Annotated in this window: 223 protein-coding genes and 1 tRNA gene (2 of these 224 running past the window's edge); 117 read left to right on the forward strand and 107 right to left on the reverse strand. The window is 69.1% G+C overall.

What is annotated here, in order from left to right; all coding sequences use genetic code 11:
* Together flhA and ACODSY_RS09985 are read left to right on the forward strand one after the other, a co-directional pair.
* A protein-coding gene (gene flhA, locus ACODSY_RS09980; RefSeq protein WP_488951573.1) for a flagellar biosynthesis protein FlhA crosses the window boundary here: on the forward strand, positions 1-1,249 show its 3' portion. The gene continues 845 nt to the left of window position 1, outside the view; only the last 1,249 of its 2,094 coding nucleotides appear in the window; its start codon lies off the left edge, out of view; its stop codon occupies positions 1,247-1,249.
* Positions 1,250-1,355: 106 nt separating this feature from the next.
* Positions 1,356-1,715, forward strand: a complete 360-nt coding sequence (locus tag ACODSY_RS09985; RefSeq protein ID WP_488951574.1) for a DUF4282 domain-containing protein — start codon at positions 1,356-1,358, stop codon at positions 1,713-1,715.
* Between the two features lie 3 nt (positions 1,716-1,718).
* On the opposite strand, the gene ACODSY_RS09990 is transcribed toward ACODSY_RS09985, so the two are convergent.
* Positions 1,719-2,648: an MBL fold metallo-hydrolase gene (locus ACODSY_RS09990; protein ID WP_488951575.1), complete on the reverse strand. Its 930-nt coding sequence runs from the start codon at positions 2,646-2,648 to the stop codon at positions 1,719-1,721.
* A 91-nt stretch (positions 2,649-2,739) separates the two neighbouring features.
* On the opposite strand from ACODSY_RS09990, the gene ACODSY_RS09995 reads away from it, so the two are divergent.
* Positions 2,740-3,561: a LysR family transcriptional regulator gene (locus ACODSY_RS09995; protein ID WP_488951576.1), complete on the forward strand. Its 822-nt coding sequence runs from the start codon at positions 2,740-2,742 to the stop codon at positions 3,559-3,561.
* On the opposite strand, the gene ACODSY_RS10000 is transcribed toward ACODSY_RS09995, so the two are convergent.
* The 3 genes from ACODSY_RS10000 to ACODSY_RS10010 all read right to left on the reverse strand — a co-directional run bounded on the left by ACODSY_RS10000 (position 3,558) and on the right by ACODSY_RS10010 (position 5,721).
* A complete protein-coding gene (locus ACODSY_RS10000) occupies positions 3,558-3,965 on the reverse strand; it encodes a flagellar export protein FliJ (protein ID WP_488951577.1) in 408 nt (135 codons plus the stop codon). The genes ACODSY_RS09995 and ACODSY_RS10000 overlap by 4 nt on opposite strands.
* Positions 3,962-5,299: a flagellar protein export ATPase FliI gene (gene fliI, locus ACODSY_RS10005; protein WP_488951578.1), complete on the reverse strand. Its 1,338-nt coding sequence runs from the start codon at positions 5,297-5,299 to the stop codon at positions 3,962-3,964. Before fliI ends, ACODSY_RS10000 begins: the two co-directional genes overlap by 4 nt.
* A gap of 65 nt (positions 5,300-5,364) precedes the next feature.
* Positions 5,365-5,721, reverse strand: coding sequence for a hypothetical protein (locus ACODSY_RS10010; protein ID WP_488951579.1), 357 nt, complete (start codon positions 5,719-5,721; stop codon positions 5,365-5,367).
* 284 nt (positions 5,722-6,005) lie between these two features.
* Here ACODSY_RS10010 and ctrA point away from each other — a divergent pair, with 284 nt between their 5' ends.
* From ctrA to ACODSY_RS10035, 5 genes are all read left to right on the forward strand, one after another.
* On the forward strand, positions 6,006-6,707 hold the full coding sequence (gene ctrA / locus ACODSY_RS10015) for a response regulator transcription factor CtrA (RefSeq protein WP_488951580.1): 702 nt from the start codon (positions 6,006-6,008) through the stop codon (positions 6,705-6,707).
* 107 nt (positions 6,708-6,814) lie between these two features.
* Complete coding sequence (locus ACODSY_RS10020) at positions 6,815-9,199, forward strand: M20/M25/M40 family metallo-hydrolase (protein WP_488951581.1); 2,385 nt, start codon at positions 6,815-6,817, stop codon at positions 9,197-9,199.
* A gap of 28 nt (positions 9,200-9,227) precedes the next feature.
* On the forward strand, positions 9,228-9,578 hold the full coding sequence (arsC, locus tag ACODSY_RS10025; RefSeq protein ID WP_488951582.1) for an arsenate reductase (glutaredoxin): 351 nt from the start codon (positions 9,228-9,230) through the stop codon (positions 9,576-9,578).
* Between the two features lie 127 nt (positions 9,579-9,705).
* Positions 9,706-11,034, forward strand: coding sequence for a peptidoglycan DD-metalloendopeptidase family protein (locus ACODSY_RS10030; protein ID WP_488951583.1), 1,329 nt, complete (start codon positions 9,706-9,708; stop codon positions 11,032-11,034).
* Positions 11,035-11,074: 40 nt separating this feature from the next.
* Positions 11,075-11,893 (forward strand): class I SAM-dependent methyltransferase, encoded by an 819-nt coding sequence (locus ACODSY_RS10035; protein WP_488951584.1) that lies wholly within the window; start codon positions 11,075-11,077, stop codon positions 11,891-11,893.
* Positions 11,894-11,914: 21 nt separating this feature from the next.
* Here ACODSY_RS10035 and ACODSY_RS10040 read toward each other — a convergent pair whose 3' ends face one another.
* Positions 11,915-12,997, reverse strand: a complete 1,083-nt coding sequence (locus tag ACODSY_RS10040) for a Zn-dependent alcohol dehydrogenase (RefSeq protein ID WP_488951585.1) — start codon at positions 12,995-12,997, stop codon at positions 11,915-11,917.
* Between the two features lie 237 nt (positions 12,998-13,234).
* Here ACODSY_RS10040 and chrA point away from each other — a divergent pair, with 237 nt between their 5' ends.
* Complete coding sequence (gene chrA / locus ACODSY_RS10045) at positions 13,235-14,440, forward strand: chromate efflux transporter (protein ID WP_488951586.1); 1,206 nt, start codon at positions 13,235-13,237, stop codon at positions 14,438-14,440.
* A 110-nt stretch (positions 14,441-14,550) separates the two neighbouring features.
* On the opposite strand, the gene ACODSY_RS10050 is transcribed toward chrA, so the two are convergent.
* The 5 genes from ACODSY_RS10050 to ubiG all read right to left on the reverse strand — a co-directional run bounded on the left by ACODSY_RS10050 (position 14,551) and on the right by ubiG (position 19,653).
* The gene (locus tag ACODSY_RS10050) at positions 14,551-15,480 is read right to left on the reverse strand and encodes an alpha/beta fold hydrolase (protein WP_488951587.1); all 930 of its coding nucleotides are present in this window, start codon (positions 15,478-15,480) and stop codon (positions 14,551-14,553) included.
* Between the two features lie 78 nt (positions 15,481-15,558).
* On the reverse strand, positions 15,559-17,181 hold the full coding sequence (locus tag ACODSY_RS10055; protein WP_488951588.1) for a long-chain fatty acid--CoA ligase: 1,623 nt from the start codon (positions 17,179-17,181) through the stop codon (positions 15,559-15,561).
* Between the two features lie 247 nt (positions 17,182-17,428).
* A complete protein-coding gene (locus tag ACODSY_RS10060; protein ID WP_488951589.1) occupies positions 17,429-17,989 on the reverse strand; it encodes a hypothetical protein in 561 nt (186 codons plus the stop codon).
* A 72-nt stretch (positions 17,990-18,061) separates the two neighbouring features.
* Positions 18,062-18,865, reverse strand: coding sequence for an FkbM family methyltransferase (locus tag ACODSY_RS10065; protein ID WP_488951590.1), 804 nt, complete (start codon positions 18,863-18,865; stop codon positions 18,062-18,064).
* 41 nt (positions 18,866-18,906) lie between these two features.
* A complete protein-coding gene (gene ubiG, locus ACODSY_RS10070; protein WP_488951591.1) occupies positions 18,907-19,653 on the reverse strand; it encodes a bifunctional 2-polyprenyl-6-hydroxyphenol methylase/3-demethylubiquinol 3-O-methyltransferase UbiG in 747 nt (248 codons plus the stop codon).
* 247 nt (positions 19,654-19,900) lie between these two features.
* Here ubiG and ACODSY_RS10075 point away from each other — a divergent pair, with 247 nt between their 5' ends.
* Positions 19,901-21,148: an aspartate kinase gene (locus ACODSY_RS10075; protein ID WP_488951592.1), complete on the forward strand. Its 1,248-nt coding sequence runs from the start codon at positions 19,901-19,903 to the stop codon at positions 21,146-21,148.
* Here ACODSY_RS10075 and ACODSY_RS10080 read toward each other — a convergent pair.
* A complete protein-coding gene (locus ACODSY_RS10080; RefSeq protein ID WP_488951593.1) occupies positions 21,145-22,044 on the reverse strand; it encodes a winged helix-turn-helix domain-containing protein in 900 nt (299 codons plus the stop codon). The genes ACODSY_RS10075 and ACODSY_RS10080 overlap by 4 nt on opposite strands.
* A 58-nt stretch (positions 22,045-22,102) precedes the next feature.
* Entirely contained in the window at positions 22,103-23,521 is a 1,419-nt protein-coding gene (locus ACODSY_RS10085; RefSeq protein WP_488951594.1) for an MFS transporter, read from the reverse strand.
* A gap of 53 nt (positions 23,522-23,574) precedes the next feature.
* Here ACODSY_RS10085 and ACODSY_RS10090 point away from each other — a divergent pair, with 53 nt between their 5' ends.
* Complete coding sequence (locus ACODSY_RS10090; protein ID WP_488951595.1) at positions 23,575-24,234, forward strand: helix-turn-helix transcriptional regulator; 660 nt, start codon at positions 23,575-23,577, stop codon at positions 24,232-24,234.
* On the opposite strand, the gene ACODSY_RS10095 is transcribed toward ACODSY_RS10090, so the two are convergent.
* Positions 24,231-26,021: an alpha/beta hydrolase gene (locus tag ACODSY_RS10095; protein WP_488951596.1), complete on the reverse strand. Its 1,791-nt coding sequence runs from the start codon at positions 26,019-26,021 to the stop codon at positions 24,231-24,233. The two genes, ACODSY_RS10090 and ACODSY_RS10095, sit on opposite strands and share 4 nt — an antisense overlap.
* A gap of 121 nt (positions 26,022-26,142) precedes the next feature.
* On the opposite strand from ACODSY_RS10095, the gene ACODSY_RS10100 reads away from it, so the two are divergent.
* Entirely contained in the window at positions 26,143-26,841 is a 699-nt protein-coding gene (locus tag ACODSY_RS10100) for a M24 family metallopeptidase (protein WP_488951597.1), read from the forward strand.
* A 45-nt stretch (positions 26,842-26,886) separates the two neighbouring features.
* Here ACODSY_RS10100 and ACODSY_RS10105 read toward each other — a convergent pair whose 3' ends face one another.
* The gene (locus ACODSY_RS10105; RefSeq protein WP_488951598.1) at positions 26,887-27,219 is read right to left on the reverse strand and encodes a gamma-glutamylcyclotransferase family protein; all 333 of its coding nucleotides are present in this window, start codon (positions 27,217-27,219) and stop codon (positions 26,887-26,889) included.
* Positions 27,219-27,509, reverse strand: coding sequence for a c-type cytochrome (locus tag ACODSY_RS10110; protein ID WP_488951599.1), 291 nt, complete (start codon positions 27,507-27,509; stop codon positions 27,219-27,221). Before ACODSY_RS10110 ends, ACODSY_RS10105 begins: the two co-directional genes overlap by 1 nt.
* Before the next feature lie 97 nt (positions 27,510-27,606).
* Here ACODSY_RS10110 and ACODSY_RS10115 point away from each other — a divergent pair, with 97 nt between their 5' ends.
* From ACODSY_RS10115 to ACODSY_RS10135, 5 genes are all read left to right on the forward strand, one after another.
* Positions 27,607-28,848, forward strand: a complete 1,242-nt coding sequence (locus tag ACODSY_RS10115) for a PQQ-dependent sugar dehydrogenase (protein WP_488951600.1) — start codon at positions 27,607-27,609, stop codon at positions 28,846-28,848.
* A 220-nt stretch (positions 28,849-29,068) separates the two neighbouring features.
* Positions 29,069-31,330, forward strand: coding sequence for a phosphoenolpyruvate--protein phosphotransferase (ptsP, locus tag ACODSY_RS10120; protein ID WP_488951601.1), 2,262 nt, complete (start codon positions 29,069-29,071; stop codon positions 31,328-31,330).
* Between the two features lie 53 nt (positions 31,331-31,383).
* A complete protein-coding gene (locus tag ACODSY_RS10125; RefSeq protein WP_488951602.1) occupies positions 31,384-32,532 on the forward strand; it encodes a helix-turn-helix domain-containing protein in 1,149 nt (382 codons plus the stop codon).
* Positions 32,533-32,577: 45 nt separating this feature from the next.
* A complete protein-coding gene (ispG, locus tag ACODSY_RS10130; protein WP_488951603.1) occupies positions 32,578-33,720 on the forward strand; it encodes a flavodoxin-dependent (E)-4-hydroxy-3-methylbut-2-enyl-diphosphate synthase in 1,143 nt (380 codons plus the stop codon).
* A 117-nt stretch (positions 33,721-33,837) separates the two neighbouring features.
* A complete protein-coding gene (locus tag ACODSY_RS10135; RefSeq protein ID WP_488951604.1) occupies positions 33,838-34,131 on the forward strand; it encodes a hypothetical protein in 294 nt (97 codons plus the stop codon).
* A 63-nt stretch (positions 34,132-34,194) separates the two neighbouring features.
* On the opposite strand, the gene ACODSY_RS10140 is transcribed toward ACODSY_RS10135, so the two are convergent.
* Both ACODSY_RS10140 and ACODSY_RS10145 read right to left on the reverse strand, forming a co-directional pair.
* The gene (locus ACODSY_RS10140) at positions 34,195-34,509 is read right to left on the reverse strand and encodes a hypothetical protein (RefSeq protein WP_488951605.1); all 315 of its coding nucleotides are present in this window, start codon (positions 34,507-34,509) and stop codon (positions 34,195-34,197) included.
* Positions 34,510-34,568: 59 nt separating this feature from the next.
* Positions 34,569-35,147, reverse strand: a complete 579-nt coding sequence (locus ACODSY_RS10145) for a pyridoxamine 5'-phosphate oxidase family protein (RefSeq protein ID WP_488951606.1) — start codon at positions 35,145-35,147, stop codon at positions 34,569-34,571.
* Positions 35,148-35,233: 86 nt separating this feature from the next.
* On the opposite strand from ACODSY_RS10145, the gene prfA reads away from it, so the two are divergent.
* Positions 35,234-36,310: a peptide chain release factor 1 gene (prfA, locus tag ACODSY_RS10150; RefSeq protein ID WP_488951607.1), complete on the forward strand. Its 1,077-nt coding sequence runs from the start codon at positions 35,234-35,236 to the stop codon at positions 36,308-36,310.
* 136 nt (positions 36,311-36,446) lie between these two features.
* Here the strand turns inward: prfA and ACODSY_RS10155 are convergent, their stop codons facing one another.
* Positions 36,447-37,418 (reverse strand): GlxA family transcriptional regulator, encoded by a 972-nt coding sequence (locus ACODSY_RS10155; RefSeq protein ID WP_488951608.1) that lies wholly within the window; start codon positions 37,416-37,418, stop codon positions 36,447-36,449.
* 83 nt (positions 37,419-37,501) lie between these two features.
* Here ACODSY_RS10155 and ACODSY_RS10160 point away from each other — a divergent pair, with 83 nt between their 5' ends.
* Positions 37,502-38,170 carry a DJ-1/PfpI family protein gene (locus ACODSY_RS10160; protein ID WP_488951609.1) on the forward strand — a complete coding sequence of 223 codons (669 nt, stop codon included), beginning with the start codon at positions 37,502-37,504 and terminating at the stop codon, positions 38,168-38,170.
* Here the strand turns inward: ACODSY_RS10160 and ACODSY_RS10165 are convergent.
* The gene (locus tag ACODSY_RS10165) at positions 38,167-39,444 is read right to left on the reverse strand and encodes a YihY/virulence factor BrkB family protein (protein ID WP_488951610.1); all 1,278 of its coding nucleotides are present in this window, start codon (positions 39,442-39,444) and stop codon (positions 38,167-38,169) included. The genes ACODSY_RS10160 and ACODSY_RS10165 overlap by 4 nt on opposite strands.
* Positions 39,445-39,553: 109 nt before the next feature.
* Between ACODSY_RS10165 and ACODSY_RS10170 the strand changes: the two genes are divergently transcribed.
* From ACODSY_RS10170 to ACODSY_RS10180, 3 genes are all read left to right on the forward strand, one after another.
* Positions 39,554-40,321, forward strand: a complete 768-nt coding sequence (locus tag ACODSY_RS10170; RefSeq protein WP_488951611.1) for an MOSC domain-containing protein — start codon at positions 39,554-39,556, stop codon at positions 40,319-40,321.
* Entirely contained in the window at positions 40,318-41,187 is an 870-nt protein-coding gene (gene prmC, locus ACODSY_RS10175; protein WP_488951612.1) for a peptide chain release factor N(5)-glutamine methyltransferase, read from the forward strand. The genes ACODSY_RS10170 and prmC overlap by 4 nt, the downstream gene beginning before the upstream one ends.
* Before the next feature lie 247 nt (positions 41,188-41,434).
* Entirely contained in the window at positions 41,435-42,457 is a 1,023-nt protein-coding gene (locus ACODSY_RS10180; RefSeq protein WP_488951613.1) for a DUF4167 domain-containing protein, read from the forward strand.
* A 168-nt stretch (positions 42,458-42,625) separates the two neighbouring features.
* Here ACODSY_RS10180 and ACODSY_RS10185 read toward each other — a convergent pair whose 3' ends face one another.
* Both ACODSY_RS10185 and ACODSY_RS10190 read right to left on the reverse strand, forming a co-directional pair.
* Positions 42,626-43,702, reverse strand: coding sequence for an alpha/beta fold hydrolase (locus ACODSY_RS10185; RefSeq protein ID WP_488951614.1), 1,077 nt, complete (start codon positions 43,700-43,702; stop codon positions 42,626-42,628).
* Positions 43,703-43,745: 43 nt separating this feature from the next.
* Positions 43,746-45,740, reverse strand: a complete 1,995-nt coding sequence (locus tag ACODSY_RS10190) for a TonB-dependent receptor (RefSeq protein ID WP_488951615.1) — start codon at positions 45,738-45,740, stop codon at positions 43,746-43,748.
* Between the two features lie 114 nt (positions 45,741-45,854).
* Here ACODSY_RS10190 and ACODSY_RS10195 point away from each other — a divergent pair, with 114 nt between their 5' ends.
* Positions 45,855-46,337 (forward strand): Fur family transcriptional regulator, encoded by a 483-nt coding sequence (locus ACODSY_RS10195; protein WP_488951616.1) that lies wholly within the window; start codon positions 45,855-45,857, stop codon positions 46,335-46,337.
* Positions 46,338-46,362: 25 nt separating this feature from the next.
* Here ACODSY_RS10195 and ACODSY_RS10200 read toward each other — a convergent pair whose 3' ends face one another.
* The gene (locus ACODSY_RS10200; protein WP_488951617.1) at positions 46,363-47,148 is read right to left on the reverse strand and encodes an RcnB family protein; all 786 of its coding nucleotides are present in this window, start codon (positions 47,146-47,148) and stop codon (positions 46,363-46,365) included.
* Positions 47,149-47,281: 133 nt separating this feature from the next.
* Between ACODSY_RS10200 and ACODSY_RS10205 the strand changes: the two genes are divergently transcribed.
* Complete coding sequence (locus ACODSY_RS10205; protein WP_488951618.1) at positions 47,282-47,824, forward strand: DUF924 family protein; 543 nt, start codon at positions 47,282-47,284, stop codon at positions 47,822-47,824.
* Positions 47,825-47,829: 5 nt separating this feature from the next.
* Here ACODSY_RS10205 and ACODSY_RS10210 read toward each other — a convergent pair whose 3' ends face one another.
* Positions 47,830-48,069 (reverse strand): hypothetical protein, encoded by a 240-nt coding sequence (locus ACODSY_RS10210; RefSeq protein WP_488951619.1) that lies wholly within the window; start codon positions 48,067-48,069, stop codon positions 47,830-47,832.
* A gap of 177 nt (positions 48,070-48,246) precedes the next feature.
* On the opposite strand from ACODSY_RS10210, the gene ACODSY_RS10215 reads away from it, so the two are divergent.
* The 3 genes from ACODSY_RS10215 to ACODSY_RS10225 are packed head-to-tail and all read left to right on the forward strand — an operon-like array spanning position 48,247 to position 50,544.
* Complete coding sequence (locus tag ACODSY_RS10215) at positions 48,247-49,107, forward strand: thymidylate synthase (protein WP_488951620.1); 861 nt, start codon at positions 48,247-48,249, stop codon at positions 49,105-49,107.
* Positions 49,108-49,111: 4 nt separating this feature from the next.
* A complete protein-coding gene (locus ACODSY_RS10220) occupies positions 49,112-49,423 on the forward strand; it encodes a pyrophosphohydrolase domain-containing protein (protein ID WP_488951621.1) in 312 nt (103 codons plus the stop codon).
* Between the two features lie 35 nt (positions 49,424-49,458).
* On the forward strand, positions 49,459-50,544 hold the full coding sequence (locus ACODSY_RS10225; protein WP_488951622.1) for a dihydrofolate reductase: 1,086 nt from the start codon (positions 49,459-49,461) through the stop codon (positions 50,542-50,544).
* Between the two features lie 6 nt (positions 50,545-50,550).
* Here the strand turns inward: ACODSY_RS10225 and ACODSY_RS10230 are convergent, their stop codons facing one another.
* Positions 50,551-50,928, reverse strand: a complete 378-nt coding sequence (locus tag ACODSY_RS10230) for a VOC family protein (RefSeq protein ID WP_488951623.1) — start codon at positions 50,926-50,928, stop codon at positions 50,551-50,553.
* A gap of 174 nt (positions 50,929-51,102) precedes the next feature.
* Positions 51,103-52,074: a cation diffusion facilitator family transporter gene (locus ACODSY_RS10235; protein WP_488951624.1), complete on the reverse strand. Its 972-nt coding sequence runs from the start codon at positions 52,072-52,074 to the stop codon at positions 51,103-51,105.
* A 61-nt stretch (positions 52,075-52,135) separates the two neighbouring features.
* Here ACODSY_RS10235 and ACODSY_RS10240 point away from each other — a divergent pair, with 61 nt between their 5' ends.
* Complete coding sequence (locus ACODSY_RS10240; RefSeq protein ID WP_488951625.1) at positions 52,136-52,654, forward strand: dihydrofolate reductase; 519 nt, start codon at positions 52,136-52,138, stop codon at positions 52,652-52,654.
* 55 nt (positions 52,655-52,709) lie between these two features.
* On the opposite strand, the gene ACODSY_RS10245 is transcribed toward ACODSY_RS10240, so the two are convergent.
* Complete coding sequence (locus ACODSY_RS10245) at positions 52,710-55,145, reverse strand: TonB-dependent receptor (protein ID WP_488951626.1); 2,436 nt, start codon at positions 55,143-55,145, stop codon at positions 52,710-52,712.
* 343 nt (positions 55,146-55,488) lie between these two features.
* Between ACODSY_RS10245 and ACODSY_RS10250 the strand changes: the two genes are divergently transcribed.
* A complete protein-coding gene (locus ACODSY_RS10250) occupies positions 55,489-56,400 on the forward strand; it encodes an SMP-30/gluconolactonase/LRE family protein (protein WP_488951627.1) in 912 nt (303 codons plus the stop codon).
* A 168-nt stretch (positions 56,401-56,568) separates the two neighbouring features.
* Here the strand turns inward: ACODSY_RS10250 and ACODSY_RS10255 are convergent, their stop codons facing one another.
* Together ACODSY_RS10255 and ACODSY_RS10260 are read right to left on the reverse strand one after the other, a co-directional pair.
* Positions 56,569-57,669 carry an NADH:flavin oxidoreductase gene (locus ACODSY_RS10255; protein WP_488951628.1) on the reverse strand — a complete coding sequence of 367 codons (1,101 nt, stop codon included), beginning with the start codon at positions 57,667-57,669 and terminating at the stop codon, positions 56,569-56,571.
* Positions 57,670-57,741: 72 nt separating this feature from the next.
* Positions 57,742-58,215: a GFA family protein gene (locus tag ACODSY_RS10260; RefSeq protein WP_488951629.1), complete on the reverse strand. Its 474-nt coding sequence runs from the start codon at positions 58,213-58,215 to the stop codon at positions 57,742-57,744.
* A 140-nt stretch (positions 58,216-58,355) separates the two neighbouring features.
* On the opposite strand from ACODSY_RS10260, the gene ACODSY_RS10265 reads away from it, so the two are divergent.
* Together ACODSY_RS10265 and ACODSY_RS10270 are read left to right on the forward strand one after the other, a co-directional pair.
* A complete protein-coding gene (locus ACODSY_RS10265) occupies positions 58,356-59,639 on the forward strand; it encodes a cytochrome P450 (RefSeq protein ID WP_488951630.1) in 1,284 nt (427 codons plus the stop codon).
* A 92-nt stretch (positions 59,640-59,731) separates the two neighbouring features.
* On the forward strand, positions 59,732-60,145 hold the full coding sequence (locus ACODSY_RS10270; RefSeq protein WP_488951631.1) for a CHRD domain-containing protein: 414 nt from the start codon (positions 59,732-59,734) through the stop codon (positions 60,143-60,145).
* Between the two features lie 51 nt (positions 60,146-60,196).
* On the opposite strand, the gene ACODSY_RS10275 is transcribed toward ACODSY_RS10270, so the two are convergent.
* Together ACODSY_RS10275 and ACODSY_RS10280 are read right to left on the reverse strand one after the other, a co-directional pair.
* On the reverse strand, positions 60,197-60,370 hold the full coding sequence (locus tag ACODSY_RS10275) for a hypothetical protein (RefSeq protein ID WP_488951632.1): 174 nt from the start codon (positions 60,368-60,370) through the stop codon (positions 60,197-60,199).
* A gap of 13 nt (positions 60,371-60,383) precedes the next feature.
* Positions 60,384-61,880: a CoA-acylating methylmalonate-semialdehyde dehydrogenase gene (locus tag ACODSY_RS10280; protein WP_488951633.1), complete on the reverse strand. Its 1,497-nt coding sequence runs from the start codon at positions 61,878-61,880 to the stop codon at positions 60,384-60,386.
* Between the two features lie 85 nt (positions 61,881-61,965).
* On the opposite strand from ACODSY_RS10280, the gene ACODSY_RS10285 reads away from it, so the two are divergent.
* Entirely contained in the window at positions 61,966-62,859 is an 894-nt protein-coding gene (locus tag ACODSY_RS10285) for a LysR family transcriptional regulator (protein ID WP_488951634.1), read from the forward strand.
* Between the two features lie 388 nt (positions 62,860-63,247).
* On the opposite strand, the gene ACODSY_RS10290 is transcribed toward ACODSY_RS10285, so the two are convergent.
* Positions 63,248-64,630, reverse strand: coding sequence for a recombinase family protein (locus tag ACODSY_RS10290; RefSeq protein ID WP_488951635.1), 1,383 nt, complete (start codon positions 64,628-64,630; stop codon positions 63,248-63,250).
* Between the two features lie 296 nt (positions 64,631-64,926).
* Between ACODSY_RS10290 and ACODSY_RS10295 the strand changes: the two genes are divergently transcribed.
* The 4 genes from ACODSY_RS10295 (at position 64,927) to ACODSY_RS10310 (ending at position 67,178) form a co-directional block, all read left to right on the forward strand.
* Positions 64,927-65,181 carry a DUF6894 family protein gene (locus ACODSY_RS10295; protein ID WP_488951636.1) on the forward strand — a complete coding sequence of 85 codons (255 nt, stop codon included), beginning with the start codon at positions 64,927-64,929 and terminating at the stop codon, positions 65,179-65,181.
* Positions 65,178-65,897 (forward strand): Crp/Fnr family transcriptional regulator, encoded by a 720-nt coding sequence (locus tag ACODSY_RS10300; protein ID WP_488951637.1) that lies wholly within the window; start codon positions 65,178-65,180, stop codon positions 65,895-65,897. Before ACODSY_RS10295 ends, ACODSY_RS10300 begins: the two co-directional genes overlap by 4 nt.
* Positions 65,894-66,862 carry a methyltransferase gene (locus ACODSY_RS10305; protein WP_488951638.1) on the forward strand — a complete coding sequence of 323 codons (969 nt, stop codon included), beginning with the start codon at positions 65,894-65,896 and terminating at the stop codon, positions 66,860-66,862. The genes ACODSY_RS10300 and ACODSY_RS10305 overlap by 4 nt, the downstream gene beginning before the upstream one ends.
* 82 nt (positions 66,863-66,944) lie before the next feature.
* Positions 66,945-67,178, forward strand: a complete 234-nt coding sequence (locus tag ACODSY_RS10310) for a hypothetical protein (protein ID WP_488951639.1) — start codon at positions 66,945-66,947, stop codon at positions 67,176-67,178.
* Positions 67,179-67,777: 599 nt separating this feature from the next.
* Here the strand turns inward: ACODSY_RS10310 and ACODSY_RS10315 are convergent.
* Positions 67,778-68,218 carry a GFA family protein gene (locus ACODSY_RS10315; RefSeq protein WP_488951640.1) on the reverse strand — a complete coding sequence of 147 codons (441 nt, stop codon included), beginning with the start codon at positions 68,216-68,218 and terminating at the stop codon, positions 67,778-67,780.
* Positions 68,219-68,602: 384 nt separating this feature from the next.
* Here ACODSY_RS10315 and ACODSY_RS10320 point away from each other — a divergent pair, with 384 nt between their 5' ends.
* From ACODSY_RS10320 to ACODSY_RS10340, 5 genes are all read left to right on the forward strand, one after another.
* A complete protein-coding gene (locus ACODSY_RS10320; RefSeq protein ID WP_488951641.1) occupies positions 68,603-69,274 on the forward strand; it encodes a Crp/Fnr family transcriptional regulator in 672 nt (223 codons plus the stop codon).
* A gap of 211 nt (positions 69,275-69,485) precedes the next feature.
* Entirely contained in the window at positions 69,486-72,311 is a 2,826-nt protein-coding gene (cphA, locus tag ACODSY_RS10325) for a cyanophycin synthetase (protein WP_488951642.1), read from the forward strand.
* Positions 72,304-73,149 carry an isoaspartyl peptidase/L-asparaginase gene (locus tag ACODSY_RS10330; protein WP_488951643.1) on the forward strand — a complete coding sequence of 282 codons (846 nt, stop codon included), beginning with the start codon at positions 72,304-72,306 and terminating at the stop codon, positions 73,147-73,149. Before cphA ends, ACODSY_RS10330 begins: the two co-directional genes overlap by 8 nt.
* A gap of 4 nt (positions 73,150-73,153) precedes the next feature.
* Positions 73,154-73,963: a cyanophycinase gene (locus tag ACODSY_RS10335; protein WP_488951645.1), complete on the forward strand. Its 810-nt coding sequence runs from the start codon at positions 73,154-73,156 to the stop codon at positions 73,961-73,963.
* A 59-nt stretch (positions 73,964-74,022) separates the two neighbouring features.
* Positions 74,023-74,295: a hypothetical protein gene (locus ACODSY_RS10340; RefSeq protein WP_488951646.1), complete on the forward strand. Its 273-nt coding sequence runs from the start codon at positions 74,023-74,025 to the stop codon at positions 74,293-74,295.
* A 74-nt stretch (positions 74,296-74,369) separates the two neighbouring features.
* Here the strand turns inward: ACODSY_RS10340 and ACODSY_RS10345 are convergent, their stop codons facing one another.
* The 4 genes from ACODSY_RS10345 to ACODSY_RS10360 form a co-directional block, all read right to left on the reverse strand.
* Complete coding sequence (locus tag ACODSY_RS10345) at positions 74,370-75,266, reverse strand: NAD(P)H-hydrate dehydratase (RefSeq protein WP_488951647.1); 897 nt, start codon at positions 75,264-75,266, stop codon at positions 74,370-74,372.
* Positions 75,263-76,027 carry a histidine phosphatase family protein gene (locus tag ACODSY_RS10350; protein ID WP_488951648.1) on the reverse strand — a complete coding sequence of 255 codons (765 nt, stop codon included), beginning with the start codon at positions 76,025-76,027 and terminating at the stop codon, positions 75,263-75,265. Before ACODSY_RS10350 ends, ACODSY_RS10345 begins: the two co-directional genes overlap by 4 nt.
* A 420-nt stretch (positions 76,028-76,447) precedes the next feature.
* Positions 76,448-77,623 carry a zinc-dependent alcohol dehydrogenase gene (locus ACODSY_RS10355; protein WP_488951649.1) on the reverse strand — a complete coding sequence of 392 codons (1,176 nt, stop codon included), beginning with the start codon at positions 77,621-77,623 and terminating at the stop codon, positions 76,448-76,450.
* 11 nt (positions 77,624-77,634) lie between these two features.
* Positions 77,635-78,186, reverse strand: coding sequence for a hypothetical protein (locus tag ACODSY_RS10360; RefSeq protein ID WP_488951650.1), 552 nt, complete (start codon positions 78,184-78,186; stop codon positions 77,635-77,637).
* Between the two features lie 911 nt (positions 78,187-79,097).
* On the opposite strand from ACODSY_RS10360, the gene ACODSY_RS10365 reads away from it, so the two are divergent.
* A complete protein-coding gene (locus ACODSY_RS10365; protein ID WP_488951651.1) occupies positions 79,098-82,241 on the forward strand; it encodes a DEAD/DEAH box helicase in 3,144 nt (1,047 codons plus the stop codon).
* A 47-nt stretch (positions 82,242-82,288) separates the two neighbouring features.
* Here the strand turns inward: ACODSY_RS10365 and ACODSY_RS10370 are convergent, their stop codons facing one another.
* A complete protein-coding gene (locus ACODSY_RS10370; RefSeq protein ID WP_488951652.1) occupies positions 82,289-82,696 on the reverse strand; it encodes a hypothetical protein in 408 nt (135 codons plus the stop codon).
* A gap of 883 nt (positions 82,697-83,579) precedes the next feature.
* Between ACODSY_RS10370 and ACODSY_RS10375 the strand changes: the two genes are divergently transcribed.
* Complete coding sequence (locus ACODSY_RS10375) at positions 83,580-83,918, forward strand: DUF488 domain-containing protein (protein WP_488951851.1); 339 nt, start codon at positions 83,580-83,582, stop codon at positions 83,916-83,918.
* 131 nt (positions 83,919-84,049) lie between these two features.
* A complete protein-coding gene (locus ACODSY_RS10380; protein WP_488951653.1) occupies positions 84,050-84,310 on the forward strand; it encodes a hypothetical protein in 261 nt (86 codons plus the stop codon).
* 150 nt (positions 84,311-84,460) lie between these two features.
* Here the strand turns inward: ACODSY_RS10380 and ACODSY_RS10385 are convergent, their stop codons facing one another.
* Positions 84,461-84,919 (reverse strand): hypothetical protein, encoded by a 459-nt coding sequence (locus ACODSY_RS10385; protein ID WP_488951654.1) that lies wholly within the window; start codon positions 84,917-84,919, stop codon positions 84,461-84,463.
* Positions 84,920-84,974: 55 nt separating this feature from the next.
* On the opposite strand from ACODSY_RS10385, the gene ACODSY_RS10390 reads away from it, so the two are divergent.
* Complete coding sequence (locus ACODSY_RS10390) at positions 84,975-85,223, forward strand: DUF6582 domain-containing protein (protein ID WP_488951656.1); 249 nt, start codon at positions 84,975-84,977, stop codon at positions 85,221-85,223.
* Between the two features lie 268 nt (positions 85,224-85,491).
* Here ACODSY_RS10390 and ACODSY_RS10395 read toward each other — a convergent pair whose 3' ends face one another.
* On the reverse strand, positions 85,492-86,487 hold the full coding sequence (locus ACODSY_RS10395) for a helix-turn-helix transcriptional regulator (protein WP_488951658.1): 996 nt from the start codon (positions 86,485-86,487) through the stop codon (positions 85,492-85,494).
* A gap of 137 nt (positions 86,488-86,624) precedes the next feature.
* Between ACODSY_RS10395 and ACODSY_RS10400 the strand changes: the two genes are divergently transcribed.
* From ACODSY_RS10400 to ACODSY_RS10410, 3 genes are all read left to right on the forward strand, one after another.
* Positions 86,625-87,563: a PEPxxWA-CTERM sorting domain-containing protein gene (locus ACODSY_RS10400; RefSeq protein ID WP_488951659.1), complete on the forward strand. Its 939-nt coding sequence runs from the start codon at positions 86,625-86,627 to the stop codon at positions 87,561-87,563.
* A gap of 416 nt (positions 87,564-87,979) precedes the next feature.
* Entirely contained in the window at positions 87,980-90,061 is a 2,082-nt protein-coding gene (locus ACODSY_RS10405) for a glycoside hydrolase family 65 protein (RefSeq protein WP_488951660.1), read from the forward strand.
* Positions 90,062-90,178: 117 nt separating this feature from the next.
* Entirely contained in the window at positions 90,179-90,430 is a 252-nt protein-coding gene (locus tag ACODSY_RS10410) for a hypothetical protein (RefSeq protein WP_488951661.1), read from the forward strand.
* A gap of 212 nt (positions 90,431-90,642) precedes the next feature.
* Here the strand turns inward: ACODSY_RS10410 and ACODSY_RS10415 are convergent, their stop codons facing one another.
* A complete protein-coding gene (locus tag ACODSY_RS10415; RefSeq protein WP_488951662.1) occupies positions 90,643-90,864 on the reverse strand; it encodes a hypothetical protein in 222 nt (73 codons plus the stop codon).
* Between the two features lie 435 nt (positions 90,865-91,299).
* Between ACODSY_RS10415 and ACODSY_RS10420 the strand changes: the two genes are divergently transcribed.
* Entirely contained in the window at positions 91,300-92,307 is a 1,008-nt protein-coding gene (locus tag ACODSY_RS10420) for an ATP-binding response regulator (RefSeq protein WP_488951663.1), read from the forward strand.
* Between the two features lie 447 nt (positions 92,308-92,754).
* Positions 92,755-93,474: a hypothetical protein gene (locus tag ACODSY_RS10425; RefSeq protein ID WP_488951665.1), complete on the forward strand. Its 720-nt coding sequence runs from the start codon at positions 92,755-92,757 to the stop codon at positions 93,472-93,474.
* A 236-nt stretch (positions 93,475-93,710) separates the two neighbouring features.
* Here the strand turns inward: ACODSY_RS10425 and ACODSY_RS10430 are convergent, their stop codons facing one another.
* From ACODSY_RS10430 to alr, 4 genes are all read right to left on the reverse strand, one after another.
* Positions 93,711-95,378: a sensor histidine kinase gene (locus ACODSY_RS10430; protein ID WP_488951666.1), complete on the reverse strand. Its 1,668-nt coding sequence runs from the start codon at positions 95,376-95,378 to the stop codon at positions 93,711-93,713.
* A gap of 734 nt (positions 95,379-96,112) precedes the next feature.
* A complete protein-coding gene (locus ACODSY_RS10435; protein WP_488951667.1) occupies positions 96,113-96,463 on the reverse strand; it encodes a RidA family protein in 351 nt (116 codons plus the stop codon).
* A gap of 18 nt (positions 96,464-96,481) precedes the next feature.
* Positions 96,482-97,738 carry a D-amino acid dehydrogenase gene (locus ACODSY_RS10440; RefSeq protein ID WP_488951668.1) on the reverse strand — a complete coding sequence of 419 codons (1,257 nt, stop codon included), beginning with the start codon at positions 97,736-97,738 and terminating at the stop codon, positions 96,482-96,484.
* Positions 97,735-98,811 carry an alanine racemase gene (gene alr / locus ACODSY_RS10445; protein ID WP_488951669.1) on the reverse strand — a complete coding sequence of 359 codons (1,077 nt, stop codon included), beginning with the start codon at positions 98,809-98,811 and terminating at the stop codon, positions 97,735-97,737. The genes ACODSY_RS10440 and alr overlap by 4 nt, the downstream gene beginning before the upstream one ends.
* Before the next feature lie 153 nt (positions 98,812-98,964).
* Here alr and ACODSY_RS10450 point away from each other — a divergent pair, with 153 nt between their 5' ends.
* Positions 98,965-99,432: an Lrp/AsnC family transcriptional regulator gene (locus ACODSY_RS10450; protein WP_488951670.1), complete on the forward strand. Its 468-nt coding sequence runs from the start codon at positions 98,965-98,967 to the stop codon at positions 99,430-99,432.
* Positions 99,433-99,639: 207 nt separating this feature from the next.
* Here ACODSY_RS10450 and ACODSY_RS10455 read toward each other — a convergent pair whose 3' ends face one another.
* A complete protein-coding gene (locus ACODSY_RS10455; protein ID WP_488951671.1) occupies positions 99,640-100,206 on the reverse strand; it encodes a hypothetical protein in 567 nt (188 codons plus the stop codon).
* A 294-nt stretch (positions 100,207-100,500) separates the two neighbouring features.
* Here ACODSY_RS10455 and ACODSY_RS10460 point away from each other — a divergent pair, with 294 nt between their 5' ends.
* Positions 100,501-100,797, forward strand: coding sequence for a TehB family protein (locus tag ACODSY_RS10460; protein WP_488951672.1), 297 nt, complete (start codon positions 100,501-100,503; stop codon positions 100,795-100,797).
* 128 nt (positions 100,798-100,925) lie between these two features.
* Here ACODSY_RS10460 and ACODSY_RS10465 read toward each other — a convergent pair whose 3' ends face one another.
* A complete protein-coding gene (locus ACODSY_RS10465) occupies positions 100,926-101,786 on the reverse strand; it encodes a LysR family transcriptional regulator (RefSeq protein ID WP_488951673.1) in 861 nt (286 codons plus the stop codon).
* A gap of 101 nt (positions 101,787-101,887) precedes the next feature.
* On the opposite strand from ACODSY_RS10465, the gene ACODSY_RS10470 reads away from it, so the two are divergent.
* The 4 genes from ACODSY_RS10470 (at position 101,888) to ACODSY_RS10485 (ending at position 106,557) form a co-directional block, all read left to right on the forward strand.
* Positions 101,888-103,450: a proton-conducting transporter transmembrane domain-containing protein gene (locus ACODSY_RS10470; protein ID WP_488951674.1), complete on the forward strand. Its 1,563-nt coding sequence runs from the start codon at positions 101,888-101,890 to the stop codon at positions 103,448-103,450.
* The gene (locus tag ACODSY_RS10475; protein ID WP_488951675.1) at positions 103,447-105,873 is read left to right on the forward strand and encodes a YbcC family protein; all 2,427 of its coding nucleotides are present in this window, start codon (positions 103,447-103,449) and stop codon (positions 105,871-105,873) included. The genes ACODSY_RS10470 and ACODSY_RS10475 overlap by 4 nt, the downstream gene beginning before the upstream one ends.
* A 56-nt stretch (positions 105,874-105,929) precedes the next feature.
* A complete protein-coding gene (locus ACODSY_RS10480) occupies positions 105,930-106,079 on the forward strand; it encodes a hypothetical protein (protein WP_488951677.1) in 150 nt (49 codons plus the stop codon).
* A 124-nt stretch (positions 106,080-106,203) separates the two neighbouring features.
* The gene (locus tag ACODSY_RS10485; RefSeq protein WP_488951678.1) at positions 106,204-106,557 is read left to right on the forward strand and encodes a hypothetical protein; all 354 of its coding nucleotides are present in this window, start codon (positions 106,204-106,206) and stop codon (positions 106,555-106,557) included.
* A gap of 404 nt (positions 106,558-106,961) precedes the next feature.
* On the opposite strand, the gene ACODSY_RS10490 is transcribed toward ACODSY_RS10485, so the two are convergent.
* The 4 genes from ACODSY_RS10490 to ACODSY_RS10505 form a co-directional block, all read right to left on the reverse strand.
* Complete coding sequence (locus ACODSY_RS10490) at positions 106,962-107,330, reverse strand: c-type cytochrome (protein WP_488951679.1); 369 nt, start codon at positions 107,328-107,330, stop codon at positions 106,962-106,964.
* A 643-nt stretch (positions 107,331-107,973) separates the two neighbouring features.
* The gene (locus ACODSY_RS10495) at positions 107,974-108,651 is read right to left on the reverse strand and encodes a PEPxxWA-CTERM sorting domain-containing protein (RefSeq protein WP_488951680.1); all 678 of its coding nucleotides are present in this window, start codon (positions 108,649-108,651) and stop codon (positions 107,974-107,976) included.
* An 11-nt stretch (positions 108,652-108,662) separates the two neighbouring features.
* Positions 108,663-109,781 carry a S41 family peptidase gene (locus ACODSY_RS10500; RefSeq protein ID WP_488951681.1) on the reverse strand — a complete coding sequence of 373 codons (1,119 nt, stop codon included), beginning with the start codon at positions 109,779-109,781 and terminating at the stop codon, positions 108,663-108,665.
* Between the two features lie 14 nt (positions 109,782-109,795).
* Positions 109,796-110,233 carry a hypothetical protein gene (locus tag ACODSY_RS10505; protein WP_488951683.1) on the reverse strand — a complete coding sequence of 146 codons (438 nt, stop codon included), beginning with the start codon at positions 110,231-110,233 and terminating at the stop codon, positions 109,796-109,798.
* Here ACODSY_RS10505 and ACODSY_RS10510 point away from each other — a divergent pair.
* From ACODSY_RS10510 to ACODSY_RS10525, 4 genes are all read left to right on the forward strand, one after another.
* A complete protein-coding gene (locus ACODSY_RS10510; RefSeq protein WP_488951684.1) occupies positions 110,232-111,545 on the forward strand; it encodes a sensor histidine kinase in 1,314 nt (437 codons plus the stop codon). The two genes, ACODSY_RS10505 and ACODSY_RS10510, sit on opposite strands and share 2 nt — an antisense overlap.
* Entirely contained in the window at positions 111,542-112,285 is a 744-nt protein-coding gene (locus tag ACODSY_RS10515) for a LytR/AlgR family response regulator transcription factor (RefSeq protein ID WP_488951685.1), read from the forward strand. The genes ACODSY_RS10510 and ACODSY_RS10515 overlap by 4 nt, the downstream gene beginning before the upstream one ends.
* A 318-nt stretch (positions 112,286-112,603) precedes the next feature.
* Positions 112,604-112,885, forward strand: coding sequence for a hypothetical protein (locus ACODSY_RS10520; RefSeq protein ID WP_488951686.1), 282 nt, complete (start codon positions 112,604-112,606; stop codon positions 112,883-112,885).
* 292 nt (positions 112,886-113,177) lie between these two features.
* Positions 113,178-113,504 carry a YMGG-like glycine zipper-containing protein gene (locus ACODSY_RS10525; protein ID WP_488951687.1) on the forward strand — a complete coding sequence of 109 codons (327 nt, stop codon included), beginning with the start codon at positions 113,178-113,180 and terminating at the stop codon, positions 113,502-113,504.
* 362 nt (positions 113,505-113,866) lie between these two features.
* Here ACODSY_RS10525 and ACODSY_RS10530 read toward each other — a convergent pair whose 3' ends face one another.
* Positions 113,867-114,280, reverse strand: coding sequence for a MarR family winged helix-turn-helix transcriptional regulator (locus tag ACODSY_RS10530; protein ID WP_488951688.1), 414 nt, complete (start codon positions 114,278-114,280; stop codon positions 113,867-113,869).
* 160 nt (positions 114,281-114,440) lie between these two features.
* On the opposite strand from ACODSY_RS10530, the gene ACODSY_RS10535 reads away from it, so the two are divergent.
* The 14 genes from ACODSY_RS10535 (at position 114,441) to ACODSY_RS10600 (ending at position 127,912) form a co-directional block, all read left to right on the forward strand.
* Entirely contained in the window at positions 114,441-115,262 is an 822-nt protein-coding gene (locus ACODSY_RS10535; RefSeq protein ID WP_488951689.1) for a cytochrome c oxidase assembly protein, read from the forward strand.
* 10 nt (positions 115,263-115,272) lie between these two features.
* Positions 115,273-117,156: a PQQ-dependent dehydrogenase, methanol/ethanol family gene (locus ACODSY_RS10540; protein WP_488951690.1), complete on the forward strand. Its 1,884-nt coding sequence runs from the start codon at positions 115,273-115,275 to the stop codon at positions 117,154-117,156.
* An 8-nt stretch (positions 117,157-117,164) separates the two neighbouring features.
* Positions 117,165-117,734 carry a c-type cytochrome gene (locus ACODSY_RS10545; protein ID WP_488951691.1) on the forward strand — a complete coding sequence of 190 codons (570 nt, stop codon included), beginning with the start codon at positions 117,165-117,167 and terminating at the stop codon, positions 117,732-117,734.
* Positions 117,731-118,687, forward strand: coding sequence for a cytochrome c oxidase subunit II (gene coxB / locus ACODSY_RS10550; protein ID WP_488951692.1), 957 nt, complete (start codon positions 117,731-117,733; stop codon positions 118,685-118,687). Before ACODSY_RS10545 ends, coxB begins: the two co-directional genes overlap by 4 nt.
* Positions 118,688-118,697: 10 nt before the next feature.
* Positions 118,698-120,626 carry a cytochrome c oxidase subunit I gene (gene ctaD / locus ACODSY_RS10555; protein WP_488951694.1) on the forward strand — a complete coding sequence of 643 codons (1,929 nt, stop codon included), beginning with the start codon at positions 118,698-118,700 and terminating at the stop codon, positions 120,624-120,626.
* Positions 120,619-121,224: a cytochrome c oxidase subunit 3 gene (locus ACODSY_RS10560; protein ID WP_488951695.1), complete on the forward strand. Its 606-nt coding sequence runs from the start codon at positions 120,619-120,621 to the stop codon at positions 121,222-121,224. Before ctaD ends, ACODSY_RS10560 begins: the two co-directional genes overlap by 8 nt.
* Positions 121,224-121,655 (forward strand): hypothetical protein, encoded by a 432-nt coding sequence (locus ACODSY_RS10565; protein ID WP_488951696.1) that lies wholly within the window; start codon positions 121,224-121,226, stop codon positions 121,653-121,655. The genes ACODSY_RS10560 and ACODSY_RS10565 overlap by 1 nt, the downstream gene beginning before the upstream one ends.
* A gap of 554 nt (positions 121,656-122,209) precedes the next feature.
* The gene (locus tag ACODSY_RS10570) at positions 122,210-122,893 is read left to right on the forward strand and encodes a helix-turn-helix domain-containing protein (RefSeq protein ID WP_488951697.1); all 684 of its coding nucleotides are present in this window, start codon (positions 122,210-122,212) and stop codon (positions 122,891-122,893) included.
* Between the two features lie 9 nt (positions 122,894-122,902).
* Entirely contained in the window at positions 122,903-123,955 is a 1,053-nt protein-coding gene (locus tag ACODSY_RS10575; RefSeq protein WP_488951699.1) for an alpha/beta fold hydrolase, read from the forward strand.
* A 343-nt stretch (positions 123,956-124,298) separates the two neighbouring features.
* Positions 124,299-124,745 (forward strand): carboxymuconolactone decarboxylase family protein, encoded by a 447-nt coding sequence (locus ACODSY_RS10580; protein WP_488951701.1) that lies wholly within the window; start codon positions 124,299-124,301, stop codon positions 124,743-124,745.
* A gap of 449 nt (positions 124,746-125,194) precedes the next feature.
* Complete coding sequence (locus tag ACODSY_RS10585; RefSeq protein WP_488951702.1) at positions 125,195-126,217, forward strand: sensor histidine kinase; 1,023 nt, start codon at positions 125,195-125,197, stop codon at positions 126,215-126,217.
* Positions 126,218-126,362: 145 nt separating this feature from the next.
* Entirely contained in the window at positions 126,363-126,623 is a 261-nt protein-coding gene (locus tag ACODSY_RS10590; RefSeq protein WP_488951703.1) for a hypothetical protein, read from the forward strand.
* A 19-nt stretch (positions 126,624-126,642) separates the two neighbouring features.
* Entirely contained in the window at positions 126,643-127,044 is a 402-nt protein-coding gene (locus tag ACODSY_RS10595) for a response regulator (protein WP_488951704.1), read from the forward strand.
* A gap of 667 nt (positions 127,045-127,711) precedes the next feature.
* Positions 127,712-127,912, forward strand: a complete 201-nt coding sequence (locus ACODSY_RS10600; protein WP_488951705.1) for a hypothetical protein — start codon at positions 127,712-127,714, stop codon at positions 127,910-127,912.
* Between the two features lie 473 nt (positions 127,913-128,385).
* Here ACODSY_RS10600 and ACODSY_RS10605 read toward each other — a convergent pair whose 3' ends face one another.
* Positions 128,386-128,559, reverse strand: coding sequence for a hypothetical protein (locus ACODSY_RS10605; protein WP_488951706.1), 174 nt, complete (start codon positions 128,557-128,559; stop codon positions 128,386-128,388).
* Between the two features lie 661 nt (positions 128,560-129,220).
* On the opposite strand from ACODSY_RS10605, the gene ACODSY_RS10610 reads away from it, so the two are divergent.
* A complete protein-coding gene (locus ACODSY_RS10610) occupies positions 129,221-129,673 on the forward strand; it encodes a hypothetical protein (RefSeq protein WP_488951707.1) in 453 nt (150 codons plus the stop codon).
* A gap of 677 nt (positions 129,674-130,350) precedes the next feature.
* The gene (locus ACODSY_RS10615) at positions 130,351-130,932 is read left to right on the forward strand and encodes a DUF305 domain-containing protein (protein ID WP_488951708.1); all 582 of its coding nucleotides are present in this window, start codon (positions 130,351-130,353) and stop codon (positions 130,930-130,932) included.
* Positions 130,933-131,030: 98 nt separating this feature from the next.
* On the opposite strand, the gene ACODSY_RS10620 is transcribed toward ACODSY_RS10615, so the two are convergent.
* The 4 genes from ACODSY_RS10620 to ACODSY_RS10635 all read right to left on the reverse strand — a co-directional run bounded on the left by ACODSY_RS10620 (position 131,031) and on the right by ACODSY_RS10635 (position 136,598).
* Entirely contained in the window at positions 131,031-132,287 is a 1,257-nt protein-coding gene (locus ACODSY_RS10620; RefSeq protein ID WP_488951709.1) for a cation:proton antiporter, read from the reverse strand.
* A 333-nt stretch (positions 132,288-132,620) separates the two neighbouring features.
* A complete protein-coding gene (locus ACODSY_RS10625) occupies positions 132,621-133,598 on the reverse strand; it encodes a mechanosensitive ion channel family protein (protein WP_488951710.1) in 978 nt (325 codons plus the stop codon).
* A gap of 247 nt (positions 133,599-133,845) precedes the next feature.
* Entirely contained in the window at positions 133,846-134,526 is a 681-nt protein-coding gene (locus ACODSY_RS10630; protein ID WP_488951711.1) for a PEPxxWA-CTERM sorting domain-containing protein, read from the reverse strand.
* 239 nt (positions 134,527-134,765) lie between these two features.
* Positions 134,766-136,598, reverse strand: a complete 1,833-nt coding sequence (locus ACODSY_RS10635) for a PAS domain-containing protein (RefSeq protein WP_488951712.1) — start codon at positions 136,596-136,598, stop codon at positions 134,766-134,768.
* Between the two features lie 1,000 nt (positions 136,599-137,598).
* On the opposite strand from ACODSY_RS10635, the gene ACODSY_RS10640 reads away from it, so the two are divergent.
* Positions 137,599-137,877 carry a hypothetical protein gene (locus tag ACODSY_RS10640; RefSeq protein WP_488951713.1) on the forward strand — a complete coding sequence of 93 codons (279 nt, stop codon included), beginning with the start codon at positions 137,599-137,601 and terminating at the stop codon, positions 137,875-137,877.
* Positions 137,878-138,324: 447 nt separating this feature from the next.
* Here ACODSY_RS10640 and ACODSY_RS10645 read toward each other — a convergent pair whose 3' ends face one another.
* Positions 138,325-138,843 (reverse strand): nuclear transport factor 2 family protein, encoded by a 519-nt coding sequence (locus tag ACODSY_RS10645; RefSeq protein ID WP_488951714.1) that lies wholly within the window; start codon positions 138,841-138,843, stop codon positions 138,325-138,327.
* A gap of 289 nt (positions 138,844-139,132) precedes the next feature.
* Here ACODSY_RS10645 and ACODSY_RS10650 point away from each other — a divergent pair, with 289 nt between their 5' ends.
* Positions 139,133-139,942, forward strand: coding sequence for a TetR/AcrR family transcriptional regulator (locus tag ACODSY_RS10650; protein WP_488951715.1), 810 nt, complete (start codon positions 139,133-139,135; stop codon positions 139,940-139,942).
* On the opposite strand, the gene ACODSY_RS10655 is transcribed toward ACODSY_RS10650, so the two are convergent.
* The gene (locus ACODSY_RS10655) at positions 139,915-140,529 is read right to left on the reverse strand and encodes a TetR/AcrR family transcriptional regulator (protein WP_488951716.1); all 615 of its coding nucleotides are present in this window, start codon (positions 140,527-140,529) and stop codon (positions 139,915-139,917) included. The two genes, ACODSY_RS10650 and ACODSY_RS10655, sit on opposite strands and share 28 nt — an antisense overlap.
* 120 nt (positions 140,530-140,649) lie before the next feature.
* Here ACODSY_RS10655 and ACODSY_RS10660 point away from each other — a divergent pair, with 120 nt between their 5' ends.
* A complete protein-coding gene (locus ACODSY_RS10660; protein ID WP_488951717.1) occupies positions 140,650-141,792 on the forward strand; it encodes an amidohydrolase family protein in 1,143 nt (380 codons plus the stop codon).
* Positions 141,793-141,956: 164 nt separating this feature from the next.
* Positions 141,957-142,325 carry an alpha/beta hydrolase family protein gene (locus ACODSY_RS10665; protein ID WP_488951718.1) on the forward strand — a complete coding sequence of 123 codons (369 nt, stop codon included), beginning with the start codon at positions 141,957-141,959 and terminating at the stop codon, positions 142,323-142,325.
* Between the two features lie 292 nt (positions 142,326-142,617).
* Here ACODSY_RS10665 and ACODSY_RS10670 read toward each other — a convergent pair whose 3' ends face one another.
* Positions 142,618-143,088 carry an MgtC/SapB family protein gene (locus ACODSY_RS10670; protein ID WP_488951719.1) on the reverse strand — a complete coding sequence of 157 codons (471 nt, stop codon included), beginning with the start codon at positions 143,086-143,088 and terminating at the stop codon, positions 142,618-142,620.
* 348 nt (positions 143,089-143,436) lie between these two features.
* On the opposite strand from ACODSY_RS10670, the gene ACODSY_RS10675 reads away from it, so the two are divergent.
* Positions 143,437-143,766, forward strand: coding sequence for a hypothetical protein (locus ACODSY_RS10675; RefSeq protein WP_488951720.1), 330 nt, complete (start codon positions 143,437-143,439; stop codon positions 143,764-143,766).
* A gap of 394 nt (positions 143,767-144,160) precedes the next feature.
* Here ACODSY_RS10675 and ACODSY_RS10680 read toward each other — a convergent pair whose 3' ends face one another.
* Entirely contained in the window at positions 144,161-144,781 is a 621-nt protein-coding gene (locus tag ACODSY_RS10680) for a hypothetical protein (protein ID WP_488951721.1), read from the reverse strand.
* Positions 144,782-144,921: 140 nt separating this feature from the next.
* Between ACODSY_RS10680 and ACODSY_RS10685 the strand changes: the two genes are divergently transcribed.
* A complete protein-coding gene (locus ACODSY_RS10685; RefSeq protein ID WP_488951722.1) occupies positions 144,922-145,215 on the forward strand; it encodes a response regulator in 294 nt (97 codons plus the stop codon).
* A 251-nt stretch (positions 145,216-145,466) separates the two neighbouring features.
* On the opposite strand, the gene ACODSY_RS10690 is transcribed toward ACODSY_RS10685, so the two are convergent.
* The 3 genes from ACODSY_RS10690 to ACODSY_RS10700 all read right to left on the reverse strand — a co-directional run bounded on the left by ACODSY_RS10690 (position 145,467) and on the right by ACODSY_RS10700 (position 149,050).
* A complete protein-coding gene (locus tag ACODSY_RS10690) occupies positions 145,467-146,708 on the reverse strand; it encodes a cation:proton antiporter (RefSeq protein ID WP_488951723.1) in 1,242 nt (413 codons plus the stop codon).
* 201 nt (positions 146,709-146,909) lie between these two features.
* Positions 146,910-148,193 carry a sensor histidine kinase gene (locus tag ACODSY_RS10695; RefSeq protein ID WP_488951724.1) on the reverse strand — a complete coding sequence of 428 codons (1,284 nt, stop codon included), beginning with the start codon at positions 148,191-148,193 and terminating at the stop codon, positions 146,910-146,912.
* Between the two features lie 161 nt (positions 148,194-148,354).
* Positions 148,355-149,050, reverse strand: coding sequence for a response regulator transcription factor (locus ACODSY_RS10700; protein ID WP_488951725.1), 696 nt, complete (start codon positions 149,048-149,050; stop codon positions 148,355-148,357).
* A gap of 299 nt (positions 149,051-149,349) precedes the next feature.
* Between ACODSY_RS10700 and ACODSY_RS10705 the strand changes: the two genes are divergently transcribed.
* Together ACODSY_RS10705 and ACODSY_RS10710 are read left to right on the forward strand one after the other, a co-directional pair.
* Positions 149,350-149,895, forward strand: coding sequence for a PEP-CTERM sorting domain-containing protein (locus ACODSY_RS10705; RefSeq protein ID WP_488951726.1), 546 nt, complete (start codon positions 149,350-149,352; stop codon positions 149,893-149,895).
* Between the two features lie 183 nt (positions 149,896-150,078).
* The gene (locus tag ACODSY_RS10710) at positions 150,079-150,522 is read left to right on the forward strand and encodes a L,D-transpeptidase family protein (protein ID WP_488951727.1); all 444 of its coding nucleotides are present in this window, start codon (positions 150,079-150,081) and stop codon (positions 150,520-150,522) included.
* A gap of 716 nt (positions 150,523-151,238) precedes the next feature.
* On the opposite strand, the gene ACODSY_RS10715 is transcribed toward ACODSY_RS10710, so the two are convergent.
* Positions 151,239-151,826 (reverse strand): hemerythrin domain-containing protein, encoded by a 588-nt coding sequence (locus ACODSY_RS10715; protein WP_488951728.1) that lies wholly within the window; start codon positions 151,824-151,826, stop codon positions 151,239-151,241.
* 182 nt (positions 151,827-152,008) lie between these two features.
* Positions 152,009-152,365: a hypothetical protein gene (locus ACODSY_RS10720; protein ID WP_488951729.1), complete on the reverse strand. Its 357-nt coding sequence runs from the start codon at positions 152,363-152,365 to the stop codon at positions 152,009-152,011.
* Positions 152,366-152,677: 312 nt separating this feature from the next.
* Here ACODSY_RS10720 and ACODSY_RS10725 point away from each other — a divergent pair, with 312 nt between their 5' ends.
* Entirely contained in the window at positions 152,678-154,417 is a 1,740-nt protein-coding gene (locus tag ACODSY_RS10725) for an ATP-binding protein (RefSeq protein ID WP_488951730.1), read from the forward strand.
* A gap of 370 nt (positions 154,418-154,787) precedes the next feature.
* Positions 154,788-155,738 (forward strand): exonuclease domain-containing protein, encoded by a 951-nt coding sequence (locus ACODSY_RS10730; RefSeq protein WP_488951731.1) that lies wholly within the window; start codon positions 154,788-154,790, stop codon positions 155,736-155,738.
* A gap of 46 nt (positions 155,739-155,784) precedes the next feature.
* Here ACODSY_RS10730 and ACODSY_RS10735 read toward each other — a convergent pair whose 3' ends face one another.
* Positions 155,785-156,591, reverse strand: a complete 807-nt coding sequence (locus ACODSY_RS10735) for an FkbM family methyltransferase (protein ID WP_488951732.1) — start codon at positions 156,589-156,591, stop codon at positions 155,785-155,787.
* Between the two features lie 263 nt (positions 156,592-156,854).
* Between ACODSY_RS10735 and ACODSY_RS10740 the strand changes: the two genes are divergently transcribed.
* The 5 genes from ACODSY_RS10740 to ACODSY_RS10760 are packed head-to-tail and all read left to right on the forward strand — an operon-like array spanning position 156,855 to position 158,224.
* Complete coding sequence (locus ACODSY_RS10740) at positions 156,855-157,010, forward strand: hypothetical protein (RefSeq protein WP_488951733.1); 156 nt, start codon at positions 156,855-156,857, stop codon at positions 157,008-157,010.
* A gap of 48 nt (positions 157,011-157,058) precedes the next feature.
* A complete protein-coding gene (locus tag ACODSY_RS10745; RefSeq protein WP_488951734.1) occupies positions 157,059-157,364 on the forward strand; it encodes a hypothetical protein in 306 nt (101 codons plus the stop codon).
* On the forward strand, positions 157,361-157,684 hold the full coding sequence (locus ACODSY_RS10750; protein ID WP_488951735.1) for a hypothetical protein: 324 nt from the start codon (positions 157,361-157,363) through the stop codon (positions 157,682-157,684). The genes ACODSY_RS10745 and ACODSY_RS10750 overlap by 4 nt, the downstream gene beginning before the upstream one ends.
* A 5-nt stretch (positions 157,685-157,689) precedes the next feature.
* Positions 157,690-157,893, forward strand: coding sequence for a hypothetical protein (locus ACODSY_RS10755; RefSeq protein WP_488951736.1), 204 nt, complete (start codon positions 157,690-157,692; stop codon positions 157,891-157,893).
* Between the two features lie 4 nt (positions 157,894-157,897).
* Positions 157,898-158,224 (forward strand): hypothetical protein, encoded by a 327-nt coding sequence (locus tag ACODSY_RS10760; protein WP_488951737.1) that lies wholly within the window; start codon positions 157,898-157,900, stop codon positions 158,222-158,224.
* Positions 158,225-158,270: 46 nt separating this feature from the next.
* Here ACODSY_RS10760 and ACODSY_RS10765 read toward each other — a convergent pair whose 3' ends face one another.
* From ACODSY_RS10765 to ACODSY_RS10780, 4 genes are all read right to left on the reverse strand, one after another.
* Positions 158,271-158,729, reverse strand: coding sequence for an SOS response-associated peptidase family protein (locus tag ACODSY_RS10765; RefSeq protein ID WP_488951852.1), 459 nt, complete (start codon positions 158,727-158,729; stop codon positions 158,271-158,273).
* A gap of 2 nt (positions 158,730-158,731) precedes the next feature.
* A complete protein-coding gene (locus tag ACODSY_RS10770) occupies positions 158,732-159,004 on the reverse strand; it encodes a hypothetical protein (RefSeq protein ID WP_488951738.1) in 273 nt (90 codons plus the stop codon).
* 188 nt (positions 159,005-159,192) lie between these two features.
* Complete coding sequence (locus tag ACODSY_RS10775; RefSeq protein ID WP_488951739.1) at positions 159,193-160,545, reverse strand: tyrosine-type recombinase/integrase; 1,353 nt, start codon at positions 160,543-160,545, stop codon at positions 159,193-159,195.
* Between the two features lie 183 nt (positions 160,546-160,728).
* A tRNA-Ile gene (locus tag ACODSY_RS10780) sits at positions 160,729-160,804 on the reverse strand.
* Positions 160,805-160,918: 114 nt separating this feature from the next.
* Between ACODSY_RS10780 and ACODSY_RS10785 the strand changes: the two genes are divergently transcribed.
* Positions 160,919-161,665, forward strand: a complete 747-nt coding sequence (locus ACODSY_RS10785) for an SIMPL domain-containing protein (RefSeq protein ID WP_488951740.1) — start codon at positions 160,919-160,921, stop codon at positions 161,663-161,665.
* Here ACODSY_RS10785 and ACODSY_RS10790 read toward each other — a convergent pair.
* The 4 genes from ACODSY_RS10790 to ACODSY_RS10805 all read right to left on the reverse strand — a co-directional run bounded on the left by ACODSY_RS10790 (position 161,662) and on the right by ACODSY_RS10805 (position 164,552).
* Positions 161,662-162,648, reverse strand: coding sequence for an NAD-dependent epimerase/dehydratase family protein (locus ACODSY_RS10790; RefSeq protein ID WP_488951741.1), 987 nt, complete (start codon positions 162,646-162,648; stop codon positions 161,662-161,664). The genes ACODSY_RS10785 and ACODSY_RS10790 overlap by 4 nt on opposite strands.
* 7 nt (positions 162,649-162,655) lie before the next feature.
* Positions 162,656-163,042, reverse strand: coding sequence for a hypothetical protein (locus ACODSY_RS10795; RefSeq protein WP_488951742.1), 387 nt, complete (start codon positions 163,040-163,042; stop codon positions 162,656-162,658).
* A gap of 76 nt (positions 163,043-163,118) precedes the next feature.
* Positions 163,119-163,475, reverse strand: coding sequence for an aspartate 1-decarboxylase (panD, locus tag ACODSY_RS10800; protein WP_068874269.1), 357 nt, complete (start codon positions 163,473-163,475; stop codon positions 163,119-163,121).
* A gap of 195 nt (positions 163,476-163,670) precedes the next feature.
* Complete coding sequence (locus tag ACODSY_RS10805) at positions 163,671-164,552, reverse strand: alpha/beta hydrolase (protein WP_488951743.1); 882 nt, start codon at positions 164,550-164,552, stop codon at positions 163,671-163,673.
* 200 nt (positions 164,553-164,752) lie between these two features.
* On the opposite strand from ACODSY_RS10805, the gene ACODSY_RS10810 reads away from it, so the two are divergent.
* The gene (locus ACODSY_RS10810) at positions 164,753-165,994 is read left to right on the forward strand and encodes a serine hydrolase domain-containing protein (RefSeq protein WP_488951744.1); all 1,242 of its coding nucleotides are present in this window, start codon (positions 164,753-164,755) and stop codon (positions 165,992-165,994) included.
* Between the two features lie 7 nt (positions 165,995-166,001).
* Here the strand turns inward: ACODSY_RS10810 and ACODSY_RS10815 are convergent, their stop codons facing one another.
* On the reverse strand, positions 166,002-166,358 hold the full coding sequence (locus ACODSY_RS10815; RefSeq protein WP_488951745.1) for a hypothetical protein: 357 nt from the start codon (positions 166,356-166,358) through the stop codon (positions 166,002-166,004).
* A 122-nt stretch (positions 166,359-166,480) separates the two neighbouring features.
* Here ACODSY_RS10815 and ACODSY_RS10820 point away from each other — a divergent pair, with 122 nt between their 5' ends.
* The gene (locus ACODSY_RS10820) at positions 166,481-166,708 is read left to right on the forward strand and encodes a flagellar basal body rod C-terminal domain-containing protein (protein ID WP_488951746.1); all 228 of its coding nucleotides are present in this window, start codon (positions 166,481-166,483) and stop codon (positions 166,706-166,708) included.
* A 72-nt stretch (positions 166,709-166,780) separates the two neighbouring features.
* Here the strand turns inward: ACODSY_RS10820 and ACODSY_RS10825 are convergent, their stop codons facing one another.
* A complete protein-coding gene (locus ACODSY_RS10825) occupies positions 166,781-167,233 on the reverse strand; it encodes a DUF6152 family protein (protein WP_488951747.1) in 453 nt (150 codons plus the stop codon).
* Between the two features lie 63 nt (positions 167,234-167,296).
* Entirely contained in the window at positions 167,297-168,160 is an 864-nt protein-coding gene (locus tag ACODSY_RS10830; protein ID WP_488951748.1) for a hypothetical protein, read from the reverse strand.
* Positions 168,161-168,296: 136 nt separating this feature from the next.
* On the opposite strand from ACODSY_RS10830, the gene ACODSY_RS10835 reads away from it, so the two are divergent.
* Both ACODSY_RS10835 and ACODSY_RS10840 read left to right on the forward strand, forming a co-directional pair.
* The gene (locus ACODSY_RS10835) at positions 168,297-168,917 is read left to right on the forward strand and encodes a TIGR02466 family protein (protein WP_488951749.1); all 621 of its coding nucleotides are present in this window, start codon (positions 168,297-168,299) and stop codon (positions 168,915-168,917) included.
* A 28-nt stretch (positions 168,918-168,945) separates the two neighbouring features.
* Positions 168,946-169,755, forward strand: a complete 810-nt coding sequence (locus ACODSY_RS10840; protein WP_488951750.1) for an RMD1 family protein — start codon at positions 168,946-168,948, stop codon at positions 169,753-169,755.
* Between the two features lie 3 nt (positions 169,756-169,758).
* Here the strand turns inward: ACODSY_RS10840 and ACODSY_RS10845 are convergent, their stop codons facing one another.
* Positions 169,759-171,399, reverse strand: coding sequence for a M20/M25/M40 family metallo-hydrolase (locus ACODSY_RS10845; protein WP_488951751.1), 1,641 nt, complete (start codon positions 171,397-171,399; stop codon positions 169,759-169,761).
* 296 nt (positions 171,400-171,695) lie between these two features.
* Between ACODSY_RS10845 and ACODSY_RS10850 the strand changes: the two genes are divergently transcribed.
* On the forward strand, positions 171,696-172,790 hold the full coding sequence (locus ACODSY_RS10850) for an NF038122 family metalloprotease (RefSeq protein WP_488951752.1): 1,095 nt from the start codon (positions 171,696-171,698) through the stop codon (positions 172,788-172,790).
* Positions 172,791-172,854: 64 nt separating this feature from the next.
* On the opposite strand, the gene rpoD is transcribed toward ACODSY_RS10850, so the two are convergent.
* From rpoD to ACODSY_RS10880, 6 genes are all read right to left on the reverse strand, one after another.
* On the reverse strand, positions 172,855-174,789 hold the full coding sequence (gene rpoD, locus ACODSY_RS10855) for an RNA polymerase sigma factor RpoD (RefSeq protein WP_488951753.1): 1,935 nt from the start codon (positions 174,787-174,789) through the stop codon (positions 172,855-172,857).
* Between the two features lie 446 nt (positions 174,790-175,235).
* The gene (gene dnaG, locus ACODSY_RS10860) at positions 175,236-177,155 is read right to left on the reverse strand and encodes a DNA primase (protein ID WP_488951754.1); all 1,920 of its coding nucleotides are present in this window, start codon (positions 177,153-177,155) and stop codon (positions 175,236-175,238) included.
* 255 nt (positions 177,156-177,410) lie between these two features.
* On the reverse strand, positions 177,411-178,271 hold the full coding sequence (sigJ, locus tag ACODSY_RS10865) for an RNA polymerase sigma factor SigJ (RefSeq protein WP_488951755.1): 861 nt from the start codon (positions 178,269-178,271) through the stop codon (positions 177,411-177,413).
* 10 nt (positions 178,272-178,281) lie between these two features.
* Entirely contained in the window at positions 178,282-178,827 is a 546-nt protein-coding gene (locus ACODSY_RS10870) for a hypothetical protein (protein ID WP_488951756.1), read from the reverse strand.
* Positions 178,828-178,830: 3 nt separating this feature from the next.
* Positions 178,831-179,190, reverse strand: coding sequence for a hypothetical protein (locus ACODSY_RS10875; protein ID WP_488951757.1), 360 nt, complete (start codon positions 179,188-179,190; stop codon positions 178,831-178,833).
* A 109-nt stretch (positions 179,191-179,299) separates the two neighbouring features.
* A complete protein-coding gene (locus tag ACODSY_RS10880) occupies positions 179,300-179,998 on the reverse strand; it encodes an HAD family hydrolase (RefSeq protein WP_488951758.1) in 699 nt (232 codons plus the stop codon).
* A 161-nt stretch (positions 179,999-180,159) separates the two neighbouring features.
* On the opposite strand from ACODSY_RS10880, the gene ACODSY_RS10885 reads away from it, so the two are divergent.
* On the forward strand, positions 180,160-181,284 hold the full coding sequence (locus tag ACODSY_RS10885; protein ID WP_488951759.1) for a response regulator: 1,125 nt from the start codon (positions 180,160-180,162) through the stop codon (positions 181,282-181,284).
* Here the strand turns inward: ACODSY_RS10885 and ACODSY_RS10890 are convergent.
* Both ACODSY_RS10890 and ACODSY_RS10895 read right to left on the reverse strand, forming a co-directional pair.
* Positions 181,263-181,511 (reverse strand): DUF1272 domain-containing protein, encoded by a 249-nt coding sequence (locus ACODSY_RS10890; RefSeq protein WP_488951760.1) that lies wholly within the window; start codon positions 181,509-181,511, stop codon positions 181,263-181,265. The genes ACODSY_RS10885 and ACODSY_RS10890 overlap by 22 nt on opposite strands.
* A 63-nt stretch (positions 181,512-181,574) precedes the next feature.
* Positions 181,575-182,009: a DUF1330 domain-containing protein gene (locus tag ACODSY_RS10895; RefSeq protein ID WP_488951761.1), complete on the reverse strand. Its 435-nt coding sequence runs from the start codon at positions 182,007-182,009 to the stop codon at positions 181,575-181,577.
* Positions 182,010-182,086: 77 nt separating this feature from the next.
* On the opposite strand from ACODSY_RS10895, the gene carA reads away from it, so the two are divergent.
* On the forward strand, positions 182,087-183,253 hold the full coding sequence (gene carA, locus ACODSY_RS10900) for a glutamine-hydrolyzing carbamoyl-phosphate synthase small subunit (RefSeq protein ID WP_488951763.1): 1,167 nt from the start codon (positions 182,087-182,089) through the stop codon (positions 183,251-183,253).
* Between the two features lie 9 nt (positions 183,254-183,262).
* Here carA and ACODSY_RS10905 read toward each other — a convergent pair whose 3' ends face one another.
* From ACODSY_RS10905 to ACODSY_RS10930, 6 genes are all read right to left on the reverse strand, one after another.
* The gene (locus ACODSY_RS10905; protein WP_488951765.1) at positions 183,263-183,730 is read right to left on the reverse strand and encodes a YbjN domain-containing protein; all 468 of its coding nucleotides are present in this window, start codon (positions 183,728-183,730) and stop codon (positions 183,263-183,265) included.
* Positions 183,731-183,825: 95 nt separating this feature from the next.
* Positions 183,826-184,590 carry an anti-sigma factor gene (locus tag ACODSY_RS10910; RefSeq protein ID WP_488951767.1) on the reverse strand — a complete coding sequence of 255 codons (765 nt, stop codon included), beginning with the start codon at positions 184,588-184,590 and terminating at the stop codon, positions 183,826-183,828.
* Complete coding sequence (locus ACODSY_RS10915; protein ID WP_488951768.1) at positions 184,587-185,102, reverse strand: sigma-70 family RNA polymerase sigma factor; 516 nt, start codon at positions 185,100-185,102, stop codon at positions 184,587-184,589. Before ACODSY_RS10915 ends, ACODSY_RS10910 begins: the two co-directional genes overlap by 4 nt.
* Positions 185,103-185,232: 130 nt before the next feature.
* Positions 185,233-185,649, reverse strand: coding sequence for a cupin domain-containing protein (locus tag ACODSY_RS10920; protein ID WP_488951770.1), 417 nt, complete (start codon positions 185,647-185,649; stop codon positions 185,233-185,235).
* Positions 185,650-185,694: 45 nt separating this feature from the next.
* Complete coding sequence (locus ACODSY_RS10925) at positions 185,695-188,640, reverse strand: TonB-dependent receptor domain-containing protein (protein WP_488951772.1); 2,946 nt, start codon at positions 188,638-188,640, stop codon at positions 185,695-185,697.
* Positions 188,641-188,856: 216 nt separating this feature from the next.
* Positions 188,857-189,087 carry a hypothetical protein gene (locus ACODSY_RS10930; RefSeq protein WP_488951774.1) on the reverse strand — a complete coding sequence of 77 codons (231 nt, stop codon included), beginning with the start codon at positions 189,085-189,087 and terminating at the stop codon, positions 188,857-188,859.
* Between the two features lie 248 nt (positions 189,088-189,335).
* On the opposite strand from ACODSY_RS10930, the gene carB reads away from it, so the two are divergent.
* Entirely contained in the window at positions 189,336-192,626 is a 3,291-nt protein-coding gene (gene carB / locus ACODSY_RS10935) for a carbamoyl-phosphate synthase large subunit (RefSeq protein ID WP_488951775.1), read from the forward strand.
* A 145-nt stretch (positions 192,627-192,771) separates the two neighbouring features.
* On the opposite strand, the gene ACODSY_RS10940 is transcribed toward carB, so the two are convergent.
* The gene (locus ACODSY_RS10940) at positions 192,772-193,047 is read right to left on the reverse strand and encodes a hypothetical protein (protein WP_488951776.1); all 276 of its coding nucleotides are present in this window, start codon (positions 193,045-193,047) and stop codon (positions 192,772-192,774) included.
* Between the two features lie 142 nt (positions 193,048-193,189).
* Between ACODSY_RS10940 and ACODSY_RS10945 the strand changes: the two genes are divergently transcribed.
* Entirely contained in the window at positions 193,190-194,524 is a 1,335-nt protein-coding gene (locus ACODSY_RS10945; protein ID WP_488951777.1) for a PEPxxWA-CTERM sorting domain-containing protein, read from the forward strand.
* A 189-nt stretch (positions 194,525-194,713) separates the two neighbouring features.
* Entirely contained in the window at positions 194,714-194,887 is a 174-nt protein-coding gene (locus ACODSY_RS10950; protein ID WP_488951778.1) for a hypothetical protein, read from the forward strand.
* A 4-nt stretch (positions 194,888-194,891) separates the two neighbouring features.
* Here ACODSY_RS10950 and ACODSY_RS10955 read toward each other — a convergent pair whose 3' ends face one another.
* A complete protein-coding gene (locus ACODSY_RS10955; protein ID WP_488951779.1) occupies positions 194,892-195,413 on the reverse strand; it encodes a GNAT family N-acetyltransferase in 522 nt (173 codons plus the stop codon).
* A 123-nt stretch (positions 195,414-195,536) separates the two neighbouring features.
* Between ACODSY_RS10955 and ACODSY_RS10960 the strand changes: the two genes are divergently transcribed.
* Positions 195,537-196,325, forward strand: coding sequence for an SDR family NAD(P)-dependent oxidoreductase (locus ACODSY_RS10960; RefSeq protein WP_488951780.1), 789 nt, complete (start codon positions 195,537-195,539; stop codon positions 196,323-196,325).
* Here ACODSY_RS10960 and ACODSY_RS10965 read toward each other — a convergent pair.
* From ACODSY_RS10965 to ACODSY_RS10975, 3 genes are all read right to left on the reverse strand, one after another.
* Positions 196,312-196,923, reverse strand: a complete 612-nt coding sequence (locus tag ACODSY_RS10965) for a glutathione S-transferase family protein (protein WP_488951781.1) — start codon at positions 196,921-196,923, stop codon at positions 196,312-196,314. The two genes, ACODSY_RS10960 and ACODSY_RS10965, sit on opposite strands and share 14 nt — an antisense overlap.
* Positions 196,924-197,011: 88 nt before the next feature.
* Positions 197,012-197,533: an SRPBCC family protein gene (locus ACODSY_RS10970; protein WP_488951782.1), complete on the reverse strand. Its 522-nt coding sequence runs from the start codon at positions 197,531-197,533 to the stop codon at positions 197,012-197,014.
* 3 nt (positions 197,534-197,536) lie between these two features.
* The gene (locus tag ACODSY_RS10975) at positions 197,537-197,884 is read right to left on the reverse strand and encodes an ArsR/SmtB family transcription factor (protein WP_488951783.1); all 348 of its coding nucleotides are present in this window, start codon (positions 197,882-197,884) and stop codon (positions 197,537-197,539) included.
* 73 nt (positions 197,885-197,957) lie between these two features.
* On the opposite strand from ACODSY_RS10975, the gene ACODSY_RS10980 reads away from it, so the two are divergent.
* On the forward strand, positions 197,958-198,458 hold the full coding sequence (locus ACODSY_RS10980) for a P-loop nucleotide/nucleoside kinase family protein (protein ID WP_488951784.1): 501 nt from the start codon (positions 197,958-197,960) through the stop codon (positions 198,456-198,458).
* Between the two features lie 6 nt (positions 198,459-198,464).
* Here ACODSY_RS10980 and ACODSY_RS10985 read toward each other — a convergent pair whose 3' ends face one another.
* Complete coding sequence (locus ACODSY_RS10985; RefSeq protein WP_488951785.1) at positions 198,465-199,100, reverse strand: glutathione S-transferase family protein; 636 nt, start codon at positions 199,098-199,100, stop codon at positions 198,465-198,467.
* Between the two features lie 90 nt (positions 199,101-199,190).
* Here ACODSY_RS10985 and ACODSY_RS10990 point away from each other — a divergent pair, with 90 nt between their 5' ends.
* From ACODSY_RS10990 to ACODSY_RS11030, 9 genes are all read left to right on the forward strand, one after another.
* Positions 199,191-199,445, forward strand: a complete 255-nt coding sequence (locus ACODSY_RS10990; protein WP_488951786.1) for a hypothetical protein — start codon at positions 199,191-199,193, stop codon at positions 199,443-199,445.
* 174 nt (positions 199,446-199,619) lie between these two features.
* Entirely contained in the window at positions 199,620-200,303 is a 684-nt protein-coding gene (locus tag ACODSY_RS10995; protein ID WP_488951787.1) for a response regulator transcription factor, read from the forward strand.
* A gap of 3 nt (positions 200,304-200,306) precedes the next feature.
* On the forward strand, positions 200,307-201,659 hold the full coding sequence (locus ACODSY_RS11000) for a sensor histidine kinase (protein WP_488951788.1): 1,353 nt from the start codon (positions 200,307-200,309) through the stop codon (positions 201,657-201,659).
* A 91-nt stretch (positions 201,660-201,750) separates the two neighbouring features.
* Positions 201,751-202,224, forward strand: a complete 474-nt coding sequence (gene greA, locus ACODSY_RS11005) for a transcription elongation factor GreA (protein ID WP_488951853.1) — start codon at positions 201,751-201,753, stop codon at positions 202,222-202,224.
* 10 nt (positions 202,225-202,234) lie between these two features.
* On the forward strand, positions 202,235-203,206 hold the full coding sequence (locus ACODSY_RS11010) for a mitochondrial fission ELM1 family protein (RefSeq protein ID WP_488951789.1): 972 nt from the start codon (positions 202,235-202,237) through the stop codon (positions 203,204-203,206).
* A gap of 130 nt (positions 203,207-203,336) precedes the next feature.
* The gene (locus tag ACODSY_RS11015; protein ID WP_488951790.1) at positions 203,337-205,646 is read left to right on the forward strand and encodes a beta strand repeat-containing protein; all 2,310 of its coding nucleotides are present in this window, start codon (positions 203,337-203,339) and stop codon (positions 205,644-205,646) included.
* 145 nt (positions 205,647-205,791) lie between these two features.
* A complete protein-coding gene (gene pseG / locus ACODSY_RS11020) occupies positions 205,792-206,811 on the forward strand; it encodes a UDP-2,4-diacetamido-2,4,6-trideoxy-beta-L-altropyranose hydrolase (protein WP_488951791.1) in 1,020 nt (339 codons plus the stop codon).
* A gap of 70 nt (positions 206,812-206,881) precedes the next feature.
* Entirely contained in the window at positions 206,882-208,024 is a 1,143-nt protein-coding gene (locus ACODSY_RS11025) for a DegT/DnrJ/EryC1/StrS family aminotransferase (protein WP_488951792.1), read from the forward strand.
* Positions 208,021-208,899 carry a GNAT family N-acetyltransferase gene (locus ACODSY_RS11030; protein WP_488951793.1) on the forward strand — a complete coding sequence of 293 codons (879 nt, stop codon included), beginning with the start codon at positions 208,021-208,023 and terminating at the stop codon, positions 208,897-208,899. Before ACODSY_RS11025 ends, ACODSY_RS11030 begins: the two co-directional genes overlap by 4 nt.
* 4 nt (positions 208,900-208,903) lie before the next feature.
* Here the strand turns inward: ACODSY_RS11030 and ACODSY_RS11035 are convergent, their stop codons facing one another.
* The 8 genes from ACODSY_RS11035 to pseI all read right to left on the reverse strand — a co-directional run bounded on the left by ACODSY_RS11035 (position 208,904) and on the right by pseI (position 216,615).
* On the reverse strand, positions 208,904-210,568 hold the full coding sequence (locus ACODSY_RS11035) for an O-linked N-acetylglucosamine transferase, SPINDLY family protein (protein ID WP_488951794.1): 1,665 nt from the start codon (positions 210,566-210,568) through the stop codon (positions 208,904-208,906).
* Positions 210,569-210,655: 87 nt separating this feature from the next.
* Entirely contained in the window at positions 210,656-211,261 is a 606-nt protein-coding gene (locus tag ACODSY_RS11040) for a GNAT family N-acetyltransferase (protein WP_488951795.1), read from the reverse strand.
* Complete coding sequence (locus ACODSY_RS11045; protein ID WP_488951796.1) at positions 211,258-211,998, reverse strand: class I SAM-dependent methyltransferase; 741 nt, start codon at positions 211,996-211,998, stop codon at positions 211,258-211,260. The genes ACODSY_RS11040 and ACODSY_RS11045 overlap by 4 nt, the downstream gene beginning before the upstream one ends.
* A complete protein-coding gene (locus ACODSY_RS11050) occupies positions 211,995-212,792 on the reverse strand; it encodes a phytanoyl-CoA dioxygenase family protein (RefSeq protein WP_488951797.1) in 798 nt (265 codons plus the stop codon). The genes ACODSY_RS11045 and ACODSY_RS11050 overlap by 4 nt, the downstream gene beginning before the upstream one ends.
* Entirely contained in the window at positions 212,785-213,834 is a 1,050-nt protein-coding gene (locus ACODSY_RS11055; RefSeq protein WP_488951798.1) for a class I SAM-dependent methyltransferase, read from the reverse strand. Before ACODSY_RS11055 ends, ACODSY_RS11050 begins: the two co-directional genes overlap by 8 nt.
* Positions 213,835-213,895: 61 nt before the next feature.
* Positions 213,896-214,837, reverse strand: a complete 942-nt coding sequence (locus tag ACODSY_RS11060; RefSeq protein WP_488951799.1) for a phytanoyl-CoA dioxygenase family protein — start codon at positions 214,835-214,837, stop codon at positions 213,896-213,898.
* 49 nt (positions 214,838-214,886) lie between these two features.
* Positions 214,887-215,555: a DNA alkylation repair protein gene (locus ACODSY_RS11065; RefSeq protein ID WP_488951800.1), complete on the reverse strand. Its 669-nt coding sequence runs from the start codon at positions 215,553-215,555 to the stop codon at positions 214,887-214,889.
* Between the two features lie 4 nt (positions 215,556-215,559).
* On the reverse strand, positions 215,560-216,615 hold the full coding sequence (gene pseI, locus ACODSY_RS11070; RefSeq protein WP_488951801.1) for a pseudaminic acid synthase: 1,056 nt from the start codon (positions 216,613-216,615) through the stop codon (positions 215,560-215,562).
* Positions 216,616-216,707: 92 nt separating this feature from the next.
* Here pseI and trxB point away from each other — a divergent pair, with 92 nt between their 5' ends.
* The 4 genes from trxB (at position 216,708) to ACODSY_RS11090 (ending at position 218,921) form a co-directional block, all read left to right on the forward strand.
* Positions 216,708-217,709, forward strand: a complete 1,002-nt coding sequence (gene trxB, locus ACODSY_RS11075) for a thioredoxin-disulfide reductase (RefSeq protein WP_488951802.1) — start codon at positions 216,708-216,710, stop codon at positions 217,707-217,709.
* Between the two features lie 64 nt (positions 217,710-217,773).
* Positions 217,774-217,989, forward strand: coding sequence for a hypothetical protein (locus ACODSY_RS11080; RefSeq protein ID WP_488951803.1), 216 nt, complete (start codon positions 217,774-217,776; stop codon positions 217,987-217,989).
* A 31-nt stretch (positions 217,990-218,020) separates the two neighbouring features.
* On the forward strand, positions 218,021-218,506 hold the full coding sequence (locus ACODSY_RS11085) for a GNAT family N-acetyltransferase (protein ID WP_488951804.1): 486 nt from the start codon (positions 218,021-218,023) through the stop codon (positions 218,504-218,506).
* 55 nt (positions 218,507-218,561) lie between these two features.
* Positions 218,562-218,921 (forward strand): hypothetical protein, encoded by a 360-nt coding sequence (locus ACODSY_RS11090; protein WP_488951805.1) that lies wholly within the window; start codon positions 218,562-218,564, stop codon positions 218,919-218,921.
* Here ACODSY_RS11090 and ACODSY_RS11095 read toward each other — a convergent pair.
* Positions 218,914-219,933 carry the 3' portion of a cell wall hydrolase gene (locus tag ACODSY_RS11095; RefSeq protein WP_488951806.1) on the reverse strand. It continues 99 nt past the right edge of the window, so 1,020 of the gene's 1,119 nt are visible here — the last part of the coding sequence; its start codon lies beyond the right edge, outside the window — the gene reads right to left on this strand; it ends in the stop codon at positions 218,914-218,916. The two genes, ACODSY_RS11090 and ACODSY_RS11095, sit on opposite strands and share 8 nt — an antisense overlap.

A 219,933-nucleotide genomic window follows, 5' to 3' on the forward strand; every position in this document is an offset into this window, starting at 1 on the left:
GGCCGACAAGGCCCTGGTCACCCAGCTGGCCACCAATCCGCTCAGCCTGGGCATGGTGTCGGCCGCCGCCGGCGCCCTGGCCATCATCCCCGGCATGCCGATCATCCCCTTCGCGCTGCTGTCCGTCGGCTCGGGCGTCCTGGCCTGGCGTCGCTCAAAAGCGAAGGACGAGCCCGAGGTCGTCGATATCGCACCGGCCCCGGCGGCGGCCGAGGAAGAGCCGATCAGCCAGACACTGGCCATCGACGAGATCAAGATCGAGCTGGGCTACGGCCTGCTGCCGCTGATCAACGACCTGGAAGGCCGCCGGCTGACCGACCAGATCAAGGCGCTGCGCCGCACCCTGGCCGCCGACTTCGGCTTCGTCATGCCCAGCGTTCGCATCCTCGACAACATGCGCCTCCCTTCGCAGGGCTACTGCCTGCGCATCAAGGAGATGGACGCGGGCTCGGGCGAGGTCCGCATCGGCCAGCTGATGGCCATGGACCCGCGCGGCGCCCAGGTGGAGCTGCCGGGCGAGCACATGAAGGAGCCGGCGTTCGGCCTGCCGGCCACTTGGATCGACGACGGCCTGCGCGAGGAAGCTACGTTCCGCGGCTACACGATCGTCGACCCGGCGACCGTTCTCACCACGCACCTCACCGAGGTGCTTAAGGAGAACATGCCCGACCTGCTGACCTATGCCGAGGTCCAGAAGCTGATCAAGGAACTGCCCGCCGAGCAGAAGAAGCTCGCCGAAGACCTCATTCCCAGCGTGGTCACCGCCACCACCGTCCAGCGCGTGCTCCAGGCCCTGCTGCGCGAACGGATCTCGATCCGCGACCTGGGGGCCATCCTCGAAGGCATCGGCGAGGCCGCGCCCCATACAAGCTCGATCACCCTGCTCGTCGAACAGGTCCGCGGCCGCCTGGCGCGCCAGCTCTGCTACGCCTATCGCGGCGACGACGGCGCCCTGCCGATCATCACCCTGTCGGCCGAGTGGGAGAACGCCTTCGCCGACGCCCTGGTCGGCGCGGGCGAGGAGAAGCAACTGGCCCTGGCCCCGTCGCGCCTGCAGGATTTCATCCGCGGCGTTCGCGAGAGCTTCGAACGCGCCGCGCTGGCCGGCGACAGCCCCGTGCTGCTCACCAGCCCGACCATCCGGCCCTATGTCCGCTCGATCATCGAGCGATTCCGCGGACAGACCCCGGTGATGAGCCAGAACGAGATCCATCCCCGCGCCCGCCTCAAGACCGTGGGCGCGATCTGATCGACCCGCCGCGCGACAGCGACGAACGTTGCAGGCCGCCCCGTCGGCTGATAGCGGTTCGGGCCTTGGCGGGCGTCTGCCCGGTCTTCTGAGTCTCGGATTGCGGATGCGGCGACCCTTACAGCGACCCCAGGGCCTCAGCGGCCAGTTCCTCTGGGATCTGCTGACCTTCGAGCGGCTGATCACCGGGACGGTCGTCCACCTGGTCTACTGGGCCGGCCTGGCCATCATCGGCATCATGGCGTTCGGCGTGCTGGGCGCCAGCGTCGGCGTGGCGATCCGCGAGGGCGGATGGGGCATCCTGCTCGCCGTCGGCGTCCTGGGCGTTGGCATGCTGGGCGTGTTCGTCGCCGTGCTGCTCTGGCGCGCCTTCTGCGAGTTCTACGTCACCATCTTCAAGATCAGCGAGGACCTCCACGTCCTGCGCCAGGACGTGGAAGCCGAACGCGCCCGCCAGGGCAAATAGCCCCTACTTCACCGCCGTCAGGGTCGGCAGCGTCGCCCACACCCGGGCGTCGTGCGCCGGTACGATCACCAGGTCCGGCTGCGCCGCCTTGAGGGCGTGCAGTTTCTCCAGCAACGCCCTGGTCGCCGCGGCGTCGTGGTCGGCGAACCGCGTGAGCAGAGGCTTCTGCGCCGGCAGGGCCACGCCCTCCGCCTGCCACGCGGTATCGCCGATGAGCGCATAGCGCCGCCCGTCGGGCGTGTTCACGAACGCGACGATAGATCCCGGCGTGTGCCCGGGCGCTGGGACCAGCACCACGCTGCCATCGCCGAACACGTCCCAGCTCCGGTCAAACCCCTGGTACGGCCCCTCCTTGAAGTCGTAGGCGCGATAGTCCCTGAGCCCGATCTGCCGCGCCAGCATCCCGGCATCGTCGCCGCTCTCCACGAACGCCATCTCCGCGCGGCTCACCCACACCGGCACCCCGGGAAGATCGGCGACGCCGCTGACGTGATCCCAGTGGGCGTGCGTGAGGACGATGGCCTTCAGGCTGGAAGGCGCGACGCCGGCGGCGGCGAGCTGGGCAGCGACCGGCTCGGTCAACACCGGCTTCACCGACATCTGCATGATCTTCGGGGCGGTCTTGAAATGCTGCGCGAGATCGCGGCCGTAGCCGGCGTCGAAGAGCAGCCGGCCCTTTGGGTGATCCACCAGGATCGCGCCCGCGACGAAGGTGCGCTTGTCGTCCCCGCGTCCGCCTTCATAGGCCATGGCCGCGGTCGACTGGGTCGAGCCCGAGGATATGACCGCGATCCTCATGGCCGCCGGCGGGTGGGCGGCCGGCGGCGCGGCGGGCGTGGCCAGCTCGGCGGCGGCTGGCGGCGCCTGGCAGGCGGCGATGGAGGTTCCGGCCACGAGGGCCGTAAGGGACAGGGCGAGGTTGCGACGGGGCATTGGCGTTCTCCAGGACGCCTCACCCTTGCGCACGAGCTGATATACGTAAAATATGGACTTCTGAATGTTGCCATAGGCCATGACTATGGAATTGCGTGAACTCCGATACTTCCTCGCCGTCTACGAGACCGGCAGCGTCACCGCCGCCGCGCGACGGTGTTTCATCTCCCAGCCTTCGATCTCGGCGGCGCTTGCCGCCCTGGAGCGCGAGTTGGAAACGGCGCTGTTCGTCCGGCACCGTAAGGGCGTGGCCGCGACCGCTGCGGCCGATGCGCTCTACGCCCGCGCCCGTCGGCTCGTGGACGACGCGCTGTCGCTGAAGGCGATGTTCGCTCCCACCGCCGCCACCGGGGTGGCGCTGGGGCTGATGCCCAGCCTGGACATCCCGCGCACGATGTCCCTGCTGAAACCGCTCTCCGAGGATCCGGCGATCCGCGTCTCGCTCGTCGGCGCGCACCAGCCCTGCGACGCGCGGATCGTCGCCCGCAACATGACCGGCGACACCGAGGCGTTCGTGCCGTTGTGGTCCGAGGCCTATGTCGTCGCCCTGCCCCCGCGCCACGACCTGCGACTGAAGCCGGCGCTGACCATCGGTGACCTGGCGGACGTCCCCTTGGTCGCCCGCTGCAACTGCGAGAACGCGGAGGCGACGGCCGACCTGGGCTTCAAGCCCGATGTCGCGGCGGTCGCCACGACCGAGGAATGGGCCATAGCCCTGGTGGAGGCCGGCATCGGCGCGACGGTGCTGCCCGAAGGCGTCATTCCAGCGTCGACCACCGCCGCCATCCGACCGCTGAGCGACCTGGGGCTTCGGCGTGAGGTGGGGTTGGCCTATCGCCGCGCGGATGCGGGGTCGCCGGCGGTGACGCGGATTCTGGCGGCGGTGGCCGGCCGCGAGGCCCGAGCCGCCTAGCTCACCTTCTTGCGCAGGCCCAGCTCGTCGAGTTGGGCCGCTTCAACGCGACCCTGGACCTTGCGGGCCTCGACCTTCAGGCCCTCGGCGATGTGCTCGTATTTCTTTTGGGCCTCGAAGGCTTCGGCCAGGGCCTCGCGGGCGCCCTGTTCCTCGATCAGGATCATGTCGATCTCGGCCTGGATCTTGGCCTTGCGGATCTTCAGCCCCTCGAAGAAGCCGGCGCGGTAGATACCGGCCGCGGCTTCCTGCGCCGAGAAGACGGCCTCCGCCTCGCCTTCGGCCTCCAGCATCGCGAGCCGCATCTCGACGGCGACGCGGCGGTCCACGATCTCGGCGAGCCGTTTCTGAAGGACCTCCGCCTCATAGGTGGAGAGCTTGATCAGCGACTCTGCCCAACTCACGCGGCGGCTCCGTTCAGGATATCAGCGAGGCCCGCGAAGGAGTCTTCGAGGCCGGTGGCGTCGTTGGGGTCCTGCGAGAGGAACCCTTCGACCGCCGGATTGAGCGCGATGGCCCGGTCGATGAGCGGATCCGCCCCGGCGCGGTAGGCGCCGATACGGATCAGTTCTTCCATGTTCGAATACGCCGAGAGCGCCTCGCGGGCCTGGCGCACCACGATGCGTTCCTCCGGCGACTGGCAGCCTGGCATCGTCCGGCTGATCGACTTCAGGACGTTGATCGCCGGGAAGCGGCCGCGTTCGGCGATGGCGCGCTCCATGACGATGTGACCGTCGAGGATACCGCGCACGGCGTCGGCGATCGGTTCGTTGTGGTCGTCGCCGTCCACCAACACGGTGAAGAGACCGGTGATCGGGCCAGCCTGGGTGCCGTCGGGGCGGATCGGCCCCGGGCCGGCGCGTTCCAGCAGCTTGGGCAGCTCGGTGAACACGGTTGGCGTGTAGCCCTTGGTGGTCGGCGGCTCGCCCGCCGCCAGGCCGATCTCGCGCTGGGCCATGGCGAAGCGGGTGACCGAGTCCATCAGGCAGAGGACTTCCATGTCCTGGTCGCGCAGGAACTCGGCGATGGCCATGGTCATGTAGGCGGCCTGGCGGCGCTTCAGGGCCGGCTCGTCCGAGGTGGCGACCACCACGATGGCGCGGCGCAGGCCTTCCTCGCCAAGGGTCTCTTCAATGAACTCGCGGACCTCCCGGCCCCGCTCGCCGATCAGGCCGACCACCACCGCGTCGCAGTCGGCGTTCTTGGCCAGCATCGAAAGCAGCACGGACTTGCCGACACCCGAACCGGCGAAGACGCCGAGGCGCTGGCCGCGACAGCAGGTGGTGAAGACGTTCATTGCCCGCACGCCCAGGTCCAGGCGTTCGCCCACCCGGCCGCGGGCGTGGGCCGAGGGCGGCGAGGCGCGCAGCGGATAGGCGGCGACGCCCTGCGGCAGCGGTCCCTTGCCGTCGATGGGTTCGCCGAACGCGTCGACGATACGGCCCAGCCAAGACTTGGTCGGGCGTACAGCCGAGCCCAGCGGCTGGATGCGGATTTCGGCGCCTGGCGCCACGCCTTCGACCGGGCCGAAGGGCATCAGCAGCGCGCGGTTCTCGCGGAAGCCCACCACCTCGGCGGCGACCGGCTTTTCAGCGAAGCGGTCGATCTCGGCGCGCGCGCCGACGGCCAGGCGGCTGAGGCCGCCGCGCGCCTCGATGAGGAGGCCGTTCACGGCGGCCACGCGGCCCGAAACCGTCAAAGGATCAAGCCGCTCCACAGCGGCCACCAGACTCTTCACTCAGACCCCTCAGCTACGCTGGGGACATTGGCCCAACGCGCTTAAGGGGATGTGAAGAACTGGCTTCAGTGTAGCTCGGGAACCGTCGTCTTCGGTGCGGCGCGACGACGCGTCTTGGCCACCACCGCTTCGCCGGTGGTCTTGGCCTGCTCGATGAGTTCCTCGCCCTTGGTCTTCGCCTCGTCGATCAGCGCCTGACCCTTGGTCTTGGCGTCGTCGATCATCGGGGCCGTCCGGGCCGCGATCTTTTCGCGGTTGCGCCAGGCCAGCACGCCGGCGACGCCCACCGCGGCCGCTCCGATCAGGAACAGCGGGTTTTTCGGAACATACCTAAGCATCGGGGTTAGCGCTCCCAGCTGCTTCATCTGGTCGCGGCGCCACGGCATCCGGTACGGCGCGAGGGTCTCGGGATGGTCGGTCATGGGTTTCTCCGGCCTGTTTCGTCAGGTCAGAACCCGCTTTTCCGCAAGGCGTTCCCACCCCCGCTTCGCGCACGGGGTCCAATCACAAAAGATTCAACAGGGCTGCGACCCGATGGCCGGGCGGCTCAGCTTGAGTCGGATTCCGAAATCAGATTAACGATTCGGACCGTGGGACCAGCGACCATTAACCTGTCTTAAAGGACGGTAGGGCAGGTTAACGGCGAGGCATAACGCGGATTCACCAGAATTCGTGGGGGAATGCGGGGACGCGGCAGGAGAGGCCAATGCGCGTATTGTTGATCGAAGACGACAGCGCCACCGCGCAGAGCATCGAATTGATGCTCAAGTCGGAAGGTTTCAACGTCTATACCACCGACCTGGGGGAAGAAGGCGTCGATCTGGGCAAGATCTATGACTACGATCTGATCCTTCTCGACCTGAATCTGCCCGACATGAGCGGCATGGACGTCCTGCGGACGCTGCGAGTCGGAAAGATCAATACCCCGATCATGATCCTGTCCGGCACGGCCGAGATCGAGACGAAGGTGAAGACCTTCTCCGGTGGCGCCGACGACTACATGACCAAGCCGTTCCACAAGGACGAGCTGGTCGCGCGCATCCACGCGGTGGTCCGTCGCTCGAAGGGCCACGCCCAGTCGGTCATCAAGACCGGCGACATCGTGGTGAACCTCGACGCCAAGACCGTGGAAGTGAACGGCATCCGCGTTCACCTGACGGGCAAGGAATACCAGATGCTCGAGTTGCTCTCCCTCCGGAAGGGCACGACGCTCACGAAGGAAATGTTCCTGAACCACCTTTATGGCGGCATGGACGAGCCCGAGCTGAAGATCATCGACGTCTTCATCTGCAAGCTGCGCAAGAAGCTGGCCGCGGCCGCCGAAGGCAAGCACCACATCGAGACTGTCTGGGGCCGCGGCTATGTGCTGCGCGATCCGCAGGAAGCCGGCGTCACCATCGCCGCCTGATCCGGCTCTACTTCCAAGTTCGGAACGCCCGGCCTCACCGCCGGGCGTTTTCGTTTTCGGGCGACACGTTCTAGCTTCCTCTCAAAGAGACTCGGGGGAGCACGCGTATGGGCCGGTACCTGGCGCTTCTGATCGCGCTCATGCTCGGGTCCTGGATCGCCTTCAACGACCAGCTGCTACCCGAGTCCCAACCGGTCGGAGCGCCGGCCACGGAGTTTTCGGCCGAGCGGGCCTTCACCGACGTCAGCCTCATGGCCGCCAGGCCTCACCCGCTGGGCTCACCGGAGAACGCCCGGGTCCGTGACGCCCTCGTGGCCCGCATGGCCGAGCTCGGCCTGTCGCCGCAGGTCCGCCCCGGCGTCGGGGTGCAGACGCCGAAGTGGGCAAAGGACCGCGTCATCGCCGGGCCGGTCGACAACATCGTCGGCGTCTTGCCCGGCCGCGACCGCGCCGCGCCGACTGTCGCCCTCATGGCGCACTACGACAGCGTGCCAGCCTCCCCCGGCGCGGCCGACGACGCCATCGGCGTGGCGACGGCGCTCGAGGCCGTCCGGGCCATCAAGGCCCGGGGCACGCCCGCCCGCGACGTGATCCTGGTCATAACCGACGGAGAAGAGGCGGGCCTGCTGGGCGCCAACCACTTCTTCCGCCGGGACCCCCTGGCCAAGCGGATCGGGCTGGTGATCAACGCCGAGGCGCGCGGCTCGACCGGCCGGGTCAACATGTTCCAGACCAGCCCGCGGAACGGCGAACTGATCAAGCTGTTCGCGGCCACGGCCCAGAACCCGTCCTCGTCGTCGCTCTCGGTGCTGATCTATGAGAAAATGCCGAACGACACCGACCTGACCGAGACGCTTCGGGCGGGCATCGCCGGGCTGAACTACGCCATCATCGGTCGGCAGTTCGACTACCACAGCCCGACGTCCACACCGGCCAACCTCGAGCGCGGCTCGCTGCAGGACATGGGGACGCAGGTCCTGGCGGCGGCGTCCGAGGCCGCCTTCGCCGCCCAGCTGCCTGGCCGTTCGCCGACGGTCGTCTATTCGAACCTCTTCGGGGACACGGTCGTCGCCTATCCGGCCTGGTTCGGCTGGGTGATCATCCTGGCGGTCGTCGTGCTCCTGGCGTTCGCCGTGCGCTGGGCGCGGCATTCGGGCGAGTTCCCGGCCACCGACATCCTGCGGGGCATGGGCGCGCTGGCCTTCGCCGGCATCGGCGCCGTCGCCGTGCTGGAGTTCGCCCGGCGGCTCACGGGCGCCGGCTTCGGCTTCATCGAGCAGCGCTTCCTGCTCGCCCAGTCCGCGCCCTGGGAATGGGCCATCATGATGCTCTCCCTGGGCTTCCTGATGCTCTCGGCCGGCGACATGGCGCGCGGTCGGCGCTGGATGGCCGCCGTGCCGCTCGTCCTGGGCCTGGCCGCCTCGGCATTCGGCGAGATCGACTGGATCGGGATCGTCGCCGGCCTGCTGGCCGGGGCCCTGGGCTTCTTCGTCTACAACCGCCCGGCCACCCGCAAGGGCGCCTGGGCGGGCGCCATCGTGCTGGGGCTGCTGCTGACCATCGCACTCCAGATCGCGGCGCCCGGCGCGGCCTATGTCATCGCCTGGCCGCTGCTCGTGGCGGCGGTCGGCGCGGCGGCGACGGCCCTCAGCGCCCGGCGCGGCGTCCTGCCGTTCGTTCTCCTCGTCCTGCTGGCCGCCGCCGCGCTGGGCTGGCAAGGCGGCATCTCGCACTTCGCCTACGAGGGCATGGATCTGATGCCGCTGTTCGGGGTGCAGATGATCACCGCCGGCCTCGTCCTCTGGCCGCTGGCCCAGCCCGACACGGGCGCCCAGAAGGGACTGGTCATCGGCGGCGTGCTGCTGGCCTGCGGCCTGGCGCTCACCCTGATCATCCGCGCCGAGGACCCGTGGACGCCGCGATACCCGCAGGTCAGCTACGTGGGCTATCACGTGGACCAGGACACCGGCCGCGCCTGGCGCTACAGCCCGACCGCGTTCAGCGGCGCCTGGACGGACAAGGTGCTTCGCGCCGAAGGGGGGCCGGTGGAGCGGCTCTCGCACTGGGCCTGGCGGCAGCCGATGCTGGCGGCCTCCGCGCCGCCCGTCGCCGAGGCCGCACCCGTCATCGTGCTCGACCGGACGCCGGACGGCGCGATGCGGCTGTCGGCGACGCCGCCGGCCGGCGCCCGAACCCTGGAACTGCGGCTGCGCGCCGCCGGGGGCGGCCAGGTCACGGGGATCGGGGGCGTCCCCGCCTCGCTCACCCTGGCCAAGGGTGAATGGACACGCATCTTCTGGACATCGCCCGGGACACCGCTGGATATCGGCCTGCGGCCCGGAGGCCCGGGACGGCTCGACGTGCGATACGTGGCGGGCTTCGACCGCTGGCCCTCGGGGGTCGCGCCCCTGCCCGCGCGGCCCGCCGACCTCATGCCGTGGGACACCTCGGACTCGACCTTCATCTCGGGAACCCGCGCCTTCGCTTGGTGAGTTCGCCGGGAAGGTTTATCGGGGCGGCATGAGCGACGTCACCATCTACCACAACCCCAACTGCGGCACCTCTCGCAACACGCTGGCCCTGCTGCGGGAGAAGGGCATCGAGCCGACTGTGGTCGAATATCTGAAGGCCGGTTGGACGCGGGACCAGCTCCAGGACATCCTGAAGCGGATGGACGCTGGCGCGCACGACATCCTGCGCGTCAACGGCACCAAGGCCGACGAACTGGGCCTGAGCGACCCGGGCGCATCCGACGAAGCGTTGATCGCCGCCATGATCATCGACCCGATCCTGGTGAATCGCCCTATCGTGGTGACCTCCAAGGGCGCAGCGCTCTGCCGGCCGGCGGAACTCGTGCTGGGCCTCCTCTGAGGCAAATCGACCGGGTGCGGCGATCGCCACGTTCCGGTCATCTTGAACCTCGACTGCTGGGGCGCCGGGGGGCGCTTTCCCGGTCCTGCGCGTCCAGGGCCGCGCATCGGATGTATCCGGGGGTGCGATGCAGATCTTCAAGTCGGGAAGGTTTCCCATCCGTCTCGCGCCGGCCCTGATCGGGACGGCCGTCGTCGCTTGCGCCGTCGTGGGCGGTTGGCAACTGGCCGCACGGTTGGACCGGCCCGAGACGGTCGCGCTTGGTCCGGAGGCCGCGGCCGCGCTTCAGCACGCCGCCTTCACGCAGGCCGAGGCGCAGCCCGGTTTCGCGCGGCCGCGCAACGTCGCCGTCGAGGTGCGGCCAGGCGAGACGTTGCAGGGGGCGGTGGAACGCGCCGGCGTCACCGCAGCCGAGGCGCAGCAAGCGGTCGACGCCCTGGGCCGCGCCATGGACACCATCCACATCAAGGCCGGCATGGACTTCGACGCGGCCATCGCCCAGCCGTACGGCGGCGACCGGCCGGCGCGCTTGATCGGCCTGTCGCTGCGGACCGGGCCGGCGACCGCCGTCACGCTCTCCCGCACCTTCGACGGCGCCCTGCGGCTGCGCGCGCTGGAGGAGAAGGTCACCGACGAGACCACCGTGGCCGACGGCGAGATCCACGGCTCGCTCTACGAGAGCGCCCAGCGGCTCGGCGCGACGCCGGCCATCACCGCCCAGGTGGCCAAGCTGTTCGCCCACAAGCTGGACTTCCAGCGCGATATCCAGCCGGGCGACGACTTTCGCCTGGTCTTCGACCGGAAGGTGACCGAGAGCGGCCGGACGATCGAGACCGGCGATCTGGAGTACGCCGAACTGCACGGCGTGAAGTTCTTCCGCTTCGAGCGCGACGACGGCGAGGCGGAGTATTTCGATGAAGCCGGCAAGAACATCCGAGGCTTCCTGCTGCGAACGCCGGTGGACGGCGCGCGCCTGACCTCGGGCTTCGGCAAGCGCCGGCATCCGATCCTGGGCTACGCGCGGGCGCACCAGGGTGTGGACTTCGGCGCGGGCTCGGGCACGCCGGTGCTGGCGGCCGGCGACGGGGTGGTGGTGCGCGCAGGGCGCTGGGGCGGCTACGGCAACTGGCTGCAGATCCGCCATTCGGGCGGCTGGGACACCGGCTATGCACACCTGTCGCGCTACGCCAAGGGCCTGCGTCCAGGCATGAAGGTTCGCCAGGGCCAGGTGGTGGCCTATGTCGGCTCGACCGGCATGTCGACGGGCCCGCATCTGCACTATGAGGTCTGGCAGCGCGGGCGGCGGGTGAACCCCGTCGGCGCCAAGGTTCCTCAGGGCACGGTGCTGGCGGGCGCCGAGCTGGCGCGCTTCAAGGCTCAGAAGGGCCGGCTGCAACGGCTGCTCGCCGAAGGTCCCGCGCGCAACGTCGCCCTCGCCTCCGCCGGCGATCGATAAACGGCTTGTCGGGAGGCCCGACCTCCTTAAAGGAGGCGCCATGAGCACGCCGCCGCCCTCCATCACCGCCACGGCCATCGCGACGCTGAAAGCGGCGGTCGCCACCATGGACGAGCGGGCCGACGGCGGGGATCTGGAAAACGTCCTGCGCTACCTCGCCAAATGGCGGTCGCAGCTGCTGGCGAACACCTATGTGGCCCACCAGGGCGTAGAGGTCATGCAAGGACCGTTCGCCGGCATGCAGTACCTCGCAAGGACCGGCGACGGCGCCCTGATCGCGCGCCTGCTGGGCTGCTACGAGGCGGAGTTGCACCCGCATATCGACGCGATCGTCGATGAGGGCCTCGACTGCCTGATCGATGTGGGCTGCGCGGAGGGCTACTACGCGGTCGGCCTGGCGCGTCGCCACCCAGGGCTTGAAGTCCACGCCCGCGACATCTCGGAGTTCGCCCGCGAGGCCTGCACCGAACTCGCCCGTCGAAACGGAGTCAGCGACCAGGTGATCGTGGGCGGCGAATTCGGCCCGACCGACTTCGAGGCCTTCGCCGATCGCCGGGTTCTGGTGCTGGTGGACTGCGAGGGCGCGGAGGTCGACGTACTGCGGCCCGACCTGAGCCCGGCCCTGGCCCGGATGAAGCTGGTCGTCGAGACGCACGACGTGTTCCGGACCGGGGCGCTGGCGACGATGATCGAACGGTTCAGTCCGACCCACGACATAGTCCGGGTCGATGCGGCCCCGAAGTCGTACGAGATGCCGCCGTGGCTCACCCAGCTGTCGCACCTGGATCAGGTGCTGGCGCAGTGGGAGTGGCGTGCGAAGCCGACGCCCTGGCTGGTGATGCGGCCGAAGGCGGGCTGAGCCCGCCTCCGACATTCTGCATCAGGCGTCGAACACGATGACCGAGCGGGCGACCGCGCCGGTCTTCATTTCCTCGAACGCCTCGTTGACCTGCTCCAGCTTGATCCGGCGGCTGATCATGTCGTCCAGGTGCAGCTTGCCGGCCATGTAGGCGTCGACCAGGCGCGGCATGTCGACCGGGAAGCGGTTGGAACCCATCAGCGAGCCCTGGATGCGCTTCTCGCCCAGGAAGGCGGCGCCCATCAGGCTGATGGTCTGGCCCACCGGGATCATGCCGATGACGTTGGCGGTGCCGCCGCGCGCCAGCATGTTGAACGCCTGCTCGGCAGTGGCCGCGAGACCGATGGCCTCGAAGCTGTGCTGCACGCCGCCGCGGGTCATCTCGAGGACCGTCTTCACCGCGTCGGGGCCGCCGAGCACGAAGTCGGTGGCGCCCATCGACTTGGCCAGGTTTTCCTTACCGGGCGCCATGTCGATGGCGATGATCCGGCCCGCGCCGGCCATGGCCGCGCCGTTCACCGCCGCCAGGCCCACGCCGCCGCAGCCGATGACGGCCACGGTGTCGCCGGGACGCACGTTCGAGGTGTGGAACACGGCGCCGACGCCGGTCATCACGCCGCAGCCGATCAGGGCCGCGCGGTCCAGCGGCATGTCCTTGCGGATCGCCACGCAGGCGTTCTCGTGGATCAGCATCTTCTCGGCGAAGGAGGAGAGGTTCAGATACTGCAGCATCGGACCGTTCGGGGCGCTGAGGCGCGGCTCTTCCTCCTCGCGCCGCTTGGTCTCGGGCGAGACGCAGCGGGCCATGTGGCCGGTGACGCAGTGATCGCAGTGGCCGCAGAAGGCCGAGAGGCAGGTGATGACGTGGTCGCCCGGCTTCACGCTGCGCACTTCCGAGCCCACGGCCTCGACGACGCCGGCGCTCTCGTGGCCCAGCACGGCGGGCATCGGGTGAGGATACTTGCCTTCGATGAAATGGAGGTCGGAGTGGCAGACGCCGGCGGCGGCGGTGCGGATCAGCACCTCGCGCGGACCCGGCTTGGAGATGTTCACGTCCTCGATCTGAAGCGGCTTGCCCACTTCGCGCAGCACGGCGGCCTTCATGACGTCATTCCCCTTCCTCAAACAATCGTTGGAGGAAGCCTTATCGCCGTTCAGATGACAGTGGAAAGTCCTTATTGGCGAAACCGGTCGACATGGCGAACGTACCCGACCATCCGCAGGCCTTCCCGCTCCAGATGGGCCGCCGCGAGCGGATAAGAAGGCCTCCAGATCGAAAGGATCGAGCCCGTTGATCCAGTCGGCTTGACTCAAGCCGACTGGGACGGGCTCTAGGGCTCCATGGATGCCGCCCCGCCTGCGAAGGCCGTCTCCGCGTTCGAGGTGTTCCTCGCGTTCCTGCAGCAGGGACTGACCGCGTTCGGCGGGCCGGTCGCCCACCTGGGCTACTTCCGCAAGGCGTTCGTGGAGAAGCGCGGCTGGATCTCCGAGGCGGCGTACGCGGATCTGGTGGCGCTGTGCCACTTCCTGCCCGGACCGTCGTCTAGCCAGGTGGGCATGGCGATCGGACTGCGCCAGGCCGGCTTGATGGGCGCCCTGGCGGCGTTCGCCGGCTTCACCGCGCCGGCCGCCATCGCCATGATCGCCTTCGCCGCCTACGCGCCCAAGCTGTCGATGTACTCCGGCGGCGGCTGGATCCACGGGCTGAAGATCGCCGCCGCCGCCGTGATCCTGCAGGCCGTCGTGCAGATGTCGCGCACGCTGGCGGCGGGGCCGGTTCGCGCCGGCATGGCGATCGGGGCGGCCGTGGGCCTGGTCATCGCACAGAGCCCGATGGCCCAGATCGGCGCCCTGGTGGCGGGCGGCCTGTTCGGCCTGGCGATGCTGCGCGACCTGCCGGCGGAGCTCGCGCCCGACGACGCCGCGCAGACCGTTGACCGCCAGAGCGCGATCATGGCGCTGGGCCTGTTCGTCGTGCTGCTGGTCGGCTTGCCGATCCTGGCGGCCGTCTTGCAGAACCCGGGCCTGGGGATGTCGAGCGTCTTCTACCGGATCGGCTCGCTGGTGTTCGGCGGCGGTCACGTGGTCCTGCCCCTCATGCAGCGCGAGATCGTCGACCGCCGCTGGCTGGATCCCGACGCCTTCCTGATGGGGTACGGCGTGATGCAGGCGCTGCCGGGCCCGCTGTTCAGTTTCGCCGGCTTCGTGGGCGCGGCGCAGAAGTACGGGCCGGGCGGTATCGCCGGCGGGCTGATCGCGCTGTTCTCCATCTTCCTGCCCAGCCTGCTGCTGGTCACCGGCGTGCTGCCGTTCTGGGACCAACTGAAGCGCCAGGGTTGGGCGCGCGGGGTGCTGGCGGGCGTCGGCGCGACGGTGGTGGGCGTGCTGGCCGCCGCGCTCTGGGATCCGGTGCTGATGGAGACCGTGCGCCGCCCCGCCGACTGGGCCCTGGTGGGCGCGGCCTTCATCTTCCTGCAGGTGGCCAAGCTGCCGCCGTGGCTGGTGGTGATCGGCTTCGCCACCGCCACGGGCCTGCTGCTGGGCTAGAGCCTGTCGGGTTCAGATGAAATCATCTGAACCCGATAAGCAGGCTCGATCTCTTTGTTTTAGAGCCCGTTTGGGGGGCGAAACCGGCCTCCACTTTCGCCCAACGCGCTCTAGCCCGCCTGAAGCGGGGCGGCCTTGCCCAGCTTCACCGGCCAGAGCTGCGGCATCTTGGGCCAGCGGAACGTCCAGCCCGAACCCCGCTGCGGGATGCAGGCCTCCAGCGCCGCGATGAGGGTCTCGGCGGGACCGTCGTTCAGGAAGTGGTTGGCGCCTTCGGTGCGGACGACCCGGATCGGCCGGCGGGTCAGCGTCTCCTCGGCCAGCTTCTCAGCCACCTCGACCGGGGCGAAGTCGTCCTGGTCGCCGTGGATGATGTGGATCGGGATGTTGACCTTGGCCAGCGCGCGCTTGGCGTGGCGCAGCTGGGGCTTCTGGCCCGTCACCTCGACCACGGCGTGGCGCAGGTCCTTGGGGATCATCTTCAGCGCCTTGCCACCCAGGTCCAGGAGCCAGCGGGCCGTGGGCCCGGCCTCTCCGAAGAAGCCGGACAATAGCACCAGGCCGGCGACCTTGCCGGGGTTCTGCTCGGCCATGATCGAGGCGATGGCGGCGCCGTAGCTCTGGCCCACCAGCAGGATCTTCTGGCCCGGCGCGGCGCGCAGCATAGGCGCCAGGGCCTCGGCCTGGACGCGGATGTCGGTGACCGGACGGTCCACCGGCTCGGAGGCCGCGTAGCCGGGCCGGTCGACCACGATCATCTCGCGATCCTTCGGCAGTTCGGCCAGGGTCTCGGCCCAGTATTCGGCCCAGGAGGGCGCGCCGGTGATGACGACGATCTTCCAGGGCGCGGGAATTGCGCGCGGGGTTTCCAGCGCTGAGATGCGCCAGCCGTGGCCGCCGCCGGCGGTGAAGCTGGTCCGGCGGACCACATCCTCGGGATAGTCGGCGGATGTCGGGGCGTGCTCCGTACGCCCCTTGGCGGCGGCCTCGATCGCCGCCCACCCCATCGCGATCACGCCTTTGGGACGCTTCCTTGCCACGCCCGACCTCCGACTTCAGTACAGTGTCACCTGGGAAGCCTAACGCGCGGTGCAAGACGGAGTTCTGTTACCTCTTTGTCAGATGGGCGACGAAGCGGCCGGCTGTGTCGCCAGCGCATCACGCAGCTCGCGTTTCAGCACCTTGCCGGTCGGGCCGATGGGCAGGGCCTCGACGATCCGCACCTCGTCGGGGGTCCACCACTTGGCCACCCGCGCCGCCACATGGGCCTTCAGCGCCTCCGGGTTGGCCGTCTGGCCGGGCCGCAAGGTGACGAGCAGCAGCGGGCGCTCGTCCCACTTGGGGTGCGGCACGCCCACCGCGGCGGCCATGGCCACCGCCGGGTGGGAGCAGACGGCGTCCTCCAGGTCGAGGGTGGAGATCCACTCGCCACCCGACTTGATCACGTCCTTGGCGCGGTCGGTCAGGCGCAGGTAGCCCTCTGGGTCGATGGTGGCGATGTCGCCGGTGTCGAACCAGCCGTCGTCCGTGAAGGCGGCCGCGCCGTCCTGCTTGAAATAGGCCGAGCTTACCCAGGGCCCGCGCACCTGCAGCGCGCCCGGGCTCTTGCCGTCGCGGGGCCGTTCCTTGCCGTCCTCGCCCATGATCCGCAGCTCCACGCCCCAGAGCCCGCGGCCCTGCTTGAGCTTGCGTTGCAGCGTGGCCTCGGGCGTCTCGCCGGCATGGGTTGGGAGCGGCGTGTTGATGACCCCCAGGGGTGAGGTCTCGGTCATGCCCCAGATCTGGCGGACCTTGCCGCCCAGCCGGTCCTCGATACGGCTGATGAGCGCCGCGGTGGGCGCGGAGCCGCCGATGGCGATGGTGCGCACCGAGGTCAGCTGGCCGCCGGTTTGGTCAAGGTGGTCGGCCACGCCCACCCAGATCGTCGGCACGCCCAGGACGAAGCTGACGCCCTCGTCGGCGATTAGTTCGGCCACGCTGGGCCCATCCAGCAAGCGGCCGGGCAGCACCAGCTTGGCGCCGACCAGGGGGGCGGCGTAGGGCGTGCACCAGGCGTTGGCGTGATACATCTGGGCGCAGGGCATCACGACATCGCGGGCCGAGAGGTCGAAGGCGTCGGGCAGCGACAGCGCCAGGGCATGCAGCACGGTCGAGCGGTGGCCGTAGAGCACGCCCTTGGGATTGCCGGTGGTGCCGGAGGTGTAGCAGAGGCCGGAAGCCTGTCGCTCGTCCACGTCCGGCCACTGGAAGTCGTCGTCCTGGGCCGCCAGCAGGTCTTCGTACACCAGGACGCCGGACGGAGCGTTGGCGGCGTCGGTCATGGCCACGAAGGTCTGCACGGTGGCCATCCTCGGCCCGATCTCGGCGACCAGATCCGAGAAGGTGATGTCGAACAGCAGGACGCTGTCCTCGGCATGGTCAGCGACCCAGACAACCTGGTCGGGATGCAGGCGCGGATTGATGGTGTGCAGCACCGCCCCGATGCCGGTGACGGCGAAATAGAGTTCGAAGTGGCGGTGCGTGCTCCAGGCCAAGGTCGCGACCCGGTCGCCGGGCTTCACGCCCAGCGCCAGGAGCGCCTTGGCCATCTTCTTCGCCCGGCCGAGCGCCTCGCGGTAGCCATAGCGGTGGATCGGCCCCTCGACCGTGCGCGTCACCACCTCCCGATCGCCATGGTAGAGCGCCGCGTGCTCCAGGATCGAAGGCAGCGTCAGCGGGCGATCCATCATCAGCGCGAGCATGGGCGGCCGGTCCTCCGGGTTTCTTCGTTGGCCGGACGGTAGCGCATCGGGCGCCGGCTGCTTAGCCGAACTGTGGACGGGTGTCCGATAGCGAGCACAGCTGCGCGCCGTCGTTGTTGAACCCCGAAAGCCCCGAACGGCACGAAAAGGCAGGCGAAGGCGGCGCGGTCCGGGATGGGCGGCGCGCTTTCGTGTCTTTCGTGTCTTTGGGGGTTGGAGAGAACGGCGCTTCGCGCGGGCGCGGCGGTCAGGCGGAGTCGTCGACGGCGGGCTTGGCGGGGACGGCGCCGTCGGACGGGGTCCAGAGCTGCGCAAACGCGTCCGAGCGGCCGCGCATCTCCTCGAGGACGCGCTGGACCAGGACGTTCATGGGCGCGTCGAGGAAATCGTCGCAGGCCTCGGCGAAATAGATCAGCACGTCGTAGAGCTCGGTCTCGTCGAACTCGTCCCAGTCGGGGCGTTCGCGCTCCACACAGGGTCGGGCCGCGACGACCGCCTGCTCGACGCGGGCGCGCGTCTTCGGCGAGAGCAACAGGATGCGGTCGTCGTGCGGGTGATGCCGGGGTTCGCGCGTTCGCGCCTCCGCCGGGCCGGCCTCGCGTTCGCGGGTGAGCTTGGCCTTCAGCGCCACCGTCTGGCGCAGCGACCGGCTGACCCGCTGCCAGGTGCGGCCCAGGCCGTTGATCTCGTCGGCGTCCTCGGCGGCCAGCAGCTTGGCCTGGACATGCTTCGCCACCGCCAGCTCGAGCTCCATGGCCACGGCCAGCACCTCCTCCTCGCGGGAGATCGGGGCAATGTCATCCGACATGAGCCGGAGGGAAACATGGCCGTGCGTCAGAAGCGGTCGTTCATGGCCGGCGAGACTCGGCTGGGTCTGCCGCTAAGCCGCCATCCGGGCCTTGAAGACGCCGTCGGGGAGGCGGGCGGCGCGGTTGGGGTGGATGAAGAAGTAGTCCTTCCAGGGGAGGCCCTCGACGAGGGTGGTGCGCTCTTCCAGCCGGTCGCCGTTGAGGGCGAACATGCGGTAGCCACGGTCGCGGAAGAGGTCGAGGACGGCCTCGCCCGAGGCGCCGAAGCGGGCCTGGAGCATGTCGGGGTGGATCTCGAGCAGGACGTGCGGCAGGTCGCGGTCGAGGATGGCCAGGGCGCCCTGCAGCGCCCGGAGCTCGGCGCCCTCGATGTCCATGCGGATGAAGTCGACGCGGTCGATGCCGTGCTCGGCGCAATAGCCGTCGAGGGTGACGACGGGGGTCGGCTGAACGTCCATGCCGGTGTCTTCCAGGTCGGGGCGCGCCGGGCCGTTCGGCCGGGTCTCGGCGACGTAGGCGTAGGCGCGGCCCATGCGCCCCGAGGTCTTCTTGGGCGTGACCAGCAGGAGCTCGCCCGGCCTGTCCGCCACGGCCGCGTGGATGGCGGTCACCTGCTTGCCCATGCGGTGCCAGGCGATGGCGACCTTCAGGACCTCGAAGGCGAAGGCCGACGGCTCGAAGGCGTAGATCCGAGCCTTGGGCGCCACCTGCGTCATCACGTAGGAATGGCGCCCGTCGCTGGCGCCCACGTGCAGGCACACCGGCGCGCCGGACAACAGGTCGGCGAGATACGGGGTCTCGGGCTCATGCTTGGCCCACGTCTTGTTCCGGCGCCAGGCGCGGAAGGCGTGTCCCAGCACGCGAAGCGAAGGCATCGATACTCCTTAGTCCCCCAGACCGCGGACGACGCGCCCCGTCACGCCGCGTCGCGGACCACCGTCATCATGTAGTTCACGTCCGTATCGGCCGATTCCGTCCATCGGCCGGTGAGCGGGTTGAATACGACGCCGAACGGCCCGTCCACAACGACCGGCTGCGTGGACAGGAAGTCGCGGATTTCGCTGGGTTTCAGGAACTTGGACCAGTCGTGCGCGCCGACCGGGAGCCAGCGCAGGACGTATTCGGCGCCCACCTTGGCGAGGGCGAAGGCCTTCAGGGTGCGGTTCAGGGTGGCCACGATCATCAGGCCGCCGGGCTTCAGCAGGCGCGCACAGTCCTGGAGATAGGCGGCCGGATCGGCGACGTGCTCGATAACCTCCATGTTGAGGATCACGTCGAACGGCGGCTCGCCCGCCGCCAACAGCGCCTCGGCGGTCGACGCGCGGTAGTCGATCTCAAGCCCCTGCTCCGCGGCGTGGGCGGAGGCGGTGGCGATATTGCGCTCGGAGGCGTCGACGCCGGTCACCCGGAAGCCCAGCCGGGTCATCGGCTCGGAGAGCAGGCCGCCGCCGCAGCCGATGTCGAGCAGGCGCAGGCCCTCGAAGGGGCGGCGCGCCTGGGCGTCGCGCTTGAAGCGGTAGAGGGCCTGGTCGCGGATGAAGGCCAGGCGGACCGGGTTAAACTTGTGCAGGGGCGCGAACTTGCCGCGCGGATTCCACCACTCGGCAGCGATCCGCGAGAAGGTCTCGACCTCGGCGGGGTTGATGGAGGATCGAGCGTTCATTCCCCGCTCTTTACGCGTCATCCCGCCCGAAGCGAAGCGCAGAGCGGGGAGCGAGGCGCCCTGCCCTCACGCCTGGTCCCGGATCGTCCTCTGGCCGCGCGGGATGATCGGTTGAGGGCAGGCTTTGCCTCCGGCGCGGCCGGATGACGCGTCTGATTGGAAGAATCTGGGCGTTGCGACGCCGCACCTTGGCCGCTATGACGCACCGCCTTTCGCGGCGCAGCAACGGGTTCCGATCGCAAAGTCCATGTCTCGCCTGGTTATGAAGTTCGGCGGCACGTCGGTGGCCGACCTGGAGCGCATCCGGCGCGTGGCGCGGCTGGTGAACGCCGAGGTGCAGGCGGGCCGCCAGGTGGCGGTGGTGGTCTCGGCCATGTCGGGCAAGACCAACGAGCTGGTGGCCTGGACCGACGGCGCGGGCGCCGCGGCGCGGGGGCTGACCCCGTCGGACGACGAATACGACGTGGTGGTGGCCTCAGGCGAGCAAGTGACCGCCGGCTTGCTGGCCATGACCCTGCGCAACATGGGCGTGCGCGCCCGTTCCTGGATGGGCTGGCAGATCCCGATCATCGCCGACGACGCCCACGGCAAGGCCCGCATCGACGACATTCCCCCCGAGAAACTGGCGGCCGCGATGGACGCCGGCGAGGTGGCGGTGATCGCGGGCTTCCAGGGCGTGACCCGCGACGGGCGCATCGCGACCCTCGGACGGGGCGGCTCGGACACCAGCGCGGTGGCCATCGCCGCGGCGGTCGGGGCGGCCTGCGACATCTACACCGACGTGGACGGCGTCTACACGACCGACCCGCGGATCGAATCCAAGGCGAAGAAGCTGGCCAAGATCTCCTACGAGGAGATGCTGGAGATGGCTTCGCTGGGCGCCAAGGTGCTGCAGACCCGATCGGTCGAGCTGGCCATGGCCTACAACGTGCCCGTCCGGGTGCTGTCGAGTTTTGTCGAGCCCGGCGAAGCGCCCGGCCAGGGCACCATCGTGTGCGACGAGGAGGAGATCGTGGAGAAGCGGATCGTGAGCGGCGTGGCCTACAGCCGCGACGAGGCGAAGATCAGCCTCTTCGGCCTGCCCGACCATCCGGGCGTGTCGTCCGCGATCTTCGGCGCGCTGGCCGATGCGAACGTCAACGTGGACATGATCGTCCAGAGCCACGCGCGCACCGCCGAGACCGCCAACATGGAGTTCACCGTCGGCAAGCGCGACGCGCAGCGGGCGGTGGACATCATCCGCGCCGCCCAGCCGCAGATCGGCTTCGAGGACGTGCGCGTGAACGAGGACGTGGCCAAGGTCTCGGTGATCGGCGTCGGCATGCGCAGCCACACCGGCGTGGCGAAGACCATGTTCGAGGCGCTGGCGGCCAAGGGCGTCAACATCCAGGTGATCTCGACGTCCGAAATCAAGATCAGCGTGCTGATCGACGCGGCCTATACCGAGCTGGCGGTGCGCGCCCTGCACGCCGCCTACGGGCTGGACCAGCTCTAGCCGGCGGCCGCTTCCCAGGCGCGGATCACGCCGCGCTCGGAGAGGCCTGCCAGCAGGCGCTGGACGGCGGCGGCGTTCTCCGCGAGCAGAAGGCGCAACCCGGGCCGGTCGAGGATTTCCTCCGACAGCAGAACCCCCGCGGCGGTGCGCACGCACAGCCCATCCTCGCACAGCTCGCCCACGTGGCGGCGCGCGGTCTCAGCCGAGAGTTTCAGCCGGCTGGCGATGGCGCGGACCGAGAGCGCCCGGGCCGGACCGCGGCCCTCGTCGGACAGGGCGGCGGCCAGCAGCGCCACCAGGATCAGCACCGAGACGACGTTGCCGGCCTCCCGCGAGAGCCCCTCGGAGGCCCGAAGGACGTAGTCGGCCAGCAGGCGCGCGGCGGCGCGGATCGGCACGCTGTCGGTCTCGTAGGCAGGCGGCGGCAGCGCTTCCACCAGGTCGGCCGCCTTGAGCTCGAGATAGAAGCCGCGCAGCCGCTCGTGCCCCAGCATCACCGAGCGGAGGTATCCGGGCGAGGCCAGGTAGCTGGCGGGCACCACCACCCCATCCGCGGACAGGTGGCAGACCTGGGCGGCGGCCAGGCGGCGGATGCGGCGGCGCGCGGTCTCGAACGGCAGGCCCAGGGAGGCGCCCACCGCGTTGATGCTGACCGGACGACGCGCGTCGTCGGGCGCCGGAGCTTCGAGGGCGCCGTAGCGGGCCCGGGCGGCGGGGTCGCGGGTGAGCGGGGCGATGTTGGCCTGGTTGATCGCCAGGACCAGCAGGGCGTCGAGTGGATCGAGACCCACGATCCCGCCGGCCATCTCGTCGAGCAGGAAGGCGAAGGACAGGCCGGCCAGCCGCCGGTCGCGGCGGGTCAGGGGATCCGCGGGGGGCTGGGTCGTGAGACTCACGCGGCGGATGAAAGCGGCCCCGCCTATCATTTGCAATCCTTGCGGGACCGCTAAACGCCTAGTTGGTCGCGGGCTTGGCGGAGCCGGTCATGCGGAAGGCGGCCCAGGTCCCGACCAGGGCCAGCGGGACCACGGCGGCGAACACCCAGAAGCCCGCGCCGCGGGCGCTGGCGTCGGTGAGGCCGCCCGAGAAGCCGACGAGATTGGCGGCCACGCCCGAGATCGCCGCGCCCACCGCCCCGCCGGTCTGGCGCACGGCCATGATCGCCGACGAGCCGATGGCGCGATCCTCATCGCTCAGCGCCCCCAGCAGGCGGCGGCTCATGAAGGCCCAGGAGAAGCCGAACGCCGCGCCCATCAGCGAGCCGCCCAGCAGCACCCAGGCGATGTGGCCGTCGGCCATCGTCAGGGCGAGGATCACCAGGCTGGCCAGCAGCAGCAGCACGCCGAAGCGGGTCCAGCGGGTGTCCCAGACCCCGGTGGCGCCGGCGACGGCCATGGCGGACACGGTCCAGGCCATGGACTCCGCCCCGATGGCGTAGCCGGCCACCAGGGGCGAGTAGCCCCGCAAGTGCTGCAGGATGGGCGGACCGTAGATGGCGAAGCCCATGGAGGCGGCGGTGAGCGCGAACATGGCGAGGTAGCCCGATCCGCACACCGTCGTCAGGTCGCCCGCGCGGTGGGGCAGCAGGCGCACGCGCGCCCGGGCGTCGAGCCGGACCAGCCAGACCAGGATCGCCAGGCCCAGGACCACGAGGCCGATCGACCCGGCGGCCGAGCCGGCCAGGTCGGCGACAGCGATCGCGGCCACGGCCGCGCCCAGCACGGCCAGCTGCAGCCAGGGGATGCCGGGGCCGCCGGGCGCCTTCGACGAACCGGCCAGCAGCCAGACGGACGCCACGCTGAAGACCCCGGCCTGGGCGGCGAACAGCCAGAAGACGTCGCGCCAGTGGCCGGCCTCGACCACCATCCCGCCGAACAGCGGACCGAGCACGGTGGCGATGCCCCAGATGAAGGTCACCGAGGCGAAGACGCGGGCCAGATGGCGCTCCGGGAACAGCATGGCGATGGCCACCATGGCGAATCCGGAGATCCAGCCGCTGCCCAGGCCCTGGACCAGACGGCCGGCCAGGAAGGTGAAGACGTCGGGCGCCGCGGCGCTCATCACGCAGCCCACGACCATGACCACGCCCGCCAAGGCGGTGGCCGAGCGCAGGCCGAAGATCTCAGACAGGCGGCCCGAGCTGGCGCCGGCCAGGATCGCGCCCACGAAGAAGCCGGCCGTGGCCCACGAGAAATAAGCGTAGCCGCCCAGGTCGGCGCCCACGCTGGGCAGGATGGTGGCGGTGACCAGGCTGTCGGCGGCGTTCAGCCAGACGCCCAGGCAGATGAGCGCGAACCGCGGCAGCCGGCCTTCGGCCAGCAGATCGCCCCAGGTGTTGGCGCGGGCGTCGTCGGATTTCGCAAGCTCGCTCATGTCAAATTCAGCTAGACGGCCCGGCGCTATTTTGCAATGGATTGATTGTCAAAATGCACACGCCCGCCGACCGTATCCTTCTCCAGCTCAAGACCCGGGGTCCCGCGGAGACGCTGGCGCTCGCGGGCGCGCTGAATATCAGCCGGCAGGGCGTCTTGCAGCACCTGGAACGGCTGGTGGCCGAAGGTCTGGTGGCGCATGCGGATGAGCGCCGGGGCGTGGGCCGGCCGCGCCGGATCTGGTCGCTGACGCCCGCCGCCCAGACGCGGTTCCCCGACACCCACGCCCAGCTCACGCTGGAGATGCTGGACGCCGTGCGCGCCGAGTTCGGCGAGGCGGGGGTCGAGCGCATGATCGCCCGGCGCGAGGCGGCGACGGCGAAGGGCTATGCCCAGGCGATGGCCGGCGCGCGGAGCCTGCAGGCCCGCGTCGCGCGCCTGGCGGAAATTCGGACGGCGGAAGGCTACATGGCCGACTGGTCGCCCGACCCTGGCGGCGGCTTCCTTCTCGTGGAGAACCACTGCCCGATCTGCGCGGCGGCGGCCGCCTGCCAGGGATTCTGCCGCGCCGAACTGATGGTGTTCCGCCAGGTGCTGGGCGACGAGGTGGAGATCGAGCGCACCGACCATATCCTGGCCGGCGCCCGCCGCTGCGCCTATCGGATCACTTCTTCGCCCCAAGTGCAGCCGACGGCTGCACTTGGTTCTGTTTAGTTGATGCGCCGTCCGGGCGGCGAACCGGTTCCCACTTTGCCTGACGGCGCAGCCGCAGCTCCAGGAAGCTGCGGGCTGAAGCCAGGCTGCCAGTGGTTGGCGGTGCCGGAGGTGACGTACCAGCTGATCAGGATCGCGCAGATCAGCGCGCCGGGGACGTAGGAGTTGGTCCGGCGATAGGTCCAGGCCGCGATAATGCCGATCACGCCCAGCAGCGGCACGAACTGGATGGCGACGATGACGTTCAGCGGCTCGGTCGGCGTGGCCAGCAGGCCGGTCGCGAAGAGGGTGGCGTACTCCCAGATCACCAGCACGCCGAAGCCGAGCGCCATGGCGACCTTGCCCCAGGCTACGACGGCGAAGGCCCCCTCCCCCCTAACCGGGATGCTGGCGCAGAAGCTGCGGAGGGCGACCAGGAAGAAGACGCTCCACAGGATCAGGTACCCGGGAAGCTGCATGGCGCGCACGCCGTCCAGCGGCTTCAGGCCCAGGACCCAGAAGCGGTAGTCGGTCTTGAACCAGCCATCGACGAGGACGAGCGAGCCGTAGGCCACCGCCATGGTGACCACGGCGACGGCGATGGAGAGACCCCACCGGTTGGTGAAGGCCGCCTTGCGCCGGACCACCACGCCGACCAGCAGCGTCAGGACCGCCGTGCCGAGCGCCCAGACCAGGAGCTGGTTCTGGATCCACTGGGGGAAGACCGGCATGGGAAAGAACACCTGCCCGGCCTTCATCAGCGGGAAGTAGGTGATCGCCGGCAACGCCGCGGTGAGCGCCAGCGAGCGCCACCAGCGGCCGTCGCGCCGTTCGGCGGCCGGCTCCGCGGGCTGGGCCAGACGGGCGAACGCCGGAACGCCCAGCAGCAGGTCGAACGTGGCCAGGATCAGGCCGACCATGCCCATGAAGGCGATGAGCGTGCCCACCTCCTTCCAGAGCCAGACCTGGTCCGTGACCCGCGGCGGACTGCCGATCCGCAGGGTCTTGTCGAACCAGTCGACCGCCGCGCCGACGCCCGCGCTGGAAAAGTGCTCCCAAGGATGGGTGACGGGCGGATTGAAGAGGATGCGGGCCGTGCCGTCGGCGATCGAGCCGTAGAGGCGCCCCTCCTGCACGGGGCCGGTGGCGCCGAAAATTCCCTGCAGTTTCTTGGAGTTTGCGATCTCGGAGCCCTTCGGCACGCCCCACATCAAGCCTGCGAACTCGTCGTACTGGCCGAACACGACGGCGAGGTTCCTCGGGTCGGCCGGCGCCTTGGCTCCGAGGAGACCGGGGGTGGATCCCTCAAGTACGATTGACCGATAGCCGTCGGGGTCCTCGGCAGCTGCGGCCAGGATGGGTCCGCCGCCCATCGAGTGACCCTCTAGCCCAATCTGGCTGTCGTCCACGAAGGGCAGGCTCTTGAGGTAGCGCAGCGCGGCGGGTCCGCCGAAGTCGGCCGTGCCGACGATGCCGCCGGAATAGCCGTGGCCCGTCATGTCCATGGCCAGGACGACGAAGCCGCGGCGACTCAGCTCGATGGCGAACGGGCTCTGCATCTCGCGGGTGTTGATGTAGCCGTGACTGGCGAGGACGGCCGGCGCGGGCGTCGTCGCCGTGGCGGTCGCGGGCACGTACAGCAGGCCCGAGACAGTGACACCCTGCCCGGCGGGGATGCGCACCTCGGTCACCTTGACCGGACTGGCCCAGGTTCGCCCGGGCCCTTGGGAGGTCTGCACCCGGTGTGCGAGGAAGGAGCCGCCCAGGATCAAGGCCCAGGCAAGCGCGAACGCCAGCCACTTCCGCATCACGTCTCCCCCGTCCTCTTCTCGTTGGCCGGACGATGGAGCGAGACCGTGGAAACGACAAGCTGGCGCGGTGGCGCCAAATCATATAAGGATATCTTTATATCATCTATCGGAGCGTCCCATGTCCGCTGAGCAGCATCACCGTCGCGAGGCCGTGGGCGAGCGCTTCTCCCTTCCCGCGATGGTGCGGGCGCGCGACCTGACGTTCGAGGCGGTCCGGCGCATCGCCGCCGAGATCAAGCCCGGCGTCACCGAGGGCCGCGGCGACGAGATCGCCCACGAGGTGCTGAAGGCCATGGGCATGGAGCGCCTCTGGCACCGGAACGTCATCCGCTTCGGCCCCGACACCCTGAAGACCTTCTTCGGCGACTTCGCCCCCGACTACGTGCTGCAGCCGAACGACATCTTCTACGTCGACCTGGGCGCGGTCTGGGACGGCCACGAGGGAGACGCCGGCGACACCTTCGTGGTGGGCGACGACGCCGAGATGCACGCCTGCGCCCAGGCCGCGCGGGACATCTGGGCCGAGACGGCGGCGCAGTGGCGCGACCACGGCGTGACGGGCGAGGCGCTCTACCGCTTCGCCAAGCAGGTCACCGAGGCCAAGGGCTGGCGGCTGAACTGGTCGGTGAAGGGCCACCGAGTCTCGGACTTCCCGCACGCGATCCACAAGGGCGGCAAGCTGGGCGAGTTCGACGGCGTGCCGGTGTCGGGCCTGTGGATACTTGAGATCCAGATCGCGCATCCGACGCGAGCCATCGGCGCCTTTTACGAGGACCTGCTGATCGAAGCGGCGGACGAGAAGGCGTCGGCGGCGTAGCAAATCCCCCCTCCTCCTCCGCGGGGGGAGGAGGGCCAACATCCTTCACGCCTTCACATAGACCCAGGCGCCGACGCCTGAGGCGAGCCGGACCCCGATGCGCTTGTAGTCGGAGACCTCGTAGGCGTCGGCGGCTTCCACCTCGGCTTCGGTGACCTCGAAGACCGTGCCGTGCACCTCGTGCGAGGGGTCACCGGTCTCGACGACGATGGGATGGTGGTCGGCGCCGCTCGACGCGATCACGGCCGGGTCGGTGATCCGCAGCATCTCGCGCCGGAAGCCCGGGAGGATGTCGGGCTGCCCCTCGAGCCGGCGGCCGAAGGTCTCGAACTGGACGGTCTCCTGCTGGAGCGTGCCGTAGGAGAAGAGCTTGGGCATCAGTGCGCGGTGAGGAAGGCGGCCACGGCCTGCTTGTCGTCCGGCGTCAGGCCCTCGGCCATCGGGACCATGGGTCCGGTCGTGAGGGCCGCGACGATCTCGGCGGCCGGCTTGGCGGCCAGGGCCGCGCGCTGGGGCGCCCGCTCGTCGCCGGATTCGTGGCACTCCTTGCAGCGCTCGGCATAGATCGCCTCGCCACGGGCAGGCGGCTCCGGAGCCTGGCCCAGGGCGGGCGAGGCCAGGGCCGCGAAGGCGAGGGCGGCGGCGAGGCCGATGGATCTCAGGCGCATCTCTCTTCCCCGTCGGAGCGTGAGGCTCTAGGCAGGCGGTCTACATAACGACCGGAACGGCGGCGCCAATGGGGCGCGTCGCCCACAGGAGATGCCGATGACCGTCCGCCTTCGCTGGGCCGCCACCGCCGCGCTCGCAACCTTCGCCACCAGCGCGTGCGCCCAGCCCGCCGCGCCCGTCGAGACCCGCCCGCCCGTCACCGCCTACAAGCCGGCGTTCGCGGGCCAGACCCGCGCGCCGCAGGAGAAGCTGGGGGTGGCTTTCGAGACCACGACGGTGACGCCCGGCCTGCAATACCCCTGGTCGCTGGCCTTCCTGCCGGACGGGCGGATGCTGGTGACCGAGCGCCGGGCGGGCAAGCTGCGCCTGGTTGGCAAGGACGGCGCGCTGGCCGAGGCGCCGGTCGACGGCGTGCCGGCGGTGATGTCGGCGGGCCAGGGCGGCCTGCTGGACGTGGCCCTGGACCCGGCGTTCAAGACCAACCGGCTGGTCTACCTCAGCTACGCCGAGCCGCAGGCGGACGGCGCCAACAACACGGCGGTGGCGCGCGGCAGGCTGGTCGACGGCCCGACGCCGAAGCTGGAAGGCCTGACGGTGATCTACCGGCAGAAGCCCTCGCTGGCGTCGCCGCTCCACTTCGGCTCGCGCCTGGTGTTCGCCCGCGACGGCAAGCTGTTCGTGACCCAGGGCGAGCGATCCATCCCGGCCGGCCAGAAGCAGGCGCAGGACCTGGCCAGCGGCCTGGGCAAGATCGTGCGGATCAATCCCGACGGCTCGGTCCCGAAAGACAACCCCTTCGTCGGCAAGGCGGGCGCCCAGCCGGAGATCTGGAGCTACGGCAACCGGAACGTCCAGGCGGCCGCCTTGCATCCCACCACGGGCGAACTGTGGGAGGTGGAGTTCGGGCCGCAGGGCGGCGACGAGGTCAACGTCATCCGCAAGGGCAAGGACTACGGCTGGCCGACCATCAGCTACGGCGTGAACTATGGGCCGGCCAAGACCCCGATCACCGGCGGTGAGACGCAGAGGCCGAGCATGGAGCAGCCGCTCTACTACTGGGATCCCGTGATCGCGCCCTCGGGCATGATCTTCTACACCGGCAAGCTGTTCCCGAAGTGGCAAGGCAGCATGCTGATCGCGGGCAAGCAGCCACAGGGCCTGCCGGGCGGCTTCATCACCCGCCTGACCTGGAAGGGCGAGAAGGTGGTGGGCGAGGAGCGGATCGAACTGCCCGGCCCGCTGAACCTTCGGGACATCCGCCAGGGGCCGGACGGGGCGGTCTACGTCCTGAAGGACGGGCCCTCGGGCGCGATCCTGAAGCTGACGCCGAAGGGGTAGTTCCCGCATTCGGGCCGGCCGCCGCCCCCGCGGGGGCGGGACGTTGGGAAGTTCGTCGCGCGGCGCCTATGTAGTGGGTCGGCCGGACGGCGGGCCGGCCTGCATGCCGCGGGCGCAAACACCGCTTTTGGGCGGAATGCGGGGGCTTTTGGGCCTCGGTTCCGCAAGATAAAGCTGTTAGGGACCCGGCAAAGGGCGAGGGAGGAGAATTTACCCCAGGATGGCGCCGCAAGTGGCCATACGCGGACAGCGGAGCCTGCTGCGGCAGATCCGCGAGGCGCTCGCCGGGGGCGGTCCGGCGCAGCAGCGCCTGGACATGGTGGTGCGCATCATCGCCCTCTCTATGGTGGCGGAGGTCTGCTCGATCTACCTACGCCGCGCCAGCGGCGAGATGGAGCTGTTCGCCACCGAAGGCCTGGACGCCAACGCGGTCCACGTGACGCGGATGAAGCCCGGCGAGGGCCTGGTGGGCGAGATCATGCGCCTGGGTCGGCCGCTGAACCTGGCCGACGCGCCCGAGCATCCGGCCTTCTCGTACCGGCCGGAAACCGGCGAAGACCCCTATCACGCCTTCCTGGGCGTGCCCTTGCTGCGCGGCGGGCGGGTCATCGGCGTGCTCGTGGTCCAGAACCGCACCGAGCGGGTCTATTCCGAGGACGAGGTCGAGGACATCCAGATCGTCGCCATGGTCGTGGCCGAGATGGTCGCCTCGGGCGAACTGATCAGCATCGGCGAGCTGGAGGGCGTGGAACTGGCGCCCCGCCGCCCCGAGCGACTGAAGGGCTCGAAGTTCGCCGACGGCCTGGCTTATGGCGTGGCGGTCCTGCACGAGCCGCCGGTCGCCTCGTCGCAGCTGCTGTCGGACGACGTGGTGGCCGAGGAGGCGCGCCTGGCGGCGGCGCTGGAGGGCCTCAAGAACCAGATCGACCAGATGCTGGAGGGCCAGCACGGCCTGGTCGACGCCTCGTACGAGGTGCTCGAGACCTACCGCATGTTCGCCCATGACCGCGGCTGGAACCGCAGCCTGGAGGACGCGGTGAAGAACGGCCTGACGGCCGAGGCGGCGGTTGAGCGGGTGCGCTCCGAGCACCGCGCCCGACTGGGCCAGGCCCGCGACCCCTATCTGCGCGAGCGGCTGCACGACCTGGAAGACCTGAACGACCGGCTGCTGCGGCACTTGTCGGGCGACGGCAGCGTGGCGCGCGACCTGCCCGACAACGCCATCCTGATCGCGCGCAACCTCGGACCAGCCGACCTCCTGGAATACGACCGCACGCGGCTGCGCGGGCTCTTGCTGGAGGAGGGGTCGCAGACCAGCCACGCGGCGATCGTGGCCCGCGCTCTGGACATCCCCTGCGTCGGCCGCCTGAACGGCTTGCGTGACAAGGTCTCGGAGGGCGACCCGGTCATCGTCGACGCCGAGACGGGCGAGGCGTTCCTGCGTCCGCGCACCGACGTGGCCAACGCGATCAAGGCGCGCATGGACGTGCGCCGGCAGCGTCAGGCCGAGTTCGCCAAGCTGAAGGACACGCCGGCCTTCACCCGCGACGGGGTGAAGATCACGCTGCTGATGAACGCGGGCCTGGACGTGGACCTGGAGAGCCTGGCCGAGACGGGCGCCGAGGGCATCGGCCTGTTCCGCACCGAGTTCCAGTTCATGGTCTCGGAGGCGATCCCGCGCTTCGACGCCCAGACGTCTCTGTATTCACGGGTGATGGACGCGGCGGGCGACCTGCCGGTAACCTTCCGCACCCTGGATCTCGGCGGCGACAAGGTGGTGCCGTACATGGAGGCCGAGCGCGAGGAGAACCCCGCGCTGGGTTGGCGGGCGATCCGCATGGGCCTGGACCGGCCGGCGCTGCTGCGCCTGCAGCTTCGGGCGCTGATCGCGGCGTCCCGCGGGCGGCCGCTGCGCATCATGTTCCCCCTGGTCGCCAGCGTGGACGAGTTCCGCGCCGGCCGCGCGCTGGTGGAGACGGAGATCGCCTGGGCCCAGCGGCGGGGCCGCCCGGCCCCCTCGCGGCTGGACGTCGGCGCGATGATCGAGGCGCCGTCGGTGATCTGGCACCTGGACGCCCTGCTGCCGATGACGGACTTCGTCAGCGTCGGCACCAACGACCTGATGCAGTACCTGTTCGCCGCCGACCGGGGGAACCCGCGGGTGGCCGACCGCTACGACATCCTCTCGCCGCCCGCCCTGCGCGCGCTGGAGGCGATCCAGCGAGCCTGCGCCGAGACCGGCACGCCGGTCAGCGTCTGCGGCGAACTGGCGAGCCGGCCGCTGGAGGCCTTCACCCTGGTGGCCCTGGGCTTCGAGCGGCTGTCGATGTCGCCGGCCGGCATCGGGCCGGTGAAGCAGATGGTGCTGAGCTGCGACCGCGAGGCGGCGCGGCGTGGAGTTTCCGCCCTGCTCAAGTCCTCGGCCGGATCGGTTCGGAACGAGATTGAAACCCTCGCACGCAAACTCTACCTCGCCGTCTGATCCTCGCCCGAATCCGGCGACACTGTCCGGCGGCTGAGGAGCCCAGGTCCCGCGTGTTACGGAAACGCACATCGAAGAAGGCCGACACCGCCCGCGGACGTATGCGCGCGGCGCTGAATCTCGGCGCTTCGGAGGACGCCTCGGCCGAGACGACGGCCCCCGAGGCGGGCCCGCCACCGCCGGTGGATCCTCTGTTCGCGCACGAGACCCTCGGCGAGGCGCTGAAGGCGATCCGCCAAGAGAAGGGGTTGACCCTGCCCGAGCTGGCCGAGCGCACGCGGGTGCGCCGCGCCTACCTCGAGGCGATCGAGGAGATGAGGCTGGACGCCCTGCCGTCGCGGCCGTTCACCATCGGCTACATCCGCGCCTACGCCACCGCGCTTGGCCTGGACCCGGACCTCGCCACCGAGCGGTTCAAGAGCGACGAGCCGGTGCTGGAGGAAGCGCTGCGCGCGCCGGTCGGCATGATCGACGAGAAGGATCCGCGCGTGGCGGCCTTCCTGATCGGCGCGCTGGTCATCATCGTGGCCATCGTGCTGTGGAACGTGGCCCAGCGGGCGATGATGGCCGCCGCGCCGCCGCCGCCGCTGGCCCCGGCCGCACAGACCGCCAAGGCGCTGAGCCAGGTAAAGCCGAGCACGGTCGAGCTGGGCTATCCCCTGCCCGCGCCGGTGGAGTCCACCACGCCCCCGCCCTACGAGACCCCCGGCCTGGCCGCGGCCACGGGCATCACCGATCCCAACGCCCCGCCGACCCCGGCCCCGTCGCCGACCCGGGTGGGCGAACCGCCGCCGGTGGACCTGGCCTCGCTGCCGACGGTGTTCACGCCGAAGGGCAGGATCTACGACTCCGGTAATCCAAAGCTGACCTCGGTGGTGACGGTGCAGGCGATCAAGGCCGGCGCCCTGATCGTGCGCGGCCAGGACGGCTCGGTCTATTTCGCGCGCCAGCTCGCCAAGGGCGAGGCCTACCGGGTCCCGCAGCTTCCCGGCCTGACGCTGGACGTCTCCGCGCCGCACGACTTCCAGGTGTTCGTAGCCGGCCAGTCGAAGGGCGTGCTGCCAGCGCAGCAGGTGCTGGCGTCCAAGCTGGCGACGCCGGCCTCGCCGCCACCCGCCGCGACGCCGCGGCCGGCGGCCCCGGTCATCCAGCTGCCGCCCGCGACGCCCGCGACCAGGCCCGCCCAGCCCCCGCGACCGTAAGCTCCGGTTGGGTTTCCTCCTCGGACAGACTATTTTCGCCACCGCATGACGACCGAAGCCCACACCGCCGTACGCCCCTGGCGCGCCATCGACCGCCGGAAGAGCCGCAAAATCCGCGTGGGGAACGTCGAGGTCGGCGGCGACGCGCCGATTACGGTCCAGTCGATGACCAACACGGTCACCGGTGACGCCAAGGCCACGATCGAGCAGATCCGCCAGCTCGAGGAGGCTGGCGCCGACATCGTGCGGGTGTCGTGTCCCGACGAGGACGCCACGGCGGCGTTCAAGGAGATCGCCCGGGCGGCCAAGGTCCCGCTGGTGGCCGACATCCACTTCCACTACCGGCGCGGCATCGAGGCGGCCCAGGCGGGCGCGGCCTGCCTGCGGATCAATCCTGGCAACATCGGCAACGCCGCGCGGGTGAAGGAGGTCATCCAGGCCGCCCGCGACCACGGCTGTTCCATGCGCATCGGCGTCAACGCCGGCTCGCTGGAGCGCGACCTGCTGGAGAAGTACGGCGAGCCCTGCCCCGACGCCATGGTCGAGAGCGCGCTGAACCACGCTCGCATCCTGCAGGACCACGACTTCCACGAGTTCAAGATCAGCGTGAAGGCGTCCGACCCGTTCATGACGGTGGCCGCCTACCAGCAGCTGGCCGAGGCCATCGACTGTCCGCTGCACCTGGGCGTGACCGAGGCGGGCGCCACGCGGACCGGCACGGTGAAGAGCTCGATCGGCATCGGCTCGCTGCTCTGGGCCGGGATCGGCGACACCATCCGCGTCAGCCTGGCGGCCGACCCGGTGGAAGAGGTGAAGGTCGGCTTCGACATCTTGAAGAGCCTGGGCCTGCGCCACCGGGGCGTGAACATCATCGCCTGCCCATCGTGCGCGCGGCAGGGCTTCAATGTGATCCAGACGGTGGAGACCCTGGAGCAGCGGCTGGCCCACATCGCCACGCCCATGAGCCTGTCGATCATCGGCTGTGTGGTGAACGGCCCGGGCGAGGCGTTGATGACCGACCTGGGCTTCACCGGCGGCGGCAAGGGCGCGGGCATGGTCTATGTGGCCGGGAAGCCCGACCACAAGCAGGACAACGAAGGCATGGTCGACCACATCGTGGCGCTGGTGGAAGCCCGCGCGCGCGAGATCGAGGCTGCGAAGGCCGAGGCGCTGCAAGCGGCGGAGTAGCCCGCCCGAACCCGGCGGCGCGATAAACGGCTCGGACACAAAAATGACGCCCGCGTCACTCTTGCATGCGACCGCATGACGCGCTTAGGTGCGCGTCCAATTCTTGGGAGGGACGACATGTCCGCGGACGGCAACTGGAAAGTCACGATCAACACGCCGATGGGCGCGCGCACCATGGCGGTGAACATCGCCACCAGCGGCGACACCTTCACCGGCAAGGTCGACTCGGAAATGGGCGCGCAGGAAGTCACCGGTAAGATCGACGGCGACACCCTGACCTGGAGCACCGACATCACCAACCCGATGCCGATGAAGCTCGAGTTCACGGCCAAGGTCGAGGGCGACAAGATGACCGGCAACTGCAAGCTGGGCATGTTCGGCAACGCCGCCCTGACCGGCGAACGCGCCTAGCCATTCACGCCGCGAGGCGTACGGAAAGGCCCCTTCCGGCGACGGAGGGGGCCTTTCTCGCGTCTAGTTGCTGGGCGTCACCGCGTCGGCGGCGCGGTTGGCGGCGGAGCTGACACCCTCGGCCGCGTTGCCGGCGCTGTCGGCCACGCTGGACGCGGCGCTGGTCACCGCGTCGGTGCGGATCGCGTCGTTGCGGTTCGACTGCAGCAGGAAGAACGCGATGATCGCCACCATCGCGAGGACCGCGAGGCCGATGATCACGCCGCCGAGGCCGGAACCCCGGCCCGTATCGACATAGGTCGTGCCGCCTGCGTCGCGCTCGACCACGCGCTCGCGGGTCAGGCCGTCGCTGCGTTCAGTCACGCGTTCGATCGCCATTTCACTCTTCTCCGTATGTCACCGGGGCTCAAAACCCCCAGCGGCGCGGAGCGTTCCGCCTATCGCCTGCGCGGAGGGACCACGTCGGCGAAGTCCGGGAAGGCCTTCCACTTCGGTTCGAGCGGCGGCGCACCGAGCGCCGGCGAATAGGGAGACGGCTCCTCGATGGCCATCTTCGGGATGTAGCGCGGGCAGTTCGGGAAGATGTCCACCGGCGTCACCTTGACCAGGAGCTGAGCGCCGGGAACGCCGGCCATCATCGGGTCGTCGGCCACGACCTCGGCGCGCCCGTTGACCCGCAGGCGTCCGGCGCGCTCGCCCATGGCGATGAACAGCAGGCCCACGTGCGGGTTGGCGGCGATGTTGCCCAGGCTCTTGAACATGCCGTTGCCGTCGTAATCGGGGAACACGAGCAGGTCGGGGGCGACCACCTGGACGAACCCCGGCGGGCCGCCCTTGAACGAACAGTCGGGACGGCCCTCGCCATCCGCCGTGGCCAGGAAGAAGAACGGCTGTGCGGCGATGAAGCCCGCGTCGGCCTCGGTGAAGCGGTCGTGCCGCAGCTTCTCCTCCAGCCGGTCGGCCAGGGCCCGGCTGTCGAAGGCGTCCTGCAGCGCCCGATTGCCCTCGTGGTACATGGCGATCCTCCCGCGCGGACCATAGCGCGGATTTGGCGCCGCGCGCGGCCTCGGCTACAGACAGCGCCCTTCGAAGGACCGAACACGTGCGACTTCCCCAGGCCAGGCTCGACCAGGTGCTCGACCGCTTCCGCGAGATCGAGGCGCGCATGGGCGCGGCCACCGACGGCGCCGAGATCGTGCGCCTCTCGAAGGAGCATGCCGAGCTGAAGCCGGTGGCCGACGCGGTCACCGCGCTGGAGAAGGCCAAGGCCGAGGGGCCGGAGCTGGAGGAGATGCTGGCCTCGGGCGACGCGGACATGGCCGAGATGGCCCGCGACGAACTGGAGGCGCTGAAGGAACGCCTGCCGGCGCTGGAGCACGACGTTGCCCTGCTGCTGGCGCCCAAGGACAAGGACGAGAACGCCTCGGCCATCCTCGAGGTGCGCGCCGGCACCGGCGGCGACGAGGCGGCGCTGTTCGCCGGCGACCTGTTCCGGATGTACCAGCGCTACGCCCAGTCGAAGGGCTGGCGGGTCGAGATCGACTCGCTCACCGAGGGCGAGATGGGCGGCTACAAGGAAATCGTGGCCGCGATCACCGGCGACGGGGTGTTCGGGCGGCTGAAGTTCGAAAGCGGCGTGCACCGGGTGCAGCGGGTGCCGGCCACCGAGGCCCAGGGCCGCATCCACACCTCCGCGGCCACGGTGGCGATCCTGCCCGAGCCGGAGGACGTGGAGATCGAGATCCGCGACCAGGACCTGCGCATCGACACCTACCGCTCGTCGGGCGCGGGCGGCCAGCACGTGAACAAGACCGACTCAGCCGTGCGCATCACCCACCTGCCCACCGGCATCGTGGTGACCAGTTCGGAGAAGTCGCAGCACCAGAACCGCGCGCGGGCCATGAAGGCGCTGAAGGTGAAGCTGTACGACCAGCAGCGCGAGGCCCTGGACACCGCCCGCTCAGACGCTCGCAAGAGCCAGGTGGGCTCGGGCGACCGGTCCGAGCGCATCCGCACCTACAACTTCCCGCAGGGCCGGGTGACCGACCACCGCATCAACCTGACGCTCTACAACCTGCCCAAGGTCATGGAGGGCGAGGCGCTGGACGACGTGATCAATCCGCTGATCGCCGAGGACCAGGCCGCCCGGCTGGCGGCGCTGGAAGACGAGTTCGGCTGACCGCGCGAATCGCGCTTTGAACCACGAAAGACACGAAAAACACGAAAGCCCACGGCGCCGCTCGAGCCTTTGCGGACGCCGCTTCGCGGCAATCAGACACCCTCTCCTTTCGTGTTTTTCGTGTCTTTCGTGGTTCCTATCCGAACCTCTCGCGATACGCCCCGGGGGCCACGCCGACATGCTTGCGGAAGGCGCGGCGGAGGTTCTGTTCGTCGGCGAAGCCGCAGGTGCGGGCGACATCCTTGAGGCTGTGCGAGCCAGCTTCGAGGCGCCGCCGCGCTTCCTCCAGGCGCACGCGGGCGACGTAGGCGGCGGGGGTGACGCCCACCTCATCCTTGAAGCGGCGGGAGAAATGCCGCGGGCTCATGCCGGCCGCGGCGGCCAGGCGGCCCAGCGGCAGGTCTTCGTCCAGGTGGTCCAGGATCCAGAGCTGGAGCTCTCCCAGGCGATCCTCGCGCCGTTCCGCCTCGAGGAAACGGCTGAACTGGGCCTGCCCGCCAGGGCGCTTCCGGTAGATCACCAGTTCCTGGGCGACGGCCACGGCGGTGGCCTTGCCGTGGTCCTGCTCGACCATCTCCAGGGCCATGTCCATGCCGGTGGTGACGCCGGCCGAGGTGAACAGCCGGCCATCCTGGACGTAGATGGCGTCTGGCTCGATGCGGCAATCGGGGGCCAGGGCCGCCAGCCGCTCGCAATAGGCCCAGTGGGTCGTGGCGCGCCGCCCGTCCAGCAGGCCCGCGGCTGCGAGAACGAGGGCGCCGGTGCAGATCGAGCCGAGACGCAGGGTGCGCGGCGCCATCGCCCGCAGCCAGGCCAGGACGGCCGGATCGCACGCCGCCTCCCAGCCGATGCCGCCGGCCACCAGCAGGGTGTCGCAACTGTCTACATCGCGGAAGGATCGCGCGGCGGTGAGCTCCAGGCCGCCCGAGGTGCGGAACGGGCCGGGCTCCAGTCCCACCAGCTCCGTCCGGTATGCGCCGGCCGTCTTCCAGGTATCGCGCAGCCAGCGCTCGGTGCGGGCGAAGACCTCCAGCGGCCCCACGATGTCGAGCGCCTGGGCGTCGGGAAAGGCCAGCAGGCAGACGTGGTGCGGCAGGCGCGGAGTCATGGCTGGATTTGACCGGAGGGCGTCCTTCTCGCCAAGCCCCCCTCACGCTCTAGGCTTACGGGCAGCATCGGAGGATCCGGCCCATGGACCGTCGCCAGCTCATCACCGCCAGCCTCGCCGTCGCTGCGGCCCCCACCCTCGCGGCCGCGGCGCCCCTGCCCCGCCGCAGGATGATCCTGGTCGCCTTCATGCTGGGCGACGGCGCGAACGTGATCGACACCGCCGGGCCGTGGGAGGCCTTTCAGGACGCGATGCCGACGATCGACGGGGAAATGGCGCACCCGTTCCGGCTGTTCACGGTCGCCCCGACGCTGGAGCCGGTGCGGATGACCGGCGGGCTGATGGTGAAGCCGCACTACAGCATCGAGACGGTCCCGCAGCCGCACGTGATCGTCGTGCCAGCCCAGAAGTCGACCGAGGGCTCGCGCGCGTGGTTGAAGGCGGCCTCCGAGAAGACCGACATGACCATGAGCGTCTGCACCGGGGCGTTCCAGCTGGCGCGGGTGGGGCTGCTGGACGGCCTGCGGGCGACGACGCACCATGAGTTCTACGACAGCTTCGCCAAGGAGTTCCCAAAGGTGAAGCTGGAGCGGACACCTCGGTTCGTGGACGAGGGACGGGTCGCCTCGGCCGGCGGCCTGACCTCGGGCATCGACCTCGCCTTGCACGTGATCGGCCGCTACTTCGGGCCGGAGACGGCGGAGGCGACCGCTCACTACATGGAACACAGCCAGACGGCGCGGCCGGTTTAGCGAGCCCTCTCGTCCGGCTCGGTGACGTTCGCGAGGGGCGGCGTCTCGGGAGCGGGCTTGCTGCGGAGGTTGCGCCACTGGCGTCGGGCGATCTCCAGGAGCTGGCTCGTTCCCTGGCGGACGCCGATGAAGCGCAGGCCCACGGTGTCGGCCATGGCGGCGCCGCGCTCGCCCATCGGCTTGGGCGCGCCGGTGGTGGAGTCCATGGCGGTCTGGTGCTCGATCTCGGCGTTCAGCTCGGCGCCCATCAGGACCACCATCACCGAGAACCAGATCCACAGCATGAAGCCGATGACCGCCCCGAGCGAACCATAGGTGGCGTCCAGGCGGGCGACGTTGTTGAGGTACCAGGAGAAGCCGGCCGAGCCCGCCATCCAGAAGAAGGCCGCCGCCGCGCCGCCGGGGATGAGCCAGCGCCAGCGCGCGAGCCGGCGGCTGGGGCCGTAGCGGTAGGCGATCGTGAAGGCCCCGGCCGCCACGAGGTAGACCAGCGGCCAGCGCGCCGCGATCATCCAGCCTTCGCGCAGGCGCAGCACCTCCAGGACAATGGGCGCGGCGACGAGGATGCCGCTGACCACCGCCAGAAACACCAGCAGCGCCAGGGTGAAGCCGTAGGTCATGGCCGTGCGCAGCAGGTAGTTGCGTTTCTCGGTCTCGTCGTAGGCGATGTTGAGTCCGTCGAAGAGCGACCTTATGCCGGCGCTGGCGCTCCAGATCGAGAACAGCAGGCTGATCACGAACGCCGCCGAGAGCCCGGCCGCCTTGCCGTTGGCCAGGCGGAGCATCTGTTCGCCCAGCAGGCGGACGGCTTCAGGCGGGAAGATCGCCGAGAGCTGGATCAACTGCTCTTCCACCAGCCGGACGTCGGCGATCAGGCCGTAAAGCGAGACGAAGACGCCCAGGGCCGGGAAGATGGCCAACAGGGTGTAGTAGGTGACACTGCCGGCCACGACGGTCAGCCGATCCTGGCTGATCTCGCGCCAGGTGCGCCACACGATGTCCTTCCAGCCTCGCCAGGGGATGTGCCCGGGACGCTCGGCGACGCGGCCGCGGCCCGGCTCCTGGGCTTCGAAGTGGGCGGGCTCGGCAATGGTGTGGCGGCTGAGGCCCGGCTGCGGCTTGGGCTCGACGCGCAAGGGCTGTGGGACCGGCCGCGTGCGGGTCGCGTTCCACCAGGCAGCCGCCAGCGCCGCCGTCAACGCCCAGGGCGCGAGGCTGGCGACGGACGGGGGAACCCGCCGGCGCGATTGTCTGTTGGCGTGGACAGCCGTCACTCTTGCGCTCCCCTGGCGACGCTTCGGCTAACCCCTCGGCGCGGCAGTGCGTTCCCGCGGACGGGTACGGAGCTTGAGCCGCGGCCCGCTTTCCGCCAGAAGCGCCGCCATGAGCGGCCACGTCGCGGGAATCTTCCGCCACCCGGTGAAGGGCTTCACGCCCGAGCGCCTGACCCACGTGGACCTCCGCCCCGGCGAGGGGTTTCCGCACGACCGCATCTGGGCAGTGGAGAACGGCCCGTCGGGGTACGATCCCGAGGCGCCGGCCTTCACCCCCAAGCAGAAGTTCACCGTGCTGGCGGCGATCCCGAAGGTGGCGGCGGCGCGGACCCGTTATGACGAGGAAAGCGGCGTGCTGAGCGCAGAGGCGCCGGGCGCCGGCGCGTGGTCGGGCCGTCTGGCCGAGCCCGCGGACCGGCAAGGCTTTGCCGCGTGGCTGGGCGGGCTGCTGCCGGCCGACGACCTCCGCGGGCCGCTCAAGGTGGTGGACGCGCGCGGTGCCTTCCGTTTCACCGACCACCCGCTGGGGCAAGTCTCAGTGATCAACCTGGCCAGCGTGCGGGACCTGTCGGAGAAGATGGGAGTCGAACTGGACCCGCTGCGCTTTCGGGGCAACCTCTATGTCGACGGTTGGCCAGCGTGGGCGGAGAACGAATGGGCCGGCCGCGAGTTGATGGTCGGCTGGGCGCGGGCCAAGGTGTTCAAGCCCATCGTGCGCTGCGCGGCGACCGAGGTGGATCCGACCACGGCGACGCGCGACCTCGAGGTGGTGAAGGCGCTGTTCGACAACTACGGCCACATGTTCTGCGGGATCTACATCCAGATGACCTCCTCCGGCCGCGTCGGCCTGGGCGATGCGGCGACGGCGCCGCAATGACCCTCAATCTTGTCCAGGCCTGGAAGGGCGCGAAGGCGCGCCTGGAGGCCGCGGGGATCTCCGGCCCGGTGATCGACGCCCGGCTGCTGGTCGAGGCCGCGGCCGACGCCACGCGGGTGGATATCGTCACCGATCCGCACCGCTCGCTGACGCCCGAGCAGGAGGCGCGGCTGGAGGACTACCTGGGCCGCCGCGAGCGCCGGGAGCCGGTGAGCCACATCCTGGGCCGCAAGGGCTTCTGGAAGATCATGCTGGGCGTCACCAAGGACGTGCTGACGCCGCGGCCCGACACCGAGACCGTGGTGGAGTATTCGCTGCGCGAGTTCCCCGAGACGGCGCCGTGGCGGATCCTGGACCTGGGCGTGGGATCGGGCGCGATCCTGCTGGCGCTGCTGGCCGAGCGGCCGGCAGCCAAGGGGCTGGGCGTCGACGTCTCCGAAGAAGCGTTGGCGGTGGCGCGCGACAACGCCGCCTCGCTGGCGCTAGCGAACCGCGTGGCGCTGCTGCGCGGCGACTGGACGACGGGGCTGGACGGCGATGAATTCGACCTGGTGGTGTCGAACCCACCCTATATCGCCAGCCACGTGATCGAGACGCTGGAGCCCGAGGTGCGCGACCACGAGCCCCGGCTGGCGCTCGAGGGCGGCGCCGACGGCCTGGACCACTACCGCATCCTGGCGCCCGAGATCCTGCGCGTGCTGAAGCCCGGCGGACGGTTCGCCGTGGAGATCGGCTACGACCAGAAGGACGCCGTCGAGGCGCTGTTCAAGGCGGCGGGCGCCGTGTTCGTCACCACGATCAAGGACCTCGCCGATCGCGACCGGGTGGTCGCAGGCGAGAAAAAGCCCTTGGAAACGGCGAACTGACTCGCTACATCAGTTGCTGTCTCCACCCAATTCGTCGGTGCTGCAGGTAGATGCGTCCCTAAGAAGGACGCCCGCCGAACCCGACAGGCGCGACGCTTTCTTCATCAGGGGCCTCTCGCTGACGAGCTTCCGGGCGGAAGACGGGGAAAACACACGTCTTCAACATGATAGCCCGGGCCAGGCCCGACCAAGCTGAAGGCCAAGTCGCCGAACAGGCGCTAAGGAAGAACCGAACGGTTTCTTAAAAATGAGAGATTTCAAGGGTATGAAGCGCCAGCGCGGGCGCAATCGGGGTGGTGGCGGCGGCGGCGGCGGAAAGCCTCAGCAGCACAACGCCAACCGGGCTTTCGATTCGAACGGCCCCGACGGCGTCAAGGTGCGCGGCAACGCCCAGCACGTCTTCGAGAAGTACCAGCAGCTCGCCCGCGACGCGACGTCGTCCGGCGACCGGGTGCTCGCCGAGAACTATCTGCAGCACGCAGAGCACTATTTCCGCCTGATCCGGGCGACCCAGCCGAACCGTCCCGCCAGCGAAATCATCGGCCGGGACCAGTTCGCCTCGGGCTACGACATCGACTTCGAGGACGAGAGCGGCCTGCAGCAAGCGATGGCCGCCGACGAGGCCGCCGCCGAGACTAGCGAAGCGCGGGAGGATGGCGAAGCCCGCGACCAGAACCAGAACCGGGATCGCGACCAGAACCGCAACCGTGACCGCGATCGCGACCGGGGCGAGTGGCAGGGCCGAGACCGTGACGATCGGCCCCGCGATCGGGACCGGGATCGCGGCGACGGCAACCGCTGGCGCGACCGCGACGACCGGCCCCGCGATGATCGCCCGCGCGACCGGGACGACCGTCCTCGGGATCGAGACCGCGATCGCAATCGCAACCGCGACGACCGGCCGCGCGCCGAGGGCGAAGACCGTCCGCGTGACGACCGCCCGCCCCGCGAAGATCGCGGCCCGCGTGAGGACCGTCCCCGCTTCGAACGCAACCGCGACCGCGACGACCGCCCCGAGCGTGACCCGCTGGCCGTGGTGCAGCCGCAGGGCGATGCTCCGCAACCCGAGGCCCCTGCCCCGGTCCCGTCGCTGCGCGACGACGCCGGCGAACACAGCAACGTCCCGGCGTTCCTGCGCCCCACCCGCCCCGTGAAGGTGGTCGAAGCCGCCACGACCGAGGAAGAGAAGCCCAAGCCCCGCCGCCGCCGCGCCCCGCGCAGCTTCGAAGGCGGCGAAGGCGCCCCGGCTCCGGCGGAGTCGGAGGAGTAGTTTCCTTCTCCCCTTGCGGGAGAAGGTGTCGCCCGCAGGGTGACGGATGAGGGGTCGCCCGGCATGTCCGGCGGCCCCTTCTTCGTTTGGGTGGAGCGGTCGGCGCGACCCCTCATCCGTCAGGCTTCGCCTGCCACCTTCTCCCGCAAGGGGAGAAGGGCTCCGGACTTAGTCCGACCGCTTCAGCAGCGCCGCGAGTTCGTCCTGCCAGAGCGCGGCCGCCGTGTGGGTGCCATGGCCGCGGGTCTTCTCGCTGGCCGGGATCAGCACGAACCTGCCCGTCTTCAGCCGCTTGGCCTCGCGCTCGGCAATGCCGAGCTCCGGCGGGTTGATGAAGTCGTCGGCCGAGTTGATCCAGGTCATCGGCGCCGTGATCTTTTCCAGGTCCTTCGACGGGTCGTAAGTGCGCGAGGCGTCGAGCTGGTAGATGAGGTCGTTGGCGTCGATCGGCGCCATGCGCCGCGCCAACTCGGGCCCGATCCAGTCGTCGACCGCCTGGCGCGTCGGCAGTTGGTTCTGCATCGGCAGCGGCGAGGCGCCCACCAGGATGAGCAGGTCCTGGGCGGTGCGCAGCCCCTGTTGCGGCTGGGCCGCGTAGTCGCCGCCGTTCCAGGCCGGATCGGCCTTCACCGCCTCGATCGCCATCTTGCGCCACAGCCGGTTGCGGCCGGCGATCTCGACCGGCAGGCAGGCCAGCGGCATGAAGGCCTTCGACGACTGCGGCCAGGCCTCGGCCCACATGAAACCGTGCATGCAGCCCATGGACGTACCCATCAGGAGTCGCAGCTTGTCGACCTTGAGCCCGTCGCTCACCAGGGCGTGGTGGGCCGCGATCATGTCGGCGTAGTCGTACTTCGGGAACTTCATCCGAAGGCCGTTCGAGGGCTTCGACGATCCGCCGTGACCGATCCCGTCGGGCAGGATGATGAAGTACTTCGCGGGGTCCAGCAGGCCGCCCGGCGTGAACAGCACGTCGGCGAATTGGGGCGCCAGGAACTGCCGGCCCGTGCCGCCGGTGCCGTGCAGGACCAGGACGGCGTTGGTCACCTTGCCGGCCGCGTCGGTCCTGGGCGTGCCCAGGGTGTAGTAGTGCAGCTTCAGCTCCGGCAGGGTCTCGCCGCTGCCGAACTTGAAGTCCTTGATGACGTAGTCGTGCGCCGCCGGTTCGGGCGCGGCCAGGGCGCCTCCGAGCGAGACCAGCGCCGCCACGGCGCCCACGAGCGCCCTGCCCCAACCCTTACGCATGCGAACTCCCCAGACTGCGCGACCGCAGTCTAGGGAGCCGGGATCAGAACCGATACCCCACGCCCATCCGGAAGCTGCGACCCGGCAGGGGGGCGACGTCCTTGAGGAACGAGGCATGCTCGCGGGCCTCGATGTTGGTGAGGTTGTGGGCGTCGACGAAGACCTTGAAGTCGGGCTTGTCGGCGACCGGCCGCAGCACGAGCGAGGCGTTCAGCATGGTGTAGCCGTCGGTCGGCAGCTCGAAGTCGGCCACGCGGTCCTGCTGGCCGACGGTGTGCACCTCGACGGTACCGGTCCACCAGCCGCCCTCGTAGACGCCGCGGCCGGTCAGCGACCAGGGCGGGATGCGCGCGGCGGGGCCGAAGTCGGTCTGGCCGTGGACGTAGTCGCCGGCGGCCTCCAGGCGGAAGCTCTTTTCGCCCGAGCGCCAGGGGGTGAAGTCGACCTCGGCCTCGGTCCCGTAGAACTTGGCCCCGCCCTGCACGAAGTTAAAGATCGGGAAGCCAGAGTCCGGGTCGGTGACGCCGGTCGGGACCAGGTCGATGAAGTTGTCGTAGTCGGCGTAGAAGCCGTGCAGGTCGAGGGTCCAGGCGGCGTTGCTGTAGTGGATCGTGGTGTCGAGCGAGTACGAGACTTCCTTGTCGAGGCTGGGGTCGCCGACCTCGAAGGCGCCGGTGGCCGGGTGGGCGCCGAAGGACGACAGCTCCTCCTCGGTCAGGCCGCGGCTGGTGCGCGACAGCGAGGCGCCCAGGAACCAGCCTTCGGCCGGCCGGGCGAAGACGCCGACGGACCCCGAGAGGTTGGTGAAGTCGCGGTCCGCGCGGATGTTCTTGATCGAACGGGTGTCGACACGGACGCCGCCTTCGATCCCCCAGCTGTCCTTGTCGAGGCGCTGCAGGGTGAAGACGCCCAGTTCGTCGATCTTGGTGGCCGGGATCAGCGCCTCGTCGCCGATGGCGTCGAAGGTGCGGTGCAGGCCCTGGAAGCCGACGGCGCCCTGCCAGCCGCCGCGATCCGGCTGCACCAGTTCGACGCGGCCTTCGTAGCCCTTGGAGAGGAAGGTCGTCCCCGGCTCCTCGCCCTCGAACTCGGTGTGCTTGTAGTCTGAATAGCCGCCCGCGAACTTGATGCTGTCGAACGGGCCGAAGCCGAAGTTCAGGCCGCCGCGCGCGTCGATGCGCGTCTGCTTCAGGCCGATGTGGACGTCTTCCTCCGCGGCGCTGCCGTAGCTGCTGTCCGTGTGCTTGATGGCCACGCCGCCCCAGCCTTGCTCGCCGGCGTAGGAAAGGCCGGCGCCATAGGCGTCGAGGTCGACGAAGGTGTTGGGCACCTTGGTGTTCGAGCGCGACGGCGTCGGCAGGCCCAGTTCGGCGGCCAGTTCCTTCGACATCGGGTCGACGGGGATTTCATAGTCCTCGCTGCGCCGGTGCGTCCCGTCCAGGGTGACGCTGAAACCATTGCCGACGCCCGCCGACAGGGCCCCGGACACGGCCTTGCCCTCGTCGCCGGTGCTATACGATCCCAGCAGGCGGCCGTGGACGCCCTCGACGTACTTCGACGGGATCCGGCTATCGATGATGTTGACGATGCCGCCGATCGCCGAGCCGCCGTAGGCCAGGGCGGAGGGTCCGCGCAGCACCTCGATCCGCTCGGCTTCCTGCGGGTCGCTGGCCACCTGGTGGTCGGGCGACAGGCCCGAGGCGTCGATCATGCCCACGCCGTTGGTCAGCACCTGGACGCGAGGACCGGACAGGCCACGGATCACCGGGCGGCTGGCGCCCGGGCCGAAGAACGACGAGCGCACGCCCGGCAGGTTGGCCAGCACATCGCCCAGGCCGGCGGACGGCGCCAGGTCCAGCGCTTCGCGCTTCACGACGTTGACGCTGGTGGTGGTCGAGTCGAGCGACACCACATAGGGCGCGGCGGTGACGACCACCTCTTCCAGGTCCTTGCCACCGCCGGCGTCGTCGGCCGCATAGGCGGGGGGAGCGAGCAGCGCGAGAACGCCGGCGGCGGCAAAGAAGGAGACGCGGGACATGAGGACGCCTTTTTAGGGAGGCTACGCTTGAACGACGGCGGTACTGTTATGAAATAACATAACCGTTCGTCAAGCGCGTTGCCGCCTGGCGCTGAACCGGGTTAGCTGAGGGCCATGGCCGACGCCTGTCATCATCACGGGGAGCACGACCACCACGGGCTGCACGGCGCCGCGCTGGGCCGCGCCTTGGCGGACGCCGAGCTACGCTGCGCCGAAACGCAGGAGCGGCTGACCGCCCCACGCCGCCGGGTGCTGGAGTTGCTGCTGGCGGCCGACGCGCCGCTGAAGGCCTACGACCTGATCGCGGCCTATGGCGAGGCGGGCGAACCCGCGAAGCCGCCGACCGTCTATCGCGCGCTCGAGTTTCTGGAGCGCCTGGGCTTCGCGCACCGGATCGAAAGCCTGAACGCCTATGTGCCCTGCCGCATCGAGGGCGGGCACATGGCCGCCTTCCTGATCTGCGACTGCTGCGGCGAGGCGGCCGAGTTCGAACCCGACTTCGGCGCGACGCTGACGGCCTCACGCGAGGCGGGCTACGAGGTGCGGCAGGTCACGCTGGAAGCCCGCGGCCTTTGCGCGGGCTGCCGGCAGCACTGAAGACAGCGCCGCCGGCTTCCGCGTCCTAGTACCAGAACACGTCGCGGACGACCTGGACGATGCGGCCGCTGAACTCGTCGATCAGCAGGGCGTCAGGGCCCGAGCGCACCCATTCGTAACCAGGGGGCGGCAGGGGCAGGTCGTACTGCCACGGGTCGACGATGTAGTAGCCCGGGCCGTACCAGCTGCGGGGGAAGAACTCCCCGAAGCTCCAGGTGCGCAGGTAGAAGCCGGTGGGCGCACGCCAGGCGTAGCGATAGCGGTGCGAGCTGAAGTAGGACGACGGGTAGCGGCCCCGCTCCCAGCGGCGATGGTCGTCCCGGCGGCCCCAGTCGCGGCGGTCGTTGTCGCCACGCCGATCCCAGTCGCGCCGGTCATGATCGTTCCGGCCGTTCCAGTCGCGCCGGTCGTTGTCCCGGCGGCCATCGTTGCGCCCCCAGTCCCGGCGATCGCCGTCACCGCGGCCGTTCCAGTCGCGGCGGCCATCCCCGTCGCGCCGCCCGTCGCGGACGCCGTCGCCCCGCGGGCCGTCGCCGCGGAAGCGCGGACGCTCGGCCTGGGGCGCGGGCTGGGCGCGGGGCGCGTCCGGCGCACGCACTGCTTCAGGCGCAGCGACGCCGCGACCGCGCCATTCCTGTTGCGGCCGGCCGCCGGCCGAGCGGTCACCCTGCGCCTGGTCGCGCCTTTCGAGGCGCTCCTGACGCATAGCGCCGCGATCGCCGCGATCCCCGCGTTCGCCCCGCTCCTGCGCCATCGCGGGCGCCGCCTGAGCCACAAGCACGGCGGCCAGAGCCGCCATCGCCATCTTCATCTGGTTCATCCAATGCTGGGCCGCAGAGAGCGACCCGATAGTCCCTTGAACATAAGCATCGGACGGCGCGGCTGAACCGGGGTTGAACGGAGATGGTCCCTGCGCCAAGTCAAGGCGCTTGAAGGAGAGGCCCGTGGTCGCGACCCCCAACGACATCCTGGGATTCTGGAAGAACGCCGGGCCCGCGCAGTGGTACGCGGCGAAGCCCGCCTTCGACGAGGCGATCCGGCTGAAGTTCGAGCCGGTCCACCATGCGGCGGCGCGGGGCGAATACGACAAGTGGGCCGAGACGCCGGAGGGCGCGCTGGCGCTGCTGATCCTGCTCGACCAGTTCCCGCGCAACCTCTACCGCAAGTCGGGGCACGCCTTCGCCACCGACCCGAAGGCCCGCGCCATCGCGCGCGCCGCCACCGAAAAGGGCTGGCACCTTCAGCTCGAACCCGAGCTGCGCCAATTCATGGTGCTGCCGTTCGAGCACTCGGAGGACATCGCCGACCAGGACCTGAGCATCGCCCTGGCCGAGGAACTCGACGACGCGGAGATGCTGAAGTGGGCGGTGATCCACCGCGACATCATCGTCCGGTTCGGACGCTTCCCGCACCGCAACCCGGCGCTGGGGCGCACGACCACCGCCGAGGAACAGACGTTCCTCGACGACGGCGGCTTCGCGGGCTGAGAACCCTAGTCTGGCTTGGAGGACTCGACCTTGGCGTCGTCCTTGCTGCGCTCGACGGCCTTGGTCACGCAGACCTTGCGCGGCATGCGCGAGCCACTGGGCGTGGTGGTGTAGCAGGTCTTCGCCGGCCCCTCGTCCTCGGCCTTGGCCGACTTGGCGGGCTTTTCGGCAGCGGCAGGCTCACCGGCCTGCGTCGTCTCGGGCGCGGCGAACAGGGCCAGCGCCGCGATGGCGGAAATCAGCATACGGATCTCATCCTACATAAAAACTGTAGGCGGGGTTCTTAATGGCCGTTAACGGACCGGCCAAGCCGCGAATCGACGAACGGTCACACCGTGACCGGAAGGCGCCTGTGGATGAGGCGGGCTTTCACGTGATCGTCGATTTCCGAATCACTCTCGCCGGGTGACCTTCGACGCCGAATGAACGCCCACGTCGCCATCGCCGCCCCCTATGCCGCCGACCCGGACCACCCCGAGCGGCAATATCTCGCGCTGCTGGAAGACATCCTGGCGAACGGGGTCGAGCGCGGCGACCGCACCGGCACCGGCACGCTGGGCGTGTTCGGCCGCCAGATGCGGTTCGACCTCGCCAAGGGCTTCCCGCTCCTCACCACCAAGAAGCTGCACCGCAAGTCGATCATCGTGGAGCTGCTGTGGTTCCTGCGCGGCGAGACCAATGTCCGCTGGCTGCAGGAGCGCGGCGTCAGCATCTGGGACGAATGGGCCGACGCCGAGGGCGAGCTCGGCCCGGTCTACGGCAAGCAGTGGCGCTCCTGGACCGCGCCCGACGGGCGGGTGGTCGACCAGATCGTGAACCTGGTCGAAAGCCTGAAAACGAACCCGAACAGCCGCCGCCACATCGTCTCGGCCTGGAACCCGGCCGAGGTCGAGGACATGGCGCTGCCGCCCTGCCACTGCCTGTTCCAGTTCTTCGTGGCGCCAGATGGAAACGGGGGCGGAAAGCTGAGCTGCCAGCTCTACCAGCGCTCGGCCGATGTCTTCCTGGGCGTACCGTTCAACATCGCCAGCTACGCCCTGCTGACGATGATGGTGGCCAAGGTGTGCGGGCTGCAGCCCGGCGAATTCGTGCATACCCTGGGCGACGCGCACCTCTACCTGAACCACCGGGACCAGGCGCGCATACAACTGTCACGTGACCCGCGTCCCCTGCCGGTCATGCATATCGCCGACAAGAGCGACCTGTTCGCGTTCGAGTTCGAGGATTTCAGGCTCGAGGGCTACAGCGCGCACCCCTCCATCCCAGCCCCGATCGCGGTCTAGCGCCATGAAGCCTGCCCTGACCCTCAGAGAGGTTTCGGAATCGGCGGCTGAGATCTCGGACATCTATGCCGGCAAGTTCGGTATCGCCCGGGACGACGACTGGTACCTGCTGAAGCTCCAGGAGGAGCTGGGCGAACTCGCTCAGGCCCACCTGCGACTATCGAGTCGCGGCCGGGGCGACGCCAACGAACACGACCGCGCCGACGAGGCGGCCGATTTGCTGTGCCAGGTGCTGCTCTACTGCCGCCGGTTCGGCATCGACCCTGACGCGGCCGTGCGCCGCAAATGGCTCCAGTGGCTGGAGTCGGCGGCCTGAGTACGGCGAGAACGGAGCGTCGCGCGACCTCCGCAATGGCCCGCTGGCTTGCCGGACGGCGTCGCGGGCTCAACATCTTCGCGCTCGGCACCTTGATATTCGTCCTGTCGAACTTCGGCTTACGAGCGGTCGAGCAGAGCGACTCTCCACTTGTGCTGCCGCTGCTCATTTGTTTTGCCCTGGGGGCCTTCGTCGCGGTGGTGGGCCTTCTGGTCGCGCTCTTAGGCTGGGTATTCTCAAACGGTCCAGCAACGTGGTTCCGGCGCTGGTCGATGCACCGCCGGATACGCCGCCTATCCTACGATACGCGGCTGACCTTGCTGATTGCTGCGACCAGCCGCGGCGGCCGCATCCCCCTTCCCTCCGGATCGGCGGAAGCAGCGCGACTGGTGAACGCAGGATATCTAGAGATCGCATTCGAGCGTCCGCACGCGACGATCTTCCGCGTGCCCCCAGAGTTGATGGCCGACCTTCGCCCGGAAGAATTTTTGGGCCTGCGCCGCAGAGACCACGAAAAGCGAAACAAGCGCATCGAGGCGCTCATAGAACAGGGGACCACGCAACTCGCCGACAACCTGCCGACTGCACGCATTTGCGCGGGTCCTGCGGCAGCGACCAAGGCGGCCGATGCTTGGCGGGTGGCGCGGCTGCCCTGGACGCTCGAGCCCTCCTACGAGATCGTCGAACGAGAAACCCGCGGTCGACCGGTCATCATGGATCGGCGCACCTGGGACAGCTTGCCCGAGAGGCCGCTACCGGATCGACTGAACGTGGTCGTGACGCGGAGCGAGCGCGACTTCGACTGGGTCATGATGGAGGAGGGCGAGGCGGCGGAGACGCTAAGCGACGCACTCCTCCTCGCGCGAGAGCACATTGCTGGGACCGAGATCGACACAGTCCATGTCATAGGCGGCCCAGTCCTCCTCCGATCCGCGCTGAAAGACTGCGAGCTTATCCATCTCACCCAGGCTGAGGGGCGAGAGGCAGCGCTTACGCCCCCATTCGCTCCTCCGAGGTGGCACGAAATATCGTGCGAGGTCGCGCCAGCAGTGGGCGGCCAGCCTGCGATCGTTCACCGCGTCCTGTCGCGCTTGCACGAGCAGGCGTCCGGCGAGGTCTAGGACGCCCTACTTTCTGACGAACGCGCACAGCTTCGCCCCGTCCGGGTCGCGGACGTAGGCGGCATAGAACACTGGGTCCATGCCCTCGCGCACGCCGGGAGGGCCTTCGCAGGTTCCGCCATTGGCCAGGGCCGCGGCATGGAAGGCGTCCACGGCGGCGCGGTCGCGGGTGCGGAAGGCCAGCATGGTCCCGTTGCCCCCCGTGGCCACGCCCCGGTCGAACGGTCGGGTGAGGAAGAACGGCGCGGGGTCCCCCTCGCGCGCGTATCCGGTCCAGGTGGGGCTTGTGGTGGTGCGCTGGGCGCCGAGCGGCGCGAAGACCGCGTCATAGAAGCAGACCGCGCGATCCATGTCGTTCACCCCGACCGCCGTGTAGGCGATCATTCCGGCGTCCTCCCCTTTTGCCGGCATCCAAAGCGGGACGCGATGTCGGCGCAAGTTCTACCTCCTCACCCGTAGGGGGAGGGGGCCATGCGCAGCATGGTGGAGGGGGCCTCACCGGAAGCGCCGAGCTTGTGGCGTTCCCCCTCCACCGTCCTTCGGCCGGTCCCCCTCCCCCTACGGGTGAGGAGAGTTGGCCGTCGCTCGCATAGCCATCGGCGCCACCTTCGGGCGTCCCTCCCCCGCCTTTTCGCCGGGGCGCAGGAACAGCCGGGTGATGGAGGGCTGGGCCTCCTGGATCCGTGCGCTGAGCTCGCTGGCCGCGTCCTCGACGCCGCCGCCGGGCAGGTCGTCGTCGAAGTCGATGGTGACGCCGACCAGGATCTCCTCCGGCCCCAGGTGGAGGCTAAGCACCTCGATCACCTGCACCACGCGCGGATCGGCCTCCAGGATGGCGCGCACGTCACCGACGATCTCAGGCGAGGCGGCCTCGCCGGTGAGCAGGCTGCGGGTCTCGTTGGCCATGAAGATCGCGATCAGGGTCAGAAGCATCCCGATGCCGATGGACGCGACGCCGTCGGCCCAATGGAGGCCCAGCAGCGCCGAGGCGGCCACGCCGGCCAGGGCCATCAACAGGCCGATCAGGGCGCCCGCGTCCTCGAGCAGGACGGCGAAGAGGCTGGGGTCCTTGCTGGACTTGATGGAGCTCAGGAACCGCCCTCGCCCGCCATGCCGGCGACGGTGTTCGCGGAAAGCCACCAGGAAGGATCCGCCCTCGAACCCGATGGCGAGGCCCAGGACCAGGAAGTTGATCCACGCACTTTCCAGGGGTTCGGGCTGGGCCACCCGCAGGAACCCCTCATAGATGGAGAAGGCGCCGCCCAGGGCGAAGATCAGCAGGGCCACCACGAAGGACCAGAAGTAGAGCTCCATGCCGTGGCCGAACGGATGGCCCTCGTCCGGTGGGCGGCTTGCGCGCTTGAGGCCCAGCAGCAGCAGGCCTTGGTTGCCGGTGTCGGCCAGCGAGTGCACCGCCTCGGTCAGCATGGCCGAGCTGCCGGTGAAGGTGAACGCCACGAACTTGCTGACCGCGATGGCCATGTTGCCGCCGGCCGCGGCATAGATCGCCAGCTTGGAGTCTCCCGCCATGAGGCCACAACGACCAAGGCGGCGTTTGGTGACAGGCGCCGGCGCAAGCTAAGAACCAGTCATGCCTCAGATCGTGCTCGCCGCCGGACCCATCGCCCGCGCCAGGAACGGCGTGATCGGCCGCGGCGGGACCCTGCCATGGCGGCTGAAGTCGGATCTGGCGATCTTCCGCGCCGTGACCATGGGCAAGCCGGTGATCATGGGCCGCAAGACCTGGGAGAGCCTGCCCAAGAAGCCGTTGGTGGGACGCACCAACATCGTGCTGAGCAAGGACGGCTCGTTCGAGCCGACGGGCGCCGTGGTCTGCGAGGACTTCTCGGAAGCGGTGTCCATCGCCCGCGAGCAGGCCGAGGAGGACGGCGCCAGCGAAGTCTGCGTGATCGGCGGCGCCTCGCTGTTCGAACTGGCGCTGCAGAAGGCCCGGCGGATCTACCTCAGCGAGGTGGACGCCGAGGTGGAGGGCGACGTGGTGCTGTCGCCCATCGACGAGAGCAAGTGGACCGAGGTGCGGTCCGAGCGGCACGAGGCCTCGGACGTGGACGAGTATCCCTTCACCGTGCGGGTGCTGGAGCGGCGCTAGACGAAAAGCGGCCCGGGACGGCGCGCGCCCCGGGCCAGGAGGACCACCTTCGCGCTCAGAAGGCGAAGGTCAGGGAAGCGCCGTAGGTGCGGGGTTGGCCGGGGAAGCGGACGACGACGTTCGCGTTCGAGCTCACCGCGCTCCAGTAGTAGGTGTTGGTCAGGTTGCGGACCCAGAGCTGGGCGCGCCAGCGATCGTCCAGCGCGTGGACGCCGACGCTGGCGTTGACCAGGCCGTAGTCCTTGATCGTGAACTTCGGATCGCCTTCCAGATCGGCGTGGCTGTCGTCCTGCCACCGGGCGTTCAGCGCCACTTGCAGACCGAGGTCGGACGTGAGCTCGCGGTTGTAGAGCGCGGTGACGGCCCCCGAACGCTTGGGGCTGTAGAGGAACGGCGCGCCGTCGAAGTTCTGCGGCTGCCCGGCCGCGTTGATGCCCACATAGCCCTGGACCTCGGTGTGTAGCAGGGTTGCCGAAGCGATCAGCGTGAACTCGGGCGTGAGGCGCCAGGTCACCTCGCCATCGACGCCATAGGCTTCGCTGTCCGGCACGTTCTGCAGGCGCGAGAGCGCGGTGTAGATCGGGTCGGCGAAATAGACGCTGAGCTGCTTGTCCTTGTAGTCGTAGTAGAAGCCGCTGACGTTCACCTGCATCCGGCGGTTCAGCAGGCCGGCCTTGAGACCCAGTTCGTAGGCGGTCAGCAGTTCCTGCTTCGCCGGCGCGTTCTGGGTGGAGATGTTGGCCGCGTTGATCGGCGTGGCGCCGGCCTTGGCGCCCCGCGAGATCGAGCCGAACAGCAGCACGTTCTCCATCGGGGTCCAGTCCAGGGCCACCCGCCAGGCGACGTTGTTCTCGTTCAGGTCGGACGCTACCGGCCCGAACGTCTTCGTGGCCGGGTCGAAGGTGACGCAGCCGCCCTGGCTGATCGGGGCCACCAGCGCGCCGTAGGTCTGGAAGAACAGCGCCCGGTTCACGACGTTGACGTTCGGCAGCATGCTGCCCTGGAAATCGCGCGAGCAGCCGACGTAGTCCTGGCGGTCCTCAGTGTAGCGGATGCCGCCGGTGACCTTCAGCGTCTCCGTGATCCGGTAATCAGCGTTGGCGAACAGGCTCCAGGTCTTGGTCTCGATGTCGCCGCGGTCGACGTAGGTTCGGAAGGCTTGGGACATCTGGGCGGCGGTGAAGCCGCCGGTGTTGAACGGGGTGGCCAGAAGGCCGGCTCCGGCGAAACGGATCAGCCCGACGTTCGAGTTCTGGCCCAGCAGCGTGCGGTTGGAATCGACGATCTCGTCGCGGGCGACGTATCCGCCGACGAGCCAGTTGGTCTTCTCGGTCGAGCCCTCGATCCGCAGCTCCTCCGAGATCGACTCGATGTCGCCGCGCCCCTGTTGGTGCAGGATCTCATAGGGCGCGCCGCTCCAGTCGAAGAGCGCGCGACGCTTCAGGTCCTGGTAGCCGGTCAGCGAGACGATCCGCATGTCGTCGTTGAGGTCGTAGGCGACGCGCAGCTTCAGCCCGACAAACTCGTTGTTCTCGCGCAGCGGGCCGGCGAGGCCCGCGCCGATGCCGATATCGGCGCTGCGGGCGGCCCGCGGCGCCCAGTCCGCCTGGCTGGCCTTCGTCGGCGGGTTGGCGGCGATGTAATCCTTCAGGCCGGGGGCCAGGAAGGGGCTGTTGGCCGTGGCGGGGGTGAAGCCGATACCCTGGGCAGCCACGGTGTCGGACTGGTTCTTCCAATAGCTGACCGAGGCGTCGACGGTCAGCCGATCGCTGGGCTCAAACCGCAGCGCGCCGCGCACGCCCCAGCGGTCGACCTCGCCCAGGCGCTCACCACGGCTGTTGGAGACCTGCCAGCCCTTGTCGCTGTTCTCGGAGCGGAAGGCGAAGCGGCCGGTGAGGCCCGGCGCGATCTGGCCGTTGATGAAGCCGTCGAGGTTGTAGGTCTTGTAGTTGCCGGCCTCGGCGGTGATCTGGGCCTTGAACTCGTCGGTGGGCTTGTTGGTGACGAAGTCGATCAGGCCCGCGGTCGTGTTGCGGCCGTAGAGGGTACCCTGCGGTCCCTTCAGCACCTCAACCCGCTCCAGGTCGAAGATCGGGCCGGTGTTCATGAACGGATAGGCGTAGGCGACCTCGTCCGTGTAGGTGCCGACGGTCGAGGTTGCCGACAGGTTGATCGTGTTGAAGCCGATGCCGCGCAACGTGTAAGTCGGCACGCCCTGATAGCTCTGCGAGACCGTGAACGAGGGCGCAAAGGCCGAGAGGTCCTTGGCGTCGGTCACGTGGAGCTGTTCCAGCACCTCGCCGCGCACGGCCTGGATGCCCATGGCGACGGCGTTGGCGCTCTCCTCGCGCCGCTGCGCCGTAACGACGATAGCGTCGACCATGGCCGGTTCGGCCGGGGCCGTCTGGGCCAGGGCCGGCGCGCCGGTCAGCACGGCGGCGGCCGAGACACTGGCCGCGAGAAGGCAGCGCCGAGCATGGGCGTGAAGCATCGATATCCCTCCGTGGGCCGCCGCCTGCAATGGACGTGCGGCCTCGCGCCCGCGGGTGAAGATCCCGCAGGCTGTTGTTCTGCCTTCGCGCAAACAGCGCCTGGGCTGAGGGGCGATAACTGTGCAGTTCGCCTGCCGACGACAAGCTAGCGGAACTGATAGGGCAAGTATCGGCGGGGCCTGTCCGTGGCCGAAACCACACGAACTCTTACCTCGGGGAAGCAGGGACGTTCAGGGTCAGGTCAATATTTGCGAGGCGGCGTCGAACGCGATTCCCCCTTCACCTTCCCCGGCGGCGGCCCCCTATAGTCGGCCAAAATCACAGGCCGGGAGAGATGACGCCATGGAGATCGAGGAAGTCTGCGACGGGCTGGAGTTTCCGGAAGGGCCGATCGCCATGGCCGACGGCTCGGTGATCCTCACCGAGATCAAGGGCCAGCGGCTGACGCGCGTGAAGCCCGACGGAAGCAAGGAGACGGTGGTTGACACCGGCGGCGGCCCGAACGGCGCGGCCATCGGCCCGGACGGCGCGATCTGGATCACCAACAACGGCGGCAGCTTCGAATGGCTAGACCAGGGCGGGCTGACCATCCCCGGCCCGACGCCGCCCAGCCACACTGGCGGCTACATCCAGCGCTTCGACCTGAGGAGTGGCAAGCTGGAGACGGTCTACGACAGCTGCGACGGCAAGCGGCTGGTGGGTCCGAACGACATCGTGTTCGACAAGTCCGGCGGCTTCTGGTTCTCGGACCACGGCTGCTCCACGCCCGACGGCCGCAAGAACGGCGCGCTGCACTACGCCAAGACGGACGGCAGCCACATCAGCCAACAGCGCGGCCACCTGATCTCGCCGAACGGCGTGGGCCTGTCGCCCGACGAGAAGACGGTCTACCTGGCCGACACCATGCTGGGCCGCCTCTGGGCCTTCCCGGTGGCCGAGACCGGCGTGCTGGCCCCACCGAACGGCTTCGCGCCCGGGAACATCGTCTGCAACCTGCCGGGCTACCAGTTGCTGGACAGCCTGGCGGTGGAAGCCGACGGCAAGGTCTGCGTGGCGACCATCATCAACGGAGGCATCACGGCCTTCAGCCCGAACGGGACCACCGAGCACTATCCGTTCCCGGACCTGGTCGTGACCAACATCTGCTTCGGCGGGCCGGACATGAAGACCGCCTGGGTGACCGCCTCGGCGACCGGCAAGCTCTACAAGGCCAAGTGGCCGCGGGCAGGGTTGAAGCTGAACTTCAACGCTTAGCTGTCGCTCCTCCCCCGTCGCGCAGACGGCGGGGGAGGTGGATCGGCGCGGAACGCGGCGAGACGGAGGGTGCGCAAGGCCCCAGGCTCCGGGACGGAGGCCTTGCGCCCCCTCCGCCACTTCGTTGTCCCCCTCCCCCGTCCTCTTCGGGACGGGGAGGAGCGATGCCTAGTACAGCTTCGCCATGGCGCTGCGGTCGAAGGCCGTGAGCTCGCCGTGGCGGCCTTCGCGGATCTTCACGACCCACTCGGGGTCCTGCAGCAGGGCGCGGCCGACGGCGACCATGTCGAAGTCGCCCCGGTCGAGCATGCGCTCCAGCTTCTCGATCGAGGCCGGCTGCGACCCCTCGCCGGCGAACGCGGCGATGAATTCGCCGGACAGGCCCACCGAGCCCACGGTGATGGTCGGCACGCCGGTGACCTTCTTGGCCCAGCCGGCGAAGTTGAGGTCGCTGCCCTCGAACTCCGGTTCCCAGAAGCGGCGCTGCGAGCAGTGGATGACGTCGGCGCCGGCTTCGACGAGGGCTCCCAGCCAGGCTTCGAGCGCCTTGGGGTCCTTGGCCAGCTTCACCTCGTAGTCTTGTTGCTTCCACTGGCTGACGCGGATGATCACCGGATAGTCCGGGCCGACCGCCTTGCGGACAGCGCGCAGGATGTCGGCGGCGAAGCGGGCTCGGCCCGGCAGATCCTTGGAGCCATACGCGTCCTCGCGGACGTTGGTCCCCTCCCAGAAGAACTGGTCGATCAGATAGCCATGTGCGCCGTGCAGCTCGATGGCGTCGAAGCCCAGGCGCTTGGCCTCGGCGGCGGCCTCGGCGAAGGCGCGGATGGCGTCGGCGACCTCGGCGTCGGTCATGGGCTCGCCGAACTTCTTCTCGGGCCGCGAGAGGCCCGAGGGGCTATCGTAGGGTCCGGGCGGGCTCCAGTCCTCGCTGCGGGTCTTCACCGCCCCGACGTGCCAGAGTTGGGGCGCGATCAGGCCCCGGGCCGCGTGGACCTCGGAGACCACCTTGCCCCAGGCGGCCAGTTCCTTGTCGCCGTGGAAGCGCGGGATGTTGGGGTCGTTGAGCGAAGCCGGCCGGTCGACGCCGGTGCCCTCGGTGACGATCAGGCCCACCTGGTTCTCGGCGCGCCGGCGGTAGTAGGCCGCCACCTCGTCGGTCGCCACGCCGCCCGGCGAGAACGAGCGCGTCATCGGCGCCATGACGACGCGGTTGGGCAGCGTCAGCCCCTTGAACGTGAAGGGCGTGAAGAGAACATCAGAGGCCATCGGGTTTCCTGTGGCGGCAAATTCAAACGAATGTTTAGCCCAACGCCGTCGTCGCGCCATGCAGAAAAGCTGCTAGCGCCCCGGCCCCAGCAGCGCCTCTCGCCGGGCCAGGCTCTCGGCCGGCCACTCCTTGGCCATGTCGTAGTAGATGTCGAACACGCGCGCCCCTTCGGGGAAGCGCACCCAGGGCAGCTTCGAGCGGGTGAAGATGTGCACGTCGGGCGGAAGCGCCGCCCGGTCGTCCAGCGTGGTGGCGCGCAGGAAGCTGAGCACCTTGCGGTCGCCGTAGTCCGACTTGATCGTCGTGCCGCATGCCGGGCAACGGTAGACGATGTGCGGGCGGCCGCTGTCCGTGGGCATAGCGGTCGGGACCAGTTCGCCCGACAGCAGCTCGACCCGGTCGGTCTCGATCAGGGCGTTGACGACGAAGGCGCTGCCGACTTGCCGCTGGCAGTCGCTGCAGTGGCAGCAATGCACGAACATCGGCCCGGAGGTCAGCCGGTACCGCACCGGGCCGCACGCGCATCCCCCTTGCAACTCGCTCATGCTCCCTCCCGTCTGGCCTCACGCATTTTTCAGCTTTGAAAAGTTGACGCCAGCGTCACCTTTCTTGACTCCGCCTTTCCCGAGGGTCATCGTCCGCGTGACCGAATGCGGGCTGCAGACCCGCCGCCAGGAGGTAACCCATGGACGACGCCTCGATCGACGTGAAGCGAGCGGCCCGAGACGCCGCCTATGCCATGCCGCTGGAGCTGATCAATCCGGCCGACCCGGAGCTCTTCCGCACCGACACCATGTGGCCCTACTTCGAGCGCCTGCGGAAGGAAGACCCCGTCCACTACACAGCCGACTCGGGCTTCGAGGACGTGGGCGGTTACTGGTCGGTGACCAAGTACAACGACATCATGGCGGTGGACACGAACCATCAGGTGTTTTCGTCCGAACCCACCATCGTGCTGCCCGACCCGGCCGAAGACTTCACGCTGCCCATGTTCATCGCCATGGACCAGCCGAAGCACGACGTTCAACGCAAGACCGTCAGCCCCATCGTCGCCGGCCCCAACCTGGCCAAGATGGAGCCGGTGATCCGCGAGCGCGCGGCGGCGATCCTGGACAGCCTGCCGATCGGCGAGGAGTTCGACTGGGTGGACAAGGTGTCCATCGAGCTGACCACCATGACGCTGGCGACGCTGTTCGACTTCCCCTGGGAAGACCGCCGTAAACTGACCCGCTGGTCCGACGTGGCCACGGCGTCGCCCGACAGCGGCCTGTTCAGCTCCACCGATCCCGAGATCGCCGAGCAGGAGCGCCGCCAGGAGCTGTTCGAGTGCGTGGACTACTTCATGCGGCTCTGGAACGAGCGCGTGAACGCCCCGCCGAAGCCGGACCTGATCTCGATGCTGGCCCACGGCGAGTCCACGCGGAACATGGACCGCATGGAATACCTCGGGAACCTGATCCTGCTGATCGTGGGCGGCAACGACACCACGCGGAACACGATCACCGGGTCGATCCTGGCGCTCAGCCAGAACCCCGACCAGGAACGGATCCTGCGCGCCGATCCGGCCACGATGATCCCGAACATGGTCTCCGAGACCATCCGCTGGCAGACGCCGCTGGCCTACATGCGCCGCACGGCCCTGCAGGACTTCGACCTGGGCGGCAAGACCATCAAGAAGGGCGACAAGGTCGCCATGTGGTACGTCTCGGGCAATCGCGACGAAGAGGTCATCGAGCGACCCAACGACTACTGGATCGAGCGGCCGCGGGTGCGCCAGCACCTGTCGTTCGGCTTCGGCATCCACCGCTGCGTGGGCAACCGCCTGGCCGAGCTCCAGCTCAAGATCATCTGGGAAGAAATCCTCGCCCGCTTCCCGCGGATCGAGGTGGTGGGTCCGCCGAAGCGGGTCTTCTCGTCCTTCGTGAAGGGTTACGAACACCTGCCGGTGATCATCCCGACCCGGAACTGAGCCTCGGGCGGAGCGTGACCGGTTGACGGACACGCTCCGCAGGCGTTCCTCTTCGCCTCCTGAAAGCCGGGGGGCTTGGGAGGAATACGCCAATGAACAAGTCCGCCTTCATCGCCGCGCTCGCCGTGGCCGGCCTCGCCGCCACGCCGGTGCTCGCCGCCGAGACCCTGTCGGCCCATCTGGGCGGCGCGGGGTCGCCCGACACCGACGGCGCGGGACACGCCACCTTCAAGATCGACACGGCCAAGAACGAGGTCTGCTACGACGTCATGGTCGAGAAGATCGGCGCGGCCACGGCGGCCCATGTGCACAAGGGGGCCGCGGGCGCCTCGGGCCCGCCCGTGGTTCCGATGACCAAGCCGGACGCGGCCGGCAAGAGCTCGGGCTGCGCGACGGTCGGCGCGGACGTCGTGAAGGACATCCTGGCCAATCCGGCCGGCTACTACGTCAACGTCCACAACGCCGAGTTCCCGGGCGGGGCGATCCGCGGACAGCTCTCCAAGTAGGACGCGAGGCCGCGGAGGTTTCGCGAATGCGGAGCCTCCGCCGCAGGCCGCTCAGCGGACCCGGGTGACGAGCAGGCCGCCCTCGCGGGACTCGACGGCCAGCTCCAGATCCGGCGCGTGCTTGCGCAGGGTCTTGAGGCACAGCCGGCGCAGGCTGACGAAGCAGGACGCACCGGGCCGCAACTTCAGCAGGCGTTCGGTGACCGGGCCATAGCTCTTCGACACCTGCGCCTCCGGCTCACTTCATCGTCGGGATGACGAAGGCCGAGTCCTCGACGGCGCCTTCCGGCCAGCGGGCGGTGATGGTCTTGGTCTTGGTGTAGAACCGGACCCCTTCCATGCCGTGCTGATTGATGTCGCCGAACGCGCTGCGCTTCCAGCCGCCGAAGGTGTGGTAGGCCACCGGGACCGGGATCGGCACGTTGATGCCGACCATGCCGACGTTGACCCGCTGGGCGAACTCGCGCGCGGCGCGGCCGTTGCGGGTGAAGATGGCGACGCCGTTGCCGTACTGGTGCGAGCTGGGCAGATCGAGCGCTTCCTCGAACGTCTCGGCGCGGACGATCTGCAGCACGGGGCCGAAGATCTCCTCGTTGTAAGTCGTCATGCCCTTCTTCACGCCGTCGAACAGCGAGGGGCCGATGAAGAAGCCCTTCTCGTAGCCCTGGAGCTGGAAGCCGCGGCCGTCGACCACCAGCTCGGCGCCTTCGTCGACGCCCGTCTGGATGTAGCCTGCGATCTTGTCCTTGTGGGCCTGGCTGACGACCGGGCCGTATTGCGCGCCCGCGTCGGTGGAGATCCCGACCTTCAGCGTCTCCAGTTCCGCCAGCACCCGTTCGCGGACCTCGTCGGCGGTCTTCTTGCCCACCGGAACGACCACGGGCAACGCCATGCAGCGCTCGCCGGCCGAGCCGTAGGCGGCGCCGATGATGTCCTTGGTGGCCTGTTCCAGATCGGCGTCAGGCAGGATCAGCCCGTGGTTCTTGGCGCCGCCCATGGCCTGGACGCGCTTACCGGCGGCGGTGCCGCGGCTGTAGACGTAGTGGGCGATGTCGGAGCTGCCGACGAAGCTCACGGCCTTGATGTCGGGATGGTCGAGGATGGCGTCGACGGCGGTCTTGTCGCCGTGGATCACGTTCAGCACGCCGGAGGGCGCGCCAGCCTCCATCATCAGTTCGGCCAGACGGAGGGGGACGGTCGGGTCCTTTTCCGACGGCTTCAGGATGAAGGTGTTGCCCACCGCGATGGCGACACCGAACATCCACATCGGGATCATGCCCGGGAAGTTGAACGGGGTGATGCCGGCGGCCACGCCCAGCGGCTGGCGCATGGAATAGACGTCGATGCCCGGGCCGGCGCCTTCGGTGTACTCGCCCTTCAGGGCGTGCGGGATGCCGCAGGCGAACTCGATGACCTCCAGGCCGCGCTGGATGTCGCCCTTGCTGTCGGCGATGACCTTGCCGTGCTCGGACGACAGGATCTCGGCCAGTTCGTCCATGCGCGCTTCCACCAGGCGCTTGAACTCGAACATCACCCGCGCCCGCCGCTGCGGGTTCACCAGGGCCCAGGCCTGCTGTGCGCGGACCGCGGACTGGACGGCGCGATCCACTTCCGCCTCGGTGGCGAACTGGACGCGGGCCTGAACCTCGCCGGTGTTGGGGTTGAAGACGTCGCCGAAACGGCCGGAGGCGCCGGTGAAGGCCGCGCCGTCGATGAAGTGGGTGATGTCACGCATGGCGCGGACACTACGCCCGCGCCGCCTCGGCTCGGAATGCAAAATTGTAGGTTTGAGAGTTGCAAAAAAGCCGTACTGAAGCGGCATGCTGGATTGGGACGATCTGCGGGTGTTCCTCACCTGCGCGCGCACCGGCTCGTTCAAGGAGGGGGCCGCGCGGCTGCGGATCGACCCCACCACCGTGGCGCGGCGGGTGCAGCGCCTGGAGGACGAGCTGCGCACCACGCTTTTCGTGCGCTCCCCGCGCGGACTGCAGCTCACCGCCGCCGGCGCCGAACTGCTGGAAGCCAGTCAGGGCGTCGAGACCGCGGTCGACCGGCTGGGCGCCTCCGACGCCTTTGCCGCGGCCACCGGCGTGGTGCGGCTGAGCGCGTCCGAAGGCTTCGGCGCCCATGTGCTCGCGCCGGCGGTTCCAGCGTTGCTGGACAGCCGGCCGGGCCTGCGGCTGGAGTTGGTGGCGACGGCGGGCTTCCTATCCGCGTCCAGTCGCGAAGCGGACATCGCCGTGACCCTGGCGCCGCCGACCTCGACGCGCCTGGCGGTGCAGCGGCTCACCGACTACGGCCTCGGCCTCTACGGCGCGCCGTCCTACCTCGACGCGAGGGGACGGCCGGCAACGCCCGCGGACCTCAAGGACCACCACCTGGTCGGCTATATCGACGACCTGCTCTATGCGGCCGAGCTGCGCTACCTCAGCGAGGTGCACCCCGAGCTCAAGGTGCGGGCGACCAGTTCGTCGGTGCAGGCGCAGCTGCAGCTGGCCGTGGCGGGCGCCGGCCTATGCGTCCTGCCCCACTTCATGGCGGCGGCCGGCGCGGCGCTGGAGCCCGTCCTGCCGCGCGCGGTCCAGCTCACCCGCACCTTCTGGATCTCGATCCACCGCGACCTGCAGGAGACCCGCCGCATCCGCGTGGTCCGCGACTGGCTGACCGAGACCGTGGCGGCCCAGAAGGACCGCCTGCTGCCGGCGGCTGGCTAGGCGCGGCGTTCCACGGCGGCGTCCGCGCTACAAGCCCAGAACCATCTTCGCCATGATGTTGTGCCCCCGCTCGAATCTCAACATCCTATTGTCTTAAAATATCTTTTTCTCCCAACGCTAACGACCTTGACCATTGCGGGGTCACACATGGGTCGCAAAATCGGTGGATTGGATACGAGGCGCTGCATCACAGTTCACCGTGTTCCAGGGTGCAACAGGCACTCAGTAGGTGGTCGCGACACGTGCGGCGATCGCTCGGGCGAAAAGCCAGGTTGGGTCAAAATCTGACCGCGGTGGGCATGGCGGGCGGGATGGCCATGGCTGGCCGCAGACCACGACACGTGGCTGACCGTCGAATGTTCGGGCCAACCGCGTCCTGTACCGTCCGTCACGCTTTGCGCGCCAGGCTGCAGCGCTCGAGTTGATGCTTGGAGGCTCGGTATCCCACGAGTTCATAGGCGCGGGCTAAACTCCCGAAGTAGGCCCGGAATGTGCCCGAGTGGGGCATGCCGGGCGTCGCATCGACGATCGCCGAGGTGAGGCGGCCGCGCTCGGCCAGAAGCCCACCAAGCTTACCGAGCAGGTACTCCGGTGTGTAGGCCTGCCGGTAAGTTCGGCGAAGATGGGGTTGGTCCCGCCGCAGCTTCTCCAGCATGCGCTGTTGCGCCGGCGATCGCTGATATCCGATGCGCTCGAAGGCTCTCGTCAGACTGCCGAAGCGCCGTTCATACGCGCGGCCGGAGCGGGCCTGTGGGTCCTGTTGGAGAATGTTTTCGCTGAGGCGTCCGTGACGTCGCCAAGCGGCCCGCAGTTCGTCCAGCAGCTGCTCATCCGAGGCGGCTTCCTTGTGGCGGCGCAGGTTGGCTTGCGCAGCCTCAAAGACGCCTTGGCTTATGAGTTGAGGACAGGCTCCGGACACCCGCACCCACTTGTCGCGGGGTTGGACCATCTGGCGCTTCAGGAAGCAGCTGTAGCGACCTATCACCAACTTTCCCGAATAGACCTCGTCGCCGAGGATCTTCCGGACGCGCGTCGGCGACCATGGCCGGCCATATCCGGTAGGCGTCCCCTCCGCGTTGAGATGATCGGCGATTGCCAGATAGCGGAGGCCGTGGGTCACGAAGAGGCTGAAGATGCGGCGAACCGTAGCCGTTTCCGCTTCCGGGCCCTCCACCAGAACAACCCTGTGTCCTTGCAGGGCCTTGCGTTCCCCTCGCTCCATTATTCTCACCGGCGATCCATCTTGAGCGATGATACATCTCCGGTACCCATAGGGCGCGACCCCGCCCATCCAGTAACCCCTCTCCCCCAGCCCGCGCTTGGCGGTTCGCACCTTGAGCGACAGCTCGCGCACGTACTCAGCGGCCATCGCCCGTTTCACTGTCTTGACGATCACGGAAGCCAATGACCCATCGTTCATGAAGGCTTCGGCGCTGTATTCCACGCGTACGCCTGCCTCGCGGCAGATGAACTCGTAGTGCGCGCTCTCGTCCGGATCTTGGAACCGGCCCCAGCGGCTCACATCGTAGACGACCACCACCTGGAAGTCGGCGACCCCGGCCAAGACGTCGGCAAGGAGACGCTGCAGCCCTGGACGCCGTTCTAGGCGCAGCCCGCTGACGCCGGGGTCTTCGTAGCTGCGTACGATCGCATAGCCGCACCGCGCCGCGTACTGGGCATTGGTCTTTGCCTGATAAGTGATGGAGTAGCGCTGGTGGTCCGTCGACATGCGCACGTACTGCGCCGCGCGGACACGCTCTGTAGGGACCATGCGAACCTCGCCACGTCGAAGCTACCGCATCGCGCGCTGCGGCCAGATCACGTTTCGGCTACGGCCGAGGCGCGTATGGATTCTAGGCATGGCGGTTCGCGGGCTGCTCATGCGATTTGATGCCGGCTTGGTCCACCAAAGCGCCACGCTGATGCTGATCGCCGACGCTTCGCGCACGCACTCGCCCCCCCCCGACGCCGCCATGAGGGGCTCCGCAGTCTGGGAGGGGAAGCGCTGGTTTCCATCCTGCGTTAGGGCGCGGAGCCCAGCGCAAAGGCCGGCGTTTGCGAACGGTCATGCCTCGCTATCATCTCAATATCCTCAACGGTTCCGGCGCGATCCCAGATGAGCCAGGTCAGGAATTGGACGACCTGGCCTCTGCCCAACAGCAGGCGATCCTGGGCATCCGGTCGATCCTGAGCTCCGAGATTCGGGAAGGTTTCCTAGATCTGCGTGGGCGGATCGAAATCACGGACCCTTCCGGGCAGCTCCTCGCGACGGTTGCCTATGGCGACGCCATCGAGCTTCGCCTGCCGGCAGGCGCAGCATGATCGAGCGTCACCTCATGCGCCTGCGCGCGCGCCATGACATCAGCGCACTGGAGGAAGCCGCCATCCGGGCGATGGTCGCCGAGATGCGGCCGGTGGCGGCAGGCGAGGTTCTGGTCAAGGCCGGTCAGGAGCTCGATGTCAGCATCCTGTTGCTGGGCGGGATCGTCGCCCGTCAGAAGGACTTGGCCGACGGCCGCCGCCAGATCACGGAGCTGCACGTCGCCGGCGACTTCACCGATCTTCATGGCTTCAGCCTGAAGCGGCTGGACCACGACGTCGTCGCCCTCACCCCCTGCTCCATCGCCATCGTTCCGCATGATCGCATCTTGCGGGTAACCGAGCAGTACCCCCATCTCGCGCGGGTCTATTGGTTCACGACCAACCTGGACGCCGCCATCCACCGGGAATGGGAGGTCTCCCTTGGACGTCGCTCGGCGTTGGAGCGGATCGCGCACCTGTTCTGCGAGCTTCACTCGCGCCTCCGGCTGGTCGGCCTGGCGGATGAGCAGGGCTACCCCCTGGCCCTGACCCAACAGACGCTCGCCGAATGCCTTGGGCTCACGACCGTCCACGTGAACCGCACCCTAAAGGAACTGCGGGACGATCGCCTTGTCGAGCTCAGTCGGGGCCGCGCAACCATCTTCGACGGCCCACGGCTGCGACGGGCGTCAGGCTTCGATCCGACATACCTCTATCTGGAGAAACGCAGCCGATGACGCGGGAGGTCTCGGCGAACAGCGAGCCCGGTGATGTGGAAGACAACGCGGCAGATACCGCGTTGGTGGCCCTGCTGGCCGAGCTCGAACGGCGGGGCTACGACTTCGTCACCCCGCTCAACCCAACGATCCGCACGGTTCGTGCCCGGCGCGAGGCCGCTCGGGCTGGAAATTTGCGGGACGTCTTCGGCTGGAGCCTGCCTTTCGATCCCGGCAGGCTGGATAGCGAGCTCGAAGGCCTTTTAGCCGAGGCCGGCGCGCTCGTAGACGCCGAGGGCCGCCGGCGATCGACGGTGCGGATATCTCGAGTCGAGGAACGCCTTTTCCTGCATTCCGCCTATCCGGCGCGTAACGAGGACGCCGTCTTCCTCGGCCCCGACAGCTATCGCTTCGCACGCTTCATCCGCGCTGAACTCCTGGCGGACCCGATCTTGGCGCGAGCCTGCGACATCGGAGCTGGGGCGGGCGTCGGTGGCATCGTCGCCGCGGCCTGCGCTCACATCGGCGAGGTGCTCTTCACCGACCTGAATCCTGCGGCCCTCCGCCTCGCGCGCCTCAATGCGGCCCATGCCGGCGTCACCGCGAGCACACGCGAGATGGCGGGCCTCGGCCAGGGCCTGGGCGACTTCGATCTGATCCTGGCGAACCCGCCCTTCATCGCGGACTCGGGACGTCTCCACAGCGATGGCGGCGATAACCTTGGGACGCACATGGCCCTCGCGTGGTCCGTCGAGGCGATGCAGCAATTGGCGCCTGGCGGCCGCCTGCTTCTCTACACGGGCGCGCCGATCATCGAGGGCGGCGATGGCCTTCGCGACGCCCTGCAGACCGCCGCCGACGCCCACGGGTGCGACCTACGATACGACGAGATCGATCCCGACATCTTCGGCGGCGAACTACGGCGCCCCGCCTATGGCGCTGTCGAGCGTATCGCCGCAATCGGAGCCGTTGCGAGAAGGCGCTAACAGCCTCTGGACACCATCTACGGCGAGGCTCCAACCGGAACGGCGGCAGGCCGTTTGGCTAGGGTCACCTCAGGAGAAGCCAATGTCAGATCAGGACCCGACGCGCCGCCCGGAACAGCAGGCCGACAACCCCCAGCAACGGCAGCCGGAGCCGCAGTCGCATCAGAAGCATCACGATCCCCAGGGGAGCGGCGGCGCAAATCTTGCGAGCCAGTCCCCCACAGGTGGAACGAGCCAGGACAGCTTCGGCCAGTCGGGCAAGCAGGGCACCCCGGACCAAACCGAACACAACGCCAGGCCGGGCGAAGACGCCTGACCCGGCGCCCCGGTTCCAACCGCAGGCCGGCGCTTTCGCAACCGGCCTGCGCCCCGCATGCCTTGTGAATCCGCCAACCGCGAGCCCGCAGGACGTTGGATCGTGTCGACGGGCGCGCTTGAAGATGTCCTTGGGCGACCGGAAGCAAGGTCGGTATAGCCGCGGCCTGCGGCGCTTTTGCGAGACCATGGCGCCGTCGGGGACGGCGAGGCTTGAGGGACGTTGGGCCATGGCCCGCGAGCTCGCCCTTGCTGCCGGCGAGCGGGGGGCCTGGGCGCCTCCGGGTTTGCCGCTGTAAGGCGGTCGAGGCGTCGCGACCCTGGGCGGCATCCTCGCACATCGTTGACCTCGCCGCGCGCTTTCCGCTGCACTCCCAGGGGCGGCCACGCCCCGAACCCGGCGGTTCGAGGACGGATGACACGCGGGCATCCTTAGGCGATCGGGTTGAGCGTCCGCCGAGCGCAGCTCCAGCGGCGAGAGCCGAGCGCAGGCTGGTCCATGGCTTTGTTGGCCCGCGCGGTTACGTCCCCAGCGTCTCTCCCGGTGCGATGGAAAATCGAGGACCTTCGGCCCGCCAAGCAGCGGCGCTCCTGGTCCGACTATGAGGCTTCCGCGTCGACGGTCCCTGCCGTGCCCGCGCGGTTGGCGGCGTATCGGGGCTTCTCATCGGCGATCTCGAACCAGGGGATCCGGCTGCGGGTCCAGATGTGGAACCGCGGCGTAACGGCCGACGGGTCGTCGAGAGAGGCCAGCGTGAAGTCGATAATCTCGGGCTGGGCGTCGACCTGCATGGTGAGCTGCGTGCCGCAGGCCTGGCAGAAGCCGCGCTGGCCGAATGACGATGACCGCCAGATTCTCAACTGCCCCCGAGTTATGCTGAAGGCGGAAGCGGGCACGCTGGCATAGGCCAGCACTGGGGCGCCCGACGCACGCCGGCAGGTTTCGCAGTGGCAGTAGCCCGGGTCGATGGGTATCGCCCGAGCTTCGTACCGGATCGCGCCACAGCCACAACCGCCGGCGAGCTGAACGGAGGCCGTCATCCTGAGCGAAGCCCATATCGAGCTCGGTGGCCCCACGCCGCAAGGCGATTTCCCGTGCCCCGTTGAGAACCACTACTTTTGATAGCGACGCCCGCCACGCTCATGGCTTGCCCCACGCACCGGCCTTCAAGCCGGAGGCAAGGGACCAAGGCCGAGGACGCCAGGCCTCCCGATGCATCTCGGAGCCTCCCCAATCATCTAGATGGGCCCTGCGGCCGCAACCAAGGAACTGCGCTCACGACCCCACGTTGCGCAGCCACACAGATGTTAGTCGACCCAGCACACGCGGTCAGGCCCGCTGCAAAGCGGGCGCGGAGTTGATCTAGTTGATGAACGCGCCGGCGCCGTCGCGCGCAAAGTCACCTCCAGCGCGAGGGACACGGAATGCTGCACAATCAACAGTCGCACGCCCGGGGCGCAGCCCGGCGTGGTGATGGCGAGAGGCCTTCGGGCGTCGGGACGACCTACCCGGCAGGCTTCCATGCGGTGGAGATGGGAGCGGCCACTCGGCCGGCGATCGTCCGCGCCGGATGGGGCGCGGAGGAATACGCCTTTCCGGACGGCCGTGTGCAGATCGTGCGGTTCTTGCTGCCCGGCGACATCACCGGCATCCCAGGGCTGGATGGTCGGGCGACCACGGGCGTCCGCGCCGTTACGAGGCTGCGGATGACGGAGGTGGTGGCAGACGGTACTGCCGCCACCGATGCCCGCGAGGCCGCGCAATTGGAGATTCGCGTCGCCCTCGACGCGCGGAACCGGCAGATGCTGGACCAGATCATTGGGCTGGGTCGCATGAACGCCAGGGAGCGAACCGCCGAGTTCCTCCTCGGCCTCTTCGAGCGCCTGAGGGCGGCCGGGATGACGAGCGGCCGGAAAATGCCCCTGCCCGTGACCCAGCAAGAGATCTCCGATCATCTCGGCATAAGCGTCGTTCACGTCAACCGCACATTGCAGCAATTGCGCCGCGACGGTTTGGCCGAGCTTAGGCACGGATGGGCCGTCCTTCCCGACCTGCCGGCACTCCGCGTGGCTGCAGGTTCCCGACGCTTCGACTGAAGCGGCATCTCCGACCTAAAGAAGAGCCGCGCGCCGGTACCGCCGACGATCCGCCAGTTCGCGGCGAAGGATGAGCCGATCGTCACCTCGTTGAGGCGCGCTCGATGCTTCGACGAAACACGAATGAATTCAGATATTTCTCATTTGATACGGCGAGGAACGCCGCACGGGGTCCGCCATTCCGGGTGAGCCAGAGTGTCGGAGGTCACGTGTGTCTATCGCATCAAATGCTTCGGAGCCGACCGGCCCGGTCCAAGTCTTGGAGCGTGCAGTCTACAGAGGGCCGCATATCTATGGCCCTGTTCCGATGGTGCGCATCCGGATCGACCTCGGCGCGCTCGAGGCATGGCCTTCCAACACCCTCGAAGGATTCAATACGGCGCTGCTCGAGGCCCTGCCCGGCCTCGACGGTCATGCCTGCAGCTTGAAGCGCGCCGGCGGCTTCGTCGAACGACTGCGACAGGGGACCTGGTTTGGCCACGTGGTCGAACATGTCGCCATCGAGTTCCAGGCACAGGCCGGACTCAGTGTCAGCATGGGCAAGACCCGCTCGGTGAAGGGCCGACCCGGGCGGTACGACATCCTCTTCGAATATGCCGAGGAAGAGGTCGGGCTGCTGGCGGGCCGCTTTGCGCTGCAATTGGCGCACGGCTTGCTGCCGCCGGAACGCCAGGGACTGGTCGGGCTCGATCTCCTGTCCCGCGAGGCGCCGGTGCAGCCTTTCGACGTCGCGACGGCGGTCGAAAGACTGCGTCGCCTGGAGCGCAGGCTAGGCCTTGGGCCGACCACGGGCTCCATCGTCGCCGAAGCCCGGCGGCGGGGAATCCCCGTGATGCGCCTGGATGATCGCAGCCTGGTTCAGTTGGGCTGGGGACGGCGCAGGCAGCGCATCCGCGCCAGCATCACGGGCCGCACATCCTTTGTGGCCGTCGACACCGCGTCAAACAAGGACCTCACCAAGACCCTGCTCGCTCAGGCCGGCGTTCCAGTGCCCCGCGGCGCGGTGGTGCGGACCGCTGACGAAGCCCTTCAGGAAGCCGGCCGGCTGGCCGGACCTGTCGTCGTAAAGCCGCTGGACGGCAACCACGGTCGCGGCGTGACGACCGATCTCACTGAGCCGGACTCCATCCGCGCCGCCTTCAAGTTGGCGGCTTCCGTCAGCCCCCGCGTGGTGGTCGAGCAGCACCTCAAGGGCAACGATCACCGGATTCTCGTCGTAAACGGGGAGGTCGTGGCCGTGGCCGAGCGGATTCCGGCCCACGTCGTCGGAGACGGCCGCCGATCGATCGCGGCCCTGATCGACGAGGTGAACCGCGACCCTCGGCGCGGCGAAGGCCACGAGAAGATGCTCACGCGCATAAGGGTGGACGCTGCTGTCGAAGCCTTCCTGGCTGCGAGAGGCCTCAACCTCCGCGACGTTCCGCAGCCGGGCGAACGCATGATGCTGCGCACGACGGCCAACCTCTCCACGGGTGGCACGGCGGTCGATCGCACGGACGACATCCACCCCGACAACGTCTGCATCGCCGTGCGGGCCGCTATGACGCTCGACCTCGACATCGCCGGCATCGATTTTGTCTGCCCGGACATCTCGAAGTCCTGCCGCGAGTTCGGCGGAGGTATCGTCGAGGTCAATGCCGCGCCCGGCTTCCGCATGCACCTCGAACCCAGCGAGGGGCGATCGAGGCCCGTCGCGCCCGCCGTCGTCCGGATGCTGTTCCCGCATGGCGACGTCGGCCGCATCCCGATCTATGCGGTGACGGGCACCAATGGGAAATCGACCACCGCCCGCATGCTCGCCCACATCCTGCGCCAGGAAGGCCGCACGGTCGGCCTGACCACGACGTCCGGGGTCTACGTCAACTCCGATCTCGTCATGAAGGCCGACGCCTCGGGACCGCGCAGCGCCCGGATGGTCCTGCGCGATCCCATGGTCGAGGCGGCCGTGTTCGAGGTGGCGCGCGGCGGCCTACTGCGCGAGGGGCTCGCCTTCGACCGCTGCGACGTGGGCGCGGTGACGAATATCGCGCCCGACCATCTCGGCGTGAAGGGGGTCGAGACGGTGCAGGATCTGGCCTGGGTCAAGTCCGTCGTGGTGGAGAATGTCGCACCTTCAGGGGCCAGTGTGCTCAACGCCGATGATGTGCTGGTCGCGCGGATGCGCCGCCGCGCGGGTGGGCGGCCGGCGTTCTTCTCCCTGAGAGGTGGAACGGCGATGCCGCCCTTCCTGCGGGAGCATGTCGAGCGGGGCGGCCTCGCGGTCGTGCGGGAGGCGGATGGCGCAGGCGGGGAGATCGTGGTCCACCATGACGGGCGCCGCCGGCTCCTGATGCGCGCCGGCGAAATCCCCGCCACTCTGGGCGGCCTGGCGGAGTTCAATGTGCAGAATGCGCTGGCCGCGGCCGCCATGGCGATCGGCGGCGGCGCGTCGCTGCCGACGGTGCGCCTGGCGCTCGCCACCTTCGGCACCTCCTACGAGCAGAACCCCGGCCGCTTGAACATCTTCGACGGACACGGCTTCCGGGTCATCATGGACTACGCCCACAACCCCGCCGGCCTGATGGCGCTGCGCGATCTGCTAGTGAAGCTGCGCCACACCTATCGCCGCCAGATCGGCATGGTCTGCGTGCCGGGCGACCGCCGCGACGAGGATCTCCGGGCTATGGGCGAGATCGCCGCCCATACCTTCGACGAGATCGTCCTGCGGGAGGATCCCGGCCGCCGCGGCCGTGCGGAGGGCGAGATCATCGCCCTGATGGCGGATGGCGCACAACGCGCCGGCGCTCAGCCGCACCGCATTCATCGGGTGCCCGACGAATTGGCCGCCGCCGATGCCTGCATGAGCATGGCGCGGCCCGGCGATCTCGTCGTCCTCACTCCCACAGAGGTTGAGGAGATGTGGCGTCATGTCCTGCGGTTCACCGCGACCAAGAGACCCGAAGAGACACCGCCGCCGGAGATGCTGCGGCGGGCTGCACCCGCGCAGGAACCTCCAGCGATGCTGGCGCAGACAGCGTCCTGGGTGCGGCATGCTTGAGCGGAGCGATTGGTCCGTCATCCTGCATGGCGGCTGCAAACCGATCCGCCGTGACCAGCTCGAGCCGAACCGCGCGGGGCTTAGTGCAGCGCTGAGCGCGGCGGTCGGCTGGCTGGAGTCAGGCGGCTCCGCATTGGATGCCGTCGAAGCCGCCGTGATGCGGATGGAGGACGATCCCACCTTCAACGCCGGGCGTGGCTCGGTCCGACGCGCGGACGGCTCGATCGAGATGGACGCCGCGATCATGGATGGGATGGACCTGTCCATCGGCGGCGTCTGCGTTGCACGCTATGTCGACAATCCCATCCGCACCGCCCGCGGCCTGCTGGACGCGCGCGAGACGCTCATTGCGGGGGACAGAAGGGCCCGGCGCGCGCGCGCGCCAGCGCTCGAGCCGTCCGCATCTGTTGGTGGCGATACCGTCGGCTGCGTCGCGCGCGACACGGCGGGGCGTATCGCCGTGGCCGTGTCGACGGGTGGCCTGACCGACGCCCCACCAGGTCGGGTCGGCGACACGCCCCTGCCTGGCTGCGGGTTCTACGCCGACAGCGTCGTCGGCGGGGTCGCGGCAACGGGCGTTGGCGAGAGCATCAGCCGCACCCTACTGGCGGCGCGCACCATCATGGCGTTGGAGGCCAGTCAGTCGCCTCAGGCCGCGGTGGAAGCCGCACTGCGCCACCTCGCCCGCGTCGGCGGCGACGCGGGACTGATCGCCATGGACAGGACGGGCCGGATCGGATGGAGCCATACGGGCGATCAGTTCGCGATCGGATGGGCCCGAGGCCCGTCGCCGATCCTGCATGTGGAGATCGCAGGAATGGAGACTGCGCGTGGCTGAGGGTGTGCTGATCGCCATCGGTGGCCACGAGGACAAGGAGGGCAAGCGCACGATCTTGAAGGAGGTCGTCCGACAGATGCGCGGCGAGGTCATGGTCCTGGCCACCGTCGCGAGCCATGAGCCAGAGGGCTATTTCGAATCCTATCAGCGCGCCTTAGCCGAACTCGGTATCAAGGAGCTGCGCGAGCTCTATGTCCGGGAACGCCCCGAAGCGGCGGACGCCGAGAAGCTCAAGGTGTTCGAAGGGGCATCCGGCGTCTTCTTCACCGGCGGCGATCAACTGCGGATCTCGAGCCAGATCGGCGATACGCCGGTCGAGGCAGCGGTCCGCAAGCTCCTGTCTGACGGCGGCGTGGTCGCGGGCACCTCGGCCGGCGCGTCCATGATGAGCGAAACCATGCTCGTCCGCGGCGCGAACCAGGAATCCTACCGCATCGGAGACCTGCACATGGCTCCGGGGCTGGGCTTGGTCCGCAACATGATCATCGACCAGCACTTCGCCGAGCGTGGGCGGATCGGTCGCCTGCTGGGGGCGGTGGCCCACAATCCGCGTGTGCTTGGCGTCGGCATCGACGAGGACACCGCGGTGGTCATCGATGGCGCGCGAATGCGGGTGATCGGAGCCGGCGCGGTCTATTGCGTCGACGGCGCATCGCTCACCCATTCCAATATCGCCGAGGGCGAGACGGAGCAGGCCTTGTCGATGCACGACGTCGTGCTGCACGTGCTCAGCGCCGGCGACGAGCTCTGCTTGCTTACCCGCCGGCCCCAGGCCGGGCCGTCCGGACCTCACAGGCGGGGTTCCCATTTGTAGCGGGCCGAAACAGCGCAGACAGCCCCATGCTCGACCCGGCCTTGAAAGGTGTGGCGCCCATGACGCGTGCCCGCTGCGCCTCTAACGGCTTCGCCAGCTTCCCCGAGGGAGACACTTCGGCGTGGGAGGCCCACTCGCTACGTTTCCTGTCGGACACCATTCGGATCATCCGCCGGTACGACTTCCAGGCGATCCACGATCGGGAGGCGTCGGGGGCGGCGAGCAGCGCGATCGGGTCGCCGAGGGGTGAACTGCGGACCGGCAATCGGACCGCGAAGGTCTGGAACCCCAGGCGGACCGAAGATCGGATGGACGCCGGCGACCCGCCCTGAGCCCGGCCGGGCCGGGCGCTTCGCGCCCTCGATGCCCGCGTCTCGAACGGGCAGCCATGCGCGCGCACTGGCCCTCAGCCGGCGCCGCCCGCCGCCATGAGCAGCGCCGGGACCTCGGTCGGCAGTTCCCGGGCGAGGAATCCCAGCGGGCCGACGCGCGCACAAAGCCGCGCGCCCGCGGCGCCGTGGAGGCAGACGCCCCACAGGGTCGCTGTGAGCGGCGAGGCGCCGCGCGCCAGCAGCCCGCCGATCAAGCCAGCCAGGACATCGCCCGAGCCCGAGGTCGCGAGCCCCACCACACCGCCCTGATGCAGCCACGCACGACCATCGGGCGTCACGATGTAACTGTCGCCGCCCTTCATCACCACGACGGCGCCGGCGTCCCCCGCAAGCCTCCGGGCGCAGGAGAGCGGATCAGCTTCGACGTCGCCGCGATCCTGGCCGACCAACTTCGCCATTTCTCCCGCGTGCGGGGTCAGCACGAGCCGCCCGGCGGTCGACCGAACCGAAGCGGCCGCGATATCGAGGCCGGTCATTGCCGCAGCATCCACGACGCAGCCGGCGCGAACCGGCAAATGCTCCAGCAGGTCAACCGCGAGACGGCCCGCACGGTCGGGGCGCGAGAGGCCCGGGCCGATCACGAGCGCATCGGCCTCCGCGACCCTGTCCGCGAGCACCGCGGCAGCCTTGGACTTGAAATCTCCTTCGCGCGTGCAGGGCGCGCACAGCACGGCGGCCTCCGGCGCTGCGAAGGCGAGCGCGGGCGCGTTTCGCCGGGCGCAGGCGATCTGCAACTTGCCCGCGCCGACGCGCAACGCGGCCATCCCGGTGAGGAGAACCGCTCCAGGCGCCAGACTGCCGCCGCCCACGACCAGGAGCCGCCCGCGCCGCTCCTTGTCCGTCGATGCGCCGAGGGCGGGCAAGGGAAACGACGACAGCCCCTCGAGCGTTATGGGCGCCGGCGCGCTCATCGGGCGGCCACCGGGGCATCGGGCGCGGACGTCACGGGCGCACCTTCAGCCTGCAGGGGCGCCGCGAAGTTATAGCGCACCAACCGGAGGCCGCCATCGGCGCCGCAGGCGGAATCGAAGACATATTCGGTGACGCCGCAGTTCACCACGTCACCTTCGGCGTCGATCCTCATCAGCTCCTGCTCGGTCAACTCCTCGAGGAGATACCGGAGGCAAAGCACGACCACCTGGTGGCCGACCACCAACACCCGCTTGCCGGCGTGGTGAAGGCTCATGCTGTCCAGCGCGCTGCGCAGCCGCAGAATGACATCGCACCAGCTCTCGCCGCCCGGCGGCCGATGATAGAACTTGCCGATAGCCTGGCGCAGCGCGGCCTGTTCCGGATGCAGGGTCTGGATGCCCTGACGCGTCAGTCGATCCAGGACGCCGAACTCCCGTTCCCGCAGCCGCTCGTCCGCCAGCGCCAGTTCCCCGCCGTGCGCGAGGCCGCCGACCTCGCACACGGCGGCGGCCGTCTCGACCGCGCGCCGGTAGGGTGAGGTCAGGATACGCTCCGGCCGCTCGCCGGCCGGAAGCGCTGCGAACCAGCGGCCGAGGGCCTCCGCCTGCCGGTGACCCAGTTCGCTGAGCGCTATGTCCACGTCGCGGGCGCCGATATCGATCCGGTCGAGCCCGGCCGCGTGCGCCGCATCTCGGGCGACGTTCCCGGCGCTCTGGCCGTGACGGACGATCCATAGGCGCTGCGGCCATCTTGAACTCATGCTGCGCCAACGCCCGTTCCGGCCGAACGGTTCTCGGCGGCCCCAAACCCGATCGGCGGAAAGGTCAGTCGACGGGACGGGACCATCGCCGGCGGTGCGTCGCGAGGCGCCGAGAGACCGGGCTTCGTGCCCGAGAGCCGCGACGTCCAGTCCGGAACACCCACCGTGGAAAACCAGTCGCGAGACTCCGCAGGAGACCGAACCGGCGGGAGGCGCGCGCTTCCAGGCCGATCCCGGGCAGATCGTGAAGTCGCCCCGGATATTTGGTCAGCGACATGGCCAAGACCTCCCCTCGCGCGGACCACCTTGCGCCAGCGTCGCCGCCGAAGGAGCATCTTCGACAATACGGCCCCGGCCGGCGGTCGCGACGAGGGCCATGAGCTTGCCCTGTCCTTTCCGGACTTGAGGAGGTCGCTCGGCTTACGGCTTGAGGACAACCTTCACGCACCCGTCCTGCTTATCCCGGAAGGTCTTGTACATCTCGGGCCCGCGGCTCAGCGGCACGGTGTGCGTGATCAGGAAGGTCGGGTCGATCTCACCGTCGTCGATCCGGCGGAGAAGGTCGTCGCTCCAACGTTTCACATGGGTCTGGCCGGTCCGCACCGTCAGCCCCTTGTTCATCAGCGCGCCCATCGGGATCATATTGGACAGCCCGCCATAGACGCCCGGGATCGAGACCGTTCCCGCTGCTTTGCAGGCCATGATGGCCTCGCGAAGCGCAATCGGGCGTTCGGTCTCCAGCTTCAGCGCGGTCTGCACCCGATCGATCAATTCGAGAACGGCTGTGGGCCCGTGCGCCTCTATGCCCACCGCGTCGATGCATTTCTCGGGACCGTGACCGTCGGTCATGGCCTTCAGCGAGGGGAGAACCTTGTATTCGCTGCGATCGAGCACCTCGGCCCCAAGACCGCGCGCCAGTTCCAGTCGCTCGGGCACATCATCGATCGCGATCACGCGCTGCGCCCCCTGCACGATCGCCGACTGGATCGTGAACAGGCCGACCGGACCGCATCCCCAGACCGCCACGGTGTCGGTCGGTTGGATGTCGGCGTAGGTCGCAGCCTGCCAGCCGGTGGGAAGGATGTCGCTCAGGAACAGATATTTCTCGTCCTCGCCGACGTCCGGCACCTTGATCAGTGTCGTCGCTGCGAACGGGACCCGCAGGTATTCCGCTTGTCCGCCGGCGTAGCCGCCGGTGATGTGGGAATAGCCGAACAGGCCGGCGGTCGTGTCGCCGAAGAAGGCCTTGGCCAGATCGGCGTTCCGATTGGTGACTTGGCAGACCGAGTAGTTGCCGGCCCGGCATTGCTCGCATTCGCCGCAGATCATCTGAAACGGGACGACAACCCTGTCGCCCACCTTCAGGCCGCGCGCCCGAGCCTCGGCGCCGACCTCCACTACCTCGCCCATCGGTTCGTGCCCCATCACATCTCCGGCGCACATCGTCGGCACGAAGCCGTTCATCAGATGCAGGTCCGAGCCGCAGATGCAGGTGGAGGTGACGCGAACGATCGCGTCCTTGGGATCTTCGATGATCGGGTCGGGGACCTCCTCGCAGCGGAGGTCCTTCTTGCCTTGCCAGCAGATTGCTTTCATTCCGCCTCTCCTCAACCGGACCGCTTGACGTTGGACATTCGTAGGGCCGCGAACACGTCCAGAGCCGTGACCGCCAGCACCACGCCCAGCGCCAGCCGCGCATTCTTGTGCTTAGGGTTGGCGCGCCCCGTGAGCCGGCTCAGCAGGGCGATGTCGAAGGCGTCTCCCGCGACGCGCGCCCAGAGAGCGCTGGCCCGGGTCGGGTCCGAGAACAGGGCCATTCCCGTCGCGAGCTCGCGAGCGCCGAATAAGGCCTGGGTCGCCTGAGGGCTGTTGGTGAGGCCGAGGAAGCTGTTGACCCCCTTGGGCGCGAACAGACCCCAGAGGCCTAGCCCCAGCGCATTCTGGCCGAGCGCGAACGAGATCTGAGGCGAGATTGCCGGCGTGGCGCGCACCCGATCGGTCGACAGGGTCATGGTCTTGCCGCCTGGCAAGGTGAAGACCCGAGTGGGCGCGGTCGCCGGCGCGGCCGTCGCGCTCGGCGCAGCCTCGTGGAAGCCGGCCGGCCTATCCGCCCCCGACTTGCGCCGGCGCGCCTTCGGCTTTGAGGTCTCGAGGCTCATGTCGCTCTCCTGTCCAGTGACCGTCAGTCGCTCACGCGCCGCTTTGTTCCCGGGTTTCGGAATTGATGGTCGGATCGTTCGAGTGCGTATCGAACCCAAGCAAGGCGTGCGGCGGGAGCGGACGACCATCCAGCGCCTGGCGAGGGCCAACCGCGTCAGGCGCTGGAGTGGTGGGCTGCGGCTTGCGGAGCGGTCGCGTAGCCAGCCGGCGCCCGTGGCGTTGACGCGGCCTCGTCCGCGCGCTGGAGGCGCCGCCGTCTCCGGACCCAGCATTGCAGCTTGCCAAGCCGACCGCGGCCCAGGCGAGCACGAGTGCAAGCCCCGGCAGCGCCCTCGGCGCCCCCAGCACCGGCGCGGCGAGATACGCGATCGTTGGAGCTTCACGTTGGGTCTGCTTGCCGCACGGCGCAGCGGCGTCCGGGGCTCACATCGCGCTGCCGGCGTCGGGCGCCCCCGTTTCCGGGCACGCCGCGGAGGGCCCCTGAGTCCCTGACGGGCTCAGGGACCTGGGACGCCGTCGTGGCGACGTGTGGAGAGTGCGCGACTCGGGCTTGGCGAACGGCGGGCGTCGCAGTTCCGTGATCCCAATGGACGCGTGGCCTGCCGTTTGCGCCCAACTGCCGCGTGCGCTGCCTCCATTCGGAACAGAGCGGGTCGGAGCGGGTTCAGGGCCCCGCGGAGGGCGAGCCATGGATCGGACGGCGGGGACGGAAGAACGGTTCACGGGAGCCCATGCGGACGCCCCGCTCGCACCAGGGCCCGCCGCCACACCGGATTCTGGCGCGCGGTCCACGCAGCCGCCGGCGGCGTGGTGCGCGCAGGCCCTGATTGACGCCGGCCGCGCGGCGGAGCGCGATGGACTTGTCTACGTCGCCTCAAGTGATCGTCGCGCGGACGAGATCGCGCGCGCCTTGCGTCAGTTCGCGCCTGACATCGAAGTTCTGGTCCTGCCGGCCTGGGACTGTCTGCCCTACGACCGGGCTTCGCCTTCCCGCGAGGTGATGGGCCGCCGTATGGCGGTGCTGGCGACCCTCGGCGAACCCGCTGCAGGACCCCGCATCCTGGTGGCCAGCGTGGAAGCGCTCCTCCAGCGCGTCGCCCCGGCGCAGATGCTGCCGTCCGCCTTTCTGCATCTGCGGAAAGGGGATGTGATCGACCGCGACGGTCTCGAAGCCTTCGCCAGGCGGACCGGCTATGTCCGCGACGATCGGATCGACGAGCCGGGTGAGATCGCGATCCTGGGCACGGTCGTGGACATTTTCCCTGCCGCTGCGGACGCCCCGCTCCGCATAAGCCTGGATGGCGAGGACAGGATTGTAGAGATCAAGCGATACGACCCGCTGAGCCAACGCTCCGAGGATCCGGTCGAGGCAGCGTCGATCGGCCCAGCTTCCGAATTGGTCCTGTCCGATGCTTCGGAGCCGCGCGTGCCGGGCGCCGAACATCGCGCGCCGGACGTGTATGGGAAGATGTCGACCGTCCTGCACGCCTTGCCGCGGGCCCGTGTCGCGTTCGATCCGAAGGCGTTCGACCGCGCCGTGAACTTTCTTGAACAGGTCGCCGAGGCCCATGAGGCGCGTTCATCTCTGGCGGAGCCAGACGAGCAACTGCTCGCGCCCGGCAAGCTGTACCTCACCCTCAAGGCCCTTCGCGCCGCCCTGGCCCGGCGAACGACGGTGGAGCTCAAGGCCGCCAAGGTGGAGGCCGTCCCCAGGTTCGCGCAGTCCCGCAATCCCGGCCGGGCGTTCTCGGACCATGTCGCAGGGGCTCTAGGGCTGGGGCGGCGCGTGTTGCTGACCGGCTTGGCGCACGAATTGCGCCCCCTCCTCCGCGCCGCCAAGCGCGGCTTGGACAACACTCCCGCGCCGGTCGCCGACTGGGCGGCAGCGCTCGCGGCGCCGCGTGGCGCCCTGCTGGCGCTGCAGGCCGACATCGACACAGGCTTCACGGACCCCACCCTTGACCTGACGGTCATCGCCGCCGCCGACGTTCTGGGCGGGCGCGCAGCACGTCGTGAGAGCACCTCGGCCTCCATGAGCTTGGCGGCGGACCCGGACCTGCGGGTGGGAGACGTGGTGATCCATGAGGACCATGGTCTCGGCGTCTTCACGGCGCTCGAGCGCGTCGACGTCGAGGGCGAGGTCCGGGATGCGCTACGGGTGGAATACCACGGCGGCGCGAGCCTGCTGGTCCCGGTGGAGGAGTTCGCGAGGATTTGGCGCTACGGCGCCGAACGCCAGGCCGTAAGCCTCGACCGGCTGCATACCGAGGCCTGGGCGAAGCGTCGCGCCGAACTCAGCGCGGACATCGATCGCACGGCCGAGCACCTCGTGGCCCTGGCCCAGGCCCGCCAGCAGACGCGCGGTCCGATCATCCAACCGCCGAAGATGGCCTATGCGCGGTTGGCCGCGCGCTTCCCCTATCCGGAGACTCCGGATCAATCGGCCGCCATCGAGGACGTGCTCGCCGACATGGCCTCGGGGCGCATCATGAGTCGCCTCGTCTGTGGCGACGTCGGCTTCGGGAAGACCGAGGTCGCCTTGCGCGCCGCCGCGGCGGCGGCGCTCTGCGGGCTACAGGTGGCGCTGATCGCTCCCACCACCGTCCTCGCTCGGCAGCACTTCGAAAGCGTCCGCCGCCGCTTTTCCGGGACGGAGGTCCAGGTGGCCCGGCTGTCGCGCCTGGTTTCCACCGACGAAGCCGCCGCGACCAAGCAGGGCCTCGCGGATGGCGCGATCGGTGTCGTCGTGGGCACGCACGCCCTCGCGGCGGCAGACGTGCGCTTCGCCAAGCTCGGCCTCGTCATCATCGACGAGGAACATCGGTTCGGAGCGCAATTGAAAGCGAAGCTTCGCGAGCTCGCGCCGCAGGCGCACCTGCTAACGATGACCGCGACGCCCATCCCCCGGACCCTACAGCTCGCCATGGTCGGGATCGAGGACGTCAGCATACTCGCCACGCCCCCCGCTCGGCGGCGTCCCATCCGAACCTTCCTCGCGCCGTACGATCCGGCCACCGTGCGCACGGCGCTGATGCGGGAACGGCGCCGGGGCGGCCAAAGCTTTGTGGTGGCGCCCCGGATCGAGGACATCGCGGCTCTCACCGAGGAACTACGGCGGATTGCTCCGGAACTCATCACATATGTCGCGCATGGGGGCCTTGCGCCCGAAGACGTGGACGAGGTCATGGTCCGCTTCGCATCCGGCGATGGCGATGTCCTGCTGGCCACGAACATCATCGAAAGCGGCCTCGATGTTCCCCGCGCCAATACCATGCTGGTCACTCGCGCCGACTTGTTCGGCCTCGCTCAGCTCCATCAGCTACGGGGCCGTGTCGGGCGCGGGAGATCCCAGGGGGTCGCCTACCTCTTCCACGAAGCTGACTCGGATCTGCCGGAGGCGACCCGCGCCAGGCTCTCCATCCTGGAGGCGTTCGATCGGCTTGGTTCGGGTCTCGCGATCAGCGCTCGCGACCTGGAGCTCAGGGGCGCGGGCGACCTCGTCGGGGATGACCAGGCTGGACATGTGAAGCTGATCGGCACCGCGCTCTACCAGCGCCTGCTCTCGCGGGCCGTCCGCGTGGCGAAGGGCGAGTTGAGCGGCCCGGAGTGGACGCCACAGCTGAGCGTGGGACTCTCCGGCTCGATCCCGGAAAGCTACGTCCCCGACGCCACCATCCGCGTGAACCTCTATGCGCGCCTCACGCGGCTTACGGCGGAGGAGGATGTGGATGCGTTCGCGGAAGAGGTGGAGGACCGGTTCGGTCCGCCCCCTCCGGAAACCGAGATGCTCCTGGTCATCGCGCGGATCAGGGTACGCGCCTTGGCGGCGAACGTGCTGAGGGTGGACGCCGGCCCGAAGGCGATCGCCCTCACGCCCAAACCTGGCGCGAAGCATCCCGCCCCCGCAGGGGCCGGCCTGGAGGTGTCCGGCGACCGCCTGATCTGGCGCGGCGACGTCCCGGAAGGGGTCGCGCGGGCCGACCAGGTCCTGGGATTGCTGGCGTACCTCGCGCGCGGGCCAATACGCTCAGGTGCCTCTGCCCTTCCGGTTTGAGGGGGACGCTTGCGACCAACTGCGATCCGGCAATGGCATCGCGAAGGCTAGGCGCGACTGCGCGCCTTCTTCCGGGCCTTCTGCGCGCCGTTAAGCAAGGTGACGGTCGCGACCGCGCCGATCGCTCCGGCAACGGTGCTGAGTAGGATGCCTCCGCCCGCGGCCCGCCGCACGCGGACCGCGAAGCGATGGACTCGCACGCCATCGGAGCCCCACCAGGCCCCCGACCGCTTGTGAAATCCATGCTGGGCGAAGGCTTCGGCGGCATCGCGCGCGAGGTCGGCGGCTTCCAGGGCCGTGCGGCGGCTGGCCAGGAGGTCCGTCCGCGGCGAGACCTGCTGTGGGTCCTCGCTAAGAAGCCAGCTCTCGCACACGACGCTGAATATGCGGCCCAGGGAAGGACCCGCCCCAAGGAGGGGGGCGCGCGCCAGCAGGCGATCAACGTCATTCGGCATCGATGGGACAAATACATTTGCCGCGTGCGGGATCCATCGAGCGCTTCGAAGGCCAACCCATTCCCCGCCCGTATTGCTCGGGCGGGCCTCAGCCCGTCCACTCAGGCGCCTGGGCTGAGTGCATGTGACCGACATGACTAAGGTTCCCGACGAGCAACGTCGGCTTCGTGGGACGAAATCCGACACAAGACGTCGTGGTTCGGAACTTCGGCAGTGCGGACCATTCCCGCATTTTCACGCGGTTCATGCGTTCCGCGAGGTCGCGAGGATCCGCTCGTAGGCGCTGGCGACCAGTGTCCGCTGTGCGGCCCTGGTCTTCCGACCGAAACCAACGCTTAGCGGACCTTCAACTCCGAGCTGAGAACCTGGGCCAATGGATCTCAGAGCGGTACTTTCGAAAACAGCCATGACCTTGGCGTTCGTGGCCTTGGGAGCCTGCACCGCCCCAAGCCCCGAGACAGCTCCAGAAGCTGTGCCGCCATGGGTTTCGGAGAGGGTTCAACAGCTATCGCAACTCGGCCTCGATCCGGTCGCCAACCTAGAGACCAAAGCAAACTACCATTGGCGATGGCGGGCGCCGCGGCCATTTGATGTGAGCGGCTATCACTGCCCAGCGGAAACTGCTGTGGACATTTCCCGGAACATCCTCGCCGTCGTCCCACCGCAAGCCGCGCCTTGCACTTCTTCGGGGCGCGTGGCAGCGGCGATGCTCAGACTGAACCCCGACGGCTCGGTCGAACCTTTCTCCGACCAACAGTAGGCCGAAGGTCCCCTTTCCACCCCTCTCGGTCCTTCGGTAGGTCCGCTTCGCGGCCGGACGCCGGCCTGGCCCTGACTGGGCGAGGTCGGTGGTGACTGACGGTCGATTGGGTGGCCGCCTGCACTGGACCAACGCAGCTTCCGCAACTACGCGGACTACGCGCTCACGACGCCCTTCCAGGATGGGCTCAGCCGTCTGCTGGATGAAGGGGAGCGACGGACCGCGGCGCTCATGTGCGCGGAGGCCGCCTGGTGGCGATGCCACCGGAGGATCATCGCCGACTATCTCTTGGCGCGGGGCACGACGGTACGGCACATCATAGGCGAAGGACGGCTGGAGCCGGCGCAGCTGACACCGGGCGCTATGGTCCAGCCCGACAGGTCCATCCTCTACCCGCCCTCTTCGCGCGGAGAGACATCAGCGTGCGGGGAGGCCGCCGGTTCCGAGCCCACTCGTCTCTGAAACTTGGCCGTGGAAAAGGTCTGACGTCGGCTCCTCGCACAGGGCGTCACTGGGGTCGGCCTGGACACTCAACGGGCAGGCGCGCGAAGCTCGGGCTCGCCATCGCGTGCAGCTCCTGGTTTGATGGCCGCATGAGCGCCGACCACAGGACTCGGGCACCCACGGACGAGGAACTGCTGGCGGAATTGCGCCGGCTCTTCGCCGCGCGGGGCAAGCTCAGCTCAAGCCTCATTGAAGCCTCCAAGATGACGCGGTCGCCCAACACCTACATCCGTCGCTTCGGCAGCTTAATCTCCGCGTACGTACGGATTGGATACGACGTGAGCGAACGGCAACGAGCGATGTCGGAGAGATTTCGCGCCCACGGTGGGCGCGGAGTTTCCAGCAAGTGAGGGACCGGCGGTCCGACGACGACGACGCCTGGGCGCAGGGAGCTGGTGTTAAGATCACGCCGACAAACGGTCATTCCTCCGACTTGGGTCGGCCTCTCGATCAATCGCCGCGCGGCGTCGCGACCGCTTTGGGAACGCGCGGCGAGGTGATCACCAGACGCCGACGGCCAGTTCGGCCCACACGAGCAGGAAGATCGCGAGGATCGAGAGCGCGCCGGCGACCCGGTAGGCGCGTCGCTGTGGAATTCGCAGCAGCAGTTCGAACGCGCAGCAAGCCGCTGCGAGCATGCCGGCAAAGACGAGGAAATCACCCGGTCCCCATCTCACATCCGATGTGATCTGCATTGCGATCGCCGGCGCCAGAAGCAGCGCCGCCGCGATCGACCACGTCGCCAGACGCCAGCGTCCCACCCGCCTCGGAACCGTAGTCTCCCGCATGTTCAGCTCCATCGCTTCAACAGCCGCGAGCTTGCACCGCCCGATCGAAAACTTCGACCAGGCAGCGTGTTCATTCCGTGCAGGCGGGAAATTGTCGGCCGTGTCGTCCCACGAGGGACCCCGCCATGCGGCGGGGCATGGGCAGCCGTCCGCAGCGTCGGGAGCGGCCATCGGAGCCCGCGCCCGTCTCGGGCGTTGGGCCGTCGGAGCGTACAGAGGATCCGCCATGAGCAAGCTTGACCAGTCCGACCGCGACCATCTGGGCTCGCGTCAGTATGCCTTTCCGAAACAGAGGAAGGAGCCGCTGGAGGACGCCAGCCACGTTCGCAATGCCGTGGCCAGGTTCGACCAGGTGAAGGACGTCACCGACGCGGAGCGCGACAAGGCGTGGAAGCGCATCACTGCTGCCGCGAAGAAGTTCGACGTGGAGCTCGACGAGCGGAGCTGGCGCGAACTCGGCAAGCCGAAGGCTTGAGCTGACCGCGCGGCGATTGCGACAGGAACCGGCACTGGGACCAGGCCCGCAGGCGGACGGTGGCAAGCCGCAGCGTCGTCGCGCCCTGCCGGCCAGTCGGGAGGCTCGCTCCAACACTGTTGAGACTCTCGGTGCGCTGCGTAGACCGCCGCAATGTTGGGCGACGCACCGATTCAGGGTCGCTCCTGCGCCAATGGAAGGTATTGGAGTCTGGCCGGCAAACAGACGCCCCCCCTTCCCCACGCAATGCCCGCCTTCGCTGCCGGACCTATGCCTCTCGATTCAACGCCCGCAGCAGCTCCAGCTTCGAATGCACGTCCAGCTTCTGGTAGACCGACGCCAGCTGGTTGCGGACGGTGGCTGGGCTGACGCCCTGGCGCAGCGAGATGTCGCGCTGCGAAAGGCCCTCGGCATAGAGCCGGGCCACACGCGTCTCCGCGGGCGTCAATCCGAAGGCGCCGACCCGTCTGGAGACAGCGAACAGTCGTCTTTCGTTCGCGCGTCGGACCGCGAATTCGTAGTCGCCGATGACGACCGCGCTGCGGCTCCCGCCGATGAGATCCTGCAAGATCGGAGGAAAGCGCGGGCCCTGCCACCCTGGCGAGACGTCTCTCAGCGCCAAGCAGAAGTCCTCTCCCGCGGCATGTACCAAGCCCTGCGCATCCGTGACGGCATAACTCTCATGGCCCGAAAGGCCGAGCCCCGCACCCGCCACGGCGGCGCGGTAATGGTGGGCGAGCTGCGACTGGCGCCAGGCCGCCACCATGTGCGGGGCCAAGTGCTCAAGCACCGCCTTGTCGTCGTGACGGAACGGATCGCTGGCGTCCGCCCGAAAGAGACAGATGATTTCCGCAAGGTCCGTGACCGGGTTGTGCTCGACGATCATCATGGCGTGCTCCACCCCGCCGGGGCTGGAAAACTCGCGATGGATGGCGGTTTGCCGGAAGTCGGCTGGCGGCCGCATGACGTCTTCGTTCCGGAAGGCGACCCCCGGCCGAGTCACCGCAGCGCCGCGAAGGAAGTCCTCCGCTTGCCAGCGTGCGGCATAGGTCAGCAGCCAGTCGATCGGCCGATCGATGGCGCTCAAGCTCAGCATCTCGTTGCTGGAGTGGACGCCCGATCCCCAGACCGCCGAGGAGAACCGGACGAGCGCACCGATCCTGCCTAAGGTCGTCTCTTTGAACGCTTCGATAGGATCGCGCAGGACGCCCCGATAGATCTCGGCGACGGCGTCCTGAACACGCTTTGGCACCCTGATGTTCACGGCTGGAAGGCAACGGGACGCGCCGTACGCCGTCAAGCCGCCGCGCCATAGAATGTTCGTACTATTGATCCTCCGTCCCCCGGAGCGCTCATTTCAGCAAGGGGCGGGTGCGTCCTCGGTCCGTACAGGGGTGCACGATGACACGCTTTCCATTCGGCGCAGCGGCGCCGGTCCTGGCGCTGGCCCTCGGAGCCTTTTCGTCCACCCAGGCTGCGGCCGCCTTGTTCATTGTCAGCACGACGGCGGATTCGGGGACGATCCAGACACCCGGACCCGGCGATCCCAAGAACATCCGCGCCGATGCGCCCGCCCAGACCTCATCGTTCAGCGCGACCGACCGGGCCGCCGATCAATCGGCGCGGGCCTCCAGTTTCGCCGACGCGAAGGCTCAGGTCGGCGCGGTCCACGCCTACACCACGGCCAAGGCCGAAGCTTTTGCCGTCGGCTGCTGCACCTCGGCGCTCGGCACGTCGAGCGCCTATGCCGAGTACAACGACAACTTCCTGCTCCGGTCCGACGCCTTCGCCGATGGGACCGTCGCGACCATCACGGCCGACATCTTCGTCTCCGGCTCGGCCGGGGGCGTCTACAGCGGCGACTTCTGGAACGGCTCGGTTTTCTGGCGCGCCACCACGGCCCTGAATGGCCAATCCTATGTCGACGCCTACTCCAGCCAAGGCAATGCGACGAACGGCTTCATCACATCGGGCGCCAATTTCGGCCTGCGCACCGTCACCTTCGACGTCGTCTTTGGCCAGACCGCTAACGTAATCCTGCGCGTCGAGACGATCGCGTCCGCCGGCGCCGGCGGGTTTGGCTACAATGACGCCGTCTTCACCAGCGATCTCGGACACACCGTGAGTTGGCAAGGGATCAGCAAGCTCATGGTGGGCGGACAAGATGTCACGGACTACACGGCCCTCAGCCCCGACACCGGCTTCGACTTCGTCCGAGGCTTCCAAACCTCAGCCGCCGTCCCCGAACCGGCCAGTTGGGCGCTCATGATCGCCGGTTTCGGCCTGGTCGGCTCCGTCGTCCGGGCGCTGCGCAAGCGGACCCAAGTCGCGGCGGCCTGACGAGAGGTCCCGGACATCTGAATGGCGGCCGTCTCGAGCGGCGCCGACCGCGATAGCGGGCCCGACAGCCGTTTGTCGTCGCCGAGCGGAGACAGTGCTCGGAGGAGATGCCGCATGGCCCGCGACTTCGCCAGTGGCGTTGCCTGGCGACATCCGGGCCGCTCTCGGCTCCCGCTAGGGGAAACGATGGGAGTTCACGCACGCCTGACGGCCGGATCGCGCAAGGAGCTGACAGCGCGGCGCGCGCGAAGGAGGTCTGTCTTCCAGAAGTGGGGTGTCCGAATAGCGACAGGAGCGAACGTTGGGATCAGTGCGGGAGCGGACGTTCAGACGCAACCTCGGGCGGCATACGGAACCCGGGTCGAGCCTATTGCGTCCTAACGACATCTCTCCCCATCGCGAACCCCGTGTGCTCTATGCCCGCTTCCCCGCGCCGCCCAATCAATCCAGCGACAGCGAAGGGCGACCTGGCCGGTGAATTGCCGGCCTATGTCGCCAATGGCGTGATCGGGCTGCGCGTCCGCCCCATGGCGCTTCGCGCCGGCATGGCGCTCCTCAGCGGCTACAGCGGTGAGCACCCGACGCGGCGCGTCGAGGCGGCCGCGAACGCGCCTTATCCTCTCGCCGCGGACATCCGGCTGGGCGAGGCTTGGCTGTCGGATTCCGACACCGCGATCACCGGCCTCGAACAGGACTACGACTTCAGCGCAGGCGAGCTGACGAGTCGGTTCCGGATCGCTCTCGATGGCCGCGAAGCGGCGGTCGAGGTCTTGACCTTCTGTTCGCGGCAGGACCCGACCCTGGCCTGCCAGGAGATCGCGATCACGCCTGCGCAGGCGGGCGACGTGCGGCTCCGCGCCACGATCGACGCGCGCGCCGCCGACGGCCGCCTCGTCCGCGAGACCCGCGAGACGCCGGGAGAAGACGAACCGGCCGTGGATGGCGCCCTCCTGTGGCAGTCCCGCGGCGCCCTCTCGACCTGCGGCATGGCGTCCCTCGCCCTCGTCGGGGGCGTCGACGAACTCGAGCGCCGACGTCCGGCATTTCAGTACGGCCAGTTCCACACCGAACTGCGCGTCCGGGTGAGGGCCGGCCGCACCCTGCGGCTGCGCCAGATCGTAAGTTTGGTCCCCGATGTCATGCATGCGTCCCCGGACCAGCATGCGGCCCGCCTCGCGGCGAAGGCGGCGCGTGACGGGTTCGACGCCCTGCGGGCGGCCAACCGGAAGGTCTGGGATGACCTGTGGAAGGGGCGGATCCGGCTCGTTGACGCTTCGCCGCAATGGCAGGCGTTGGCCGACGCCGCCGTCTTCTATCTCAACTGCTCAGTGCACCGCGCCTCGCCCGCCTCGACGTCCATCTTTGGCTTGGCCACCTGGCACGACTATCACTACTATTACGGGCACGTGATGTGGGACATCGAGGCGTTCGCGGTTCCCCCGCTCTGCCTCTTGCAACCCGACGCCGCCCTGAGCCTCCTCGACTACCGCAGCCGCTCGCTGCGCGGCGCCCGGAACAACGCGCGTCTGTTCGGTCGTCGCGGGGTGCAGTTTCCTTGGGAGAGCGCGCCGCGCAGCGGCGAGGAGAGCGCCCCTGTTCCCGGCACCGCCGCCTGGCACGAGGACCATGTCTCGCTGGACGTCGCCCACGCCTTTGCCGTCTACGCGCGCCACACAGGCGATGACGAGTTCCTTAGGGTGCAAGCCTGGCCCGTGCTGTCGGGCGTCGCCGACTGGATCACCTCCCGCGCCGACGAGACGGACCGGGGCTACGAGATCCTGGCGTCCATGGGCATTGCGGAGCGTGAGAAGCCGGTGGCGAACGCGACGTTCACGAACATGGCGGCCGCCGTGGTCCTGCGCGACGCCGTCGACGCCGCGCAGCGCCTCGGGCTTTCCGCACCTCAGGCCTGGTCCGAAATAGCTGAGCGCATGGTCCTCTCCCGGCGCGGCAAAGTGGTCGTCTCGCACGATGGTTACCGACGCGACGAAGAGAAGGGTGCGACCCCAGACCCGTTGATGGGTGTTTTCCCGTTCGGCTACATCCTACCGCACGCGGACGAGGCCGCGACGCTCGAATTCTACCTCAACCTCGCCGATGACTACATCGGCAGTCCAATGCTGTCGGCGCTCTACGGCGCCTGGGCTGCGCGCTTGGGCGACCGAACCGGGGCCTTGAAGTGGCTCGACGAGGGCTACGGGCGCTTCGTGCAAGGTCGCTTCAGCCAGACGCTGGAATACCGTGCGGATCGCTTTCCCGAACAGCCGCGGGCCGGCCCGTTCTTCGCCAACATCGGCGGCTTCCTGACCGGCCTGCTCTTCGGATTTGCCGGGTTGCGATCATGGTCCACGGAGTCCGCACTCGAGACCGGTCAGCCCACCGTCCTTCCCAGGGGTTGGTCCGCCATCGAGGTCGATCGCATCTGGCTCGGGGGGCGGCCCATGTCCCTCCAGGCCCGCCAAGGCGCCCTCCCGGTTCTCCGGTCCTGGACCGGATAGCTACCTGTCCGCCGACGGCTCCGGATCCGCGCGTCCTGAACCGCCCTTATCTCACGAGCAGCCTTGAAACCATTCCGAGGCTTCCAGATTGTTTTGCGGAAGTTGATGGAGGGCAAAATGAAGGCGATCTCGATCGTCCCGACGGACGGCGGCTGGATGGTTCGCAGCGACGCCATCACGAACGAGTTGTTCTTCAGAGGCGGCGCGTCGGCCGAGAGCGCGGCGATCCGTTTGGCGCAGGGCCTGGCCGATGCAGGAGACGGTGCGAGCGTAGAGATATATCTGCGCGACGGTTCGCTCGGCCGGCGATTCTCCATTCCTGCTCTGCGGCTGGCCTCCGTCGGCCCCGCCAGCGCTTTTTCGGTCTAGCGCCCCAAAGGCTGATCTGGAACCCGATCAAGCGCACGCTCCAGTGCGCCACGGAGAGACCCAGACATGGGAGGCTCTCCGGAAAGCTGACCTTGCAGCCCGCCGCTGGCACCGCATTCGATCTCGCGGGACGGCGCACGTCAGCCACACGCCGACGCGCGTTCCGGACCAGCCTGACTATCCCTGGCAGATCTGCCCTTCGTCGAAACTCCTCAGTGATTCAGAGCTGCCCCGAGATTGTTGAGCACGCCGAGCTGCTGAAGCAGCACCGAGGGCATGTTGTAGCAATGGAAGGAAATGATCTTGCCGTACTTGAGGTAGAACGCGTCGCAGCACGGCGCGTCCATCCGGGCTTCAGGACGCCGCCGGGCAGGTGCAGGTCGCCCAGGTGCGGCGCCGCAGCAGCTGGAGACGAGGAAGTTGAAGACCGACATGCCGGGGAGACCGCATCACAGCCATCGTGACCGTTGGGACGCGAACCAGTCCAGCCCGGACAGCGTTGTCCTACACCTTCCAATGTTAGGTTCATTCGACACGGCGACGTTTGGTCAGTTCTACGCGATGCCGCCCCGGGGGGCGGCCCTGTATTTCGGATCGTCGCCGGAGCCGGTCCCACTGGCAGATCGATGCGTGGCGAGCGCGGCGGAGTACTCCGCTATCGCGTAGCATTCCATCCGTCGCTGACATTCACAGGGCCCGACACCGCCGGCTTTTCCGTCGCGCCGGTGGCGGATATCTGAATGGCCGCCCAGTGGACACTCAGACGTACTTGGCGCGCGCAAGGCATGGCTCGTTTCCTTCGGTCGCGGGCTTGCCTCACGGCCGGGTCTAGGCAACCGATAACACGGTAACGTTCAGGGCGGCTGGCAATGCGGTTGGAAGACAAGGTGCTGGCGCAGATGACCGAGGTCGTCTTCGTAATCGACGGCCAAGGACGCTATTCCTACATCTCGCCGTCGATCCGACACTACGGCATCGAGCCCGCCGAGATGATCGGCAAGCCGGGAATCCAGTTCCTCCATCCCGACGACCTCGGCAAGGTGCGCGACCTCATGCGCGATCTCCTGGCCGGGCGGATGGACCACGCCTCCGACCGGGAATATCGCGCGATTCTGCCCGATGGGCGGACGATCTGGGTGGAGGGCCGGCCCAGCCTGTTGTTCGATGACCGCGGCGACCCAATCGGCTACCTGACCATGCTTCGCGACGTCACGGCCCGCCGCGAAGCGGCCCACGAGGCTGTCGAAGAGACCGCCAGGCGCCTCTTCAATCATGATGTCCGCACGCCGCTGAATGGCATTCTCGCTGCCAGCGAACTGCTGCTTGAGACCGCCGATCAGTCGTCAGACAAGACCAGAACCCTCACCACCGACATCGTCCAGTCCGCCAACGCCTTGCGCGAGGCCCTCCGGACCTTCCTTGGCGTCGACGCCACTCCCCGCGATCCCGGCGAATGTACCCTCACGGCGAGCAAACCGGCGGCGCCCCGCCGCCTGAAAGTGCTCGCCGCCGACGACCAGCCCATCAACCTGCACCTCATCGATGCAATCCTGGAGCCGGTAGCCGAGGTGATCATGGTCCAGAACGGCCGCGAGGCGCTGGCCGCGTTCGAGACGGCTCTACGCGCAGACCCCTTCGACATCGTTCTGATGGACGTCCAGATGCCGCTCCTGGACGGACTCGAGGCGGTGCGCGCAATCCGAACGCTAGGTCCTGCCGCCCGCGCCACACCAGTCATCATGGTGACTGCTAACGCCGCGCCTGAGGACGAGCGGGCCAGCTTCGACGCTGGCGCCGACTTCCACATGACCAAGCCCATCCGCCCGCACATGCTACTGACGACCGTGACGCAGTACGCCAGCCGCGGCCGCGCTTGAGGCTCGCCGACTTGACCCCCAAGTCGGCGATCAGGTCGCGTTTATCGTGCCAGGCAAGGCCAAGATGTCGTCAGGATCCTCGACCCAAACATGGGTCATGGCGATCGGATCAGTCCCATCGCCAACCTCTAGGGTGACAATCTGGCGGCAGCTCTCAATGCCTGCCCAGAGACAAGAACGGTAATCTGCCGTCGGGTTCGACTTCCGACCGTCTGGGACATACGGCCACCGCCCAGGTTGGACGTCAGCTCGGCGCCATAGGGGACATTGGCGCCGGTGCCGACCGCGGACGTCTGCGTCCGCCTCCTGAAGCCTTGGCGCTCCGTCCGGCTAGCAATGGATGACGACCACGCTTGCTGGCGCCGCATCGCTGGCATCGGCGCCTTCAGAGATTGTCCGTCGAACCGACGGTCGCCAGAATGTGATCTGACGTTGAAAGGGGTCGGCATGTCGACGGACGTCTGGCGGCGTTTGGGCTTGCGTCCAGATACGCCGTTTTTCACAGCGATGGCCGGCGTTGTTGCGCTGGTCGTGGGCCTCGGCTTCGGCCCGACCTATACCGCGAGCCTCGCGCCGCCAGGGCTGCCGTTCTGGGTCCATGCGCACGGGGCCGCCATGGCGGCCTGGATCGCGCTTTTCGCCGTCCAGTCGGCGCTTCCGGCCGTGGGGCTACAGACCTGGCATCGTCGCCTTGGCTGGCTCTCGATCGGCCTAGTGTCCGTCATCGTTCCCCTCGCCTTCGCGACGAATATCCTGGCGGTGAAACGTGGCGCGACGCCGCCCTTCTTTTCGCCGGCGCAGATGATGGCAGCTGACAGCATCGACATACTGTTATTCGCCGCCCTTTACGCTGTAGCCGTCGTCCTGCGCCGCCGGGCTGACTGGCATAAGCGCCTGCTTCTATGCGCAAGCGTGCTGCTCACCTGGCCGGCGTTCGGGCGGCTGGCGGCCCTGAGCGGGGTGGATCTTCCCATGATCATTCCTGTCGCCAGCGTGTGCCTAGTCGCGGCGGCCTGTGCGGGGCCGCTGGTCGATTGGGTTCGAGCCCGGAGGGTCCACCCGGCATACCTCTGGGGCGTTGGACTGATCCTTGCGGCTCAGCCTGCGCATGCCATCCTGGCCGCCACGCCGTGGCTGCAAGCGATGGCCGAGCGCCTAGCTCTCTGACGAGAGATGTGACGCCGACAGCGGGCCAGGATTTCGGGCTCCCCGCTATCGGATGCAGGTCACGGACGTCGTGACTGCGCAATAGGAAACCTTGGGATCAGGGCGGGAGGCGGACCTTGGAGCGCCCTCGCCGGCTTCCTCGAGGGTGAGCCTCGAAAGCCGCCGACACTGTTGCCGAGTTTTCTCGACGCGCGGAAGTTGGAGCCTGTTCCGCTACGTAGTTTGGGAGGGCGGCGCTACACATCCTCCGGGCGCAGGGTGAGGCTACAGCGAAGGCCCGATGGGTCGAACTGCAGCGTCGCGGGTTCGAGGGCGGCGCGTGCCTTCTCGAACAGCCGTGACCCGAAGCCGACCCGCGTCGGCGCGCGAACTACTGGTCCTCCGGCCTCGATCCAGTTGACCCGCACACCGTGGGACTGCCGTCGCCAGCTAACGGTAACGACTCCATCGTCCTCCGAGAGCGCCCCGTACTTCGCGGCATTGGTCGCGAGTTCGTAGAGGATCAACGACAGGTTCAGCGCCTGGGTCGGCGTCACCTGCACCTGGGGGCCGGATATAGACAGCCTTGGCCCCTCGAACGGGCGCAACGACGACTTCACCAGCTCGCCTAGGTCCGCCCCGCCCCAGGAGGTGGAGGTGAGGAGCTCGTGAGCCGCGGCCATCGCCATGACCCGACCTTCCAGCGAGGCATGGAATTCCTCCACGCTCGTTGCGTTTCGCCTGGAATGGTTGGCTACCGATTGCAGGATGGCGAGCGTGTTCTTCACACGATGGTTGAGCTCGTTGATCAGCAATTGGCGCCGAGCGTCCTCCTCCGCGACGCGGACGGATGCGGTCTCGAACGCCACGGCGAGATCGTTCAATTCCGCTACGGGCGAGGTCGCTGGGCGGATGAATCGATCGGAGCCGGCGGTAGCCGCCCTCTGCAGCTCCTTCACGCTGCGTCCGAGCATGCGCGCATAGCCGAGCGCTGCAGCGCCGCCGACCAGAAGCAAAAGCAATGCGATGCTCCCCCCGCCCCAGAGGGCAAGCCGAACAGTCGCCTCCAACTCACGCTTAGGTACGGCCACGAGGACGTGCCAGTCAGTCCCGGCCACGGGCTCGTAAGCGGAGCGCGTCCGCACGCCATCCAAGGTGCGGCTCCAGACCGCGCCTGCGCCGCCCGCGTCAAGCAGCCGCGCCATATCGGGCGTCGCGGCGCGTCCGCGGAACTTCGCTTCCTGGCGATTGCGCGCGATAACCCGATGTCCCCCATCCAGAATGGTCGCGGTCCAGGTTGGTGGAATCCCCTGGCGTCGAAGATTCTCCGAAAACACGTCGGCCGGCGTGACGATGCTGAGATCGGCCCGGCGGCCGTCATCCAGGGTTACCGACTTCACCACCGTGAGGACGGGCTTCCCGGCCCACGCGCTCACCGCCAACCGGGAGATGCGGATTCCGTCCGGGCGTGGCGGGCGGTTGGGTGGGACGGGCAGTGGGGTCACATGGGGCAGCAGGGCGCCCTCGGGGGCCAGCGTGTTCACCACCTGCTGTCCGTCGGCGCTCCTGACGGTGACCCAACTCCGCGAGCCCGCCACCGCCGCGCGGCTCTGGTCCGAGAAGCCCGCCCAGTCACCGTGCCGGAGCCTCGCGGACGTCGACAAGGCGCGGAGCAGACCCACCTGTTCGCTGAGCTGGCGGTCCACGACCAACGACAGCGCTCGAGCGCCGGCCGCCAGCTCCCGCTCTTGCACACGATAGGCCTCACGCGTGCTCTGCCACAGAAGGATGCCGGCCGCCGCAATGGCCGGGACTAAGAGCGCCGCCACGAGGCGCAGGAAATGGGCGCGAAGCGACGGAGGTCTCTTCTCTGAGGCCCCCTCGGGCGCACTGCCATCCAAAGTGCGTCCGATCTGCCCGTGCATCCGCCTACCCGAACCCCGTGTGTCAGACGATCATAGAGTCAGTTCTACGGCGCATTGTCCTTTTTCGACACGGAGGCGCCGGGGCGGTTGATCCCTGCGGGCAACGTCCAGGAGGTCGTCGCCCGTTGCGGCTCGGCGCCCCCTGACCTTCCCCTCCCCCGGCGCCGCGTGGCCGGAGCGCGAGCCGCCCTATCCCAGTTCGGAGGACGCCGGGCGCCCCCTTCGAACGCCGAGCCCGGAGCCGACCGAGGCGGTCACGGCGGCGGGCCCGCCCGTCAGGCGCGACATCATCCCCACCCGTGAGAAATGGAGCATGCACATGCGATTTCGCCTTCAATCCTTCCTGCGCGAGGCGCGACAGGTCGTTAGCCAGATGTGGCGCGCCTACCGCAACCAGGCGGCGCTCTTGCATCGCCTGCAGTACCGCGTTTTTCCGTAACCTCCACCGTCGTGGACAGGACTCCGACCCCAGCCTAGGTCCGTCCTGCCGTAGCCGCGTCGTTCGACTTGGCGTCCCTCGTCCCGGCCTGCAACGCCTCAGCAAGTCGCAAGGCGCCGCGCTTGCGCAACAAAACCTCGGAATCCTTGGTCGCCGCGCTGTTGAAGGCTGCTCCCCGCTGTGCAGCCGATGCAACCCTGGCGGCCATAAGATGCGCTTCGGAGATACCGGTCGGCGGCCCGTTCGACGCCGGCCTCGTGGCGCGCATGGAGCCTCGGTACGTGCGCCGCCGAGATCAGCTTACGCGGGCCGCCACGACGATGATCTCGACCCGGTATTCCGGCGAGGCGAGCTTGGCCTCGCCGGTGGCCCTGGCGGGCGCGTGCGGGCCGTCGACCCAGGCGTCCCACACCGCGTTCATCTCCGCGAAGTCCGCCATGTCCGCCAGCCAGATGGTCGCCTGCAGGATCGATTGCTTGCTGCCGCCGGCCTTGGCGAGGAGCGCCTCGATCTCCGCCAGAACGTCACGGGTCTGCTCGGCCACGCCGTCGCCGGGGCGGCCCACCTGGCCCGAGAGGTAGATGGTGTCGTTGTGGATGACGATGTCGCTCATGCGAGGACCGGCGTCGATGCGGGTGATGGTCATGATCGGTCCTGTCCGAGCCTAGGCCGCGTAGCGGCTGATGTTGAGATCGTCGGTCCGGATCGCGGGCGGACGGGCGCTGACGAGATCGGCGATCACCTGCGCTGAACCGCAAGCCATCGTCCAACCCAATGTGCCGTGGCCGGTGTTGAGGTAGAGGTTTGCCAGGTGGGTCGCCCCCACCACCGGCGTCCCGTCGGGTGTCGCCGGGCGAAGCCCGGCCCAGAAGGAGGCGCGAGCCGCGTCCCCGGCCTCGGGGAAGAGGGTCAGGACCGACGTCTCGAGGGTCGCCCTGCGGCGCTGCCGCAGTTCCTGGCCATAGCCGGCCAACTCCGCGAGGCCGCCGACCCGGATGCGCTCGCCGAGCCGCGTGATCGCAACCTTGTAGGTCTCGTCCAGCAGCGTGGAGACCGGGGCCCGGGCGGGCTCGACGATGGGCAGGGTGATCGAATAGCCCTTCACCGGATAGACCGGCAGCCGGATGCCGAGCCCCCGCACGAGCAGGGGCGACCAGCTGCCGGCCGCCAGCACGTAGGCGTCGGCCGAGATCCGGCCCCGTTGGGTGTGCACGCCGGTCACCCGGCGTCCGTCCGACTCCAGCCCGCTGACCGTTTCGCCGAACCGAAGGTCCACGCCCAGCCTGCGCGCGTGTTCCGCCAGGGCCGTGGTGAACTTGAAGCAGTCGCCGGTCTCGTCGCCCGGTAGTCGGAGCCCGCCGACGAAGGGCTCACGCGCCCCGGCCAACCCGGGCTCGGCCCGTATGCAGCCCTCCCGATCCAGCACCTCGTAGTCCACGCCCATGGTCCGGAGCACCTCGACGTCCTTGCCGATGCCATCCAGCTGCGCCTGTGTCCGGAACAGCTGCAGCGTGCCCTGCATGCGCTGGTCGTAGTCGAGCGCGAGCTCGTCGCGGAGGACCTTGAGCCGGTCCCGACTGTAGGTGGCGAGGCGGACCATGCGCGCCTTGTTCACCGCGTAGCGCGCCGCGTCACAGTTCAAGAGCATCCCGGCCATGAACCGGTACATCTCAAGGTCCAGGCTCGGGCGCACCACGAGGGGGGCATGGCGCATGAGCAGCCATTTGAGCGCCTTGCCGGGCACGCCGGGCGCGGCCCAGGGCGAGGCGTACCCTGGCGAGATCTCCCCGGCGTTGGCGAAGCTGGTCTCCAGGGCCGGCCCGTTCTGGCGGTCCACCAGCATCACCTCGTGACCCGCCTTGGCGAGGTAGTAGGCGCTGGTGACGCCGACCACCCCTGCGCCGAGGACCGCGACCTTCATTGTTCGTCTCCGATGTAGCGGCGGGTGAGACGCGGCCCGAGGCGCGCCAGAATCTCGTGGGCGATGGTCCCGGCTTCATTGGCCACGACGTCGAGCGGGCGGTTCGGGCCCAGGACCTCGACCCGATCGCCCGCTTTGAGGGCGCCGGCGGGCAGCGCGGTGACGTCGAGGATGATGCTGTCCATCGACACGCGGCCGACGAACGGCAGGCGCGCGCCCTGGAACCAGGCCGAGCCCCGGCCGGTCAGTTCGCGGGGCCAACCATCCGCATAGCCCAGGCCGATCGTGGCCAAGCGCATGGGCTCGTCGCTGGTGACCAAATGCCCATAGCCGATCCCCGTCCCGCACGGCACGTCGCGGACCTGGACCACGGCGGCCTCAAGCTTGACCGCCGTCGCGAGCGCGGCGCCGCCCATGTGCGGGGCGCCGCCGTAAAGGGCGATGCCCGGGCGCACGAGGTCGAGGGCGAAGGCGCGCTCCAGGTAGGCACCGCCCGAGTTGGCGAGGGAGCGGCGGGCGGCCGGAAGCCGGTCGCAGAGCGAGAGGAAGCGGGAGAGCTGCGCACTGTTCAGGCCGCTGCGGGGCTCATCCCCGCGGGCGAGATGGCTCATGACGAGCCGCACGTCGAGCCGGCCCAGCAGGTCGGCGTCCTCGGCGATCACCTGGGCTTCCTCAGGCGTCAGGCCCAGGCGGGCCATGCCGCTGTCCACCTGCAGGGCCGCCGGCAGGCGTCGACCCACCCCGGTCGCGACCCCTGCCCAGGCCTGCGCCTGTTCAGCGCTGTTGAGCACGGGCACGACGCCGAGCGCGACCGCGTCTGCTTCCTCGCCCCGCGCCAGGCCGTTCAGGACATGAAGCCTCGCGTCCGCGGGCAATTCGCCTGCAAGGGCCGCCGCCTCCACCAGATGGGCGACGAAGAAGTCCCGGCAGCCCGCCCGCGCGAGGGCGTGGCTCACCCTGGCTGCGCCGAGCCCATAGGCGTCGGCCTTCACCACCGCCCCCGCAACGGCGGGCGCGGCACGGGCCCCGATGGTCCGCCAGTTGGCCAAGATCGCCGCGAGATCGACGGTCAATCGGCCTGTTGAGCTGCCGTGGCACGACACGAAACCGCCTCCGATTACGCCTGCTAAGCTAGCCGCATCAGGTTCGAATGTGCCGCTGATAGGCCGCAGCTTCTGCCATCATGGCCCCTTCAACCGCACAAAATTCGAGTATACCTCCCCTTCATGCCGCTTCTTGATGCGATCGACCGGAAAATCCTTGGCGCCTTGCGCCGGGATGGCCGGCTGCCGAACAACGCGCTGGCCCAGCAGGTGGGACTGTCGCCCTCCGCGTGTTTGCGGCGGGTGCGGAGCCTGGAAGAGGCCAAGGTCATCCGCGGCTACACCGCGTTGGTCGCGGAGAGCGCCGCTCAAGACGGCGTGGTGGCGATCGTGCGGATCACGCTTGAGCTGCAGACCGAGGAACTGCTCAATCGCTTCGAGGCCGCCGTGCGCCAGCATCCTGAGATCGTCGAATGCTTCCTGATGACCGGGGATGCGGACTACCTCATCCGGGTGGTCGCCCGCAGCACTGCGGACTACGAAGCCGTCCACAAGGGCATCCTCATGCGGCTGCCTGGGGTCGCGCGTATCCACTCGAGCTTCGCCATACGCAGCGTGCTGAGCGCGGGCCCCTATCGGGAAGCTGACTAGCGCAACATTGCCGCGAACCTGGGCATGGCCGGAGCTTAGCGGAGGAGCGTGAGCTGCCCACACATCGCAGAGATTCCGCCGTGCACCCAGTTGGCCGCCAGCTCCGCGCCGCTACCTGACATCAGGATCAGGTCGGATCGCGGACATCGCCAGAGTGGCGAAGACCGGCATGGCGCACAAAGCGTGGGAACGCGCTTGCGATCGGCTCTAGGCGTCTGCGCGTGCGGCCTTCGTCAGCTCGCGGATCCAGGCCCGCTGGCGGCCAACGTCAAACGGCTCCTCACGCAGCGTGTGCGGGTCCCACTGCCGCCGCTCGATGACGTCGAAGTGGCTGTTGCCGTATGCGTGCAGCGAGAGCCCGGCCTCACCCGGCTCGCACCACATGGCGTGCACGGTGGCCTCGCCCATCACCGCGACCTGGCCGGCGCTGACCCGCACCCGCGGGCCTTCGGCGAGTTGCGCGCCTTCGCGCCGCCAAGTGCGGTAGCTCTCCGAGCCCTCGATCAGGCCGACGACCGCAGTGGTGGCGTGGTCGTGCGGGGCGCTGCGCAGGCCGCCGGATCCTTCCACGGCGTAGATCGTGAGCTCCGGTCCCTGGACGTAGACGGCAATCCCTTTTGTGTCCGACGCCGCGATATCGCGGCGGAGCTCATGAGCGAGCTGCGGAGCCTCGGCGAGCAATCGCCGCATGGCGGCGGCGATCCGCGCCGGCCAATCTTCGTACGACCGCGCCGCGTGGCAGGCGGCGAGGAATAGGGCCAAGTCAGAACCCATGCGGGCCTCCTCGGGCAAGTATAGCCGCCGTGGTCGGCGACGCGAAGTTGAGATCACCCGGGGTAATGGCGGGGCCGCCTCGGTGGGAACGCGGCGCCCTCCGGGCAGCGATGCCGCCGGTACCAGAGATCGGGGTCGGGCCGGAGAGCGGACCTTAGAACCAGGGCGTGCGGGGGCACTTGGCGCCGTTCTACGGCCCAATCGGCCATCCCTCGATCGGTCGCTATCCGCATAGCGAGGTCGGCGCTATGCCGTAACCCGATGATCCGGCGTCCCAGCCCAAGGTGAACTGGCATGCTTCCCCCCGACTTGGTGGCGTATCGGCGGACTGCGGAATTCACCGAAACCACTGTGCCACCCGGGCTACTGCGGGCTCACACGACCAAGGCGGGCGCCTGGGGCCTTATCCATGTCCTGGAGGGGCGGCTCGCATACCGGATCACAGACCCGCGCCGCCCTTCGACGGAGACGATCCTCTCGGCTGAAGATGCACCCGGCATCGTCGAGCCCACCGTGCTCCACGAGGTCGAGCCTATCGGAGCGGTACGGTTTTACGTCGAGTTTCTGAAGGCCGCCGACCGGTCGGACTAAACGGAAGCAGACCGACCAGCCGCCGCACGTGCTGGGTCCCCGGTCACGCGAGCTTTCGCCCCGTTGCGGTCATTGGCGATGGGGCGACCACCAACCTTCGGCGCACCGCCTGCTGATAGACCCATCGCTCAAAGCAGCTTTCCCAGAAGCGGATTCGGGAAGCGGCGGTTCTGGACAATGGCGTAGAAGCGCTCGGCGACTCCCTCGATGCGATGCAGTTCGGCGAGCGCGCCGCTTGCGAGTTCGTCGCGCACGACGATGGGCGGGACCAGGGCATAGGCCTGCCGCTCACGCGCCAGCAACCGCAGCATCGCCATATCATCGACCTCGGCCATGATCGCCGGGCGCACGCCGGCCAGGTCCATGAGCCTGTCAAACGCCGTGCGGAGTTCGCTGCCGAGGCTCGGCAGTAGGATCGGGGCGTCCTGCAGATCCTGAGGAAACTGAAAGCGCTGCGCCCTGGGTCGGCCGATCACGCTGACCGGTTGCTCCTCCAGAAGCCGGGTCCTGAAGCTGGACCGCACATCCTGTGGCGCGGAACTATTGGCCAGGACGACGTCCACAACATGCGCCTCCAGGTCGCGCAGCAGGTCGCGGAGCGAGCCCGAACGGACGACCAGCTCCACATCATCGCGGGCGATCAGCGGTCGCAGAAACTGCAGCTGAAAGTTGCGCGACATCGTGGGGATGGCCCCAATGCGGAGAACCTGTCGGTTCAGCCCGGCCCCGCCCTGAAGGGTGTTGATCAACGCCTCGCCCGTTTCGAAGACGGTGTCCGCATAGTCCAGCGCGATGCGCCCCGCCTCCGTCAGGCGCAGGCCTCTGCCGGCCCGCTCGAAGAGCTGATGGCCGAGCTGCTGCTCCAACTTCTGTAGCTGCACGGAGAGGGCGGACGGCGAGATGTTCAGTCGCTCGGCCGCGCGCGCCATGACCCCATCATGGGCGATGACCCAGAAGTAGCGGAGGTGCTTGTAGTTGAGCTGCTGCACCTCATTCTTCTAGTAAAGCGAATGATCTCGTTCAATCATTGAATTTTTCGCGCGAGCCACGCTGCTCTAGACCGACGCCGCCTTCGCTACGGAGACGGCCCATGACGATGACGCTCTGGCTCGCGGCGCTCGCCCCGCTCCTCTTCCTGCTCGTGGCCGCGATGCAGCGGCGAAAGCTGAGGGCCCGCCTCGCGACGGCCGGCGCGGGCCTGTCGTTCCTCTGCGCGCTTGGCGCGCTGGTGTGCGCGCTGGTGACGGGGCCCGCAAGTTCGCCGGTGCTGGGCGCAGGCGGCGCGGGTTTGGCGCTGCGGCTGGACGCGCTGAGCGCCACGCTTTCGGCGCTCATCACGTTCATCGGCCTCGTGGTCGTCGCCTACAGCCGCAACTATCTCGCCGGCGATCCCCGCCAGGCCCGCTTCATTCGCGACCTTTGTCTGCCCCTCGCGCTCGTTCAGGGCCTGGTGCTCTCCGGCAATCTGGTCCAGCTCGTGGCCTGCTGGATCGGCGTCAGCCTCTGCATCAATCGGCTGCTCCTGTTCCGCGGTGAGCGCCAGGCCGCGGTGCTCGCTGCGCGCAAGCGCTTCATCGTCGGCCGCCTATCCGACGCCTGCCTGATCGCCGCCGCAGTCCTGCTGTGGCGGGCCAGTGACAGCCTGGATCTCGGGCTCGTCGCTAAGGCGGCGCTGAACGCCCAAGGCCCCGCCTGGTCCGCGGCCAGCCTGCTGATCGTCGGCGCAGCCGTCCTGGCGTCGGCGCAGCTGCCATTCCACGGATGGATCCTGGAGGTCATGGAGACGCCGACCCCCGTCTCGGCGCTGTTGCATGCCGGCGTCGTCAACGCGGGAGGCTTCCTCGTACTGCGGTTTGCGGACGTCGTCGCCGCGCAGCAGACGGCGATGTTGATCCTGATCGTCGTCGGGGCCGTCACGGCGATCTTCGGCTCGCTCGTCATGCTCGCCCAGACGTCGATCAAGGTCGGGCTGGCTTACTCCACCATCGCCCAGATGGGTTTCATGCTCCTGGAATGCGGTCTCGGCGCCTTCTCGGCCGCACTGCTGCACATCGTCGCCCACTCGCTCTACAAGGCGCACGCCTTCCTGTCCGCCGGGGGCAGCGCCGCCGCGCCCCGGGTCGAGTCCCCGTATCCATCGCGCGCTCCCCGGATCGCGCTCCTTGTCGGTGGTCCGCTAGCGGTCGGCCTGGCGGCCTTCGGGGCGGCGATTATGGGGTTCGGTCCGGCCGCCAGCCCCGGCGAATTCGTCCTGGCGTCGGTCCTGCTGCTGGGCCTCGCGCCGATCTGGATCGATGCGTATGGGGACCGCTCAGCCAGCCGTCTCGCCGCCGCCGCGCTCCTGACCGCCGCAACCCTCCTCGCCTACGCGATCGCGCAATGGATCTTCGCGGTCCTTCTGGAGGATTTCGCAACCATGGCGCACGTCGCGGGACCAGTCGCAACAGCCGCGGCCATCCTCGTGGTGACGTTCATGGCGGCTCTCGTGAGCGTGCAGCTCGCCGCGCGCCATGCGACCAACTCGCCGGCCTGGGCCCGGGCTCACGCGCTGGCGGCCAACGGCTTTTATCTCAACACCTTCGCCAATCGCTGGGCGCTTCGGCTTTGGCCGGCCCGGCCGGATCGGCTGCTCAAATCTGGAGCAAGCTCATGAGCCTCGCCTGCGAACCCATGGACGCCGCGTCCACGCGCCCCCTCGAACCCGACCCTGGCCCCTCGGCGGGCGATCAACTGGACGCAGCGATCCAGACGGCGTGCATGCGCATCGCGCCGCTGTGGCCCCTCACGAGCTTCGTGGCCGTAAATCCGTTTCTCGGCTTCTCCGACTTGCGGTTCGAGGCGGCCGCGCACGAGCTTCGCCGGCTCACCGGAGCTCGGACCCTGATGCCCCGGGAGTTCTACAGGCGGGCGGTGGACGAGAACCGCATCACACCGGAAGACCTGGCCGCCGCCACCCAAGAAGCGCGGGCGTCGGGCCTGGTGATGGAGCCGTTGCTGCACGCCGTGGCGCGCGAAACGCCGCGGCGGCCGCCTCCGCGGGTCGCAACCGTGGCCGAGGTCCTCGATCGCCTCTCCTGCGGCGATCGCCAGGTTTCACGCACCGCCTTCATGATCGACGAGATCTCGAAATGGTGCGCGGCCTTTTTCGACACCGGTCAGGCAGCCTGGGCGCCGCCCTGGCGCGGCCTGCCTCTCTACGCGGCCTGGCGGTACGCCATGGCGCACGACCGTAACCCTGACGCCATGGGCGTGGCGGGTTTCGCGGCCATGATCGACGCTCTGCCGGACGAGCCGGCCGCCGCGATCGCGGACGTCCTGCGCGAGTTGGAAATCCCCCAGCCCCAGTGGTCCGACTACCTCTACCGCGCGCTTCACGACATCCGCGGCTGGGCCGCCTACGTTCGCCGCTTCGACTGGGAAGCGGGACTCGACGGGGCCCCTGGCACTCAGCTGGTGGACCTCCTCGCGGTGAGGGTGGTCTGGGGCCTAGCGCTGTTCAGAGGCCGGACCGATCCCGCGTTCCGCACGGCGTGGCGGGCCGCGATCACCGAGGCCTCCGGGCTGGAGCGGCCCGGAATCTGGACGGAAGCGGAGCTTGCCGCCGATCTGGTCCTGCACCTAGCCTATGAGCGCGGCTTCCAGCGGCGGCTGATCGTCGCCTTGGCGGAGGGGCGCAGCGTGGCCGCAACGGCGCGGCCGCCGCTCCAGGCCGTGTTCTGCATCGACGTCCGTTCAGAAGTCTACCGTCGCGCCCTGGAGACGGTCTGGCCAGAGGCCGAGACGTTCGGCTTCGCCGGCTTCTTCGGCATGGCCATGGCGCACCGCGCGGCCGATGGCGAGGTCCTGAACCAGTGCCCGGTGCTTCTGCGGCCCACGTTCGAGGTCGCTTCGGCCGCCCCGCCGCCAGGACCGGCAACGCGGATTCAGGCGCCGGCGAAGTCGCTGCTGACCAAGCTTAAGAGCGCGGCCGTCTCGAATTTCGCCTTCGTCGAGGCCTTCGGACTTGGCTATGCGCTCAGCCTCGCCGGCCGGGCGCTGGCGCTCCAACGGCCCGGGACCGACGCCGCTGAGCCTCTCGACGTCCCGCTCGATGCGGAGACGCGTCTGGGGCTGGCGGAGGGAGCGTTTCGGGGCATGGGGCTCGGCGACCGCTTGGCGCGCCTGGTGCTCCTGGTGGGCCACGGCGCCACGACGCTCAACAACCCGCACGCGGCCGGACTCGACTGCGGCGCCTGCGGCGGGCACAGCGGCGCCCCCAACGCCCGGGTCGCCGCGGCCCTGCTCAACGATCCGCTGGTGCGCGCGGGTCTGAAGGCGCGCGGGATCGAGACGCCTGAGGACACCTGGTTCGCGGCGGCGCTGCACGACACGACGACCGACACCTTGACCCTGCTGGACGCGGAGTCCGTTCCGTCCACTCACGCGGCCGAAATCCGGCAGGCCGCCGTCTTCCTGAAGGCGGCCTCCGAGGCGGCGCGGGCTGAACGGGCGCCTCGGCTCGGCGCGTCTCAGGCCGCGATCCTCGCGCGGAGCCGAGACTGGTCGCAGGTGCGGCCGGAGTGGGGGCTCGCGGGCGCGGCGGCGTTCATCGCTGCGCCTCGAGCCCTGACCGCCGGTTGCGATCTCGAAGGACGGGCTTTTCTTCACAGCTACGACCGCCATGCCGACACGGACCTGAAGATCCTCGAGCTCATCCTCACCGCCCCGATGGTCGTCGCAAGCTGGATCAGCCTGCAGTATTACGGCTCGACCGTGGACAACGCCGCCTTCGGCGCGGGTGACAAGACGCTGCACAATGTCTGCGGCCGAACGGGCGTCCTGGAAGGCAATGCGGGCGATTTGCGAGCCGGACTGCCCCTGCAATCGGTCCATGACGGCACGCGCTTCGTGCACGAGCCGCTCCGCCTGAGCGTCTTTGTCGCCGCCGACCCCGAGGCGATCTCCGGCGTTCTCGCGGCCCACCCCGAGGTTCGGACCCTGCTCGACAACCGCTGGCTGCACCTCTTCGCCCTGAACGACGCCGGTCAGACCACCCATCGGTACGCCGGCGAGCTGACCTGGGAGACGCTGATATGAACAGTCGCTCAAACGCCCAAAGCCCCAGACGGTACTGGGTTCTTGGAGGCCGCTGGGTGGATGAGGACCGCCATCTGGTCTGGCCGCGGGTCTTTGGCCCCTATCTCGACCTCGAGAGCGCCGCGGAGGGCGCCCGCGCTCTGAACGCGGCGGAGCCTGGTGACGTGCGGTTCCACGTTGTCATGGATCAGGCGACGGCCGCCTGATGGTGGCGTTGACCCATCTGCTGCGGCTGGAAGCCGAAACGATCCATGATCCGCGAGGCTTGCCACCGCCCTCGTCGCGGCCGACGAGGTCGCCCGTCGGGGCTGGTGCGCCTGGGGCTCTCCCATGCTCGCCGACGTGGCGCGGCGCATCCGCCAGTCTGTCTGCGCCGTGGCCGCCCAGGTGCGGGCCGCGCGGCGGGGCCGCGAACGGCAGCCCCTCGGCGCGTCGGCCCTGCTGGCGGAGGATTGGGCGGCGAGCGCGTCCGGGACAGAGCACGAATGGGTCAGCGCCGCGCGCCAAGCGGGACTGCGGCCCGGCAAGGTGCTGCATGTGGGGGGGATCGCGGTGACCCACTTCTTCTACGAGCCCAGCCGCCGGCTTGCCTGCGCCGAGATCCTGATGCCCTTTTTTCACCCAGCCGGTGATGGCGCTCTGCTTATCGGTCCCGGTCCCCGACCTCGCCGGGGCGAGCTATGACCGGTCGGGCCCAGCACGCCATGCACGTGCTCAACACCGTGGCGGTCGAAGCGTGGGTGCGCCATTGGCAAGGCCGGGTCCCGGATTCCTGCGCGGCCGGTCGCTGGTAGGGTCAAGCGGCGAGAGGAATCCCCCGGCGCGCCCTCACCGCCGGCCGGCGCGAATTCACCCACGAGGGGCGCTCTGGGTGGAACAGCGTGAGCGCTCCGCCGGAGCCCAGGGCATGCCGTCGTCCAACCCGCCCGCGCCCGGCTCGCGCCATGCGATGCCGTCAGGCTCCGCCCATGCGCTTCGGGCGTTCGACGCGGAAGATCTCCGCGCGCATGGGCGCTGACGTCGCCGCGGCGTGGGCGCGAGACCGTAGGCGGTGCCGCGAATCCCGCCGATCCGGCCCTTCCCGACGTCTAGTCGCGCCGCTTGGGCGACGGTCGTTCGCCGAGGCCCTCGATGTAGACCGTGATCGCCGCCGCCTCGGCCGAACTGAGCGGGATCGGCGGCATGCCTTCGTGGCCTAGCCGCGCGAGGTCCGCGACGCGGCCGGCCAGCCCGGCTGTGTGCTGGATCTCCCGGCTTGCGAAGGGCGGGGCCCGCGGGTTGGCGCTCTCCTCCCCTGACTCCAGGGCGTGGCATGCCGCGCAGATCCGGCGCGCCAGCGCCCGGCCATCCGGCGGCGACGCGTGAACGCGGGCGGGCGGTGGCGTGGGCGCGCAACTGGCCAGGAGCAGCGCGCCGCCGAAAAGCGGGCCCAGGGGCGCGAGGCAACGGATCGGCATCGAAGCACCTCCGTGGCGGATCACGAAAACCGGTCCGCCGCAGGCAGGCTGCTTCGCGCCTCGTGGCCAGACCTTGCGACAGATCAAATCGAATGGGGCAGGATCGCGGGGCGGACCTGCGCAGCACACCCAGGCCTGCGGCAGTCCGCACCAACCGAAACGTCCGGGGACGACATCGTTTGACCAGGCGTCCGCCGCCAACGGCGGGCTGTTGATGCCCATCAAGGGATGACAGACCCGCCAGACGCAGATTTCGGCGGCGATGGCAGGTCGCTGTCGCGCCCGTCGCAGCGAGGGCCGCGCCCCTTCTCGGCAATCGCCGCGGCGTCCTTGTCGGCGGGCAAAGACTCCCCGTGAGCCCGGACTGATTGACGCGTCCGCTGTCGCGAACCGATCCGTGGGATGGAGACGACCCGCGGGCGGAGACCTTGGGGCGGCCGCTGGCTCCCCGCGCCCGACTTCGGCGGGGATCGGGCACGGGCCGCTCTCCACCCAGGGGTAGCAATGTCCTGCAGGGCGCGCCGGGCCCGTGCGGGGCTCGTATTGGATCTCGAGCCGCCGCCGCGGCAGGGCCGGCCCGTGCAGAAGGCCCGGGCGCCGCAAACCGCCCTCTTGTGGCGCCCGCTCATCTGCATCGCGCCTTTCAGGACTGGGGCACGGCCCTGGGCCGCCGACGGCGGATGGCGGCGCCCGCGCCAAGGAAGCCGGTGAGCATCAGCGCCCAGCTCGTCGGCTCGGGCACGGCGCCGGGCGCAGGGTCCGGGTCGGCCTTCGGCGCGCCACTGACCACCAGGTTGTCGAACAGGAAGCCCTTGCCGGTGTTCGAGCCGTCGCTCGCGAACTGCAGGCGGATATCCACGGCCTGACCCACGAACGCGGTCAGGTCGAAGATGGCGCGTCCCCGCCAGTCCGACCCCGTCACGCCCGGCGCGCCGAGCGCGCTGACGAAGCGGTTGTAGACCGGCGGGGTGCCCGTCGCCGGGTGGGCTGGATCGAAGGCCCGCCCGGCCGGGGCGATGAGCACGTTCCAGCCGTCCCAGTTGATCTCGGACGCGCCGGCCCAGTCGAAGCTGAGCAGCGCGTCGGTGACGTCGACCAGGTCGACCCGCAGCCCGTAGGCCGAGCGCTCGTTGTCGCCGTAGGCGCCCGTCGTGTGGCCCATCTGGCCGCCAGCGACCGCGAAGGCGCCGCTCAACGTCTCGTTCGCGCCGAGGCCCGCGCTGAAGTCCTGGAAGAACAGGACCCCGGCTTGAGCCGGCGCGGCCGCGAGGGGCGCGCTCGCCAGGACGGCCGCCAGGGCGAGCGATTTCATCGGATTCATTCTCTTCTCCTTCAGGGATGTGGGGTGACGGTTCCGGCCCGCGCGATGCGGGCCAGGGCTTCGTCCAGGGCGGCGTCGGCGGCGGTGGCGACGTGGGGCGTGACGCCCCGCCCCTCCCAGTCGAAGCCGGTGTCGGGATCGTAGGTGCGGCCGATCGGAATGAACGCCGCCAGGCCATGGGGCAGGGTCTCGATCCAACCGAAATGGCCTGCGCCGGCGGTGGTCTCGCCGATCAGCGTGGCCCGGCCCGAGCGTTTCAGGGCCAGCGCCAGATGCTCGCCGGCCGAGGCCGTCCGACGCGAGGTCAGGTAATAGAGCGGCGTCTCGCGCAGCCGTGTCTCGCCGGCATCGGGCGTGACCCGGTGCTCCAGACGAACCAGCCCCGCCGGCGCCGGCAGGCGGACCATGGTCGCGGAAGCCTCGCCATCATCGTCGGGCCCGGACGCCCGCATATCCAGGCGCAGCAACGAGGTGGTCCGCGCGTAGAACAGCGGCAGGAGGGCGTCCATCACGGTGTCGCCGCCGCCACGCAGAGGCCGGGCGTCGAGGATCACCGCCCGCGCGTCGGCATGCGACAGCAGAAAGGCGCGGGCCGCCGCACCGCTCGCGGGGTCGGCCGGGAACATGTTGAAGCGCAGGTAGGCCACGTCCCCGATCATCCGCGCCGCCTCCAGGCCGTCGGGTCCCGTCTGGCGCGTGCTCGGCGGCGCGTCGGCCTTCGGGAGAGACTTGGAGAAGGCCGCCGTCGGGGCGAGGCGCAGATGGCGGTCGGTCGCGATGGCCTGCAGGTCCGCCGTGACCTGCTCCCCGAGCGCCGCCGGGTCCGTCAACGCCGCGTAGGCGCCGCTCGCGAGCCGGCTCCGCAGTCGCCTGCCGTAACGGCGGCCCGTGTCGGGATCGAGATATCGCGCCTCCAGGAGGCTCGCGAGGCGGTCCACCACCTCCCGCTGCTGGTCGGCGGAAAGACCCGCCGTGGCGGTGACGGTCACGGCCGCCGCGGGTGGCGCGGCGCGCGCCGGACCCGCACCCGCCAGCGCCGCGAACAGGAGCCAGGCGGCCATGCGGGCGGCCGCGCCAGGCGGACGGGCGGCGTCGAGGGTCGCCGCGTTGATCGCACGAAAGACGGTCATGACGCCTCCGGCGCTCAGCGGGGGCAGGCCGGCGCGGCCGCCTGCGACTGGGCGAGGCCGATGAGGGTGGTGGCCGCGACGGCGGCGATCTGGGCGGTCTTGTTCCCGCCGCCGGGCGCCATCGTCGGACCCGCGTACCCGCCGCCGAAGCTCGATACCGCGTCGTCCGAGTTCGCCGCGCTGAGCGCAGACCCCAGCACGGCGCCGGCGATGGCGCTCCTCTTACCGCCGCCGAGAAACGCGCCGGAACGGCCGCTCAGCAGGTCGCCCGCCCCGGCCCGGTTGGCGGCCGACAGCAGCGCGCCCATGCCGGGGCCCTTGCGCGAGGGCTTGCCGGCGCAGGGCGCCGCTTCGGGCGTCGCGGCCACCGTGAGGTCCGGGGCCGCGTCCTCGGCGGAAGCGGGGTTGGCGAGGGCGAGCGCCGCGAGCGTGGCGGCGAGGATCCGGGACATGGCGTGGGCTTTCCGTCTGAGTTCGACGGCCCTATCCCCGCCCCTGGCCCACCTGTCGCGCCCGCTGCGACCGAGCGACGGGGCTGCGACGGAACGACGGGCGTGCGACGAGGCTGCGACGAAGCTTGACGCCAGGACCGTCCTGCAGGGCTATCCTGCCGGGTCCCTGTCCCATGTCCCCGAGCGCCGCGTGCCGCCCAGGCTCCTCTTCGCCCCTGCATTGCCGCCCACCGAGGTCCGGCGCCTCATCCTGGGTCTCTGGGCGCTGGGGTTCGTGGCCATGGCGGCCAGCGTGCTGGCGACCGACGTCGAGGGTCTGCCGGTCAATCTGACCCGCGCCCTGCTCATGGCGCTGACCGGCGCGGCCTTCAGCCTGGGGCTTTGGCGGATCTCAGCCGCGAAGGGGCGCGCGGGTGGGCGCATTGCCGTGCTGGTGCTCGCCGTCCTCGGCCTGACCGCCCTGCAGACCGCACTCGACATGCAGCTGGACGAGGTCCTGCGCACCGTCATGGGCGAGGGGCGACTGCAGCGCCGGATCATCTCCGACAGTGTCCTGCGCGGATTGGTGATGGCCCTCGTCGCCTCCTCCCACGTGGTCGTCTTCGCGACCCTGCACAGCGTCTTCGCCATCTCCGCCACGATGCTGCGCTGGACCGCCGAGACCCGCGAGCGCGACGCCCAGCTCGCGGCCGCGCGAACCGAGGCCGTCACCGCCCAGCTCGCGGTGCTGCGCCACCAGCTCAACCCCCACTTCATGTTCAACACGCTGAACGCTATCGGCTCGCTGGTGGCGAGCGGACGCAACGCGGCGGCGGAGGAGATGATCGACCGGCTGTCCGGTTTCCTCCGGGCCGCCCTGACCGCCGACGCCCGCCCGTTCACGAGCCTGGAGGACGAACTGGTCACCCTGCAGACCTATCTCGAGATCGAACACGCCCGCTTTGGCTCACGCCTGAGCGTGGCGTGGGACATACCCGCCGACCTGCGCGAGGCGCAGATCCCGAACTTCCTGCTCCAGCCCCTGGTGGAGAACGCCATCAAGCACGCGGTGTCCCCCGCCATGCGCCCGGTGCAGGTTCGGGTCTCGGCGCGTCATGACCGCGGCGACCTGCTCGTGGAGGTGGCCGACACGGGCGCCGGGCCGGGCGCGGACATTCGGCCCCCACCCGGGGTCGGCGTCGGACTGACCAACGTCCGCGACCGCCTCGCCCTCATCTACGGCGAACGGGCAGAGCTGGAGACCGTCGTCGAGGGCGAAGGATTCCGGGCCCGGGTACGCCTGCCGCTCGCCATCACCGCGGTGGCGGCATGACAGGCGATCCCCTGCGCGTCCTGATCGCCGATGACGAGCCGCTGGCGCTGGAGCGACTGCGCGCGGCCTTCGGCGACATCCCCGGAACCGAAGTGGTGGGCGCGGCGGCCAACGGCGTCGAAGCGCTGCAACGGATCGCCGAGCTGCGGCCCGACGTGGCGGTCCTGGACATCCAGATGCCGGGCCGAACCGGCCTGGGCGTGGCCGCCGCCCTGTCGCCGCAGGACCGGCCGGAGATCATCTTCCTGACCGCCTACGACAGCCACGCCGTGGACGCCTTCGACGTCGAGGCGGCGGACTACGTCCTGAAGCCGCTGCGCCTCGAGCGTCTGCGCCAGGCGGTCGATCGCGCACGCCGGCGCCGCCAGGCGAGCCCGGTCTCCACGCCGGTGACCAGCGACGCAGATCCCGCGGCGGAAGGGTTCTGGGTGCAGGGCCGCCAGGGCCTGGCCTTCGCGCCGCTCGCCGCGATCATCTGGATCGAAGCGGCAAAGGACTATGCCCTCCTCCATACCGCGGAGCGCAGCCACATCCTGCGCGCCACCATGGCCGCGATCGAGGCCAGCCATCCGCCGCCGGCCCTCTTGAGGGTGCACCGTTCGGCCATCGTGCGGCCGGAGGCGGTGACCGCTCTGCACGGATCTGCGGTGGGGCGCCCGGCCCTGCTGCTGACCGACGGAACCGCCGTGCCCGTGGGTCCAAGCTACCTGCCGGAGGTGACGCGGAGATTCGGCGGATGACGCGAGCGCTCTGCCCAGGTGGAACCCGGCGACGGTGCGCATGGGGCGTCCGCGGTCATGGAAGGTCCCGGCGATTTTAGAAGGGCCCCGGCCTCGTGATGGCAAGTGACGCCCCGGTCCGCCTGGACCCACCGGCCACCCCAGCAGCCTGTCCTGCGAACCTGCCGCCCAGGGGACCGCGCGCTTCGTCGCGCCCTCCGCGATGGACGTCATCGTCCGGGTCGTCGCAACCGAATTTGCGAAATAGATCGTTTCATGATGTTTCAGGTTCAGTCAGCGCGACGGCGGCGTCGCGCGCCCTGCATCGAGGGACCCAAAATGATCCAGACGCCGGAGCAGTTCGAGGCGGCGATGGAAACCGCCACCGCGCTGCTCGACCAACACCCCACGGAAGGCACGCCAGCCTATGGCAAGCTGATGGCCTTGCTGAAGGAGATCGCCGACTATCGGCCGCAGGTCCGGTCGCCAGCGGCCGCCGCGCCCGCGCTGGCTGAGGAACGTCAGCGGCTGGCCGGCCGTCTTGACGCCTTCGAAGCGCGGGTCACCCCGCACTACGGGCCTCATTGGTCCGCAATGATCGGCGGGAATGCGGGGTCCTGATCGGCGACTCCCCTCGGCCTCAAGAATGGGCGTCCAGCTCTCTCAATAGCGCCCTGCGTCGTCTTTCGCCGTGGAGGGCGGTGGAAGCTCGGGCGGCGCGCGGCGTCTCAGCCTTCGTGCGGCGAATGCGACGCGGGCGCGACGCCAACAGGAACCCCCACCGTCACCGTTCGGAACACGGCCGACCCCGAGCCGTCGAAGCGTCTTCCTTTCCACCTTGCCACACTCGGCGGCTGAGCGAGGAACAGGCGCGCGGCGCCGGACGTTGCCGTGCTGGTTCAGGAGACCGGAGATGCACCGAAGCGCCCTTCTTCTCACGTTCGCCGTCGCCCTGAGCGGTTGCGCCTCGACCTCCGGCGGGTGGGCCGACGCCTGTCGTCGCGACTACGAGCGCAATCGCGCGGCCGCGACGGCTGGAGGCGCGGTGCTGGGCGCGGCGGCCGGCGCGGCCATTGCCCGCGATGACGCCGCCGGCGCCGCCATCGGCGGTGTCGCCGGCGGCATAATCGGCAACCAGCTTGCCAAGCGCGACGACCCCTGTGGCTACGGCTTCAGCGGATATCCGAGTGACCGACGCTACGGGCGTTGGGACGAGCGACGGGGCCACTGGCGGCGCTGACCGCGACCGCGCCGCCCCGCGCCGCGACGGGCCGACGCGGCGCCCGGACCTGACCTCGACCTGCGGGCGATCGCAATGTGCTCCGCGGGGGTCGACGCGTGACGTCGTGCGCGACCGTCGCTCGGTGGCCGCCGCGCGACCCCTTCCCTCCGGCGGCCCACGCGCGAAGGGATATCCCCCTCAGCGTGAAACCCCCGGGGACGATGGCGCAACGGCGCCTGCGCCCGACGCCGGTGGGGCGGACGCAGGCGCGCAGATCGCGGACCCCAGACCGGAGACCGCTCGGCCGCCGGTGGCTGGCGAACGACCGGCGGCGGACCAAGGCTCTCGTCGCACAGCGCGGCGCCCCGGCGTCTCGCCCGCTAGTCCTGCGCCACTCGCTCCAGGAGTTCGGCCAGGCCAGGGGCGAGCAGACGCAGTTCCTCCAGGTGGATGCCGGCCAGGTTGGACATGATCGATTCCGCCTTCGGCGTGAGGCTGAGCAGCACGACGCGACGGTCCTGGATGTCCCGTTCGCGCAGGACCAGCCCGGCGCTGTCCAGGCGCTTCGCCAACTCCACGGCCGTGTGCTGCCGCACCAGGAGCTGTTCGGCGAGGTGGGTGATCGAGGGGCGCCCGGGCCCCTGGTGCCCCTTGATGGCCAGCAGAGCCTGGTACTGCTGCGGCGCCACACCGGCGTCCGCGGCCGCCTGCGCACTGAACGCGAAGAACTTGCGCAGCCTGACCCGGAAGGCGGCCAGCGTCTGGTAGTCCTGGGGGGTCGGGTGACGGGCCACCGGGGATTGATAGCCGGTGAACCCCGGTACGGCCAGCCGACCTCCGCAGCGGACCCGCGGCCACGCCCCAGCGGCCGGAACCACACGGCCTCGCTGGAGTTATATCGCAACTACCTCGTAACCCGAGGTAATCGGCCGCCGGGGCGGAGGCGCGGCAGACATGGCGATCACATCGACTCCCTACTGCGGCGCGCCCCCCCAGCCCGACGTCCTTTGGAGCCGGTGGAATCTCGATCCCCTGCTGCTGGCCGCCCTGCTCCTGGGTCTTGGTTTCTATCTGGCGGGTCTCGCGCGGGGTCGCGCGCCTGGCCAGGCCGCCCGTCTTCCGCCGTGGCGCGCATGGGCCTTCGCCTCGGGATGGGCGACGCTGACCCTGGCCTTGATTTCTCCCCTCTGCGCCTTGTCCGTCTCGCTGTTCGCGGCCCGCGTGGGACAGCACATGGCGCTGAGCCTTCTCGCCGCGCCTCTGCTGGTCCTTGGTCGGCCCGGGATCGTCCTCGACCGTCTCTGGCCGGATCTCGCCCTCTGGCCCCGAAGGCTTTCCGGGCTCGCCAAGCCGGTCTTCGCGGCGCCGGCCTTCACGCTCGCGATCTGGTTCTGGCATGCGCCCGGGCCTTACGCCGCGACCTTCTCCTCCGATCTGGTCTACTGGCTGATGCACATCAGCATCATCGGAACGGCCCTGCTGGCGTGGACCGCGCTCCTGCGTCCAGGGCCGGAGCAGGCGCTCGGCGCCCTCGCCACGGGCGCTGTCTGCACGCTGCAGATGACGTTCCTGGGCGCGCTCATCACCCTGACCCACCGCCTTCTCTATGCCCCCCACGCGCTGACGCCCGACGCCTGGGGCCTCAGCCAGGCGCGGGACCAGCAACTCGGCGGCCTGATCATGTGGGTTCCCGGCTGCAGCGTGTTCCTCGCCGTCACCCTGGAACGCCTCGCCAGGGTCATGTCCGAGCGTCCACGGCCGACCGCCCTAGCCTGACGGAGAGACGATGCCCGGTCCGAACCCGTTCGTATGGCATCTGGCGCTCGGAACCGCCCTGGGCGCCGCCCTCGGGCTGAGCGCCTGCCAGGAGCCGGCCTCCCCCAAGCAGGGGCGGACCGTGCCGCTTGAGCACCTCGAGGGCTGGACCGGCGCAACCGCCAATTTCGCCCCCAACCCCGCCCCTGGCGACTGGCCGAGTCAGGGCCGCGACTACGCCAACACCCGTTACAGCCCGCTGGATCAGATCACGCCCGGCAACGTGGCCGGCCTCCACGTCGCCTGGACCTTCTCCGACGGCGCCATGTACGGCCACGAGGGCGCCCCGCTGGTTGTCGGCGACACCATGTACGTGGTGACCCCCTACCCCAACATCGCCTACGCCCTGGACCTTGCGAAGCCCGGCGCGCCCATAAAGTGGAGCTTCGCCCCCAACCCTTCGCCAATGGCCATCGGCAAGGCCTGCTGCGACGCGGTGCTGCGCGGCTGGGCCCTGGCCGACGGCAAACTGATCTACAACCTGCTGGACGCACACACCGTCGCCATCGACGCCAGGACCGGCCGGGAGGTCTGGCGCACCAAGATGGACAACGTCGAGAACGGGGCGACCATGACGATGGCCGCGACCGTCTACGGCGATAAGGTCTATGTCGGAAACTCGGGCGGGGAGCTCGGCGTCCACGGATGGCTGGCTGCGCTCGATGTGCGCAGCGGCCGGGAAATCTGGCGCGCCTACAACACCGGTCCCGACGACCAGGTGCGGATCGGCGCGGACTTCAAGCCCTTCTATGCCTGGATGAAGGGCAAGGATCTCGGGGAGACCACCTGGCCGAAGGGCATGGCGGTCCATGGCGGCGCCGCGTCCTGGGGATGGGTCAGTTACGACCCCGAGCTCAACGCGATCTACTACGGCACCTCCAACCCCAGTCCGAGGGTGCCGGCCCAGCGTCCGGGTCTGAACCTGTGGAGCGCGGCCGTCTGGTCCCGGGACGCCGACACCGGCATGGCCAAGTGGGCCTACCAGTTCACGCCTCACGATCAGTGGGACTACGACGGCGTGAACGAAAACGTCCTGATCGACATCCCCTGGAAGGGTCAGAGGCGCAAGGCGATGGTCCAGTTCAACCGGAACGGCTTCGCCTACACCATCGACCGCCAGACGGGGGAGGTGCTGCTGGCGGCGCCGTTCGGCAACCTCAACTGGGCGAGCGGCATCGACCTCAAGACCGGCATGCCGGTCATCAATCCGGCGATGCAGCCCCGCCCCAACATCAAGCTGGAGAACGCCTGTCCCACGGACATCGGGGTGAAGGACTGGCAGCCCTCGGCGTTCTCACCCCGGACGGGCCTGCTCTACACGGGCCTGTTCAACGTCTGCATGGACGTAACCGACCATCCGCAATCCTACATCGCCGGCACCCCCTACGACGGGATGGAGATGACCCGCCATGCCGGGCCGGGCGGCAACTGGGGCGCCTTCATCGCCTGGGATCCCGTGCACGGGAAGAAGGTCTGGGAGATCAAGGAGAAATTCCTGGTCATGAGCGGCGCCCTGACGACCGCCTCTGACCTGGTCTTCTACGGCACCGTCGATGGCTGGTTCCGCGCCGTCGACGCCCGGGACGGCCGGGTGCTCTGGTCCCAGAAGCTGGGATCGGGGATCGTCTCCCAGCCGATCGCCTACACCGGTCCGGATGGCCAGGAATACATCGCAATCTACGCCGGCGTCGGCGGCGCCGCGATGGTGGAGAGCCAGCAGGCCGGCTTCCCCGCGCGCGGCAACACCCTCTACGTCTTCAGCCTGGGCCGGAACGACCTGCACGGCGGGCCGGGGTTCAAGGAGACCCATGCGACGGGCGCGGCGCCGGGGCCGCCCTTGAAGGCGGACGATTGAGGGACGGCATGAGACCCTGCGTCCTCCTGTTGCTGTCCGTCGTGGCCCTGGCCAGCTGCCATCGGCCCGCCGACAGGCCATCGCCGGCGACGGCCCGTGCGCCGCGAGACCTGGCCTGGCTGCCCAGCGGCGACCTCGCCGGCAGCGGCCACGCCGAGGTCGGAGCTGCGATCTTCAATCCCCTGGACGGGCGGCCGACCGCGATCGCCGGGGGCAAGCGGCTATTCGTGGCGATGAACTGCGCCGGCTGCCATGGCTACGACCTGGGCGGATCCATGGGCCCGAACTTGAAGGACGGTTACTGGCGGTACGGCGGATCGCCGGCCGCCATCTATCGCAGCATCGCCGGTGGGCGTCCCCAGGGCATGCCGGCGTGGTCACAGGCGCTGCCGCCCGATCAGATCTGGAAGCTCACCGCCTATATCCAGTCGTTCGGCGGGGCGACGGCGCCCGGAGCCTATCAGTCCGCCCGGCAAGGCGACCTTTCCGCCAGGAGCACCTCGCCGCCCGGCGGCACCGGGGCGGTTGCAGGCGCCAAGGGCGGCTCGGCGCCGGCGGCCCAGTCGGCGAACCCATGAGCCGCGCGCCGCTCTCCTATCTGGAGGCGGCCGGGCCGGCGGCGTCGCCGCTGGCGGGCCTGGCCTGGGGGCTGGGCGCGGTGTCGATCGCCGTGGTGGTGGCGATCGCCCTTGCGCTGGCGGCGGCGATCTGGCGGCGCCGCGCCGCGCCAGAGGAGGAGCACACGCTCGAGGTCGCCGGGGGGGCGGGCGAAGGCCTCCGCTGGATCTACGGCGGACTGGCGATCTCCGTGCCCGTGCTGGCGATTTGCACCGTCTGGGTCCTGCTGGTCCTGGGACAGGTGCTTCACCCGGCCAGCCCCCCTCGGCTGACCTTGCAGGTGACGGCCCATCAGTGGTGGTGGGAGGTCCGCTATCTCAGTCCCTCCGGCGAGGTCTTCTCGACGGCCAATGAGATCCACATTCCCACCGGCGCGCCGGTGCGGGTCGAACTGACCTCGCCCGATGTCATCCACTCCTTCTGGATCCCGAAACTCGCGGGGAAGATGGACGTCATCCCCGGGGTCAAGAACGTCACCTGGATGCAGGCCGCGGCGCCTGGGCGATACCGGGGACAGTGCGCGGAGTTCTGCGGCCTGCAGCATGCGCGGATGGGCCTGGAGGTCATCGCGGACGACCCCGCGCGTTACGCCGCCTGGCGGGCGCGCCAACTCGCGCCCCCGCCCGTCCAGCTCATCGGGGCGCCGGCGGCGGGGGCGGCCGTCTTCGCCAAGGCGTGCGCCAGCTGCCACACGGTTGCGGGCACGCCGGCCGGTGGAATCCTGGGCCCCGATCTCAGTCACGTGGCCGGCCGGCTCACGCTCGCGGCGGCGACGATCCCCAACGACGCCAGACGCCTCTCCGCATGGATCGCCGATCCACAGGCCTTCAAGCCTGGGGTGGAGATGCCGAGGGTCCCGCTTTCCGGAACCGAACGGGCGCAGGTCGTCGCCTATCTGCAGACGCTGAAATAGGGCGCTAGCCATGGCCGACGCGACAGTCTCAGCCCACTCCCCGCCCCTCGATCGCAAGTTGGCGGGTCTCTGGGAAACCCGGCCGGGCCTGGTCGGCTGGCTGTCGAGCGTCGATCACAAGGAGATCGGCAAGCGCTACCTGGTCACCGCCTTCGTCTTCCTGCTCATCGGCGGCGTCGAGGCGCTGGTGATGCGCGCGCAACTGGCCCGGCCGGACCAGACCCTGCTCACGCCCGCGCAATACAACCAGCTGTTCACCATGCACGGCGTGACGATGATCTTCCTCTACGCCCTGCCGATGCTGTCGGGCTTCTCGAACTTCCTGTGGCCCCTGCTCCTGGGCTCGCGCGACATGGCCTTCCCGCGCCTCAACGCCTTCTCCTACTGGGTCTATCTGGCGGCCGGCGTCTTCATCTATTCCACCTTCCTGGTCGGCCATGCCCCGAACGCGGGCTGGTTCAACTACGTCCCCCTGGCCGGGAAGGAGTACGACCCCGCCATCAACATCGACGTCTACGCCCTGGGCCTCATCTTCCTCGGCGTCTCGACGACGGTGGGGTCGATCAATTTCATCGTCTCCCTGATGCGGACGCGCGCCCCGGGCATGTCGATCAACCGCATGCCGATCCTGGTCTGGGGGACCTTGACGGCCTCGGTGGCCAACCTGTTCGCGATCCCGGCGCTCAGCGGCGCCTGCCTGCTGCTGTGGTTCGACCGACAGTTCGGCATGCACTTCTACGATCCGGTCGGGGGCGGCCAGCCGTTGCTCTGGCAGCACCTCTTCTGGGTGTTCGGCCATCCCTGGGTCTACGCCCTCGTGCTCCCGGCCATGGGGATCGTGTCCGACGCTCTGCCGACCTTCTGCCGCCGCCCGCTCGTCGGCTACACGGCCGTGGCCCTGGCCACGGTGGCCACCATGGTGGTGGGCTTCGGGGTGTGGGTGCACCACATGTTCGCAACCGGGCTGCCCGGCCTGGCGCTGTCGTTCTTCGGCGCCGCAAGCATGGTCATCGCCATTCCGAGCGCCGTCTCCGTCTTCGCGTGGATCGGCACCATCTGGACCGGGCGGCCGGTCTTCAGGACGCCCTTCTATTATTTCGCGGGCTTCATCCTGCTCTTCGTGATGGGCGGGGTCTCAGGCTTCATGACCGCGGCCGTGCCCTTGGACTGGCAATTGACCGACACCTATTTTGTCGTGGCCCACCTGCATTACGTCCTGCTGGGCATCAACGTCTTTCCGGTGATCGGCGGGCTCTATTACTGGTTCCCGAAATTCACCGGCCGGCTCGCGGATGAGCGACGGGGCAAGCTCGGCTTCTGGATCTCGTTCGTGGGATTCAACGTGGCGTTCCTGCCGATGCATCTGACGGGCCTGCGCGGCATGCCGCGGCGGATCTACACCTACCCCGCCCACATGGGCTGGGATCTCTCCAATCTTCTGATCTCGATCGGCGCGGTGATCCTTTCGGTCGGCATCCTGATCACAATCTACAATTTCTGGGTGAGCCTTCGGCGCGGCGCGCCCGCGGGGTCCAACCCGTGGGACGCGGCAACCCTGGAGTGGGCCGTCCCATCGCCGCCGCCGGCCTACAATTTCCGCCGCATTCCAATCATCGCCAGTCGCCACCCGCTCTGGGAAGACCGGCTTGGCCATGTGGAGGCCCGCTCCGTGATCGACAGCGAGATCGTCCTCGACCGGGGCCGCGAGACCCTCGCCACCAGCGTCCTCGACGCCGAGGCGGACAGCATCCTGCGGATGCCGGGGGACAGCCTGGCGCCCCTGCTGCTGTCATTGGCGCTTATGGTCCTCTTCTTCGGCCTGCTCTGGAGCGCCTGGTGGGTGGCCGGTGGCGCGGCCGCGCTGTGTGTCGCGGCCACCGCCTACTGGCTCGCGCCCCCCCGCGAGCCCAGCGTTCTCAAGGAGCTCGCCCGTGGCTGAGCTGCTCGTCCCCGAAGCGCCTCTCCCCGTCGCCCCGACCGGCCGCCTGGCGTCCGGCTGGTACGGGATGGTGTTCCTGATCGCCACCGAGGCGGCGCTCTTCGTCTACCTGCTGTTCAGCTACTTCTATCTGGCCTCCCAGACCCCCGGAGCCTGGCCGCCTTCCGGAGCGCCCGACCTCCTCATCGCCAGCCTCAACACGACGGTGCTTCTCGTCTCCAGCGCCGCGGCCTGGTGGGGGCAGAAGGGCATCGAGAACGGCTCTTCCGGGAGGCTCGTGGCCGGCCTGGTCGTCGCGCTCGGACTCGGCGTCCTGTTCGTCGGGGTGCAGGTCCATGAGTGGCTGGGCAAGACCTTCACGCCCGCGACCGACGCCTACGGCTCGCTGTTCTTCACCATCACCGGGCTCCACATCGCCCACGTCGTGGCCGGTCTTCTGATCCTGGCCTTTCTCGCCGCCTGGACGGCGCTGGGCCGGTTCTCGGCCGCCCGCCACGTCCACGTGACGGTCGGGGTCCTCTACTGGCACTTCGTCGACGCGGTGTGGCTGGTGGTGTTCGCGAGCCTGTTCCTCTCACCACGTCTGGGCTTCCGTTGATGACCCGCGGCGCTTCACCCGAGACCCACCCCTCCGCGGGCCGGGGCGACGTCCACCTGCCCGCCCTCCTTTACGGCCTCGTCGCAGCGCCTTCCGCCTGGCTGGTCGCCCAGATCTTCTGTTCCGCGCTCGCAAGCCGGGCTTGCCACCCGCATTACGAGCCGCTGGCCACACCGGCCTTCTCCGGAACCGCGGCCGCTCAAGCCATCGCCCTCCTGCTATCGGGCGCCATCTGCGCCAGCGGGGCCGCTGTCGCCTTCCGCGCCTGGGCCCGCACCCAGGGCGAGCATCGGGGCGGAAGCCAGACCCTGCTGGAGGTCGGCGAAGGTCGCTCGAGGTTCATGGCCTTGGCGGGGTTGCTCACCAGCGTCGGGTTCCTGGCGGCTGTCGCCTTCTCGATCCCGGCTGCGATCCTCGTGCCGCTTTGCTAGCACCGCCCCGCGCCGGCGGCCTCACGGCGGCGGGCGAGACAAGGGTTCCGATCGCGTGCCGGAGCCCTTCGCCCCCGCGTCCTGATCCGCCCAGCTTCACATCGCGGGCGAGCGATGTCTCAGCCGCGCGGCGCTCGCCAAGCACCAAGCCTCGATCGAACGCGGCGCCCAAGGTCTCGTCAAGGCTTGACAGTGAGATCCCCCTGCACCGTCGTCCCCTGGCCAAGCCGGGCCGGGACAGCCTGCGCAGTAACCGTTCGAAGCGGTTGTCGTCTTCAGCCTCGGGAAGCGACATCCGCGCCGCAAAGGGCGCGAGCTGTCGGTGCACGCAAATGACCCGGCCCGTTGTTGCAGCGCCGAGGTCCGTGTCCTGTTGGCGGCGAGGCGACATCCGGGGAGCATGCCGCCCCGGCGTTTGGTCCTCCTCCGCGCGATATGGCGCACCGGGCGTTGCGGGTTGGACGTGGCCATCGCCCGTGCCGACCGATGGCGACGCCGCGCGTACGGCCCTATGTCGACGTTCTGATCTCGTGACCACGCGGGGAGCGGCCTAGATGTCCATCCAAGTCCTGATTCCCCGACTGCCGCGGCACGCGCATTCGCAGGCCTATGCGGCGGTGGTGCTGCGCGGGTCTTATGAACAGGCAGGCGAAACGGGCCGTCACCGCCTTGGCGCGGGCGACGTCATCCTTCACCCGGTCTGGTCGCCGCACCGGCACCAGGTGGCAGGGCGGGTGGAGGTCCTCAACCTCCCCCTGCCATCGCTTTACGCCGGCGCCGCGGGGCCTGGATCCGTCGCCGGCGTGGACGAAATCATCCGCCAGGCCCGGGAGGATGGCGCCGGCGCGGCGCGCCAGCTCGTCGCCGCGTTCACCCCAGCAAATGGAGGTCTCGAGGATGCGCCGGACCGGCTCGCCGCGCGGCTGCGCGCGGAGCCGTCCCTTCGGATCGGTGATTGGGCCGACGAAGAAGGCATTGCCCGCGAGACGGCCTTCCGCTGGTTCCGGCAAGCCTATGGCGTCGGCCCTTCGCGGTATCGCGTGGAAGCCCGGGCGCGCTCGGCCTGGCGTCGCATCCTCGCGGCGCGTGAGCCGCTCGCGGAGGTCGCCGCCGCCTTGGGATTCGCCGACCAAGCGCACATGACGCGTGACGTGGCGGCGTTGACGGGCGTCACGCCGGCCCGCTGGCGCCTCCAAATGCAACATTCGTTCAAGACCGGATGCATCGGCGCCGCTTGAAAAGGCGGGATGACCGGGATCGCCACCTCACTTCGTCCGCCCAGCCGCAGGTCGTTGCTCGCCACGGGCCTGCTGCTCGCCGCCGGCGGCGCGGCCGCCAGTCCGAAGGCGGTCCGCCGCGAGCGATACGTCGACGTCGGCGATGCGCGGCTCTACACCCTCGTCCGCGGCGATGATCGGACGGCGCCCCTGCTGATCTGGCTCCACGGCGGGCCGGGTGGGGCCGAGCGGCCGCTGTTCCAGCTCTTCAACTCCGATCTCGAGCGGCGCTTCCTGGTTGTCTACCTCGACCAGAGGGGGACCGCGCGGTCCTTCGACCCGCAGGCCGATCCCCGGCGGCTCACTGTGGCGCAGCACGTCAACGACCTGGATACCGTCGTCGAGGGCCTGCGACGCGAGTTTGCGCGCCGGCGAGTGATCCTCATTGGCCACTCGTGGGGCTCAGCGCTGGCGCTGTTCTACGCCCGCGCCCATCCGGACAAGGTCGCCGCCGTGGTCGGCGTGGGCCAAGTCAGCAATGAACTGGCCCGGCAGCATTCCCAATACGAATTCGTTGAGTCCGAAGCACGGCGGCGTGGCGACCGCGAGGTGATCGAGCGGCTGACGACCATAGGCCCGCCGCCCTTCTCCGCCCCTCGGGAGATCGCGGTGCAGCGCCTCGTCGAGCGGTATGGTGGGTACTTCCGAGAGCCGCCCAACCTGATTGGCCTCCTGGCCCGCGGGATTCGGCGGGGCTACGTCCGACCGTGGGAGATCCGGCGGCTGTTCCGCGGCAACGCCGTGTCGCTGGAGGCGATGAGCGACGAACTGCTGACGCTGGATCTGCCGCGGGAGATCCCTGAGGTGAAGGTCCCGGTCATATTCATGCTCGGCCGCTACGACCGCCAGGCCGATTCCCGGCTCGCGGCCATCTACTTTGAGCAGCTGCGAGCGCCCGCCAAGCGGCTGATGTGGTTCGAGGACTCGGCGCACAACGTACCCTTTGAGGAGCCGGCGCGCTTCAATGCGGCCGTACCCAAATCGCTCACCGAGGTCGGCGCAATACCGCAGGCGTCGCCATGAGGGCCCAGCAAGGGCGATCCTAATGCCCTGTCGCCGTGCCTCTGCCGGCTCGCCACCCCGCAAGGTCCGCGACGGGTCATCGGGCGGATGTGGGGGTGGTCAGCGCGCTGCGCCTGCGAGGCTGGCGCTCAAGGCTTGGCCTGCTCGCTCAAGGGTTCAGCAAACCCGCCGGCGGGCGCGACGACGAGGCGGTATCAGGCGCCCTGGCGAACGTCTCCTCCCGGCGTCGACGCCAAAGTCTCCTTGTGGCGGACACGGCCTGTTCTGACGCGTCCGCCGATCTCCATGTCACAACCAGGACCCGGCGCACGTCTTCCGATCGAAGCCTATGTCAGGAGATCCTATGGCGCGCTTGAACTGGTCTGAGGTCGCTCCAGAAGGCGCGAAGGCGCTCTATGGCGTCCACCACTACGTGGTGGCGCGCACGAACCTCCCATCCGAGCTGATCCACCTCGTGTTCCTTCGGGTGTCACAGATCAACGGCTGCGCCCATTGCATCGATCTGCACAGCCGCGATCTGCGCAAGACCATGTCCGTCGACAAGATCGCGCTTTTGCCGGTCTGGCATGAGGTCGGGGAGCTCTTCTCCGAGTTGGAGCGGGCGGCGCTCGCCTGGGCCGAGGAAGTGACCCGCGTGAACGAAACGCAGGCCTCCGACGAATCCTATGCCGCAGCGTCAGCGGCCTTCGAACCGAAGGGCCTTGTGGACCTCACGATCGCGATTGCCGCGATGAATGCCTTCAACCGCCTGGGAGCACCCTTTCGGCTTCCGGTCGCCGCGACCGCCTGACCCTAGCCATGGCGCGTGCGGGAAGGGCCGCCGAGGGTGCCGCTGAGGCGCCTCTGTGCGCGGGTTCACGAGGGTGAGCGTCGCGTGCGTCTCGTTGGAGATCATCGCTTCGAAGCGGGCCAGGAACCCGTTGGTGTCCTCCTCGAAGATGTGGGGCAGCACCGCGCCCCGGAAGTGCCCCAGCTTGTCTTTCCCGCCCTGGGTGGCGGGAGTCCAAGGCGCCGACGCCACACCGGCCAGCGCGCGGTAGGCCGGCTGAACGGGCTCCTCGCGATGAGCGGCGCGCGCCGGCCCCGCGGTCCTTAAGACTGCATGCCCAATGGCGGCGCTCCCCACCAGCCTGTCAGGGCCGCACAGCGGCGATCTCTAGCGAATAACATTGTTCTATTATGCGGGAACGCTTTCCCACAGCCTTCGCTATGACGCGGTGTGGTGGAGGAGGGCTGGCGATGGAAGGAGCCGCGCAGGAACTTCCGGTCGAGCGGGCGGAGCGCCGATATCGGGCGCTGCTCGAACATATGTCCGAAGGCTTCGTCGTCGCCGAGGCGATCTTCGACGCGGCGGGCGCTGTTCGGGACTATTGGATCCGCGAGGCAAATCCGGTCTACCTGAAACGCGCCCCGCCCGAGATCGCCGCGGTCGGGCGTCGCCAGCGGGAGCTGCGCCCCGGCACGCCGGCCTACTGGTTCGAGGCCTGTGGCGCCGCCCTGGCCGGGCAGGCGGTGAGGTTCGAGTTCCGCGACCCGATCAACGAGCATTGGTACGAAGTCCATATGATGCGGCTTTCGGACACCGAGTTCGGCCAGCTGTTCGTGGACGTGACCCATCGCAAGCACGCCGAGCAGCGCCAGGCGGACTTGTTCGGGGAGCTGAACCATCGCGTGAAGAACAACCTCTCCGTGGTGTCGGCCATCCTGGCTCTGCAGGCTCGCACGTCCAGCCAGGAAGTGCGCGAGGCCCTCGAGGGCGCCAGAGACCGCGTCGCCGCCATCGCCGACCTCCACACGGCGCTTTGCCGGCAGGAGAGCGCCCACGATGTGGAGCTCTGCAGCTACATCGCCGATCTGGTCGAGCGCCTCGGCATGGCGCTCGGGGCGGACGGCGGCCTGCAGATCACGTCCCGCTGCGACAAGGTCAGCCTTCCCGTCGCGGACGCGGTCAGCGTGGGGCTCATCGTCAACGAGCTCGTCACCAACGCGGCGAAACACGCGTTCGGCCCAGGCCGGCAGGGGCGGATCGAGATCGAACTCCGCCGGCGGAACGGGGGCATCGCCTTGACGGTCAGCGACGACGGCTGCGGTTTGGCGACCGGCGCCCTGTCGAAACGCGGCGGACTGGGGAGCCGGATTGTCCAGTCCCTGGCCGACGACCTGGGCGGCGAGGTCCGGCGCCTGTCAGGGCCGGGGACCGCCATCCGGATCGAATTTCCGGCGCCGGTCCAGGCCCGCGACCCTGTCGCGCTAGACCTTTGAACGGGAGGCCGTCAAACCGTGCGGAATAAGTCGCGCGCGCTTAGGTCTTTGCTGAAGGGGTCAAGCACCAGCCGCTCCCGACGGGTCGGCGGCGATCTTATCTCAGGTTATTTGCGGCGGCGCCGCCGCCGGGTACGAGCCTAGGATGACGCGATCCGACGCCCTGACGATGGCGGCGGACCTCGTGGCGCAGGTCCGTGTCGCTCCGAACCCCATCCGTATCGCGCGATCTGCAGCGCTGCCCTTGCAGCTCCGCGCCGTGTTCTCGGAGACCGAGGTGCGCGAGGTGATGTCGTTCCTCTATCTCATGAAGCGGCGAACGGACCCGGCGGACGGAGAGTTCGTGGCCAACGCGCTCCAAGATCTGCTGGTGAGGCTGGGCCACACCGATACGGCCCCCCGCTAGGCAAGAGAGGAGCGCCCGAATGCCCGGTCTTTCGAGACTGAACGTGCTCGTGGTGGACGATAACCGTCACGTACGCATCCTGGTGAAGGAGATCCTCGCGGCCGCGGACGCGACGGTGGAGGAGGCCGAGGGCGGCGCGGCCGCTCTGCGCGCCTGTCTGGCGAACCCGCCGGATCTCGTCATCGTCGATTACGAGATGCCGGGCATGTCCGGCGCGGACTTCACGCGCGCGCTGCGCGCGAAACCGGAAGGCGCAGCTGTCGCGGTCCTGCTGATGACCGGGCATGGCGACCAGCGCCGCGTGCTGGAGGCCAGCCGCGCGGGGGTCGATGGCGTTGTCGCAAAGCCGCTCGCGCCCCAGGCCTTGTTCACCCGCATCGAGGCGGCGCTGCGGAAACGAGCCGAAGCCGTCCGCCCCTGAACGGACGTCCCAGGACGGGCCATTGCCCCGGATCGACTTCGCCGGGCCGCAGGGTCGCAAGCTCAGGCTGCGGATTGGCCGAGGCCCGTCACCGCAGCCTCTGCCGCCGCCTCCAGGGCTGTTTCGATCGCCGCGATCAACACCGACCCGATCGACGCAAAGCGCGGGGGGCGCGCTGCGCCCGTCGAGGCGGGGCTCGACGGATACGCCCAGGGACCGCAGGGGACATCAGAGTGAGGCAGGCCGCCGAGATCACCCAGGCGCACCGATGATCGCGACTCATGGATCTTGTTGCCTGGCCATCGCGACCGGACCGCACCCGGCGGGGTTTGATCATCATGCGCAGCGATGCCCGAACCGAGCCCCCCGTCCCCCACCCGCTGCATCGCCGCCGAGCGAAGGGCTGGCTGCGACGAGCAGGCCCGTCGCGAGAGCGACGTCAAAGATCGAAAGCCGCCGCGTCACATTGGCCTGTCGTTCGTGAGGTGCGTTGAACCGTCGCCACGGCGAGCGGGCGGTTCCTCTCGTGGGGCGGCGGCGGTCCTCCGGAACCGCGGTGGGAACGGATGGCCTTCGTGGGGGTTGGCCAGATCCCCGGACCCTTCAACCCCGGCCGGGGTGGCGGCCGCAGCGAACGTCCGGCGCCCCGCAACGATGGAGGACCGCAATGGTCGAACGCGAAGTCAAGCCGCTCACCGAGGGCAATGCCCGCCCGCCGAGGGGCAACCTCACCTGGATCGCCCTCGGCGCCATCCTTCTTTTCGTCGTTGCGCTGGTCGCGGTCTTCGTGCGGCCCGTGCTCGCGAGACACGACGGCCCTGCACAGGCGCCCCCCGGCGCCGAACAGCCTGCCCTCCCGGCGACCTAGCAGGGTTGCCCCGCCGGCGGCCGCTGGCGCGGCCGGTTTCTCCAAGGCACCCCCACGCCGAGCGGCCAGAACAGCGTTGGCATCGGGCAGGGCGGAGCGGCCTTGCCGCGAGGGTGATGGCAAGGAAGTACGCCGGCGTGGAGATCTCGCAGGCTGGATCGGCCCCGCGGGAGCCGATCCGGCCTGCCGCCACCGGCGTTCCTCGGCTCGGACGCCGGGCGACGGCCGGCGGCGCGGCCCATGCGTAGACCATTCTTGATAGGTCATCCCGCCGTGCTTCGGTCGTGGCGACTCACCGCGAGATCCGACGGCGCCGAGGTCGGGCCGAGGTCGGCGCGCGCTCTCAGAATCACGACGGGCTCTCGAGCGTTCGGTATGCAGCGACGAGCACGTTGCCACGAAGGCGCGCGGCTGGCGGACCGCGGCGCTGCAGCAAGGCTTGCACCGCGTCAAGCGTCCACCGGCCCCTCCGTTCAGCTCTGGCCCGAACCCTGTCCACTCGCCTGTTCTCCAAGCTCGGCGATCTGCTTGTCCGGCTCCACCTTGGTCTCGTCAATCTGCGGGCTGACGTGGCCGGCGGGTTCGCGATCCTGGTTCTGCGGGGCGGAAGCAGTGTTCTGCTGGGACGTCTCGGGGGTGCGGTTCATGGTGTCCTCCTCGGGAATTGACTCGGCCTAACGCCCCAGGCGGGCCCCGGTTCGGTCGCACGTGGGCGCACCGAAGCTGGATTCGCGGCGCCATCGCCGGGGGAGTTACCGCCTACGGGTCTCGAACGGCGGCGACCACGAGGAAAGCCGACCAGCGAGACCTGCAACGCGCCGATGCGGGGCGAACTTCCTCCAATCACCGGCGCGGAAGTCCGTTCCTTCATATCGCAGCACGATATTTTGAGCCCGACAAGGCTTCGGGACATGGCAGAAATGTCGCGAGCGGTCTTTTGCATGCATCCCAGGCCGCTCGCCGCTTCGGGCTTCGGGCTTCGCCCGGAGCGGCTCGGGGCGCTGTCGAAGGCCGGTGTCGAGGGGGCGTCGATACCCCAGTCGCCGCGCGCCGCTGAACACGACAGCGGACCAAACGGATCGCAGGCATGGCCGCCGCCGCCTGACGCTCCCAGGACAAGGCAGCTTTGCTGCACGCCACGTCCATCCCGAGTGTCGACGCCGCGTGAAACCCATCGCACCGCGAGGCATTGCCGGTGCGATGCGCTCGCGACGTCCGAAAAGCAGACGGTAGGTGCGGATGAGAAATTCAAGCCTTGTGGGACGGCCGTCGCCAGCGTCCGGCGGTTTCCTGGTCCTTCCCGCCGCCTTGGCCCTTTTGCTGGCCGGATGCGCCTCGACGCCCGCCACGGAACCGGTCGGCGCGGCGCTCACCCAGCCCCTTGAAGACCTGAACCTGGTTGGCGACGATCCTCAGGCGATCCTGCTCAGAGCCGAACAGGCCCCTTACCGTCGGCCGGCAGGTTGCGGCCTCGCCCGACAGGAGATCGCGCGGCTCGACCGCACCCTGGGTCCCGACCTCGCGGACGCGCAAGGCGGGGCGGGCGCCGTCGCCGGAGCCGCCGTGCGCGCCGTGGCCCGCCTGCCCTTCCGCGGCCTCATCCGTCAGATCACCGGCGCGGAGAAGCGGGCGCAAGCGCGCCGGACCGCCGTGATGGCCGGCGTTCTGCGGCGCGGATTTCTAAAGGGTTGGCTGGTCAACGCCCCGTGCGCCGCCACCATTGGGACCGCTGCCGGCGCGCCGATGGCTTCGCCCCGCTAGCCCCTACGTCGCCGTCATTCGCAGTCGCCGGCCGATGCGCCGCGGCGATCTCGCCGTCGCCGCGGGGCGGGTAGAGCCGCCGCCAAGGCGCCTGCACGGTTCGTCCGGAGCCTCGACTATGGACATTACATCGTGTCGCGATGTAAATCTCATCGCGAACACGAGCGGGGATGTGACGACCGCGACGGCTCCGCTCGTTTGCGAGCTAGCCCGCGGGCGCCATGATTTCAGCGCGCTCACCGAGGCTTCGCACCGGCCGGACGGTCCCTCCAAGGTCGCATCCGGCTGCCGTCGATCCGCGACCCTCGCGGTCGCGGATCGCGGGGCGGCCTCCCAGCCCCCCGGGAGGCCGCCATCCCTTTTCGCGGAAAGCGGGATAGATTCGCGGTCTCGCGCCTGCAGCGACAAGCCGGCGAGTTTGAGGACCATGGGACGGCGACGCGCATCGGTCTCACGAGGAGCCCGTCCAGGGCCGCGCGGCGTCGGCGGTCGAACAGGCGCCCGCGCATCGGTCGCACGGAGCCTTGGGCAGGATTGGGGCTCCGGGATACATAGCGGTAAGAGCTCCGCCGCTCTGAGCCGCGACGCCACGGCCTATGGGCCGATGGGGGTCTGTCGTGGCGGCCGAACCTCCGCGGCGAGCCCGCGTTTCCCGTGGGAAACATGGAGGACAGCGGATGCAGGACGACCCGAAGACTGGCATGGGCTGGGGGCGTTTTGCGGCGATGATCGGCGTCTCGACGGTGCTGATGTTCCCGCTGATGTACCAGCTGGTCTATAGCCCAGACCACGCGCTCTTCAGCCTCACGCGCCTGGTGTCATCCCTGGTGATGGCCTGCGTCATGACGGCTGTCATGCTTGCGTTCATGTGGCGGATGTACCGGCCAACCGCGGCCAAGCTCGCGGTCCTGGGCGGCGCCATCGTCGCCGGCGTCGCTCTGCTGGGCGTCAACCGCAGTCAAGCGCTGATCGATGACGTCGACTTCATGAAGGCGATGATCCCTCACCACTCCATTGCCATCAACAACGCCCGCAAGGCCGACCTGCGCGACCCCCGCGTCCGCTATCTTGCGGACCGCATCACCCGGGACCAGGTCAAGGAGATCGCCGAGATGAAGGCGCTGATCGCCGACATCGAACAGCACGGACGACGCGCCAACGCCCCCCTGCCCGCCGGACCCGCGGCCCTGAGCGCCAGCGGCGCGCAGGAGGTGACGGATCTGACCCGCGGAACGCTGCTCGAGAGCAAGCCCCTCTGACCTCCGGCCGGCCGCACGCATTGCCGACCTGACCCAGGCCAGCGCCTCGCCGCGTCCGCGGGCGGTCGTGGGAATCTGCGCCGACCGGGTTGATCAGGTCATGCGCCTGCCCCGTCTGCGGGCCGTTTCGCCAGACGAGCGGCCAGCGGGCCGAACGTGAGCCCCTGCAGCAGGACGGAGACCAGCACGACCGCGAAGGTGGTTGAAAGGATCAGCCCCCGTGGTGGCCCCTCGGGCAGGCTGAGCGCCAGGGCCAGGGATAGGGCGCCGTGGAGTCCGCCCCAACCGAGGAGCAGGCTGGCGCCGCGAACCTGTTCGCGACGGCGGAAGTAGGCGCCCCAGGGAAGGACCACCAGGAAGCGGGCGGCCAGGACAAGTCCGATCGCAGAGAGCCACATCCCTGCCCAGCGCAGCTCGAGGGGAATGACCAGCAGTTCGAGCCCGAGCAGGAGGAAGAGCAGCGCATTCAGGATCTCATCGACCAGCGTCCAGAACCCGCGCACGTAGCGCTGGGTGACATCGCTCATGGCGGTCTTGAATCCCCGGTCTCCCACGACGAGGCCCGCCGCGACGACCGCGATGGGCCCGCTAAGATGAAGCGCGCCCGCAAGGGCATAGGCGCCGACCGCCAAGGCGAGGCTAAGCCCGACCTCCACCGCGTAATCATCGATCGCCCGCATGGCCGAGACGACGATCCAACCGGCCGCGGCGCCGAGGAGCAGCCCGCCGAGCGCTTCGACGCCAACAGAACCGAGCGCGGCCAGGGGGTGAGGCTCGCCCCCCGCCGCCACCGCCACGGCCGCGGTGAACAAGACGATGCCCACGCCATCGTTGAAGAGCGCTTCGCCCTGGAGCACGGCTTCCACGGACTTGGAGAGCCCGCCCTGCTTGACCGCGGCCAGGACCGCGATCGGATCGGTCGGGCTGATGAGCGTGCCGAACACCAAGGCCCACGGCAGCGACAACGGCAGGCCCAGCGCCTTTGCCGTCAGCCAGAGTCCGCCGCCGACGAGGGCCGTGGAGACGAGCACCCCGACGGTCGCAAGGCTGAAGACCGCTCCCATGCGTCTGCGGAGCTCCGCCAGATCAACCTGCATCGCGCCGGCGAACAGGAGCAGGCCCAGCATGTCGCGCAGGACGGTCTGCGGAAAATTAAGGCCGCCGATCTTCCCAATGAGATGGGTGGCGAAGTTGGGCGCTTGGAAAGCGGCCGCGGTCGCGAGGAGCGTTCCGCCGCAGACCAGCCCTGCCAGCACCATGATGGTGGCGGTCGGCAGGTGCATGTACCGCGCGTTGATCCAGCCGGCGACGCCGACAACGGCCAGGAAGGCGGCGACAAGGTCGAGCGCGGTCATTTCAGCCCCGGTCGGTCGTGGGGGTGCAAGGTATCGTCACCCCGGCCAAGGGAAGCAACCCGCACGTCCGGAGGTTGCCGCCTCGTCGTCCATCCCGTCCGAAACGATCCCGCGACCCGTCGATGGAATCAGCTGTTCCGCCCACAGCCGGCGCGGCGCGAGGAAGTTACGGGTTCCTCCCCTACATCATGGCGGCCGGCGCGATCGGCCTCGCTGCCGGCATGTCTTCCTCGACACCCATCCGGGCTCAGCATGAATGGACCGACGGTCCTGCCTATGCTGCGGGGCCGGAGGTTGCGCGGCAGGTCTTGTCCGCCATCGGCGGTGGGAGGATCACCCCAACCCGTCACGCGCGACGATCCGAACAGGGGGCAGCCCGACGACGTCAAACGTGGCGGAGGCGATCTGAAGGCCCGCCGCGTCGTAGGCGGCCAATATCTCACGGGTCATGGTGTCTTTCAGTTCGCGAACGCCGTGGGTCCGGGCCACGAAGCGTACGGCCAGTTCGACCCAGTTGTCGGTCATCCTCAAGTAGACCCGTGGCTCAAAGCTTGGCTCCGACATGAAATACCGGCGCTGCAGCTCGCGAGCTTCCTCCTGGCCCATCCTGACGAATTCGCCGGTGTGGCGGCGCGCCACGTCAAGCAGGATGGCCTCGGCGCGCGCGCGATCGGCGCCGTAGCCGATCGGCGTCGACAGTTCCTCGAACAGGAAGCCGAATTCGCGGGTGTAGTTATAGACCGGCTCGTCGAAAATCTTCGCATTGGTGATGCTCACCATGCGGCCGGTGTACTGCCTGGCCTTCACCCAGACGGCGGGGTCGGCGCCTTGCACCGCCGGAGGCTGGCCCATCTCCATGATCGTGGTCTGCATGAAGTCCAGGGCCACCACGTCGCCGCGCACGCCTCCCATGACGATGCGGTCGCCGACGTTGAACGTCTTGCCGCGTAGGATCACGAAGTAGCCGGCGAAGGCGGTGATGACGCGCTGCAGCGCGAAGGCGACGCCCGCGGTCACCAACCCCAGCGCCGTCGCCAGGCGCGTCGGATCATCAAACCAGATCGATACGACGCCGATGATCATGGCGAGGGCGCTGGCGATTTTCACCACCTGCCGCGCCCAGAACTTGAACCGCGGATAACGGTCCCCGCGCGTCACCGCTCCGACCGCCGAGCCGATGAGCCGTCCCGTAAGCCAGGCGACCAGGATGAAGGCCATCGTGAGAAGCAGCTTGCGGCCGTTCTCGGGCGTCACCCCGATCAGTGTCACCCCCACAAGCTGCAACGCGTCGTTGGGGCCCGTGAAGCCCATGAACCTCGCTCACTGTCGCGAAGACCAGAACCGCCAGTCTCAGCACCTGTTCCCGTTTGGGCGGCGCCGGGGTCGCTCTCCCCGGGGCCGCGACGGCCTTGCCGGTGAGAGGCTCGCGCTTTCTGGAACGACCGGCCGTGCATCGGGTCCGAGCGCGGGCCGCTCCAGCCCGCGCCGGCACGAAACTATAGGACCCGCGCTCCGCGCAGCGCCCGCGTCGACGCCGCTGCGCCGCCTGCGCAGATCCTCACGCCACCGCGACCCGGCGACGACGCATCACCGCGCCGACCGCGCCGAAGCCGGCGATCAACATTGCCCAGGTGGCGGGCTCCGGAACCGCCGCGTTCGGAATGGCGCGCACCTCGAAGGCGATGTTGTCCATGCCCACGTCGTAGCCGTTGGGGCCCCACCGAAGCCGGATGCCATCCCCGAAGAAGTCGCTGGCGACCTCGACGTGGTTGTGCGCGCCGGGATTGGTGCTGAGCCGGCCGGACAGGATGTCGCTCCCCCCCAAGCTGCTGATGGCGACCGGCGAACTGTCGAACCTCTGCAGGTAGGCGCCGAAGTCGAACGAGATCAGAGCGATCTCGTACCCTGGCGCGGCCTTCAGCGTGATCTCCGAGAAGGTGGTGCTGCTGCCGCCCCAGACCACACCCTCGAGGTCGCCGAACCCAGGCCCCCACCATTTCAGAACCGGATCGACGACACCGGTCCGGGTATCCACCGCACGATAGCTGACATCGACCCCCTCGGCGTCCCCGTATCCGGCCGAAATCTCCGCCCCGCTCGAGCATGCCTTGCTGGCGGTCTTGCAGATGGCGCCGCTGAAATCGAGCACATGGATCGCGGCGGACGCCGGCTGGGCCGCAGCATTCGCGGCCATGAAAATCGCCGCCATGATCGCGGCGCGCCGGTATGATTGAAGCATCGTCAACTCCCACTCGTTGTGGGCCGACGACCACCTGACACGCGCCACGGCTCAAGCGATGGCCGACGAGCGACGCGATCCGTCGACGAGCGCCTCACGCCTTCGCCCGTGAGGGGAAATCCCGTCACCGCTTGCGCCAGACCGGCGAGCCACCCGCAAAGCGGCGGGTCCGACCGTGAGACCGGCAGTCGAGGGAGCGGACATGGCGCGAAAGGGCCGCAACCGGAATTGGGGCGGGGTCAGAATCCAGGCGCTTGCCCAGCATCCCCAGGCCGCTCACCTGCGCTGTGACGGACGCGGACTTCCATTCCCGGCTGGGGCAGGAAGAGCTCGCACGTCACGCCTTCCGGCCGCCAGTCGATCTGCACCTTGCCTGCGGTCGGCCCGTCCAGCGCGCGCTCGATCACGCGCGAGCCGAACCCCCGTCGGGTCGGCTTCGACACCGGAGGCCCTCCCGATTCCATCCACCGGATCCGCGCACCCCCGGGCTCCACGGCCCAGGACAGCGTCACCCGTCCATCTTCGCAGGACAGCGCCCCGTATTTTGCGGCGTTCGTCGCGAGTTCGTGCAGCACCATGGCAACAGCCTGGGCGTTCGGTGGCGACAGCAGGAGGTCTGGACCGTCGAGCCAGACCCGCGGGGCGGCCTCGCCGAGGGTGAAGGGCGCGAGCTCGTCGTTGGCTAGGCGTCGAAGTTCCGCACCTGCCCAACGGGAATCGGCGAGCAGTTGGTGTGTCCGGGCCAGGGCATGAACCCGCCCGCGGAGGACCTCGCGCAGTTCCCCCTCCCCGGCGCCGCGGCTGAGCGCAATGATGCTCTCGACCACGGTCATCAGGTTGTTGGCGCGATGGTCCACCTCGCGCGCGAGAAACCGCAAGCGGTCTTCGGCATGCTTCTTCTCGGTGACATCCATCGCGATTCCGAGGACGCCAGCGGGCTCGCCGGCGTCATCGGTCAGAGCTTCAGCTCGCGTGTTGAACCAGCGGATCTCCCCGTCGGCGCGGCGATAGCGGTATTCGACCTCGAAATGGCGTTCGCCGCGCTCCCTGGCCGCCGCGGCCTCGGCAGCGATCCGCTCGAGCTCGCCGGGAAGGTAGTTGGGTGCGAGTTCCTCCATCGTCGGACGGGCGTCAGGCGGCAGCCCGATCAGCCGGTTCAGATGCGGACTCGCCCCGATCACGCCTTCCGTCGTGATGCGCCAAGCCGCCATGCGGCCGGCGCGCAACGCCATCTGCAACTGCTGCTCGGACTCGAGCACCGCGTCGTTGGCAATCTTCCGGTCCGTGACGTCGATGAGCGTACCGACATAGCGGGTCGCCTCGCAGCGTCCGTCAGGCCCCTCCTCGAAAATGGCCTCGCCGACGGCGCTGACCCACCGGAGCTCTCCGGTGGGCCGAACGATCCGATATTCGTACGGCGTACCGTCACGTACGTCAGGATCGAGCGCCCGCGCGGCTTGGGCGGAGGTCCTCGGCAAGTCCTCCGGGTGGGTGACCGCAGCGACCATCTCGTAGGTGACGATCCCATCCGGATCGAAGCCACAGATCGCTCGGGCCTGCGGCGAATATATCATCTCGTTGGTGGCGAGCCGCCATTCCCAGACTCCCACACCGGCGGCCTGTGTCGCCAACCGCAGCCTCGCCTCGTTCTCGCGAAGGTCTGCCTCGGCCTGGCGAATGCGCGTCTCGGCCTCGGCCTGGGCGCTCACATCGGTGTTCGTGCCGAACCAGCGCGAAATGCGTCCATCGCCATCGCGGATCGGAACTACCCGCGCAAGGAACGGGCGGAAGCCGCCATCGCGTCCCTTAAGCGGGAAAACCATTTCATCCGGACGACCGGCGGCGAGGGCCGCCGCCCACCGGCGGCGGACTTCTGGCAGCATGGCAGGGTCGTGAATGACCGCAAGCCCCTCCTGACTCAAGGTCTGGGCGTCCTTCCCGACGTAGGCCATCCAAGCCTCGTTCACCCAGGTGATGGTCCCGGCAGCATCTGAAATCCAGCATGGAATGGGGAGGTGTTGCGCCACCTGCCGAAATGGCAGGTCGTCGTCCGGCCGCCCAACGAAATCCATCCGCTGCTCCCCCCGGCGAACTGAGCCGTGCTCAACGCAACGTCTACAGCCAAGGTCCGTTGCATCGGTGGTCCTCGGCTAAAGCAGCGGTCGGCATCTGGGTCGCTCGGACGCTGCCACTTCGGTTGAGCGGCTGGGTCTGGTGCATGTTTGACAACACCGCCTCTGGCGCGGCCGCCGCCGACGCCTCGGCCCTTCGACGCCTCCTCCGCGCGCCGCGGGGCCGATCCGGCGTGCTACCTAGAGCGCCTCCTTGCCGCAGGGCCGCCGTGGCCCACGGGGCTGGCGCCGCAAGCGCTGGCGTTTCATCCGCGTGACCTCAGCGCCGTCCTACAGCGCAATGAACTGGAATGAGGTTGGCGGACGGTGGCGGACATCTGGGCGTTCTCCCCGCCTGGGCCTGCTTCCGTCTCGTTTGGGACGATTGCCCGCTCCGCACGCATTCGGGCCCCAATGATCTGTGCCGTCCGTGACGTGCACGCCTGCGTGGGCTGCTGTGCTCGATCGAACCTTCCCGGCGCCATGGTCCCGCGGGGAGGCGCACGAGCCGGATGTTTTTTTGGATGATCAGGTCGCGCGACCATCGCGCCGCGCTCGCCGGATCGGTCCCGCGACAAGGGTTGGCGAGGTTTCGCCTCCCTCTGGGCAGGGTTCGGAACCTCAGTCGTTCGCTGCCTCTCACCAGGCGCGGGCAAGCTACGAGCCAGCAGGAGGACAGGGCCATCGGCGTCAGAAGCAGACGTGCGTCACCCTCCACAGGTCTTCGGTCAGCGCGGCGTCAGGTGGTGACGCTCGCTGAGCGATGGAAGCGGCCTTCGCGGCGGCCTCGCGCGGCTCTCGTCGCGCCGCCGTGCGATCGATGCGGCTCGAGGGGAACAGGTCACGGGCCTCGCGGCTTCCATCGCGAAAGCAGGAGGCAATCCCATGAACCATCTTTCCGCCCGGACCGGCGCCCGTCTGGTTTCGGCCGACCGCGTCCAGGGTACGGCGGTCTACAACGGTGAAGGCGAGCGGCTGGGGACCATCGAAGGTTTTCATCGACAAGGTCTCCGGGCACGCGGAGTTCACCACCCTGGCGTTCGGCGGCATGCTGGGTATGGGTCAGAAGAAGCACCCGCTCCCCTGGGCGGTGCTCACCTACGATCCGAGCGTTGAAGGCTTCCGTGTCGACCTGGAGAAGCGGATCTTGGACGAAGCGCCGAGCTACGATGACGAGCACCTGAGCGGCGCCGACACGGCGTGGGAAACGGCCGTCCGCGGGCACTTTGGGTTCGCGTGATTCCGACGTTCGTCGACCGGTAGGTCCCAACCAGGTTGTTCGCCGCGCCAGGTTGGTGGAGGACAGCACCGCGCCTCGGACGCGCACGAGCCTATCGTCCACCGTGGTCGGGGCCACCCACTTCAGTTCCACCATCGGCATCTTGGCGGCTGCCTGTTTGGCGTCGGCCCGGCCGCTCGCCGGCCTGCGTCTCGCCGTCGCAAGGCCCGCTAGAGCACCACCCTTCGGCCAGGGAATGACTGTTCAGCACTCGGCCGAGGGCTTGCATGACCTCGACGTGGGCTGCCCGGATCCGCCTTCCGGCACGCGTCGAAGCCGGTTTTGATCTGGTCGGGGTGGTTGCGCCGACAGCGCTGGTCACGGTCCTGTTCGGGCAAGCCGTCAGGCGAGAGCTCGCGGCGCAGATCCGCGGGGGCGCGTGGACGGCGACCGGAGCCGAGGATGCCGTCAATGGAGGATTTGCTCCACATAGTTGATGTTCACGATGCGGCCGTCCTTCACCTGATAGACGGTCAGTTCGTCGGCCACCTTGCCATCGGGGCGACCGGTGACCCGGTCGTGGGCGACGACCTTATCGCCGAGAACGATCATCTCGATGAGCTCGACCTTGATTTCCGCCTTCTCGGCGAAGGACTTGGTGTAGACGGCGCGGGCGTGGTCGATGCCTTCGGAGGCCAGTTCGCCCGGGAACCGGTACTTGCGGATATCGGGGGCGTATAGCGCCAGGAACGCCTCCAGGTCGTGACGATTTGCAGCCTCGGTATAGGCACGCACGACCGCCTCCGGGCTCGGGGGCGACGTCGGCTGGGCAAGCGCCGGCGTGACGATCGCCAGAGACGCGGGGCGAGTAGAAGATGGTGGTGCTTCATCGGATGCCTCATGGAGGGACTCGGCGTCGTGAGCGGCCGGGTCCTTCGCAGGCATCACTGACAGCGCGAAGCTGAGCCGCAGATGAACGAGCCGCACCGAACCTCCCGGTGTTGCGGACCGTTGGATTCGGAACCCCTCAGCCCCTTTAGGCATGAGCCAAGCGCCAGTTGCGGACTTTCTCATCGGCGGCGGAAGCAGACTTTGAACCGCCCAGTTGTCGTGGCGCGAGATCTGGCCCGGCCAACAGGGTGATCAGCGGGTCGGCCGCCGGCGCCCGAGGCTGGCGCCGCAAACGCCGCGCGACTAGGCTGACGCAAACATGTCTGATGCGCTGCCCGCCACGTTCACTCGCCAAGACCTGTACGATCGCGTGTGGAGCCGACCGATGAGCGCCATCGCGCGCGAGCTGTCGCTCAGCAGTAATGGGCTCTCCAAGATCTGCGATCGCCTGCTCATTCCCTATCCAGGGCGCGGCTATTGGGCCAGGGCGGCCGCCGGTCGCGCACCCGAACGGCCGCCGCTTTCGCCGCCGCCCCCCGGCGTCGACGATCCCATAGTCTTCGGCCGTGCCCGCGCGCCCTCGCGACGCCGTCGCACCCGCGCGCCCGCCGCTGAGCGCGAAGGCCAGCTCCTGGACGCCGCGGCGACCCTGATCACCGAGGCCGGCCTTCCCGCGCTCACGATGAAGCGCGTCGCACGCCGCGTTGGCATCAGCGAGGCCCAGGCGCACAATTACTTCCGCCAGCGAAGGGACCTGCTCGTCGCGCTCGCGCGCCGTGAGCTCACCGCGATGGAGGGCCGGCGGCGCGCCGAGATCGCGCGGGGCCATGACCGCTATACGAAAGTCGCCCTTTCCACGATCACGTACCTGCGAGAGGCGGCCGACCGCGGGGCCCTGGTGCAGGTCCTGACCCAGTCGCCCGAGGTGCGCGAGGCGCTGAAGGCCGAGCGCGCGGCGACCCAGCAGGCCGATCGCGCCCGGGTCGTCGGCAACCTCACGGGAACCTACGGGGTGCCGCGCGACGCCGCCCGGGCGATGACCTCGGTCCTGACGGCGATGTGCCTGCGGGCCGGGCGGCTTGTGGCCGGCGGCAAGCTCAGCCTCGAGGCGGCCGAGCGGCTGACCCTGGCCATGACCATGACCGCCAACCGCGACCTCGTGCGGCGTTACCGTGGGTCGGCGGACGGGGTCTGACCACCGGGCTGCAGCGCCTCGATGGCCGAGTCCAACAGCTGCCGGGCGATGTCCAGGCCACGCTCCAGAGGAATATCCCCCTGCCAGACCAGGCGCCCCATCTCCTCGGGGATGGCCTGAATCAACAGGACCGCCGCCAGCGCCTCCTTGGCCGGCAGCTTCAGCGCGCGGCGCGCCCGGCGGCCGAAGCCACGCAGGAACCGGTCGCGGACCCGCTGCACGTCGGGGGCCAGACGGCCGCGCATGTAGGCGTCGCGCAGGATGAAGTGCGCCAGGGGGCCGCGGACCGCCACGTGACGCAGGTAGACATCGGCGCTCGCGTGAGCCGCGGCCATCAGGTCGTCGTGAGCCATCGCCGCGGCGAGACCGGCCGCCTCGAGCGCCGCGTCCTCCTGCGCCAACACCCGATTGAAGAGGTCGGCCTGAGTGTGGAAGTAACCGTAGATCAGGCTCCTCGACACGCCAGCGCGCGCCGCGAGGGCTTCCAGCGATAGCGGCAGATAGCCCTGGGCGAGCACCAGGGCGCTCGCGGCGTCCAGGATATGCCGGCGGCGCTCCTCCGCCGAAAAACGCTGCGTCGACGCCAATCTGCCCCCCGCTCGTCTCGCTCTTACCCGGCTTCCAGCGCCACGCGAAGACAAGCCTCGGGATTGCGCACCACAGGCTCGTCAGTCATATTGGTGCAAATGTCAGAACGAGGACGCGCCATGTCGTACGCCAACGGTCGGATCATTCACGACGCCGACAGCCACGTCATGGAGCCTGGCGACTGGCTCGCGCCCCACGCTGAGGGCGTTCTGGCCGAGCGCCTGATGCCGCGGGCCACGCCTGAACGGATCGCGAAGCAGGTCGAGGCTGCCCGTGGCCGCAAGGGCGACGCCGCCGCCAGCACCGTGGCCGCGACCGATCTCATCGCCGGGCCGAAGGGCTGGATCGCGTATGGCGCCTTCGACCCGGAGGAGCGGCGCGACGCCCTTGATCGCCTGGGCTTCAGCCGGCAGCTCGTGTTCGCCACCTCGTCGCTGGCCACGTTTCGCACGTCCAGCCAGCCCGACGTCCTCTACGGCGGAGCCCGGGCGCACAACCACGCCATGGCCGCGTTCTGCGCAGACCCGCGCCTGATCGGCGTCGCCTTCGTGCCGCTCGACGATCCGCAGCGCGCGCTGGAGACGGCGGCCGACGCGATCGAGGCCGGCTGCGGGGCGATCTGGACGCCCTCCACGCCGGCAGGCGGCGTCTCGCCCGGCCACCCCGACCTCGACCCGTTCTGGCGCCTGCTGGCCGACACAAAGACGCCGTTCATGCTGCACATCGGCACGGGGTCGCGGGTCCTCCCGCCCGAGTACGCCAACAATGGAAAGCCGCGCTCCCCCGACCTGCACGGCGGCGGCGAGAACCTGCGGTTCAAGGACTTCGTCGTCCTGCCGTTCTCGGCCCAGATGTTCCTTGCAGCGCTGATCTACGACGGTCTGTTCGACCGCGTTCCCGGGCTGCGCGGTGGCGTCATCGAGTTCGGCGCGGCCTGGGTCCCCGGCTTCCTGCGTCAGCTCGACCTCGGCTACAAGAGCTTCAGCCGCACGGATCCGCTGCTGCAAGGCCTCTCCATGAAGCCGTCGGAATACATTCGCCGGCACATCAAGTTTACGCCGTTCCCAGGCGAGGACGCCGGCCATCTGATACGGGATGCGGGCGCAGAACTCTTCCTGTTTTCCAGCGACTATCCGCACCCGGAGGGCACGACCGATCCCATCGGCCGCTTCGAGCGGACGTTTGATGGGATCTCGGACGAGGACCGCGACCGGTTCTACCGCCTCAACTTCGAAGAAATGATGGGCGACGCCACGGCGTGAAGGTTCGCGCGAGGTTTCCGCGAGCCCGTAGGGGGAGGCTCTGGCGGCGCCGATCTTTAGCGACGGCGTCCTCACCGGCGCTGCTATTCGAGCGTCGCGGCTTGGCTCCCTGAGATCCGCAGAGTCCTGGCGCGGCGGCTGGCGCGCTACGACATCGACGCCCAATGGGTCGAACGCCTGACGGCTTCGGCGGCCACACGATCATGGCCGCGATCACCCAGCCGAAGCTCGGCGCTCCGCCGTGGGCGGATCCCGAACGCTGCCGGCGCAACAGTCCGCTCATGTTCGCCGACAGGATCCGTACGCCCCTGCTGCTGGTGCACGGCTGGCGCGACCAGATCCCCTATGCCGGCTCCCAGGCGATGTACTCGGCCCTGTTTCGGCAGTGGAAGGACGCCCAGTTCGTGACCTATTGGGCCACCGACCACATGAACGTCAGCCCCGGCGACGTTCGCGATGTCTGGGCCCGGACATTCGCCTTCCTCGACGAGCATATCGGGGCCTCCCCTAACCGCGCAGCGCGGCGCACATGAAACTGCGGAGCGGGCCCGCTCCAGCGGCAAGGACGACAAGGTCGTCACCGGGCCCGAACCGGTCCTCGGGATGCGACGGTAATCTCAGGGCCCCGACCGCGACCTTTTCGGCCGTCCGCGGCCGCGCCAGGGCCAGGGGTCGGATCGGCCGTCCTCGGTGGGTCGCCCGCCGGCTCGCCGGTCGGCAGCCGACCTCCCGCCGGGATGAGATCCTGAACCGCTCGCCCCAGGCGGGCGCCTCCAGCAAGCTTGGCGGCCGCGCCGTTGCGGCGCACGAGGCGTCCCCATGGTGTCAGGAGGGCGGGTCGTCGTCGCCAGGTGCGAGGGCCGGGTCGCGGGTCCGCGGCTCGCGGAACGGGGTGAGCACCGCCAGGGTCAGGAGGTTCGCCGCGCTGAGCACGATCGCGATCTCGATCCGCCCGAGGGCGACCGACACGCCCACGGCCCCGGTGTTCCAGACCGTCGCGGCCGTGACGAGGCCCTGAACATGGCCGCGCTGCTTCAGGATGGCTCCGCCACCGATGAAGCCGATCCCGGCGAGCACGCCCTGCAGCATTCGCGTCAGGCTCTCCGCGTCGGCGCCCGGCAGGCGGACAGCCAGCAGCGCATACCCACAGCTCGCCATCGCCACCACCGGCATGGTTCGAAAGCCGGCGCTGCGCCGGCCCTTGCCCCGCTCCCAGCCCAGTGGGAATGCGAGGAGGAACGCCAGTCCGATCCGGCCGAGATGCTCGGCGACGAGGCTCCAGTCCGGGATCAGCATCCGTGGCGACCGGCCAGGGGCCGCTCCCCTCGCCCCACAGCCGGCTGGCGCGATGCCTCCGCGCCACCGTCGCGGGATCGCCCTTGGCCGCGGGCGTAAGAGCGAGGGGCGTCTCGCGCCCCGTCCCCGACCGGCCTGGTCCTCGTGAGCTGCAAGCGCATGCCTCACCGACGTTGCTGTCCTCGAAAGGCTAACCGCCGCGGCCGCGGCCCGTTCCGCCGCTGGAGGTCTCCGCCCCTGCAGCGCTCGCGCAATCGTGTGCGGCGGGGCAGAACCGTCCCGGCCGGGAGGGGTTCTGAAGGTGACGCTTGGCGCTGCGCGCCGACACCCCAAACCATGAGGACGACGATGCCACCGAAAGGGCCGACGACCCGCGCCTTGAGCCTGCCGAACCTCGAGCCTGGCGACGTGGTGCTGGTGGCGGCGGCCGATCCGGCGGAGGTCGCGCATATGGTGGACGCCCTCGAGGAGGACGGACATTCCGTGGTGGGACCGGTGGAACGGGCCGCCCAGGCGCTCCTGCTCGCGGGCCACGCGCCCGTCAGTCGCGCCATCGTCTACGGCGCCCTGGCCGGCCGCCGTGACGGCCGCGAGCTCGCCGAGACGCTTCGCTCGACCTTCGGGATCGCGACGCTGCTGATCGATCACGGGCTCGATCCCGACGCGCCGGGCGGATGAGGCGCTCGAACCGTCGCCGATCTAGCGCTTGAGGATGGCCGCCAGCGAGCCGTCCGGCTCGGAAATGACCGCCTCGGCGTCCCGCTTGCGGCGGATGGCGGCTTCGAGGCAGCGGCCGTGGCGCAGGAGCACGGACAACTCCGACCTGACGACGCGGCTTACGGGGCCCAGCGCACGGACGTCCAAGTCACCGCGAACTGCAGCGCCACGAGAAGTCCCCGGGCCAGCACCCCGCCGCGAGCGCGACATCCTTCGCCAGGATGAGGGTGGAGAGGGTCGACCCCGGGGACGCACGCACGTGGGCGCCGGCCGGTCGCCCGCCGCGCCACGGGGGCGAGGGTCGGCCGAGCGCCGCGGCGAAGCGGGACCCGCCCCCCGGGGCCCTCGTGGGCGATCAGCGCCGGCGGCCGTAACCGTAGCCCAGCTGGCTGTCGGCGTTCTCCCAGCGAATCCGCGCCGACAGGCCGTCGAAACGCCGGTCCAGATCGGCCCGTTCCCCCAGGTCCAGACCGCCCCGCCGGTACTGGGTCTCCAGCCGGGCGATGCGGCGGAAGTCCGCGCGCAGGCCGCGCGCCTCCCCACGCGTCAGCGTCCCGGCCCGCAGGCCGGCATCGATGCGGCGGTCGAGTTCGCTCTGCCGCTGGTTGATGTTCATCCACACGCCCCGGGCGTCCTTCCAGCCCTCCCCTCCGAACCAGCCACGGGCGATCTGGGTGTCGTGCCGCTGAGTGCGGATCCGCGCGCTCAAACGGTCGAACCGGTCGTCGAGGGCGCGGCGCTCCGCGGCCGTGAGGCCATTGGCGCGGTAGCCGGCCTCCAGCCTGGCGATGTCGCGAAACTCCTCGCGCAGCCGCTGGGCTTCCGGTCTCGTGAGGTCCCCGGTGCGCACCCCCGCGTCGATCCGGTCGTCCAGACGCGCCTGGCGCTCGTTGATGGACGTCCATCGCTGCGCCAGCGAAGGTGTCGCGGTCGACGCGAGGGCAAGGGCTGCGAGGGTCAGGGTGAGATGTCGCATGCTATCTCCTGGCGTCCGGCGGACGCGGCAAGGCGCTGGAACGGGTGGACCGCCGCGGCCCTGCGCCGTTCCCCAGGCGCCAAACAACGCGACGCAATCCCACCCGTTCGATCGCATCACGATATGTTGCAGGCTCGTACGTGGACGAAGCTTCCGCGGGTTGCGCACGACGCGTCGCATGGCTGTCCACGGGCCTGCACGCGGCGCTCGCCGTTGCGCTGCAGACCGTGCACAACGGGAGAACAGCGGGCGGCTGCGACGTGGATCTGGTGGAGATGCAGATGCCGGTCCTGGACAGCCTGTCGGCGCTCCGCGCCAGTCGCGAACCGGTGCGCCGTCTTGGGGCCGCGCGCACCCCCATCGTCATGATGACCGCCAACGCCACGGGCGATCCTCGCCGGCGGGCGCCGACGCCGGAGCGGACCCGCCTGTGAGCAAGCCGATCACGCCCGAACGGCTCGACTCAGGGATGGCCTCCGCCCTTCACCCGACAAACCAGGCGTCTCAGCGGAGTTACGGCGGCGCTGGCGCCGGCTCCTCCAGCGCTGCGCACTGAGCGTTTGGCGCCGGGGATGCTCCATCGCCGCTGGCGTGACCCGTGCGCGAGATTTCGGCGAGACTTCGACTGTGCTCCGCGCCCTGAGGCCCCACCTCGTCCAGGCGGGCCGCACAGTCGCGGCAGGCCTCAGTCCGTCTGCCGCTCGCCGGTGGCGCGCTCGACGGCGAAGGCGGCGGAGAAGCCGTGCAGCACCGTGGAGACCAGGACCGCGAGGGCGGTGATCGCCCAGAGCTGCGCTTCGTTGGTCAACCGGGCGTGGCTGCCAGCGTAGCTCAGATAGTAGATCGAACCCACGCCCCGCACACCGTAGACGGCCACGACCAGGCGCTCGGGTGTTCGAAGCTTCGTTCCCAGGAGCGACAAGAGTCCTACGGCGGGCCGGATCACCACGATGAGCGCGATCGCGATCGACGCGCCGAACGGATCCAGCGCTTGCAGCAGCGCAGGCATCGCAGCGCCCAGGCCCACGAGCAGGATCGCCGTCAGGGCATGCTCGATCGTCTCCGAAAAGTCGTGGAGGCGGACATGGAAGGCATGGTCGGATTCGATCCGGCGCAGGCAAAGGCCCGACACGAAGGCGGCGACGAAGCCATACCCCTCGAGCAGCTCGGTCAGGCCATAGGCGATGAACACGCCCGCGAGGGCGAAGACCCCTGCTTCGGTCTTGGCCAGCGCATTCTCACGGGGAAACTTGAACAGCACCTGGCCCAGCAGCCAGCCGATCGCCGCGCCGCACGCGGCGCCGGCGGCGATCCGGTAGGCGACGTCGCGGGCCGCCCAGACGCCGATCAGCTCAGGGGTCACGATCGCTGCGGCCGCGACGGCGAGGCTCAGGTGCACGAAGGGGAAGGCCAGGCCGTCGTTCAGGCCCGCCTCCGTGGTGAGCGTGAAGCGCACCGGATGCTCGCCGCCCTCGGTCGGGCGGCCGACCTGCACATCGCCGGCAAGCACCGGATCTGTCGGCGCGAGGACCGACCCCAGAAGCAGCGCGCCGGCCAGCGTCATCCCGGCGAAGTGCCATCCCACAACGGCCACGCCGAGGATGGTCAGCGGCATCCCCACCGCCAGTAGTCGCACGGTCGGGCCCCAGCGGGCCACGCCTGGAACGCGATCGAGGCGCAAGCCCACCCCGAAGAGCCCGACCACCACGCACAGTTCGCTCACGATCTCCCACGCCTTCGGCGCGGTGATGGGGCTGATCGCTTCGGGCATGCCGTCGATCCAGCCGAACAGCAGCCAGCCCAGCCCGATGAGCAGCGCCGAGGCCGCGGGTTCTCGTCCGGAGAAGAACCGCGGCAGCCAGTAGGCCAGGATGATGGCGAGGCCGAGCGCCGCGAGCAGCACGTGGTAGCTGGAGAACTCGAACACGCAGGGGCTCCCTTCAGGAGCCATACGCGCGACGACGACAGGGGTTCGGATCTTCGTGCGCCCGGTCCTGCCGCAATGAGCCGCGCGGGAGGCCGCGGATCCATCCGACCGCCATTCTCACCCCGCGTGTCCCGCCGCCCGTCCGCCGGCCCTGGGACGGGTCATTGGGACGCGCGCGGGGAACCCGGCGGCTCCGAAGGCTCATCCGCGTTCAGACCGCGGGAGGCGCATCTCGAACGTCGAACCCTGTCCCGGGGAACTGGCGACCGAGAGAGCGCCCCCAAGCAGTCCGGCGATCCTCCGGGCCGAGGGCAGGCCGAGGCCGAAGCCCCGCACTGTCCTTCCTGCGGCGCGACGGAAGCTCGTGTCCGTGTCGAAGAGACGCGCGGCGTTCTCAGCGCTCAGGCCCTCGCCGTCGTCGCAGACGAAGATCGCCACCGTTTGGTCGTCGACGACCCGGGCGCCGATCTCCACCGTGCGTCCGCCGGAGTGCTTTATGGCGTTGTCGAGCAGGTTCCCAAGGGCGCGCCGCAGGAGATCGCGGTCGGCGATCCCGTCCTCGCAGGCGTCCACCATCACCAGCGCCACGCCGGCCTCCCCGGCGAGGGGCGCATATTGCAGGATCAGGTCCTCGCACACCTCCCTGGGGCTCACCGGTCCTAGCCGGACGGCAACGGCGCCGGCTTCGAGGCGGAGGTGCTCCAACATTCTCCCGAGCAGGTCCTCGACGGATCGGAAGGCGGCCCGGCCGCCCGCCACGGCCGCGTGACGGGACCCTGGCTTCGCATCCGCCAGCAGGTTGAAGTAGAGCCGCGCCGCCTGGATGGGCTGCTGGAGGTCGTGCGAAGCCGCGGCGATGAAGCGCTCCTTGGCGTCCCGCTCCGCCGACACGTCCGACAGGGCATCCGCCAACTTCTGGCGGGCGTCCTCCGCCTCGAAGCGAGCGACGACGGCCGCATGAACGCTGCGATGCAGCGCGCGCTGCAGGACCACGGTCGTCAGACCGAACACGATGAGGAAGGCGACGACCGGGCCGCGGAGCGGCGCCTCGCCCGCAAGCCAGAACACGGTCGCGGACAGCAGGATCGCAGCAACACCGGCGAACGTCCCGGGGTCGGCGGCGTCGCGCGCGTGGAGCAGCACCAGGATGTACCAGGCGTACAGCATGGTCATGTAGAGCTGCAGGGCCAAGCTGGCCCCGGGCAAGAGGATCCACACGCTCGCGGCGATCCCCAGGTTCGTGGCGCTCGTGGCGATCAGGAAGTAGCGACGCCAGAACGGCCCGACATGCCCGCGCTGCCGCTGCCCGTTCGTCCCCGCAGGTATCGCGATCAGCAGGGGCGCGATCGCTGCGGCCATGTACGTCAGCCACGTTACGAGCCGCACGCGCGGCGTCACACCCCAGAACAGCCAGCCGATATGGGCGATGGTCACGGCCAGGATGAGCGCGCCCAACACCGACGGAAGGAACGCGCTGAGGGCCATCGCCCCGAGAACGCGCCGGTCTGCGACGTTCAGATCCGGTGGGCGTCCGGGCGCCGGAGGGGCCGTGACCCGGGTCGCCGGGCCATCGGGCCCGGCACGCATGACGTCGGCCGCGGCGCCGTCAGCGGATCCTGGCGGCGCCGCGCACGGTCGCCGCGGTGTCAAAGAAGACCCGCCTTCTGGGCGATGGACACGGCTTCGGTGCGGTTGCTCGCCTGGAGCCAGGCCATGAGACGCTGGACGTGGATCTTTACGGTCGCGGGGGAGAGCCCGAGTTGCCGGGCGATCTGCTTGTTCGTCCGGCCCTTCGCAATCAGACCCAGGACCTCGAGCTGGCGCCGCGGCAGCCGCGCCGTCCCGGGCTTCCGGAGTTGTGGGAGCCTTGCGCCGAGGGCTTCCACGAGCCGCTCCGGGTCGGTGTGTTTTGGATAGATCCCAGACACCCCGCAGTGAGACACCGCCTCGAGCAGGAGGGCGTCGTCAACCCCGGTCACCACCATGACGATGGCGTCGGGCGCGCGGACCTGCAGTTCCCGAAGACCGGCGAGGGGTTCGGACCCGGGCATGCAGACGTCCACCACGCAAAAATCGGGCTTTGCGTCGGCGAGCGCCCAAGCGCCAGGATAGTCTCCCGCCTGGGCAAGCTCGATGTGTGGCCAGTGGTGACGCAGCGTCGCCGCGAGCGCTTCGCGCATCAGGGGATGATCGTCGCAGACGATTCCCCGGGTCGGCGCGCCCCGTTCGGCCTCACCGCGGCCGGGCCTGGGCGGCGCCACCGTGTCAGGCGCTGCCGCGGCGGGCCCGCCGTTCACGGCGCCGGTGCTTGCCGGGCTAAGCGCGGCGCAGGATCGGGGCATGAGGAACTCGGCGCGACACGGGGGTTCTCTGACAGAAGTTTGGGCCTCGATGTAGCTGAAAGCGCAGGTCCGCAACGCGATCCCAAAGTCGGTGGGCGACCTGGCCGAGGCGGCGGCGGGCGCCGTCGCTCACCGACGCTTCGCGACGACCCCGTCACACCGAAAGGGATCCACAGCTCGGCTTTAGGAACCAAACCCACCCCACCCGGCCTTAGCTCCGACCATTGCCGGACGGCTTCATGCCCGGCGAAGGCCGCTGGGAGCACCGGGTGCGGAGTTTGAGTCGGACGATCAGATGGATGGCGCTCGGGACGGTCGCGGTGGCCGGAACCGGTGTCGGGCTGGTCCCGATCCTGGCCGTCACGCCGGCCGGCGCGGCATCGACGGCCGCACGCCCCCTGCTGCAGGACCCTCTGCGCTGGCTGGCCCTTCGCTCGCCCGGCGAACGACCCGGCGGGGCGCTCGTGAGCGTCAAGCCGCCGCGCGGCCTTGCAGCGGCGCCGCCAGCGGCCCCGGCTGCGCCCCCGAGGCTGTCCATGCTTCGGACGCCTCCGCCGCTCGGGCCCGCGGCGCCGATCGGGCCGCCGCAGGGGCCGCTCGCAGCGTTTCCCGACACGATGCCGACCCTTCCGCCGCTACTTGCGGACATCCCGCCCGAGGCGCCGCCGATCCTGGTCGGAACGCCGCCGCCGCTCGTGCCGGTGACACCGCTTGTTCCCCCCGCCCCGCCCACCGCGGCCGTGCCCGAGCCGTCGGCCTGGGCCCTGCTGATCCTCGGCGTCTTCGGCCTGGGCGGCGTCCTGCGCCGGCGCAACCGCGCGTCCCGCGCCGCCAGCCGGCCCTGATCGGCGACCATGCGTTTCCGTGTCCGGATCGTCTCAGGCCTGACGCTTTCCATCGCCCTTTTCGGCGTGAGCGGCTGTCGAACGGACGCTGGCCGACCCGGGGATGCGCCCCCGACCGTCACGACGCCTGTGGCGGCGCCAACCGGTCCCCGGGTGCGATACCCGCCCGACCGGCGGCCCGTCATGACGCTGCCGGACGGTGAGACCCGTCACATCGCCAGCGTGCTCCGCATCGAAGCGCCGATGCGATACGGCGACCAGGTCTGGAATGCCGACGGCGTACCCCCCGGACCGATCTGGGTGCGCGTGGACGTCGCCCGGCAGATCCTGTCGGTGTTTCGCGGCGGCCACGAGATCGGCTCCGCCGTGATCCTCTACGGTTCGGAGGGCAAACCCACGCCACGCGGCCGCTTCCACGTCCTGCAGAAGGCCGCGGACTACCACTCGAGGACCTATGACGCACCGATGCCCTTCATGCTGCGCCTGACCGACGACGGGGTCGCGATCCACGGTAGCCTGGTGCGCGAGGGTCGCGCCACCCATGGCTGCATCGGGGTGCCCGAGCCCTTCGCGCGGCGCCTCTTCCGGGAAATGGCGGTCGGCGACGACGTCTTCATCGTCGCCTGACGCCGCGGATAGGGTCCGCGCCGCGCCCCGGCGGCTGGACGCCGACTCCACGCGCGCGTCGGTGGCCGCCAGCTCCAGCACCGGCGCGCCGAACGGCTCGAATGGCTTGTGAACTCGCGGGCCCGCGTGCCTGTGGCGGCGGGCTTCAAAAGGCGCCCCCGAGCCGGCCAATCGGGCGCTTCATCCAGCTCGCCAAGACGTGCGGGACGAGCCAACAACCCGTGCGGGGGCGGTGGAACCCCGCCTCGAGAGACGACCGTCGACGTGGCGGGGTCTCCCGTTCCCCGTCCGGCGTCTCCCCGGTCCCAGCGCCGGCCGGTTCGGGCCGGCCGAACTAGTCGCAAGCCCCCGGCGCCGATACCCCTTCTTCGGCGACTTCCCGCCAGCAATCGGCCCGAGCCCGCTCAACGAACCAGGCCGCCGTCGCGCCGCCCGCGACAAAGAAGGCGACCGCGAGCAGGACGAACACCGCAGCGCGGCCGAAGGATAGACGCCACCACACAGCCGCTCCCCCTTCACATCGACCGGAGGCAAGCACCGCCTCACGCGCCCACCGGCTGACACCAGCCGAACGATCCGGCGCTGCCAGGCGCCGGCGAACCCGCCGGGCGGGCCTCGGCTGCGGGCTCCTCACCAATGAGGCGCCCCGGAAAATCTCCGCCCGGCCGCTGCTGCGTGGGGGGCGGCCTGGCCGCGCCGCGGCGGAAGCCGGACCGCTAGCGGCGGGCCCGGGCGGCGTCCTCGACCGCGCGCGCTTCGGCGATCACGGCCCTGGCCGGAGCCACGACATGTCGTTCGGATTCCTCGCGGAAGCGCCGGTCGAGGTGGTCCTGGTCATCGTAGTCGGCCTTGAGCGCCGGAAACCAGCTGCTCTCTTCCTCGAAGACGTGATGCAGCACCGCGCCCCTGATGTGCTCGAGCTTGTCCATCCAGTCCTGGCTGGTCGGGTCGATGCGCTCCAGCTCCGCCATCTGCATCTTCGCGGTCGTTTGCTCGGTATAGGCCAGGCCGGTCGCGGGCTTGTGGCCGGCCTTCGAGAAGGCCGGATAGAGGACCACCTCCTCGGCCAGGGCATGGCCGTTCAGAACCAGGCCCAGAGCCTGAAGGGCCTTGACCCGAGCCGGGCCTGAAGACGCCTTGCGGCAGGCCTCGAAGCCGGTCCGGATCTCGTCGTGGTGATCCAGGGCCAGCGACAGCCAGTCGCCGGGCGTCGAAAGCGCCCGCGCCTCGGCGGTCGCCTTCGCGCGCGCCTTGTCGCTTTCCGGCGGCGCCACGGCGCCCAGCGCCTTATCGATGATGGACATCAGATGTGTTCCCTCTTGGGTCAGGCCATCTCCGCCAACACCCCGCCTCGCCGCGGGTTCCGCCACCTAACAATCCGTGGATCGCTGCCGGATACCGCGCGCCCAACGGCGCTTTCGGCCCCGTCGCCGCCCGCAAGCCCTGTCCGGCGCACCGCACCTACGGACGGCAGCCGGCGCACCGCTTAGAGCGGGGAATGCTGATGGAAGGCGAGCCTCCAGTGCGCCCCGTCCCGGAGATAGCCCGAACTCACCAGCGCGGCGTAAGGCTGGCCGTCCGCCCGCGTGACCTCTGCTCTGTAGCTGATGAGAGCGACCTCGTCCTTGAGGCGCAGGAGGTGGCGGTCGGCCATCCGCAGGTCCCGCCAGCGGTTCCCCGGGCTCGCCGTCGCCGCCACGTGCTCACGTGAAAACACGCCGTGCATCTCGCCGCCCTGCGGAAAGGCCAGCAGGCATGAATCGCTGAGATGCTCGCGGAAATGTGCCTCGCCTTGCAGCCAGAAGCCGGCCTCCAGGTCGAAGAGTTGATCCTCAAGGGTCATTCAGCCGCTCCTTCCGCAGCGACAACCGCCCCGCCCGGCCGCGTGTTCCGGGTCCGCAGTCCTGGGCCGGAACAAGCGGACATCCCAGGGGTTGCGCCGACCGTGGCCGCAAGTCTGGCGCCTGGTTGTAGGCGATGCCATCTGAACAACGCCAATGTCGAGTCCCCGACATGACTGCGGAGCGGCCCATTAACTTAGATCAATTTCTGATCCTGCGCGGTGACTTGCCGCATCCAACTTGTCCAATAAACGTCGTCCCATGCCGGCGTCGCGATACACACCGTTAAATACGGCGCCGGATGCTGGTGCGTGATGAAGGCGTACAGTATTTACCATCTGGCCGCGCAGGGTCGCCGGGCCGAGATCCGGCTACGCTTCGGGTTCGCGTTCCTGATCTCGCTGGCGGCGGGCTACGGGTCTCACAGCTGGTGGCCGGCGGCGTGGCTGCTGGCCGTCGGCCTGGTGCAGGTCGCGAACGTCGCGACCGGGGCCGAGGCGGCCCGCAATCCCGCGTTCCAGCCCAGCGCGCTGTGGGAGTTGCGCTATCTCGTCGTTCAGTTCCTGAACAGCGCCGTCTTCGTGGCGGCCGGCCCCTTTCTTTGGTTTGCCTGCGGACAGGAAGGCCGGCTGATCGCCCTGGTCGTCCTGATGGGCGGGCTGCTGAACTTCGGCACCCATCCGCACACGAGCGGCCGGCTGCTGTGGGCGGGGGGCGCCCCCTACGCCGTGATGCTGGGGACGCTCCCACTCCTCACGGTCCGGCTCGAACCTCAGACTCGCGCGATACTGATGCTGTTTCTGACCGCGGGATCGGGTCTCTACCTGCTCCACGTGCTCAAGGCGGTGCGGCGGCGCGACGAGGCGATGCTCGCCGCCGCCGAGGCGCTGGCTCGCGCCGAGCGCGCCAGCGACGCCAAGAGCAGCTTCCTCGCCACCATGAGCCACGAGATCCGCACGCCGCTGAACGGTGTGCTGGGCATGGCGCAGGCCATGGCCGCGGACGCGCTGCCGGAGGTTCAACGCCGCCGGCTGGGTGTGATCCGTCAGTCCGGGACCCTGCTGCTCACCCTTCTCAACGACTTGCTCGACCTCGCCAAGATCGAGGCCGCCAAGTTCGAACTCGAAGACGGGGTGCTCGACACCCGGGAACTGGCGCACGACACCCAGATGGCGTTTGCGCCCCTGGCGGCCGACAAGGGCGTGGCGTTCTCCGTGACCGTCGCGGCGGAGGCCGAAGGCCTGTGGCGGGCCGACCCCACCCGCGTGCGCCAGATCCTCTACAACCTGGTGTCCAACGCCGTGAAGTTCACGGCGCAAGGCGAGGTGTCGGTGCGGCTCGATCAGGATCCGGCCCGCGGCCTGCGGATCCGGGTCCGCGACACCGGCGTGGGCATCTCCGAACCTGACCAGGCCCGCCTGTTCAACCGGTTCGTTCAGGTCGACGCCTCGACCACCCGGCGGTTCGGCGGGACGGGCCTGGGACTTGCGATCTCCCACGAACTGACCCGCCTGATGGGCGGACGCTTGGCGGTCAAGAGCCGGGTCGGCGAGGGCTCGATCTTCGAGGTGCGACTGCCGCTCGTCCCGGCGCAGGCGCTGGACGCGCCGCCCGAGACGGTCGCCCCGGACGCAGGGCGGCGTCTGCGGATCCTGGTGGCGGAGGACAACGAGACCAATCAGCTTGTCATACGCACATTGCTCGAGCAGCTGGGTCTGGAGCCGCACCTTGCGGTGAACGGCGCCGAGGCCGTGGCCGCTTGGCGGTCCTCCGAGTGGGACGTGGTGCTCATGGACATCCAGATGCCCGTCATGGACGGCCAGGCGGCGACCCGGCGTATCCGCACGCTGGAAGCGGAGACCGGGCGCGGGCGCACCCCCATCGTGGCGCTGACGGCGAACGCGATGCGCCACCAGGCGGACGAATACAGGCGCGACGGCTTCGACGCGGTCGCGCCGAAGCCGATCGAACTGCCGGTCCTGATCGCCGCGATCGAGTCCGCCCTGGCGGCCACGGCGCCGTCGGAAGCCGATCCGAGCCGATCGGCCGCATGATCTCGCCTGGGCGTCCCCCGCGACCGGCGTTTGCGCGCTCCTAAGGCCAAGTCGCTACGGCGATGGGATGTCGCCGCCAACCGAATGACCGAGGGGGACAGGCGGCCCCTGTGTCGACCCGGGGCATCGCTCGCAGCCGCCGGCGCGGGGGTTTCCCGCCGGCAGCCGGTCGCGCCGGCTTGCCCCGCGGCCCGGGAGGCCCGATGGATGGCGCCATGTCCGCGATCGCCCCTGTGTCCAGCCTGCCGCCCGCCGGAACGTTTCGGGCCGGCGGTCCCGTGGCCCAAGACCGAGGGGGCGGGTCGCCCGGGTCGGCGCCTAGCCGGAGCGCCCTCGGACTCCGCCTGAGGGTAGGCGGAGGCCAGACACCTTGACGATTCCGGTCGATCTGGCGGAGCGGCTGGGTCTCCAGCCCGCATCCGCACTGGAACCCCGGATCGAGCCCCGCGGGACGCCCCTGCCCGATCGCGCCCCACCGCCGTCGACCGACTTCGTGGTCATCGACGTCGAGACGGCGTGCGGCCGCGCGTCGAGTATCTGCCAGGTCGGCATCGTCGGCTTCACCAGCGGCCGCGAGGTCTTCGCCTACGAGACCCTGGTCGACCCCCAGGACCGCTTCAGCCCCTTCAATGTCCGCCTGCATGGGATCGGGCCCGAACGGGTCATGGGGCAACCCACTTTCCACGGCCTGTACGGGACCTTGCTCGAGCACCTCGGCGGCCGGGTCGCCGTCGCCCATTCCGGCTTCGACAAGGCCGCCCTCGCGGCGGCCTGCCGCATCGCCGGCCTGCCGATGATCCGCAGCCGGTGGCTCGACAGCGTCAAGGTCGCGCGCCACGCCTGGCCCGGGTTGCCGACCCACCGCCTCAATGTGCTGGCCGCCCACCTCGGCCTCGATCACCAGCATCACGACGCGCTGAGCGACGCCCGCGTCGCCGGCCAGGTGGTGCTGCAGGCCATGGAGGCGACCGGCCTCGACCTCGCCGGCTATCTCGCCGCGCCCTGGCGCGCGGCTCCGGTCCGCAAGGCCGCTTCCGCGCGGGCGGCGACAGGCCCGCTTCAGGGCGAGCGCGTCGCGATCATTGCCTCCCCGCACAGCGATCTGCCGCGCGAGGTCGCCGCCGCCGGCGGGCGGGTGATGGCGAGCGTCGGCCGCACCACGACGATGCTGGTCGTCGCCGGGACGCGCCCCTTTTCATCGGGGGTCCGGACCAGCGTCGACTTCCTGAAGGCGGAGGCGTTCGCGGCCGAGGGCGCCGCGATCCGGATCCTGACGGCGGAAGACCTGCGCGAGCAGATCGCGGCGGCCGCCGCCGCTTAGGGTCGCCCACCCCCCGGTTTGGCGCCGCGGTGACGGAAGGCTCCCCCTAGCCGCCGAATTCGGGGATCCCAAAGTGGCGCAGGTAGCCAAAGCCCAGCGTGTTCCGCGGCCAGGCGAAGCCGGCGGTGACCTCGACCATCTCGGCGGGCTGGCGCTGGTCCCGGGGAACCGCCAGCACGTTCAGGTCGCCCAGTCGCTTGCCTTCCCAGGGCGCCTTGGGCGCGCGCGGCGTCACGAAGGTGTCCCAGAGCCAATAGGTGCGATAGCCGCGGTCAAGGAACAGCTGGACGACCTCCCGGGACTTGGGACCGTTAGGGTCGGTCTCCACGAGCCAGCGAACCCCGCGGGCGAGCAGCGCGCCCGCGCCCTGCAGCGCCTCGTACTCATGCCCCTCGACGTCGATCTTCACCATGAGGGTATCGTCGGGCGCGAGCCGGTCGAGACAGACGGCGGGCACCTCGATCTTCGGACCCGGCAGGCCGAAGCCGCTGCGACCGAAATTGGCCTGATCCTCGAGCGCGGGCGCCGGAAACGACACGATGCCCGCCCGGTCGCTCGCCGCGGCATGGACGACCTCGATGTTGCCCGCGGCGGCGGCATTGGTGCGAAGCAGGTCGGCCAGGCCAGGATGCGCCTCGATCGCGATCACCCGCCGCGCGGACCGCGAAACCGGGAGGGCGATCGCACCGATGTTGGCCCCCACGTCGATGAATGTCCCGCCGCGCGAGAGTTCCGCGCACAGGGTGGCCCCGATCCTCGCGAACTCCCCATGTTTCGCCAGGCAGTGGCCGACCGTCGTGTCGCCGGCGGGGTAGGCGAAGGTGAAGCCGTAGGCCTCAGTGGTGCGGATCATCGCCCACCAGCTTACCGACCCTGGCGAGCGGCCGTAAGGGATCGATCCGCGCGCCGTGTCCATCGGCCCAAGAGGGTGTCCGTTCCTGGTCTGGCCATGCTCAGGCGTCCCCGCAAAATCCCCAACACGCGGAGGCGGCCGGATAGACCCACGGTCGATCGGCCGCGGCCAAGGCGGCGCACCCCCACGCCGATCGGCGCACACGGGCGTCATCACGTGGCAGCATCTTGACCGTCAATGTTCTCATAGTGTTCACGTTGGGCATGACCGCCGCCAACGACAACCGCCCCGCCCCGCGCTGCCTCCCGATCCTCGGCGTGGTCCGGGGCGACGGGCGCGTGACCCTGCGCGATCCGGGCGGTTTGCTGGCGTCCAGAGCGCGGCTGATCCCGTTCCCGCGCCCCCGCGGCGAGGCCTAGCCGCATGGGCACGAAGCGCCCGACGTCCTGGTCACGCCGCCCTCCGACATGGCTGCCCTCACCCTCGCCGAGATGCTGGTCAAGGGTTGGCGCCTGCGCGGCGTCTGCCGCGCCTGCGGCCTCGGGCTGCGGGTCAATCTGACCACCCTCATCGCCGTCTACGGCGCCAACAAGTGCGGGTGGGGCATGCGAACCCCCTGCCCCAACGAGACCTGTGAGCGGGGCGAGGTCCACTATTCCGCACAGGCGATCCGGGGCGGCGCCTGGACCTCGATGAGCCAGGGTCCGAGCGAACTGGCCGTGACCCGCTGGAAGGCCGCGCGCGGCCCAGGTGCTGCGACAGGACCGCGATGAGCGACGCCCCGCCATCTCCGCCCCCGACCGAGACCGAGGGCGCCGGCTTCGAGGTCGTCACCCACGCGATGGGCAAGACGGTCGGCCAATGTATCGACCACGGCTGGCAGGTCCGCGTCGCCTGCGCGAACGGGCACGGCGGGGGATGGCGCGCCGCCGAGCTCGAGCTGCGCTTTTCCCGCGGCGCGTCCCTGGACGCCATCGCGCGGCGCTTGCGTTGCGCCCGCTGCGGCGCGAGGGAGGGCCGCCTCACCATCCTCAACGACGCTGGCGAGACCCAGCGGCGGGCGATCGCGCAGTACGAGGCCAAGCGCAGCTAACGGCCATGCAGATGTTTCAGACCCTGCATCGCACGATGAAGCGCGCCGATCGGCTCAAGATCCAATGCGACGCCTGCGGGCATGTCGCCGAACTGCCGCGGCCCGCGGCGATGCGCGCCTGCGGGCCGGACGCGACCCCCAGCGACATCCGCCGGCGTGCGCGGTGCCGGGGCTGCGGCGCCGAGGGCCGGGCGCGAGTTTGGATCTAGACCCATGACCTCCACGCTCAAGCCACCCCCGAAGCGGGCCTTGCGCGCCTTCCACGTCGGCCAGGTCGGGACGGACACGGTCGGGACCTACCTGGAAAAAGGCTGGTCCCTGGCCCTCTGCTGCCAGGACTGCGAACGGCTTGTCGAATGGACGCCGGCGGACCTGATCGATCGCTTCGGCGTGCGGACCTTCCCCCGGATCGCCGACATCGTGCCGAGACTCGTCTGCAGCGGTCCCCACGGGTGCGGCGGGCGCAACATCGCCGTCTTTCCGCACCTCTTCGACGGGCCTTGGACCTGGCCGCCCACCGGCGGCGGCCCAGCCGGCTAGGCGCGGGGCGGCGGGAATTGCGGCGCCCACAGTGGGCCTCCGGGCCTCAGGCCGGCTCGACCTCGTCCTTGCGCGCGCCGGTGGCGACCACCGTCAGGGCGCCGTCCGGCAACGGCCGCTGCAGATGCTTCACGGCGGCCCACGGCGCGTCGCTCATCCAAAGGTCGACATCCGATGGCGCGGTCAGGATCACCGGCATGGCCTTGGCGTGATAGCGCGCCACCTCGGCGTTGGCGTCCGTGGTCAGGAAGCCGAAGACCTCGCAATCCTCCCAGCCGGTCTTGATCTTGCGCACGCAGCTGTGTGGCGTCCAGACGCCCGCGAAGAAGGCCAGGGGACGCGCCTCCGACAGCGCGAACCAGAAAGGCTTGAGGGTGCCGCCCACCTGGTCGGGCTCGCTGAAGGACGTGAACGGCACGAGGCAACGGTGGGGCGGTTCCAGCCAGGCCGCCCAATGGCGGCTCTCCGTCCGCCGCACATTGGTCGTGCCGCCGTCCGGCTCCATCTTCAACAGCTCGTTGAACTCGAACGTCGTCCCTTGGCGCGCAGGCGGTCGGCGCGCTTCTTGGCGGCCTCCAACAACGCCTTCTGCGACGACGGCATCCCCCAGCGCATGTCGCGCATCTCGCGATGGCCGTCCGGGCTGTTGATCACCACCGGCGCCGCATAGTCCGGGAAGATCCCGGCCATTGGCGGGCTGTTGTGATTGCGGTCGTTCATCGCGCGCGCCAAGGCGGCCACCGCGGCGCGCGACGACATCATGGCGTAGAGGTTACACATGGCGGCCCATTCCCGATGTGGACCGACCCTGGAAGAAAATCGCGCCTCATGGAAGCGCCGCCTTTGGAACAGCCGACGACAGGATCGACGCGCGCCCGGCCCTGATCGCCGCGGAAGACACTTGACGCCCTGGCGACGACCTCCGCCCTGAGAGTTGGATTCCTCACGAAGGTCGCAGGGGCTCCCGATCAGCTCCGGGCGGCCCCAGCGTTACGGCTCCGCGGGCGGTGGTCTGAGCGTCCACTCTCCATTCGCTTCAGGACGGCAGCAGCCGCCTCGGGCAGCCGATCCTGATTTGTGGCTCGATCATGGACAGCTCCGTCTGGGCTTCGGCCGGCCATCAGGAGTTCGAGATAGCTCGACCACCACGCCATCATCAGGCGTCGACCACTGATCCATTCAGCAGCGTTGTAGATCGACCTCACGCTCCCTTCGTTGTGCGCCAGCTGCATCTCGATCCAGTCGCGGTTGAACTCGTGTTCGTTGAGGATCGTCGAGGCCGTCGAGCGGAAGCCGTGCACCGATGCGCGGCTGTGGTAGCCCATGCGGTAGGCGGCACAGATCAGGGTATTCTCGGAGATCACCCCGCTCTTGGTGTCGGCGGCGAAGAGCAGCGCCTTGTTACCGGTCAACACGAGCAGCCTCTTCACGATTTCGGTGGCCGGAGGAGACAGTGGCACGAGGTGGTCTCGACGCATCTTCATGCGTCCGGCGGGAATGCGCCAAAGGGCCTGTGCGGTATCGAGATTCTCGAACTCGTCGCGGTGCGCGAACCGGACCTCGGACGTGCGCACGATGGTATGGGCGACCAGCTCTAGGCCAAGGCGCGTTCTCTCATCCCCATCGTACTGCGCCAGCCGCCGCATGAATTCCGGCAGGTCACCGGGCTTGAGTGAAGGCCGGTGCTTCACAGGCTTAGGTGACGCCAGCGCGTCGCGGATATCGGCGGCGGGATTGCGCGCGCACTGTCCGGTGGCGACGCCAAACCGAAAGACATTGCCCGCCATCTGCAGCACCCGGCGGGCCATTTCGGGAGCGCCGCGCTGTTCGATCTGGCGTATGCACTCGAGGACTTCTACCGGCTCGATCGTGGCGATCTTCCGATCCCCTAGGACGGGAATGAGGTCATCGTCGAGGCGTGATCGAAGCCGGTCGGAATAGCTTTTGACCCATTTGATCTTGCGGGCTTTGAACCAGGCTTCGGCGACGACCTTGAACGTGCTGTCCATCGCCGCCGTCCTGGCTCTGACCTTGGCTCGCTTCCGCTCGACCGAGGGGTCATGTCCATCAGCGATGAGCGCGCGAGCATCAACCGCAGCCTTGCGCGCCTTGGGGAGCGAAACGTCGGGGTATCGTCCGAGCGCGAGAACCTTCTGCTTGCCCTCAAACCGGTAGGCCAGGCGCCACAGCATCGATCCTGACGGGTGCAGCAGTATGTACAGGCCCTCGCCATCGGTAACCTTGCGAGGTCTGCGTTCCGCCGCTGGCACTGCTCCGTGAGCAGCGCCCAAGCGCATCATTTTGGCATCAGTAAGTTGCATTGCTGCATCTGGTATTTTTGCAGGGTCTGTTGGTACCGACCCCGAAAAGTACCAGAGAACGGTCTGGAAACGATCCGAATGAGGCGGAACGAATCGCACGAATGCGTGATGGATTTTCACCGCATTTCTAATGACTTAGGTGGACTTTCCGAAACGCCGTGAAAGCACCTGAAAAGGTGTTGCTGGTGGGCCCGGCAGGACTCGAACCTGCAACCAGACCGTTATGAGCGGCCGGCTCTAACCATTGAGCTACAGGCCCATAGCTCGCGCGAACCGCCGCGTTACCATGGGCTGCACGCGGCTTAAAGCTTGCGTTCAGGTTGGAATTGCGACGCTTGGGCTCGTTCCTCCCCCCGGACTGGAGACTATACCGATGAAGACCCTGATGCGCGCCGCCGCCCTCGGCCTGGTGCTCACCACGGCCGCCGCCGCCCCCGCGGCCCTGGCCCAGGCCGCGCCGCCGGCCGCCGACACCATGTTCCGCGCCACCACGCTGAACCTGTCGGCCTATGGCGAGACCAAGGTGGCGCCCGACATGGCGACCATCACCCTGGGCGTCATGACCGAGGGCAAGACGGCTGCCGAGGCCATGCAGGCCAACGCCACGCGGATGAACGCGGTCGTGGCCAGCCTGAAGAAGGCCGGCATCCCCGACAAGGACATCCAGACGTCCAACCTGAACCTGAACCCGCAGTACAAGTACCAGGAGAACCAGCCGCCCCAGCTGGTCGGCTACCAGGCCTCGAACAATGTCACGGTGACCGTGAGCGACCTGAAGAAGCTGGGCCCGGCGGTCGACGCCACGGTGAACGCAGGCGCCAACCAGGTTCAGGGCGTCAGCTTCGGCCTGCAGGACCCGACCGCCGCGGAGAACGCCGCGCGGGAAGCCGCCGTGAAGGCGCTGGCCGCCAAGGCCGATCTCTACGCCAAGGCTACCGGCTACAAGGTCAGCCGCCTGGTCAGCCTGAGCGAAGCGGGCGGCTACGCGGCTACGCCCCCGATGCCGATGATGGCCTACGCCGCCAAGCGCGGCGCGGAGATGGACGCCGGAACGTCGGTCTCGGGCGGCGAGCTGAAGGTCCGCATCGACATCAGCGGCCTTTACGAGATCAGCCGCTAAGCCTCGACCGGGTACGGGCCATCGCGGAACGTCTCCGCGTGGTAGCCTTTGGCGCCGATCACCTGCGCAAGCGGGCTGGTCGGCGCCTCACCTGCGGCGACGCGCCCCAGCACATGGTCGAAGTCGTACGTCGGCGCCCAACCCAGGTCGGCCCGGGCGCGGGTGTTGTCGTACACGCGGTCCAGCGTCGGGAACATCCGCCACCCCAGCTTCGCATAGACGTCCGCGAACCCAGGGATCCGCTGCGCCAGCAGCGCCGGCGCATCCCGGCCCAGGGCCTGAGCGTCGGCCCGCGTGAACGGCGTCGTGGCGCTGACCACATAGCGACCGAAGCCCAGGCGCGGCGCCGCCTCCAGGGCCGCGAGGTGGGCGCCCACTGCATCCTCAACGTCCAGCCGGCGGAACAGGAACTCGTTGGTCTTGGCGTTGGCGTCGGCATAGCCGTCGCGCATCTCCCGGTCGTCGTCCGGCTCCGGGAAGAAGCGCGAGGTGCGGAGCACGATCACTGCCAGGCCGGTCCGGCGCTGCATCAGCTCGCACAGGTCCTCGGCGGCGGCCTTGGTGACGCCATAGATGTTCTTCGGGATCGGCCGGACGTCCTCGTCGATCCAGGCGGCGGGAGCGCCCGGCGGCGGGGCCATGGCGCGGCCGAAGACGCTTGTGGTGCTGGTGAAGACGAAGGCCTTAACGCCGGCCTCGGCGGCCTCCTCCAGCAGGTTCAGCGTGCCGGTGATGTTGACGTCCACGAAGGCCTGGCGCGGATGCGTGGCCACATGCGGCTTGTGCAGGGTGGCGGCGTGGATCACCGCGCTCGGGCCGCGCATGGCCGCCCGCACGGCGTCGCGGTCGGTCACCGAGGCGGTGACGTCGGTCCATGGCGACGGCGTCGTGTCCAATCCCATGGCGGGCCGTCCCGCGTCACGGAGCGTCCGGATCAGCGCCTCGCCGAGGTGGCCCGAGCTGCCGGTCACCAGGATCGTCACGGACGGCCTACTTGCTGACTTTCGCGCGCCGGAAGGCGCCGTCCAGCCGGTCGGCCATCATCCGGCCGGGGAAGGCGCGGTCGCCCTCCATCATGGCGGCGTAGACCAGGTTGGTCCCGGCGATGGGCCCCGCGGCCCAGCCCACGCCGCGCGAGGCGTCGGCCTCCGTATCGCAGGACAGCTGGCGTGGCTGGCGATCCTTGGCGACAGCGTCCAGCAGGGCGTCCAGCTTGCGCGTCCCCGGCTGGTCGCAGGCGGCGAACTCCTTCGCGCACGTGGTCGCCGAATTGTAGCGGTAGTAGCGCTTGCCCGAGCCCGCCTCGGCGATCAGCACGCAGGTGTTCGGGTCGCCCACGGCCTTTGAGATGGCGGCGTCTAGCGCGTCGCGGTCCACGCCGGGGGGCGCGCCAGGCGAACAGCCCGCCAGGCAGGCGGCCGCCAGCGACGCCGCGGCGACGGCGAGCGGGGCCTCAGGCGGCCTTCTTGATCTCGTTGGCGTCGTCCAGCAGGACCACGGTCGGGGCATAGTTGCGGGCTTCCTCGGCGGGCAACATCCCATAGGTCACGACGATGACCTTGTCGCCCTTCTGAACGAGGCGGGCGGCCGCACCGTTCACGCCGATCACCTTCGAACCGCGGGGGGCTTCGATGGCGTAGGTGGTGAAGCGCGCGCCATTGGTGATGTTCAGCACGTCCACCTGTTCGTGCGGCAGGATGCCGGACGCGTCGAGCAGATCCCGGTCGATGGCGATCGACCCCTCGTAGTCCAGATCGGCCTGGGTCACCGTGGCGCGGTGCAGCTTGGCCTTCATCAGCGTGAGCAACATGGGCGGTCCAGCGTCCTTGCGGCCTCGCCCTCGTGGGGCGAGCGGGCATATACGCACGTCGGGAACCCCGTTCAATGCGGCATCGCAGCGTGGCTGCCGCGGCGGCGCCCGGCGAGGGAAATGCTGACGACGTAAGGCCTTGGACACCACGCCCTGTGCGGCGCCCACCAGGATCGCTTAGCAGGCGCAGCAAGCTCACTCGGCGTGACGACGCAGGAAGTCGGTCATTTCATCCAGCACCGGCGCCCGTCCGCGGAGCGGACGCGACAGGGCCAGCACCATGCGGATGTGGTCCACGCCCGCGTAGTGACGCTCTTCCACCTCGACTCCAGCTTCGCGGAGCCGTTTCGCAAGGGCGATCGTATTCTTCGGCCAGACCATCTGGTCCGCATCGCCCGTGGCCAGGAAGGCTGGCGGCGAGTTCGCGGTCACATAGGCCAGGGGCTGGGTGCCGGGCAGGTCATCCGCGCCGCCGAAGATCCGCTCGGTGATCGCCCCGCGGATCGGCAGGAAGTCATAGGGGCCGGACAGCCCGGCAATGGCCTTCACCCGCCGGGGATCGACCCCGGCCGCGGTCAGGTAGCGGCCGTCCAGGCCCAGCATCACGGCGTTGTAGGCGCCCGCCGAATGGCCGACGAGAACGATCTTGGACGGATCGCCGCCGTACCTGCCGGCATTGTCCGCCGCCCACTTCACCGCCTGGGCGCCGTCTTCCAGGAAGCCTGGATAGCGGACCTCGGGATAGATGCGGTAGTCCGCGACGACGGTCACGAAGCCGCGCGACGCCAGCGCTCGGCCGACCCAATTGTAGTCCTGCCGCCGCCCGGAATCCCACGAGCCGCCATAGAAGAACACCGCCACCGGCGCCTGCCCCCGCGCCCGGCGGGGCGCGTAGACGTCCAGGCGTTGGCGGGGCCCCGCGCCATAGGCCTCGGCCCGTCCCACCTGCGAGGCGGGGTCCTTGGGCGACAGCGTGGCGAACATGCTGAGCGGCGAGCACGCCGCCGTGAGCATGGCGGCGGCCCCGGCCAGGGTCAGGCGCTTGGTCAGGCGCGCGGGTTCTGGGGAAGGCGGCATGAGGTCCCCGATACGGACGCGGGGACCGGCGCGCAACTCTCACCGGCCCCCAGCCACTCTACGTACCCCGCAGGGGCGTAGATGCAGGCGCCGCCACGTCAGGGCGCCGCACCTTTTCCAGGGGCGCCGCGCGCCAGTGGCTTGACGCGACACCCCCTGCCCGGCGCAATGTAGGTGAACAACGATAAGGGAGGCGTCCGATGGACGGTGCTCAGGCTCCGACGGGTTTCAATCGCGAGGTCCTGGCCGGCGTCGCCCCGGCGTTGAAGGGGCTGGTGGACCAGCAGGCGCTGTCGGGGATGGTCACCCTGGTCTGGCGAAAGGGCGAAGTGGTCCACGCCGAGGCGATCGGCCAGCGCGACATCGAGGCCGGGCTGCCGATGGAGCGCGACACCCTCTTCCGCATCGCCTCGATGACCAAGCCGGTCACCACCCTCGCCGCCCTGATGCTGGTCGAGGAAGGCAAGCTGAAGCTCGACGACCCGATCACCAAGTGGCTGCCCGAATTCAAGGACATGAAGGTCCTGACCGACGCCACCGGGCCGCTCGATTCCACCGTCCCCGCCGCCCGCGACATCACGGTCGAGGACCTGATGACCCACCGGTCTGGCCTTGCCTACGGCTTCACCTCCATGGGCCCCATCGCCCATGCGCACGAGGAGAAGCTGGGTTCGGCGCTCGCCAACCCCCACACGCCCGATGAGTGGATGACCCGCCTCGGCGCCTTGCCGCTCAGCTACCAGCCGGGCGAACGCTTCCACTACAGCCACGCCACCGACGTGCTGGGCTTCCTGGTGGCCCGCGTCGAGGGCAAGCCGATCGGCCAGGTGCTGAAGGAGCGCATCTTCGATCCGCTGGGCATGCACGACACCGGGTTCTGGACCCCGCACGAGAAGCGCGGCCGCCTCGCCAAGCTCTACCAGGCGCAGCCCGAGGGCGGCCTGAAGGACGTGTCCTGGTCCGATCCCGAGACCCCCGGCGCGTTCGAAGGCGGCGGTGGTGGGCTGGTCTCCACGGCCGACGACTACCTCAAGTTCGCCCGCCTCATGCTGGGCCGCGGCGAGGTGGACGGCGTCCGGCTGGTGAAGCCCGAGACGATCGACCTGATGACCAGCAACCGGCTCACCGACGAGCAGCGCGGCCACGCCTTCCTGGGCATGCCGTTCTGGCTGAGCCAGGGCTTCGGGCTGGGCGCGTCGATGATCCTGGACGCCGAGAAGCACCAGTGGATGGGCGCCGGCGGTGAGGGTTCGTTCGGCTGGCCCGGCGCCTTCGGCACCTGGTGGCAGGCCGACCCGGTCAACGAGATGATCCTGATCTATCTGATCCAGGACTCCATGCCCCTGGGCCCAGAGGCCGTGACCGCCATGCAGGGCCAGCGCCCGACCGGCCGCATCGGCTGCCCGATGTTCCAGAAGCTGGTCTACGCCGCCCTGAGCTAGGGACCGCCTAGCGGCTGTTGCGGGGCGCCACGCAGATCGGCTTGCCGGCCACGGTGTCCCCCACCAGCGTGCCGTCTCGGGCCGCGGTCGTGCGCGCGATGTTCAGCGCCTTGCTCTCGGCTGGTGGCTTCTGGCCCTTGGCGCAGATCGAGACCTCGACCCGCTGGCCGCCGTCGGGGCAGGTGCAGATGTCCTCGCGAGGATCCAGGCGGCTGCCCGGGACCTTGCAGACCGGCGGGATCGACCGGCCGCCCACGTCGATGCACTGGATGGTCTTGGTCGGCGGGTTCTCGCCGATCGGCTGGGCCACGGCCCCGCCGGCCACGGCGAGAACGAGCGGAGCCAGGACGATGAGCGCGCGCATGGGCACCTCCTTCGGTCGCGGGAGTATAACGCCGCAGCCGGCCATCGCGTCGCGCGGTTTTCGGACTTGTTCACCACATTGCTCAGCGCGGCCTTAACTGGACCGGGTGCAGCCTCGGCCGCATGGACCCGATCTCCACCGCCCGCTACGGCCTCCTGGCTGCGTCGCGCCGCTTCGAGACCTCCGCCGTCAACGTCGCCACCATGGGCGTCGAAGGCGAACCCGAGGTCGATCTCGGGAAGGAAACCGTGGACATGATCCGGGCCAAGACCGCGTTCTCGGCCAACCTGCAAGTGATCGGCTTCGCCCAGGAGATGTGGGACTCGCTGCTCAAGATCCAGAGCCGCTGACCCCGCCGCCGGCCGGATACGAAAAAGGGGAGCCTCGCGGCTCCCCTTTCCGTATCCGGCGATGCCCGGACCCTACTTCTTCTCGGTCGGGTCCGCGCCGTCCGTCGGCGCGCCCGTGCCGGACGAGCCCATGAACAGCTTCTTGCCGTCCGGGAAGGTCACGTCACGACCGTTGGCCTTGCAGGCCGGCTTGCAGAGCTTGTCCTTGGACTGATAGCCGCGGACGATGATCTCGGTGCCCGCGGGCAGCGAGGCCTTGGTGATCCCCGAGCGCATCAGGGTGTTGGGCGTGCCGCCCTCCACCATCCAGGCGGTCGCCTTGCCGCTCGAATCCACGACGTTCATGTGCACCCAGGCGTGGGGGTTGATCCACTCCACCCGCGTGACCTTGCCCCGCAGCAGCACGGGAGCCTTGCCGTCGAACTCGGCGGCGAAGGCATGGTGGGCCCAGGCCGCGCCGCCGGCGGCGGCAGTCGCAAGAGCCATCCCGATGGCCCCCGCAACGATCAGCTTCTTCTTGTTCATCTCGCGCCTCCAACGCCGGATGCTAGATTCTAATCCCTCGAAGGTCCGGTTTGAACCGTACCCCTATTTCAGCGGCTCCTTGCGCAGGTCGCCGTACATCAGTTCTTCCACGAATTCGACGCACTTGAACTGGTTCAGCCGCGCATCCTCGCCCACCCGCTTGTACAGGTTGAAGCTCATCTTCCAGGGCTTCGTGAAGGTGGCCGGGTCGGTGATCGTGGCCTCGTAGCGCATCACGCCCGGACCGGTCGGGGTCCAGCGCTCAACCACCGTCATCTGGTCGGAATGGAAGTTGCCCGCGCGGTCGAACCAGCTGCGGTCGTTCATGCCGGTCACCTTCACGACCAGCGTGTCGCCTTCCCACGTCGCCACCGACTGGCCCATCCAGCTGTCGACCGGCGCCGGGCCGGGATCGGTGAACAGCACGTTCCGCACCGCGCCCGCGTATTCGTAGGCGACGATCATCGACTTCTCGGATTGGAAGATCTGGAACGGCAGGTGCATGTAGTTCGCACGCGGCACGCCCGGCAGGTAGCACTTCACCTCGGGATCGAGGTTCAGATAGTCCTCGCGGTTGGCGTCGCGCTGCTTCTTGGCCTCCGCGGTGTAGGGGATCTCGCCGCCTTCCACGATGCCCAAGCCGGCCGGCACGGCGCCCACGGCGCCCAGGGCCACGACGGCCTTCGCCGGCACCGGATTGAAGGGGCCCGGCCGCATCTGCAGCGCCGCGCGGGCGGCGTGGGGCTCGATGTCCCATCCGGCGGTGTTCATCACCTGCCAGACGCCGTTCAGGTCGGGATGCTTGCCGTCCGGGCCGCGGGGGGCCTTGTAGGTCGCAGCCGCCTTGGGCTTGGCCTGGGCCTGCGCCGCCGCGGGCGCCGCCACCGCGAGGCCGATCACGGCCAGAGCCGCCACGATCCTGTTCATCGTCCTGCTTCCCCCAAAAGGTCCGGGCCTGGCTCACCGGCCGGGCTCTCGCGAACCAACCTAAACAACGTTCCGTCACCGCGCCAGACGACGCGGCGTTTTGAGAAACCGGTGGGCTGCGCTAAAGCCGCCCGCCATGACGCTGCGCCCGCTCTTCGTCACCCCGGTCTACGAGGCGACCCTTACAACAAACCGCAGCTTCGAAAATTTCAACCACGAGATTTTGGACGCCTGCCGGATGCTGGAAGCCGAGGACCAGGCCGGCCGGGCCTGGAGCCGCGCGCACGGCTACGGCGGCTACACGTCCTACGGCTCCCTGGACGACCTCCCCCAGCGGATGAGCGTCTTCGCCGACCTCAAGACTCAGCTCGACAAGCACGCCAAGACCTTCGCCGGCGCCCTGCACCTCGACCTCCGCGGCGGCAAGCTGCGCCTGGACAGCCTGTGGGTGAACATCCTGAAGCCAGGCGCCGGCCACTCGGGCCACATCCACCCGCACAGCGTGATCTCGGGCACGGTTTACGTCGACACGCCGCCGGGGGCGAGCGCGCTCAAGCTCGAGGATCCGCGCCTGCCGCTGATGATGGCCGCCCCGCCCCGTCGCACCGACGCGCCGGAGGAGACCCAGGCCTTCGTCTATCTCCAGCCGCAGCCGGGTACGATCTACATGTGGGAAAGCTGGCTTCGCCACGAGGTGCCGGCCAACAAGGCCAAGACCCCACGGGTCAGCGTGAGTTTCAACTACGGCTGGCGATAGGCCCGCCTCCCATGTTCCTCTCTCCGGCATGGCGGACGAACTCACCTCGGAAAAGGCCTTCTCCCCGCTGACGGCGCGCGCCGTCGTCCTCGGCGAGCGGATCGACACGGCCGGACTCGAACGGCGGGACGCGCTTTCGACTGTTCCGCTGGCCTTCAGGGTCGGCGAACAGGGCATGGCCGTCGTGTTCCGCTATGGCGTCGTCGTCCTCGTCGGGCTGGATGCCCTGGCCGAGGACGAGGTGCTGCGGGGGATCGCGGCGCGGGTCAGTTCGCCTTTCGACAAGCGGGAGGAGGAATCGGCCGTTCTCGCCCCCACGGCGGGCGAGGAACGGGTCGACCCGGATGGCCTGGTCCGGATCGCCGACCGTTCGCCCCCTCGCCTGCTCGTGGTCGCCCATGCGATCGCCGCCAGCGCCATCCTCGCCCACCATGAGCGGCAGGTGGAAGAGGTGCTCGACACCATCGAGCCCTGGGCCAGCGACCTGGCGCGGACGGGACGCCGCCATGGCGCGCGGCGCAAGGTCATCCGGCTGATCGGCCAGGCGCTGCTGGTCGAGCACCGCGTCAGCAGCCGCGTGGCCGTGGGCGACAAGCCCGACCTGCTCTGGGACCGCCCCGACCTGGAGCGCCTCTATGCGCGCCTCGAGAACGAGTTCGAGCTCGACGAACGCGCCGAGATCCTGAACCGCAAGCTGGGCGTCATCGGCCAGACCGCCCGGCTCATGACCGACCTGATCGACACCGAGCGATCGCTACGGCTCGAAGCCGCCATTGTCGTCCTGATCGTCTTCGAGATCGGGCTGACCCTGTACCAGATGACCCAGGGCCTGCACTGATCCCTACCGGTCGGCGATCATCTGCGGCTGGGCGAACTTCGTGGCGAAGAAGTCGTCCTTGTTCCATTTCGGCCGCTCGTCGGCATCGGCGATCTCACGGGCGATCTCATAGTTGATGCGGGCGAACTTGGCGCCGGCCGCGTAGTCGATCCCCTGGCCGAGGTCGTCGCAAGGCTTGTGGTAGCACTTGGCCAGGAAGCCCCGGAACTTCGCCTCGCCGCCGTTCTGGAAGCCGGTCATCAGGAAGGTCGAGGGAACCCCGACCTCCACGAACCGGAAGTGGTCGGACCGGGTGAACAGCCCCTCCTCCGGCAGAGGATCCGGCGACAGCGCCACGCCCTCGCGCGCCGCGGCCCGCTGGACCGCGCCGGCCAGGCTGGAACGCTCGGCGCCGAACGCCACCACGTCCAGGAAGTCGTAGGTGAGGATCGGCATGTCCAGGTTCACGTCGGCTGCGATCGAGGCCAGCGGCACGGTCGGATTGCGGGCGAAGTACTCGGCGCCCAGCAAGCCCTTCTCCTCGCCGGTCACGGCCAGGAACAGCACCGAACGGCGCGGCGCCTTGGCGGCCTCGCGGAACGTGCGCGCCACCTCCAGCGTGGTGGCGATCCCGCCGGCATTGTCGAGCGCGCCGTTGTTGACGCCGTCGCCGTCGACCGGGGGCGTCAGGCCGATGTGGTCGAGGTGCGCCGAAAGCACGACCACCTCGCCCTTCAGCTTGGGATCGGCCCCCTCCATGAGCGCCGCGACGTTGGCGCTCTCCACGGCCTTGGTTTCGGTGCGCAGCGCCACATCGAGAGTGGTGGCCAGGGGGAAGCGGGGCGGGTCGCCCTTGGGCTTCTGGGCCGCCTCGGCGACCTCGGCATAGGTCTTCTTCGCGCCGGCGAACAGCTTGTCCGCGCCGGCGACGCTGACCGACGCCAGTTGCGGGGTGTCCAGCGCCACGTCGTTGGGCGAGCCATCGGGCTTGCGCCAGGTCATCGCCCAGCTCTGCCAGGTGCGCTTGCCGTCGGCGAACGGACGCCGCTTCTCGTCCGAGGGCAGATAGAGCGAGATCAGACCCACCGCCCCATGCGCCGCGGCCTGCGCGCGCTTCGTGCGGCCGTTGGCGTAGTAGGCGCGCTCCTCGGTCTGGAAACTGGCCGGAGCCCCCGACAGGACGACCACGATCTTCCCCTTCACGTTCAGGCCCTTGTAGTCGTCGCGCTTGTGCTGGGGCGACACCACGCCGAAGCCCACGAAGACCAGCGGCGCCGACAGCTTCCGCTCGGTCGGACCGAACGGCTTGCCCGGCATCACGTCTTCGCCGAACACCAGCGGAACCTGCGCGCCGTCCTTGCCCTTCACGACGAAGCGGCCCTCGTCTGCCGGACGCACGCCCAGCAGCGGAACCGGCTGGAACCAGCCGCCATTGGCGCCCGCCGGCTTCAAGCCCAGTTGCGCGAACTGCGAGGCGACGTAGTTGGCGGCGATGTCGTAGCCCGGAGAGCCCGCTTCCCGCCCTTGAAGGAGGTCCGAGGCCAGGAATGTTACGTGGGCGCGGACGCGTTCCGCCTGGGCCGCGGCATCCGAGCCCTGGGCGAATGCGGGCTGAGCCAAAAGGGCTGCAACAAAGGCGACCCGCCCAAAGTTATTCAGTTTCATGGAGGCTCCGCGTTTGCGTCGTCTGTAGCGCAGCCGCGGACCTGGAGTCACGGCGCCCCTGTCGCCCTGCACAATCCATCGGCAGCCTTATCGAACTATCGCTATTGGTGCATTAATGCACTTGACGGTTGCGTCTTAACGTTACCAGTCTGTGACCAGTCTTCGCTGGGGTTTGTCGGGGGCCTGACAAGCGAAGACGATCATTGGGGTAACGAATGACGCCTCCCAAACTAAAGTATTTACTGTTGCCCTCGCTCGCCGCAGCGGCCCTCGCTAGCGCGACACCTGCCGCCGCCTTGACCATTGCTTTGAATGACATCGGCGGCGTCACCGGCTCGCAGGCGGAGAAGGGCTTCCGCATCGCCGCCAAATACTGGGAGTCGGTGCTGACCAATGAGGGCACGCTCAACCTGAATGTCGGGTTCAGCAACCTGGGGCCCGGCATCCTCGGGGGGACAAGCACCTCCCTCTACACCTACGTCCCGGTGGACACTTACTACGGCCTGCTGGCCGGCGCGGCGACCAGCAATCTGGACGCCATCGCCCTGTCGAACCTACCGGCCACCAACGCCAGCGGAAGCGTGGAGGTCACCGTCCCGGGGTACGATGTCGGCAATCTGGGGGTGGATCCAGCGACGACCCGGATCGCTCCCACCGATGGCGAGGCGATCAGCAGCATGATCGCGGTGTCTTCCGCGAACATGCTGGCGCTCGGCGTCGACTTCAATCCCGGCGCCGACGCGCAGGTGCAGTTCTCCAACGCATTCGCCTTCGACTTCAATCCAACCGACGGCATCGCCACCGGCCAGTACGATTTCATCGGCGTCGCGGTCCATGAGATCGGCCACGCCCTGGGCTTCATCAGTGGGGTCGACGACTTCGATTACGTCGCCAACGATCCACCCTTCCCGCTGGACGACGCCTGGTGGGGGTATAGCGCCGACATGTTCCGTTACAGCGCCGAGGACAAGCTGGACTGGAGCGTAGGGACGCCGTCGTACTTCTCGATTGACGGCGGCAAGACCGCGCTCTTCGACGGCTACTTCTCGACCGGCACGGATTTCGGCAACGGCTGGCAGGCGTCTCATTGGCTTCCGCCGAACGACGCGAGCGCGCCTTGCGTCGACTTCCGCGGGATCATGAACCCCTACATCTGCAGCCGGCTGGTGGACTCGGTCAGCGGCCTGGATCTGGCGCTGTTCGACGCCATCGGCTGGAACGTCAACTTCGACGTCCTGGCCGACAACAACGGCTACAATTTCTCGACGGCGGACATGTACGCCGCGTTTGCGGCGCAGGCGCCGGAACCGGGCACTTGGGCGCTGATGATCCTGGGCTTTGTCCTCACCGGCAGCGTGATGCGCCGCCGCCGCGTCGCGCCCGCGTCTTGAGGCGCAGCCAGGGCTGAAAAGCGAAACGCCGCCGGAGCGATCCGGCGGCGTTTGTTGTTTGCGGCTAGCTGTCCAGGAAGCTCCGCAGCTTCCGCGACCGCGACGGGTGCTTCAGCTTGCGCAGCGCCTTGGCCTCGATCTGGCGGATCCGCTCGCGGGTCACCGAGAACTGCTGGCCCACCTCTTCCAGGGTGTGGTCGGTGTTCATGCCGATGCCGAAGCGCATGCGCAGGACGCGCTCCTCGCGCGGCGTCAGCGACGCCAGCACGCGGGTGGTGGTCTCGCGCAGGTTCGACTGGATGGCCGCGTCGATCGGCAGGACGGCGTTCTTGTCCTCGATGAAGTCGCCCAGGTGGCTGTCCTCCTCGTCCCCGATGGGGGTTTCGAGCGAGATCGGCTCCTTGGCGATCTTCAGGACCTTGCGGACCTTTTCCAGCGGCATCGCCAGCTTTTCGGCCAGCTCCTCCGGGGTCGGCTCGCGGCCGATCTCATGCAGCATCTGGCGGCTGGTGCGGACGATCTTGTTGATCGTCTCGATCATGTGCACCGGGATGCGGATGGTCCGCGCCTGGTCGGCGATCGAGCGGGTGATCGCCTGGCGGATCCACCACGTGGCGTAGGTCGAGAACTTGTAGCCGCGGCGGTATTCGAACTTATCGACCGCCTTCATCAGGCCGATGTTGCCCTCCTGGATCAGGTCCAGGAACTGCAGGCCGCGGTTGGTGTACTTCTTGGCGATGGAGATCACGAGGCGCAGGTTGGCCTCGACCATTTCCTTCTTCGCCTGACGGGCTTCGCGCTCGCCCTTCTGCACCGTCTGGACGATGCGGCGGTAGTCGTCGATGGGAACGCCCGTCTCCTGCGCCAGGGCGGCGATCTCGGAGCGGATGTCGCCGATCTGGCCGGCGTCGTTCTCGGCGAACTTGGTCCAGCGGACGCCCAGGGCCTTCACCTGGTCGCCCCAGTCCGGGCGCATCTCCTGGCCGAAGTAGGCCTTGAGGAACTCGGTGCGGCTGATGCCGTAGCTGTCGGCCAGGCGCAGCAGACGGCCTTCCAGGACCATCAGGCGCTTGTTGATCGCGTAGAGCTGCTCGACCAGCGCCTCGATGCGGTTGTTGTTCAGCTTCAGGGTCTTGAGGTGCTGAACGATGGCGCCCGCCGCCGCCGCATAGGCCGCGCGGTCCTTGTCACCCAGGTCCTCGCCCTTGAGGCGCTGGGACACCAGCTTTTCCTGCAGGAGGCGGAAGGCCTCGAACTCGGCGGCGATGGCGTCCAGGGTCGCCATGACGCCTTCGCGCAGCTCGGCTTCCATCGCGCTGATGGTCGGGCCGGCGCCGTCGTCGAAGTCGTCGTCGCTCTCGCCTTCGCCCTCGGGCTTCTCCTCGCCTTCCGCGGCTTCGGCTTCCTCGGCCGGCTCGGCTTCGGCCGGCGGCGCTTCGGCGGCGGGGTTCTGACCGCCGTAGGTCTGTTCGAGGTCGATCACCTCGCGCAGCAGGATGCGGCCGCCTTCCAGCTCCTCGCGCCACACCATGATGGCTTCGAAGGTCAGCGCGCTCTCGCACAGGCCGCGGATCATGGTGTCGCGGCCGGCCTCGATGCGCTTGGCGATGGCGATTTCGCCTTCGCGCGACAGCAACTCGACCGAGCCCATCTCGCGCAGGTACATCCGGACCGGGTCGTCGGTGCGGTCGTAGGCCGGCTCCTTCGTCGTCTCGACGACGGCCGATTCCTCGCGCACCGCGACTTCGCCGCCCTCGGCGTCGTCCTCGGACTCCACGACGTTGACGCCCATCTCGCTCAGCATGGCGAGGGTGTCTTCGATCTGCTCCGAGGTGACTTCCTCGGACGGCAGGACCTTGTTCAGCTCGTCCATGGTGACGTAGCCGCGGGTCTTTGCCTGCTTGATGAACTTCTTGACCGCCGCATCCGTCAGGTCGAGCAGCGGGCCGTCTCCGCCCGTGGTCTCCGGAGTTTCGGCTTCGGCCGTGTTTGCGCTCATCTAAATCTCCGACGTCGGCAGCCGTCCCATGCAAGGGACGGGCCGAAAATGGTGGGCGACGGCCCTGGATCGAGAGGTCGCGTCAATACGACCCGTAGTCCGTCGAAATCGTTCCCGGTTTCAATCAATGTGGCAGTGGATACGCATCGAGGCGACTTCCGGACGTCGCCACGCAGGTGTCCCGCCGCGAAGGAGGCCCTTCGCCGCGCCCTGTGGCGTCGTCCGCACGCGGCGGCGCGACCACTGGGATTTCCGCACACGAGGGAGACATCATCATCCGCGTGGGGGGCGCGTCCGAAACCGCAACGGCCCATCGATGTCTGTCGTTAGCGCGCTAAATCCGCAGGACGGCAGATGGCGCGTGACACGCTCAGTGTCAAGACAGGCGGCCTCCCGACAGGAGACGCAGAGCGGACATTTCGCCACATGCGCGGCGATCGGCGAGGTCAATGTGGGAGAACCGGAGCTCCACCGTCATCCTGGGTCCAGTCGCTGTTGATCAGCTTGCGCAGGTGGTCCCGCTCGGCCTTCAGCGGGACCAGCGCGCTCACGGCCGAGGGGTCGCGGCCCACGTCGCTCAGCGTCCCTTCCACCGCGCGTTCCAGGGCCTCGAGCTGCATCAGCAGTTCGAACGCCTGGCGCCAAAGCACACGGGTCCGGTCGCGGGCGGCGTTGGGATCCAGGAACGGCGCCGCCACGCCCGCCTTGCTGGCGTCGCGGTTCATGCGCGCGATCATCTCGTCGTCCACGCCCCGGGCGCGCAACCGGCGCAGCACCACGTCGAAATCCGCGTCGTCGGCCTCGTAGCGGAGTTGCACCAGCTCATGGGCGATGCGGTCCAGCTTCTCGTCGCCGAAGCCCCGCGAGCCGACCAGCTCGATGGAGTCGTCGATGATGCCGGGATCGTGCAGCGCCGCCTTGGCCAGGGCCGCCGCTAGCGGCCGGGCCGACTGCTTCAGCTCGCTCGCCGCCGTCCTCGCCTCGGGCGTGGCGCCGGCCAGCGCCGCCTTGCGCTTGGCCCAGCCGTGCTTGGCCAGCGCCCGGCCCGCCGCGCCCGGTTCATAGACCGGCGGCGCGTTCCGGGGCGACAGGGCCTCGAACCGGCCCAGCAAGTCCTCCTTGTAGGCGGCGGCCAAGTCGCCGTCGGCGATCGTCGCGGCCAGCTTGCGCAGCCGCACCTTCAGCGCCGTCTTCCGCTCGGGCGTGTCCAGCGGCTCGGCGTCGCGCTCGCGGATGAACAGCGCCTCGGCGAAGGCGGTGGTCTGCGAGAGCTGCTGCTTCAGCACCGCCGGCCCCTGCTCGCGCAGCACGTCGTCGGGGTCCTTGCCGCCCTCGACGATCGCGAAGCGGAAGCTCTTGCCAGGCTTCAGCAAAGGCAGCGCCCGGTCCATGGACCGGGCTGCGGCCTGCCGGCCCGCCCGGTCGCCGTCGAAGCACAATGTCGGCTCCGGATGGTAGCGCCACAGCACCTCCATCTGATCCTCGCCCAGGGCCGTGCCCATGGCGGCCACCGCGGGCACGCCTGCCCGCTGGCACGCGATCACGTCCATGTAGCCTTCGACGACGACCAGCGGCAGGTCCTCGTCCGCCTTCGCCGCCGCCAGGATCTTGCGCGCCTCCGAGAGGCCGTACAGCTGGTGACCCTTGTGGAAGACCACCGTCTCCGGGCCGTTCAGGTACTTGGCGCGGGCCTGCGGATCCATCGCCCGGCCGCCGAACGAGACCACCCGGCCGCGCACGTCCAGGATCGGGAAGATGATCCGGTCGCGGAACCGGTCGTAAGGCGCGCCGCCGTCCTCCGGCGCGATCAGCAGGCCGGCGTCCACCAGTTCGGCCGGCTTGGCGCCCTTGGTGACGAGGTAGTCCTTCAGCGCCGTGCGGCCGGCGGGCGAGAAGCCGATCCGGAACCGGGGCCACTCCTTGTCGGGCAGCCCGCGCTTCTCGAGGTAGGCTCGGGCCTCGCGGCCGGGCGGCCGCTTCAGCTCGGCCTCGAACCACTGCGCCGCCAGCTCCAGCCAGTCGGCCAGCCCCTGGCGCTGCTTCTCCTGTTCGGCGCCCCGCGGGTCCACCGCCGGCAGCGGCACGCCGGCCTCCGCCGCCAGCCGCTCGACCGCCTCGGCGAAGGTCAGCCGTTCTGTCTCCTGCAGGAAGGTGATCAGGTCGCCGGTCTTGCCGGACGAGAAGTCGAAGAACTGGCCCTTGTCGTCGTTCACATAGAACGAGGGCGTCTTTTCCTTGTTGAACGGTGACAGGCCCACGTACTCGCGGCCCTGCTTGCGCAGCTTCACCGTGCGGCCGATGACGTCGCTCGGCCGAAGCCGCGACTTCACCTCCTCCAGGAACCGCTCGTCAAACCGCCCGACCATCTTGGATGCCTTCCCATCCCACGCCGTTATGCGCGAGTGGGCTGCCGATCAGCCTCGTGGATGCGCTGATTCGGATTGTTGGCGACTTGTGGATGACCTGTGCGTCATTTCCGGACGGCCAACTCATCTGCTCGTCATCCCCGGGCTTGACCTGGGGGGATCCATTCCAGTGCGCCGGAAAGCGTAGCGCCCGCGCCGCGCGGCCCGTTGAACGGCCGGGTCGAGCCCGCCCATGACGAGCCTGGAGATGGGAACTCACATCACATGCGTGAGCTTGTCCGGGTTCCGCACGGCGTAGACCGCCGCGATCTTGCCGTCCTCGCCGGGTTCGAAGGCGAAGGTCGCCGGGCCGTCCTCAAGCTGGATCAGGAAGCCCGGGTAGCCATTCACCCGCACCGCGACGATGTCGCCCACCCATTGCGGGCCATGCCGCCAGCGCAGGCGCTCCAGCAGCCGGATGATGTCCTCGCGGCCGACCATGACACGCAGCGCCGCGGCGCGTTTGCCGCCACCGTCCGACACCATGATGGCGTCCTGGGCCAGGAGTTGGGTCAGCGTCTTGGTGTCGGCGGTCCGAGACGCGGCCATGAAGGCCGTGGCCAGTTGCATCACCCGATCCTGGTCCACCTTGAACCGCGGGCGCGCGTCCTGGACGTGCTGGCGGGCGCGGGCGGCGAGCTGGCGGATCGCGGGCTCGGTGCGCTCCAGGGTCTCGGCGATCTGGCCATAGTCCTGGTCGAAGACGTCGTGCAGCAGAAACACCGCCCGCTCCAGCGGCGACAGCCGCTCGAGGGCCAACAGGAAGGCCACCGACACCTCCTCGGCCTTTTCCACCGGATCATCAGCCAGCGGCTCGATCAGCGGCTCGGGCAGCCAGGGTCCCTTGTAGGCCGCGCGCTCGGCCTTGGCGGCCCGCAGGCGGTCGATGCAGAGGCGCGTCGTCGCCCGCACCAACCAGGCCGCCGGGTCGGTGACGCCCTCCCCGGCCCGTCGCCAGCGCAGCCACGCGTCCTGCACCGCGTCCTCGGCCTCGGTGACCGAGCCGAGCATGCGATAGGCCAGCCGCTTCAGCCGCTGGCGGTTGGCCTCGAAGGCGTCGGTGAGCGCCGGGTGCATGGCCGCCACCCTACGCCGCGATCCGGAGCGGCGCGACGGTCTCGCCGGCCACCTTCACACGCGAACAGCTCTTGCCGTAGCCCAGGGCGTACTTGAGCGTCGGGTACATGCGCGACGACACCAGTGCGAGGCTGATGGCCACCAGCGCCTTGTCGCCCCACCGCCGGACGATCTCGTCGCGCAACGGATCGCAGGCTTCCATGTCACGCGCCAGGCTGGCCTGGGCGAAGCGGTAGCCGAGCGACGCGGTCTCGCCCATGCCTTCCAGGTCGCCGGCGATGACCGCTCGCAGCACCTTGGGGTCCACGCCGTTGGCGGTCGCGATGTCCACGCCCACCTGCACGCAGGGCCCGCAATCCTCGGTCAGGGTGCCGTACAGCCCGGCGGCGATCAGGGCCTCGGGCGGCGCCGCATGGCGGTCGGGCGCCTGGGTTCCCAGGCTGAACTTGAACAGGCTGCCGGGATTCACGCGCAGCACGTGGCGCATGTAGCTGGCGTCGTAGTTGAAGGTCCTCTCGAACTTGTCGAGGTAGCGGGCCAGGAACAGCTTCAGCATCGGTCAGGCTCCCTTTGGCTTGCGGAGCAGCGACAGCGCCAGGGGGATCGCGGCGAAGACGTAGATCGCCAGGAAGTCGCGCTTGAAGTCGGCCAGCGGGTCATTCCCGCAGGTGGCGTCATAGACGTGGATTGCGGCGTGGATCGTCAGCCAAGCCGCCGTCGCCGCCATCGCCGCCCAGCCCTGCGCCGGCCGCCACGCGAACCAGCCCATGCCCAGCGCGCCCATCAGATAGACGGCGCCGATGTCGCGGACGAAGTGGGGATTGAACGGCCCTGTCTGCGGCACGCCCGGCACCGCGTCATACCAGGGCAACGGAGCGAACAGCATGACGACGCCGTTCGCCGCGAAGATCAGGGCCATCAGCCCAGCCAGATATCGATCCCAGTGGCGCACTCGCGGCCTCCGTCCCTTTTGCGCCTAGGACGGAGCGGCGCGCGAGGCTGTGACATCAGCGCGCGAAGTTTTTTCCTCAGGCCTGCGACGCCAGCCACCCCGGCAGTTCGGAAATCGTCTTCAGTTCCACCAGACGCGGATGGTGGGCCGGGGCTTCGGCGACCTCGTGGGCCCAGGTGATGTGGTAGGGGATGTAGACGCCCCAGCTCCCGGCCTCGAGCGCGGGTAGCACGTCTGAGCGCATGGAGTTGCCCACCATCGCTGCCTCGCCCGCGCCGGTGCCGTAGCGGTCGAAGACGCGGGAGTAGGTCGAGGCGTCCTTCTCGCTGACGATCTCGACGGCGGCGAACAGGTCGCCCAGGCCCGAGGCGGCCAGCTTCTGCTCCTGGTGCAGCAGGTCGCCCTTGGTGATGAGCACCAGCCGGTAGCCGGCCTCGGACAGGTCGGCGAGCGCTTGGTCCACGCCCGGCAGCGGCTCGACCGGCTCGGACAGCATCTCGCGGCCGGCCGCCAGGATGTCGGCGATCAGGCGGCCGGGCGGCTCGCCGTCGGTCAGCTCCATCGCCGTCTCGATCATCGACAGCGTGAAGCCCTTCACGCCGTAGCCGTAGAGCCGCAGGTTCCGCTTCTCCACCTCGGCCAGCCTGGCGTTGGTCGTGTCGTGGTCGGCGAACTCGGACAGCATCTCGCGCAGCCGATCCTGGGTCAGCCGGAAGATCGTCTCGTTGTGCCAGAGCGTGTCGTCGGCATCGAGGCCGACCGTGGTGATGCGCATGGTCGCTCCCATACGGCCGCCGGCCCGGCCTGCGCAATCCGCGGGCGCCGCGTGCAAGGCTCCTGGGCGCCGCGACCCATTCCTTTGCAGCGTAAGCGATTGCCAGCTTCTGGCGCCCCTCGCGCCGCATTCTCACCCGCAGGTGATTCTGGAGACCATCGATGTCGGGAGGCGGTCTCAGGGGCTGGATCGCGCGGCTGACGGGAGCGGCCGCGCTCGCCGAAGCGCGCACGCAGGCCGAGCGCGCGGAGGCGCGGCTGCGCGACGCCATCGATGCGATTCCCGAGGGTGTGGTCTTCCTGGACGCCGGCGGGCGCTACATCCTCTGGAACCGCCGCTACGCGGAAATCTACCATCGCTCGGCCGACCTGTTCCGGCCCGGCGCCCGGCTCATCGACACCCTGCGCGAGGGCGTCCGGCGCGGCGACTATCCCGACGCCATCGGCCGTGAGGAGGTGTGGCTGGCCACCCGTGAGGCCAAGCTCGCCACCGCCACCGGGGAACGTCACGAGCAGCAGGTCGCCGACGGCCGCTGGCTGATGATCGAGGAGCGGCGCACCTCGGACGGTGGGGTCATCGGCCTGCGAGTGGACATCACCGAGATGAAGCGTCAGGCCGAGGCGCTGGAGCAGGCCCTGGCCCACGCCGAGGCCGCCCAGCGGGCCAAGGCCGAATTCCTGGCCGACATGAGCCACGAGCTGCGGACGCCCCTGAACGGGGTGACCGGCCTGGCCCAGGCGCTGGAGGCCACCGCCTTGTCACCCGACCAGCGAAGTCTCGTATCGGACATCCAGGCGGCGGCGCGCCAGCTCGACCGGCTGGTCAGCGGTCTGCTCGACTACGGCGACGCCGACCTCGCGCCCGACGAGCGCCCCCACGCCGCGCCCGACCGGCCGCTCAAGGTGCTCGCCGCCGACGACAACCCGACCAACCGAAAGGTCATCGAGCTGATGCTGGAGGCCGCGGGCGTTCAGGTGGTCACCGTCGAAAACGGCTACGAGGCGGTCGAGGCCTGGCGGGGCGGCGGCTTCGATGCCGTGCTGATGGACCTGCGGATGCCGGTAACTGACGGCCTGGCGGCCATCCGCGCCATCCGGTCCGAGGAACAGGCGGGGGGCCGGCCACGGACACCCACCATCGTGCTGTCGGCGAACACCTCGCCCGACGACCGCGCCGCCAGCGCCGCGGCGGGCGCGGACGGCCACATCGCCAAGCCGATCCGGGTCGAGGCCCTGTTCGGCGCGCTGGAAAGCGCGCTCGACGCTCAGGCTGCGCAGGCCTTGTGAGGCTTGGTCACTCGCTCGGTCGACGCCGGGAAGCGCGCGAGGGCGCCTGGCGGGCGGATCGGCCGCGCTGCGAAGTTGCCGCCGCAGTTCGGACAGGCGCCGCCGCCGAGGCGGTTGTCCACGCAATCGGCGCAGAAGGTGCATTCGAAAGTGCAAATGCGGGCGAGCGGGCTGTCGGCCGGAAGATCGCGGTCGCAGCATTCGCAGTTGGGGCGGAGGGCGAGCATGACCCGAAAATGCGCCAGGGCCGGATTGGCTGAAATGCCAAGTTTCCCTCGCTTTCAGCCAGCTTACTCGCCGAAGCCCTCGCCGGGCTCGCGGATCGGTTCCAGGCGTAAAAGGCGCGAGTCGGCGACGCCCGCGGTGCGATGGGCGACCAGCTCGCGGTACTCCGGGTCGCGGACCATCTCGATGAAGGCGGCCGAGGTCGGATACTCCGCGATGAAGGCGATGTCCCAGGCCTCCGAACCCGGCCCGGTCACCATCACCTGCGGCTTGCCGGCCCAAACCTGCTTTCCGCCCACCCGTTTGAAGATGTGCGCCGTGGTGCGCCCATAGGCGCGGTAGGCGTCGAGGCCCGTCAGGCCCTTGCCGTGATCGGTGTGACCTTCCGGATATTCCGCCGACGGCTTCAGCTTCACCAGGTTCAGCATCTGGATGGGCTGGTCGCGCGGCAGGCCCTTGAAGACCTCCCAGGCCTCGCGGTCCGGATCGATATAGGCCATAGGTCCCCCGCGTCGCATTGACCCCGCGTCCGGGACTCACTACCTACGCCGCCGTTTGCCTACAAGGAGCCCTACACATGTCGCGTGAACTGCTGCCTGGCGTCACCGGCGTGCTGGTGCTGGCCGACGGGACTGTCCTGCAAGGGATTGGCGTCGGCGCGGTTGGGGAAGCCGTGGGCGAGGTGTGCTTCAACACCGCCATGACCGGCTACCAGGAGATCCTGACCGACCCCTCCTACATGGCCCAGATCGTGGCCTTCACCTTCCCGCACGTGGGCAACGTCGGAACGAACGTCGAGGACATCGAGCAGATGTCGGGGTCGGCCGAGACCGCGGCGCGCGGCGCGATCTTCCGCGACCTGCCGACCAAGCCCGCGAACTGGCGGGCCGACAGCGACCTCGAGACCTGGATGAGCCGCCGCGGCGTCATCGGCCTGGCCGGCGTCGACACCCGCGCCCTGACCCGCTCCATCCGCGAGCACGGCATGCCGCATGGCGTGATCGCCCACCACCCAGAGGGCAAGTTCGACATCGACGCCCTGGTCGCCAAGGCCAAGGCCTGGTCGGGCCTGGAGGGCCTGGACCTCGCCAAGGACGCTTCGTGCCTGCAGCCCTTCACCTATGACGAGGGCCTCTGGGACTGGAACGGCGGTTACGCCAAGCCGGGCCAGCCGAAGTACGAAGTCGTGGTCGTCGACTACGGCGTGAAGCGCAACATCCTGCGCGCCCTGACCTCGGTGGGCGCCCACGTCACCGTGGTGCCGGCCAAGACCACGGCCGAGGAGATCCTGGCCCGCAACCCGGACGGCGTCCTGCTGTCGAACGGCCCCGGCGACCCGGCGGCCACGGGTGAATATGCGGTGCCCGAGATCAAGAAGCTGGTCGACAGCGGCAAGCCGGTGTTCGGCATCTGCCTGGGCCACCAGATGCTGTCGCTGGCGCTCGGCGCCAAGACCGTGAAGATGGATCAGGGCCACCACGGGGCCAACCATCCCGTGAAGGACCTGACGACTGGCAAGGTCGAGATCGTCTCAATGAACCACGGCTTCACGGTGGACCGCGACAGCCTGCCCGAGCCGGTGGTCGAGACCCACGTCTCGCTGTTCGACGGCACCAATGCCGGCCTGGCCCTCAAGGACCGCCCGGTCTTCTCGATCCAGCACCACCCCGAAGCCTCGCCCGGCCCCACCGACAGCCTCTACCTCTTCGAGCGCTTCGCGGGCTTCATGGACAAGGCGAAGTAGGCACGGCGCCTACCAGCCGATGTGCTCGAGCATCTCCGGCAGGAACTGGACGAAGATGTCCAGGTCGTCCTGCAGCGCCTCGTAGGTTCCGCCAGGGGCCAGGTTGGCGTCGTAGGCGAAGATCGGGTCGCCGCTCTTGTCCAGATAGACCCGGATATAGCGCTTCTGGAGGTTCCAGGCGTTGGCCTTGTCGGCGCTCAGCGGCTCCTTCATGTCGAAGCTGGCCACGAACTGGACGGCCCGGCACTTGGCCTTGTCGCAGTCGTACAGGTCGAGGTCGAAATTGATCCCGTCCTTGCTGGTCGAGACGTAGGGCTCGCCCTGGTCGGTCTTCTCGATCTTCGCGTCGAAGCCCGCGCTCTTCACGAACGCCAGCAGTTCCTCCACGGTCAGGCCAGCGTCCGGGATCGGCCGCGCCTGCGCCGCGCCTGCGCCGAGGGCCAAGGCGGCCAGCGCCGCCAACATCGCTCGCTTCATCACTCGTCCCCATCGCCAAGGCGCAGACGTTTCGCACGGCGCGAACCCTTGGCCACGCCATGCGCGCGCCGAAACGTCTTCAGGCGATTCTCAGCCTAGAGCCTGGACAGCTGGCCGACGCCGATGACCGGACCCGAGGGCCCGTTCGGGTTCTTCGAGCCGCCCGGCGGTTCGAGCGACACGGCCAGGGCCGCGCCCGCCGCCATCTTGGCCATCACCTCGGTCGGGAGCGCGATGACCTTGGCCTTGCCCGATTCCACCAGACCCAGGGACTTGGGGTTGTCCTGGCCGGCGATCAGCCAAAGCTCGTGCACCTTGTCGCGGTCGGAGCCTTCCGGCAGCAGCGAGGTGACGATCAGCGCCTTGCGGTCCGGATCGTACGACGCGGTGAACAGCGGCTGGACCTTGGAGTCCTGGCTGACGACGCTGGCGGCCAGCAGCTGGCCCTGCGGCGCCACCGGCACCTGGCGTTCCACCACCACCGGCGGCTGGTTCACCTGCACCATGACGCCGGCGAGGCTGGCCGCGGCCAGGGCGAAGCCGCCCACGGCGGTGTTCCGCCAGAAGCGTACGCGGTTCATGAGGCTCGCGCTGTTGTCGTTGGCCGGCCGCGCGCCGCTGTCGCTGTTGGCGGGCAGCAGGCGTTCGATCCGCGGCCACAGGCCGGCGGGGGCCGGCACCGATTCGACGCTGTCGATCATCGGCGCCAGGCGCGCGCGCCAGGCCTCCACATCGGCGGCGAAGGCCGGTTCGCGGGCCATGCGGGCCTCGGCCTCGGCCCGTTCGCGAGCGCTCAGCACACCCAGCGCGTGCTCGGCGGCGAAGGCTTCGTCTTCGGTCAGGTCTGGGGCTTCGCTCATGACTGGAGGCACCCCTTCAGCTTCGCTAGTCCCCGACGGATCCAACTCTTAACGGTGCCCAGCGGAGCATCCATGCGCTTGGCTAAGGCTTCGTAAGTGACGCCGTCAAAAAATGCGGTGCGGATCACCGACTGGGTGCGATCGTCCAGCTCGGACAGGCATCCGGCCAAGCGGTTGCGGTCGTCGGCGGCGGACAGCAACGTCTCGGCGCTGTCCTGGCCATCCGCGATTTCCAGCTCGTCCACCGGCTCGGCGTAGGCCATCGGCCCCCGCGCCCGCAGGCGGTCGATCGCCCGGTTCCGCGCGATGGTGGACACCCAGGTCATCACGCTCGCGCGGGCGCCGTCGAAACGGTCGGCCCGTCGCCATATGGTGACGTACACGTCCTGCAAAACGTCCTCACTCTCCTCGCGGTCGGAGAGGATACGAAGGCAGACGCCAAAAAGCTTCGCGGAGGTGGCCTGGTACAATTGTCGCAGGGCCTCACGCTCGCCGTTGGCGATACGCGTCATAAGTGGTGAGAGGCTGTCGGTAGTCGTGGCGGCGGCGGCCAAGGCAGTCCCTTGAGGTTACGTCGCCCGGTCGGCGAACTCATTGTGGCGAAGCTGCCCGTCTCGCGCTGAAGACGCAAGCGCTCCCGTATCAGGGGTTCCTGGGAATCGTGACGGCCGCGCCGGGCGGGGCCTGGTCGATGGTGAGCAAGCGGACCGGCTGGTCGCCGACGACCTTGGTCTCGTGCCACTGGTCCACCGCATCGACCAGCCAATCGCCGGCCGCGATCTCCCGCACCTCACCCGTGTCGAGGTTGGTGACCTTCATGCGGCCCGCCAGCACGTTCACCAGCCGCGGGTAAGGGTGCTTATGGGCCGCGATGCCGCCGCCTGCGGGGATCACGCCCTGGGTGATGGTGTAGCGCACCTCGCCCTGGGCAGCGCGAATCGGCTGGCCCGACAGCGTTGCGTCCACGGTGACCGGCTTGCCGGGCTCGGGCGGAACCTGGGCCGCTGCCGGGGCGGCCAGCATAAGAACGAAGGTGAGCGTGGCGGAGGCGTGACGCATGGAGCCGACGTTGCCCCATGCGCCACGCGCCGCCAATGCCGGAAGCTAGAACCGCGCCCGCAGGCCCGCGAACAGATAGCGGCCGAAGATGTCGTACGACGCGTCGCCGGCGATCGCACCGTTGCCGGTCAGGCCGACCGGGATGGTCTTGTCGAAGATGTTGTTCACACCCACGAACGCCTCCATCTCGCCGCCGACCGCCTCGAAGCGGTACTTGGCGATCAGGTCGTGGTACCAGACGCTCTCGACATAGGGACGGTCGTTCCGCTCCAGCGTCCGCTCCTTGTTACGGCGCGACCGGTCGAGGAACTGGCTCTCCCACGTCAGCGTCACCGGCCCCTGCGCGTAGCTGAGGCTGGAGATGAACGACCAGCGCGGATTGCCAATCTCGGCCTCCTGGCGGTCGACGGTTTCCGGGAAGTCCTGGAACGCGAACTGGCGCAGCTTCTCGATGTAGTTGAGCGTCACCGAGGCGGTGATCCGTCCGTCCAGGCGGCTGAGCGCGCCCATGCCCGACGTCCAGTCGCCCACGCCGCGATTGTACGACGCCTGCAGGTCGTAACCCGCCGTCGCGAGCTTGGCCTGGTTCAGGTAGGTCGACAGGTAGGAGGTGATCTGCCGCGTGGCCGGGTCGCGGATGATCAGGTCGCAGTATTCGGTGGCGAGCGCCGGGCCGTCGACGCACTTGTCGGCGGCGTCCTGCGGGTCGAGGAAGCTGATCGCGTCGCGGATGACGATGTCATAGTAGTCCAGAGACAGCGAGAAGCCGGGCAGGAAGCGCGGCTGGGCGATGAAGCCCACCGTCCAGGTCTCGGCGCGTTCGGGCCGCAGGTCCTGGTTGCCGCTCGTCACCCCGGCGAACTGGTTGTCGGTGGCCTGGTCGAAGGCGACGCCCAGGGCCGCGCAGTTGGCTGCCCGGTTCGGGTTGGCGGTGATCGACGAAGCTTCGCAAGGGTCGAACACGCCGCTGAAGCCCGGCGTGGCCGGCAGGAACGCCTCGGTGATGTTCGGCGCGCGCGTCGCCTTAGAATAGGTCCCGCGGAACGTGAGGTCTCGCACCGGCGCCCAGGTGCCGCGCAGCATGTAGGCCGTGGCGTTCCCGGCATGGCTGTAGTCAGCCTGCCGGATCGCCGCGTTCAGGGTCAGCTCGTGCGCGAAGGGCGCATCGCGCAGAATCGGCGCCTCGGCCTCGAGGAAGGCCTCCTTCACCTCGAAGCCCCCGAAGGCGTCGGGCTGAGCCGCGCTCTCGCTGAGCCCGCTCTTCACGAACGGGTCGTTGATGTTCTTGCTTTCCTCGCGCCGCCATTCGAAGCCGCCGGCGAACTTCAGCGCCCCGCCCGGAAGGCTGAAGAAGCGCGAGCTGTCGAACGTCGCCGTCGCGCTCGCCACCTGCTGGGTGATCGTGTGGGTGCGCAGCTCCTCGAAGGTGACGTAGTCCATCGCCGCGCGGCTGTTCTGGGCCCCGAACAGGTTGAACGGCACGCAGGTCTCGCTCGTGCCCCCGTCCGGCGGCGCATAGCCGGCATACTGGGCCGACGGCACGTCCTTGCGGCAGCGGATCTGGCCGCTGGCGGGATCGACCACCGCGTCGATCGCGGCGTTGAAGTTGCCCGGGATCAGGCCGTTGAAGCCCCGGAAGCGGTTCTTGGTCCGGCCGAAGTTGTACGACACGTCCCACTTCACGTCCGAGAAGCCCGCGTCGAAATCGCCGTCCAGCTGCAGCACCGTGCGGAAGGTGCGCCGGCGGGTGTTGGCGTTACGGCCGCCGATGTCCTGGTTGATCCGGTCCACGTAGAAGACGCTGTCCGGGTTCTGGTCGAGGATCGCGCGCAGGCCGGGCGTGATGAACGCGTTGTCGTTGTCGAGCAGGTACTCGAAGGTCGTGAACGACGAGCTGAACGTGTCCAGCGTCTTGGTCTCGACCAGCTTCAGGTCGCCCCGGAAGCGGATGTTCGGCGTGACCTGGTAGCGGAAGGTCCCGTATGCGCCATAGCGCGTGGTGCGGGGAACCAGCGTCGTTTCCTCATCCTGTGAGTAGCAGACCGGGCACGGCTGGGCGAAGGAGCCGTAGAACAGGTTGTTCGTGCCCGTCCGCGGAGGATAGGCCACCGGATTGCCCGCGGCGTCGAAGCCGGTGACGGGCGCCAGCGTGTTGGCGTCGATCAGCGAGCCATACTTGTGGAAGTACTCCGTCTGCACGTACGGGCGGTAGAGGAAGTCGGGGATGCCGTCGGCGGGGCCGGTGTTGGCGGGGTTCTCGACGATGGCCCAGTCGGCCAGCCCGTCGATCTGGGTCGCCCGCACCCGCTCCTGCTTGTCGGCGAACAGCGTCAGGGTCGCGTTGCCCCGATCGTCCGCGAAGTTCCAGCCGCCGGTGCCCGAGACGGAATAGTTCTGGCCATAGTTCCCGTTGAGCGGCTGGCCGCCCTGAACGTTGAACTCATAGCCCTCGAAGTTGTCCTTCAGGATGATGTTGATCACGCCTGAGACCGCATCCGAGCCGTAGATGGCCGATGCGCCGCCGGTGATCACGTCGACCCGCTCGACCAGCGCCGTCGGAATGGTGTTGAGGTCGACGGCCGTGTCGCCGGCGTCGCCGCCCACGTGCCGCTGGCCATTGACGAGAGTCAGGGTGCGGGCGGTGCCCAGGCTGCGCAGATCGGGGAAGCTCAGCCCGCCCACGTTGGCGCCCGAGTCGGAGTTGGCCCGGACTGTCCCGGTCGACGCCAAAGCGGGGAGTTGCGCCAGCACGTCGCCCAGGCTGGTCGTCCCCGAGTTGCGGATCGCCTCCTGGGTGATCGTCGTAATCGGCGTGGGCTGTTCGTAGTTCGGCCGCGCGATGCGCGAACCCGTCACCACCAGCTCATCCACCGTCGCCGATCCGGGAGCCGGCGTCGTCGCCTGCGCGTTGGCGGCGCCAGGCGCGATGGCGGCGGCCACCAGACCGGACAACAGGGTTCCGGCTAGCAGCCGCGTCTTATTCGAATTCATCGTAATCCCCATGGTGGCGGGGATGTTTTCGTCGCAATCCCCGCTGTTCGAGGGGCTACGTTTCTAGAACTGTTACAATTCCGTCAAGTTATCGTCACATACGGTCAAGCTTAGGGCCAAAGCTTGACTGTAAGATGCGATGCAGGTCGAGTGGATGTCGCGCGAACGCTCGGCGCGAACTGCGCCGCTGCAGGCGTAACCTGAACGTCGTTCGATTTAAGCAGCAGTCGCCTTCAACGTCGCCTTGCGAGTTGCGGCGCGCTTTTCCTTGGCGCGCTCCAGGCGCGCCTCCTTGCGCTGGTCGGCCTCGGTCTCCAGCGCCGGCAACAGCTCGGCAGCCGCGGCCTTCTGCTTGTCGTCGCCCTGCTCGCTCAGGCGCCGGGCGTTCGTCAGCAGGTTCACGACCTCTTCGTCGCTGAGGGTCGGGATTCTGTCGAGCAGGCTCATGGCGTCTCCGCGTGTCTTCGGGCGCCGAACGCCGACGCCTCATGGGATAGAGCCCGACGCCACCGTTAGTTGCGTGATTCGAAAGAGAAATTTCCGGGAACCAAAAGCGATTTGCGGAACTGTGACGGTCCGCCCCGTGAGTCCGCTTGCACCATCCGGCTCACCTCTCTATTTGGGCGCCTTAACCTGCAGTTCTGACCTTTGTCGGCGCGCCCTTTCATGCGCGGCCGCCTCTTCGCGCGAGACCAATGCCCAAACGCACCGACATCTCCTCGATCCTGATCATCGGCGCCGGCCCCATCGTCATCGGCCAGGCGTGTGAGTTCGACTATTCGGGCGTCCAGGCCTGCAAGGCGCTGCGCGCCGAGGGCTACCGGATCGTGCTGGTGAACTCGAACCCGGCGACGATCATGACCGATCCGAACGTCGCCGACGCCACCTACATCGAGCCGATCACGCCCGAGATGGTCGAGAAGATCATCGAGAAGGAGCGGCCCGACGCGCTGCTGCCCACCATGGGCGGCCAGACCGCGCTGAACACCGCGCTCGCGCTGGAAGAGCGCGGCGTGCTGGCGAAGTACGGCGTCGAGATGATCGGCGCCAAGGCCGAGGTGATCGACAAGGCCGAGGATCGTCAGAAATTCCGGGACGCCATGGACAAGCTGGGCCTCGAGAGCCCCAAGTCCAAGGCCGCCCACACGATGGACGAGGCCATGGAGGGCCTGGAGTTCGTGGGCCTGCCCGCGATCGTCCGTCCGTCCTTCACCCTGGCCGGCACCGGCGGCGGCATCGCCTACAACGTCGAGGAGTTCCGCGAGATCGTGGAACGCGGCCTGGACCTCTCGCCCACCACCGAGGTGCTCATCGAGGAGAGCGTGCTCGGCTGGAAGGAATACGAGATGGAGGTCGTCCGCGATAAGGCCGACAACTGCATCATCGTCTGCTCCATCGAGAACATCGACCCGATGGGCGTGCACACCGGCGACTCCATCACCGTCGCCCCGGCGCTGACGCTGACCGACAAGGAATACCAGTGGATGCGCCGCGCCTCGATCGCGGTGCTGCGCGAGATCGGCGTCGAGACGGGCGGCTCAAACGTCCAGTTCGCGGTGAACCCGGCGGACGGCCGAATGGTGGTCATCGAGATGAACCCGCGCGTGTCGCGGTCCTCGGCGTTGGCGTCCAAGGCCACCGGTTTCCCGATCGCCAAGGTCGCCGCGCGCCTGGCCGTGGGCTACACGCTGGACGAGTTGATGAACGACATCACGGGCGCGACGCCCGCCTCGTTCGAGCCCAGCATCGACTACGTGGTCACCAAGATCCCGCGCTTTGCCTTCGAGAAGTACCCGGGCGCCGAGCCCTATCTCACCACCTCGATGAAGTCGGTGGGCGAGGTCATGGCCATCGGCCGCACCTTCGCCGAGAGCCTTCAGAAGGCCCTGCGCGGCCTGGAGACCGGCCTGACCGGCCTGGACGAGATCGACATTCCCGGCGGCGACGATCCCGAGATGCGCCACGCCTCGGTGCTGCGCGCCCTGGCCCAGCCTACGCCGGACCGCCTGCGCGTCATCGCCCAGGCCTTCCGCCACGGCCTGACCGTCGACGAGATCCATGGCGCTTGCAGCTACGAGCCCTGGTTCCTGCGCCAGCTCGAGATCCTGGTGAAGACCGAGAACCAGGTCCGCGAGGCAGGCCTGCCCACCACGGCCGCCGACTTCCGCAAGCTGAAGGCCCTGGGCTTCTCGGATGCGCGCCTGGCGAAGCTGACCCACACCACCGAGAAGGAAGTCCGCGAACAGCGCCGCGCGCTGGGCGTTCGGCCCGTCTTCAAGCGCATCGACACCTGCGCCGGCGAGTTCCGCGCCGAGACGCCGTACATGTACTCGACCTACGAGAGCGGCGCCCTGGGCCAGGTCCCGGACGACGAGAGCGAGCCGTCGGACCGCAAGAAGGCGATCATCCTGGGCGGCGGCCCGAACCGGATCGGCCAGGGCATCGAATTCGACTACTGCTGCTGTCACGCGGCCTTCGCGTTGGACGAGATCGGCGTCGAGTCGATCATGGTGAACTGCAACCCCGAGACCGTCTCGACCGACTACGACACCTCGGACCGTCTCTACTTCGAGCCGCTGACGGCCGAGGACGTGCTGGAGCTGATCGCGGTCGAGCAGACCCGCGGTGAACTGGCCGGCGTGATCGTGCAGTTCGGCGGCCAGACCCCGCTGAAGCTGGCCGCGGCGCTGGAGGAGGCGGGCATCCCGATCCTCGGCACCTCGCCCGACGCCATCGACCTGGCCGAGGACCGCGAGCGCTTCCAGCAGCTCCTGCACCGGCTGAACATCGCCCAGCCGGTGAACGCCCTGGCCCGCAGCCGCGACGAGGCCTTCGCCGCCGCGCACAAGGTGGGCTACCCAGTCGTGATCCGCCCCTCCTATGTGCTGGGCGGCCGCGGCATGGAGATCGTCCGCGACGACGAACAGCTCGAGCGCTACATCAACACCGCCGTGCAGGTCTCCGGCGACAGCCCCGTGCTGATCGACCAGTACCTGAGCCGCGCCACCGAGGTGGACGTGGATGCGATCTGCGACCACACCGGCGCGGTCTTCGTGGCGGGCGTCATGGAGCACATCGAGGAGGCCGGCGTGCACTCCGGGGACAGCGCCTGCTCGCTGCCGCCGTTCTCGCTCCGTGAAGAGACCATCGAGGAACTGAAGCGCCAGACCGAGGCCATGGCCAAGGCGCTGAACGTGCGCGGCCTGATGAACGTGCAGTTCGCCATCGAGGAGCCGGCCAGCGCCAGCCCGCGGATCTACGTCCTGGAGGTCAATCCGCGCGCCAGCCGCACGGTGCCCTTCGTGGCCAAGACCATCGGCGAGCCGGTGGCCGCCATCGCCGCCAAGGTGATGGCCGGCACGCCGCTCAGCGATTTCGGCCTGACCCAGAAGCCCTATGACCACATCGCGGTGAAGGAGGCGGTCTTCCCGTTCGCCCGCTTCGCCGGCGTCGACACCATCCTGGGCCCCGAGATGCGCTCGACGGGCGAAGTCATGGGCCTGGACTGGATCCGCGCCGGCGAGGGCCCCGGCCCCGCCTTCGCGCGCGCCTTCGCCAAGAGCCAGCTTGGCGGCGGCACGGTGCTGCCGTCCAAGGGCTGCGTCTTCATCTCGGTGAAGGACAGCGACAAGGACTGGATCCTGGAGGCGGCCAAGATCGTCTCCGCCCAGGGCTTCCGCATCCTGGCCACCTCGGGCACCGCCGCCTTCCTCACCGAGAACGGCGTCACGGTCGAGCTCGTCAAGAAGGTGCTGGAAGGCCGGCCACACATCGTCGACCACATGAAGAACGGCGAGGTTCAGCTGGTCTTCAACACCACCGAGGGCAAGCAGTCGCTGATGGACTCGTTCGAGATCCGCCGCACCGCCCTGATGATGAAGATCCCGTACTTCACGACGACGCCGGCGGCCCTGGCGGCGGCGCGGGCGATCGCGGCGACGGCCGAGGCCCCGCTCGAAGTCCGGCCCCTGCAGAGCTACGCCTAGGCTTCCCTCCCTTGATGGGGAGGGACAGGCCGCGCCAGCGGCCAGGGTGAGGGAGTGCGGGCCAGAACTCAGAGGGTGGGGAGGATCGACACCTCCTCACCCTGATCGCTTCGCGATCTGTCCCTCCCCGTCACGGGAGGGAAGGCTACTCCTCGTCTTCCTCCTGGCCTTCGGCCGCTTCCTCTTCGGTCCCGGCTTCCAGCACCTTCATCGCGTCATGGAAGCGCTTCAGGGCGCCGATGGAGGCCTGCACCCGCTGGGTCGCCGCCTGCACGTCGCCCTGGGCGCCGTTGATCACGGCCAGGTTGGTGCTGGCGATAGCGTCGGCCAAGGCCTTCAGGCAGCCCTTCAGGGCCGCGAAATCGGCCGCCACGTCCGGCCCCTCTTCGCCGTCATCGATGAAGTCGTCGAGGTGGACCATGCGCGTCTCCGGAAGTTCGCGGCCGATGTGGCCCCGAGCGGCCTGGAAGTCCACGGCTGATGCATTGAGATTTTGATCTTCGTCAACTTCAGGTCGAAGACCTCGTGCTGGGATGCCTCGAGGCATCAATGGAGGCGTGACCATGCGATCGCTTTTCCGTGCATCCCTGCTCCTGGACGATAAGGGCGTTGCTCGCCTCCCCTCGCACAGGACACGTCTCGCTTGCGGCGCCTTTGTCGCGGTTGTCGCCCTGTCGATCGGCGGCGCAGCGACCGCGGCCTCGGTTGTCTCGTTCGCCGGGACGTTCGATCTCACGCAGGTGGTCGCACCCGTCTCGGGCAGCACGATTTTCGGCTTTGACCTCGGCGCGGGAGCGCTCTCGCCCGCGATCAGTGGCTCCGTCGGCGGCTTCGGCTATCTGAACGTGCTCTCCGGTGGCGGCGCCTGGCTTGTGCAGAACCAGCCCATCCCTCTCTCAGGTCTCGCCGCCCTCGAGCGCAACAACGTCTGGTTCACCGATTTCACGAATGCGGCGAGTGGCTCGACCCTCAGCCTGTCGGCGATCATCAACGACACGCCCTTCCTTGCCTCGCCGACGGTCGACGCGACGTGGACCACCCAGGCGGTGCAGATGGGCGCCACAAATTGGGCCTTCACGGACTACGCAGGTCAGTCCGGTCCGCCCATCGGGGCCAGTCCGCCCGCCGAGCCCCCGCCGCCGCCAGACACGGCGAAGATCGAGGGCTATCTGCGAGGCGGCGTTGGCGACATCAAGCAGTACTGGAACGAATGCGGCCCCACCTCGACGGCCAACTCGCTGATCTACTTGGCGAACAAGCATGGGTTTGCGGACAAGCTGCCGACCAAGCCCGATGGCAGCATCGACCAGCAGGCGCTGGTTCTGCAGTTGGCTCAGGCCATGAAGCCGGGCTTCGCCCCGGACAACGCCCTGCCGAACAAGGACGGCTACAAGGACAGGGGCTACACGGGCCTCAACGACAACGACCTCAAGACGGGCAAAGAAGCCTTCATCAAGGATAAGAAGCTGCCACTGGTCGTCGAGGGCGGCAACGCCGACCCGAACGCGTCGGGCGCCAAGACCTTCGACTTCGTGAAAAGCGAGCTTCGCAAGGGCCAGGACGTCGAGTTCCTGATCGCCTGGCCCAACGACGGCTATCACTGGGTCACGGTGGTCGGCGACATCGATGCGGGCAAGGACAACAAGACGCTTATCGTCCACGACCCCTTGATGGCCAACGGCAACCACTATTGGCGGATCAAGGACGATGGGACGCTGACCAGCCCCGTGGGGGCAGCGGCCTGGGCCGTGGCGGAATCAGCCACGCCGGAGCCCGCCACGTGGTCCATGCTTCTGCTCGGTTTCGGCGCGATCGGCATCGGCCTCCGCCGTCGGAGGTCGGCGGGATCCGCGCCTCCCACAACGTCGGCGCCGCAGGCCGTCACTCACGCTTGCTGATTGACCCGCCATCGCCACAGGCGCAGACTCTCCAAATCGCCTGACTGAGACAGGCGGCAAGGGCGCGCTCCGGCGGCCCGCCCGGCCCCCTCGAAAGGGCCCCGCGAACTTCCGGAGGACGCCTCTGGCGTCTGCCGCAGCCTGGCGTGGAGCTCAAGAACTCCACCAACAGGATTGCGAGGAAGTCTCATGCATACCGAGCCGCATACCGGCGAAGTCCGTCATCACAAGCCCAAGCATCTGGCCGAGAAGTTCGAAGGCGTCGTGGGGATCGTCATGGTCGCCGCCATCGTCCTGCTCGCCATCGGCCTGATCTACGGGATCATGACCACAGGCAGCACCGAACCCAAGTGGATGCAGTAGGGACCTAGAGCTCCCTCGCCAGCACCAGATCGTCATAGGTGTTGGCGCCGACCTGGAATTTCCGCACGCCCGCCTGGGTGAACCCCTGGCGGGCGTAGAAGGCGATCGCGCTCGCGTTCTCGCCGTAGACGCCCAGCAGCACGCGCCGGGCGCCCAGCGCCTTGGCGGCGTCCAGCGCCGTCGTCATCAGACGCCAGCCCACGCCCCCGCCCTGGAAGCGTGACAACAGGTAGATCCGCTTGATCTCCAGGTCATCCCGCTCGGTCGGCATGGGCAGGTCCGGCGGACTCAGCATGACGTAGCCGACCATTGGGCCGCCGGCCGCGACATAGGCGCCCCAGAACCGATAGGCGCCCGGCCGCGCCAGCCACGCCGCATAGCGCGCCTCGCCGTGTTCCCGCTCGCAGTGCGCCACGATGTCCGCACCCGGCAGGATGTGGGCATACGTCTCCAGGAACGTCGCCTGCCCCACCAGCGCCAACGCGGCGGCCTCCTCGGGCGCGCAGGGGCGGATGTCGATCTGCATCCCTCCCTCCTCCGACCCGACGGCCCCACGGTCAAGCCCGGCTGCAGCGAACACAGGAGGGCTATCCGGTCGACGCCCGGCGCGCTACGACTTCAACTTATCAACGATAAGGGAGGGACGAAGATGTCGGGTCGGGTGAACGGCAAGGTGGCGCTTGTGACGGGCGGAGCCAGCGGTATCGGCCGCGGGTGCGCCGAGAAGCTGGCGGCCGAGGGCGCCTTCGTCGTGGTCACCGACATCCAGGACGCCCTGGGCGAAGAGGTGGTCGCGGGCATCCAGAAGGCGGGCGGCAAGGCCGAGTACCGCCGCCAGGACGTCACCGACGAGGACGTCTGGATCGACGTGATCCAAGGGATCAAGACCCGTCACGGCCGCCTGGACTTTCTGGTCAACAACGCCGGCATCGGCATCGGCGGCTCGATCCTCGAGATGACCCTCGCGAACTGGCGCCGCCAGACCGCCATCAACCTCGACGGCGTGTTCCTAGGCACCAAGTACGCGATCCCGCTGATGCGCGCTTCGGGCGACGGCGGCAGCATCGTCAACATTTCGTCGGTGGCCGGCCTCAAGGGTTCCGCGAACCTGGCCGGCTATTGCGCCACAAAGGGCGGCGTGCGGCTCTTCACCAAGGCCGTGGCCATGGAATGCGCCAACGCCAAGGACGGCATCCGGGTGAACTCGGTCCACCCCGGCCTCATCGAAACGCCCATCTGGAACACCGTCACCGAGGCGCTGAATCCCGGCGCGAACGCCCCGCCGGACCTCGACGCCATGTCGGCCATGGCGGTGCCCCTGGGCGTGAAGGGCTGGCCGGAGGACATCGCCAACGGCGTGCTATGGCTCTGCTCGAACGAGAGCCGCTACGTCACCGGCCAGGAACTGGTGATCGACGGCGGGCTCACGGTGCGCTGACGCCGTCCCTGGCGCGCTCGTAGGCGGGGCGCGCCATCATCCGGTCGCGGTGGGCGCCAAGCGTCTGCGGGATATCCTTGCCCAGCGCGCCCTTCCACATGCCCATCGCCGTGGAGACCGCGATGTCGGCGAGGGTGAGGTCGTCGCCCACGAAGAACTCGCGCCCGCCCAGCAGACCGGCCGCATAGTCCAGGCCGTCGATGATCCGCGCCTCGCAGAAGCCCTGGGTCCAGTTGGCCTTCTGGTCGTCGGGCGCCACGAACTTGGTGCCCGTCAGCGGGTTCATCAGCCCGCCGAGCGCCGCCTCGCTGAACACGGTGAGTTGCAGCGTGAGGGCCATGGCTGCGGGCTCGGCCGGCAACAGCGGCGTCGGCCCGTACCGCTGGGCCAGGTAGATCATCATGGCCACGGACTCGCCCATGCCCACGCCATCGTCGTCCTCCAGGAACGGTACCGAACCTGGCGGGTACTTGGCGCGGTACTCGGGCGGCGGCGGATAGGCGAACACCTTCCGCCGCCACTCCAGCTCCATCTCCTCGCACTGCCAGGCCACGCGCAGTCCGCGCACGCCCCGGTGGAAGTTGTAGATGGTGATCATCTCCCCCCCCTGCGCCCCCGCCCCTCGCGAAGGCCCGCATCCTGTCCTTGGCCGTGTCGATCATCAGGTCACGGCGCGGGACCATGCGTCAGCCGACCTTCTCGGCGTCCAGCACCGCGTCGAGGCGGTCGTAGCCAGCCGCCATGCCGTCGGTCATGCCCGAACCCACGGCCATGTCGCGGATCTCTTTCGACGGGAAGACCATGGCGATGACCAGTGTGGTGCGCCCGCCGCTCTCGGCCAGCGTCAGGGTGTTGATCGACGGATCGCCCAGTTCCACCGGATTCTCGTAGTTCAGAGGCTGGCCATCGAGCCCGTCCATGCGCTCCGTGGTGACGATCTTGGCGTGGGGGTCGATCTCCAGGTGCTCGCCGTGCGAGCCGAATTCCTGGCCCTCGGTGTCGTTGCGCCAGACATAGCGGTACTTGCCACCCACCCGCAGGTCGACGGTGCAGTAGGGCATGCTCCAGCCTTCGGGGCCCAGCAGCCAGCGCTTGAGCAACTCGGGCTTGGTGTGGGCGTCCCAGACCAGTTCGCGCGGGGCTGCGAACGTACGGGTGACCACAACTTCGCGATCGGACGGCGTGGAGACTTCAACAGGTTTCGGCATCGTTCAGTCCTTCTTCGAGGGAAGTGCGGCCTGCAATTCGTCGAGCAGGCTGTCGAGGCGCGCGTAGTTTGCCTCCCAGAGTTCGCGGTACCGCTCGATCCAGAGGTTGGCGTCCTTCAGCGGCTTGGCGTCAATGCGGGCCGGTCGGCGCTGGGCGTCGCGGCCGCGGTGGATGAGACCTGCCCTCTCCAGCACCTTGAGGTGCTTGGAGATCGCCGGCTGGCTCATCGAAAACGGTTCCGCCAGCTCCTGCACCGAGGCTTCCCCGGTCGCCAGCCGGGCGAGGATCGCCCGCCGGGTGGGATCGGCCAGCGCCGCGAAGGTCGCGTCGAGCTGTTGTTCATAACTCATAGGTTCTAGAACTATTTGGTTATATTCTGAACGTCAAGTCGACGTTCCGCACCTGCTCCGCTAGAGGCGGCGCATGACGGCTACCCTGCATGTGATCTTCGGCCCCTCGGGCGCCGGCAAGACGGTCTACGCCCACGCCTTCGCCCGCCGGGAGAAAGCAGTCGCGTTCGTGCTCGACGAGTGGATGGCGCAACTCTTCGCGCCCGACATGCCCCAGCCGATCGAGTACGAATGGATGATCGAACGGGTGCAGCGCTGCGAGGCGCAGATCTGGTCGGTCGCCGCCGGCGTGCTGGCGACCGGCGTCTCGGTGATCCTCGATATCGGCCTGATGCGCAGGGACGACCGGGCCCGGGTGCGCGAGATCGCCGAAGGCGCCGGCCTGCCGCTGCAGTTCCACTTCGTCACCGCGCCGGTCGAGGTGCGGCGCGCCCGGGTGGCGGAGCGCAACGTGATCCGTGGCGAGAACTTCGCCATCGAGGTGAAGCCCGAGCACTTCGAGTTCATCGAGGGGGTCTTCGAGGCGCCCGATGCGGAAGAACTGAAGGGCGCCATAGTCAGCGAGAGCGCCTGACCGGCCTCAGTGCTGGAAAGTCGGATAGAGGTGCGCCGGCCAGGTGGCGTCGGCGGCGCGGTGATAGGCCTCGCGGTGGGTCAGGCGCGCATTGTACTCCACCAGCACCGGATGCTCGGGCAGGACCTTCTGGTAGAACAGCCGTGAGATCGTGCCGCCCAGCACGACGTCCGCCGCGCTGAACCGGTCGCCCAGCAGCCACTTGCGGCCCTCCAGTGTCGTGGTCAGCGCCTGGACCATGTCGTCGAAAGCGCCGAAGCCAACGTCGAAGCCCGGCAGGTCGATCTTCTGCTGATGGAGCGAGGCCACCGGATCCACCACGGCGGTCGCATAGACCATCCACTTCAGGTACGCGCCGCGGTCCTTGTCCTCGATGCGCGGCGCCAGAGTTCCGTAGCTGTAGCGGTCGGCCAGGTAGATCGCGATCGCCGGGTTCTCGCTCACCACCACCTCGCCGTCGGTGAGCGTGGGCACCTTGCCGGCGGGGTTCAGCCTCAGGTAGGCCGCCGCCTTCTGCTCCCCTTTGCGGATGTCGACGGTCCGCACGTCGAAGGCGACGCCGATCTCCTCGAGCATCCAGTACGCCGTGAACGCCCGGCTGCCCGGCGAGTGATAGAGGGTGATCCCGCGCTTGGCGGCCATGGCGCTCTCCTGGAGGTCCGCGCACACCTAGTGCGAACCTTACAAATTTGCGAGGCGGCGGTCAGGGCGGCGCGAGCCCAGGGGCGTCAGATGTCCTCCGTCGCCGCAACGGCGGCCCTACCGGAGACCATCCCACCCATGCGCAACATCCTGCTTTCCTCGGCCATCGTCCTGTCGCTCGTCGGCGGCGCGTCCGCGATGGCCGCGACCAAGGCCGCGCCGGCCACCAAGCCCGCGCCGGCCGCGACCTCCTCCAAGGCCGCCGACTGCGCCAAGCAGTGGAAGGCCGAGAAGACCCACAGCCAGACCCGCAAGGCCTTCATGGCCGCCTGCACCAAGGCCTGATCCAGGCCGCCCATATCCAGTCGAAGTCACACTCTTGGCCCTGCCGTTTGCGTTTGTGCGGCGGGACCAAGGGGGGCGGCGGCGGGCGCTACGCGTCCCCCATCCGGGCGCCCGCCGCTTTTTCGACCGGTTCGCACTACATTAGGCCAAGCTGTCACTGATGGAGGCGCCGAGATGGGCGCGAAGATCCTCGTCGTCGAAGACGACGGCGGCACGGCCGAGACGCTGCTGAACGGGCTGCGCCAGGAAGGCTACACGGTCGAGCACGTGGCCGACGGCCGCGACGGCCTCTACCTCGCCAGTTCCGCAGACTTCGACGCGGTCATCCTCGACCGCATGCTCCCCGGCATGGACGGCTTGGCGGTGGTCAAGGCGCTCCGCGCCGCAGACGTCCACACGCCGCTGCTGATCCTCTCGGCCCTCGGCCAGCTCGACGAGCGGGTCCGCGGCCTGCGCGCAGGCGGCGACGACTACCTGGCCAAGCCCTTCGCCTTTTCCGAACTCTCCGCGCGTCTCGCCGCCATGCTGCGCCGCCCGGCCACGCGGCAGGAGACGACCTCCATGTCCTGCGGCGACCTGCAGATGGACCTCCTGACCCGTCGGGTGACCCGCGCCGGCCAGCGCCTCGACCTTCTCCCTCGCGAGTTCAAGCTGCTCGAACACTTGCTGCGCCACAAGGACCGCGTGGTCACGCGCACCATGATGCTCGAGGAGCTGTGGGACTACCGCTTCGACCCGCACACCAGCCTGATCGACACCCACATCAGCCGCCTGCGCAAGAAGATCGACGACGGCTTCGACACGCCCCTCCTCCACACCGTCCGAGGTTCCGGCTACCGCCTATCCGAAAGGCCCTGAGCCGTGCGCCTGAAGCCCTGGATCTGGCCGGCGGCGGCCGCGCTGGTAGCCCTGGCCGCCGTGGTCGTGGGCCTGCTCATCGTCGACCAGCTGGGCGAGCGCGCCATCGCCCGGCAGCAGAACGCCATCGCCGGCGCGGCGCGCGACTACTTCGTGGCCTTCGCCCGCGACGAGGGCGTGACGGGCCTCGCGGCGGCGCTCAACCGCCACGCCCAGGTCGGCGGGGCCGACGGCTTTCGCTACGCCTTGGAGGACCAGTCCGGCCGCATGCTGGCCGGCGCCGATGTGGTCAGCTCCCTGGATACGCCCGACGCCGGCTGGCGCACGGTGGCCGAGCCCGACAGCTCGCCGCGCCGGCTCTGGCGTGTGCTCGCCCAGCCCCTGGGCGGCGGCTACACCCTGGTGGTGGCCGAGGATCTGTCGGCGCGCGACGCCCTGCGCGCCGCCGTCTTCCGCGGCTCGGCCCTGGCGATCCTGATCACCGCCTTCGGCGCCGCCGCCGCCGGCTTCGCGCTCAACGCCATGCTCCTTCGCCGCACCCGGGCCATCGCCCACACCGCCGAGCGGATCGCCGGCGGCGACCTCTCGGCCCGCGCGCCCGTCCACCCGAACGGCGACGTCTTCGACGACCTGGGCGCCTCGGTGAACGTCATGCTGGGCCGGATCGAGGAGCTGATGACCGGCATGCGCACGGTGGCCGACTCCATCGCCCACGATCTGCGCTCGCCCCTGACCCGGATGAAGGGCGCCCTGGTGCGCGCAGCCGATCCCGAAGCGCCCGAAGCCCAGCGTATGCAGGCCCTCGACGACGCCCACGTCGAGGCTGACATCGTGCTGGCCACGCTCAACGCCCTGCTCGACATCGCCCACGCCGAGTCCGGCCTCAGCCGTGAGAACATGCAGCGGATCGACGTCGCCGCGCTCGTCCTGGGCATCGCGGAGCTGTTCGGCCCCGCGATCGAGGATGCGGGCCAGACGCTGGTGACCCACGCCCCAAGCGTCCCCGTCCTGGCGCGGGCCCACCCGGCGCTGCTGCGCCAGGCCGTCGGCAACCTGCTGCACAATGCCGTGATCCATGCCGGACCCGGCGCCGCCGTGGTCGTCCGGGTCGAGGAGACGAGCGTCGGCCACGCCCGCATCTCCGTGGCCGACGACGGACCGGGCGTGCCGGCTGAACATCTGGGGCGGGTCCAGGAGCGCTTCGTCCGGCTGGAGGCGTCGCGCACCACGGCGGGTTCCGGGCTCGGGCTTGCCCTCGTGGCGGCCTGCGCCAAGCTCCATGGCGGGCGGCTGGTACTGGGCGACAACCGGCCCGGACTGGTGGCGGCCCTGGAGCTTGCCGACCCGCGGTCTTGATTTTTGCGCCGCACAATCCTAGCTTCTTTGCCCCCGGGTCGCGTTCGCCCGCGGCCGGGGTGGGGATCACCAAGGCGAACCTCGAGTCATGATGGAAAAAGTCCCGATGACCGCCGAGGGCTACAAGGCCCTCGACGAAGAACTGAAGCGTTTGAAGACGATCGAGCGGCCCGCGGTGATCGCGGCCATCGCCGAGGCGCGTGCGCACGGCGATCTGTCGGAAAACGCCGAGTACCATGCCGCCAAGGAGCGGCAGGGCTGGATCGAAGGCCAGATCGCCGACATCGAGGACCGCATGGCGCGCGCCCAGGTGATCGACGTGTCGAAGCTGTCCGGCACCCAGGTGAAGTTCGGGGCCACCGTGTCGGTGGTGGACGAGGACACCGAGGAAGAGGCCCGCTACCAGATCGTCGGCGAGCACGAGGCCGACGTGAAGAGCGGCCGCGTGTCGGTCACTTCGCCGATCGCGCGCGCGATCATCGGCAAGGAGACCGGCGACGTCGTGGAGGTGAACACCCCCGGCGGCGTGAAGGCCTACGAGATCACCAAGGTGGAGTGGGTCTGACCCACTTCGGATGGCCAACGGCGCACGTCCCCTAAGGATCTGGGCCGTCTCGGACGGCCGCGCCGGCATCGAAGCGCAGGTCCTCGGCTTGGCCGAGGCCGTCGCCCGGCGTAAGCCTGCCCATATTGCGGTCAAGCGGATCGGCTGGAAGGCCGGCCTGGGTCGCCTGCCTTGGCCGCTGATCCCGCCGGGCGCGCGGTCAGGCGACCCGATCACCGCCCCCTACCCCGACATCTGGATCGCCGCGGGCCGCGCCACCCTGCCGCTGTCCACGCGCATTCTGGCCTGGAGCGAGGGCAAGACCTTCGTCGTGCAGACCCAGGCCCCCCGGGCGCCCCTCGACCGGTTCGATTTGGTCGTCCCGCCCGAGCATGATGGGCTGCAAGGCGCCAACGTCTTCCCGATCCTTGGCGCGCCCAACCGGGTCACCCCCGAGACCCTGACCCTCGAGCTGGCCAAATTCCAGGATCGCCTCGCCCCCCTGCCCCATCCCCGCGTCGCCGTGATCGTCGGCGGCAAGTCCAAGGCGCACGGGCTGTCGCCCGCCCGGGCCCGCGCGCTCGCCGCCGACGTCGCGCGCGCCGTCGGGGCGGCCGGGGGTTCGCTCATGCTCTCGTTCACCCGTCGAACGCCCGCGCCGGCGCGGGCCGCCATGACCGCGGCCCTGTCGCATCTGCCGGGGATCATTTGGGACGGGGCGGGCGAGAACCCCTACTTCGCCTTCCTCGCCGCGGCCGACGCCATCCTCGTCACCGAGGACTCCACCAACCTGGCCACCGACGCCGCGGCCACGGGCAAGCCCCTGTTCGTCCTGCCCATGGACGGGCGGAGCCGCAAGCTGGAGCGCTTCCACGGCGAATTGCAGCGGCGAGGGATCGCCCATCCGTTCGCCGGCGAGTTGACAGCCGAGCCCTATCCCCCCCTGCTGGAGACGGATCGCGCCGCGCGGGAACTGTTGCGCCGTTACGACGGCTCGGCGTGAAGCGGGGCGTCTGCTCAACCTAGAGCAATGATTTCTTGCCGGCTTCGAGCGTCACGGTAACTTTGTCTAAGGAATTGAAGTTAGCCTGCCCGCAAGGGACATCACCTGATTCGTAAACGGGGGCCGCACAGTGGCGACGTATTTCTTCGAGGACATGACGCAGGCGCAGGCGAGCACCTACAGCGCCGCCAATGACCGCATCATCTTCCAGGACCCGAACCTGACGGCCTCGATGGTCTCGGTCCAGTTCGTGCCCTTCACCTCCACCACGCCGGACACCATCGTCCTCGTCGCGCCGGGCAAGTCGCTGACGTTCGCCGATCCGGGCGGCTTCCGCGCGCCCAGCGTGGGCCAGACCTCCGCCCTGTTCCAGGACGGCTCGAGCCTCTACGCCGGCACCGTGGGCGTCGACAACGTCACCGGCAGCTCGGCGGCCGACGGCCTCTACGGCGGCCTCGGCGCCGACTCCCTGAACGGCGGGGCCGGCAACGACCTGCTCCAGGGCAACCAGGACAACGACACGCTCGACGGCGGGGCCGGCGACGACGTCATCTACGGCGGCCGCGACGATGACACGATCACCGTCGGCGCCTTCACCAATGCGACCCTGCTCCAGTTCGCCCAGGGCAACCTCGGTAACGACAGCATCACCGGCGGCGGCGGCAACGACCTGCTGCTGGGCGGCCAGGGCAACGACACCATCAACGCGGCCCAGAGCGGCGCCGACTATCTGCTCGGCAACCTGGGCGACGACTCGCTGACCAGCGGCGCTGGCGACGACACCCTGGGCGGCCAGGAAGGCAACGACACCGTGAACGGCGGCGACGGAGCCAATTCGCTCGACGGCGGCATCGGCAACGACTCGATCACCGGCGGAGCCGGCAACGACACGATCAACGCCGGCGACAACGAGGATAGCGTCGTCGCGGGCGCGGGCTCCAACCAGGTCACCCTCGGCGCCGGGAACGACACCGCCACCGCCACGACCGGGGCCGACGTGATCGACGGCGGCGCCGGCAACGACTCCATCGACGCGGGTTCCGGCAACAACACCGTGGCGGCCGGCGAAGGCGACAACACGGTCATCGGCGGCTCGGGCAACGACCTGATCACCGCCGGCGAGGGCGTGGACAGCATCACCGCCGGCGACGGCAACAACAACGTCTCCACCGCCAGCGGCGCGGACAGCGTCTCGGCCGGCACGGGCGATGACACCATCAGCACCGGCACCGGCAACGACACGATCTCCGCGGGCGCGGGCACCAACGTCATCGACGCCGGCGCGGGCGCCAACCGCATCACGACCGCGGGCGGCGGCTCGATCATCGGCGGCGAGTTGGCCGACAGCGTGTCCGGCTCCACCGACACGATCTCGATCAACGTGGGCGCCGGCGACGACACGGTCACCACCGTCAGCGGCAACGCGACCATCCAGCTGGGCGAAGGCGTCAACTCGCTGGTCGCCGGGTCGGGCAACGACACGGTCAGCGCCGGCGCGGGGGCCGATGACCTCACCGGCGGGACCGGCAACGACTACATCGACGCGGGCGGCGGCGCGAACACCGTGGCCGGCGGCGCGGGCAACAACACCGTGGTCAGCGGCGACGCCATCGACACCATCACGACCGGCGACGACAACGACAGCATCTCGGCGGGCGGCGGCGACGACCTCATCAACGCCGGCGGCACCTCGGGCGGCGGCGTCGACAACATCAACGGCGGCGCTGGCAACGACAGCATCACCTTCGCCGGTGGCGCGGGCATCGTCGGCGGCACGGGCGACGACACCATCACGGGCTCGTCCACCGTGGCGGCGACCGGCACCAACATCCAAGCCGGCGACGGCGCGGACAGCGTCACCACGGTGACCGGCCGCGACACCGTCGACGGCGGCGCTGGCAACGACACCATCAGCACCGGCGAGAGCGACGACGTCATCACCGACACCAGCGGCGCGAACAACCTGTCGGGCGGCAACGGTGCGGACACGATCACGGGCTCGGGCACCATCCTGGGCGGCGCCGGCGCCGACTCGATCACGGGGACCAGCGGCGTCGAGACGGTCACGGGCGGCCTGGGCGCCGACACCCTCGCCGGTGGCGGCGGTGCGGACATCTTCAACTTCACCAGCGCCGACTCCGGCATCACCGTCGGCAACATCGACCGCATCCTGGACTTCGGCAGCACGACGCAGCTGGACTTCGCGGTGGTGGGCGCGGGCAGCGGTTCGAACTACGTCGAGGGTACGACGGCTTCCGACTATTCAGCGGCCCTCACCCAGGCGGATGCTGCGATCGGCGGCGCGGTGCTCTACTACGCGGTCACGGTCGGTTCGGACGTGATCGTCTTCGCGGATACCGACTCCAACGGGTCCGCGGACTCGGCCGTCGTCCTGGCCGGGAAGACACTGGCCGACATCGCCTTCGGCAACATCATCTAAGGTTCGGACCCCGTCCGATCCGCGAGGGCCGCCCTTCGGGGCGGCCCTTTGCTTTTGGGGCCGCATCGGCTCATCAGGGGGCCATGAACGGCCCCGTGTCCCGCCGCCGCCCCGACCTCGCCCCAATGCCGGGCGACCCAGGGCCATGACCGGACCGCGGATCCTCTTCGTCGTCGACGCCGGCCCCGCCGTGGGCGGCGGCCACGCCATGCGCTCACTGACCCTGGCCCAGGCGCTGGCGGCCCAGGGCGCCGCCTGCGTCTTCGTCGGCCCGCCGGCGCTGGGCGAGATGCTCGACACCTTCGCGCCCGAGACCCCGCGCATCTCGGCCGAGAACCTGGCCGCGGCCGCCGTGCGCGAGGCCTTCGACGCCATCGTCTTCGACCACTACGGGCTCAGCGAACCCGACCACCGCGCCATGGCCCAGGGCCGGCCGGTGCTGGTCATCGACGATCTGGCCAACCGCCCCCTGGGGGCCGACATGGTCCTGGACTCGGGCCCCGACCGGAAGGCGGCCGACTACCTCAGCCTGACGCCCGCCACCACACGGCTGTTGCTGGGGCCGACCTACGCCCCGGTCCGTCCCGAATTCGCCGCCCTGCGCGAACCCGCCCTGGCCTGGCGCGGCGAGCCGGTGCAGCGCGTGTTGGTGTCCCTGGGCCTGACCGACGTGGGCGGCGTCACCGGCCGGGTCGTCGACCTCCTGCGTCCGCGCATCCAGGACATCGGCCTCGACGTGGTCCTTGGCGCGCAGGCGCCCAGCCTCCCGGGCCTGACCAAGATCGCCCGGCGCGATCCACGGCTGGCGCTGCACATCGACACGCCGCACATGGCGCGCCTGACCGCCGAGGCCGACATCGGCGTCGGCGCGGCGGGCTCCACGACCTGGGAACGCTGCGTCCTGGGCCTGCCCTCGCTGATGGTGGTGCTGGCCGACAACCAGCGCGCCGCCGCCCGCGCCATCGCCGAGCGCGAGGCCGCGCTCGTGGTCGACCTCGCCGCGAGAGACTTCGAGGCCGCGTTCGACCGGGCGCTCATGCGCCTCCTGCGCGACGCCGGCCTGCGCCGCCAGCTGGCCGCCAGCAGCGCCGAGGTCTGCGACGGCCTGGGCGCCGGACGCGTCGCCGAGGCCTTCCTCAACCTGATCGCCCCCCGCGGCGCCTGACCGCAGGCCCCCTAATCCCGCGTTAACCGTGCTGTGACCCCATAGTCCGGTATTTCCGGAGGGGACCGGCTTGCCCGCCAACCACGCGCCGCTGCAGGAGGCTCATCGCGAGGCGCCCGCCCGCCTGGTCGTGGCGCGTCCGCGCCTGCCCAGCGCGGAGTCGCTGCTTCCCTACCTCCAGCGCATCGACGAGGCGCGCTGGTACTCCAATTTTGGGCCGTTGCTGAACGAGTTCGAGCAACGCCTGGCGGGTCGCTTTCGGGCCGGAACCCAGGTGGTCACCGTCACCAACGCCACGCAGGCGCTGACTCTCGCGCTCTGCGCGATGGACCTGCCCGCCGGCGGCTACGTCGCGATGCCGTCCTGGACGTTCGTCGCCACCGCTCACGCAGTCATTCAAGCCGGCCTGCGACCCTGGCTGCTGGACGTGGATCCACAGACGGGGATGCTCCGCCCCGACGCCGTGATGGCCCTTACGCCCGCCCAGCGCGCCGAGGTCGTCGCCGTCATCCCGGTCTGCGCCCACGGCGCGATGTGCGACCTCGCCGCCTGGAAGGCCTTCCGCTCCGAGACCGGCATCCCCGTTCTGGTCGACGCGGCCGCGGCCTTCGACAGGCTGGACGACGCCGACCTGCCTGCCGTCGTGAGCCTTCACGCGACGAAGGTCCTGGGCATCGGCGAAGGCGGCTTCGTCGCGACCTGCGATCCGGCCTTGGCCCACCGGATTCGCCAATTCACCTCGTTCGGCTTCGACGGCCAGAGAGAAAGCCTGATCCCAGCGACCAACGCGAAACTTTCGGAGTATGCCGCCGCGATCGGCCTGGCCGCGCTGGACGGCTGGCCGGCCGACCGCCTCCGCTTCATGCGCTCGGCTCAGCATCTGCGCATCGGCCTGATCGGCCAACCTCATGTCCGCTTCCAGGACGGTTGGGGTTCCGATTGGGTGACCAGCGTCTGCGTCGTCACACTGCCGGACGGCTCCGCCGAAGCGGTCGCCGAAGCGCTGAACGCTGAAGGTGTCGACACTCGGCAATGGTGGGGGGCCGGCTGCCACGCTAGTCCGGCCTTCACCGATTGCCGCCGCGAAGCGCTGCCGGTCACCGAGCGGCTGGCCCGCGCGTCGCTCGGCTTGCCCTTCGCGGTTGATCTAGATGGCGCTGGCGTCGGTCGGATCGCCGCTGCCCTGGACCGCGCGCTCGCCGCAAGACCGTGAGCCACCCGTACGCCAGCTGCGCCTACGCCACTGGCCTAGCCGGCGACGCCGTCGTCTCGGTTCCTGAGTGGGACAGCTACGTCATCCGCCGCGCCATTCCCGCGGGAGGCCACGACGCCAGCGGAATCTATCCGCTGGCGGTCTTCGGTCCCAACGCCGACCTTGCCGGCGGCCTGGAGCGGCTGTGCAGCAATGGCTTCGTCTCCGTGGTCCTAGTGCCCGACCCGCTGCGCCACGGCCCCGATCACATGGCGAAGGTGTTCGGCCTTTGCCGTCCGTTCAAGACGCACCAGGTGATCGATCCGGCGCGTGGCGCCTATGCGCCCAGCAAGCATCATCGCGACCGGATCCGTCGCGGCCTGCGGCGCTGCCGCGTGGAGGCCGTAGCCCTTGGCGCCTTCCTCGACGTCTGGCGCGAGCTTTATGCTGGCCTAGTCGCGCGGCGGGAGATTTCCGGCGTCGCCGCCTTTTCGGACGCCTACGTCCAGGCTCTTGCGGCCGATCCCGCGATCATCGCCTTCGCCGCCTTCGTCGGTGACCATTGCGTCGGCATGACCCTGTGGTTCGCGGCCGACGGCGTGGTCTACAACCACCTCACCGCCTCGAACGCCCTGGGTTATGCCAACGGCGCCAATTTCGCCCTCTACGACGCCGCCATCACACACTTCGCGGGCCAGGGGCCGGTGAACCTGGGAGGCGGAGCAGGGTTCGCCGATGTCGAGGACGGCCTCACATCCTTCAAGCGCGGTTTCGCGAACAGCGAGGTGCAAGCTCACCTTTGTGGCGCGATCCTGGACGCCGATCGGTACGCACGCTTGACCGGGGCCGCCGGCGACGACTTCTTCCCGGCTTACCGGGCGCCCCGGACGGCCTGACTCCTCAAGTCGACGCCCAGCGCTCGAACATGGTGCGGAAATCCGCCTCGATTCTGCGGGTGAACCCGACCTCGTCACGGAAATCGGAGGCCTCGAAGCCGGCCCGAACGCGCTCGCGAAGGGTGTTCAGCGCCTGGGCGTCGGCGGTCAGCCCTAGGGCGCGGGATACGTAGTCGTCCCAGTCCTCCGCGACCAGTTCGGGAAGGCCGCAGGCGAGCACCGTATTGAGGCCTATGCGGGCATAGAAGTCGCCGCCGCGCAGGGTCAGGACCGGGACGCCATTGGCGAGCGCGTCGCAACTGGTGGTGCCGCCCGGACAGGGCGACGGGTCCAGCGCCAGATCAATCTCCTGGAACGCTTCCAGGTATTCTCGGCCCTCGCTCCGTCCGCGGAACTCGATGCGTTCCATATCCACCCCATGGGCGGCGAAGCGGGCGCGCGTCATCCGCTGGAGCACTGGGTCGACGAACGCACCGTACTTCAGCACCAAGCGCGAACCCGGCCGCCCCTGCAGGATGCGCGCCCAAGCCGCGACGGTTTGGTCGCTCAGCTTCACGGGGTTGTTGAACGACCCGAATGTCACGCGACCGGACGCGAGCGCTGGAGCGGGCGTTTCGGCAGGGCGGTCCTTCGCCGGCCTGTAGGGCACCATGACGGGGCCAGCGCTCCAGATCTTCTCGACGAACAAGCCCGCGACCTCCGGGCCCGCCATCGAATCGCAATGGATCACATAGTCGATGGCGTCGACGCCCGTCGTCTGGACGAAGTTCATCCATGCCACCTGGACCGGCGCCGGCCGCATGGCGAACACGCGCAAGCGGCTGCCGGCGGTATGGCCCCATAGGTCCACGAGGACGTCGATCCCGTCGCCGCGGACCATCTCGGCGATCGCCTCGTCGCGGAGGCCGCCCACCTTGCGCCACTGCAGATGGTCGGGCAGTCCCGCTTCGGAATCCGGCTGCCCGCAGTAGAGGATCACCTCCACGGCCGCGGGATCGTGCGCCTCCAGCACCGGGGTGACGAACTGGTTGAGTTGCGCGCCCGTGAATGTCGGAGCCATGTAACCAATGCGCAGCCGGCGATTTCCCGCCTTGTCCGCGTCGAACCGCGGCCGCACAGGTTTGAGCCCTGACGTATACAGTTCCGCCCATCGGCGGGCTTCCGACGCATACCGCTGCGCCCCGTTCTCGACGAAGAAGAGGCTGTAGAGCAGAAACTCGTGGATGCCTGGGTCCGGGAAGGCCTCGACCGCGGCCTGGAATACCTCCAGCGCCTCGTCCACGCGCCCCTGGTGCTGGAGCGAAAGGCCGTAGGAAATCAGAAGCTGCGGATCCAGGTTGTCGAAGTCGAGCGCTCGACCGAAGGCCAGGCTCGCCGGCCCCATGTACTGGCGAAGATAGAGTTGCCTCGCGATCTCCGCCGCATAAGCTCGATCTCGGCTCAGGCGGCCGACATCGACCCCGATTTCGCCCATGAGTTCGGTGCCGTGCAGCGCGACGGCGTCAGCCATGGTAATCCGCGCCGCGTCCGGCGCGTCGGCGGCGATCAGGGCACTGGCCAGCCAGTAGCGTGCTTCGGTGTCGCTGGGGGCCGATTGCGTGACGCCGTAAATGAGCTCCGCGGCCGTGCGGGGGTCGCCGGCGGCCAGGCAGGCCTTGGCCTCGACCATGATCTCGGCGGGGGATGCAGTCTCATAGGCGACGGACATGTGGGCTCCTCGTGGGAACCAGGATCGCCTGCGCCGCTGAATGCCTCGTTAACCCTGTCGCGAAGGGCCGGCGCTGACCAAGCGCCGCGCCCCGGCAGGCGGTGCGAAAGTCCATTCCTCGTGCAGCAGTCCGTAGAGCGCGACGTCCTCGCGCTTCCCTGCTCGCAGGAAGGCCTCGCGCAGCAGGCCTTCGCTCGAAAAGCCGAGCCGCTCATAGAGGCGGCGGGCTGGTGCGTTGGACGCCAGCACCTCCAGCGATACGCGGTGTAGGTCCAGGCCCTGAAACGCGTAGTCCAGCAGCAGCGCAACGGCGCCGCGGCCGAACCCGGACCCGCGGTCGCTCGGCTCGCCCACGAACACGCCCAGGATGGCGGACCTCTGCAGCCAGTCGATGCCGTGCAGTTGGGCGATGCCGCGAATGGAGCCGCCCGAGCGGATGCCGAAGACTACGCGGGACTTCAGGCTCTCGTCGCGGAGATTGCGGATCCAGTCCGCCGTGGTTTCTCGCACGATGGGGCCGCGGAAGCCCATGATCAGGTCGCGGATTTCCGGGTCGTTCTGCCAGGCGTGGACCTTGTCTAGGTCCTCGGCTTCGAGCGGCGTCAGGGCGAGGCTCGCCCAGTCGATCTCATCGCCGACGCCAGATCCGCTCACCGCTCGTCCCGTTCGCAGACGAGATAGATGCTCGCGCAGAGTTCGGGGTATTGCATACCGAGCTGATAGCAGCCCTCGACATAGCGGTCGTCGATGATCCCGGCCTCCAGCGCCGCGTCGAACTGATAGTTGGCGAGGCCCTTGAATATCAGCCCCCCACGTTGCGTCGCCTGCAGCCCCGCCTCGCGGACGGTGCGCTCCAAGGTGTCGAACGAGAAGGTGTTGCGGTGTCCGTTCCGGTGCTCAGCTTCGGTCACCGCCGCGTTGTGGGTGATCAGGCCCATCTTGACCGCAATCTGGCGTGACGGGGCTTGGGCGTTCGGCACCAGCAGGAACAGCCTCCCCCGCGGCGACAGCCAACTGCGGATCTGCCGCAGCACGCCGACCGGATCGTCGAGGTGCTCGAGCGTATTGATGAGGAAGATCGCATCGAACTGCTCAGGCAGGTCCGCGTCCTCGAACGTCGAGCAGATGAAGCGGACCTTGTCGCCAAATCGAGCCTGCGCGGCCTCCACCAGACTGGGCGCGGCCTCGATCACCGTTAGGTCGTCGTAGCGCCCCACCAGCCAAGCGGTCGAATCGCCCCTGTAGCAGCCCAATTCCAGCGCCCGCCCCTTCGGCATGAAGGGCTCGAACGCTCGCATCATGTAACGACGGACAATTTCATCGAAGTCGTAGTTGTATTTCCGCTCGCCGAACTGGCCGGCTTCCTGGTCGTAGTCCCGCACGCCGGTCATCCCTGGTCATCCCTGTACAGGCGCGACTCACGAGGACGATAGAATTCCTCGTACGAGACCGGCGTCATGGCCTCATAACCTAGAAGCTGGCGCATCGCCGGTGACAGGGTCCGGCCATACGCCTCGCCGAGGAAGCGCGGGTAGTCCATCTGCTGCTTCACGAACGCGCGGCTGAAGCTAAGCGTCAGGGCGGCGCGTGGCGCAGCAGAGGTGTTGCTGCCGGCGGCGTGCCATAGGTTGCTGTCGAACAGCACGATACTGCCCGCCGGCCCGGTTAGGCGCTCCGATTGGTTCCAAAACCGGTCGGGGTCAGGCTGGATCGGTTCGCGCTGCGAGCCGGTGAGGACGTGCGTCGCGCCGTTCTCCAGGGTGAACGCGTCGACCATCACCAGCATGTTCAGCAACAGGCGGAAGTCGCCAGCGTGGGTGCGCACGTCGCGGTGGATGTTGTGCAGATAGCTCGACCTCTGCGGCGACACGACCGCTGGGTTGAAGGCGTGCAGGATATAGGCGGCGCCGTCGAAATAGCGGGCTATGTGCTCGGCGAGCCAACCCCGTTCGAGGAAGGCGTCGAGCGCCGGGTACTGGCCGACGGCGTGGTGGGAGGTGCCGTCCGGCTCCGCGCAGGCGCCCGAGGCGACCTGACGCCGGCCGCAATCTCCCACGCTCTCAAGGATGGCCTTCCGGATGTCCCGCAACTCGGCTGACGGGATCACGGCGTCGAAGATCGTCCAGCCGCGCTCCCGGAGTTCGGCGGCTGCGCGGTCTGTCGAAGGGGGCGCGCAATCAGCCATGGGGTTCGCCTTTGAGCTGCACGAACAGGCTCGGCCCGGCTTGGAAAACGTTCGCCACCCGCCCCTTGTTCGTAGCGATAAAGGCGTCGGCGACCTTCTTGGGGCCGTCGCCGAACGCCCAATCATAGTCGTCAAAGATGATCCAGCCGCCCGGGATGACGTGTGGTGTCCAGAGCGCGGTATCCAGGGCGGCGTGATGCTCGGCATGATTGCCGTCGATGTGCAGGACGGCGATTTGGCCCTCGTAGGTCGTCTCTCCGAAAGCCTCGGTCCGCACGGTGAGGTCGGGCCCGTAGCGAGCCGCGGCCTCCTCCGCGCGGGCGCGCAGGTAGTTCAACCGGTCACCGGCCAGCGGCGCCAGATTAATTTCGAACATGCGCAGCGCTTCCTCGGTGTCGAGCTCCGCGCTGGTCTTGTCGAGCAGAGCGTCGCCCTGGGGCATGGCGTCACTCATCCAGGGGTCGACGCAGAGCACCTTGCCGATGTCGTAGCGTCCGGCCAACCAGACGAGGAGCGCCGCCGAGCGCCCCCACCACGACCCGATCTCCACGACATCGCCGCGAGGCGCATGGCGCATCACTTCGGTGATGGCGCGCATCTTCTCCTCGGCGCACATCCCCGGAATGGTGTCGACCAGCCGCACGAGGCCCGTCAGTTCCAGCGCGCTCAGCGGGGGCTTCGGCGAGACCGCCGCAGAGATATCCAGCGCATACGGCGCCGACATCCGCGCGCGCAGTTGGCGATACGCCCGCTCATGGTCTTCGGGGCGGTCATCGCCGGAGAGCTGCGCACCCGGCGCGATCTGCTGCAGGCGCTCAGACAGATGCCGCCAGACCACGAAGTGCGGGGCATGGACGGCGCCGATGCCGTGGCGTTCGACGATCGTCGCCAGAGCATCGTCGAAGCCGGGATCGCTGACATAGGGCAGCGTCTCCCATGTCTCGTAGCTATCGCGGGCCGGGTCGCTGGTGATCGACGACGCGCCGACGACGCGCAATCCAAGCGACCTGGCGCGGTCCCGGAACGCCAGGCCGTCCGGCATCCCGGCCGGAAAGATCAGGACGGCGTCTGCCGCCGCCGAGCTCGGGTGCGCAGCGGTCATCTTAAGCCTTCAACACCGTGTTCGCGCGGATCTGCGCTGAGCCGTCGGCGGCCAGGTCCTTGCGGGTGTCGACGAGGCTGAGCGGGCCGTCGAGGGTGGCGTTCACCGCCTCCATGCCCGGCGCCCGGCCCTGGCCGCGGGCGATGAGGTAGCGCAGCGAGATGCGCTCGTGATCGGCGGCGTCCGGCTGGGTGCCGTGCAGGGTGCAGGCATGCCACATGGCCGCGAAGCCCGTGCCGCCGGTCAGGATCCGCTGCTGCGTTTCCGTCGTCCCGTGCTCGCCGTTGGCGTAGGTCCAGGTGCGGTCGCTCGACCGCGTCAGGTCGTGCGGGAACACCGATCCGCCCAGGCGGTGGCTGCCCTCCAGCAGGTAGAGCGGCGCGTCGGCCTTCGTGACGGGGTGCAGGTAGATGTAGAGCGTCAGGAAGTCGGCTTCCCGGTCCTTGTAGTCGATCAGGTCCTGGTGGAAGTCGATGCCGTAGAAGTAGGTGATGTCCCGGTTCTGCGGCTTCACATAGGCGCCCAGGTTGTTCACCGGGTTGCCGTGGATGCGGGCCTTCAGCCAATCGGGGATCGAGCGGGCCGGCACGCCGCAGACCACCTTCTTGTTCAGGATCTCGTAGTCCGGGCCCAGCAGCGCGGTCACGGCCTCGACGATGTGCGGCGACTGCTCGACGAAGCCCAGCTTGGCCTCGAAGCGCTCCAGCAGGTTGCGACCCGGCTTCGGGTTCACGCCCGTGTATTGCGGATCGGCGTCGAACTCGGCCTCGCTGAGAAACAGACTGTCGTCGAACGCCCGCGTCGCGCGGATGTCCGCCAGCAGCTCGGTCGCCGCGTCCGGGTCCACCGGCGCGTGGAACAGGTGCGCGCCGGTCTCAATGAAGTCCGAGATCACATCGGCCGCCAGCCCGGGGCCGGCCATCGGCTTCGCCATCATGTTCATCGAGGGTCTCCAGACGGAACGCTGCTCGATGGACAAAAGCTGCTTCGCGTTAACCCTGGCTTACGATCCCGCGCTTCTTGCCCGACTTGAGCCCCGTGGCGAGCTTGTGCCGCAGTTCGCGCTTCACCCGCGGCCGGAAGCGCTCGCCGTGCTCGACGAAGAACGCGTCCACCGCCGGCCGGTCCTTCTGCGAGAGATAGCGCAGCGCCCACGAGACGGCCTTCTCCACCATATCGTCACGGTCGTCGGCCAGGCGCAGGCAGAGTTCGAACGTGCGGGCCGCATCCGGCGTCATGGCGTTACGTCCGACCGTCGCCACCAGAGCCGAGCGCCGCAGCCATCGGCTCTCCGACCGCGACCACGCGTCGAACAGCTCGTCCGGCAGCCGCCCCTTCGCCCACAGCGGCCCCGACAGGACCGTCCCGAATGCATCGGTGGCATACCAGGAGGCGATCCGACCGGCGAAGTCCTCGACCTCGACCTCGCCCAAGGCCGCGAAGGCGCCGGGGTGGAAACGGATCAGCTCGTAGGCGACCCACTTGCCCTCTTGCGGCGCGTCACGCTCCAGCGCCTGTGCCAGCGCAATCACCTCGGCGGCGGGTTGCGATGTCAGCTCGGCGGAGCGGCGCTTGCGCACCTCGCGCATCGATGGCGTGTCGCGCCGCGGGAGGGCGGCGATCTCGGCGCGGAAACCGGCGGCCTCGGCGTCGGCGTCCATCGCCCTAGACCAGCATGTCCCAGGCGAGCGGTTCGCCCCGCTGCAGGTCACGCGCGGCGGTGCGCCCCAGCACCTCCTCGAAATGCGCCGGCGCCAGGCCATTGCCCGGCCGGATCGAGCGGACGTTGGCCCGCGTGAGCGCTTCGCCGGCCTTCACGTCGGCGGACACATAGAGCGAGCGGCGGAACTGCACATTGCCGCGCTCGGAGCCCAGCAGGTCGTAGTGCGCGCGGCCCAGCGACGCCCAGGCCGCCTTGGTGTCGTCCACCAGCGCCTTGAACTCGGTCGGCTCCAGGCTGAAGGCGGCGTCCGGCCCACCGTCGGCGCGGGCCAGGGTGAAGTGTTTCTCGATGACGCTCGCGCCCATGGCCACGGCCGCAACCGAGGCGGCCGTCCCGGGCGTATGGTCCGAAAGCCCGACCGGGCAGCCGAAGCGCTGGGCCATGTCGGCCACGGTGCGCACGTTGGCGTCGGCGAAGGTGGCCGGATAGCTGGACACGCAGTGCAGCAGCACCACGCCCGGCGCGCCGCCCGCGATCGCCGCGTCGCGCGCGGCCTCGATCTCGGCCAGGTTCGCCATGCCGGTGGAGATGATCAACGGCCTGCCCCTGGCCGCCGCATACTTGATCAGCGGCAGGTCCACGGCCTCGAACGAGGCGATCTTGTAGGCGGGCGCGTCCAGGCCCGCGAGCAGGTCGACCGCCGTCTCGTCGAACGGACTGGAGAAGATGATCACGCCCCGCTTGCGCGCCCGCTCGAAGATCGCGGCGTGCCATTCGTAGGGGGTGTAGGCTTCCTGGTAGAGCTCGTAGAGGCTACGCCCGTCCCATAGTCCGCCCTGGATCCGGAACTCGGGCCGGTCCACGTCCATGGTGATGGTGTCGGCGGTGTAGGTCTGGATCTTGATCGCGTCGCAGCCGGTGTCGGCGGCCGCGTCCACCATCGCCAGCGCCCGGTCCAGGCTGCCGTTGTGGTTGCCCGACAGCTCGCAGATCACGAGCGGCGGGTGGTCCGCGCCGATCTTCCGGCCGGCGATCTCGATCTCGGGGCTCTGAGCCATGCAGCTATTCTAAGCCCGCCTCGCTGAAAGCGGTGTTAACCAACGCCGCTTCGCCCGTCGCGCCCATCCGGAATCGACACTACATTAGGCCCATGTCCGAACCTCGTTCCGTCCGCTGCCTGATCGTGGGCTCCGGCCCCGCCGGCTACACCGCCGCCGTCTACGCCGCGCGCGCCCTGCTGAATCCCGTGCTGATCCAGGGCATCCAGCCCGGCGGCCAGCTCACCATCACCACCGACGTGGAGAACTATCCGGGCTTCGCCGACGTGATCCAGGGCCCCTGGCTGATGGAGCAGATGCAGGCCCAGGCCGAGCATGTGGGGACCGAGATCGTCAACGACATCGTCACCAGGGCCGACCTGTCGAAGCGCCCGTTCCGCCTGGAGACCGACAGCGGCCAGGTGTGGCTGGCCGAGACGCTGATCATCGCCACCGGCGCCCAGGCCAAGTGGCTCGGCATCGAGACCGAGCAGAAGTTCCAGGGCTTCGGCGTCTCGGCCTGCGCCACCTGCGACGGCTTCTTCTATCGCGGCAAGAACGTGATCGTGGTGGGCGGGGGCAATACGGCCGTGGAAGAGGCGCTCTTCCTCACCAACTTCGCCGCCAAGGTCACGGTGGTCCACCGCAAGGACGAGTTCCGCGCCGAGCGCATCCTGCAGGAGCGCCTGTTCAAGCATCCCAAGATCGAGGTGATCTGGGACAGCGTCCTCGACGAGGTGCTGGGCGACACCGATCCACTGGGAGTCACCGGCGCGCGGCTCAAGAACATCAAGACCGGCGAGACCCGGGTGGTCGCCGCCGACGGCGTGTTCATCGCGATCGGCCACGCGCCGGCGTCCCAGCTCTTCCAGGGCCAGCTGGAGATGGACGCCTCTGGCTATCTGAAGGTGAAGGCGGGCACGGCCTCCACCGCCATCGAAGGGGTCTATGCCGCCGGCGACGTCACCGACGACGTCTACCGCCAGGCCGTGACCGCCGCGGGCATGGGTTGCATGGCGGCCCTGGAAGCGGTGCGCTTCCTGGCCGAGAAAGACCACAAGGCGGCGCATCACCCGATCAGCCACCAAGAAGCCCAGAAGATCGGGGCCTGGTGAAAAAATCACATAGGTTAATAAGCGGCGCCGGAAACTCGCGCCGCCCCGTTCGAGTTACCGCGACGTGTCCCTCGACGATTCCAGTTCCAGCGACCGCTACCGGCAACAGGCCGAGGTGGTGATGCGCCTCGCCGCCAAGGCGGAAAGCCGCGCCGAGAAGGAGGTCTACCTCCAGATCGCGGAAGGCTGGCGCAAGCTTGCGGCCGAAGCGCTCCGCAACGAGCGGCAGGACCTCCCCCGCGCCGCCCGCGAACCGCGCAGCTTCCGCGACGACCGCTGACGCCGCCGTCGGGAGGCGCTAGCCTTGCCGCATGATCCGCTTCGCCCGCCCGGCCGACCATCCCGCTATCGCCGAGGTGGTCGAGGCCGCCTTCGGCCAGCCTGACGAGGCCCGTCTGGTCGAGCGCCTGCGCGCCGACGGCGACGTCCTCCTGGAACTGGTCTCCGAGACTGCGGGCCAGTTGGACGGCCACATCCTGCTGAGCCGCCTCTGGGTCGACAGCAAGGACCTGTACGCCGCCCTCGCCCCGCTCGCCGTCCGCCCGGGCCTGCAGCGTTCCGGCATCGGCTCGGCGTTGACCCGCGCCGGCATCGAGCAGGCGCGCGAGTTCGGCGCCCACGGGATGATCGTGCTGGGCCATCCCGCCTACTACCCGCGGTTCGGCTTCTCGGCCGAGACGGCGGCGCGGGTGAAGTCCGTCTACGCCGGCGGACCCGGCTTCATGGCGCTGGCGCTGGAGCCGGGCGCATTCGACGCGCCCCTCAGCGTCACCTATCCCGACGCCTTCTCGGCCTGATGGGTCTATCCTGGCCGCCGACGCGTACCTACGTCAGGCCCATGGAGCCCGCCGCATGAAGACCGCCGTCCTTTCCCTGCTCCTGTTGACCGTCGCCGGTTCGGTGCACGCCCAGACGGCGTCCGAGGCGCTCCTGGCCGCCCCGCTCAAGGCGACGCCGAAGGGCGTGGCGCTCGATCTGGCGCCCAGGGCCGCCTTCTCGCCCCGCTACGACGGCGCGCCCGAGCCGCGCATCGCCGGGGTGGCCAAGACGGCGGTCGACCATCGCTTCGACGATCCGGGCGTCGTGGGTTCGCTGGGCTTCCTGTGCGGCCTGGAGGCCGGCGCCGAGCGCCAATACGGGGCCGCGGCCGCCCGCGGCTACGATCCCAGCGGCCGCTTCGTGGGCGCGAAGCTGCGGGTGGCCTTCAGGTAGCAGGCGCCGTCGCCGAGGCCGGCGTCGCGACGGGCGCCACCGAAGGCGCCATGGCTGGCTTCTGGTCCATCGCGCGCTCCATAGCTTCCAGGCTCTGGTTGATGCGCTTGACCTCGTCGGGGGTCGGCTGGCGGCGGGTGGACATCAGCACGCCCATCACCCGGGTGCGCTCGCCGCGCGGCAAGGTGGGATCGACGACGCTGTAGGTCCGCACCTCGCCCGCCACCGCCAGGGTGATCTTGCGGTCCGCCGCGATCATCTGGGTTTCAGGCGACAGCAGGCCGCCCTGGGTGCGCGCATCCAGGCTGCCCAGCACCGCGGGCGACAGATAGGCCTCGCCCCCGGCGTATCGGCCCGTGAAGGCCGGCGGTTCGCCCCAGGGGCCCGTCCAGCGGTAGAAGATGTGCTGGCCCACCTGGGTCATCTTCACCAGCGTCGGCGCCCAGTAGGGCGCCACGTACTGCGCATGATAGTGCGTGGCCGAACCCACGGTCTTGTCCACGTAGCCGTTCAGCGCCCGTTCGGCGACCGCCCTCGCCCGGGTCCAAAGCGCCGCCTGCGGCGCGTAGCGCAGCGAACCGTCGCAGGTGAAGGTGAACTGGCAGCCGGTGGCCCGGGCCGAGCCCTGATAGACCACGCCGCAGACGCTCTTCGGGTAGGCCGGATGACGCATGCGGTTCAGCACCACCTGGGCCACGGCCTCCTGGCCCACCTCAGGCTCGCGGGCGGCCTCATAGTAGACGGCCTGCGCGAGGCACTGGACGGCGCGCGCCCGGTCCTCGCTGGCGCCCTTGAACACGAAGGGCTTCATCGGCCGGATCGGCAACCCCGAGAAGGGGCGCAGCTCGTTCACCTCTTCCGCCGTGGCGGAGTCGGTCTCGGTGGCCAGTCCCAGATCGGGAACATGGTCCATGTCCAGGCTGCCCCAGCCCTGCGGGCGGGCCCAAAGGTCGGGCGCGCGCGACGCCGGGTCATGGCGCACGGCCAGCGCCCGCATCGCCGGGTCCATGGT

The organism is Phenylobacterium sp. FG114, from assembly GCF_057809855.1.

Coding starts and splice junctions, on each gene's coding strand:
- ACODSY_RS10525 (WP_488951687.1), top strand. CDS start 113,178: ATGCACCGAAGCGCCCTTCTTCTCACGTTCGCCGTCGCCCTGAGCGGT.
- ACODSY_RS10750 (WP_488951735.1), top strand. CDS start 157,361: ATGAGCGACGCCCCGCCATCTCCGCCCCCGACCGAGACCGAGGGCGCC.
- ACODSY_RS10440 (WP_488951668.1), bottom strand. CDS start 97,738: ATGAAGGTCGCGGTCCTCGGCGCAGGGGTGGTCGGCGTCACCAGCGCC.
- ACODSY_RS10485 (WP_488951678.1), top strand. CDS start 106,204: ATGCTCGCCGACGTGGCGCGGCGCATCCGCCAGTCTGTCTGCGCCGTG.
- ACODSY_RS10770 (WP_488951738.1), bottom strand. CDS start 159,004: ATGTGTAACCTCTACGCCATGATGTCGTCGCGCGCCGCGGTGGCCGCC.
- ACODSY_RS10230 (WP_488951623.1), bottom strand. CDS start 50,928: ATGATCGCCTACACGGCGGTCGGGGTGAACGACATGGATCGCGCGGTC.
- ACODSY_RS10870 (WP_488951756.1), bottom strand. CDS start 178,827: ATGCTGAAGCTGTTCCTGGCCCGCTACCTCGACAAGTTCGAGAGGACC.
- ACODSY_RS10905 (WP_488951765.1), bottom strand. CDS start 183,730: ATGAAGCGAGCGATGTTGGCGGCGCTGGCCGCCTTGGCCCTCGGCGCA.
- ACODSY_RS10630 (WP_488951711.1), bottom strand. CDS start 134,526: ATGCTTCAATCATACCGGCGCGCCGCGATCATGGCGGCGATTTTCATG.
- ACODSY_RS10370 (WP_488951652.1), bottom strand. CDS start 82,696: ATGCCGAATGACGTTGATCGCCTGCTGGCGCGCGCCCCCCTCCTTGGG.
- ACODSY_RS10455 (WP_488951671.1), bottom strand. CDS start 100,206: ATGGGTTCTGACTTGGCCCTATTCCTCGCCGCCTGCCACGCGGCGCGG.
- ACODSY_RS10575 (WP_488951699.1), top strand. CDS start 122,903: ATGACCGGGATCGCCACCTCACTTCGTCCGCCCAGCCGCAGGTCGTTG.
- ACODSY_RS10380 (WP_488951653.1), top strand. CDS start 84,050: ATGAGCGCCGACCACAGGACTCGGGCACCCACGGACGAGGAACTGCTG.
- ACODSY_RS11010 (WP_488951789.1), top strand. CDS start 202,235: ATGGCCAACGGCGCACGTCCCCTAAGGATCTGGGCCGTCTCGGACGGC.
- ACODSY_RS10820 (WP_488951746.1), top strand. CDS start 166,481: ATGGACCCGATCTCCACCGCCCGCTACGGCCTCCTGGCTGCGTCGCGC.
- ACODSY_RS10635 (WP_488951712.1), bottom strand. CDS start 136,598: ATGGATTTCGTTGGGCGGCCGGACGACGACCTGCCATTTCGGCAGGTG.
- ACODSY_RS10215 (WP_488951620.1), top strand. CDS start 48,247: ATGAACGCCCACGTCGCCATCGCCGCCCCCTATGCCGCCGACCCGGAC.
- pseI (WP_488951801.1), bottom strand. CDS start 216,615: ATGGCTCAGAGCCCCGAGATCGAGATCGCCGGCCGGAAGATCGGCGCG.
- ACODSY_RS10345 (WP_488951647.1), bottom strand. CDS start 75,266: ATGAGCGCGCCGGCGCCCATAACGCTCGAGGGGCTGTCGTCGTTTCCC.
- ctaD (WP_488951694.1), top strand. CDS start 118,698: ATGGCCGACGCGACAGTCTCAGCCCACTCCCCGCCCCTCGATCGCAAG.
- ACODSY_RS10505 (WP_488951683.1), bottom strand. CDS start 110,233: ATGTCCCGGATCCTCGCCGCCACGCTCGCGGCGCTCGCCCTCGCCAAC.
- ACODSY_RS10110 (WP_488951599.1), bottom strand. CDS start 27,509: ATGCGCCTGAGATCCATCGGCCTCGCCGCCGCCCTCGCCTTCGCGGCC.
- ACODSY_RS10040 (WP_488951585.1), bottom strand. CDS start 12,997: ATGAAGGCCGCCGTGCTGCGCGAAGTGGGCAAGCCGCTTCAGATCGAG.
- ACODSY_RS10825 (WP_488951747.1), bottom strand. CDS start 167,233: ATGAACAAGAAGAAGCTGATCGTTGCGGGGGCCATCGGGATGGCTCTT.
- ACODSY_RS10725 (WP_488951730.1), top strand. CDS start 152,678: ATGAAGGCGTACAGTATTTACCATCTGGCCGCGCAGGGTCGCCGGGCC.
- ACODSY_RS10310 (WP_488951639.1), top strand. CDS start 66,945: ATGTCAGATCAGGACCCGACGCGCCGCCCGGAACAGCAGGCCGACAAC.
- panD (WP_068874269.1), bottom strand. CDS start 163,475: ATGTTGCTCACGCTGATGAAGGCCAAGCTGCACCGCGCCACGGTGACC.
- ACODSY_RS10580 (WP_488951701.1), top strand. CDS start 124,299: ATGGCGCGCTTGAACTGGTCTGAGGTCGCTCCAGAAGGCGCGAAGGCG.
- ACODSY_RS10915 (WP_488951768.1), bottom strand. CDS start 185,102: ATGACGCGTATCGCCAACGGCGAGCGTGAGGCCCTGCGACAATTGTAC.
- ACODSY_RS10355 (WP_488951649.1), bottom strand. CDS start 77,623: ATGAAAGCAATCTGCTGGCAAGGCAAGAAGGACCTCCGCTGCGAGGAG.
- ACODSY_RS10060 (WP_488951589.1), bottom strand. CDS start 17,989: ATGTCGGATGACATTGCCCCGATCTCCCGCGAGGAGGAGGTGCTGGCC.
- ACODSY_RS10605 (WP_488951706.1), bottom strand. CDS start 128,559: ATGAACCGCACCCCCGAGACGTCCCAGCAGAACACTGCTTCCGCCCCG.
- ACODSY_RS10540 (WP_488951690.1), top strand. CDS start 115,273: ATGCCCGGTCCGAACCCGTTCGTATGGCATCTGGCGCTCGGAACCGCC.
- ACODSY_RS10280 (WP_488951633.1), bottom strand. CDS start 61,880: ATGCGTGACATCACCCACTTCATCGACGGCGCGGCCTTCACCGGCGCC.
- ACODSY_RS10235 (WP_488951624.1), bottom strand. CDS start 52,074: ATGGCGGGAGACTCCAAGCTGGCGATCTATGCCGCGGCCGGCGGCAAC.
- ACODSY_RS10650 (WP_488951715.1), top strand. CDS start 139,133: ATGAGCGCCATCGCGCGCGAGCTGTCGCTCAGCAGTAATGGGCTCTCC.
- ACODSY_RS10585 (WP_488951702.1), top strand. CDS start 125,195: ATGGAAGGAGCCGCGCAGGAACTTCCGGTCGAGCGGGCGGAGCGCCGA.
- ACODSY_RS10570 (WP_488951697.1), top strand. CDS start 122,210: ATGTCCATCCAAGTCCTGATTCCCCGACTGCCGCGGCACGCGCATTCG.
- ACODSY_RS10565 (WP_488951696.1), top strand. CDS start 121,224: ATGACCCGCGGCGCTTCACCCGAGACCCACCCCTCCGCGGGCCGGGGC.
- ACODSY_RS10515 (WP_488951685.1), top strand. CDS start 111,542: ATGACAGGCGATCCCCTGCGCGTCCTGATCGCCGATGACGAGCCGCTG.
- ACODSY_RS11045 (WP_488951796.1), bottom strand. CDS start 211,998: ATGACCGGCGTGCGGGACTACGACCAGGAAGCCGGCCAGTTCGGCGAG.
- ACODSY_RS10840 (WP_488951750.1), top strand. CDS start 168,946: ATGGCGGACGAACTCACCTCGGAAAAGGCCTTCTCCCCGCTGACGGCG.
- ACODSY_RS10805 (WP_488951743.1), bottom strand. CDS start 164,552: ATGCCGCCTTCCCCAGAACCCGCGCGCCTGACCAAGCGCCTGACCCTG.
- ACODSY_RS10670 (WP_488951719.1), bottom strand. CDS start 143,088: ATGCTGATCCCGGACTGGAGCCTCGTCGCCGAGCATCTCGGCCGGATC.
- dnaG (WP_488951754.1), bottom strand. CDS start 177,155: ATGGTCGGGCGGTTTGACGAGCGGTTCCTGGAGGAGGTGAAGTCGCGG.
- ACODSY_RS11090 (WP_488951805.1), top strand. CDS start 218,562: ATGAAGACCGCCGTCCTTTCCCTGCTCCTGTTGACCGTCGCCGGTTCG.
- ACODSY_RS10815 (WP_488951745.1), bottom strand. CDS start 166,358: ATGCGCGCGCTCATCGTCCTGGCTCCGCTCGTTCTCGCCGTGGCCGGC.
- ACODSY_RS10890 (WP_488951760.1), bottom strand. CDS start 181,511: ATGCTCGCCCTCCGCCCCAACTGCGAATGCTGCGACCGCGATCTTCCG.
- ACODSY_RS10185 (WP_488951614.1), bottom strand. CDS start 43,702: ATGCGTAAGGGTTGGGGCAGGGCGCTCGTGGGCGCCGTGGCGGCGCTG.
- ACODSY_RS10135 (WP_488951604.1), top strand. CDS start 33,838: ATGTCCGCGGACGGCAACTGGAAAGTCACGATCAACACGCCGATGGGC.
- ACODSY_RS10785 (WP_488951740.1), top strand. CDS start 160,919: ATGAAGACCCTGATGCGCGCCGCCGCCCTCGGCCTGGTGCTCACCACG.
- ACODSY_RS10210 (WP_488951619.1), bottom strand. CDS start 48,069: ATGCTGATTTCCGCCATCGCGGCGCTGGCCCTGTTCGCCGCGCCCGAG.
- ACODSY_RS10965 (WP_488951781.1), bottom strand. CDS start 196,923: ATGATCACCATCTACAACTTCCACCGGGGCGTGCGCGGACTGCGCGTG.
- ACODSY_RS10510 (WP_488951684.1), top strand. CDS start 110,232: ATGGCGTGGGCTTTCCGTCTGAGTTCGACGGCCCTATCCCCGCCCCTG.
- ACODSY_RS11060 (WP_488951799.1), bottom strand. CDS start 214,837: ATGAACATGATGGCGAAGCCGATGGCCGGCCCCGGGCTGGCGGCCGAT.
- ACODSY_RS10710 (WP_488951727.1), top strand. CDS start 150,079: ATGACGCTGCCGGACGGTGAGACCCGTCACATCGCCAGCGTGCTCCGC.
- ACODSY_RS10160 (WP_488951609.1), top strand. CDS start 37,502: ATGGACCGTCGCCAGCTCATCACCGCCAGCCTCGCCGTCGCTGCGGCC.
- ACODSY_RS10195 (WP_488951616.1), top strand. CDS start 45,855: ATGGCCGACGCCTGTCATCATCACGGGGAGCACGACCACCACGGGCTG.
- ACODSY_RS10885 (WP_488951759.1), top strand. CDS start 180,160: ATGTCGGGAGGCGGTCTCAGGGGCTGGATCGCGCGGCTGACGGGAGCG.
- ACODSY_RS10545 (WP_488951691.1), top strand. CDS start 117,165: ATGAGACCCTGCGTCCTCCTGTTGCTGTCCGTCGTGGCCCTGGCCAGC.
- greA (WP_488951853.1), top strand. CDS start 201,751: ATGGAAAAAGTCCCGATGACCGCCGAGGGCTACAAGGCCCTCGACGAA.
- ACODSY_RS10705 (WP_488951726.1), top strand. CDS start 149,350: ATGGCGCTCGGGACGGTCGCGGTGGCCGGAACCGGTGTCGGGCTGGTC.
- ACODSY_RS10995 (WP_488951787.1), top strand. CDS start 199,620: ATGGGCGCGAAGATCCTCGTCGTCGAAGACGACGGCGGCACGGCCGAG.
- ACODSY_RS10460 (WP_488951672.1), top strand. CDS start 100,501: ATGCTTCCCCCCGACTTGGTGGCGTATCGGCGGACTGCGGAATTCACC.
- ACODSY_RS10735 (WP_488951732.1), bottom strand. CDS start 156,591: ATGATCCGCACCACTGAGGCCTACGGCTTCACCTTCGCCTACCCCGCC.
- ACODSY_RS11065 (WP_488951800.1), bottom strand. CDS start 215,555: ATGGACGCCGACGCCGAGGCCGCCGGTTTCCGCGCCGAGATCGCCGCC.
- ACODSY_RS10385 (WP_488951654.1), bottom strand. CDS start 84,919: ATGGCCGCTCCCGACGCTGCGGACGGCTGCCCATGCCCCGCCGCATGG.
- ACODSY_RS10225 (WP_488951622.1), top strand. CDS start 49,459: ATGGCCCGCTGGCTTGCCGGACGGCGTCGCGGGCTCAACATCTTCGCG.
- ACODSY_RS10920 (WP_488951770.1), bottom strand. CDS start 185,649: ATGCGTCACGCCTCCGCCACGCTCACCTTCGTTCTTATGCTGGCCGCC.
- arsC (WP_488951582.1), top strand. CDS start 9,228: ATGAGCGACGTCACCATCTACCACAACCCCAACTGCGGCACCTCTCGC.
- ACODSY_RS10910 (WP_488951767.1), bottom strand. CDS start 184,590: ATGAGCGAAGCCCCAGACCTGACCGAAGACGAAGCCTTCGCCGCCGAG.
- ACODSY_RS10595 (WP_488951704.1), top strand. CDS start 126,643: ATGCCCGGTCTTTCGAGACTGAACGTGCTCGTGGTGGACGATAACCGT.
- ACODSY_RS11085 (WP_488951804.1), top strand. CDS start 218,021: ATGATCCGCTTCGCCCGCCCGGCCGACCATCCCGCTATCGCCGAGGTG.
- ACODSY_RS10180 (WP_488951613.1), top strand. CDS start 41,435: ATGAGAGATTTCAAGGGTATGAAGCGCCAGCGCGGGCGCAATCGGGGT.
- ACODSY_RS10970 (WP_488951782.1), bottom strand. CDS start 197,533: ATGCCGAAACCTGTTGAAGTCTCCACGCCGTCCGATCGCGAAGTTGTG.
- prmC (WP_488951612.1), top strand. CDS start 40,318: ATGACCCTCAATCTTGTCCAGGCCTGGAAGGGCGCGAAGGCGCGCCTG.
- ACODSY_RS10065 (WP_488951590.1), bottom strand. CDS start 18,865: ATGCCTTCGCTTCGCGTGCTGGGACACGCCTTCCGCGCCTGGCGCCGG.
- ACODSY_RS10285 (WP_488951634.1), top strand. CDS start 61,966: ATGCTGGATTGGGACGATCTGCGGGTGTTCCTCACCTGCGCGCGCACC.
- ACODSY_RS11035 (WP_488951794.1), bottom strand. CDS start 210,568: ATGGTCGAGGCCAAGGCCTGCCTGGCCGCCGGCGACCCCCGCACGGCC.
- ACODSY_RS10415 (WP_488951662.1), bottom strand. CDS start 90,864: ATGTCGGTCTTCAACTTCCTCGTCTCCAGCTGCTGCGGCGCCGCACCT.
- ACODSY_RS10240 (WP_488951625.1), top strand. CDS start 52,136: ATGCCTCAGATCGTGCTCGCCGCCGGACCCATCGCCCGCGCCAGGAAC.
- ACODSY_RS10305 (WP_488951638.1), top strand. CDS start 65,894: ATGACGCGGGAGGTCTCGGCGAACAGCGAGCCCGGTGATGTGGAAGAC.
- carA (WP_488951763.1), top strand. CDS start 182,087: ATGTCGCGTGAACTGCTGCCTGGCGTCACCGGCGTGCTGGTGCTGGCC.
- ACODSY_RS10075 (WP_488951592.1), top strand. CDS start 19,901: ATGTCTCGCCTGGTTATGAAGTTCGGCGGCACGTCGGTGGCCGACCTG.
- ACODSY_RS10600 (WP_488951705.1), top strand. CDS start 127,712: ATGGTCGAACGCGAAGTCAAGCCGCTCACCGAGGGCAATGCCCGCCCG.
- ACODSY_RS10765 (WP_488951852.1), bottom strand. CDS start 158,729: ATGGAGCCGGACGGCGGCACGACCAATGTGCGGCGGACGGAGAGCCGC.
- ACODSY_RS10300 (WP_488951637.1), top strand. CDS start 65,178: ATGATCGAGCGTCACCTCATGCGCCTGCGCGCGCGCCATGACATCAGC.
- ACODSY_RS10620 (WP_488951709.1), bottom strand. CDS start 132,287: ATGACCGCGCTCGACCTTGTCGCCGCCTTCCTGGCCGTTGTCGGCGTC.
- ACODSY_RS10760 (WP_488951737.1), top strand. CDS start 157,898: ATGACCTCCACGCTCAAGCCACCCCCGAAGCGGGCCTTGCGCGCCTTC.
- ACODSY_RS10680 (WP_488951721.1), bottom strand. CDS start 144,781: ATGCGACATCTCACCCTGACCCTCGCAGCCCTTGCCCTCGCGTCGACC.
- ACODSY_RS10745 (WP_488951734.1), top strand. CDS start 157,059: ATGGCTGCCCTCACCCTCGCCGAGATGCTGGTCAAGGGTTGGCGCCTG.
- ACODSY_RS10330 (WP_488951643.1), top strand. CDS start 72,304: ATGCTTGAGCGGAGCGATTGGTCCGTCATCCTGCATGGCGGCTGCAAA.
- ACODSY_RS10320 (WP_488951641.1), top strand. CDS start 68,603: ATGCTGCACAATCAACAGTCGCACGCCCGGGGCGCAGCCCGGCGTGGT.
- sigJ (WP_488951755.1), bottom strand. CDS start 178,271: ATGCACCCGGCGCTCACCGACGCCTTCGAGGCCAACCGCCAGCGGCTG.
- ACODSY_RS10495 (WP_488951680.1), bottom strand. CDS start 108,651: ATGAATCCGATGAAATCGCTCGCCCTGGCGGCCGTCCTGGCGAGCGCG.
- ACODSY_RS10315 (WP_488951640.1), bottom strand. CDS start 68,218: ATGACGGCCTCCGTTCAGCTCGCCGGCGGTTGTGGCTGTGGCGCGATC.
- ACODSY_RS10895 (WP_488951761.1), bottom strand. CDS start 182,009: ATGGCCTATATCGATCCGGACCGCGAGGCCTGGGAGGTCTTCAAGGGC.
- ACODSY_RS10260 (WP_488951629.1), bottom strand. CDS start 58,215: ATGAGCGAGTTGCAAGGGGGATGCGCGTGCGGCCCGGTGCGGTACCGG.
- ACODSY_RS10985 (WP_488951785.1), bottom strand. CDS start 199,100: ATGGCCGCCAAGCGCGGGATCACCCTCTATCACTCGCCGGGCAGCCGG.
- ACODSY_RS10695 (WP_488951724.1), bottom strand. CDS start 148,193: ATGGCCCTCAGCGCGTTCCTTCCGTCGGTGTTGGGCGCGCTCATCCTG.
- ACODSY_RS10145 (WP_488951606.1), bottom strand. CDS start 35,147: ATGTACCACGAGGGCAATCGGGCGCTGCAGGACGCCTTCGACAGCCGG.
- chrA (WP_488951586.1), top strand. CDS start 13,235: ATGGATGCCGCCCCGCCTGCGAAGGCCGTCTCCGCGTTCGAGGTGTTC.
- ACODSY_RS10095 (WP_488951596.1), bottom strand. CDS start 26,021: ATGCGGAAGTGGCTGGCGTTCGCGCTTGCCTGGGCCTTGATCCTGGGC.
- ACODSY_RS10700 (WP_488951725.1), bottom strand. CDS start 149,050: ATGCCCCGATCCTGCGCCGCGCTTAGCCCGGCAAGCACCGGCGCCGTG.
- ACODSY_RS10390 (WP_488951656.1), top strand. CDS start 84,975: ATGAGCAAGCTTGACCAGTCCGACCGCGACCATCTGGGCTCGCGTCAG.
- ACODSY_RS10535 (WP_488951689.1), top strand. CDS start 114,441: ATGGCGATCACATCGACTCCCTACTGCGGCGCGCCCCCCCAGCCCGAC.
- ACODSY_RS10955 (WP_488951779.1), bottom strand. CDS start 195,413: ATGCAGATCGACATCCGCCCCTGCGCGCCCGAGGAGGCCGCCGCGTTG.
- ACODSY_RS10115 (WP_488951600.1), top strand. CDS start 27,607: ATGACCGTCCGCCTTCGCTGGGCCGCCACCGCCGCGCTCGCAACCTTC.
- ACODSY_RS10295 (WP_488951636.1), top strand. CDS start 64,927: ATGCCTCGCTATCATCTCAATATCCTCAACGGTTCCGGCGCGATCCCA.
- ACODSY_RS10660 (WP_488951717.1), top strand. CDS start 140,650: ATGTCGTACGCCAACGGTCGGATCATTCACGACGCCGACAGCCACGTC.
- ACODSY_RS10945 (WP_488951777.1), top strand. CDS start 193,190: ATGCGATCGCTTTTCCGTGCATCCCTGCTCCTGGACGATAAGGGCGTT.
- pseG (WP_488951791.1), top strand. CDS start 205,792: ATGACCGGACCGCGGATCCTCTTCGTCGTCGACGCCGGCCCCGCCGTG.
- ACODSY_RS10925 (WP_488951772.1), bottom strand. CDS start 188,640: ATGAATTCGAATAAGACGCGGCTGCTAGCCGGAACCCTGTTGTCCGGT.
- ACODSY_RS10880 (WP_488951758.1), bottom strand. CDS start 179,998: ATGCGCATCACCACGGTCGGCCTCGATGCCGACGACACGCTCTGGCAC.
- ACODSY_RS10950 (WP_488951778.1), top strand. CDS start 194,714: ATGCATACCGAGCCGCATACCGGCGAAGTCCGTCATCACAAGCCCAAG.
- ACODSY_RS10755 (WP_488951736.1), top strand. CDS start 157,690: ATGCAGATGTTTCAGACCCTGCATCGCACGATGAAGCGCGCCGATCGG.
- ACODSY_RS10430 (WP_488951666.1), bottom strand. CDS start 95,378: ATGCACGGGCAGATCGGACGCACTTTGGATGGCAGTGCGCCCGAGGGG.
- ACODSY_RS10975 (WP_488951783.1), bottom strand. CDS start 197,884: ATGAGTTATGAACAACAGCTCGACGCGACCTTCGCGGCGCTGGCCGAT.
- ACODSY_RS10845 (WP_488951751.1), bottom strand. CDS start 171,399: ATGAAACTGAATAACTTTGGGCGGGTCGCCTTTGTTGCAGCCCTTTTG.
- ACODSY_RS10250 (WP_488951627.1), top strand. CDS start 55,489: ATGGAGATCGAGGAAGTCTGCGACGGGCTGGAGTTTCCGGAAGGGCCG.
- ACODSY_RS10960 (WP_488951780.1), top strand. CDS start 195,537: ATGTCGGGTCGGGTGAACGGCAAGGTGGCGCTTGTGACGGGCGGAGCC.
- ACODSY_RS10245 (WP_488951626.1), bottom strand. CDS start 55,145: ATGCTTCACGCCCATGCTCGGCGCTGCCTTCTCGCGGCCAGTGTCTCG.
- ACODSY_RS09990 (WP_488951575.1), bottom strand. CDS start 2,648: ATGCCCCGTCGCAACCTCGCCCTGTCCCTTACGGCCCTCGTGGCCGGA.
- ACODSY_RS10980 (WP_488951784.1), top strand. CDS start 197,958: ATGACGGCTACCCTGCATGTGATCTTCGGCCCCTCGGGCGCCGGCAAG.
- ACODSY_RS10435 (WP_488951667.1), bottom strand. CDS start 96,463: ATGACCATCACCCGCATCGACGCCGGTCCTCGCATGAGCGACATCGTC.
- ACODSY_RS10085 (WP_488951594.1), bottom strand. CDS start 23,521: ATGAGCGAGCTTGCGAAATCCGACGACGCCCGCGCCAACACCTGGGGC.
- ACODSY_RS10715 (WP_488951728.1), bottom strand. CDS start 151,826: ATGTCCATCATCGATAAGGCGCTGGGCGCCGTGGCGCCGCCGGAAAGC.
- ACODSY_RS10875 (WP_488951757.1), bottom strand. CDS start 179,190: ATGGCCCTGATCTTCGCGGCGAACGGCGTCGTCATGCTGTTCGCTCCG.
- ACODSY_RS10835 (WP_488951749.1), top strand. CDS start 168,297: ATGACGCTGCGCCCGCTCTTCGTCACCCCGGTCTACGAGGCGACCCTT.
- ACODSY_RS10055 (WP_488951588.1), bottom strand. CDS start 17,181: ATGCTCGCGCTGATGATGGATCGCCCGCTGACGCTGCCTTCGATCCTG.
- ACODSY_RS10270 (WP_488951631.1), top strand. CDS start 59,732: ATGAACAAGTCCGCCTTCATCGCCGCGCTCGCCGTGGCCGGCCTCGCC.
- ACODSY_RS10030 (WP_488951583.1), top strand. CDS start 9,706: ATGCAGATCTTCAAGTCGGGAAGGTTTCCCATCCGTCTCGCGCCGGCC.
- ACODSY_RS10400 (WP_488951659.1), top strand. CDS start 86,625: ATGACACGCTTTCCATTCGGCGCAGCGGCGCCGGTCCTGGCGCTGGCC.
- ACODSY_RS10290 (WP_488951635.1), bottom strand. CDS start 64,630: ATGGTCCCTACAGAGCGTGTCCGCGCGGCGCAGTACGTGCGCATGTCG.
- ACODSY_RS10830 (WP_488951748.1), bottom strand. CDS start 168,160: ATGAACAGGATCGTGGCGGCTCTGGCCGTGATCGGCCTCGCGGTGGCG.
- ctrA (WP_488951580.1), top strand. CDS start 6,006: ATGCGCGTATTGTTGATCGAAGACGACAGCGCCACCGCGCAGAGCATC.
- ACODSY_RS10990 (WP_488951786.1), top strand. CDS start 199,191: ATGTCCTCCGTCGCCGCAACGGCGGCCCTACCGGAGACCATCCCACCC.
- ACODSY_RS10220 (WP_488951621.1), top strand. CDS start 49,112: ATGAAGCCTGCCCTGACCCTCAGAGAGGTTTCGGAATCGGCGGCTGAG.
- ACODSY_RS09985 (WP_488951574.1), top strand. CDS start 1,356: ATGCGGCGACCCTTACAGCGACCCCAGGGCCTCAGCGGCCAGTTCCTC.
- ACODSY_RS10720 (WP_488951729.1), bottom strand. CDS start 152,365: ATGACCCTTGAGGATCAACTCTTCGACCTGGAGGCCGGCTTCTGGCTG.
- ACODSY_RS10265 (WP_488951630.1), top strand. CDS start 58,356: ATGGACGACGCCTCGATCGACGTGAAGCGAGCGGCCCGAGACGCCGCC.
- ACODSY_RS10140 (WP_488951605.1), bottom strand. CDS start 34,509: ATGGCGATCGAACGCGTGACTGAACGCAGCGACGGCCTGACCCGCGAG.
- ACODSY_RS10170 (WP_488951611.1), top strand. CDS start 39,554: ATGAGCGGCCACGTCGCGGGAATCTTCCGCCACCCGGTGAAGGGCTTC.
- ACODSY_RS10010 (WP_488951579.1), bottom strand. CDS start 5,721: ATGACCGACCATCCCGAGACCCTCGCGCCGTACCGGATGCCGTGGCGC.
- ACODSY_RS10020 (WP_488951581.1), top strand. CDS start 6,815: ATGGGCCGGTACCTGGCGCTTCTGATCGCGCTCATGCTCGGGTCCTGG.
- ACODSY_RS10100 (WP_488951597.1), top strand. CDS start 26,143: ATGTCCGCTGAGCAGCATCACCGTCGCGAGGCCGTGGGCGAGCGCTTC.
- ACODSY_RS10675 (WP_488951720.1), top strand. CDS start 143,437: ATGCCACCGAAAGGGCCGACGACCCGCGCCTTGAGCCTGCCGAACCTC.
- ACODSY_RS10615 (WP_488951708.1), top strand. CDS start 130,351: ATGCAGGACGACCCGAAGACTGGCATGGGCTGGGGGCGTTTTGCGGCG.
- ACODSY_RS10360 (WP_488951650.1), bottom strand. CDS start 78,186: ATGAGCCTCGAGACCTCAAAGCCGAAGGCGCGCCGGCGCAAGTCGGGG.
- coxB (WP_488951692.1), top strand. CDS start 117,731: ATGAGCCGCGCGCCGCTCTCCTATCTGGAGGCGGCCGGGCCGGCGGCG.
- ACODSY_RS10405 (WP_488951660.1), top strand. CDS start 87,980: ATGCCCGCTTCCCCGCGCCGCCCAATCAATCCAGCGACAGCGAAGGGC.
- ptsP (WP_488951601.1), top strand. CDS start 29,069: ATGGCGCCGCAAGTGGCCATACGCGGACAGCGGAGCCTGCTGCGGCAG.
- ACODSY_RS10340 (WP_488951646.1), top strand. CDS start 74,023: ATGACGCGTGCCCGCTGCGCCTCTAACGGCTTCGCCAGCTTCCCCGAG.
- ACODSY_RS10450 (WP_488951670.1), top strand. CDS start 98,965: ATGCCGCTTCTTGATGCGATCGACCGGAAAATCCTTGGCGCCTTGCGC.
- ACODSY_RS10035 (WP_488951584.1), top strand. CDS start 11,075: ATGAGCACGCCGCCGCCCTCCATCACCGCCACGGCCATCGCGACGCTG.
- ACODSY_RS10590 (WP_488951703.1), top strand. CDS start 126,363: ATGACGCGATCCGACGCCCTGACGATGGCGGCGGACCTCGTGGCGCAG.
- ACODSY_RS11050 (WP_488951797.1), bottom strand. CDS start 212,792: ATGGCTGATTGCGCGCCCCCTTCGACAGACCGCGCAGCCGCCGAACTC.
- ACODSY_RS10425 (WP_488951665.1), top strand. CDS start 92,755: ATGTCGACGGACGTCTGGCGGCGTTTGGGCTTGCGTCCAGATACGCCG.
- ACODSY_RS10940 (WP_488951776.1), bottom strand. CDS start 193,047: ATGGTCCACCTCGACGACTTCATCGATGACGGCGAAGAGGGGCCGGAC.
- ACODSY_RS10105 (WP_488951598.1), bottom strand. CDS start 27,219: ATGCCCAAGCTCTTCTCCTACGGCACGCTCCAGCAGGAGACCGTCCAG.
- ACODSY_RS10520 (WP_488951686.1), top strand. CDS start 112,604: ATGATCCAGACGCCGGAGCAGTTCGAGGCGGCGATGGAAACCGCCACC.
- ACODSY_RS10775 (WP_488951739.1), bottom strand. CDS start 160,545: ATGCAACTTACTGATGCCAAAATGATGCGCTTGGGCGCTGCTCACGGA.
- ACODSY_RS10475 (WP_488951675.1), top strand. CDS start 103,447: ATGAGCCTCGCCTGCGAACCCATGGACGCCGCGTCCACGCGCCCCCTC.
- ACODSY_RS10200 (WP_488951617.1), bottom strand. CDS start 47,148: ATGAAGATGGCGATGGCGGCTCTGGCCGCCGTGCTTGTGGCTCAGGCG.
- ACODSY_RS10155 (WP_488951608.1), bottom strand. CDS start 37,418: ATGACTCCGCGCCTGCCGCACCACGTCTGCCTGCTGGCCTTTCCCGAC.
- ACODSY_RS10090 (WP_488951595.1), top strand. CDS start 23,575: ATGCACACGCCCGCCGACCGTATCCTTCTCCAGCTCAAGACCCGGGGT.
- trxB (WP_488951802.1), top strand. CDS start 216,708: ATGTCCGAACCTCGTTCCGTCCGCTGCCTGATCGTGGGCTCCGGCCCC.
- ACODSY_RS10420 (WP_488951663.1), top strand. CDS start 91,300: ATGCGGTTGGAAGACAAGGTGCTGGCGCAGATGACCGAGGTCGTCTTC.
- ACODSY_RS10810 (WP_488951744.1), top strand. CDS start 164,753: ATGGACGGTGCTCAGGCTCCGACGGGTTTCAATCGCGAGGTCCTGGCC.
- ACODSY_RS10665 (WP_488951718.1), top strand. CDS start 141,957: ATGGGTCGAACGCCTGACGGCTTCGGCGGCCACACGATCATGGCCGCG.
- ACODSY_RS10490 (WP_488951679.1), bottom strand. CDS start 107,330: ATGCCGATCCGTTGCCTCGCGCCCCTGGGCCCGCTTTTCGGCGGCGCG.
- ACODSY_RS10625 (WP_488951710.1), bottom strand. CDS start 133,598: ATGGGCTTCACGGGCCCCAACGACGCGTTGCAGCTTGTGGGGGTGACA.
- ACODSY_RS10255 (WP_488951628.1), bottom strand. CDS start 57,669: ATGGCCTCTGATGTTCTCTTCACGCCCTTCACGTTCAAGGGGCTGACG.
- ACODSY_RS10740 (WP_488951733.1), top strand. CDS start 156,855: ATGACCGCCGCCAACGACAACCGCCCCGCCCCGCGCTGCCTCCCGATC.
- ACODSY_RS10500 (WP_488951681.1), bottom strand. CDS start 109,781: ATGACCGTCTTTCGTGCGATCAACGCGGCGACCCTCGACGCCGCCCGT.
- ACODSY_RS11055 (WP_488951798.1), bottom strand. CDS start 213,834: ATGCCGGACGGCCTGGCGTTCCGGGACCGCGCCAGGTCGCTTGGATTG.
- ACODSY_RS10350 (WP_488951648.1), bottom strand. CDS start 76,027: ATGAGTTCAAGATGGCCGCAGCGCCTATGGATCGTCCGTCACGGCCAG.
- ubiG (WP_488951591.1), bottom strand. CDS start 19,653: ATGAACGCTCGATCCTCCATCAACCCCGCCGAGGTCGAGACCTTCTCG.
- ACODSY_RS10930 (WP_488951774.1), bottom strand. CDS start 189,087: ATGAGCCTGCTCGACAGAATCCCGACCCTCAGCGACGAAGAGGTCGTG.
- carB (WP_488951775.1), top strand. CDS start 189,336: ATGCCCAAACGCACCGACATCTCCTCGATCCTGATCATCGGCGCCGGC.
- rpoD (WP_488951753.1), bottom strand. CDS start 174,789: ATGAGCGCAAACACGGCCGAAGCCGAAACTCCGGAGACCACGGGCGGA.
- ACODSY_RS10470 (WP_488951674.1), top strand. CDS start 101,888: ATGACGATGACGCTCTGGCTCGCGGCGCTCGCCCCGCTCCTCTTCCTG.
- ACODSY_RS10190 (WP_488951615.1), bottom strand. CDS start 45,740: ATGTCCCGCGTCTCCTTCTTTGCCGCCGCCGGCGTTCTCGCGCTGCTC.
- ispG (WP_488951603.1), top strand. CDS start 32,578: ATGACGACCGAAGCCCACACCGCCGTACGCCCCTGGCGCGCCATCGAC.
- ACODSY_RS10410 (WP_488951661.1), top strand. CDS start 90,179: ATGAAGGCGATCTCGATCGTCCCGACGGACGGCGGCTGGATGGTTCGC.